The 227,890-nt window shown below is 72.7% G+C and carries 202 protein-coding genes (2 of these 202 running past the window's edge); 100 read left to right on the forward strand and 102 right to left on the reverse strand.

Annotated features, from left to right (window positions below):
• From ACIBG7_RS21255 to ACIBG7_RS21280, 6 genes are all read left to right on the forward strand, one after another.
• Positions 1-213 carry the 3' end of a serine/threonine-protein kinase gene (locus tag ACIBG7_RS21255; RefSeq protein ID WP_397337331.1) on the forward strand. Its footprint begins 1,809 nt before the window's first position, so only the last 213 of its 2,022 coding nucleotides appear in the window; its start codon lies beyond the left edge, outside the window; it ends in the stop codon at positions 211-213.
• Positions 214-259: 46 nt separating this feature from the next.
• Positions 260-892, forward strand: coding sequence for a TetR/AcrR family transcriptional regulator (locus ACIBG7_RS21260; protein ID WP_357920468.1), 633 nt, complete (start codon positions 260-262; stop codon positions 890-892).
• Entirely contained in the window at positions 889-2,442 is a 1,554-nt protein-coding gene (locus ACIBG7_RS21265; protein ID WP_397337332.1) for an acyl-CoA carboxylase subunit beta, read from the forward strand. Before ACIBG7_RS21260 ends, ACIBG7_RS21265 begins: the two co-directional genes overlap by 4 nt.
• The gene (locus tag ACIBG7_RS21270) at positions 2,439-4,322 is read left to right on the forward strand and encodes a biotin carboxylase N-terminal domain-containing protein (protein WP_397337333.1); all 1,884 of its coding nucleotides are present in this window, start codon (positions 2,439-2,441) and stop codon (positions 4,320-4,322) included. The genes ACIBG7_RS21265 and ACIBG7_RS21270 overlap by 4 nt, the downstream gene beginning before the upstream one ends.
• On the forward strand, positions 4,319-5,095 hold the full coding sequence (locus ACIBG7_RS21275) for an enoyl-CoA hydratase-related protein (RefSeq protein WP_357920476.1): 777 nt from the start codon (positions 4,319-4,321) through the stop codon (positions 5,093-5,095). The genes ACIBG7_RS21270 and ACIBG7_RS21275 overlap by 4 nt, the downstream gene beginning before the upstream one ends.
• A 65-nt stretch (positions 5,096-5,160) precedes the next feature.
• Positions 5,161-6,762: an acyclic terpene utilization AtuA family protein gene (locus tag ACIBG7_RS21280; protein ID WP_397337492.1), complete on the forward strand. Its 1,602-nt coding sequence runs from the start codon at positions 5,161-5,163 to the stop codon at positions 6,760-6,762.
• A 19-nt stretch (positions 6,763-6,781) separates the two neighbouring features.
• On the opposite strand, the gene ACIBG7_RS21285 is transcribed toward ACIBG7_RS21280, so the two are convergent.
• On the reverse strand, positions 6,782-7,756 hold the full coding sequence (locus tag ACIBG7_RS21285) for an ROK family protein (RefSeq protein WP_397337334.1): 975 nt from the start codon (positions 7,754-7,756) through the stop codon (positions 6,782-6,784).
• A gap of 56 nt (positions 7,757-7,812) precedes the next feature.
• On the opposite strand from ACIBG7_RS21285, the gene ACIBG7_RS21290 reads away from it, so the two are divergent.
• From ACIBG7_RS21290 to ACIBG7_RS21310, 5 genes are all read left to right on the forward strand, one after another.
• Positions 7,813-8,628 carry a GNAT family N-acetyltransferase gene (locus ACIBG7_RS21290; RefSeq protein WP_397337335.1) on the forward strand — a complete coding sequence of 272 codons (816 nt, stop codon included), beginning with the start codon at positions 7,813-7,815 and terminating at the stop codon, positions 8,626-8,628.
• 61 nt (positions 8,629-8,689) lie between these two features.
• Positions 8,690-9,697, forward strand: a complete 1,008-nt coding sequence (locus ACIBG7_RS21295) for a phosphotransferase family protein (protein WP_397337336.1) — start codon at positions 8,690-8,692, stop codon at positions 9,695-9,697.
• Between the two features lie 61 nt (positions 9,698-9,758).
• Positions 9,759-9,965: a hypothetical protein gene (locus tag ACIBG7_RS21300; RefSeq protein ID WP_357920493.1), complete on the forward strand. Its 207-nt coding sequence runs from the start codon at positions 9,759-9,761 to the stop codon at positions 9,963-9,965.
• 56 nt (positions 9,966-10,021) lie between these two features.
• Entirely contained in the window at positions 10,022-10,873 is an 852-nt protein-coding gene (locus tag ACIBG7_RS21305; RefSeq protein WP_357920496.1) for a helix-turn-helix transcriptional regulator, read from the forward strand.
• A gap of 72 nt (positions 10,874-10,945) precedes the next feature.
• A complete protein-coding gene (locus ACIBG7_RS21310) occupies positions 10,946-11,209 on the forward strand; it encodes a hypothetical protein (RefSeq protein ID WP_357920499.1) in 264 nt (87 codons plus the stop codon).
• A gap of 34 nt (positions 11,210-11,243) precedes the next feature.
• On the opposite strand, the gene ACIBG7_RS21315 is transcribed toward ACIBG7_RS21310, so the two are convergent.
• The 6 genes from ACIBG7_RS21315 to ACIBG7_RS21340 are packed head-to-tail and all read right to left on the reverse strand — an operon-like array spanning position 11,244 to position 17,589.
• Complete coding sequence (locus tag ACIBG7_RS21315) at positions 11,244-11,864, reverse strand: TetR/AcrR family transcriptional regulator (RefSeq protein ID WP_357920502.1); 621 nt, start codon at positions 11,862-11,864, stop codon at positions 11,244-11,246.
• Positions 11,865-11,881: 17 nt separating this feature from the next.
• Complete coding sequence (locus ACIBG7_RS21320) at positions 11,882-13,051, reverse strand: bifunctional glycosyltransferase family 2/GtrA family protein (protein ID WP_357920505.1); 1,170 nt, start codon at positions 13,049-13,051, stop codon at positions 11,882-11,884.
• Between the two features lie 18 nt (positions 13,052-13,069).
• Positions 13,070-14,443, reverse strand: a complete 1,374-nt coding sequence (locus ACIBG7_RS21325) for an ATP-binding protein (RefSeq protein ID WP_397337337.1) — start codon at positions 14,441-14,443, stop codon at positions 13,070-13,072.
• A complete protein-coding gene (locus tag ACIBG7_RS21330; RefSeq protein WP_357920511.1) occupies positions 14,440-15,132 on the reverse strand; it encodes a response regulator transcription factor in 693 nt (230 codons plus the stop codon). The genes ACIBG7_RS21325 and ACIBG7_RS21330 overlap by 4 nt, the downstream gene beginning before the upstream one ends.
• A 39-nt stretch (positions 15,133-15,171) precedes the next feature.
• Positions 15,172-16,656, reverse strand: a complete 1,485-nt coding sequence (locus tag ACIBG7_RS21335; protein ID WP_357920514.1) for an NAD(P)/FAD-dependent oxidoreductase — start codon at positions 16,654-16,656, stop codon at positions 15,172-15,174.
• Between the two features lie 42 nt (positions 16,657-16,698).
• Positions 16,699-17,589, reverse strand: coding sequence for a LysR family transcriptional regulator (locus ACIBG7_RS21340; protein ID WP_357920516.1), 891 nt, complete (start codon positions 17,587-17,589; stop codon positions 16,699-16,701).
• A 70-nt stretch (positions 17,590-17,659) separates the two neighbouring features.
• Here ACIBG7_RS21340 and ACIBG7_RS21345 point away from each other — a divergent pair, with 70 nt between their 5' ends.
• The 4 genes from ACIBG7_RS21345 to ACIBG7_RS21360 all read left to right on the forward strand — a co-directional run bounded on the left by ACIBG7_RS21345 (position 17,660) and on the right by ACIBG7_RS21360 (position 22,802).
• Positions 17,660-18,706, forward strand: coding sequence for a YeiH family protein (locus ACIBG7_RS21345; protein WP_397337338.1), 1,047 nt, complete (start codon positions 17,660-17,662; stop codon positions 18,704-18,706).
• 73 nt (positions 18,707-18,779) lie between these two features.
• On the forward strand, positions 18,780-19,700 hold the full coding sequence (locus tag ACIBG7_RS21350) for a pseudouridine-5'-phosphate glycosidase (RefSeq protein ID WP_397337339.1): 921 nt from the start codon (positions 18,780-18,782) through the stop codon (positions 19,698-19,700).
• Positions 19,697-20,671, forward strand: a complete 975-nt coding sequence (locus ACIBG7_RS21355) for a carbohydrate kinase family protein (RefSeq protein WP_397337340.1) — start codon at positions 19,697-19,699, stop codon at positions 20,669-20,671. The genes ACIBG7_RS21350 and ACIBG7_RS21355 overlap by 4 nt, the downstream gene beginning before the upstream one ends.
• Positions 20,672-20,735: 64 nt before the next feature.
• Positions 20,736-22,802, forward strand: a complete 2,067-nt coding sequence (locus tag ACIBG7_RS21360) for a hypothetical protein (protein WP_397337341.1) — start codon at positions 20,736-20,738, stop codon at positions 22,800-22,802.
• 118 nt (positions 22,803-22,920) lie between these two features.
• Here ACIBG7_RS21360 and ACIBG7_RS21365 read toward each other — a convergent pair whose 3' ends face one another.
• The 4 genes from ACIBG7_RS21365 to ACIBG7_RS21380 form a co-directional block, all read right to left on the reverse strand.
• Entirely contained in the window at positions 22,921-25,863 is a 2,943-nt protein-coding gene (locus ACIBG7_RS21365) for an AAA family ATPase (RefSeq protein ID WP_357920530.1), read from the reverse strand.
• Positions 25,864-25,932: 69 nt separating this feature from the next.
• On the reverse strand, positions 25,933-26,367 hold the full coding sequence (locus ACIBG7_RS21370; RefSeq protein WP_397337342.1) for a GNAT family N-acetyltransferase: 435 nt from the start codon (positions 26,365-26,367) through the stop codon (positions 25,933-25,935).
• Between the two features lie 55 nt (positions 26,368-26,422).
• A complete protein-coding gene (locus ACIBG7_RS21375; protein ID WP_397337343.1) occupies positions 26,423-27,091 on the reverse strand; it encodes a DNA alkylation repair protein in 669 nt (222 codons plus the stop codon).
• A 61-nt stretch (positions 27,092-27,152) separates the two neighbouring features.
• Positions 27,153-27,521: a VOC family protein gene (locus ACIBG7_RS21380; RefSeq protein ID WP_397337344.1), complete on the reverse strand. Its 369-nt coding sequence runs from the start codon at positions 27,519-27,521 to the stop codon at positions 27,153-27,155.
• Between the two features lie 61 nt (positions 27,522-27,582).
• Here ACIBG7_RS21380 and ACIBG7_RS21385 point away from each other — a divergent pair, with 61 nt between their 5' ends.
• Complete coding sequence (locus ACIBG7_RS21385; RefSeq protein ID WP_357920542.1) at positions 27,583-28,038, forward strand: MarR family transcriptional regulator; 456 nt, start codon at positions 27,583-27,585, stop codon at positions 28,036-28,038.
• Positions 28,039-28,044: 6 nt separating this feature from the next.
• On the opposite strand, the gene ACIBG7_RS21390 is transcribed toward ACIBG7_RS21385, so the two are convergent.
• The 5 genes from ACIBG7_RS21390 to ACIBG7_RS21410 form a co-directional block, all read right to left on the reverse strand.
• A complete protein-coding gene (locus ACIBG7_RS21390) occupies positions 28,045-28,344 on the reverse strand; it encodes a hypothetical protein (RefSeq protein ID WP_397337345.1) in 300 nt (99 codons plus the stop codon).
• A gap of 247 nt (positions 28,345-28,591) precedes the next feature.
• On the reverse strand, positions 28,592-29,728 hold the full coding sequence (locus tag ACIBG7_RS21395; protein WP_357920548.1) for an acyl-CoA dehydrogenase family protein: 1,137 nt from the start codon (positions 29,726-29,728) through the stop codon (positions 28,592-28,594).
• A gap of 5 nt (positions 29,729-29,733) precedes the next feature.
• Positions 29,734-30,618: a hydroxymethylglutaryl-CoA lyase gene (locus ACIBG7_RS21400; RefSeq protein ID WP_357920551.1), complete on the reverse strand. Its 885-nt coding sequence runs from the start codon at positions 30,616-30,618 to the stop codon at positions 29,734-29,736.
• Positions 30,615-32,528: a biotin carboxylase N-terminal domain-containing protein gene (locus ACIBG7_RS21405; protein WP_357920554.1), complete on the reverse strand. Its 1,914-nt coding sequence runs from the start codon at positions 32,526-32,528 to the stop codon at positions 30,615-30,617. Before ACIBG7_RS21405 ends, ACIBG7_RS21400 begins: the two co-directional genes overlap by 4 nt.
• Before the next feature lie 6 nt (positions 32,529-32,534).
• Positions 32,535-34,100, reverse strand: a complete 1,566-nt coding sequence (locus ACIBG7_RS21410; RefSeq protein ID WP_357920557.1) for a carboxyl transferase domain-containing protein — start codon at positions 34,098-34,100, stop codon at positions 32,535-32,537.
• 47 nt (positions 34,101-34,147) lie between these two features.
• On the opposite strand from ACIBG7_RS21410, the gene ACIBG7_RS21415 reads away from it, so the two are divergent.
• From ACIBG7_RS21415 to ACIBG7_RS21430, 4 genes are all read left to right on the forward strand, one after another.
• A complete protein-coding gene (locus ACIBG7_RS21415) occupies positions 34,148-34,726 on the forward strand; it encodes a TetR/AcrR family transcriptional regulator (RefSeq protein ID WP_357920560.1) in 579 nt (192 codons plus the stop codon).
• 82 nt (positions 34,727-34,808) lie between these two features.
• Positions 34,809-35,276, forward strand: a complete 468-nt coding sequence (locus tag ACIBG7_RS21420) for a PadR family transcriptional regulator (RefSeq protein WP_357920563.1) — start codon at positions 34,809-34,811, stop codon at positions 35,274-35,276.
• A complete protein-coding gene (locus ACIBG7_RS21425; protein ID WP_397337346.1) occupies positions 35,273-36,247 on the forward strand; it encodes an ATP-binding cassette domain-containing protein in 975 nt (324 codons plus the stop codon). The genes ACIBG7_RS21420 and ACIBG7_RS21425 overlap by 4 nt, the downstream gene beginning before the upstream one ends.
• A complete protein-coding gene (locus ACIBG7_RS21430) occupies positions 36,244-37,098 on the forward strand; it encodes an ABC transporter permease (RefSeq protein WP_357920569.1) in 855 nt (284 codons plus the stop codon). Before ACIBG7_RS21425 ends, ACIBG7_RS21430 begins: the two co-directional genes overlap by 4 nt.
• A 54-nt stretch (positions 37,099-37,152) precedes the next feature.
• On the opposite strand, the gene ACIBG7_RS21435 is transcribed toward ACIBG7_RS21430, so the two are convergent.
• Positions 37,153-38,526: a hypothetical protein gene (locus tag ACIBG7_RS21435; protein WP_397337347.1), complete on the reverse strand. Its 1,374-nt coding sequence runs from the start codon at positions 38,524-38,526 to the stop codon at positions 37,153-37,155.
• A 229-nt stretch (positions 38,527-38,755) separates the two neighbouring features.
• Here ACIBG7_RS21435 and ACIBG7_RS21440 point away from each other — a divergent pair, with 229 nt between their 5' ends.
• Entirely contained in the window at positions 38,756-40,981 is a 2,226-nt protein-coding gene (locus tag ACIBG7_RS21440; RefSeq protein ID WP_357920575.1) for a thiamine pyrophosphate-dependent enzyme, read from the forward strand.
• Positions 40,982-41,251: 270 nt separating this feature from the next.
• Complete coding sequence (locus ACIBG7_RS21445) at positions 41,252-41,905, forward strand: DUF4352 domain-containing protein (RefSeq protein ID WP_397337348.1); 654 nt, start codon at positions 41,252-41,254, stop codon at positions 41,903-41,905.
• Here ACIBG7_RS21445 and ACIBG7_RS21450 read toward each other — a convergent pair.
• Genes ACIBG7_RS21450 through ACIBG7_RS21460 form a run of 3 tightly spaced genes read right to left on the reverse strand, consistent with a single transcriptional unit; the run spans position 41,900 to position 44,375 of the window.
• Positions 41,900-43,024, reverse strand: a complete 1,125-nt coding sequence (locus ACIBG7_RS21450) for a magnesium and cobalt transport protein CorA (protein ID WP_357920581.1) — start codon at positions 43,022-43,024, stop codon at positions 41,900-41,902. The genes ACIBG7_RS21445 and ACIBG7_RS21450 overlap by 6 nt on opposite strands.
• A complete protein-coding gene (locus tag ACIBG7_RS21455) occupies positions 43,012-43,488 on the reverse strand; it encodes a nuclear transport factor 2 family protein (protein WP_357920584.1) in 477 nt (158 codons plus the stop codon). The genes ACIBG7_RS21450 and ACIBG7_RS21455 overlap by 13 nt, the downstream gene beginning before the upstream one ends.
• Before the next feature lie 8 nt (positions 43,489-43,496).
• Positions 43,497-44,375, reverse strand: a complete 879-nt coding sequence (locus ACIBG7_RS21460) for an amidohydrolase family protein (protein WP_397337349.1) — start codon at positions 44,373-44,375, stop codon at positions 43,497-43,499.
• Between the two features lie 34 nt (positions 44,376-44,409).
• Here ACIBG7_RS21460 and ACIBG7_RS21465 point away from each other — a divergent pair, with 34 nt between their 5' ends.
• Together ACIBG7_RS21465 and ACIBG7_RS21470 are read left to right on the forward strand one after the other, a co-directional pair.
• Positions 44,410-45,129 (forward strand): M50 family metallopeptidase, encoded by a 720-nt coding sequence (locus tag ACIBG7_RS21465; RefSeq protein WP_357920588.1) that lies wholly within the window; start codon positions 44,410-44,412, stop codon positions 45,127-45,129.
• A gap of 95 nt (positions 45,130-45,224) precedes the next feature.
• Positions 45,225-47,480 carry a protein kinase gene (locus ACIBG7_RS21470; RefSeq protein WP_397337350.1) on the forward strand — a complete coding sequence of 752 codons (2,256 nt, stop codon included), beginning with the start codon at positions 45,225-45,227 and terminating at the stop codon, positions 47,478-47,480.
• Positions 47,481-47,639: 159 nt separating this feature from the next.
• Here ACIBG7_RS21470 and ACIBG7_RS21475 read toward each other — a convergent pair whose 3' ends face one another.
• The 5 genes from ACIBG7_RS21475 to ACIBG7_RS21495 all read right to left on the reverse strand — a co-directional run bounded on the left by ACIBG7_RS21475 (position 47,640) and on the right by ACIBG7_RS21495 (position 53,158).
• Positions 47,640-49,037: an MFS transporter gene (locus tag ACIBG7_RS21475; RefSeq protein WP_397337351.1), complete on the reverse strand. Its 1,398-nt coding sequence runs from the start codon at positions 49,035-49,037 to the stop codon at positions 47,640-47,642.
• Positions 49,034-49,705: a GntR family transcriptional regulator gene (locus ACIBG7_RS21480; protein WP_397337352.1), complete on the reverse strand. Its 672-nt coding sequence runs from the start codon at positions 49,703-49,705 to the stop codon at positions 49,034-49,036. The genes ACIBG7_RS21475 and ACIBG7_RS21480 overlap by 4 nt, the downstream gene beginning before the upstream one ends.
• Positions 49,706-49,803: 98 nt before the next feature.
• Positions 49,804-50,778: an LLM class flavin-dependent oxidoreductase gene (locus ACIBG7_RS21485; RefSeq protein ID WP_357920599.1), complete on the reverse strand. Its 975-nt coding sequence runs from the start codon at positions 50,776-50,778 to the stop codon at positions 49,804-49,806.
• Between the two features lie 99 nt (positions 50,779-50,877).
• A complete protein-coding gene (locus ACIBG7_RS21490) occupies positions 50,878-52,239 on the reverse strand; it encodes a dihydroorotase family protein (RefSeq protein WP_357920602.1) in 1,362 nt (453 codons plus the stop codon).
• On the reverse strand, positions 52,229-53,158 hold the full coding sequence (locus ACIBG7_RS21495; RefSeq protein WP_397337353.1) for an alpha/beta hydrolase: 930 nt from the start codon (positions 53,156-53,158) through the stop codon (positions 52,229-52,231). Before ACIBG7_RS21495 ends, ACIBG7_RS21490 begins: the two co-directional genes overlap by 11 nt.
• A gap of 199 nt (positions 53,159-53,357) precedes the next feature.
• Here ACIBG7_RS21495 and ACIBG7_RS21500 point away from each other — a divergent pair, with 199 nt between their 5' ends.
• From ACIBG7_RS21500 to ACIBG7_RS21540, 9 genes are all read left to right on the forward strand, one after another.
• Positions 53,358-54,128, forward strand: coding sequence for an ABC transporter ATP-binding protein (locus ACIBG7_RS21500; RefSeq protein ID WP_357920608.1), 771 nt, complete (start codon positions 53,358-53,360; stop codon positions 54,126-54,128).
• Positions 54,129-54,244: 116 nt separating this feature from the next.
• Positions 54,245-54,985, forward strand: a complete 741-nt coding sequence (locus ACIBG7_RS21505) for an ABC transporter permease (RefSeq protein WP_357920611.1) — start codon at positions 54,245-54,247, stop codon at positions 54,983-54,985.
• Entirely contained in the window at positions 54,978-55,742 is a 765-nt protein-coding gene (locus ACIBG7_RS21510; RefSeq protein ID WP_357920614.1) for an ABC transporter permease, read from the forward strand. Before ACIBG7_RS21505 ends, ACIBG7_RS21510 begins: the two co-directional genes overlap by 8 nt.
• The gene (locus tag ACIBG7_RS21515) at positions 55,739-56,731 is read left to right on the forward strand and encodes an ABC transporter substrate-binding protein (protein WP_397337354.1); all 993 of its coding nucleotides are present in this window, start codon (positions 55,739-55,741) and stop codon (positions 56,729-56,731) included. Before ACIBG7_RS21510 ends, ACIBG7_RS21515 begins: the two co-directional genes overlap by 4 nt.
• Entirely contained in the window at positions 56,728-57,756 is a 1,029-nt protein-coding gene (locus ACIBG7_RS21520) for an alcohol dehydrogenase catalytic domain-containing protein (protein WP_357920620.1), read from the forward strand. Before ACIBG7_RS21515 ends, ACIBG7_RS21520 begins: the two co-directional genes overlap by 4 nt.
• Positions 57,753-58,820: a CaiB/BaiF CoA transferase family protein gene (locus ACIBG7_RS21525; RefSeq protein ID WP_397337355.1), complete on the forward strand. Its 1,068-nt coding sequence runs from the start codon at positions 57,753-57,755 to the stop codon at positions 58,818-58,820. Before ACIBG7_RS21520 ends, ACIBG7_RS21525 begins: the two co-directional genes overlap by 4 nt.
• Complete coding sequence (locus ACIBG7_RS21530; RefSeq protein ID WP_357920626.1) at positions 58,817-59,647, forward strand: amidohydrolase family protein; 831 nt, start codon at positions 58,817-58,819, stop codon at positions 59,645-59,647. The genes ACIBG7_RS21525 and ACIBG7_RS21530 overlap by 4 nt, the downstream gene beginning before the upstream one ends.
• The gene (locus tag ACIBG7_RS21535) at positions 59,640-60,461 is read left to right on the forward strand and encodes an extradiol ring-cleavage dioxygenase (protein WP_397337356.1); all 822 of its coding nucleotides are present in this window, start codon (positions 59,640-59,642) and stop codon (positions 60,459-60,461) included. Before ACIBG7_RS21530 ends, ACIBG7_RS21535 begins: the two co-directional genes overlap by 8 nt.
• Entirely contained in the window at positions 60,458-60,760 is a 303-nt protein-coding gene (locus tag ACIBG7_RS21540) for a hypothetical protein (RefSeq protein ID WP_397337357.1), read from the forward strand. The genes ACIBG7_RS21535 and ACIBG7_RS21540 overlap by 4 nt, the downstream gene beginning before the upstream one ends.
• 7 nt (positions 60,761-60,767) lie before the next feature.
• On the opposite strand, the gene ACIBG7_RS21545 is transcribed toward ACIBG7_RS21540, so the two are convergent.
• The 4 genes from ACIBG7_RS21545 to ACIBG7_RS21560 are packed head-to-tail and all read right to left on the reverse strand — an operon-like array spanning position 60,768 to position 67,135.
• Positions 60,768-62,858 carry a DUF3488 and transglutaminase-like domain-containing protein gene (locus tag ACIBG7_RS21545; RefSeq protein ID WP_397337358.1) on the reverse strand — a complete coding sequence of 697 codons (2,091 nt, stop codon included), beginning with the start codon at positions 62,856-62,858 and terminating at the stop codon, positions 60,768-60,770.
• Positions 62,855-63,931, reverse strand: coding sequence for a DUF58 domain-containing protein (locus ACIBG7_RS21550; RefSeq protein ID WP_397337359.1), 1,077 nt, complete (start codon positions 63,929-63,931; stop codon positions 62,855-62,857). Before ACIBG7_RS21550 ends, ACIBG7_RS21545 begins: the two co-directional genes overlap by 4 nt.
• Positions 63,931-64,935, reverse strand: coding sequence for a MoxR family ATPase (locus ACIBG7_RS21555; RefSeq protein ID WP_357920641.1), 1,005 nt, complete (start codon positions 64,933-64,935; stop codon positions 63,931-63,933). The genes ACIBG7_RS21550 and ACIBG7_RS21555 overlap by 1 nt, the downstream gene beginning before the upstream one ends.
• A gap of 10 nt (positions 64,936-64,945) precedes the next feature.
• Complete coding sequence (locus ACIBG7_RS21560; RefSeq protein ID WP_397337360.1) at positions 64,946-67,135, reverse strand: hypothetical protein; 2,190 nt, start codon at positions 67,133-67,135, stop codon at positions 64,946-64,948.
• A 213-nt stretch (positions 67,136-67,348) separates the two neighbouring features.
• Between ACIBG7_RS21560 and ACIBG7_RS21565 the strand changes: the two genes are divergently transcribed.
• From ACIBG7_RS21565 to ACIBG7_RS21580, 4 genes are read left to right on the forward strand one after another with little or no spacing between them, the layout of a single operon-like run.
• The gene (locus ACIBG7_RS21565) at positions 67,349-68,542 is read left to right on the forward strand and encodes a hypothetical protein (RefSeq protein ID WP_397337361.1); all 1,194 of its coding nucleotides are present in this window, start codon (positions 67,349-67,351) and stop codon (positions 68,540-68,542) included.
• The gene (locus ACIBG7_RS21570; protein ID WP_397337362.1) at positions 68,539-70,389 is read left to right on the forward strand and encodes a hypothetical protein; all 1,851 of its coding nucleotides are present in this window, start codon (positions 68,539-68,541) and stop codon (positions 70,387-70,389) included. The genes ACIBG7_RS21565 and ACIBG7_RS21570 overlap by 4 nt, the downstream gene beginning before the upstream one ends.
• Positions 70,386-73,592 (forward strand): chromosome partitioning protein ParA, encoded by a 3,207-nt coding sequence (locus tag ACIBG7_RS21575; RefSeq protein ID WP_397337364.1) that lies wholly within the window; start codon positions 70,386-70,388, stop codon positions 73,590-73,592. The genes ACIBG7_RS21570 and ACIBG7_RS21575 overlap by 4 nt, the downstream gene beginning before the upstream one ends.
• Before the next feature lie 42 nt (positions 73,593-73,634).
• Positions 73,635-74,927, forward strand: coding sequence for a threonine/serine exporter family protein (locus ACIBG7_RS21580; protein WP_357920653.1), 1,293 nt, complete (start codon positions 73,635-73,637; stop codon positions 74,925-74,927).
• Between the two features lie 8 nt (positions 74,928-74,935).
• Here ACIBG7_RS21580 and ACIBG7_RS21585 read toward each other — a convergent pair whose 3' ends face one another.
• Entirely contained in the window at positions 74,936-76,132 is a 1,197-nt protein-coding gene (locus ACIBG7_RS21585) for a citrate/2-methylcitrate synthase (RefSeq protein WP_397337366.1), read from the reverse strand.
• 57 nt (positions 76,133-76,189) lie between these two features.
• Here ACIBG7_RS21585 and ACIBG7_RS21590 point away from each other — a divergent pair, with 57 nt between their 5' ends.
• The gene (locus ACIBG7_RS21590; RefSeq protein WP_397337368.1) at positions 76,190-77,413 is read left to right on the forward strand and encodes a LeuA family protein; all 1,224 of its coding nucleotides are present in this window, start codon (positions 76,190-76,192) and stop codon (positions 77,411-77,413) included.
• A gap of 17 nt (positions 77,414-77,430) precedes the next feature.
• On the opposite strand, the gene ACIBG7_RS21595 is transcribed toward ACIBG7_RS21590, so the two are convergent.
• The 3 genes from ACIBG7_RS21595 to ACIBG7_RS21605 are packed head-to-tail and all read right to left on the reverse strand — an operon-like array spanning position 77,431 to position 83,886.
• Positions 77,431-78,657: an MFS transporter gene (locus tag ACIBG7_RS21595; RefSeq protein ID WP_397337369.1), complete on the reverse strand. Its 1,227-nt coding sequence runs from the start codon at positions 78,655-78,657 to the stop codon at positions 77,431-77,433.
• A gap of 57 nt (positions 78,658-78,714) precedes the next feature.
• Positions 78,715-82,764: an AAA family ATPase gene (locus tag ACIBG7_RS21600; RefSeq protein WP_397337370.1), complete on the reverse strand. Its 4,050-nt coding sequence runs from the start codon at positions 82,762-82,764 to the stop codon at positions 78,715-78,717.
• Positions 82,765-83,886, reverse strand: a complete 1,122-nt coding sequence (locus tag ACIBG7_RS21605; RefSeq protein WP_397337371.1) for an exonuclease SbcCD subunit D — start codon at positions 83,884-83,886, stop codon at positions 82,765-82,767.
• 106 nt (positions 83,887-83,992) lie between these two features.
• Between ACIBG7_RS21605 and ACIBG7_RS21610 the strand changes: the two genes are divergently transcribed.
• A complete protein-coding gene (locus ACIBG7_RS21610) occupies positions 83,993-85,486 on the forward strand; it encodes an alpha/beta hydrolase family protein (protein WP_397337372.1) in 1,494 nt (497 codons plus the stop codon).
• Positions 85,487-85,515: 29 nt separating this feature from the next.
• Here ACIBG7_RS21610 and ACIBG7_RS21615 read toward each other — a convergent pair whose 3' ends face one another.
• Positions 85,516-86,418: an alpha/beta hydrolase gene (locus ACIBG7_RS21615; protein ID WP_357920672.1), complete on the reverse strand. Its 903-nt coding sequence runs from the start codon at positions 86,416-86,418 to the stop codon at positions 85,516-85,518.
• A 197-nt stretch (positions 86,419-86,615) separates the two neighbouring features.
• Between ACIBG7_RS21615 and ACIBG7_RS21620 the strand changes: the two genes are divergently transcribed.
• A complete protein-coding gene (locus ACIBG7_RS21620; protein WP_357920675.1) occupies positions 86,616-88,055 on the forward strand; it encodes an LCP family protein in 1,440 nt (479 codons plus the stop codon).
• A gap of 19 nt (positions 88,056-88,074) precedes the next feature.
• Here the strand turns inward: ACIBG7_RS21620 and ACIBG7_RS21625 are convergent, their stop codons facing one another.
• The 3 genes from ACIBG7_RS21625 to ACIBG7_RS21635 are packed head-to-tail and all read right to left on the reverse strand — an operon-like array spanning position 88,075 to position 91,180.
• The gene (locus ACIBG7_RS21625; RefSeq protein WP_357920678.1) at positions 88,075-89,049 is read right to left on the reverse strand and encodes an enolase C-terminal domain-like protein; all 975 of its coding nucleotides are present in this window, start codon (positions 89,047-89,049) and stop codon (positions 88,075-88,077) included.
• Between the two features lie 13 nt (positions 89,050-89,062).
• Positions 89,063-90,421, reverse strand: coding sequence for an MFS transporter (locus ACIBG7_RS21630; protein WP_357920681.1), 1,359 nt, complete (start codon positions 90,419-90,421; stop codon positions 89,063-89,065).
• 48 nt (positions 90,422-90,469) lie between these two features.
• Positions 90,470-91,180: a TetR/AcrR family transcriptional regulator gene (locus tag ACIBG7_RS21635; protein WP_357920684.1), complete on the reverse strand. Its 711-nt coding sequence runs from the start codon at positions 91,178-91,180 to the stop codon at positions 90,470-90,472.
• A 100-nt stretch (positions 91,181-91,280) separates the two neighbouring features.
• Between ACIBG7_RS21635 and ACIBG7_RS21640 the strand changes: the two genes are divergently transcribed.
• Entirely contained in the window at positions 91,281-92,699 is a 1,419-nt protein-coding gene (locus tag ACIBG7_RS21640; protein WP_357920687.1) for an MFS transporter, read from the forward strand.
• 126 nt (positions 92,700-92,825) lie between these two features.
• Here the strand turns inward: ACIBG7_RS21640 and ACIBG7_RS21645 are convergent, their stop codons facing one another.
• Genes ACIBG7_RS21645 through ACIBG7_RS21665 form a run of 5 tightly spaced genes read right to left on the reverse strand, consistent with a single transcriptional unit; the run spans position 92,826 to position 100,652 of the window.
• Positions 92,826-93,953, reverse strand: coding sequence for a VWA domain-containing protein (locus ACIBG7_RS21645; RefSeq protein ID WP_357920689.1), 1,128 nt, complete (start codon positions 93,951-93,953; stop codon positions 92,826-92,828).
• Positions 93,946-96,819, reverse strand: coding sequence for a DUF5682 family protein (locus tag ACIBG7_RS21650; RefSeq protein WP_397337373.1), 2,874 nt, complete (start codon positions 96,817-96,819; stop codon positions 93,946-93,948). The genes ACIBG7_RS21645 and ACIBG7_RS21650 overlap by 8 nt, the downstream gene beginning before the upstream one ends.
• A 28-nt stretch (positions 96,820-96,847) precedes the next feature.
• On the reverse strand, positions 96,848-97,915 hold the full coding sequence (locus tag ACIBG7_RS21655) for an AAA family ATPase (RefSeq protein ID WP_357920693.1): 1,068 nt from the start codon (positions 97,913-97,915) through the stop codon (positions 96,848-96,850).
• Positions 97,912-99,330, reverse strand: coding sequence for a DUF5691 domain-containing protein (locus tag ACIBG7_RS21660; RefSeq protein ID WP_397337374.1), 1,419 nt, complete (start codon positions 99,328-99,330; stop codon positions 97,912-97,914). The genes ACIBG7_RS21655 and ACIBG7_RS21660 overlap by 4 nt, the downstream gene beginning before the upstream one ends.
• Positions 99,327-100,652, reverse strand: a complete 1,326-nt coding sequence (locus tag ACIBG7_RS21665; protein WP_397337375.1) for an SWIM zinc finger family protein — start codon at positions 100,650-100,652, stop codon at positions 99,327-99,329. Before ACIBG7_RS21665 ends, ACIBG7_RS21660 begins: the two co-directional genes overlap by 4 nt.
• 125 nt (positions 100,653-100,777) lie before the next feature.
• Between ACIBG7_RS21665 and ACIBG7_RS21670 the strand changes: the two genes are divergently transcribed.
• The 7 genes from ACIBG7_RS21670 (at position 100,778) to ACIBG7_RS21700 (ending at position 111,511) form a co-directional block, all read left to right on the forward strand.
• Positions 100,778-101,116: a hypothetical protein gene (locus ACIBG7_RS21670; RefSeq protein ID WP_397337376.1), complete on the forward strand. Its 339-nt coding sequence runs from the start codon at positions 100,778-100,780 to the stop codon at positions 101,114-101,116.
• Positions 101,113-102,648 carry an aldehyde dehydrogenase family protein gene (locus ACIBG7_RS21675; protein ID WP_397337377.1) on the forward strand — a complete coding sequence of 512 codons (1,536 nt, stop codon included), beginning with the start codon at positions 101,113-101,115 and terminating at the stop codon, positions 102,646-102,648. The genes ACIBG7_RS21670 and ACIBG7_RS21675 overlap by 4 nt, the downstream gene beginning before the upstream one ends.
• A gap of 45 nt (positions 102,649-102,693) precedes the next feature.
• Entirely contained in the window at positions 102,694-103,794 is a 1,101-nt protein-coding gene (locus ACIBG7_RS21680; RefSeq protein ID WP_397337378.1) for a hypothetical protein, read from the forward strand.
• Between the two features lie 172 nt (positions 103,795-103,966).
• Positions 103,967-105,043: a hypothetical protein gene (locus ACIBG7_RS21685; protein ID WP_397337379.1), complete on the forward strand. Its 1,077-nt coding sequence runs from the start codon at positions 103,967-103,969 to the stop codon at positions 105,041-105,043.
• Position 105,044: 1 nt separating this feature from the next.
• Complete coding sequence (locus tag ACIBG7_RS21690; protein WP_357920714.1) at positions 105,045-106,457, forward strand: hypothetical protein; 1,413 nt, start codon at positions 105,045-105,047, stop codon at positions 106,455-106,457.
• Positions 106,454-110,122: a tetratricopeptide repeat protein gene (locus ACIBG7_RS21695; RefSeq protein ID WP_397337380.1), complete on the forward strand. Its 3,669-nt coding sequence runs from the start codon at positions 106,454-106,456 to the stop codon at positions 110,120-110,122. Before ACIBG7_RS21690 ends, ACIBG7_RS21695 begins: the two co-directional genes overlap by 4 nt.
• Before the next feature lie 93 nt (positions 110,123-110,215).
• Entirely contained in the window at positions 110,216-111,511 is a 1,296-nt protein-coding gene (locus ACIBG7_RS21700; RefSeq protein ID WP_357920720.1) for a CehA/McbA family metallohydrolase, read from the forward strand.
• A gap of 70 nt (positions 111,512-111,581) precedes the next feature.
• Here ACIBG7_RS21700 and glnII read toward each other — a convergent pair whose 3' ends face one another.
• The 4 genes from glnII to ACIBG7_RS21720 form a co-directional block, all read right to left on the reverse strand.
• Positions 111,582-112,601 (reverse strand): glutamine synthetase, encoded by a 1,020-nt coding sequence (gene glnII, locus ACIBG7_RS21705; RefSeq protein WP_357920723.1) that lies wholly within the window; start codon positions 112,599-112,601, stop codon positions 111,582-111,584.
• 145 nt (positions 112,602-112,746) lie between these two features.
• Positions 112,747-113,811 carry a hypothetical protein gene (locus ACIBG7_RS21710; protein WP_357920725.1) on the reverse strand — a complete coding sequence of 355 codons (1,065 nt, stop codon included), beginning with the start codon at positions 113,809-113,811 and terminating at the stop codon, positions 112,747-112,749.
• A gap of 96 nt (positions 113,812-113,907) precedes the next feature.
• A complete protein-coding gene (locus ACIBG7_RS21715) occupies positions 113,908-116,856 on the reverse strand; it encodes an AAA family ATPase (RefSeq protein WP_397337381.1) in 2,949 nt (982 codons plus the stop codon).
• A 9-nt stretch (positions 116,857-116,865) separates the two neighbouring features.
• Positions 116,866-117,558, reverse strand: a complete 693-nt coding sequence (locus ACIBG7_RS21720) for a hypothetical protein (RefSeq protein WP_357920731.1) — start codon at positions 117,556-117,558, stop codon at positions 116,866-116,868.
• A 180-nt stretch (positions 117,559-117,738) separates the two neighbouring features.
• Between ACIBG7_RS21720 and ACIBG7_RS21725 the strand changes: the two genes are divergently transcribed.
• The 8 genes from ACIBG7_RS21725 to ACIBG7_RS21760 all read left to right on the forward strand — a co-directional run bounded on the left by ACIBG7_RS21725 (position 117,739) and on the right by ACIBG7_RS21760 (position 123,491).
• Positions 117,739-118,026 (forward strand): carboxymuconolactone decarboxylase family protein, encoded by a 288-nt coding sequence (locus ACIBG7_RS21725; protein WP_397337382.1) that lies wholly within the window; start codon positions 117,739-117,741, stop codon positions 118,024-118,026.
• A 30-nt stretch (positions 118,027-118,056) separates the two neighbouring features.
• Complete coding sequence (locus ACIBG7_RS21730; protein WP_357920737.1) at positions 118,057-118,806, forward strand: SDR family oxidoreductase; 750 nt, start codon at positions 118,057-118,059, stop codon at positions 118,804-118,806.
• 36 nt (positions 118,807-118,842) lie between these two features.
• The gene (locus ACIBG7_RS21735) at positions 118,843-119,307 is read left to right on the forward strand and encodes an Rrf2 family transcriptional regulator (protein ID WP_357920740.1); all 465 of its coding nucleotides are present in this window, start codon (positions 118,843-118,845) and stop codon (positions 119,305-119,307) included.
• 49 nt (positions 119,308-119,356) lie between these two features.
• Positions 119,357-119,812: a carboxymuconolactone decarboxylase family protein gene (locus tag ACIBG7_RS21740; RefSeq protein ID WP_357920743.1), complete on the forward strand. Its 456-nt coding sequence runs from the start codon at positions 119,357-119,359 to the stop codon at positions 119,810-119,812.
• Positions 119,813-119,986: 174 nt separating this feature from the next.
• Positions 119,987-120,412 (forward strand): hypothetical protein, encoded by a 426-nt coding sequence (locus ACIBG7_RS21745; RefSeq protein ID WP_357920745.1) that lies wholly within the window; start codon positions 119,987-119,989, stop codon positions 120,410-120,412.
• Complete coding sequence (locus ACIBG7_RS21750) at positions 120,409-122,331, forward strand: multicopper oxidase family protein (protein WP_397337383.1); 1,923 nt, start codon at positions 120,409-120,411, stop codon at positions 122,329-122,331. Before ACIBG7_RS21745 ends, ACIBG7_RS21750 begins: the two co-directional genes overlap by 4 nt.
• A gap of 39 nt (positions 122,332-122,370) precedes the next feature.
• Positions 122,371-122,913: a nucleotidyltransferase domain-containing protein gene (locus ACIBG7_RS21755; protein WP_397337384.1), complete on the forward strand. Its 543-nt coding sequence runs from the start codon at positions 122,371-122,373 to the stop codon at positions 122,911-122,913.
• A 47-nt stretch (positions 122,914-122,960) separates the two neighbouring features.
• Positions 122,961-123,491 carry a DinB family protein gene (locus ACIBG7_RS21760; RefSeq protein WP_357920754.1) on the forward strand — a complete coding sequence of 177 codons (531 nt, stop codon included), beginning with the start codon at positions 122,961-122,963 and terminating at the stop codon, positions 123,489-123,491.
• 13 nt (positions 123,492-123,504) lie between these two features.
• Here ACIBG7_RS21760 and ACIBG7_RS21765 read toward each other — a convergent pair whose 3' ends face one another.
• Positions 123,505-124,104 (reverse strand): hypothetical protein, encoded by a 600-nt coding sequence (locus ACIBG7_RS21765; protein ID WP_357920756.1) that lies wholly within the window; start codon positions 124,102-124,104, stop codon positions 123,505-123,507.
• A gap of 146 nt (positions 124,105-124,250) precedes the next feature.
• The gene (locus tag ACIBG7_RS21770; protein WP_357920758.1) at positions 124,251-125,468 is read right to left on the reverse strand and encodes a sn-glycerol-3-phosphate ABC transporter ATP-binding protein UgpC; all 1,218 of its coding nucleotides are present in this window, start codon (positions 125,466-125,468) and stop codon (positions 124,251-124,253) included.
• A gap of 158 nt (positions 125,469-125,626) precedes the next feature.
• Between ACIBG7_RS21770 and ACIBG7_RS21775 the strand changes: the two genes are divergently transcribed.
• On the forward strand, positions 125,627-126,676 hold the full coding sequence (locus ACIBG7_RS21775) for a LacI family DNA-binding transcriptional regulator (RefSeq protein ID WP_357920759.1): 1,050 nt from the start codon (positions 125,627-125,629) through the stop codon (positions 126,674-126,676).
• A 23-nt stretch (positions 126,677-126,699) separates the two neighbouring features.
• Entirely contained in the window at positions 126,700-127,182 is a 483-nt protein-coding gene (locus ACIBG7_RS21780) for a nucleoside deaminase (RefSeq protein ID WP_357920762.1), read from the forward strand.
• A 4-nt stretch (positions 127,183-127,186) separates the two neighbouring features.
• On the opposite strand, the gene ACIBG7_RS21785 is transcribed toward ACIBG7_RS21780, so the two are convergent.
• Positions 127,187-127,672, reverse strand: coding sequence for a glutathione peroxidase (locus ACIBG7_RS21785; RefSeq protein WP_397337385.1), 486 nt, complete (start codon positions 127,670-127,672; stop codon positions 127,187-127,189).
• A 193-nt stretch (positions 127,673-127,865) separates the two neighbouring features.
• Between ACIBG7_RS21785 and ACIBG7_RS21790 the strand changes: the two genes are divergently transcribed.
• Both ACIBG7_RS21790 and ACIBG7_RS21795 read left to right on the forward strand, forming a co-directional pair.
• Positions 127,866-128,276, forward strand: coding sequence for a transglycosylase SLT domain-containing protein (locus ACIBG7_RS21790; RefSeq protein ID WP_357920768.1), 411 nt, complete (start codon positions 127,866-127,868; stop codon positions 128,274-128,276).
• Positions 128,277-128,610: 334 nt separating this feature from the next.
• Complete coding sequence (locus ACIBG7_RS21795) at positions 128,611-129,174, forward strand: transglycosylase SLT domain-containing protein (RefSeq protein WP_397337386.1); 564 nt, start codon at positions 128,611-128,613, stop codon at positions 129,172-129,174.
• Between the two features lie 103 nt (positions 129,175-129,277).
• Here ACIBG7_RS21795 and ACIBG7_RS21800 read toward each other — a convergent pair whose 3' ends face one another.
• Entirely contained in the window at positions 129,278-129,910 is a 633-nt protein-coding gene (locus ACIBG7_RS21800; RefSeq protein WP_357920773.1) for a TetR/AcrR family transcriptional regulator C-terminal domain-containing protein, read from the reverse strand.
• A 76-nt stretch (positions 129,911-129,986) separates the two neighbouring features.
• On the opposite strand from ACIBG7_RS21800, the gene ACIBG7_RS21805 reads away from it, so the two are divergent.
• Positions 129,987-131,105: a ferritin-like domain-containing protein gene (locus tag ACIBG7_RS21805; protein ID WP_397337387.1), complete on the forward strand. Its 1,119-nt coding sequence runs from the start codon at positions 129,987-129,989 to the stop codon at positions 131,103-131,105.
• A gap of 72 nt (positions 131,106-131,177) precedes the next feature.
• Positions 131,178-132,164, forward strand: coding sequence for a S8 family peptidase (locus ACIBG7_RS21810; RefSeq protein WP_397337388.1), 987 nt, complete (start codon positions 131,178-131,180; stop codon positions 132,162-132,164).
• 15 nt (positions 132,165-132,179) lie between these two features.
• Here the strand turns inward: ACIBG7_RS21810 and ACIBG7_RS21815 are convergent, their stop codons facing one another.
• A complete protein-coding gene (locus tag ACIBG7_RS21815; protein WP_397337389.1) occupies positions 132,180-133,013 on the reverse strand; it encodes a hypothetical protein in 834 nt (277 codons plus the stop codon).
• A gap of 200 nt (positions 133,014-133,213) precedes the next feature.
• Here ACIBG7_RS21815 and ACIBG7_RS21820 point away from each other — a divergent pair, with 200 nt between their 5' ends.
• Positions 133,214-135,148, forward strand: a complete 1,935-nt coding sequence (locus tag ACIBG7_RS21820) for an FAD-dependent oxidoreductase (protein ID WP_397337390.1) — start codon at positions 133,214-133,216, stop codon at positions 135,146-135,148.
• Between the two features lie 9 nt (positions 135,149-135,157).
• On the opposite strand, the gene ACIBG7_RS21825 is transcribed toward ACIBG7_RS21820, so the two are convergent.
• Positions 135,158-135,652, reverse strand: a complete 495-nt coding sequence (locus tag ACIBG7_RS21825) for a carboxymuconolactone decarboxylase family protein (protein ID WP_397337391.1) — start codon at positions 135,650-135,652, stop codon at positions 135,158-135,160.
• Between the two features lie 155 nt (positions 135,653-135,807).
• On the opposite strand from ACIBG7_RS21825, the gene ACIBG7_RS21830 reads away from it, so the two are divergent.
• The 4 genes from ACIBG7_RS21830 (at position 135,808) to ACIBG7_RS21845 (ending at position 141,552) form a co-directional block, all read left to right on the forward strand.
• Entirely contained in the window at positions 135,808-136,707 is a 900-nt protein-coding gene (locus tag ACIBG7_RS21830) for an RNA polymerase sigma-70 factor (RefSeq protein WP_357920790.1), read from the forward strand.
• Positions 136,708-136,839: 132 nt separating this feature from the next.
• On the forward strand, positions 136,840-137,655 hold the full coding sequence (locus tag ACIBG7_RS21835; RefSeq protein WP_357920793.1) for an aminoglycoside phosphotransferase family protein: 816 nt from the start codon (positions 136,840-136,842) through the stop codon (positions 137,653-137,655).
• A gap of 385 nt (positions 137,656-138,040) precedes the next feature.
• Positions 138,041-139,726 carry an ABC transporter ATP-binding protein gene (locus ACIBG7_RS21840; protein WP_397337392.1) on the forward strand — a complete coding sequence of 562 codons (1,686 nt, stop codon included), beginning with the start codon at positions 138,041-138,043 and terminating at the stop codon, positions 139,724-139,726.
• Positions 139,723-141,552: an ABC transporter ATP-binding protein gene (locus ACIBG7_RS21845; protein WP_357920799.1), complete on the forward strand. Its 1,830-nt coding sequence runs from the start codon at positions 139,723-139,725 to the stop codon at positions 141,550-141,552. The genes ACIBG7_RS21840 and ACIBG7_RS21845 overlap by 4 nt, the downstream gene beginning before the upstream one ends.
• 40 nt (positions 141,553-141,592) lie before the next feature.
• On the opposite strand, the gene ACIBG7_RS21850 is transcribed toward ACIBG7_RS21845, so the two are convergent.
• A complete protein-coding gene (locus tag ACIBG7_RS21850; protein ID WP_397337393.1) occupies positions 141,593-143,053 on the reverse strand; it encodes a saccharopine dehydrogenase C-terminal domain-containing protein in 1,461 nt (486 codons plus the stop codon).
• Positions 143,054-143,191: 138 nt separating this feature from the next.
• On the opposite strand from ACIBG7_RS21850, the gene ACIBG7_RS21855 reads away from it, so the two are divergent.
• Entirely contained in the window at positions 143,192-144,325 is a 1,134-nt protein-coding gene (locus ACIBG7_RS21855) for a type III PLP-dependent enzyme (protein WP_397337394.1), read from the forward strand.
• Here ACIBG7_RS21855 and ACIBG7_RS21860 read toward each other — a convergent pair.
• The 10 genes from ACIBG7_RS21860 to ACIBG7_RS21905 are packed head-to-tail and all read right to left on the reverse strand — an operon-like array spanning position 144,322 to position 152,561.
• Positions 144,322-144,630: a hypothetical protein gene (locus tag ACIBG7_RS21860; RefSeq protein ID WP_357920806.1), complete on the reverse strand. Its 309-nt coding sequence runs from the start codon at positions 144,628-144,630 to the stop codon at positions 144,322-144,324. The two genes, ACIBG7_RS21855 and ACIBG7_RS21860, sit on opposite strands and share 4 nt — an antisense overlap.
• A 58-nt stretch (positions 144,631-144,688) precedes the next feature.
• Positions 144,689-145,018: a DUF202 domain-containing protein gene (locus ACIBG7_RS21865; RefSeq protein ID WP_357920809.1), complete on the reverse strand. Its 330-nt coding sequence runs from the start codon at positions 145,016-145,018 to the stop codon at positions 144,689-144,691.
• A gap of 1 nt (position 145,019) precedes the next feature.
• Complete coding sequence (locus ACIBG7_RS21870; RefSeq protein ID WP_357920815.1) at positions 145,020-145,358, reverse strand: DUF202 domain-containing protein; 339 nt, start codon at positions 145,356-145,358, stop codon at positions 145,020-145,022.
• 57 nt (positions 145,359-145,415) lie between these two features.
• Positions 145,416-145,793, reverse strand: a complete 378-nt coding sequence (locus ACIBG7_RS21875; RefSeq protein WP_357920818.1) for a hypothetical protein — start codon at positions 145,791-145,793, stop codon at positions 145,416-145,418.
• Positions 145,794-145,832: 39 nt separating this feature from the next.
• Positions 145,833-147,137, reverse strand: a complete 1,305-nt coding sequence (locus ACIBG7_RS21880; RefSeq protein WP_357920821.1) for an ABC transporter substrate-binding protein — start codon at positions 147,135-147,137, stop codon at positions 145,833-145,835.
• Positions 147,138-147,150: 13 nt separating this feature from the next.
• Positions 147,151-148,302 (reverse strand): branched-chain amino acid ABC transporter permease, encoded by a 1,152-nt coding sequence (locus tag ACIBG7_RS21885; RefSeq protein WP_397337395.1) that lies wholly within the window; start codon positions 148,300-148,302, stop codon positions 147,151-147,153.
• Positions 148,299-149,186 (reverse strand): branched-chain amino acid ABC transporter permease, encoded by an 888-nt coding sequence (locus ACIBG7_RS21890; RefSeq protein WP_357920827.1) that lies wholly within the window; start codon positions 149,184-149,186, stop codon positions 148,299-148,301. Before ACIBG7_RS21890 ends, ACIBG7_RS21885 begins: the two co-directional genes overlap by 4 nt.
• Entirely contained in the window at positions 149,183-151,027 is a 1,845-nt protein-coding gene (locus tag ACIBG7_RS21895; RefSeq protein ID WP_397337396.1) for an AMP-dependent synthetase/ligase, read from the reverse strand. The genes ACIBG7_RS21890 and ACIBG7_RS21895 overlap by 4 nt, the downstream gene beginning before the upstream one ends.
• Entirely contained in the window at positions 151,024-151,788 is a 765-nt protein-coding gene (locus tag ACIBG7_RS21900) for an ABC transporter ATP-binding protein (protein ID WP_357920832.1), read from the reverse strand. The genes ACIBG7_RS21895 and ACIBG7_RS21900 overlap by 4 nt, the downstream gene beginning before the upstream one ends.
• Complete coding sequence (locus tag ACIBG7_RS21905) at positions 151,776-152,561, reverse strand: ABC transporter ATP-binding protein (protein ID WP_357920835.1); 786 nt, start codon at positions 152,559-152,561, stop codon at positions 151,776-151,778. Before ACIBG7_RS21905 ends, ACIBG7_RS21900 begins: the two co-directional genes overlap by 13 nt.
• A 121-nt stretch (positions 152,562-152,682) precedes the next feature.
• Here ACIBG7_RS21905 and ACIBG7_RS21910 point away from each other — a divergent pair, with 121 nt between their 5' ends.
• On the forward strand, positions 152,683-152,949 hold the full coding sequence (locus ACIBG7_RS21910) for a UBP-type zinc finger domain-containing protein (RefSeq protein WP_357920837.1): 267 nt from the start codon (positions 152,683-152,685) through the stop codon (positions 152,947-152,949).
• Here ACIBG7_RS21910 and ACIBG7_RS21915 read toward each other — a convergent pair.
• From ACIBG7_RS21915 to ACIBG7_RS21925, 3 genes are all read right to left on the reverse strand, one after another.
• Complete coding sequence (locus ACIBG7_RS21915) at positions 152,946-154,478, reverse strand: Na+/H+ antiporter (protein ID WP_397337398.1); 1,533 nt, start codon at positions 154,476-154,478, stop codon at positions 152,946-152,948. The genes ACIBG7_RS21910 and ACIBG7_RS21915 overlap by 4 nt on opposite strands.
• Before the next feature lie 34 nt (positions 154,479-154,512).
• Positions 154,513-155,835, reverse strand: a complete 1,323-nt coding sequence (locus ACIBG7_RS21920; protein WP_397337399.1) for a CapA family protein — start codon at positions 155,833-155,835, stop codon at positions 154,513-154,515.
• 89 nt (positions 155,836-155,924) lie between these two features.
• Positions 155,925-157,316: a hypothetical protein gene (locus tag ACIBG7_RS21925; RefSeq protein WP_397337400.1), complete on the reverse strand. Its 1,392-nt coding sequence runs from the start codon at positions 157,314-157,316 to the stop codon at positions 155,925-155,927.
• A gap of 213 nt (positions 157,317-157,529) precedes the next feature.
• On the opposite strand from ACIBG7_RS21925, the gene ACIBG7_RS21930 reads away from it, so the two are divergent.
• Positions 157,530-159,515 carry an ATP-dependent DNA helicase gene (locus tag ACIBG7_RS21930; protein WP_397337401.1) on the forward strand — a complete coding sequence of 662 codons (1,986 nt, stop codon included), beginning with the start codon at positions 157,530-157,532 and terminating at the stop codon, positions 159,513-159,515.
• Positions 159,516-159,588: 73 nt separating this feature from the next.
• Here ACIBG7_RS21930 and ACIBG7_RS21935 read toward each other — a convergent pair whose 3' ends face one another.
• Entirely contained in the window at positions 159,589-160,308 is a 720-nt protein-coding gene (locus ACIBG7_RS21935; RefSeq protein WP_397337402.1) for a DUF1707 domain-containing protein, read from the reverse strand.
• 109 nt (positions 160,309-160,417) lie between these two features.
• On the opposite strand from ACIBG7_RS21935, the gene ACIBG7_RS21940 reads away from it, so the two are divergent.
• The 3 genes from ACIBG7_RS21940 (at position 160,418) to ACIBG7_RS21950 (ending at position 164,217) form a co-directional block, all read left to right on the forward strand.
• Positions 160,418-160,924, forward strand: coding sequence for a hypothetical protein (locus ACIBG7_RS21940; RefSeq protein ID WP_397337403.1), 507 nt, complete (start codon positions 160,418-160,420; stop codon positions 160,922-160,924).
• 9 nt (positions 160,925-160,933) lie between these two features.
• The gene (locus ACIBG7_RS21945; RefSeq protein ID WP_397337405.1) at positions 160,934-161,365 is read left to right on the forward strand and encodes a nitroreductase family deazaflavin-dependent oxidoreductase; all 432 of its coding nucleotides are present in this window, start codon (positions 160,934-160,936) and stop codon (positions 161,363-161,365) included.
• Between the two features lie 107 nt (positions 161,366-161,472).
• Complete coding sequence (locus tag ACIBG7_RS21950) at positions 161,473-164,217, forward strand: BTAD domain-containing putative transcriptional regulator (RefSeq protein WP_397337406.1); 2,745 nt, start codon at positions 161,473-161,475, stop codon at positions 164,215-164,217.
• A gap of 146 nt (positions 164,218-164,363) precedes the next feature.
• On the opposite strand, the gene ACIBG7_RS21955 is transcribed toward ACIBG7_RS21950, so the two are convergent.
• Genes ACIBG7_RS21955 through ACIBG7_RS21985 form a run of 7 tightly spaced genes read right to left on the reverse strand, consistent with a single transcriptional unit; the run spans position 164,364 to position 169,565 of the window.
• A complete protein-coding gene (locus tag ACIBG7_RS21955) occupies positions 164,364-165,125 on the reverse strand; it encodes an SGNH/GDSL hydrolase family protein (protein ID WP_397337407.1) in 762 nt (253 codons plus the stop codon).
• On the reverse strand, positions 165,122-165,538 hold the full coding sequence (gene aroQ, locus ACIBG7_RS21960) for a type II 3-dehydroquinate dehydratase (RefSeq protein WP_357920866.1): 417 nt from the start codon (positions 165,536-165,538) through the stop codon (positions 165,122-165,124). The genes ACIBG7_RS21955 and aroQ overlap by 4 nt, the downstream gene beginning before the upstream one ends.
• Positions 165,535-166,605: a 3-dehydroquinate synthase gene (gene aroB, locus ACIBG7_RS21965; RefSeq protein WP_397337409.1), complete on the reverse strand. Its 1,071-nt coding sequence runs from the start codon at positions 166,603-166,605 to the stop codon at positions 165,535-165,537. Before aroB ends, aroQ begins: the two co-directional genes overlap by 4 nt.
• Positions 166,602-167,099 (reverse strand): shikimate kinase, encoded by a 498-nt coding sequence (locus ACIBG7_RS21970; RefSeq protein WP_357922143.1) that lies wholly within the window; start codon positions 167,097-167,099, stop codon positions 166,602-166,604. Before ACIBG7_RS21970 ends, aroB begins: the two co-directional genes overlap by 4 nt.
• Positions 167,099-168,280 (reverse strand): chorismate synthase, encoded by a 1,182-nt coding sequence (gene aroC / locus ACIBG7_RS21975; RefSeq protein ID WP_357920872.1) that lies wholly within the window; start codon positions 168,278-168,280, stop codon positions 167,099-167,101. Before aroC ends, ACIBG7_RS21970 begins: the two co-directional genes overlap by 1 nt.
• Positions 168,281-168,324: 44 nt before the next feature.
• Positions 168,325-168,972, reverse strand: coding sequence for a prepilin peptidase (locus ACIBG7_RS21980; RefSeq protein WP_397337411.1), 648 nt, complete (start codon positions 168,970-168,972; stop codon positions 168,325-168,327).
• A gap of 20 nt (positions 168,973-168,992) precedes the next feature.
• The gene (locus ACIBG7_RS21985; protein WP_397337412.1) at positions 168,993-169,565 is read right to left on the reverse strand and encodes an SseB family protein; all 573 of its coding nucleotides are present in this window, start codon (positions 169,563-169,565) and stop codon (positions 168,993-168,995) included.
• 32 nt (positions 169,566-169,597) lie between these two features.
• Here ACIBG7_RS21985 and ACIBG7_RS21990 point away from each other — a divergent pair, with 32 nt between their 5' ends.
• Positions 169,598-170,041, forward strand: a complete 444-nt coding sequence (locus tag ACIBG7_RS21990; protein ID WP_357920880.1) for an RpiB/LacA/LacB family sugar-phosphate isomerase — start codon at positions 169,598-169,600, stop codon at positions 170,039-170,041.
• 58 nt (positions 170,042-170,099) lie between these two features.
• On the opposite strand, the gene ACIBG7_RS21995 is transcribed toward ACIBG7_RS21990, so the two are convergent.
• Positions 170,100-170,837, reverse strand: coding sequence for a metalloregulator ArsR/SmtB family transcription factor (locus ACIBG7_RS21995; protein ID WP_397337413.1), 738 nt, complete (start codon positions 170,835-170,837; stop codon positions 170,100-170,102).
• A gap of 79 nt (positions 170,838-170,916) precedes the next feature.
• Here ACIBG7_RS21995 and ACIBG7_RS22000 point away from each other — a divergent pair, with 79 nt between their 5' ends.
• The gene (locus ACIBG7_RS22000) at positions 170,917-171,351 is read left to right on the forward strand and encodes a DUF1579 family protein (protein ID WP_397337414.1); all 435 of its coding nucleotides are present in this window, start codon (positions 170,917-170,919) and stop codon (positions 171,349-171,351) included.
• Here ACIBG7_RS22000 and ACIBG7_RS22005 read toward each other — a convergent pair.
• Positions 171,348-172,520, reverse strand: a complete 1,173-nt coding sequence (locus ACIBG7_RS22005; RefSeq protein ID WP_397337415.1) for an MFS transporter — start codon at positions 172,518-172,520, stop codon at positions 171,348-171,350. The two genes, ACIBG7_RS22000 and ACIBG7_RS22005, sit on opposite strands and share 4 nt — an antisense overlap.
• Positions 172,521-172,624: 104 nt before the next feature.
• On the opposite strand from ACIBG7_RS22005, the gene ACIBG7_RS22010 reads away from it, so the two are divergent.
• The 3 genes from ACIBG7_RS22010 (at position 172,625) to ACIBG7_RS22020 (ending at position 174,603) form a co-directional block, all read left to right on the forward strand.
• Entirely contained in the window at positions 172,625-173,821 is a 1,197-nt protein-coding gene (locus tag ACIBG7_RS22010) for an ROK family transcriptional regulator (RefSeq protein ID WP_397337416.1), read from the forward strand.
• 134 nt (positions 173,822-173,955) lie between these two features.
• Positions 173,956-174,216, forward strand: a complete 261-nt coding sequence (locus ACIBG7_RS22015; protein ID WP_357922146.1) for a DUF3303 family protein — start codon at positions 173,956-173,958, stop codon at positions 174,214-174,216.
• 9 nt (positions 174,217-174,225) lie between these two features.
• A complete protein-coding gene (locus ACIBG7_RS22020; RefSeq protein WP_357920895.1) occupies positions 174,226-174,603 on the forward strand; it encodes a nuclear transport factor 2 family protein in 378 nt (125 codons plus the stop codon).
• Between the two features lie 160 nt (positions 174,604-174,763).
• Here the strand turns inward: ACIBG7_RS22020 and ACIBG7_RS22025 are convergent, their stop codons facing one another.
• Positions 174,764-175,873: a ring-opening amidohydrolase gene (locus ACIBG7_RS22025; protein ID WP_397337417.1), complete on the reverse strand. Its 1,110-nt coding sequence runs from the start codon at positions 175,871-175,873 to the stop codon at positions 174,764-174,766.
• Complete coding sequence (arcC, locus tag ACIBG7_RS22030) at positions 175,857-176,777, reverse strand: carbamate kinase (RefSeq protein WP_357920901.1); 921 nt, start codon at positions 176,775-176,777, stop codon at positions 175,857-175,859. Before arcC ends, ACIBG7_RS22025 begins: the two co-directional genes overlap by 17 nt.
• 114 nt (positions 176,778-176,891) lie before the next feature.
• Here arcC and ACIBG7_RS22035 point away from each other — a divergent pair, with 114 nt between their 5' ends.
• Entirely contained in the window at positions 176,892-177,566 is a 675-nt protein-coding gene (locus ACIBG7_RS22035) for an alpha/beta fold hydrolase (RefSeq protein ID WP_397337418.1), read from the forward strand.
• 56 nt (positions 177,567-177,622) lie between these two features.
• On the opposite strand, the gene ACIBG7_RS22040 is transcribed toward ACIBG7_RS22035, so the two are convergent.
• Together ACIBG7_RS22040 and ACIBG7_RS22045 are read right to left on the reverse strand one after the other, a co-directional pair.
• A complete protein-coding gene (locus ACIBG7_RS22040; RefSeq protein WP_357920907.1) occupies positions 177,623-178,159 on the reverse strand; it encodes a carboxymuconolactone decarboxylase family protein in 537 nt (178 codons plus the stop codon).
• 3 nt (positions 178,160-178,162) lie between these two features.
• On the reverse strand, positions 178,163-178,714 hold the full coding sequence (locus ACIBG7_RS22045) for a peroxiredoxin (RefSeq protein WP_357920908.1): 552 nt from the start codon (positions 178,712-178,714) through the stop codon (positions 178,163-178,165).
• Between the two features lie 117 nt (positions 178,715-178,831).
• On the opposite strand from ACIBG7_RS22045, the gene ACIBG7_RS22050 reads away from it, so the two are divergent.
• Entirely contained in the window at positions 178,832-179,761 is a 930-nt protein-coding gene (locus ACIBG7_RS22050) for a LysR substrate-binding domain-containing protein (RefSeq protein WP_357920911.1), read from the forward strand.
• A gap of 12 nt (positions 179,762-179,773) precedes the next feature.
• Here ACIBG7_RS22050 and ACIBG7_RS22055 read toward each other — a convergent pair whose 3' ends face one another.
• Positions 179,774-180,946, reverse strand: a complete 1,173-nt coding sequence (locus ACIBG7_RS22055; protein WP_397337419.1) for a pyridoxal phosphate-dependent aminotransferase — start codon at positions 180,944-180,946, stop codon at positions 179,774-179,776.
• Between the two features lie 26 nt (positions 180,947-180,972).
• Between ACIBG7_RS22055 and ACIBG7_RS22060 the strand changes: the two genes are divergently transcribed.
• Genes ACIBG7_RS22060 through ACIBG7_RS22070 form a run of 3 tightly spaced genes read left to right on the forward strand, consistent with a single transcriptional unit; the run spans position 180,973 to position 184,696 of the window.
• Positions 180,973-182,706, forward strand: coding sequence for an alpha/beta fold hydrolase (locus ACIBG7_RS22060; protein ID WP_397337420.1), 1,734 nt, complete (start codon positions 180,973-180,975; stop codon positions 182,704-182,706).
• Positions 182,703-183,533 carry a DUF418 domain-containing protein gene (locus tag ACIBG7_RS22065; protein WP_397337421.1) on the forward strand — a complete coding sequence of 277 codons (831 nt, stop codon included), beginning with the start codon at positions 182,703-182,705 and terminating at the stop codon, positions 183,531-183,533. Before ACIBG7_RS22060 ends, ACIBG7_RS22065 begins: the two co-directional genes overlap by 4 nt.
• Positions 183,530-184,696, forward strand: coding sequence for a M20 family metallopeptidase (locus ACIBG7_RS22070; protein WP_397337422.1), 1,167 nt, complete (start codon positions 183,530-183,532; stop codon positions 184,694-184,696). The genes ACIBG7_RS22065 and ACIBG7_RS22070 overlap by 4 nt, the downstream gene beginning before the upstream one ends.
• Before the next feature lie 4 nt (positions 184,697-184,700).
• Here ACIBG7_RS22070 and ACIBG7_RS22075 read toward each other — a convergent pair whose 3' ends face one another.
• Positions 184,701-186,644 (reverse strand): hypothetical protein, encoded by a 1,944-nt coding sequence (locus ACIBG7_RS22075; RefSeq protein ID WP_357920926.1) that lies wholly within the window; start codon positions 186,642-186,644, stop codon positions 184,701-184,703.
• Positions 186,645-186,714: 70 nt separating this feature from the next.
• On the opposite strand from ACIBG7_RS22075, the gene ACIBG7_RS22080 reads away from it, so the two are divergent.
• From ACIBG7_RS22080 to ACIBG7_RS22100, 5 genes are read left to right on the forward strand one after another with little or no spacing between them, the layout of a single operon-like run.
• A complete protein-coding gene (locus ACIBG7_RS22080; protein WP_397337423.1) occupies positions 186,715-188,388 on the forward strand; it encodes a RyR domain-containing protein in 1,674 nt (557 codons plus the stop codon).
• Positions 188,385-188,876, forward strand: coding sequence for a hypothetical protein (locus ACIBG7_RS22085; protein WP_357920932.1), 492 nt, complete (start codon positions 188,385-188,387; stop codon positions 188,874-188,876). The genes ACIBG7_RS22080 and ACIBG7_RS22085 overlap by 4 nt, the downstream gene beginning before the upstream one ends.
• A gap of 10 nt (positions 188,877-188,886) precedes the next feature.
• A complete protein-coding gene (locus ACIBG7_RS22090) occupies positions 188,887-189,681 on the forward strand; it encodes a carbon-nitrogen hydrolase family protein (RefSeq protein ID WP_397337424.1) in 795 nt (264 codons plus the stop codon).
• Positions 189,682-189,690: 9 nt separating this feature from the next.
• The gene (locus tag ACIBG7_RS22095; RefSeq protein WP_357920937.1) at positions 189,691-190,137 is read left to right on the forward strand and encodes a hypothetical protein; all 447 of its coding nucleotides are present in this window, start codon (positions 189,691-189,693) and stop codon (positions 190,135-190,137) included.
• On the forward strand, positions 190,134-190,520 hold the full coding sequence (locus ACIBG7_RS22100) for a hypothetical protein (protein WP_357920940.1): 387 nt from the start codon (positions 190,134-190,136) through the stop codon (positions 190,518-190,520). Before ACIBG7_RS22095 ends, ACIBG7_RS22100 begins: the two co-directional genes overlap by 4 nt.
• A gap of 169 nt (positions 190,521-190,689) precedes the next feature.
• Here the strand turns inward: ACIBG7_RS22100 and ACIBG7_RS22105 are convergent, their stop codons facing one another.
• Together ACIBG7_RS22105 and ACIBG7_RS22110 are read right to left on the reverse strand one after the other, a co-directional pair.
• Positions 190,690-192,165, reverse strand: coding sequence for a carboxyl transferase domain-containing protein (locus tag ACIBG7_RS22105; protein WP_397337425.1), 1,476 nt, complete (start codon positions 192,163-192,165; stop codon positions 190,690-190,692).
• On the reverse strand, positions 192,162-193,337 hold the full coding sequence (locus ACIBG7_RS22110) for a CoA transferase (protein WP_357920944.1): 1,176 nt from the start codon (positions 193,335-193,337) through the stop codon (positions 192,162-192,164). Before ACIBG7_RS22110 ends, ACIBG7_RS22105 begins: the two co-directional genes overlap by 4 nt.
• Positions 193,338-193,394: 57 nt before the next feature.
• On the opposite strand from ACIBG7_RS22110, the gene ACIBG7_RS22115 reads away from it, so the two are divergent.
• Positions 193,395-193,946, forward strand: coding sequence for an AAA family ATPase (locus tag ACIBG7_RS22115; RefSeq protein WP_357920946.1), 552 nt, complete (start codon positions 193,395-193,397; stop codon positions 193,944-193,946).
• On the opposite strand, the gene ACIBG7_RS22120 is transcribed toward ACIBG7_RS22115, so the two are convergent.
• The 4 genes from ACIBG7_RS22120 to ACIBG7_RS22135 are packed head-to-tail and all read right to left on the reverse strand — an operon-like array spanning position 193,943 to position 199,075.
• Entirely contained in the window at positions 193,943-194,812 is an 870-nt protein-coding gene (locus tag ACIBG7_RS22120; RefSeq protein ID WP_397337426.1) for a Gfo/Idh/MocA family protein, read from the reverse strand. The two genes, ACIBG7_RS22115 and ACIBG7_RS22120, sit on opposite strands and share 4 nt — an antisense overlap.
• Before the next feature lie 5 nt (positions 194,813-194,817).
• Positions 194,818-196,635, reverse strand: coding sequence for a hydantoinase B/oxoprolinase family protein (locus ACIBG7_RS22125; RefSeq protein WP_397337427.1), 1,818 nt, complete (start codon positions 196,633-196,635; stop codon positions 194,818-194,820).
• Complete coding sequence (locus ACIBG7_RS22130; protein WP_397337428.1) at positions 196,619-198,637, reverse strand: hydantoinase/oxoprolinase family protein; 2,019 nt, start codon at positions 198,635-198,637, stop codon at positions 196,619-196,621. Before ACIBG7_RS22130 ends, ACIBG7_RS22125 begins: the two co-directional genes overlap by 17 nt.
• Positions 198,638-198,697: 60 nt before the next feature.
• Positions 198,698-199,075, reverse strand: a complete 378-nt coding sequence (locus ACIBG7_RS22135) for a hypothetical protein (protein ID WP_357920958.1) — start codon at positions 199,073-199,075, stop codon at positions 198,698-198,700.
• A 113-nt stretch (positions 199,076-199,188) separates the two neighbouring features.
• On the opposite strand from ACIBG7_RS22135, the gene ACIBG7_RS22140 reads away from it, so the two are divergent.
• On the forward strand, positions 199,189-199,860 hold the full coding sequence (locus ACIBG7_RS22140; RefSeq protein WP_397337429.1) for a thymidine kinase: 672 nt from the start codon (positions 199,189-199,191) through the stop codon (positions 199,858-199,860).
• A gap of 28 nt (positions 199,861-199,888) precedes the next feature.
• Here the strand turns inward: ACIBG7_RS22140 and ACIBG7_RS22145 are convergent, their stop codons facing one another.
• The 3 genes from ACIBG7_RS22145 to ACIBG7_RS22155 form a co-directional block, all read right to left on the reverse strand.
• Positions 199,889-200,548, reverse strand: a complete 660-nt coding sequence (locus ACIBG7_RS22145) for a DsbA family protein (RefSeq protein ID WP_397337430.1) — start codon at positions 200,546-200,548, stop codon at positions 199,889-199,891.
• 42 nt (positions 200,549-200,590) lie between these two features.
• Positions 200,591-201,487 (reverse strand): hypothetical protein, encoded by an 897-nt coding sequence (locus tag ACIBG7_RS22150; protein ID WP_357920966.1) that lies wholly within the window; start codon positions 201,485-201,487, stop codon positions 200,591-200,593.
• Between the two features lie 122 nt (positions 201,488-201,609).
• Positions 201,610-202,362 (reverse strand): carbon monoxide dehydrogenase subunit G, encoded by a 753-nt coding sequence (locus ACIBG7_RS22155; RefSeq protein ID WP_397337431.1) that lies wholly within the window; start codon positions 202,360-202,362, stop codon positions 201,610-201,612.
• A 68-nt stretch (positions 202,363-202,430) separates the two neighbouring features.
• On the opposite strand from ACIBG7_RS22155, the gene ACIBG7_RS22160 reads away from it, so the two are divergent.
• From ACIBG7_RS22160 to cydB, 3 genes are all read left to right on the forward strand, one after another.
• Positions 202,431-203,306 carry a polysaccharide deacetylase family protein gene (locus ACIBG7_RS22160; RefSeq protein ID WP_397337432.1) on the forward strand — a complete coding sequence of 292 codons (876 nt, stop codon included), beginning with the start codon at positions 202,431-202,433 and terminating at the stop codon, positions 203,304-203,306.
• 214 nt (positions 203,307-203,520) lie between these two features.
• Complete coding sequence (locus tag ACIBG7_RS22165) at positions 203,521-204,891, forward strand: cytochrome ubiquinol oxidase subunit I (RefSeq protein ID WP_397337433.1); 1,371 nt, start codon at positions 203,521-203,523, stop codon at positions 204,889-204,891.
• A gap of 2 nt (positions 204,892-204,893) precedes the next feature.
• Positions 204,894-205,778: a cytochrome d ubiquinol oxidase subunit II gene (gene cydB, locus ACIBG7_RS22170; protein WP_397337434.1), complete on the forward strand. Its 885-nt coding sequence runs from the start codon at positions 204,894-204,896 to the stop codon at positions 205,776-205,778.
• Here the strand turns inward: cydB and ACIBG7_RS22175 are convergent.
• The 8 genes from ACIBG7_RS22175 to ACIBG7_RS22210 form a co-directional block, all read right to left on the reverse strand.
• On the reverse strand, positions 205,771-206,178 hold the full coding sequence (locus ACIBG7_RS22175; RefSeq protein WP_357920981.1) for a hypothetical protein: 408 nt from the start codon (positions 206,176-206,178) through the stop codon (positions 205,771-205,773). The two genes, cydB and ACIBG7_RS22175, sit on opposite strands and share 8 nt — an antisense overlap.
• A 57-nt stretch (positions 206,179-206,235) precedes the next feature.
• Positions 206,236-208,590: an aerobic carbon-monoxide dehydrogenase large subunit gene (gene cutA / locus ACIBG7_RS22180; RefSeq protein ID WP_397337435.1), complete on the reverse strand. Its 2,355-nt coding sequence runs from the start codon at positions 208,588-208,590 to the stop codon at positions 206,236-206,238.
• Positions 208,587-209,075: a (2Fe-2S)-binding protein gene (locus ACIBG7_RS22185; RefSeq protein WP_357922148.1), complete on the reverse strand. Its 489-nt coding sequence runs from the start codon at positions 209,073-209,075 to the stop codon at positions 208,587-208,589. The genes cutA and ACIBG7_RS22185 overlap by 4 nt, the downstream gene beginning before the upstream one ends.
• A 67-nt stretch (positions 209,076-209,142) precedes the next feature.
• Positions 209,143-210,015: an FAD binding domain-containing protein gene (locus ACIBG7_RS22190; RefSeq protein ID WP_397337436.1), complete on the reverse strand. Its 873-nt coding sequence runs from the start codon at positions 210,013-210,015 to the stop codon at positions 209,143-209,145.
• The gene (locus ACIBG7_RS22195; protein WP_397337437.1) at positions 210,012-211,370 is read right to left on the reverse strand and encodes a uracil-xanthine permease family protein; all 1,359 of its coding nucleotides are present in this window, start codon (positions 211,368-211,370) and stop codon (positions 210,012-210,014) included. The genes ACIBG7_RS22190 and ACIBG7_RS22195 overlap by 4 nt, the downstream gene beginning before the upstream one ends.
• A gap of 201 nt (positions 211,371-211,571) precedes the next feature.
• On the reverse strand, positions 211,572-212,873 hold the full coding sequence (locus tag ACIBG7_RS22200; RefSeq protein WP_357920993.1) for a solute carrier family 23 protein: 1,302 nt from the start codon (positions 212,871-212,873) through the stop codon (positions 211,572-211,574).
• A gap of 91 nt (positions 212,874-212,964) precedes the next feature.
• Entirely contained in the window at positions 212,965-213,174 is a 210-nt protein-coding gene (locus tag ACIBG7_RS22205) for an RNA-binding S4 domain-containing protein (RefSeq protein ID WP_357920996.1), read from the reverse strand.
• A gap of 10 nt (positions 213,175-213,184) precedes the next feature.
• Positions 213,185-214,774, reverse strand: coding sequence for a PucR family transcriptional regulator (locus ACIBG7_RS22210; RefSeq protein ID WP_397337438.1), 1,590 nt, complete (start codon positions 214,772-214,774; stop codon positions 213,185-213,187).
• Between the two features lie 109 nt (positions 214,775-214,883).
• On the opposite strand from ACIBG7_RS22210, the gene ACIBG7_RS22215 reads away from it, so the two are divergent.
• The 6 genes from ACIBG7_RS22215 (at position 214,884) to ACIBG7_RS22240 (ending at position 223,242) form a co-directional block, all read left to right on the forward strand.
• Entirely contained in the window at positions 214,884-215,738 is an 855-nt protein-coding gene (locus tag ACIBG7_RS22215; RefSeq protein ID WP_357921002.1) for a DUF2877 domain-containing protein, read from the forward strand.
• On the forward strand, positions 215,735-217,324 hold the full coding sequence (locus tag ACIBG7_RS22220; protein ID WP_397337439.1) for an FdrA family protein: 1,590 nt from the start codon (positions 215,735-215,737) through the stop codon (positions 217,322-217,324). Before ACIBG7_RS22215 ends, ACIBG7_RS22220 begins: the two co-directional genes overlap by 4 nt.
• Positions 217,321-218,700 (forward strand): DUF1116 domain-containing protein, encoded by a 1,380-nt coding sequence (locus tag ACIBG7_RS22225; protein ID WP_397337440.1) that lies wholly within the window; start codon positions 217,321-217,323, stop codon positions 218,698-218,700. Before ACIBG7_RS22220 ends, ACIBG7_RS22225 begins: the two co-directional genes overlap by 4 nt.
• 132 nt (positions 218,701-218,832) lie before the next feature.
• The gene (locus tag ACIBG7_RS22230; protein WP_397337441.1) at positions 218,833-221,106 is read left to right on the forward strand and encodes a protein kinase; all 2,274 of its coding nucleotides are present in this window, start codon (positions 218,833-218,835) and stop codon (positions 221,104-221,106) included.
• Between the two features lie 15 nt (positions 221,107-221,121).
• Positions 221,122-221,937, forward strand: a complete 816-nt coding sequence (locus tag ACIBG7_RS22235) for an MOSC N-terminal beta barrel domain-containing protein (RefSeq protein WP_357921014.1) — start codon at positions 221,122-221,124, stop codon at positions 221,935-221,937.
• Positions 221,938-221,988: 51 nt separating this feature from the next.
• The gene (locus tag ACIBG7_RS22240) at positions 221,989-223,242 is read left to right on the forward strand and encodes an MFS transporter (protein WP_397337442.1); all 1,254 of its coding nucleotides are present in this window, start codon (positions 221,989-221,991) and stop codon (positions 223,240-223,242) included.
• A gap of 134 nt (positions 223,243-223,376) precedes the next feature.
• Here ACIBG7_RS22240 and ACIBG7_RS22245 read toward each other — a convergent pair whose 3' ends face one another.
• Together ACIBG7_RS22245 and ACIBG7_RS22250 are read right to left on the reverse strand one after the other, a co-directional pair.
• A complete protein-coding gene (locus ACIBG7_RS22245) occupies positions 223,377-224,927 on the reverse strand; it encodes a bifunctional 3'-5' exonuclease/DNA polymerase (protein ID WP_397337443.1) in 1,551 nt (516 codons plus the stop codon).
• Positions 224,928-225,034: 107 nt separating this feature from the next.
• Complete coding sequence (locus ACIBG7_RS22250) at positions 225,035-226,525, reverse strand: metallophosphoesterase family protein (RefSeq protein WP_397337444.1); 1,491 nt, start codon at positions 226,523-226,525, stop codon at positions 225,035-225,037.
• Positions 226,526-226,651: 126 nt separating this feature from the next.
• Between ACIBG7_RS22250 and ACIBG7_RS22255 the strand changes: the two genes are divergently transcribed.
• Positions 226,652-227,041 (forward strand): hypothetical protein, encoded by a 390-nt coding sequence (locus tag ACIBG7_RS22255; protein WP_357921025.1) that lies wholly within the window; start codon positions 226,652-226,654, stop codon positions 227,039-227,041.
• A 63-nt stretch (positions 227,042-227,104) separates the two neighbouring features.
• Here ACIBG7_RS22255 and ACIBG7_RS22260 read toward each other — a convergent pair whose 3' ends face one another.
• Positions 227,105-227,890: the 3' portion of a serine/threonine-protein kinase gene (locus ACIBG7_RS22260; protein ID WP_397337445.1), read on the reverse strand. 831 nt of this gene lie beyond the right edge of the window; only the last 786 of its 1,617 coding nucleotides appear in the window; its start codon lies off the right edge, out of view — the gene reads right to left on this strand; its stop codon occupies positions 227,105-227,107.

The raw sequence follows: 227,890 nt of genomic DNA on the forward strand, positions 1-227,890 counted from the left end.
AAAAAGAAGCCCGTGGTCGTCGTCCCCACGTACCGCCCCCGCCCGACCCCGACGAAGACCACCCCCAAGCCCACCCCGACCAAGAAGAAGACCAAGGACCCCACGCTGGTGGACCCGGAGCCGCAGCCGACCTACGACTGGAACTTCGGTTCCCCGCAGCCGTCCTCGACCGGCAAGTCCACGCCGAAGCCCACGGTCAAGCTCCCCCGCTGATCGGCAGGGTCTTCTCACCGAGCCCGCCTCGGGTTAGATTCTTGACGTGATCGTCAAGTCTGACCCCGCCACCGCCCGCGGCAAGCGCACGCGGTCGGCGCTGCTGCAGGCGGGCCGGGCGGCCTTCGAGGAGCAGGGGCTCGACGCCGTCCGGGTGGACGACGTGTGCGCCCGGGCGGGTGTCTCGCATGGCACCTTCTACACCTACTTCGACTCCAAGGAAGAGCTGTTCACCGAGGTGGCCGGCGCGGTGGTGGGCGAGATGTTCGCCGCCAGCGTGGTGGGCTCGGCGGCGCCGGGCGATCCGCGGGCGCGGATCGAGGCGGCCAACCGGCTCTACCTGCGCGCCTGGGCGAGCAATTCCCGGCTGGTGCGGGTGCTGGAGCAGGCCGCCGCGGCCGACGACCGCTTCCGCGAGCTGCTGCTGGAGGTCCGGGAGGTGTTCGTACGGCGCGGCGCCGAGGGGCTGCGCCGGCTGCAGGAGCAGGGCCTGGCCGACCCGGCGCTCGACCCCCGGCTGACCGCGATCATGCTGGGCGGCATGGTGGAGCACTTCGCCCACGTCTGGCTGGATCTGGGGGAACGGGCCGACGAGGAGACCGCCGTGGCGTTGCTGACCACGTTGTGGGCGCGGGCCATAGGCTTGACGCCCATGTCAGCTCAGGAGGGCGGAAAATGAGCGGCAACCGGGCGGCGATGCTGGCCAAGCTGGCCGAGCTCGACGCCGAACTGGCCAAGGCGGTCGGCGGGGGCGGCGAGAAGTACGTCCAGCGCCACCGCGCCCGCGGCAAGCTGCTGGCCCGGGAGCGCATCGAGCTGCTGCTGGATCCCGGCACCGCGTTCCTGGAACTGTCGCCGCTGGCCGGCTGGGGCAGCGAGTTCCCGGTCGGGGCCAGCGTGGTGACCGGCATCGGGGTGATCGAGGGCGTCGAGTGCCTGATCACCGCGAACGACCCGACCGTGCGCGGCGGAGCCTCCAATCCGTGGACGCTGCGCAAGTCGTTGCGCGCCGCCGACATCGCCCTGGCCAACCGCCTGCCGTACGTCAATCTGGTCGAGTCGGGCGGCGCCGATCTGCCCACCCAGAAGGAGATCTTCATCCCGGGCGGGCGGATCTTCCGCGACCTGACGCGGTTGTCGGCGGCGGGCATTCCGACGATCGCGCTGGTCTTCGGCAACTCCACCGCGGGCGGCGCGTACGTGCCGGGCATGAGCGACTACGTGGTCATGGTCAAGGAGCGCGCCAAGGTGTTCCTGGGCGGGCCGCCGCTGGTCAAGATGGCCACCGGCGAGGAGTCCGACGACGAGTCGCTGGGCGGGGCGGAGATGCACGCGCGCACCAGCGGGCTGGCCGACTACCTGGCCGCCGACGAGCACGACGCGCTGCGCATCGGGCGGAGCATCGTGCGCTCGCTCAACTGGCGCAAGCTCGGCGTCGCGCCGGGGCCGGTGCGCGAGCCGCTGCACGACGCCGACGGCCTGCTCGACCTGGTGCCGGCGGATCTGCGGGTGCCGTTCGACCCGCGGGAGGTGATCGTGCGGATCGCCGACGGCAGCGAGTTCGAGGAGTTCAAGCCGCTGTACGGCGAGTCGCTGGTGACCGGGTGGGCGCGGGTGCACGGCTACGCGGTCGGCTTCCTGGCCAACGCGCGGGGGGTGCTGTTCAGCGAGGAGTCGCAGAAGGCGACGCAGTTCATCCAGCTCGCCAACCAGTCGCGCACGCCGTTGATCTTCCTCCAAAACACCACCGGTTACATGGTCGGCCAGGAGTACGAGCAGGGCGGGATCATCAAGCACGGCGCGATGATGATCAACGCGGTGGCGAACTCGACCGTGCCGCATCTCACCGTCGTCATGGGCGCCTCCTACGGCGCGGGCAACTACGGCATGTGCGGCCGGGCCTACGACCCGCGCTTCCTGTTCACCTGGCCGAGCGCGAAGTCGGCGGTGATGGGCCCGGCGCAGCTCGCCGGGGTGCTGTCGATCGTCGGCCGGGCCGCCGCGCAGGCGCGCGGGCAGGTGTACGACGAGGAGGGCGACGCGGCGATGCGGGCCATGGTGGAGGCGCAGATCGAGGCCGAGTCGCTGCCGTTCTTCCTGTCCGGCCGGCTCTACGACGACGGCGTGATCGATCCGCGTGACACGCGCACCGTGCTGGGGTTGTGCCTGTCGGCGATCAACAGCGCGCCGGTCCCCGCGCCCTCCGGGTTTGGAGTGTTCCGTCCATGATCACCCGTGTGCTGGTCGCCAACCGGGGCGAGATCGCCCGCCGCGTCTTCCGCACCTGCCGCGAGCTCGGCATCTCGACCGTCGCGGTCTTCTCCGACGCCGACGCCGGCTCGCCGCACGTGGCCGAGGCCGACCAGGCGGTACGGCTCAGCGGCACGGCCCCCGCCGAGACCTATCTCGCCATCCCCGCCCTGCTCGACGCCTGCCGTACCTCCGGGGCGGACGCGGTGCACCCCGGCTACGGTTTCCTGGCCGAGAGCGCCGCCTTCGCCGAGGCGGTGCTGGCGGAGGGGCTGACCTGGATCGGCCCCGGCCCGGAGGCCATCGCGGCGATGGGCTCCAAGACCGAGGCCAAGCGGCTGATGGCCGAGGCGGGCGCGCCGGTCTCGGCCACCTACCTGCCGGGGCAGCAGCCGCCGCCCGAGGCCTTCCCGCTGCTGGTGAAGGCGGCGGCGGGTGGCGGCGGGCGCGGCATGCGGGTGGTGCGCGAGCCGGCCGACCTGGAGCGCGAGTTCGCCTCGGCGGCGCGGGAGGCGCTGGCCGCGTTCGGCGACGGCGCCGTCTTCGCCGAGCCGCTGCTGGAGCGGGCCCGGCACGTCGAGGTGCAGGTGCTGGCCGACCGGCACGGGACGGTGTGGGCGCTGGGCGAGCGCGACTGCTCTGTGCAGCGGCGGCACCAGAAGGTGATCGAGGAGTCGCCCGCTCCGGCGCTCGCCGAAGGGGTGCGCGAGCGGCTGGCCACGGCGGCGCGCGAGGCGGCCCGCGCGATCGGCTACGTCGGGGCCGGGACCCTGGAGTTCCTGGTCCGGGGCGAGGACGTCGCCTTCCTGGAGATGAACACCCGGCTCCAGGTCGAGCACCCGGTCACCGAGCTGGTCCACGGGGTGGACCTGGTGCGGCTGCAGATCGAGATCGCCGAGGGCGCGCGGCTGCCCGCCGGGCCTCCCCCGGCGGCCGGGCACGCGATCGAGGCCCGGCTGTATGCCGAGGACCGCGCCTACGTGCCGCAGACCGGGACGATCCACCGGTTCGACCTGCCCGGGGACGTGCGGGTCGATTCGGGCGTGGAGCCGGGGAGCGTCGTCTCGCCGCACTACGACCCGATGCTGGCCAAGGTGGTCGCGCACGGCGCCAGCCGTACCGAAGCGCTGCGGAAGCTCACCGCGGCGCTGACCGGGGCGCGGCTGCACGGCGTGCTCACCAACCGCGACCTTCTCCTCGATGTCCTGAGAAATCCGGACTTCGTGGCGGCGCGGCTGCACACCTCGCTCATCGACGAGACCCCGGCCAGCCCCGCCCGGTCGCCCGAGCTCGCCGCCCTGGCCGCCGCGCTGGCGATGACCGCGGCGCACCGGGCCGCCGCGACGGTCCAGCCAGCCCTGCCCGCGCACTGGCGGAACGTCCGCTCCCAGCCCGCGACGACCCGCTTCGTCACCGCCGAGGGCGAGGAGCTGGAGGTCGTGCACCACCCGCTGCCGCCGGAGGTCACCGTGATCAGCGCCACGCCCGAGCGCGTGGTCCTGGAGCGCGACCGGCTGCGGCTGGGCTTCGACGTCGCCCGCTACGGCGACCTCGTGCACGTCGACTCCCCGCTCGGCGCGCTGCGGCTGACCGAGCTGCCGCGGCTGCCCGAGCCGGTCGTGCACCTGGCCCCGGGCTCCTTGCTCGCGCCGATGCCCGGTACGGTGCTTCGAGTCGAGGTGCATCCGGGCGACCGGGTCGGCGCCGGGCAGGCGGTCGTCGTCCTGGAGGCGATGAAGATGGAACATCGGATCACCGCCCCGGCCGCCGGACTGGTCGCCGAGGTGGCCGTCGAGAAGGGCCGGCACGTCCAGGCCGGGACGGTGCTGGCGATCATTACCGAAGGGGACGCGGCATGACGCGACTGGTGCACAAGCAGCTCGACGGCGGCGTCGCCACGATCACGCTGGACTCGCCGCCCAACCGCAACGCGCTGTCGGTGCGGCTGCTGACCGACCTCGAGGACCGGCTCAACTGGGCGCTGGCCGAGCCGGAGGTCCGGATCATCGTGCTGACCGCCACCGGCACCGTGTTCTGCTCCGGGGCCGACCTCAAGGAGCAGCGGGTCGAGCCCGACCGCGGCGCCGCCGACGCGCCGGTCACCGCCTCCTTCCCGGAGATCATGTCGCTCATCTGGGAGAGCCCGAAGCCGGTCATCTGCCGCATGAACGGCACCGCCCGCGCCGGCGGCCTCGGTCTGGTCGCCTCGTGCGACTTCGCCATCGCGCCGCTGACCGCCTCCTTCGCCTTCTCCGAGGTACGGCTGGGCGTCGTCCCGGCGATGATCTCGGTGCCGGTGCTGCGCCGGATGGAGTCCAGGGCGGCGGGCGAGTACCTGATGACCGGCGAGGTCTTCGACGCCGCGCGCGCCCAGGAGACCGGGCTGATCACCCGGGCCGTCCCCGAGTCCGAGCTCGACGCGACCGTGGGCCACTACGCCGAGATGCTGATCAAGGGCGGCCCCGAGGCGCTGGCGATCACCAAGCGGCTGCTGCGCGAGCTGCCCGCGCTCTCCTTCGACGAGGCGCTGCGGCAGATGGCCGCGCTGTCGGCCCAGCGCTTCACCTCGGAGGAGGGGCAGGAGGGCATCGCCGCCTTCATGGAGAAGAGGCCGCCGAAGTGGACCCGCTGACCGCGCCGCTGCGGATCGCCAACTGCAGCGGCTTCTACGGCGACCGCCTGTCGGCCGCCCGCGAGATGGTCGAGGGCGGCCCGATCGACGTGCTGACCGGCGACTGGCTGGCCGAGCTGACCATGCTCATCCTGGCCGGGAACCGCCTCAAGGGCCGCCCCGGGTACGCGACCACCTTCCTCAAGCAGCTCGAACAGGTCCTCGGCACCTGCCTCGACCGCGGCATCAAGATCGTCTCGAACGCCGGCGGCCTCGACCCGGCCGGCTGCGCCGCCGCCGTCACCGACCTGGCCGCCAAGCTGGGCCTGCGCCCGCGCGTCGCGCACGTGCTCGGCGACGACCTGTCCGGCCGGCCGCTCGACCTGGTCAACGCCGACACCGGCGAACTCCTCGACGCCGCGCCGCTCACCGCCAACGCCTACCTCGGCGGCCGGCCCATCGCCGCCGCGCTGAGCGCCGGCGCCGACGTCGTCGTCACCGGCCGCGTCACCGACGCCGCTCTGGTCACCGGCCCGGGCATCTGGCGGTACGGCTGGCAGCCCGGCGACCTCGACGCCCTGGCCGGATCCGTCGTCGCCGGGCACGTCATCGAATGCGGCTGCCAGGCCACCGGCGGCAACTACGCCTTCTTCGACGAGGTCCCCGACCTGGCCCACTGCGGCTTCCCGCTCGCCGAGCTGTACGCCGACGGCTCCAGCGTGATCACCAAGCACCCCGGCACCGGCGGCCTGGTCTCGGTCGGCACGGTCACCGCGCAGCTCCTCTACGAGATCGGCGGCCCCCGCTACCTCGGCCCGGACGCCGTCGCCCGCTTCGACACCATCACCCTCACCCAGGACGGCCCCGACCGGGTCCGCATCACCGGCGTGCGGGGCGAGCCGCCGCCCGAGACGCTCAAGGTGGCCGTCAACTACCTGGGCGGCTACCGCAACACCATGACCCTCGTCCTCACCGGGCTCGACCTGGAGGCCAAGGCCCGGGTGGCCGAGGAGGCGATCTGGGCGCGGGTCCCGCGTGACACCTTCGAGCGGGTCGAGGTCGGCTTCGACCCGCCGCTGCTGCGGATCACCGTCCTGGACCCTGACCGGGCCGTCGCCGGACGGCGCTTCTCCTCGGCCGTCGTCGAGACGGGGCTCGCCTCCTACCCGGGCTTCTACGGGCTCACCCCGCCGGGGGACGCCTCGCCGTACGGGGTCTACTGGCCGGTGCTCGTCCCCGCCACCGAGGTCACCCCCACCGTCCACCTGGACGGCGACACTTTCCCCGTCCCTCACCCGCCCGCCTCCCCCACCTCCCCTTTGCCACCCCTCCCATCCGAGGAGCCCCCCGCCGCAGACCTCCCCACCGTCCGAGCCCCGCTCGGCACGGTCGCGGGGGCCCGTTCCGGCGACAAGGGCGGCAACGCCAACCTCGGCGTCTGGGTCCGCACCCCCGAGCACTACCCGTGGCTGGCCGCCCACCTCACCGTGGACCGCCTCCGCACCCTCCTGCCCGAACTCGCCGCCCTGCGCGTCGAACGCTTCGAGTTCCCCAACCTCCTGGCGGTCAACTTCGTCATCCACGGCCTCCTCGGCCGCGGCGTCGCCGCCAGCACCCGCCTCGACCCCCAGGCCAAATCCTTGGGCGAACACCTGCGCGCCCAGCTCACCGACGTCCCGTCCCCCTAGCAGAAGCAGACCCTTTAGGTCATGCGGCGGCCTGCCAGCCGAGGAGGGCGGCGCCGTGGAGGCCGGCGAGGGCGCCCAGGGCGGACGGGAGGAGGCGGGGGGCCGGGCGGAAGGCGAGGCGGGCCGACAGGCGGGTGCGGAGCGGGTCGAACAGGATGTCGCCGGCGAGGGACAGGCCGCCGCCGAGGACGATGAGGTCGGGGTCGAGCAGGAGGGTGGAGGTGGCCAGGCCGATGGCGAGGGCGTCGACGGCCAGCGACCAGGCGGCACAGGCCGGGGCGCCGCAGGACAGGTCGCCGCAGGCGCGGGCGAGGTCGGCGGCCTCCTGGGCGGTGGCGGTGCCGGCGCGGGCCGGGATGGAGCGGGCGCCGCAGTACAGGGCCAGGCAGCCGCGCTGGCCGCAGCGGCAGTCCTCGCCGTCGGGGTAGACCGGGATGTGCGCGAGCTGGCCGGCCCAGCCGTTGTCCCCCTCGTACGGCGAGCCGTTGACGATGAGGGTGGCGCCGGGGCCGGTGCCCAGGGGGATGAAGAGGGCGTGCTGTGCGCCCCGGCAGGCGCCGAGCGCCGCCTCGGCCAGGCCGGCGGCTCCGACGTCGTGGCCGAGCGCGACGGGCAGGTCGAGGGCGGTGAAGGCGGCGGCGGGCACGTCACGCCAGCCGAAGGCGGCCGAGTAGACGGCGACGCCGGGGGCGTGCAGCCCCGGCACGGCCAGCCCGACGGCCATTGGACGGAGCCCGCCCGCGGCCGGGGTGGAGGGAGAGGCGGAGGAAGGGGCGGAAGGGTGCGGGGAAGCCGGGGTGGGGGAAGAGGGGGAGACGGAGGCGGCGCGGGTGTGCAGGGTGTCGGCGAAGGCGGAGATGGCCGCGATGGCCTCGTCCGGGCTCACGCCGCTCGGGGTGGGGCTGGTCTCCAGGTGCAGGAGGGTCCCGTCCCGGGCGACCAGGCCGCCCTTCAGGTCGGTGCCGCCGACGTCGATCGCGATCACACAGTCCACGCGGGGCAGGTTATCGAGTTGAACCCGACAAAGCACCTCAGACAGGATGGCCGTCTATGGAGATGCGCCGCCTGACCCCTGATGAGCTGGACGACTGCGTCCGGCTGGCCAAGAGCCGCGAGTGGCTGCCCGAGCGCCGCAAGTGGGCGCTGCTGTTCGAGGCGGGCGAGGTCTACGGCCTCCTGCTGGGCGGGACGCTGGTCTCGACGACGGTGCTGACCCGGTACGGCGCCGGTTACGGCGTGATCAGCATGGTGCTGACCGATCCCGCGCACGCCCGGCAGGGCCTGGCACGGCGGCTGATGGAGTACGTGCTGGAGCAGGCGGACGGGCTGGTGCTGTCGCTGACCGCGACGCCGAACGGCCGGCCGCTGTACGAGCGGCTCGGGTTCGAGACGGTCGGCGAGGTGACCTCGCACGTGGGCGTCTTCGCCGGCGAGCCGTCGGGGGTCTCCCGGGCCGCGACCGCCGCGGACCTGGAGCCGATCCTGGCCCTGGATCGCGAGCTGTTCGAGGCGGACCGCGGCGTCCTGCTGCGCCGGCTGCCGGACCTGCACGACCCGCTGCGGGTGATCGAGCGCGACGGGCGCGTGGCGGCCTTCGGCGGCGTCTGGGACACCGGCGACCAGCTCGTGGGCGGCCCCGTGGTGACCCGCGACCCGGAGGCGGCCATGGCACTGCTGGCCGACCTCCTGGCGGGCACCGCCAAGCCGGTCCGGCTGGACCTGGACACCCGGCAGACCGAGGTGTGCGCCTGGGCCGAGGCGCACGGCGTCCAGCCGGGCTTCTCGACGAAACTGATGGTCCGGGGCGGGGCGCTGCCGGGCGTGCGGCCCTCGCTGGTCACCTCGTACAACGTGGCCCTGGGTTGACCCGTCCGGCGCGGCAGCCGTACATTCGCGGCCAGAACATCGTTCGGTTCCAAGGGCGGCCATGACCCACATCGACGTCAGCGCGGTCGACTTCGAGGCGCTCGGCGCCTGGATGGACACGCACGGGCTTCCGGAGGGCGCGATCACCGGCGCCGAACCGGTGCTCGGCGGCACGCAGAACATCATGGTGCGCTTCGAGCGCGGCGGCGTGCCGTACGTCCTGCGCAGGCCGCCGGCGCACGTGCGCGCCAAGAGCAACGAGGTGCTGCGCCGCGAGGCGCGGCTGCTGGCCGCGCTGGAGGGCACCGGCGTGCCCGCGCCACGGCTGGTCGCCGCGCAGACCGAGAGCGAGCCGGTCTTCTACCTGATGGAGCCGGTCGACGGCTTCAACGCCTCGACCGGGCTGCCGCCCAGGCACGCCGGCGACCCGGCGATCCGGCACCGGATGGGGCTGGAGGCGGCGATCGCGCTGGCCGCGCTCGGCCGCGTGCCCGCCGAGCGGCTGCCCGGCTTCGGCCGCCCGGAGGGCTTCCTGGAACGGCAGGTGCCGCGCTGGATGGGCGAGCTGGAGTCGTACGGCAAGCTGGACGGCTACCCAGGCCCGGAGATCCCCCACCTGCACGAGACCGCCGCCTGGCTGGAGCTCAACCGCCCGGCCGGCTTCACCCCCGGGATCATGCACGGCGACTACCACCTGGCCAACCTGATGTTCGCCCACGACGGCCCACGGGTGGCGGCGATCGTCGACTGGGAGATGTGCACGATCGGCGACCCGCTGCTCGACCTGGGCTGGCTGGTGGCGACATGGCCGTCGATGGAGGCGCAGGTGCCGGGCCTGGCCTCGGCGAAGGAGATGGTCGCCTGCTACGCGGAGTTGTCGGAGCGCGATCTGTCGGCGATCGACTGGTATGTGGTGCTGGCCTGCTTCAAGCTCGGCATCGTGCTGGAGGGCAGCCACGCGCGGGCCTGCGCGGGCAAGGCGCCCAAGGACATCGGCGACCTGTTGCACGCCACCACGCTGGACCTTTTCGCCCGGGCGCAGGAGTGGATGCGTAAACCAGGAGACTAACGATCTCCCCTCCCCTACAATTGCGAGCAATTGCGGACATTTCGTCGGGGAGGACGTTCCCATGCGCCTACGGTTTCTCGGCTCGACGTCGGAGGCGGGCGCCTGCCCCACTCTCTACGAGACCGACCGCGGCACGATCGTGGTCCAGGGGTTGCACGTGACCGATCCGGAGGCGCTCGGCGACCTTCGCGACGTGCTGGAGGGTGAGGCCGCGGTGGAGGTCCCGCGCGAGTTGCTCGTGGAGATCGCAAGACGCGTACTGTCTTGATCACGATTGCGTACAGCCACTGGAAGGTGCCGTCCGGGCGCGGCTAGCCTCGGTCAATGAGCACCTTCCAGCAGGCCCGCGTGGAACTCGGCGCCCAGTTGCGGAGATTGCGCGAGGCATCCGGGCTCACCGGCAAGGACCTGGCCGAGCGGCTGCACTGGCAGCCGTCCAAGGTCTCCCGGCTGGAGAACGCCCGGCAGACGGCCAGCGAGGAGGACGCGGTCGCCTGGGCCGAGGCGACCGGCGCGGCGGCGCCGGAGGCCGACGACCTGATCGCCAAGGCGATCGGGCTCAGCGCCCGGCAGGCCGACTGGCGCCAGCGCGGCTCCGACAGCCTGGCGGTGCTCCAGAACGACATCCGCGAACTCGAGCTGCGCACCACGAACCTGCGAGTCTTCGAGGCCGGCCTGATCATGGGCCTGCTGCAGACGCCGGAGTACTCGCGGCAGGTGTTCACCCGGCTCAAGCGCTGGTGGAAGGCGCCCGACGAGATCGACAGCGCGATCCAGGCGCGGATGAAGCGGCAGGAGATCCTCTACGACCGCTCCCGCTCCTTCGTGGTGATCATGCCCGAGGCCACCCTGCGCTTCAAGCTCGCCACCACCGACGTGATGCTCGGCCAGATGGACCGGCTGCTCGCGGTCAGCACGCTGCCCAACCTCAAGCTGGGCCTCATCCCGTTCGAGCACGAGTTGCCCTCGGCGATCACCACGGGCTTCTGGATCTTCGACGAGGAGCAGGTCATGGTGCCGATGCGCCATCACGAGCTGCACCTGCGCGAGCGGAGCGACGTGGAGTTCTACGCCGAGATCTTCGAGGCGTACAGCAAGGTCGCCGAGTTCGGGCAATCCGCACGATCCATCATCATGCGCGTGATTAACGATTTGGCGAAACAAAGTCCACTTTAACGTTCGCAATTGCTTGCCTCGCCGGACAAGATCATGCAATCCTGAGGCAAGATGTTGCGGAGGTGACTCACGATGTTGGACACGACGGTCTGCTTGGAGCAGTTCGCGTGGCACGCGAGTCGGCACGCCGACCTGCGGGTCCACAATCTCGCCCTGTCCTGCGAACCGGCCTACGTGGCCGTGCGCAATCGCTTCTCCAGCACCCTGGCCGAGACGGTCACCTGCTCGGACGAAGGCGCCTTCATCACCTCGTGGGGATACCGGCTGGGCAGCGCCGACGACGTCGAGTCGGCCGCCGCCCGCCTGGCCTACCTGCTGGCCGCCCTGCCCGCCTGAACCGGGCGAAGGCGGCCGGGCAGGCCGCCGGTGGCTAGTCGTCGCCGAACTCCGCCGGATCGATCGCCACTTCCTTGGCCGCCGCCATCCGGGCGTGCTTGAGCAGCCGTTCCCTGGACAGCACGTTCGGATGCAGGGTGTAGCGGATCACCAGCCCGTCCAGCATCGCGTCGATGCGCTCGGCCGCACCGGCCGGGTCCTCGCAGACGAACTCCTCCGCGGCCACGCCGTCCCTGATCACCCGCTCCAGCGCGTTCAGCCACACCTGCTCGACCTGCTGGGCGATCTCCCGCACCGCCGGCTCGCGCAATGCCACGTTCCAGGCGTCCAGCCACAACAACCAGCTCTGGTCGGAACGGGACTCGGGGATGTAGTAGCGCAACACCCGATCCAGCCGCACGACCGCCGGAGCCGGCGCTCCGGCCAGCTCGTCCAGGCCGGCCTTCTCGATGTCGAGGGTCGCCCGGAGCATCGCCGTGAGCAGCTCGTCCTTCGTGGCGAAGTGGTAGTGGATCAGTCCGCCGCTGACGTTCACCGCTTTGGCGACGTCAGCCACGCGGGTATTGGCCAGCCCTTTTTCGAGCACTACCCGGCGGGTGGCCTCCAGAAGCTCGGCCCTGCGGTGATCGGCCTGATCGGCCCGGCTGTTGCGCACCGGCCAAGAGTATCCCGCTATCTCCTCTTCGGGTGGAACACCCAGACCCGGAGCAACAGGAAGCGGACCGTGGTCGCCGCGGCGTTCGCGGCGACGCCCACGACCAGCTCGACACCCCGCGAGGCCTCCTCGGGGATGAGGGCCAGACCGGCCGTGCTCAGGGCCAGCCCGACCAGGAACGCGACCGCCCCTTCGAGCTGGTGGCGCAGGGCCCGGGCCGAGCCGGTCACCCCGAAGGTGAAGCGCCGGTTGGCGGCGGTGTTGCCGATCGCGGTGATCACCAGGGCGATGGCGTTGGCCGCGAACGGCGAGAAGGTGCCGCGCAGCACCCAGAACAACACCATGTACGACAACGCGCTGACGATGCCGACGAGCGCGAAGCGCGGCAGTTGCCGGGCCATGCCCTCGGGCATGCGTGCCTGCCGTACCGACGGGGGCATCGGGATGCCCGCCACGTCCGACAGGGCCCGGCGCATCACCCGGGCCAGCCCGCGCAGGTCGTCGTAGGCGGTGCGGACGATGTCGACCCGGCTGTCGGGGTCGTCCACCCAGTCGACCGGCACCTCGTGGATGCGCAGCCCCTGCCGCTCGGCCAGCAGGAGCAGCTCGGTGTCGAAGAACCACTCCTCGTCCTCCACGTGCGGCAGCAGCGCCTGGGCCACCTCGGTGCGGACCGCCTTGAAGCCGCACTGCGCGTCGGAGAAGCCGGCGCCGAGCAGGTGCAGCAGCAGGTTGTAGGAGCGCGAGATGAACTCGCGTTTCGGCCCGCGCACCACCCGCGACGAGCGCGACAGCCGGGTGCCGATCGCTAGGTCGCTGTGCCCCGACAGCAGCGGCGCGACCAGCGGGAGGAAGGCGCCCAGGTCGGTGGACAGGTCCACGTCCATGTAGCTGACCACGTCGGCGTCGCTGACCGCCCACACCCGGCGCAGCGCCCGGCCGCGGCCCTTCTCCTCCAGGTGTACGGCCCGCACGTGCGGCAGTTCGTGGGCCAGTTCCCGCGCCAGCCTCCACGTGTCGTCGGTGCTGGCGTTGTCGGCGATGGTGATGCGGAAGCCGTACGGGAAGGTGGTGGTCAGGTAGTCGTGCAGCCGCCGGATGCTGCCGGGAAGGGCGACCTGCTCGTTGTACACCGGCACGACCACCTCGACCAGGCGGGTCGGGATGGCTGTCTGCGTGGGATCCAAGGGGTTACCTCAACCGGATCAGGCATGGGGCGGCTGAGACGAGCTTAGACCGGGCAGGCTGATGGTCGCGAGAACGCCGCCGTCCGGCGCGTTCTCCAGTTCGACGGAGCCGCCCGCCTCCTTGACCGCCTGCATGACGATGGCCAGTCCCAGCCCGGACCCGGGCAGGCTGCGCGCGGAGGACGAGCGCCAGAACCGCTCGAAGACGTGCGGCATGTCCTGGTCGGGGATGCCCGGCCCGTGGTCGCGCACGGTGAGCACGCCCGCCTCGAGCTGGACGTCGATCTCCCCCGGGCTGAACTTGGCGGCGTTGTCCAGCAGGTTGAGCACGGCCCGCTCCAGGGAGGCCGGGTTGCCGAGCACGTACCACGGCTCCAGGTCCGACCTGACCTCGGCGCCGCGCAGCTCCGCGCGCTCGATCGCGGCGGCGACCACCTCGTGGAAGGCGAAGCGGGTGTGCGGCTCGCGGTCGGTCTCGCCGCGCGAGAGCATCAGCAGGTCGCCCACCAGCGTGGACAGCTCGGCGAACTGCGCCTTGACGTTGACCAGCAGCCGCTCCTTGGCCGCCGGGTCCAGCGCGCGGCCGGTCTGCTCGCTGCGCAGCAGCAGGTCGATGTTGGTGCGCAGCGAGGTCAGCGGGGTGCGCAGCTCGTGTCCGGCGTCGGCGACGAGCTGGCGCTGGCGGTCGCGCGAGCCGGCCAGGGCGGCGGTCATCGCGTTGAACGAGCGGCTCAGCCGGGCGATCTCGTCGTCGCCCTTGACCGGGATGGTGGTGTCGAGGTCCTCGGTCTGGGCGATGTGCTCGACGGCCTTGGTGAGGCGGCGGACGGGGCGCAGGGCGGTGTTGGCGATCAGCAGGCCGATGGTCGCGGCCCCGAGCACCCCGACCAGGGCGACCAGGACGAGCGACTTCACCAGGGTGCTCAGCGCGCCGTACATGCCGTGCTCGGGGATGGCGGCCATGATGGCGCCGTCGTTGCCGATGCTCGTGGTCAAAACGCGGACGTGCTTGCCGTTGCTGAGCTCACCGTCCCGGGTGACGGACTTCTCCGGGGGCAGCTTGGTGACCGCGATGTCCGCGGGCTCGACCTTGATCGCCAGCCACTGCTCGTGCGGCAGGCAGCGTTCTCCTGAGTCGGTCACGATCTGCCACACCGGGCCTCCGTACCACTGGCTGCCGGGCGGTGGCGAGCCCGGGTTCTGCTTGCACGGCCAGCCCACGTCCCGGACCTCGGCGGGGGTCGGACGCACGTTCTCCAGCGAGGCGTTGATCCCCTCGTCGAGCTCCCGGTAGACCAGCCAGCCCGACACCGCGGCGACCGCGGCGATGGCGATGGCGACCGCTGCCGTCACCAGCAGCGTCAGCCGGGAGCGCAGGCTGCCGTGTCTCACCGAGGCGCCTTGAGGGCGTAGCCGACGCCCCGGACGGTGTGGATGAGCCGGGGCAGCCCCTCGACCTCGGTCTTGCGCCGCAGGTACATGACGTAGACGTCGAGGGAGTTGGAGGTGGGCTCGAAGTCGAAGCCCCACACGTGCGCCAGGATCTGCTCGCGGGTCAGCACCTGGCGCGGGTGCATGAGGAACAGCTCCAGCAGCAGGTACTCGGTGCGGGTGAGGTCGAGCGGGTGCCCGGCGCGGGTGACCTCGCGGGTGCCAGGGTCCATGCGCAGGTCCTCGAAGGCCAGCAGCGGGGCCTGCCCGCCGTTGCTGCCGATCGCGCCCCGGCGCAGCAGCGCCCGCACCCGGGCCAGCAGTTCGTCCAGCTCGAACGGTTTGACCAGGTAGTCGTCGGCCCCGGCGTCGAGCCCCGACACCCGGTCGCCGACCGCGTCGCGGGCGGTCAGCATGAGGACCGGCACGTGGTTGCCGCCCGAGCGCAGCCGGCGGCACGCGGTGAGCCCGTCGAGGCGCGGCATCATCACGTCCAGGAGCACCGCGTCGTACGGCTCGCGCTCCAGGGCTTCGAGCGCCGCCAGGCCGTCGTTGACCGTCTCGACCCGGTAGCCCTCGAACTCCAGGCTCGACTGGAGGGCTTCGCGGAGGGCCGGCTCGTCGTCGACCACCAGCAGACGTGCGCTCATGGTCCCACGGTAGGCGGTGAAGATGAGAAGGCGATGAACCTACCCGTGCAGCACCTTCATCGCGGCGTTGTGTCCCGGGATGCCGCTGACGCCGCCGCCGCGCCGGGCGGCCGCGCCGCAGCGCAGGATGCGGTCGTGCTCGGTCTCCACGCCCCACCGGCCCTCGTCGGCGGCGTCCTCGGCGTACGGCCAGGCGAGGTCGCGGTGGAAGATGTGGCCGCCCGGCAGCCCGGCCTGGGTCTCCAGGTCGACCGGCGACTTGGCCTCGATGCAGGGGCGGCCGTCCGGAGTGTGCAGCAGGCAGTCCTCGATCGGCTCGGCCAGGACGGAGTTGATCGAGCGCAGGGTGGCGGCGAGCGCCTCGGCCCGGGCGCGCTCGGGGTCCCGGCGGAACAGGCGGGCGGGCATGTGCAGGCCGAACAGGGTCAGGGTCTCCCCCTCGACGCCCAGGATCGACCGGTCGGTGAGCGAGTGGCAGTACACCTCGGCCGGGGGCAGGGCGGGGATCGTGCCCGCGGCGGCCTCGCCGTACGCGCGGGCGAGCTGGGCCTGGCTCTCGTTGATGTGGAAGGTGCCGCTGAAAGCGGCCCGCGGGTCGACCGAGGCGTCCTTGAGCCTGGGCAGCCGCGACAGCACCATGTTGACCTTGAGCTGGGCGCCCTCGGGCGCTTCCGCGCCCGGCTCCAGGACGTCCGGGGGCAGGTTCAGCAGCACCCGGCCGCCGGTCACGGTGTGCTCGGCGCCGGAGGCGTCGCGGAAGGTCACCTCGCCGTTCGGGTCCACGCCGATCACCTCGGCGCCGGTCCTGATCTCCGCCCCGGCCTGGCGGGCGGCTCGTTCCAGCGCCCCGGAGACCGCGCCCATGCCGCCGACCGGCACGTTCCACTCGCCGGTGCCGTCGCCGATCACGTGGTAGAGGAAGCAGCGGTTGGCCAGCAGGTCCTCGTCGGGGTCGGCGAAGGTGCCGATCAGCGCGTCGGTGAGCACGACGCCGCGCACGGTGTCGTCGGTGAAGCGCTCGCGGACGATGCGGCCGATCGGGCGCTCGAACAGCTCGTCCCAGCCGGCGAGGGCCCTGAAGTCCTTCTCGCCGCGCAGCGGTTCGAGCAGCGTGGGGGCGATCCGCTCGGCCAGGCGGGCGGCCTGGCCGTAGAAGGCGGTCCAGGCCGCGTGGTCGGCGTCGCCGCCGGTGACCTCGCGGAAGGAGTCGCGGGTACGGCCGGCGTCCTCGTTGTCCACGAGCAGGCCGCCGGTCCCGACCGGCGTGTAGGAGGCGTAGCGGCGGCGGCGCAGCGTGATGTCCAGGCCGAGGTCGGTGACGACCTTGGTCGGCAGCAGGCTGACCAGGTAGGAGTACCTGGACAGGCGGGCGTCCACGCCGTCGAACGCCTGGGCCGAGATGGCCAGACCGCCCACGTGGTCGAGGCGTTCCAGGACCAGCACCCGGCGCCCGGCCCTGGCGAGATACGCCGCCGCCACCAGCCCGTTGTGCCCGGCACCGACTACCACCACGTCATAGGCCATTCCGGGACGATATACCTCCGTCGCCGGGCTCGGCGAGCCCGCTCAAGGACGGCTGGCGATCGCCAGCAGCACCGCGGCCGGACCGGCGAGCACGCGTCCCCGCCGCCAGACCGCGCGCAGGCTGCGCACGAGGTTCACCCCGGCCAGCGGCACCTCCACCAGCCGCCCGGTGGCCAGCTCGGCCTCCACCGCGTAGGCGCTCAGCACCGCGGGCGCCGCCCCGGCCTGGGCCGCGCCCTTGACCGCCGAGTTCGAGCCCAGCTCCAGCCGGGGCGCGGCCTGGTGCAGGTCGCCGATGGCCCGGTCGAGCGTCTCCCGCGTGCCCGAGCCCTGCTCCCGCACGACCAGCGGCGTGGCCGCGAGTTCCACCCCGCGCAGCGCGGTACGGCGGCGCGTCCACGGATGGCCCGGGGCGACCACGACGACCAGCCGGTCGGTCCCCACGACCCGGCTGTCCAGCGCCTCGGGCACGCTCGGCCCCTCCACGAAGCCCAGCTCGACCTCCCCGGCCACGACCCGGGCGATGACCTCGGCGGAGTTGAGCACGTCCAGCCCGGCCTGGGCTTCGGGCTCGCGTTCCTGGAACTCGCCGAGCCAGCGGGGGACGAGGTACTCGGCGACCGTCATGCTGGCGGCCACCCGCAGGTGGGCCGCCTCGCCCCGCCGTACCGCGTCGGCGCTGCGCATGAGCTCGCGGGCGGCGTCCAGGACGGCGACCGCCCAGCCGGCGACCATGCGGCCCTCTGCGGTGAGGGTGGAGCCGCGCGGGGTGCGCTCCAGCAGGGGCAGGCCGAGGCGGCGTTCGAGCTGGGCCAGGCGCTTGCTCGCCGAGGGCTGGGCGACGCCGGCGGCGCGGGCCGCCTGGCCGACGCTGCCGAGTTCCCCGACGTCGACCAGGAGCTTCAGCGAGTCGAGGTCGGGCCATCCAGTCATAGCCTCAGGCTATGACCTCCCAGGCAAGATCGGGGTACCGGGGGGCCTGAGCTGCGACAAAGCTCTTCTTATGGTGTCAATTCCGGTCGGGTCGTCCTGGCCGCGGGTCAACCTGCCCGGCATCGCGGTGGCCGGAGTCGCCGTCGTCCTGGCGGTCCTGGCCAACCGGGCGGTGCCCGCGGTCAGCCCCGCGGTCTTCGCGGTGATCGGCGGAGCCGTCCTGGGCAACCTCGGGCTGCTCGGCGAGCGGTTGCGGCCGGGGCTGCGGTTCGTGTCCAAGCGGGTGCTGCGGACCGCGATCGTCCTGCTCGGCCTGCAGATCGCGCTGCCCGAGGTGCTCGCGCTCGGCCCGCAGACGCTCGCCGTCGTGGTCGTCGCGACCGGGGTCACCTTCGTGCTGACCCCGATCATCGGCCGCCGGCTCGGCGTGCACCCGGGCACCGCCCTGCTGCTGGCCACCGGCGTCTCCATCTGCGGCGCTGCGGCCATCGCCGCGATGCACGCCACCCTAGGCGAGCGTTCCGCCGACGAGCGCTCCGCCGAGACGGACGAGGAGCAGGCCGACGCCGCCAGCGCGCTCAGCGCGGTGGTCCTGTACGGCAGCCTGGCCATCGTCGCCCTGCCGCTGGCCGCCTCCTGGCTGGGCCTGTCCGACCGGCAGCTCGGCCTCTGGACCGGGGCGTCGGTGCACGAGGTGGCCCAGGTGGCCGCGATCGGCGCGGCGGCGGGCGCCTCGGTGCTCGCGGTGGCGGTGATCGTGAAGCTGGCCCGGGTGGTCCTGCTGGCCCCGATGGTCGCGATGACCGCCTTCCGGCTGCGGGCCGCCGCCGACCCTGAGCCGGCCGCCGGGACGGCCAAGCCGCCGATCGTCCCGCTGTTCGTCGGCGGCTTCCTGGCCCTGATGGTCGTCCGGAGCCTCGGCTGGGTCCCGCCGACGGTGATCGAGGCCACCCCGCTGGTCACCAACGCGCTCCTCGCCGCCGCCCTCTTCGGCCTCGGCGCGGGCATCGACGTCAAGGCGTTGCTGCGCGGCGGGCGCAAGCCGATGCTGCTGGGGGCCGTCGCCACCGTGCTGATCAGCGGCGTCAGCCTGCTCGGTGTGCTTCTCCTCGGCTGAACCGGCCATAGGATCCACGCGGAACAAACCGCAGCAAAATGGCCGTTCCAGCAGAGTGAGAAACGAGACAAACGTGACGCAGAGCCCCATCCTTCGCCCTTCCGACGAGGTCGCCGCCGCCCTGGAGGCCGGCCGGCCGATCGTGGCCCTGGAGTCCACGATCATCTCGCACGGCCTGCCGAGGCCCCGCAACCTCGAAGTGGCCCGGGAGCTGGAGGAGGTCGTGCGGGCGGCGGGAGCCGTACCCGCGACGATCGCCGTCCTGGACGGCGTGCCCCGCATCGGCCTGAACGAGGTCGAGCTGGAGCGCATCGCCATGGAGGACGGCCTGCGCAAGCTCGGCCAGCGTGACCTGCCGGTCGCCGCCGCGCTCAAGGCCAGCGGCGCGACCACCGTCTCGGCCACCTCGTTCCTGGCCGCGCGCGCCGGCATCCGGATCTTCGCCACCGGCGGCCTGGGCGGCGTGCACCGCGGCTGGACCGACGACCAGGACGAGTCAGCCGACCTCGACACCCTCGCCCGCACCCGGCTCACCGTGGTCTGCGCCGGCGTCAAGTCGATCCTGGACGTCCCGGCCACCCTGCAGCGCCTGGAGACCCGCGGCGTGAGCGTCGTCGGCTACCGCACCGGCGACTTCCCCGGCTTCTACCTGCACTCCTCCGGCTACCCGGTGGACTGGCGCATCGAGACCGCCGCGGAGGCGGCCGACATCATGCGCGGCCAGGACGCCCTCGGCGGCCCGGAGACCGCGCTCGTGGTCGCCAACCCGGTCCCGGTCGACCAGCAGCTCGACCCCGAGCTGCACGACCGCGTGCTGTCCGAGGCGCTGGCCGCCGCCGAGCGCGACGGCGTGACCGGCCAGGCCATCACCCCGTTCCTGCTCGGCTACCTGGTCAACGGCACCGCCGGCGCCTCCCTGGAGGCCAACCTGGCCGCCGTCCGCGGCAACACCGCGCTCGCCGCGCAGATCGCGACGGCCTGGGCCCGGCCGTGAGCCAGCCGACCGCTCTCCCGGGCCGGACCGGCCCGGGCGGCGCCGCGGGACTGCTGGTGATCGGCGACATCGTCACCGACGTCGTCGCCATCCACGGCACCCCGGTCGCCTCCGGCACCGACACCGACGCCGACATCGCGCTCCGGCCGGGCGGCTCGGGCGCCAACACCGCCGCCTGGGCCGCGTACCTGGGCGCCGACGCGCGCCTGCTGGGCCGGGCCGGGTACGACAGCGCCGACTGGCACCTCAGCGAGCTGACCAAGGTCGGCGTCACGCCGCTGGTCCTGACCGACCCCGACTACCCCACCGCCGTCGTCATCGCCATGGTCGACCCGAGCGGCGAGCGCTCCATGCTCACCAACCGGGGCGCGGGCGGGCGCATCTCCCCCGCCGACTGGCGGGCCGACGCCCTCGACGGCGTCGCGCGGCTGCACCTGTCCGCGTACACGTTCTTCACCCCGAGCGGCCTCGATCTGGTACGGCTGGCCGTGGCGGAGGCGGTCTCGCGCGACGTGACGATCAGCGTCGACCCGGCCTCGACCGGGCCGCTGCGGGCCTTCGGCCTCGACCGCTTCCTTTCCGAGACCGCCGCCGCGCGGCTGATCATCCCGAACCGGGACGAGGCGCTCCTGCTCACCGGCGAGTCCGACCCCGAACGTGCCGCGCTCGCGCTCAGCCGCCGCTACGGCACGGCGGTGGTCAAGCTCGGCGGCGACGGCGCGCTCGTGGCCGTCGACGGCGAACTGCGCGCCGTGGCCGCGGCTTCGGGTACGGCAGGCGCGGTCGTGGACTCCACCGGGGCGGGCGACGCCTTCGCGGCCGGATATCTCACAGCGAAGTTGCAGGGGGCCGACGAGCCCCAGGCTCTGGAGCAGGGGATCAAGGCCGGAGCCGAGTGCGTCGCCCTTGTGGGCGGCCGGCCACGGTACGGTTTGGCCACCAAGCACCTTTACCCTATTCACGCCGATTGATAGCTTGCGTCATAAGTTGCACCAGTAGCCACATGCGCAACATTGGGGAGGGTACGGTCCACCAATGGACGTTGAGTCATCGATCTACCTGAGCGACCTGGTTCCGGCCTTGCGCTGGAGCCGACCTCAGCAGGTGGCCGAGGCTCTCACCGACCCGCGGCTTCCGGCCGGCTGGTGGAGCACCCTGTCCCTGACGCGCGCGCTGGCCGCCACCGGCGTGGACTGGATGGGCGAGCGCTTGGCGCGGCTCGCCGCCCAGCGCTGGGACCATCTGCCGCTCGCCGACGTCTTCCCGGCGCTGCAGGTGCATCACGTCGACCCCGGCCTGACCGGGTGGGCCGAGCCCGTCCGGTCGGCGATCACCGGCATGGGGGGCTGGAACCGGCTCAAACGGCTCAGCGCGGGTGACCTGGCGGGCACGGCCGAGCCGGTCATCGGGGCGCTCTTCCGCGAGGTGCTCAACCGTCTCGACACCACCTCCCGGCAACCGGCCGCCGCCGGCTCTCGCCTCGGCGACTCCGCCGGCCGCCTCGCCGACGCGGCCTCCGCCGGCCCCCGCCTGGCCGATCCCGGTTCCGCTGCCTCCCGCCCCGCCTCCGCGGCGTCCTCGGCCTTCACGCCCGCCGCCTTCGGAACCGCCGCTCCCGCCGAGGCGCCGCCCACGCCGTTCGGCGCGCCCGCCCCGGCAGGCGCTCCCGGCGGTCCGGTCGCCGCCGGCTCGGCCGACCCCGCCACTTCCGCTGGTTCGGGGGATGAGGCCGGCGAGCCCGCCGACCCGTCGGCCCCGCCCGCCCTCAAGCCCGAACACGTCATGACCCGCGTCGTCGACGGCCTCTTCCAGTCCTTCGACCGCCTCGAACTGGCCGTCGCCGTCCACCGCCTCTTCGCCGAGGACCCGGTCAGCCTGCGCGAGCTGGCCCACCGCACCCTCGTCGACCGCGACTCCCTCTCCCTGGCCCAGCGCACCGCCGAGGAACGCGTCCTGCTGTGGCTGCGCTCCTCGGAGTCCGCCCCGGTCACCGGGCACATGTTCCGCCTCACCGAATGGCTCGGCGCCGCCGCCACCGAGGAGCAGCTCATCGGCGCCGACCCCGAGCACCCGGTGATCGTGCCCTCCCTGCGTACCCCGCTGTGGCGGGTGCTGGTCACCCTCATGCCCGACCGCCGCTTCCAGGACGGCTGGCTCGTCGTCGGCGACCTGCGCGGGCTCCAGCAGCGCACCCGCCGCCTGCTGGCCGCCGCCCCGCGTGACGCCGACCCCGCCGAGCTCCTGGGCGAGCTCGGGATCCGGCTGCACTCCGCCACGGCCTGGCTGGAGGCGTTGCCGCAGGACAGCGACGCCGAGTTCGCCGCCGGGCCCGAGGCGCCCCAGAGCCTGCCCCGCCGTACGCCCGGGGCCAACGGCCACCACCACCGCGGCGGCCAGCCCATCCCGCAGGCGCCCGGCATCGACCCCAGCGCCGCGCTGGCCACCCTCTCGGCCCTGTCCGGCGGCCGTCCCGCCGGTGCCTTCGGCGGCCCCGGCGACCGTACCCCCGGCGGCCTACCCGAGCGCAACCCGGGTGGTCTGCCCGAGCGGGTCCCGGGCGGCTCGCCCGAGCACGTCCCGAGCGGCGCGAACGGTCTCCCGCAGCGCACCTCCGGCGCCCACCCCGGCGGCCTGCCCGAGCGCAACCCGGGCGGCCTGCCGCTCGGTCACCCCGGTGGCGTGCCCGACCGTTCCCCCATGCCCGGCCTCAACGGCGGCTTCGGCGGCCTGTCCGGCGTCTCCGACCGGGTCGCCGCGGGCCTGGCCGGTATGGCGGGACCCGGAGGGCCCTCCATGGCGCCGCCGTCCAGCCCGACCTCCGACCCGCGCCGCTGGCAGCGCATCGACGTCACCCCCGAGCACCTGCGCGGCGGCCCCGTCACCGTCCCCGAGGGGTACGCGGCCCAGCTCGGCATGCGTCCCGGGACCCTGCTGTCGGTCACCGGCCCGGGCAACAACGCCGTCGTCCTCGTCTGGCCGGGCGACCGCCAGCCGGTCTTCGACTCCCTCCAGCCGGTGCTCATGAAACTCAACGCCCGCCCCGGCGACCAGGTCTACGTCACGGTCGACGGCTACCGCCTGGAGGCCCAGCTAACCGGCTGACCTCCCCACCAACCGGCTGACCTCCCCACTAACCGGTGACCACCTACGGATCGCGTCTCCCCGTAGGCCCGCCTGCCCACGCCCCGGCGAGCTCGCCGGGGCTGCACCGGGCGGCCCCTCACCCAGCGGTCTCCTCGAACAACCCGAGCTTGTGCGCGGTCGCCGCCGCCTCCCCGCGGGACGCCACCCCCAGCTTGGCCAGGATGTTCGAGACATGCACGCTCACCGTCTTGACCGAGATGAACAGCCGCGCCCCGATCTCCCGGTTACTGCTCCCCTCGGTGAGAAGCTGCAGCACCTCCAGCTCCCGAGCCGTCAGCCCAGCCCGCTGATCCTGCTCCCCTCGAAGCTCCTGGCCGGCCGAAGCCCCGCCACCCACGGCCAGGCGAGCCTTCCGAGCCACCGCGTCGATCTCGCTCACCAACGGCTTGGCTCCCAGCCGAACGGCCAGCCCCCGGGCCGCCTCAAGCTGCTCCCCCAGCTCCTTGGCCGCCTCCGCCGACTCCACCCGCCCGGCCCCGGACCCACCAGAACGAGCGGCCAGGGCGGCCTTCACCCCACCGAGCAACGCCCGCGCCTCGCCGTACGGCACGCCGAGCCCCCGCCAAGCAGCCGCAGCCGCCCCCCAGACCGCCACCCGCCCCTCCGGAAACGCGGCGCCGTCCACCGCGGTCAGCCCCGTCTGGGCGAAGAAGGTGAGCCGTTGCGCCTCCTGCGAGGCCCCGTCCACCGACAACCGCCGCCCCAGCGCCAGTACCTCCTCCGGCAAAGCCTCAGGCAGCCACCCGAACTCCACCAGCATCGGCCACGCATACCGGGGGCTGTCCTCCGGATCGAGCTCCCGCACCGCCCGGGACGCCACCGCCAGCGCCACGTCCAGCTCCCCCCGAGCCGCCGCCAGCGCGAACTCCCGCCGCGCGTGCGGCAACACCGTCTGATCTCGGAAGCTCCCCCGCGAGAACACCCTCCGAGCGGCCAGGAAGTGCGACTCCGCCCGAGCCAGGTCGCCTCGCGCGAGCGCGATGTCGGTGATCCACCCTTGCAGGCTGGCCTGGGTGGGCGCGGGCGGGGCGAGGTCGAGCGCGTGCTCGATCACCTCCAGCGCCTCGTCCCAGCGCCCGAGCGAGACGAGCGGCTCGGCCAGGTTGATCGCCAGGAAGGTGCCCGACGCCCGGGCGAGCCCGTGCGCCTCGGCGTCGGCGACGCCCTGGCGGGCGACCCGCGCGGCGTCGTCGTGCCGCCCGGCGCCTTCGAGCACGTCGGACTCGGAGATGAAGCTGCGCATCACCGCATACTCCGCCCCCGCCTCCCGGGCCAGCCGGCTGGCCCGGTGGAACCCGTCGAGGTGGGCGTCGACGTCGGCGTAGCGGGTCTCGGTCCAGGTGAGCGTGACCAGCGCGTTCGCCTCGGTGACCCGGTCGCCCACCTGGTGGGCGATCTCGATCGCCTCCCGCGTGACGGCGAGCTTCTCCTGCCGCACGTCGGGGGTGTTGAGCGTGGCGGCCAGGCTGTGCAGGGCCCGGGCCCGCAGCCGGCTCGGCCGCCCGGCGGGGACCAGCGCGGCGCCCGCCCGCAGGTCGTCGCGCGCGCCGGCCCGGCCCAGCTCGTCGCGCATCAGCCCGCGGTAGGTCAGCAACCGCGAGGCCCGCTCGGGCTCGGGGTTCTCGGCCAGCGCGGCGGTGGCCAGCGCGATGCCGCGCTCGGACTCCCCTGTCAGCCGCGACACGACCACGGCGTCGCGCAGCACGTCGATGTGGTCGGCGCCGATGCGTTCTGCGGCGTCCGGCACCTGGTCCCACAGTTCCAGCACGCGCGAGAGCATGCCGAGCTGCTCGTCGTAGGCGGCGGACGCGCGGGCCGCCGCGGCGGCGTGCCAGGCGCTGATCAGCGCCCAGGTGGTGTCGTGCGCGGCGTGCCAGTGGTGGGCGAGCTCGATCGCGCCGCGCGGGGCGGGCAGGATCGACAGGTCGCGGTCGAGCGCCTCGGCGAACCGGGTGTGCAGGCGGGTCCGCTCGCCGGGCAGCAGGTCCTCGTGCAGCGCCTCACGGATGAGCGCGTGCCGGAAGGCGTACCCCTCCCCGTCGACGACCAGCACGTTGCCCGCGACGGCCGGGCGCAGCGCGGCCGAGAAGGCCGCGTCGTCGAGCCCGGCGACGACGGCGAGCAGGTCGTGCTCGATCCGCGCGCCGCCCGCGCTGGCCACCCGCAGCAGCTCCTGCGTCTCGTCCGGCAGCCGTTGCACGCTGGCCAGCAGCAGGTCGCGCAGCGACTCCGGCAGCGCCTCGCCGCCGCTCGCCTCGTTGAGCAGGGCCTCCACGAACAGCGGGTTGCCCTCGCTGCGCGAGTAGATCAGGTCGATCGCGGCCTTGGACGGCTTGCGCTCCAGGATGCCGACCGCCTGCTCCACCACCTCGCGCCGGGTCAGCCGGCGCAGCTCCAGCCGCGACACCCACGCCACCCGCCCGAGCTCGGCCAGCAACGGCCGCAGCGGGTGGGTGCGGTGCAGTTCGTCGGAGCGGTAGGTCACCACGATGACCAGCCGTGTGTCGGGCCGCAGGTACCGCACCAGGAACGAGAGCAGGTCGCGGGTCGAGCGGTCGGCCCAGTGCGCGTCCTCCACCACCAGGGCCAGCGGCGCCTCCTCGGCCAGCCGTTCGAGCAGCCCGAGCACCTGCTCGAACAGCCGCGCCCGCGCCTCGGCCCCGTCGCTGCCCGGCTCCCCGAACTCCGGCAGCAGCCGGGCCAGCCCCTGCGTGCCCCCGGTGACCAGCGCGGTCACCGCCTCGCGCCCCAGCTCGCGCACGAGCGCGCGCAGTACCGCGGTGAAGGGTGCGTACGGCAGGCCTTCCGTGCCCAGCTCCAGGCAGCCGCCGACGAGCACCCGAAACCCGTCGGCCCGCGCGGTGAACTCCTTGATCAGCCGGGTCTTGCCCACCCCGGCCTCGCCCCCGACCAGCACGATCGACGACGACCCGGCACGCGCCCCGTCGAGCGCCCGCTCCAGCGCGGACAGCTCCTTGACGCGCCCGACGAACAGCGGGCTGACGGTGTGGACGCTCACGCTGACCCCACGACGGCGTTGACTTGCTCCTTCACGCCCCCCAGGATGCCAGGCCCCGCCGACAGAACGTCACCTGAGTACTTTGCGGTAGAAAGTTGCGGCTTGTTCGTATCCGAGTGCTTTGTAGAACTCTGGTGCCCGCCGCGTCGCCATCGCCACGTATCCGGCCTCCCGCGAGCGCGCCCAGGCCTCGAACTCCACCAGCAGCGCCCGCCCGATCCCCTGCCGCCGCGCCCCCGTCTGCACCATCGCCTCCTCCACCCAGGCCACCGGCCCGTTGGCGAACAGCGTGAGGTGCACGAACCCCAGCAGGTACCCCTGCACCCGCCCCTCGGCCACCGCCGCCAGCAGCAGCGCGTCCGGGTTGGCCAGGATCTGCGGCAACGCCGCGTCGAACGCCTCCCGCTCAGGCCGGAAGGTCAGCCCGAACTCCCGCGCCAGCGCGAAGATCTCCGCCGCGTCCCCGGCGGCGGCCCTTCTGACGGTCAGATCCTCGGAGGTCATAACCGTCCACCCTAGATCACCACCCCCACCGCCGCGTCCCCGAGCGCCCGGCCGCTTACGCCTCCCGCCTGCGCACCATCTCCCCGATCCACACCGGCGCGTACGGCGAGGTGCATCCCGGCGGGGTCGGATAATCCTTGAGCACCTCCAACCGCTCCCCGATCTCCAAGGCCCGGGCCCGATGCCCGGCGTGGTCGATCCCGATCTGCGCCAGGCAGGCGTTCATCGCCCACTGCAGCCGATCCGGCGCCCCCTTCATCTCCGCCTCGATGACGTCCAGCAGCTCGGCCAGGTCGAGCCCTTCGGGCCGCTTCGCCACCCGCTCGCTCGTCAGCGCCCACCCGGCACTGGCCACCACCGGATCCGGGTCCCCCAGCCACGCCACCCGCAGCTCCTCGGCGTGCGGCCCCTTCTTCACCACATAGTTGACGAGCCAGTCGTGGACCTTCGGCGTCCGCGCCTCACGCAGCATCGCGTCCAGTTCCTCGCGACCGAACGCCTTCGGCCGGCAGATCAGCAACGCCAGCAGCCGAGCCGCGGTGTCGCCCGTCCTCCAGAGCTCCACCGCCAGCTCCTGCTGCGTCTTCAGCCGCTTGGCGAGCGCCCGCAGCTTGCCCAGGTTCACCCCGTGGTCATCCCCGTGCCGCTGGTTCACCTCGCGTGCCCTGGGGTCCTCCAGCGCCGCCAGCTCGGCCAGCACCTCACCCACCGCGGTCTCAGCCACCGCACCCTCCTGTCCTCAGCCCCCAGCGTACGGTCCCCCGCCCGCTCCGCCCGAGGCCCGATCAGCCGCGATCGTGCAGGGTGATCCGGTAGCCGTCCGGGTCGGCGAACGTGAAGGTCCGCCCGAACGGCCCGTCGACAGGCGACGAGACGACGGTGTGCCCACCGTCGACCAGCGCGTCGTGAATGGCCTGCACGTCCGTGGCATGCAGCCAGATCGCGGCCCCGATCCCCGGCTGGTCGACGGCCGCGAGATCGGTGCCGGGAACGACGTCCCGCAGCGCGAACGCGATCGGCTTCGTCTCGAAGACGACAGCATGCGGCGGCCCGGCCGGCGACCGCACAAGACCCAGGTACTCCTCGTAGAACGCCTGCGAAGCGTCGAGATCACGCACTTGCAGCGAGATGAAGTCGGGACCGGTGACAGGCATGGCTACTCCTCGGGTTCGTGTCAGCTTCCTGACACAACCCAACCTATGTCAGAATGTTGACATGAGTCAACGCGACGGCGGCATCGACCTTGAGACGTCCCTCGGCTACCTGCTCAAAGAGGCCTCGAGCGCCCTGCGCACCGCCATGGAGGACGTCCTGCGCCCCCTCGGCCTGAGCGTGACGCGCTACTCCTGCCTCGAACTGCTGGCTCAGCGACCGGGCCTGTCCAACTCCGAGCTCGCCCGAGGCGCCTTCGTCACCCGCCAGTCCATGAACGTGCTGCTCCAAGCCCTGGAACGCGAGGGCTACGTCACCCGCGCCGCAGAGCCCCCCGTCGGAAAGGCCCTCCCCACCCAGCTCACCTCTCTGGGCCGACAAAGCCTGGAGCAGGCCTCGGTGGCAGTCCGCTCGGTCGAGGACAGAATGCTGGCCGGCCTGACCGAAGCCGAACGCTCGAGCGCCTTCCGCCTCCTGCAGAGCATGATCCACTCCCTGCGCGCCGGCGACGACGCCTAGCCCCCTTCAGACGGGATCGGTGAACGTGACCGGCTTGCCGGTGGCGCGGGCATAGGCGACCTCGTTGCTCGTGGACTCGCCGATGTACCCACCGGGGTTGACGACCAGAACCCGGTCAGCCAGGTCGATCTTGCGCAGGTGGAGGGCGTCCAGCACGGCCTTCTGCTCGCCGGTGACCACCTCGCCCGCCTCGCCGGGCGCCAGGACGATGACCCCGGCGAGGGTCAGCTCACGATTCGCCGCCCGCATCTCGTCCACGAACCGGGTGGAGCCGCAGATGCAGACAATCTCCGGCCGATCAGGCACGGCTCAGTCCTCCGGTCGAACGGGAAACCGACAGCGTGCCGGCAATCTGGGCGGACGGCGATCTCACATCCGGGTCCAGGCCGCCAACGGCCCGCTCAACACCCGCCCAGGAGCTCCGCCCAACACCCGGGGAGCGCGAGGGGCCGGGAGGCGCCTCGTAAAGGGGGGTGTGGGGGGACGCCGGAGGCGGCCCCCCACCAGGCGCTGCCCGAGCCCGAAGGAAGGGCGAAGGGGCGAGGGCCACGGGTCAGAGGTCGCCGAGGCCGAGTTGGCGGGCGATGAGCATGCGCTGCACCTCGCTCGTCCCCTCCCCGATCTCCAAGATCTTGGCGTCCCGGTAGAACCGCCCCACCGGGAACTCGTTCATGAACCCGTACCCGCCGAAGATCTGCGTGGCGTCCCGCGCGTTGTCCATCGCCGCGTTGGACGCGACCAGCTTGGCGATGGCCGCTTCCTTCTTGAAGGGCCGCCCGGCCAGGAGGAGCTCGGCGGCGTGGTAGTAACCCAGGCGGGCGGTGTGCGCCCGCGCCTCCATGTCGGCGATCTTGAACTGCATGGCCTGGTAGTGCCCGATCGGGTGCCCGAAGGCATGCCGCTCGCGGACGTACTTGACGCACTCGTCCACGCACCCCTGCGCCAGCCCCACGCTGAGGGCGGCGATGGCGACGCGGCCCTCGTCGAGGGTCTGGAGGAACTGCGCGTAGCCACGGCCACGCTCGCCGAGCAGGTTGGCGGCGGGCACGCGGACGTCGGAGAAGGACAGCTCCCGGGTGTCGGAGGCGTTCCAGCCGACCTTGGAGTACTTCTTCGACACCGTGAACCCGGGCGTCCCGCTGGGCACGAGGATGGTGGAGATCTCGCGCTCGCCGGTGAGCGCGGCGACGCCGACGACTCCGGTGATGTCGGTGCCGGAGTTGGTGATGAAGGCCTTGGTCCCGTTGATCACCCATTCGCCGCCGTCGAGCACGGCGGTGGTGCGCATGCCGCCGGGCACGTCGGTGCCGCCGCCGGGCTCGGTGAGGCCGAAGGCGCCGAGCATCTCGCCGGAGGCCAGGCGCGGCAGCCATTCGGCGCGCTGCTCCGCCGTACCGAAACGGTAGATGGGCATCGCGCCCAGCGAGACGGCGGCCTCCAGGGTGATGGAGACGCTGGAGTCGACCCGGGCGAGTTCCTCCAGGGCCAGGCAGAGGGCGAAGTAGTCGCCGCCCATGCCGCCGTGCTCCTCGGGGATGGGCAGGCCGAACAGCCCCATGGCGCCCATCTGGCGGACGATGTCGTAGGGGAACTCCTCGCGCTCGTAGTAGTCGCCGATGACGGGGGCGACCACCTCGCGGGAGAAGGCCTCGACGGTCTTGCGAAGCTCTTCGTACTCGTCGTTGAGCATGGGTGTCACCTTCCGGAGAGAGCTTGGACGACGCGGGAGGGGCTGGGTCGGCCGAGGAGTCCCGCGAGCCAGGTGCTGGTGGCGATGAGCGTGTCGAGGTCGAGGCCGGTGGAGACGCCCATGCCGTGGAGCATCCACACCAGGTCCTCGGTGGCGAGGTTGCCGGTGGCCGACTCGGCGTAGGGGCAGCCGCCGATGCCGCCGGTGGAGGCGTCCACGGTGGTGACGCCGGCCTGCAGGGCGGCCAGGGTGTTGGCGAGGGCCTGCCCGTAGGTGTCGTGGAAGTGCACGGCGAGCCGGCCGGGGTCGCCGAAGGCGGTGATGAGCTCGGTGACCTGGCCGGGGGTGCCGACGCCGATGGTGTCGCCGAGGGAGAGCTGGTAGCAGCCCAGGTCGAGCAGGCGTTCGCCGACGCGGACGACCTGGCTGACCGGGGTGGCGCCCTCCCACGGGTCGGCGAAGATCATCGAGACGTAGGCGCGGACGCGCAGGCCGTTGGCCAGGGCGCGGGCGACGACCGGCTCGAACATCTCGAACTGGCTGTCCAGGCTGCGGTTGAGGTTGCGCTGGGCGAAGGTCTCGGTCGCGCTGGCGAAGACGGCGATCTCGGTGACGCCGTGCGCCAGGGCGCGGTCGAGGCCGCGCTCGTTCGGGACGAGCACGGGATAGCGGACGCCGGGGCGTCGCTCCATCCGGGTGAGCAGGTCCTCGGCGTCGGCGAGCTGGGGCACCCACTTGGGGTGCACGAAGCTGGTCGCCTCGATCACCTGGTGTCCCGCGTCGGCCAGCCGGGCCAGGAACTCGGCCTTGACCTCGACCGGGACGACGGCCTTCTCGTTCTGCAGCCCGTCGCGCGGCCCGACCTCGTAGATGGTCACGTCGCCGGTCATGACGCCTCCACCACGGCGAGCACCGCGTCCATGTCGACCGCCTGGCCGGGTTTGACCGGCAGTTCGCGCACCACGCCGGCGGCGGGCGCGGTGACGGTGTGCTCCATCTTCATGGCCTCCACCACGACCAGCGCCTGGCCCTGTTCCACCTGGTCGCCGGGCTGGGCCTTGACCAGCAGGACCGTGCCGGGCATGGGGCTCCTGACCACGCCGTCGCCGCCGCCTCCGGCGCCGGGCCGGTCGCCCGGGTCGCCGATGCGGTGCCGCGTGTACGGCCAGGCCGCCCCGTCGCGGCCGAGCCACAGCGTCTCGCCGTCCTGGGCGAGGGCGTAGGTGCGCGTCCGGCCGTCCAGGGTGACCGACAACACCGATCCGGTACGGCCGGCCGTACCCTCCACCGCGTCGGCCCCGTCGGCCCAGACCTCGCCCTCGCGCACCCGCACGGTGTGCACGCCGTCGCGCGACTCCAGCTTCCAGGCGGTCCAGGCGCGCTCGCCCATCCGCCAGCCGTCGTTGATCTCCCACGGGTCGCCGCCTCGCGGCAGCGCGGCCTGGAAGGCGAGCCCGGCGGCGGCCAGTACGGCCGGGTCGTGCTCGCCGGGCCCGGTGAGCTCGGGCAGGGCCCGCTCGACCAGGCCGGTGTCCAGCCGCCCGGCCCGCACGTCGGGGTGGCGGGTGAGCGCCCGCAGGAAGGGGATGTTGGTGGTCAGCCCGAGGATCACCGTCTCGCCGAGGGCCCGGTCGAGCGCGCGCAGGGCCGCTTCGCGGTCCTCGGCCCAGACGATGACCTTGGAGAGCATCGGGTCGAAGGAGCTGCCGACGTGCCCGCCTTCGCGCAGGCCGGAGTCGACCCGCACGTCGCCGCCGGGCTCGCGCAGCAGCAGCACGCGCCCGCCGGTGGGCAGGAAGCCGCGCGCGGGGTCCTCGGCGTAGACCCGGGCCTCGACCGCGTGCCCGCGCAGCGCGATCCGGTCCTGGTCGAGGCCGAGCCGCTCGCCGGCCGCCGCGCGGAGCTGCAGTTCGACGAGGTCGAGCCCGGTGACCAGCTCGGTGACCGGGTGCTCGACCTGGAGCCGGGTGTTCATCTCCATGAAGTGGTAGGACCCGGTGGTGCCGTCCACGATGAACTCGACCGTGCCCGCGCCGACGTAGCCGACCGACCGGGCCGCCTCGACGGCGGCGGCGCCCATCTCGGCGCGCATCTCGGGGGTGACGAACGGCGACGGCGCCTCTTCGATGATCTTCTGGTGCCGGCGTTGCAGGCTGCACTCGCGTTCGCCCAGGTGCACGACGTCGCCGTGGGTGTCGGCCATGACCTGGATCTCGATGTGCCGGGGCCGCTCGACGAAGCGCTCGATGAGCAGCGTGCCGTCCCCGAAGGCGGCGGCAGCCGTACGGCGGGCCGACTCCAGGGCGGCGGGCAGCTCGGCGGCGGAGCGGACCAGCACCATGCCCTTGCCGCCGCCGCCCGCCGACGGCTTGATCAGCGCCGGGAACTCGGTCCAGGCCGCCAGGTCGTCGCCGGGCTCGGCGGCGCCGGGCACGACCGGGACGCCGGCGGCGGCGACGGTCTGCTTGGCGCGAATCTTGTCGCCCATGGCCTCGATCGCGCCGGCCGGCGGGCCGATGAAGACCAGGCCCTCCTCGGCGCAGCGGCGGGCGAACTCGGCGTTCTCCGCCAGGAAGCCGTAGCCGGGGTGGACGGCCTGGGCGCCGGAGGCGCGGGCGACCGCGAGGATCGCCTCGATGTCCAGATATTTCGGGATCTGGTGGGCGGTGTCGGCCTCAGCGCAGTGGTCGGTGTCGCCCGCGACGTGCACGGCGACCGAGGCGATGCCCAGCCGCCGCAACGTGCGCAGGATCCGGACGGCGATCTCGCCCCGGTTGGCGATCAGTACGGTGTCGAACATGGTGCCTCACATCCGGAAGACGCCGTAGCCGAGCGGCTCCAGCGGCGCGTTGGCCGTCGCGGAGAGCGCCAGGCCCAGGACGGTACGGGTGTCGACCGGGTCGATCACCCCGTCGTCCCACAGCCGGGCGGTGGAGTAGTAGGGGTTGCCCTGGTGCTCGTACTGCGCGCGGATCGCCTCGGGGTCGGCGTCGCCCACCGTGGTGAGCACGTTGGCCGCCTGCTCCCCGCCCATGACCGAGATGCGGGCGTTCGGCCACATCCACAGGAAGCGCGGCGAGTAGGCCCGCCCGGCCATCGCGTAGTTGCCCGCGCCGAACGAGCCGCCGATGATCACGGTCAGCTTGGGCACCCGCGCGCAGGAGACCGCGGTGACCATCTTCGCGCCGTGCTTAGCGATGCCGCCCGCCTCGTAGGCGCGCCCGACCATGAAGCCGGAGATGTTCTGCAGGAACACCAGCGGGATCTGCCGCCGGTCGCACAGCTCGATGAAGTGCGCGCCCTTCAGCGCCGACTCGGCGAACAGGATGCCGTTGTTGGCCACGATCCCGACCGGGTGGCCGTGGATGTGCGCGAAGCCGGTGACCAGCGTCGTGCCGTACTCCTGCTTGAACTCCAGGAAGCGCGAGCCGTCCACGATCCGCGCGATCACCTCGCGCACGTCGTACGGCGTGCGCGTGTCGGAGGGCACGATCCCGTACAGGTCGCGCGCGTCGTGCAGCGGCTCTTCCGGTACGGCCCGCGTCCACGGCGTGGCGGTGCGCGGGGCGAGCGTGGAGACGATGTCGCGCACGATGGCCAGCGCGTGGGCGTCGTCCTCGGCGAGGTGGTCGGTGACGCCGCTGACCCGCGCGTGCAGGTCGCCGCCGCCCAGTTCCTCGGCGGTGACCTCCTCGCCGGTGGCCGCCTTCACCAGCGGCGGGCCGCCGAGGAAGATCGTGCCCTGGTTGCGCACGATCACCGCCTCGTCGCTCATCGCGGGGACGTACGCGCCGCCGGCCGTGCACGAGCCGAGGACCGCCGCGATCTGCGGGATGCCGCGCGCGGACATGGTCGCCTGGTTGTAGAAGATGCGCCCGAAGTGCTCGCGGTCGGGGAAGACCTCGTCCTGCTTGGGCAGGAAGGCGCCGCCGGAGTCGACCAGGTAGACGCAGGGCAGGTGGTTGTGCAGGGCCACCTCCTGCGCGCGCAGGTGCTTCTTGACGGTCATCGGGTAGTACGTGCCGCCCTTGACCGTGGCGTCGTTGGCGACGATCACGCACTCGCGGCCGGAGACGCGGCCGACGCCGGTGATGATGCCGGCGGCCGGCGCCTGGCCGTCGTAGAGGCCCTCGGCGGCCAGGGGCGACAGCTCCAGGAAGCGGGAGCCGGGGTCGAGCAGGCCGTCGACCCGGTCGCGGGGCAGCAGTTTGCCCCGGGCGACGTGGCGCTCGCGCGACCGGTCGGGGCCGCCGCGCGCGGCGGCGGCCAGCTTGGCGCGCAGCTCGGCGGCGAGGGCCGTGTTGGCCTCGGCGTTGCGCTGGAAGACGTCGGGATCGCCGGTCACCGACTTCAGCACGGGCCAGTCACTCATGGGCGGAATGTTAGTCACCATTAACGTAGCCGTCTACTATGTGAGATGTGAGCACCCCTACCCGCAATCGGCGTGATGAGATCCTGCGCGCCGCGGCCACCCTGTTCGCCGCGCGCGGCTACCACGGCGCCTCGATCGAGGAGATCGGCGGCGCGGCAGGCGTGTCGGGCCCGGCCATCTACCGGCACTTCGCCGGCAAGGAGGCGCTGCTCACCGAGATGCTGCTGGGCATCAGCTCCAGCCTGCGCGAGGGCGGCGCGGCCGTGGTGACCGCCGCGCGCTCGCCCGAGGAGGCGCTGGACGCGCTGCTGGACGCGCACATCACCTTCGCCCTCGAACAGCCCGCGCTGATCGTGCTGCACGACCGCGAGCTGGGCAACCTGCCCGAGCGGCCGCGGCGGCAGATCCGCCGGCTGCAGCGGCTGTACGTCGAGGAGTGGGTGACGGTCCTGGCCGAGCTGCGGCCGGACTGCCCGCCGCCGAGGCTGCGCGCGGCCACGCACGCGGTGTTCGGGCTGCTCAACTCCACCCCGCACAGCGCGGGCGAGCTCGCGCCGGCCGCGATGCGCCGGCTGCTGCACACGATGGCCCGGGCCGCGCTCGAAGCCGTAGTTAACGCCCACTAACATCCCGGCGGAGGCCGTGAAAGGCCTTGTTGTGCCAACTATCTAGATATATCGTTAACGTATCTCGATAGTTGGAGGAGAGATGTCCCATCCCCCCTATCCGCCCACCGTGCGCCGGGGCGACGTGCGCGCCGCCCTCCTGAGCCTGCTGGCCGAAGGGGACAAGAACGGCTACCAGATGATCCAGGAGATCCAGGAGCGCAGCCGCGGCGTCTGGCGGCCCAGCCCCGGCTCGGTCTACCCGGCCCTGCAGCAACTGGAGGACGAGGAGCTCGTCACCTCCGGCGAGTCCGGCGGCAGCCGGCTGTACCGGCTCACCGAGCGAGGCCGCGCGGAGTCGGCCGCCCGCGACGAGCAGGACCCGCCGTGGGACGAGGTCGCCCGCAGCGTCCCGGCCGACCGGCACGAGCTGCACCTGCTCCTGGGCCAGCTCAACGAGGCCGTCCTGCACCTGGCCCGCACCGCGGGCGCCCCCCGGCTGGCCCAGGCCAAGACCCTGTTGAAGGAGACCCGCAAGGCGGTCTTCAAGATCCTCGCGGAGGACGCATGAACACGGACGCGGCGGTCGCCGTCCACGACCTGAAGAAGTCCTACGGGAAGGTCGAAGCCGTCAAAGGGGTCAGCTTCGAGGTCCGCCCCGGCGAGGTCTTCGGCTTCCTCGGCCCCAACGGCGCCGGCAAGACCACCACCATCAGCATGCTCTGCACCCTGGTCCACCCCACCGGCGGCCGCGCCGAGGTGGCCGGCTACGACGTGGTCCGCCGGCGCGACCAGGTCAGGGCCAACATCGGCCTGGTCTTCCAGGACCCGACCCTCGACACCTACCTCACCGCCGAGCAGAACCTCCGCTTCCACGCCGAGCTGTACGGCGTGCCGAAGACCCTGGTCGCCGACCGCATCCGCCAGGTCATGGAGATGGTCGCGCTCTGGGACCGCAAGGACGCCAAGGTGATGACCTTCTCCGGCGGCATGAAACGCCGCCTGGAGATCGCCCGCGGCCTGCTGCACTCCCCCCGCGTGCTCTTCCTCGACGAGCCCACGGTCGGCCTCGACCCGCAGACCCGCTCGGCGATCTGGGGCTACATCAACAAGCTGCGCCACCGCGAGGACATCACCATCTTCATGACCACGCACTACATGGACGAGGCCGAGCACTGCGACCGGATCGCCATCATCGACCACGGCGAGATCGTGGTGATCGACTCCCCCGAGGCGCTCAAGGCCAGCGTGGGCAAGGACCGCGTGCAGATCCACACCGGCGACGACGAGTCGGCGATCCGGGCCCTGCGCGAGCGCTTCGGCCTGGACGCCGCGATGCACGAGGGCGCGGTCACCTTCGCCGTCGCCTCCGGCGAGGAGTTCGTGCCCCGCCTCTTCGCCGAGCTGGGCCTGCCGATCAAGTCGGTGAGCGTGTCGCGGCCCTCGCTCGACGACGTCTTCATGAACTACACCGGCTCGACCATCCGCGACGCGGAGTCGGGCACCGGCAACGAGTGGGTGAAAGCGATGGTGCGCCGATGAGCGCGGAAACGGTCGCGATCCGGGTCCAGGATCGCAGCATGGCGCACGACCTGCGGGCGATCAAGGTCGTGCTGCACCGGGAGATGCTCCGCTTCGTCAACGACCGCACCCGGATGGCGTCGATGCTGCTGCAGCCGGTGCTGTGGCTGTTCGTCATGGGCACCGGGCTCGGCACGCTGGTGCAGGGATCCATCCCGGGCGTGGACTACCGCACCTTCATGTACCCCGGCATGATCTCGATGACGGTCATCATGACCGCGATGTTCTCGGCCGGCTCGATCGTGTGGGACCGGGAGTTCGGCTTCCTGCGCGAGATGCTCGTCGCGCCGGTCTCGCGCGGGGCCATCGTCGTCGGCAAGTGCCTGGGCGGGGCGATCGTCGCCGTCGGGCAGGGCATCGTCATCCTGGCCATGGCGGGGCTGGTCGGCGTGCCGTACTCGCCGGGGTTGATGCTGACGCTGCTGGGCGAGATGTTCCTGGCGGCCTTCACCATCACCGCCTTCGGCGTGACGGTGGCGGCGCGGATGAAGAACATGCAGACCTTCTTCGGCCTGATGCAGATGGCCATCATGCCGATGATGTTCCTGTCCGGGGCGATGTTCCCGCTGGCCAACCTGCCCTCGTGGCTGCACGTGCTGACCACGGTCAACCCGCTCACCTACGCCGTGGACCCGATGCGGCAGGCCGTCTTCGGCAGCATCGACGTGCCGGCGCAGGCCGAGGCGGTGCTCAACCCGGGCGTGCAGTGGTTCGGCTGGCAGGTGCCGGTCGGGCTTGAGCTCGGCCTGGTGGCGCTCATCGGCGCCGCCCTGCTCGGCATCGCGGTCGCGCAGTTCCGCCGCGCCGACTAGGGGACATACGAAAGGGAGCCTCCCCGGGCGGGGAGGCTCCCTTCGGTCATGCGGTTACTTCTTGACCTTCACGTAGTCCTTGCGGCTGCTGTCGGCCTTGGCGTCGGAGTCACCGCGGAAGTAGAACTTCCAGTAACCCGAGGTCGAGGCCTTCACCTTGGTGTGCAGGTAGCCGTTGTCGTTGGACCAGGTGGTCTTCACGAAGCGCCACTTGCCCTTGGACCACTTGTAGAGGCCGACCTGGGCCTCGTAGCCCTCCCAGCCGCCGTCGTTGACCAGCAGGCGGCCCTTGAAGTGCAGCCACTTGCCGCGCTTGACCGGCTCGGGGTAGGCGTTGAAGCTGACCAGCGAGCTGCTCAGCTTGTCCGGGGGCGGGGGCGGGGTGGGCCGCTCGACGCGGACCCAGTCGCCGGAGCTGGTCGAGCCGTCGACGCCGTGGGCGCCGGCGAAGACCGCGCGCCACCAGCCGGAGGTCACCGCGGTGGCGTCGGCGCCGTAGCGGCCGTGCCGTCCGGTGACCGCGCTGGTCACGTGCTCCCAGTGCCGCGAGCCGTCGGCGCGGAACTGGATGGACACGCGGTAGCCGCTGCGCCCGTCCCAGCCGTGGCCGCCGAGGACCTGCAGGGTGCCCTTGAAGTTGAGCTCGTCACCCTTGTCGACGGGCTCGGGGTAGGCGTCGAAGCTGAGCCGGCTCGGGCTGTCGGCCTGGCCGACCGAGACGCCGTCGCTATCGCTGACGGAGCCGTTGGCCTTGTCGTTGCCCAGGAACTCGGCCCGCCACCAGCCGGTGGTCTCGGCCTTCACCCGCGCGCGGAACCAGCCGTCACGGCCGGTCGTCGTGGTGGTGATGTGCGCGTAGGCGTCGGTGCCCTTGGCCCGGAAGGTGATCTTGACCGGCTGGCCCTCGTAGCCCTTCCAGCCGCTCCGCTCCAGCTTGAGCTGGCCCGAGGCGATGATGGTGCCGCCCTTGCGGACGGCGTCGGGGTCGGCGTCGAAGTCGACGATCTTCGTGTCGAGCTTGCTCTTCACCGTGACCTTGAAGGTCGCGGTGTTGGTGTTGTCGGCGATGCCGGACTTCCTGGCGGTGACCGCCACGGTCCAGTCGCCGGCGTTGTCGGCGTCGAAGACCGCGCTGGCCTTCCACGAGGTCTTGTCCCCGCTCGTGCCGGTCTTCGTCGGCCCACTGGCGTCGGCCGGGGATCCCGGGCCGGACCAGCGGATCGAGGCCGTGTCGTAGCCCACCGAGTCGAAGGTGACCGTCACCCGGCCGGGGGCGGCGGTGACGTCGAGGGTGTCGGGGCTCACCGACAGCTTCGACAACTCGGGATCGGGGGCGGCCGCTGCAGCGGCGCCCGCGGCAGGGGCCAGAGCTAAGGCTCCGGCGCCCACGGCGAGCGCTACGACGGCGGCCCGGATGCGATGAAACATCGAGGTTCCGTCCTTCCCTAGGGAAACTCCCGTTGGGTTGAACGCGGCATTGAGGGTGCCACGCTTTCTCGTACGCACGCGGCATTGAGGGTGCCACGCTCCTTCTAGTAGACGCGCGGGAGCCGGAAAAGGTTGAAAATCCTGACAACCTGTTATGGATCACGGTCAAATCCACCGGCCCGCAACATGTCACCTCGCGAGTAGCGTCCTGGGGGGCATAATCGGGCATGTGGCGCGCGACACTGTTGAGACACAGTTCATCCAGGCGGTTGAGGCGCTGAGCCCGGGCACCCCCCGGGACCCGGGGCGTCCGATCCGCGAGGGCACGACGCTCACCGGGCAACGGTGCCGTGAGCTGTATCGGCACCAGCTCGGCAGCCGGCTGCTCGACATCGCCGCCAGATGGCTGCGCGAGCAGGACGAGGGCTACTACACGATCGGCTCCTCGGGCCACGAGGGCAACGCGGCGGTCGCCGCGGCCGTGCGCGTGGACGACCCGGCCCTCCTGCACTACCGCTCCGGCGCCTTCTACCTGACCCGCTCGGCCCTGGCCGACCGCCTGCCCGAGCAGGGCCTGCGCGACGTGCTGCTGGGCCTGGTCGCCTCGACCGGCGAGCCGATCGCCGGCGGCCGGCACAAGGTCTTCGGCCACCCCGAGCTGTCGGTCATCCCGCAGACCTCGACCATCGCCAGCCACCTGCCCCGCGCGGTGGGCGTGGCCTTCGCCATCGAGCGCGAACGCGCGCTGCAGCTCGAGACGCCGCCCCGCTGGGGCGAGGACGCGATCGCGGTGTGCAGCTTCGGCGACGCCTCGCTCAACCACGCCAGCGCCCAGTCGGGGCTCAACACCGCCTCCTACGCGACCTACCAGGGCCAGGCGATGCCGATCCTGTTCGTCTGCGAGGACAACGGCATCGGCATCAGCGTCAAGACGCCCAAGGACTGGGTGCGCAACGCCAGCCGGCGGCCGGGCATCACCTACTTCGAGGCCGACGGCTGCGACCTGGCCGACGCCTACGACGCCGCGATGCGCGCCGCCGAGCACGTGCGCACCAGCCGCTCCCCCGCCTTCCTGCGGCTGTCCACGGTCCGGCTGATGGGGCACGCCGGCTCCGACGTCGAGTCGGCCTACCGTCCCGCCCGCGACATCCGCGCCGACCTGGCCCGCGACCCCCTGCTCGGCACGGCTCGCCTGCTGGTCGAGGCCGGCCTGGCCACCCCCGACGAACTGATCAAGATGTACGAGGCCGAGCGCGAGCTGGTGCTGCGCATGGCCGCCGAGGCCGCCCGCGGCCCGCGGCTGGGCAGCGCCGCCGAGGTGATGGCCCCGATCGCGCCACGCGACGCCGACCTCATCGCCAAGATCAGCCCGGTCGCCGCCGCCCCGGCCGCCCGGGAGAAGGCCTTCGGCGGCACGCTGCCCGAGCACGACAAGCCCGCCACGCTGGCCCAGGCGATCAACCGGACGCTCGCCGACGCGCTGGCCGTCTACCCCGACCTGATGGTCTTCGGCGAGGACGTGGCCAGGAAGGGCGGCGTCTACGGCATCACCCGCGGCCTGCAGAAGCGCTTCGGCGCCGGCCGGGTCTTCGACACCCACCTCGACGAGCAGGCCATCCTGGGCCTGGCGCTGGGCGCTGGCGTCACCGGCATGATCCCGGTGCCGGAGATCCAGTACCTCGCCTACCTGCACAACGCGCTCGACCAGATCCGCGGCGAGGCGGCGACGCTCTCCTTCTTCTCCCAGGGCGCCTACGTCAACCCGATGGTCGTGCGGGTGGCCGGGCTCGCCTACCAGAAGGGCTTCGGCGGGCACTTCCACAACGACAACGCCATCGGCGCGCTGCGCGACATCCCCGGCCTGGTCATCGCCGCGCCCGCCCGGCCCGACGACGCCTCGGCGATGATGCGCACCTGCCTGGCCGCCGCCCGCACCAGCGGCACGGTCAGCGTCTACCTGGAGCCGATCGCGCTCTACCACACGCGCGACCTGTTCGACGAGGGCGACGGCGGCTGGCTCGCGCCCTACGCCCCGCCCGCGCGGTGGAGCGAGACGCACGTGCCGATCGGCCGCGCCCGCTCCTACGGCGACGGCCGCGACCTGACCATCGTCACCTTCGGCAACGGGCTGCGGATGAGCCTGCGGGCCGCGGTACGGCTGACGCAGGAGGGCTACAGCTGCCGGGTGCTCGACCTGCGCTGGCTGGCGCCGCTGCCGATCGACGACCTGATGCGCTCGGCCGAGCTGACCGGCAAGGTGCTCATCGCCGACGAGACCCGCCGCTCGGCCGGCGTCTCGGAGGGCATCGTCGCCGAACTGCTCGACGCCGGGTTCACCGGCTCGCTGGCCCGGGTGACCTCCGCCGACAGCTTCATCCCGCTCGGCGGGGCGGCCGACCACGTGCTGCTGTCGGAGGAGCAGATCGAGGAGGCGGCCCGCAAGCTGCTCACCTGAGCCGGGCTGATGCTGGGCTGAGCGGGGCTCAGCCCAGCATCACCGCGAGGATGGCGGCGGCTCCCACGGCCAGCACGGCGAGAGCCGTCGTCACCGCGGTGGTCTGCTTGCCTGCGCGCATGGCGCTCCCCCTTGTCGTCACGCTCGGTAACGGTACGTGACCGGCGGGGGCGGTTCGCTTTCTTGACCATGGCTTTGAGCGCTGGCCCCGGGGATCTGGGGGTGTATATGATCTTTCGTTCCGGGCCGTCCCCCCGCTAGGAGCCCCTCGTGTCCCATCCCGGCCCGCCGCCGCACGAGCCGGGCGCCAACCTGACGCTGATCCTCCTGCTCGTGCTCGGCCTGCCGCTGCTACTCGGCGGCGCGGCCTACACGCTGTCGATCGTGCTGGACGAGCCACGGGTCGGCCAGGCCGTCGCCAACGGCTCCCCGTCCTCGTCCCCGTCGCTCTCCGGCCTGTACGCCCGGACGCCCTACGCCGGCTCGCCCGCGCCCGGGCAGCCGGTGGACGCCGTGGCGCTCGGCGAGACCCTCACCCTGGAGGGCGACAGCGCGAGCGTGCGGGTGTCGGTCACCGCCGGCCGGCTGCTGTCGAGCGTGACCCCCACCGACCCGCTCCTGCGGCCCGCCGCGGGCAACCGCCACGTCGCGGTCGAGCTGTCGGTGTCGAACGCCGGGACGAGCGCCTACACCGGCTTCCCGATCTCCAGCGCCGGCCTCACCGACCAGGACGGCCGGCAGTACCGGCCGGTGGCGGGCACCGTGCAGGAGGGGACCACCTTCGTCGGCCCGCTCACCGTCGCGCCGGGCGGCAGGAGCACGGGGCTGATCGTGTTCGAGCTGCCCGCGGCGGCGCAACCGGCGAGTTTCCAGTTCGCGGCGAGCCCGTCCGGCGGGCAGAAGGGCTCCTGGAGCCTGTCATAGCCAGTCGCGGCGCTTGAAGACCAGGTAGAGGATCACGCAGACGGTGCCCATGAGGAAGACCGCGAACGGGTAGCCCAGCGTCCAGTGCGTCTCGGGCATGAAGTCGAAGTTCATCCCGTAGATGGTGCCGACCAGGGTGGGCGCGAACAGGATGGCCGCCCAGGCGGAGATCTTCTTGACCTCCTCGCCCTGCTGGATGCTGGCCTGGGTCATCTTGGCCATCTCGTCGTTCTGCGCCTGGGTGACCAGGGTGGAGTTGACCACGAGGATGTCGTTGAGGTTCTGCCGGAAGTCGGCCACCCGCTCGGAGACGGTGATCGCGTGGTCGCTCACGTCGCGCAGATAGGAGCGCAGATCCTCGCCGGCGCCGAAGCGGCCGGCGTTGCGGATCAGGCCGTCGATCATGGGCACGAGCGGGCGGGTGGCGCGCTGGAACTCCAGCACCTCGACCGACAGCTCGTAGACGCGGCGGGAGACCGCGGGGTCGCCGCCGAAGACCTGGACCTCGATCTCGTCGATGTCCTTCTGCAGCCCGGCGACGACCGGGGCGTAGCCGTCGACGACGGCGTCGAGGATGGCGTAGAGCACGGCCTGCGGGCCCTCGCGCAGCAGCTCGGGGTCGGACTCCATGCGCCGCCGTACCACCGCCAGGTCGGGGGACTCGGCGTGCCGTACGGTGATCACGTAGTTGGGGCCGACGAAGACGTGGACCTCGCCGAAGGCGACCTCCTCCTCGGCGTCGAGGTAGCGCGCGGCGCGCAGCACGACGAAGAGGGTGTCGCCGTAGCGGTCGGCCTTCGGGCGCTGGTGGCCGACGATGGCGTCCTCCAGCGCCAGCTCGTGCAGGTCGAACTCCTCGGCGAGCTTGGCCAGCTCCCAGTCCTTCGGCCGGTAGAGCCCGATCCAGGCCATGCTGTCGGGGGTGGACTTGAGCTTCTCGAAGGCGTTGGCCAGCGAGCTGGGCGTCTCCACCCGGTAACCGTCGACGTAGAGGGCGTTGTCGAGGACGGTCGGCATCGCCGGAGGGCTGTCCTCCTCCTCGTCGGCGCGCGGGTCCATCGACTGCTCGGGCGGCTCGGACCGGACGCCGCCGCGCAGGAAGCCCTTCACCCTCGCCATGCGGCCTCTTCCAGCGCCTGCCGGGCCCGGTCGCGGATGGACTTGCGGAAGCCCGGCGTCCAGCCGAGGATCAGGCCGACCGGCCGGCCGAGCGCGCTGCGCGACCAGTGGCGGAAGTCGAACTCGTCGCGGTGGCGGACGATCAGCGAGTCGTCGAAGCGGAAGAAGGACTCGATGTGGTTGTCCACCTCGCGGCCGGTGCCGGTGAAGGTGTAGTGCGCGCTCCAGTGCGCGGTGGCGGTGTGGTCGTTCGTGGTCACGTCGTGGAAGTCGGCGCGCAGCCCGCCGCGCCCGCCCAGTTGCAGGGCCCACATCGCCATGACGCGGTCGCGGCCCTCGACGTCCTGGAAGACGGGGTCGGCGAAGCTCACCTCGGGGTGGTAGCAGCGCGCCATGGCGTCGAGGTCGCCCCGGCCCAACGCGTCGAAGAAGGCGCTCACGAGCGCCGCATGCTGGTCGTTCACGGTTCCTATCAGATCATGGCCGCACCGTTGTGCCAGCATACGGCCCTCAACCAGGCGTCACCCAGATCGAGCCGGTCAAGAGCCTGCAATTGGTGCGCATACGGATGCGGGATGGTCGGGAAGTCACTGCCGAGCACCACCTTCCCCGCCAGACCCAGCTCAAGCAGGGCCGGGCGCAGCGCGGCCGGGAAGGGCATGCCGAGCTCGGCGAAGTCGGTGAAGGTCATCGTGGTGTCGAGCACGACCCGCGGATAGCGCTCGGCGAGGGCCAGGAAGTCCCCGTACTCCGGCATGCCGAGATGGGCGATGACCACGCGCGACGCCGGATGGCGGCGCAGCACCCGCTCGATCGGCTCGACGCCCACGTAGCCGCCGGGCACCGGCACCGAGCTGGCGTGCACCACGATCGGCAGGCCGCGCTCGGCCAGCTCCGCCCAGACGGGATCGAGCTCGGGCACGCCCGGGTCGAAGCCGCCGACCTGGAGGTGCAGCTTGAAGATGCGCGCGCCCGCGTCGAGCGCCTCCCGGACGTAGTCCAGGACGCCGGGTTCGGGATAGAAGGTGGCGGACGGCAGGCAGCCGGGCGTGCGGCGGGCGAAGTCCAGGGTCCAGGCGTTGAGGTCGGCGGCCATGCCCGGCCGGTGCGCGTACGGCAGGGCGGTGAAGGTCCGCACGCCCAGCTCGCGCAGCCGCGCCACCCGGTCGGCGACCGGCCACTCGTAGGTGATCTTCCAGCCGTCGCCCATGAGCGGGCCGCCGTGCCGGAAGTGATGCCAGACGCGGCGTTCCATCCGCTCCGGCAGGAAATGGGTGTGCAGGTCGATGAGGCCCGGAAGGCCCAGCGCGGCCCACCACGCGGGGACGTCAGAATCATGTTCTAGAGCCACGGCAAAGACTCTAGCGGGATAAGGTCATTTCTCGATGGACAAGCTCTGGGCCTATCTCACCGCGGCGCAAGACGCCCCTCCCGCGTGGGTCGCGCTCGTCGCGGCGCTGGCCGCACTCATCCTGGTCGGCACCCGCGCCACCTGGCCGCTGTCCCGGGGGCTGATCACCATCGCCCACGAGGGCGGCCACGCGCTCGCCGCCCTGCTGACCAGGCGCAAGCTGCAGGGCATCCGGCTGCACTCCGACACCTCCGGCGTCACGCTGACCCGCGGCCGGCCCAACGGGCCCGGCATGGTCCTGACCGCCCTCGCCGGGTACATCGCCCCCTCGCTGCTCGGCCTGGCCGCCGCCTGGCTGACCGCCCAGGGGCGGATCACCCTGCTGTTCTGGGCGGTCCTGCTCTTCCTGACCTGCATGCTCCTGCTCATCCGCAACCTGTACGGCGGGCTGATCCTGCTGGTCACCGGCGGGGCGGTCTTCGCGCTGTCGATGTACCTGCCCGAGCAGGGCCAGCAGTTCGCCGCCCACCTCGGCGTCTGGTTCCTGCTCTTCGGCGGCGTCCGGCCGATCCTGGAGCTGCAACGCAAGCGCCGCCGCCATCAGGCGCCCGACTCCGACGCCGACCAGCTCGCGCGGCTCACCTTCCTGCCGGGCGGCTTCTACGTGCTGTTCTTCCTGCTCGTCTCCGGCGTGGCGGTCGCGGGCGGCGGCTGGCTCATGATCCGCCCGGCGCTCGCCGCGCTCGTGGGCTGAGGTCACAAATACCCCGACACACCCTGCGACTTCGGAAATCACACTAAACTCGCCGCGACACGGGGAGCACGGGGGAGTGTGGGGCAGTGCAGCCAGTGGACGACGCACCCGGCTACCGGGTGCTCGACGAGGCCGGGCGTGGCGGGTTCGCCGTCGTGTACCGCGCCTACCAGGAACGCCTCGACCGCCTCGTCGCGCTCAAGGTGCTCTCGGTCGACCGGGTCGACCAGCGCACCATGCGGCGTTTCCAGCGCGAACTCCAGCTCACCGGGCGGCTCACCGGGCACCCGAACGTGGTCACCGTCTTCGACACCGGCTCCACCCGGTCCGGCAAGCCGTACATCGCGATGGACTACTTCGAGAACGGCTCCCTGCGCGACCGGATCACCCGCGACGGGCCCTTCCCCCTGGCCGACGTCCTGCGCGCCGGCGTCAAGCTGGCCGGCGCGCTGGCCGCCGTGCACGAGGCGGGCGTCCTGCACGGGGACATCAAGCCGCAGAACATCCTCATCTCGCGGTACGGCGAGCCGGCCATCGCCGACTTCGGCGTGGCCCGGGTCGTCGACTCCTCCGAGATCTCGGCCACCGCGCACGCCTTCACCCCGCTGCACGCCGCTCCCGAGGTCCTCAGCGGGCAGCCGCACACCGCCTCCACCGACATCTACTCCCTCGGGTCCACGCTCTACCACCTGCTGGCCGGCAAGCCCGCCTTCCACAGCCCTACCGATCCGTCGATCGCGCCGCTGATGTTCCGGGTGCTGTCCAACGAGCCGCCGCCCATCAACCGGGCGGACGTGCCGGGGGTGGTGGTCGAGGTCGTGCTGCGGGCCATGGCCAAGAAGCCGCACGAACGGTACGGCACGGCGCGGGCCCTGGCTCAGCGGCTGCAGGAGGTCCAGGCCGAGCTCGGCCTCCCCGTCACCGACCTCATCGCCCCCGACCCGGGCCCGGCCACCCCCACCATCCCCCGCGCCGGCTCGGGGGGTCAGGGGGTGGGCGGGCCTGGCTTCGGTGGACCGGGTGGCCAAGGGGTCGGTGGACCCGGATCGGGAGGTCCGGAGGTCGGCGGGCCCGGCTTCGGTGGGCCAGGTGGGCCGGGGGTTGGCGGGTCGGGTTTCGGTGGGTCGGATCCGTTTTCGGGGGCGGCTGGGTTTCCGGTTACCGGGTCCCCCGCGCCCAGGCCCGTGGGTCCGTCGGGGGCGACCGGGCCGAGCATGAGCTCGCCCTTCGCGCCGCCCGAGCCGTTCGGCGGGGCGCCGGGGGCGTTCGGGCAGGTGCCCGGCGCTCCGGTGGACGGCGGTGGGCCAGGCGGCGGGGTCCGGGAGTCGGCCCACGCCCGCTCCCCCGAGGCGGCCGACCGCTGGCGCTCCCTCGACCAGCCCGACACTCCCCCATCCACCCCCACCACACAGCCACCGCACTCCCAGGCACCCCAGCCGCCGGCCCCGACCCGGGCGGCCCACTCCGGGTCCCCGGCCTCAGCCCTGCCCGCCACCTCGGGCCCGCCTTATTCGGCCCAGCCAGGCCACGCGGGGCCCCAGCCTCCGGCCCAGCCACCACACTCGGGACCCTCGGCTTCGGGCCAGCTACCCCACTCGGGACCCTCGGCCTCGGGCCAGCCACCACACTCGGGACCCTCGGCTTCGGGTCAGCCGACCGCTGCCCGGCCGAGCCACGCGGCCGGTGGAGGGGTGCCGGGCGAGTGGGCTGCCGGGGGGCCGGTCGCTGCGTCCGCGGGGCCGGGCGGGTGGGCGCGCGGAGGGCCGGATGGGAGGCCGGTGGGCTCCACTGGGCTGCCGGCGGGGGCGCCTGTGCCGCCGGGGGTGCCCACGTTGAGCCGGGCCGCGGCCGGTACGGCGAAGCAAGGTGGTGGCAAGGGCAAGGTGATCGCCGGAGTGGCCGCACTCGTGGTGGCGGTGGTCGGGGTGGCTGTGGCGGTGTTCGTCCTGCGCCAAGCCGACCCGGCGGGCACGGGGACGCAGGCCACAGGAACCCAGGCGCCGGCCAAGGAGGAGCAGCGGGCCACTCCGCCCCCGGTGGACGAGAAGGCCCTGGCCGCCCTGCGTCCACGGCAGGTGAAGGTGACGGCCGACCAGGGCGTGACGGTGACCCTGCGGTGGAAGCTGCCCGCCGAGGCCAGGCGGTACCCGCTGGTCATCCAGCGCGCCCCGGCGGACGGCCAGCAGCCGCTGACCCCGCTGGAGCCGGGCACGACGACGGCCAGGGTGGTGGGGCTGGCGCGGGACACCGGCTACTGCTTCCTGATCGGGGTGCCGTTGCAGATCTCGGAGGCGAGCACGGTGGCCTGGTCGGAGCCGGTGTGCATCCGAGGAGCCGTCCCGAGCAACTGACCCGCCCACCGGTGGATCCAGCGGACGGTCCCGAGCACCCGTCCCCCGTTACAGCCAGAGAGTGGTCCCGTCCGGTGAAAGGTCCGAGCAACCGACCCGCGCTCGCCCAGCCGGGAGCGGGCCGCGCACCCCTGAGCGGTCCGAACTGGGAGGGCGGGGCTACTGCGGCCGGTTTCTCGGGATGATCAAAACCGCGGCCACACCGAGCGCGGTGATCACGAGCATGCCCAGGAAGACGTGGTGCACCGCGTCCGCGAGGGCCTGCCGTACCGAATCGAGGCCCTCGCCGCCCCGCTCAAGGGCTCGGGCGGCCTCGTCCACGGAGCCGTGGCCGTCGAGGCGGGCGGCGAGGGTGGAGTTGGCGACGGTGGCCAGGATGGCCGCACCGAGCGCACCGCCACCGATACGGAAGAAGATGACACCCCCAGTGACCACCCCGCGGCGGTCCCAGCCGACGGTGTTCTGGGCGCCGACCAGCATGCTGACCGAGACCAGCCCCAGCCCGGCCCCGTTGACGAAGGCACAGACGCCCATGTACAGGACGCTGGGCACCATGACGGAGAAGCCGATCGCGGAGACGCCGATGAGGGTGAGGCCGACCAGGGCGGTGTCGCGGAAGCCGTACTTGAGGTAGAGCCGGGCCGACAGGCTCACCGAGATGGGCCAGCCGATGGACTGGACGGCCAGGGCGAAGCCGGCGGCGACGGCGCTCGCGCCGAGCACGCCCTGGGCATAGGTGGGCAGGTAGACCGAGGGCCCGACCAGCACCATGCCGACGACGGCGCTGCCGAGGAAGGAGCCGAGCAGCACGCGGTCACGCCAGACCCACGGCGGGATCAGCGGCTCGGCCGCCTTCCGCTCCCACCAGGCGAAGCCGCCCAGCACGAGGACGCCGACCGCGATCAGCCACCAGGCCGCCTGCTGCAGGCCGAGCATGACGGCGACCACGCCACCGGCCAGCAGCACCGCGCCCAGCACGTCCACCCGGCCGGGCTTGCGCTCGACCTGTTCGCGGAAGTACACGGAGATCATCACGATCGCCGCGACGCCCACGGGCAGGTTGAGCAGGAAGATCCACCGCCAGCTCGCCAGCTCCGACAGCACGCCGCCGACGGCCGGGCCGACCAGGGCCGAGACGCCCCACACCGAGGAGAGCAGTCCGGCGATCTTGCCGCGTTCCTCCAGCGGGTAGAGGTCGGCGGCGATCACCTGCACGATCGACTGGATCGCCCCCGCGCCCACCCCCTGCACGACGCGGGCGGCGATGAGGACCGGCATGCTCCACGCCACCCCGGCCAGGAGCGAGCCGGCCAGGAAGATGGCCATGCCGAGCGCCAGCATGGGCCGGCGGCCGAACTGGTCGGCCAGCTTGCCGTAGATGGGCGTGCAGACCGCCTGGGCCAGCATGTAGCCGGCGATGACCCAGGCGAACAGCGAGAACTGGCCGAGGTCGCGGACGATGGCGGGCACCGCGGTGGCGACGATGGTGCCGTCGATGGCGGCCAGCGCCATCGACATCATCAGCCCGGCGGCGACCGGTCCGCGCCTGCCGCTCACGAGGACTTGCGGCGGCGCGGGCGGGTGACCGGCGCGGTCTCGGCCTCCTCCGACAGCACCGCGATGATCCGGTGCGCCACGATGGCGAGGTGTTCCTCCAGGTGGCTGACCGCGGCGTCGGTGTCGCCGCGGGCGGCGAGCTTGGCCAGCTCGCGGTGGCCGCCCTGGTCGTGGCCGACGCGCAGGCCCAGCAGGTAGCTGCCGACCGAGTTGCGCAGGTCCTCGATGATGCCGACGGCCACCGGGTTCTCGGCGGCGTCGTAGAGCTCGCGGTAGAAGTCGGCCCGCTCCTCGGCCAGCGAGGAGCTGTCGTGCGGCTCGTCGAGCGCGGTGCCGAGCTCGCGCAGCCGGGCCGCGCGGGCCGAGGTCATCCGGGCGATCGACTTGCGCAGCGCGTGCGACTCCAGCAGCACGCGCAGCTCGTAGATCTCCCGGACCTGCTCGACGGTGAGGGTGCGGACGACGGCGCCACGATGCGGGTGGAAGGAGACCAGCCCTTCCGCCTCCAGTTGCATCAGCGCGGTGCGCACCGGGATGCGCGAGACGCCCAGCCGCTCGGCGAGCTCCTCCTGGCGAAGGTGCTCGCCGGGAGCCATGACCCCGGTGATGATGCACTCGCGAATGACGTCGTAGGCCATCTGCCCGACGGTTTTGTATCCAGCGGACATGCGGGCGACAACTCCGTCGAGCGAGGGCGTGGTCGCGGTATCCACTCCCTGTTCCTCCCCCTTGGATCCCTCGTGTGGATCCAATCCTGGCACAGCTCTCAGCGCAGTCGGGGCAGCACCTGGGTCCCGAGCAGATCGATCACCTCGAACCAGCGCGGGAAGGAGAAGCGGAAGTCGAAGACGAGGTGCTCGACGCCGACCGCCTCGAACTTCTTGACCTCCTCGACCACCTGGTCCGGGTCGCCCACGATGAGCTGGCCCTCCAGGTCCTCGACGGTCTCGAAGCGGCCGGAGGGCGGCTTGACGGCGAACTTGGCCTTGTTCGCCCAGGCCAGCAGGCCGGGGATGTTGACGTCCTTGAGCGCCTCGGCGCGCGTCTCGGCGATGGAGGTGGGCGGGATGACCGCGACGGTGGGGACCTTGCGGCCCCGCTCCTCCGACAGCTCGCGCATGGTCGCCACCCGCTTGGCGATGCCGCCCAGCGAGATGCGGCCCGGCATCCAGCCGTCGGCGAACTCGACCGCCAGGCGGGCACTGCGCGGGGTGGCTCCGCAGTACCAGAAGGGCACCGGGCCGCCGAGCGGCTTGGGCTCGATGCTCACGTCGGTGAAGGTGAAGTTCTCGTCGGTGTAGGAGACCTCGTTCTCCAGGGCGACCTTGCGCAGGATGTGCGCGTTGCTGCGCACCAGCGAGACCCGGTCGCGGTCGCCCCAGCCGATGGCGTCGAACTCGTGCTGGAAGGTGCCCGCGCCGAAGCCCAGGATCAGCCGGTCGCCGACGAGTTGCGTCATGGTGCCGATCTGCAGGGCGGTGGTCAGGGGGTGCCGGAACGGGATCAGCGAGCCGGTGCCCAGCTTGATCCGGCTGGTCACCGCGCCGATCGCGGTCAACGTGGTCAGCGCGTCGTAGAACTCGCGGTTGGGTGACTCCATCTCGCCGTGCGGCTCGAAGACCAGGTGGTCGCGCACCCACACCGAGTCGAAGCCCAGTTCCTCCGCGCGTTGCGAGCCGCGCAGCAGGCGGTCCCGGTCGGCGAACTCCCCGAAGTGCGGCAGCAACAGGCCGAATTCCATGACAGGTTTCCTCTCAGTTCCCAAGCGAGCCGGTTGTCACGCGAGCCAGTTGTCACGCGAGCCGGTTCTCGAGCGGCCGGTTCTCGAGCGGGCCGGTTGTCACGCGAGTCGGCCGTGGCCGGGCGTGCCGGTCACCCGGCCGTCGCCGAAGACCTCCACGCCGCGCACGAAGGTCCGCTCGATCCGCACGCCGCACTCCACCCCGTCGTACGGTGTCCAGCCGACCTTGGACAGCACGCCGGCCTCGGTGATCGTCCACGGCGCGGCGGGATCGGCGATCACCACGTCGGCGTCGCGGCCGGGCAGCAGCGCGCCCTTGGTCGCGGCCAGCCCGAAGTGCCGGGCGGGCGCCTCGGCGGCCATCTCGACCACCCGGCGCAAGCTGATCTCGCCCCGGCCGGCGGCGTCCAGGAGCAGCGGGTAGAAGTACTGGATGCCCGGCGTGCCGGTGTGCGAGCTCCACATCCTGGTCCAGCCGATCTCCTTCTCCTCGCGCGTGTGCGGCGCGTGGTCGGAGGCGGCCACGTCGATGGTGCCGTCGCGCATGCCTTCCCAGACCGCCGCGCGGGCGTCGTCCGGCACCCAGTACGACAGCGCGTACGGCCCGAGCCGCTCGACGTGCTCCCACCGGGACAGGAACGGCATCCAGTGGTTGACCTCGCAGGTCACGTCCACGCCGCGCGCCTTGGCCCGCCGTACCGCCTCGACCGAGCGGCGGGTCTGCATGTGGGCCAGATGCACCGGGCAGCCGGAGGCCTCGGCCAGGCGGAGCACCACGTCGATGGCGGTGTCCCAGATGACGCCCTCGCGCTCGGCGTAGGCGGTGGCGTAGGCCTGCGGGGTGTTCTCGCCCCGCCGCAGGTAGGCGCCCTCGATGTAGTCCATGAGCGCCTGGTCGTGCGGGTGGATGATGAAGCGTTTGCCGGTGGCGGCGATGGTGTCCATCATCCGCAGCAGGTCGCCGTGGTCGTGCATGCCGGTGCCGGCCGGGTGCGGGTAGGTGCGGCCGGTGTCGACGACCATGTAGACCTTGAAGGCCCTGATGCCCATCGCGGCCAGCTTCGGCGCCTGGTCGGCGAGGGTGGCGGCGGGGTTGTGGTTGTAGTCGACGATCGAACTGGCCGCGTAGCGGGCGAAGACGTCCTCGAGGGTCTCGACGGTGGTCGTCGGCGGATCGAGGTTGGGCATGCCGAAGATCGTCGTCACGCCGCCGGCCGCCGCCTGCCGCGTGGTGGTGAGGATGTCCTCCTTGTGGGTGAAGCCGGGCTCGCGGGTGTGCACGTGCACGTCGACCATGCCGGGCAGCACCAGCCGGCCGGTGGCGTCGACGACCCGGCCCTCGCTCGGCACCTCGCGGCCGACCAGCCCGGCGATCTTGCCGCCGGCGACGAGCAGGTCGGCGTCGAGCTCACCGGCGGGGGTGACGACGGTGCCGCCGGCGATCCTCAGGTCAACCGGCATCGATCCTGCTCTCTCCGGAGGGGGTGGTGACGACCAGGCCGGCCGGGCCGAGGTGGCGGTCGAACCAGTCGACGATCCGCGGGGTGACCTGGGTCCAGTAGCGGTCGTAGGCGGCGTAGTGCGTGGTGTGCCGCTGCATGATCAGCTCGCGCGGGCCCCTGGCCGCGGCGTAGATCTGCTCGGCGTGGTCGGTGGGCGTGGTGGCGTCGTTCTCGATGCCGATGACCAGCAGCGGCGTGCGCAGGTCGGCGGCGGCCGGCCGGTAGGCCAGGATCTCCTCCACCGCGGGGGCGAAGGCGACCGCGGTCGGGATGCGGTCGTCCACGTCGGCCTTGACCGTGGTGGCGCGGCGCTCCTTGGTCGGCACCATGATCTCCTCGCGCGGGTGGACGAGGCGGCCCTTGCCGGTCAGCACGCGCTCGCGCCGGTCGGCCTCGACGGCGGCGAGGAAGTCGAGCCACTCGTACTCGCTGCGCATCCGGTGCAGCCAGTCGGCGCCGTCGGCGACCGGGAGCTGGCTGACCGCGGCGCGCACCCGCCGGTCGGCGGCGGCCAGCAGGACGGCGTTGCCGCCGCCGGTGCCGCCGCTGCCGAAGACGCCGATGCCGTCCGGCAGCACGTCGTCGCGGCTGGTCAGATAGGTGACCGCGGACCGCAGGTCCTGGAGCTGGCGGGCCGGCGACAGGACCGACCGGTCGCCCTCGGAGCCGCCGAAGCCGCGGTAGTCGAAGACCAGGACGGCGAAACCGGCCGCGGTCAGTGCCTCGTGATATCGGACGTAGAGCTTGGCGTCCTTCAGTCCCAGCCAGCCCGGCCCCTGCACGATCGCCCGGTACGGCCCGGCGCCCTCGTCGGGGGTGCGCCACAGGGCGCTGATCCGGTCGCCGTCGCTGTACCAGCCCACCTCTTCGGTACGCATACACCTTCCCTGGACCCGTCGTGCAGGCCCCCGGCGGGCCTGCGGACCCCAGCGTGAACTTTGTATCCAATCTTGTCAATGCCCGGCGAAAGAGTGATCGTTCCGGCTGACGGAACCGCCGTTATGCCAGGAAATTTCGGCCCTTGACCCTGATTTTGATCGATGAATAATGTAGCCATCTCTGCGAACGGGAGCGTGTATGGCGAACGAGCCGATCATCCGGATCCGCGACCTTTCGGTCAGCTATCACGTCGCCAGAACGGGCAACCGGCTCACCGCGGTCCGGGACATAGACCTGGACGTCATGGAGGGCGAGTTCCTGACCGTCCTGGGGCCCAGCGGCTGCGGCAAGACCACGGTGCTCAACTGCGTCGCCGGGCTGGTCACCCCGACCACCGGGACGATCGTCGCCGACGGCCGCCCGGTCACCGGCCCCGGACCCGACCGCGCGGTGGTCTTCCAGGACTACGCGCTGCTGCCCTGGCGCAGCGTCGCCGACAACGTGCGGTTCGGGCTGGAGATGCAGCCGCGGCTCAAGGAGTCGGCCGCCGAGCGGGTGCGGGAGGCGATCGAGCTGGTCGGCCTGACCGGCTTCGAGCACGCCTACCCGCGCGAGCTGTCCGGCGGCATGCAGCAGCGCGCCGGCCTGGCCAGGGCCCTGGTCGCCGATCCGCGCATCCTGCTGATGGACGAGCCGCTCGGCGCGGTGGACGCGCTGACCCGCGAGGTCATGCGCAACGAGCTGGAGCGCATCATCGAGGCCACCGGCAAGACGGTCGTGTTCATCACGCACAGCATCGACGAGGCCATCCAGCTCGGTGACCGGATCGCCGTCTTCAGCTCCCACCCGGGCCGGATCCGCGAGCTCGTCCCGGTCGAGGCCGGCCGCTCCCACGACGAGCTGCGCCGCCACCTGTGGGAGCTGCTGGAGTCCGACGCCCGGCTCGCCGCCCGCGGGGCCACCGAATGAGCCCCCGCCCTGCCGGTTCCCCGGAGGCCGCGCCCGCTCCGGCCCTCCGGCCTCCCCCGGCCGCCGGACCCCCGCGGCGAAAGGGCGAGAGCCGGTGGAGACGGCACCGGGCGCCCTTGATCGCCCTGGTCGACCTCGTCGTCTTCCTCCTGCTGTGGCACCTGGCCACCGAGGTGCTGGGGCTGGTCAACCGGGTCTTCTTCCCCAGCCCCGGCGACGTCGTCCAGGCCCTGGCCGGCCTGGCCGCCAGCGGCGAGCTGGCCACCCACCTGTCCACCAGCGCCGCCAACTGGGCCGTCGGCTACGGGCTGGGCTCGGTCGCCGGCATCGTCACCGGCCTGGTCACCGGCACCTCCCGCTGGGCCAACCGGCTGGTGATGCCGCTGCTGTGGTCGCTCTGGGCCACCCCGCTGATCGCGCTGCAGCCGACCCTGACCGCCTGGCTCGACTACGGCGACGGCCCGATCATCGTGCTGGTCTTCCTGAGCACGATGATCCCGGTGGCGCTCAACACCGCCACCGGCGCCACCCAGACCGGCGAGTCCCTGCTGCGGGCCGGCCGCGTCTTCGGGGCGAGCCGGCTGCGGCTCTACCTGAAGATCCGCCTGCCGTGGGCGGTGCCGTACATCATCGGGGGCCTGCGATTGGCGGTGCCGACCAGCATGATCGGCCTGCTGGTCGGTGAGATGGTCGGCTCGCCCAGCGGCATCGGCTCGGTGATCGTCAACGCCACCTCCCGCTTCCGCACCGGCGAGGCCTTCGCCGCGATCGCCGTCTACGTCCTGCTCTCCGTCGTGCTGGTGCGGGTCCTCGACCTGGCCGAGCGGCGGACCGGCGCCTGGAGGAGCGGTGCGTGAGCTCAAGCGCTGGGCCGTGGCCCTGGAGGTCGTGGCCCTGTTCGCCGCCTGGGAGCTGGCGATCAGCGTCTTCCACCTGGCCAGCGAGAAGTTCGTGCCGCCGCCGAGCGCGATCTGGCAGTCCTTCGTCGCCATGGCCGCCGACGGCACGCTCGCCCCGCACGCCTGGTTCAGCACGCAGAACGCGGTCATCGGGTTCGTGCTGGCGGTGGTGGCCGGGGTCGGCTGCGGCCTGGCGCTGGGCAGCTCGCGGCTGGTCAGCGAGGTGGCCGGGCCGCCGTTCTGGACCGCGTACGCGATGCCCAGGATCGCCTTCCAGCCGCTGCTGGTGCTCTGGCTCGGCTTCGGGGCCGCGCCGAAGATCCTGATCATCTTCCTCATGGCGGTCTTCCCGATCGCGATCAACACCATGGACGGCATCCGCGCCGTCGAGCCCTCGCTGGTCAGGGCGGCCCGGGTGTACGGCGCCGGCCGCCTCCAGGTCTTCGTCAAGGTCCAGCTCTGGGCGGCGCTCCCGCTGATCCTCACCGGGATCCGGATGGGCGTGGCCCGGGCCATGGTCGGGATCGTGGTCGGCGAGTTCATCGGGGGCAGCCAGGGCCTCGGCTACCTGATCTTCCGCAGGTCGGCCGACTTCGACCTGGCCTCGGCGCTGGCGCTCACCCTGTCGCTGGTCGTCATCGCCAATCTGCTGATGGCGCTGGTGAGCCTGGCTCGCCGGATCGCCGCCCCCTGGTACGCCGAAGGAGTGCGATGAAACGTGTAGTGCTGGCGCTGTTCCTGGTGGCCGGGTGCTCCGGCGCCCCGGCCGAGACGCCGAAGCCCGTGGCGACCGGCGCGATCGGCGCCCCCGAGAAGACCACGGTCAAGATCGGCATGCGGCTGCCCAACCTCGACACCAACGCCCCGATCGAGATCGCCCTCGACAAGGGCTTCTACCGGGAGGAGGGGCTGACCGTCGAGCGGGTCGAGGTGCAGTCGATCCGGGAGGGCCTGGTCGGAGGCAGCCTCGACTTCGGGGCGGAGGCCGCGCCCGACGTGGTGGCCGCCGCGCAGGCGGGCACCGGGCTGACCATCGTGGCCGGGTACCGCAACCGCGAGCCGTTCGTGGTGGCGGTGCAGCCGGAGATCGCCTCGCCGCAGGACCTGGCCGGCAAGCCGGTGCTGCTCGGCGCCAACCCCGGAACGATCGAGTACGACGTGCGGATGAGCCTGCTCAAGGAGGCCGGCTTCGACCTGACCGGGGTGGCGATCAAGCCGGTCAACCTGCCGGGCGGCTCGAACGCCTGGGTCGAGCAGTTCAAGCAGAAGAAGCTGGCCGCCACGGTGATCTTCCCCCGGCACAAGAGCCTCGTGCAGGGCCGGCTCGTGCTCGACGTGATGAAGGAATGGCCCAACGACAGCCTGAGCGCGACCCGCGATTTCGTGGAGCGGAACCCGAACACCACCGCCCGCTTCATCCGGGCCACACTGAAGGCGATGAAGATCTTCAAGGATCCTTCGCAGCAGGCCTACGTCCAGCGGATGATGAAGGCCAAGGGCTTCACGGTCACCCCGGTCGACGAGCGGCCCGAGGTCTACGCCAACGGCCCGGCGCTCTACGACGAGGACATGGGACTCAACCCCAAGGGCTTCGAGGAGCTGCTGGCCGTCCTGAAGCTGCCGCCCGCGCCGTTCGACTCCTTCACCTCGCTCGGCCAGCTCCACCGGGCGCAGGACGCCCTCGGCCTGAGCAAGCGCCCATGAGGGCGGCCCGGTTCCACGGCGGCGGGGTGCTGCGCGTGGAGGAGTGCGCGCGGCCCGAGCCCGGACCCGGCGAGGTGCTGGTCGAGGTGCACGCGGTCGGCGTCAACCAGCTCGAACGGCAGATCATGGCCGGCTCGCCGCTGGGCGGCGCGGTCAAGCTGCCCCGCACGGTCGGGCTCGACCCGGCGGGCGTGATCGTCTCCGGGGAGCGGGCCGGGCAGCGGGTCGCGGTCAAGCCGAACGTGCCGTGCGGGGACTGCGCGTTCTGTACGGCGGGGCACGAGGCCGACTGCCCGCGCCAGCAGGTCGTCGGCATCCATCGCGACGGCGGCGCGGCGGGCTACGTGGCGGTGCCGGAGGCCGTGGCGTTCGACGTCGGGGAGATCCCGTTCGCCGAGGCCGCGGCGGCGGTGCACAGCGTGCCGATCGCGCTGCACATGATCCGGCGTGCGCTCGGCCCGGCGGCCGGGACGCCGGACGCGCTGGCCGGCCGTACCGTCCTGGTGACCGGGGCGACCGGCGCGCTGGGCTGCGCGGCGGTGCAGGTGGCGGCGGCGATGGGCGCGACGGTGCTGGCCGGGGTGCTGGAGGGCGAGCCGGCGGCGGGCCTGCCCGCCCTCGGCGCGACGGAGGTGCTCAGCTACCCCCTCGGCCCCGAGCAGGGGCCCGCGCTGGCCAAGGCGTTACGTGAGCCACCGGACCTGATCGTCGACGCCACCGGCTCCGGCGACCTGATCGCCGCCGAGCTGGAGGCGGTCGCCTGGGCGGGCAGCGTGGTCGTCGCCGCCGCCCTGCCGGGCTCGCGCTTCACCGTCGACACCCGCGCGTTCTACACCCGCCGCATCACCCTGTACGGCTGCGCCGCGGCCGACTACGCCGACGTGCGCGACGGCCTCGACCTGGTCGCCCGCGGCCTGGTCCGCCCGCCGGTGGCGGCCCGGCTGCCGCTGGCGGAGGTCGGCGAGGCCTTCGCCATGGCCGGTCGCCGCGACCACCTCGGCAAGATCATCCTGGAGGTTCGATGAAGGAGGCCACGCCGCTCGGCGGGCTGCGGGTGGTCGAGGCCGGCCAGTACATCTCCGCGCCGTACGCCGGCAAGCTCCTGGCCGACCTGGGCGCGGAGGTGGTGAAGGTGGAGCCGCCGGGCGGCGACCCGATGCGCCGCTGGCAGGGCTCCGGCTCGATGAGCCCGCAGTTCGCCGCCTACAACCGGCGCAAGCGCCTGGTGACGCTCGACCTGAAGGACCCGGCCGGGCTGGCGGAGCTCCTGGAGCTGGTCGCGGGCGCGGACGTGCTGATCGAGAACTTCCGTCCCGGCGTCGCCGACCGGCTGGGCTTCGGCTGGGCGTTGCTGAAGGAGCGCGAGCCGCAGCTCGTCTACTGCTCGATCACCGGCTTCGGCCCGAGCGGCCCGTACGCCCGGCGCCCCGCCTACGACACGATCATCTCGGCGGTCGGCGGCCTCTACGGCCACCTGGTCGACCTGGCCGACCCGCGGCCGATCGGCCCGGCCTTCTCCGACCTGCTGTCCGGCATGTCCGCCACCCAGGGCATCCTGGCCGCCCTGCACGCGCGCACCGCGAGCGGCCGGGGCCAGCGGGTGGAGGTGTCGATGCTCGGCGCGGTCACCGACTTCCTGACCGAGGCGATCGGCACCTACCTGGCGACCGGCTCGGTGCCCGCGCCCGGCACGCGAGCCGCCCGCGCGCAGGCCTTCGGCGTGGTCGGCTCCGACGGGCTGCCGTTCGTGGTGCACCTGTCGGTGCCGGAGAAGTTCTGGACCGCGCTGCTCGGCGTGCTGGAACTGGCCGAGGAGCCGCGCTTCGCCAGCCGGGAGCTGCGTCACCGGCACTACGTCGAACTGGAGGAGGCGCTGCGCGCCGAGTTCGCCAAGCGCCCGCGCGACGAGTGGTTCGAGCGCCTGGCCGCCGCCGACATCCCGCACGGACCGCTCAACACCGTCGCCGACCTGGTCCAGGACCCGCAGGCCAACCACCTGGGCCTGATCGGCGAGCAGGCGACGCGGCCCGGCACCCGCTTCAGCGATCACCACGGGCGGCTGCCCCGGCCCAGGGAGGAGCGGCTGTGAAGGCCGTCGACGTGCACACCCACCCGCAGACCGAGGAGTTCCTCGCCGCGATGGGGCAACGGCGGGCCCAGATGGGCAGCCACTTCGGCAAGGAGCGCCGGCCGGTCTCCTTCGCCGCCCAGGCCGACCTCTACCGCGAGCGCGACATGATGGCGGTGATCGTCAACTCGGCGGGCCTTCCGGAGCTCAACGACGCGCTCGGCCGGGCCCAGTCCGCCCACCCCGACGTCTTCCTGGCCTTCTGCGGAGTGGATCCGCACGACGTGCCCGGCGCGATCGCCGAGGTGCGCCGCTGCCACGCCGAGTACGGCGCGCGCGGCGTGGGCGAGCTGAACCCCGGCCGCCAGGCCTTCCGCCCCAACGACGAGCGGCTCTACCCGCTGTGGGAGGTCTGCGCCGAGCTCGGGATGCCGGTCATGTTCCACGGCGGCTTCCTCGGCGCGGGCGCGGGCACCCCCGGCGGCATGGGCTACAAGCTGGAGCACGCCCGGCCGATCCCCTACCTCGACGACGTCGCCGCCGACTTCCCGGAGCTGACGGTGATCGCCGCGCACCCGGCCTGGCCCTGGCACCTGGACAACCTGGCCGCCTGCTGGCACAAGGCCAACTACTACATCGACCTGTCGGGCTGGGCGCCGCGCTACTGGCCCGCCGAGGTGACGCACTACGCCAACTCGATCATCACCGGGCGGGTGCTGTTCGGCACCGACTGGCCCGTGCTCGGCCCCGACCGGTGGATCGCGGAGTTCGAGGAGCTCGGCTTCAAGGCCGAGTCGCGGCAGCGGATCATGCTCGACAACGCCAGGGAGCTGTTCGGTCTTGGCTGAGCTCGTCGGCGTCTACGGGAGCACGCACAACCCCCTGCTGTGGCGGGCGCGCGGGCAGGACCTGGACAGCACCCGGGCCGGGTTCGACCGGCTCCGGGACCGGCTGGCGCGGGCCCGGCCCGACGTGCTGGTGGTGGTGGCGACCGACCATCTGACGCAGTGGTTCTACGACAACATGCCCGCCTTCCTGGTCGGCAAGGCCGAGCACATCCCGGCCACGTTCTGGAACGAGGAACGCGAGTTCGGCCTGCCGTACCGGGAGCTGGCCGGGGACGTGGCGCTGGCCCGTGACCTGCTGGGCGGCGGGATCGAGCGCGGGGTGGACTTCGCCGCCTCCGACGCCTTCCGCGCCGACCACAGCGTCCTGCTTCCGCTGCTGTACCTGACGCCGGAGCTGGACGTCCCGGTCGTGCCGGTCTTCACCAACTGCATGGCGCCGCCGCTGCCGGGCGCGGCGCGCTTCTTCCAGGTCGGGCAGGTGCTGCGGCAGGCGATCGAGGACTCGCCGCTGGAGCGGCGGGTCGCGGTGATCGCCAGCGGGCACCTGGCGACCGAGGTGGGCGGGCCGCGGCACTTCGCCGGCTCGCCCGATCCCGGCTTCGACGAGCGGGCGGTGACGTGGCTGGCCGAGGGCCGGGTGGACGAGGCGCTCGCCGCGCTCACCTACGACCGGCTGCGCGAGGCCGGGAACGTCAGCCACCAGTTCCTCAACTTCCTGGTCGCCATGGGGGTGGCGGACGGCAGGCCGGCCGTGCACGCCGAGGGCGCCCGGTCCCGCTTCGCCACCTCGCCCTTCTTCGAGTGGGAGCCATGAGCAGGTACGGGATCAACGCCTTCCTTCGGGAGATCAACATGGCGGCCGCGGCGCACCGGGCCTACGTCGCCGATCCCGCGGGGTATGCGGCGGAATGGGCGGGGGCGCCGCTCACGCCGGAGGAGCGGGCGGCACTGCAGCGGCGTGACTTCGGTGCGCTCTACGGCTTCGGGGCGCATCCGTACCTGCTGTGGAGCTTCACCGAGGCGGTGTGGGTGCCGGAGATCAGCCGGGCCGAGCTGGTCGAGCGGTTCCGGCGGGAGTCGGCGGCGCACGGCTATCCGGACGTGGCGACCTAGCCGGGCCTCATCTCAGCAGGAGCCGGCGGCGCAGGCGGTGCTTGAGCGGGGTGCTCCGCCGTACCGCGCGGTGGACCGCGTCGCTGTGCCGCCACGCCTGGTCGGCGGCGCCTGCCGCGGCCTCGTCCGGAGCGAAGCGCACGAAGTTGAACAGGTCGGCCAGCGGCCGGAGATGCTGCGAGAGGTCGGCCGGCTGCCGCGCGACCACCTCCTCGGCGGTCAGCGCCCGTTCCGCGCGCACACCGAGGTCGTCGCAGGTCTGCAGCCACGCCCCGAGCACCCGTTGCGCGGCGGGCGCGGGCGCGCGTCGCCGGCGGCGCCGCCACCACGGCACGAGCATCGCGACCAGCAGGTAGGCCAGCACGATCGCCGCGCCGAGTGCGGGCAGGAGCACCCACAGCGGCGGCCCGCCCGAGCCGCCCGGCTCCGCCTGCGACGCGCCGCGCCTGCCGTCCTTCGGCCGGTCGACCGTGCCCTGCGTGAACTCGCCCTCCAGTCGCTGGCTCTCCTCGATCGCCTGGGAGACCACGTCGTGGTCGTCCTTCGCGCCGCTCTTGCCGGGCGTGGGGTAGAACGGCCGCCAGCCGAGGCCCTCGAACTTGATCTCCGCCCAGGCGAGGACGTCGCCGGACTTGACCCGGTAGACCCCGTTCTCCGGCTGGCCGGGACGGAAGCCGACCACGACCCGCGCGGGCAGCCCGAGCGTCCGCGCCATCAGCGCGAAGGCCGAGGCGAACTGCTCGGAGGTGCCCCGGTGCGTGGTCTCCAGGAAGAACTCCAGGCTCTTCAGCGAGTGCCCGGGCGGCGCGGTCAGGTCGTAGCGGGCGTTCTCCCGCAGGTACTTCTGCAGCCGGTAGGCCTGCCGGATCGGCAGGTCGGCGCCCTTGGTCGCCTGCTGGGCCAGCTTGCGGAAGAGCTGCTCCTGCGGCCCCTTCGGGAAGGCCAGCAGCGCCGGGTCGGCGGCCGGGACCGCGTCGAGCAGCTCCTGGCGGCCGGGCTTGGCCACCCGCGAGACCACCTCGTAGCGGAACCCCTTGGCGGGCGGGGCGGCGGCCAGCAGCGACCCGCTCTCCGGGTCGGCGGCCAGGCCGGGCACCCCGTCCACCTCGCCGGGCCGTTCGGCCGCCGGGAGCCAGGTGCCGGGCAGGCCGTCCATGGTGATCGTCTGCCGGACCTCCTCGCCCGCCCCGGTCCACTCCCCCGCCGGGATCCGGCCGCCGGTCGGCTGGAAGCGCGCGCCCGTGGTCCAGCGCACCCCGTCGTAGCGGTCGAGTACGGCCAGCCGCCAGTTGAGCGGCTTGCCGGATCGGACGGTGAACAGCGGCCGGTCGGGGATCTGCAGCCAGGCGGAGATCCGGTCGAGCGGGCTGACGCTGTCCACCCGCGTCGGCGGCGGCAGCTCGGCGTGCGTCCTCGGGTTGTACGGCTCAGCCGCCCGCGGCAGCAACGGCCCCGCCGCGTAGGCCACCAGCGCGAGCACGGCCGCCACCGGGATCCCGGCGAGCAGCCACCCCACCGGCCGCTCGTCCCTGGACAGCGCCAGCGTCGCGGCGAGCGTCACCAGCGCGGCGGCCAGGGGCAGGTTCGAGCCGTCGCCGTCCACGCCCAGCAGCAGCGCCGCGCAGAAGGCGGCCAGCGGCGGCAGCGCCGGAGCCAGCCGGGCGCGGGTCCTGAGCTGGAGTTCGGCGGCGGCGGTGGCGGCCAGCCAGACCAACGTGTGCACCAGGATGAGCAGCCGGGGCTCGGGCTGGGCGGGCAGGAGCGTGGTCAGCAGGGCCTGCCAGGAGTCGGCCAGGTCGCGCGGCAGGGCCAGGGGCAGCCCGCGGTAGACGGCCGCGGCGGCGCCGAACCAGCCGAGGACGCTCACCAGCAGCGTTAGCCACAGCGGGCGGCGCGCGGTCAGCCCGGCCAGCAGGGGCGGGACCAGCGCGGCCGGGAGCACGACCGGCAGGAGGCCCCCGGCCGGGAAGACGCGGTGGAAGGCCCAGCCGGCGGTGCCGGCCAGCGCGGCGACCAGCACGAGGCCGGCGGCCACGCGCCACGTCCACGCGAACGACCCGGCCCGCTCAGGGGGCGTGGGGGCAGCTCTGCGGCTCATCGGCGTCCCCACTGGGCGGGCAGGTCGTCGAGCGTGCGCAGCGGCATGACCGTGACACCGGGCGCGCTGACCTGCTCCGGCCCGGTGTAGACGCAGATCACCCGGTCGAAGCTGCGCCGCAGCCCGGCCAGCCGCCCGGCCTCGGCGGCGTCCCCGGTGACCAGCACGAGCGAGCCGCCCCCGCGCGCCTGCCGTACCCGCAGGTCGGCCCCGGGGGTGGCGGCGACCACGGCGAGGCGGTCGAGCACGAGGTCGGCGTCGTTCTTGGTCTCGGCCAGCGGCCCGGCGGCGGTGAGCAGCCGCACCGGGAAGCCCGAGCGCGCGGCGGCGAGGGCCACGGAGGCGGCGGCGTCGACGGCCTCCTCGCTGAGCTCGCGGGTGTCGAGCACGACCGTGGTGGTCGGCAGGCTGGCGTCGATGAGTTGGCGGACCATGAGGGTGCCGGTGCGGGCGCTGGAGCGCCAGTGGACGTGCCGCAGGTCGTCGCCGACCACGTACTCGCGAAGCGTGTGGAAGGTCACCGTGCCGGCGGGCGCGTTGTCGCTGGTCGGGCCCTCCAGGTGGTGGGCGCGGCCGGACGGGGCCACCGGCAGCGCGATGGTGCGCGGCCGGACGAGCAGGGTGATCGCCTCGCCGTACTCGCGGACCCGGCGGGTCAGCCCGAGCGGGTCGGCGCGGACCAGCCGGAGCGGGCCGACCACGATCTCGCCGCGCCGGTCGGTGGGCAGCGGGTAGGAGACGGCCTTGAGCGTGTTGCGCGGCAGGCGCGGCAGGTCGACGGTGTGCTCGGTGTCGCCGAACCGGTCACGGGCGCGCAGGCCGGTCAGGCCGAACCGGCCCAGGTTGCGGATCTGCAGCACGGCGACCGCGGCCTCGCCGCGCGGCACCTTGAGCGGGGTGACCTCGCGGTGCACCTCCAGCTTGGCGCCGGGCGCGGTCCAGACGAGCGCGAACAGCAGCGCCAGCAGGCCGCCGGTGGCCAGCACGATCGGTTCGGGATGGCCGAGGGCCGCGCCGAGCCCGTAGAGGAGCACGGACCCGGCGAGCGTGCCCCAGCCGAGCGGGGTGAGCATCAGGCCGCCTGCGGGACCGGCACCCCGGCGAGGATCTCGCCCAGCACGTCGGCGGCGGTGCGGTCGCGCAGCTCGGCCTCCGGGGTGAGGATCAGCCGGTGCGCGAGCACCGGGACGGCCAGCGCCTTGACGTCCTCCGGGATGACGTAGTGCCGCCCGGCCGCCGCGGCCTTCACCCGCGAGGCGCGGAGCAACGCGAGGCTGGCGCGCGGGCTGGCGCCCAGGCGCAGGTTCGGGTTGCCGCGGGTCGAGGCGACGACGGCGACGATGTAGTCGAAGACCGGGTCGGCGACGTAGATGCGCGTGGCGAAGTCGATCATCATGGCCACGTCGCTCGCCCGGGCGACCACCGGGAGCTGGTCCACCAGCGGCCCCGACGGCATGCCCTTGAGCACCTCGACCTCGCTGACGTGGTCGGGATAGCCGACCGAGATCTTCATCAGGAAGCGGTCGAGCTGCGCCTCGGGCAGCGGGTAGGTGCCGTCCATGTCGACCGGGTTCTGGGTCGCCACGACCAGGAACGGGCGCGGCACCGGATGCGGCTCGGAGTCGACGGTCACCCGGCGCTCCTCCATGACCTCCAGCAACGCCGACTGGGTCTTGGGCGAGGCCCGGTTGATCTCGTCGCCGAGCACGATGTTGGCGAAGATCGGGCCCTGGTGGAACTCGAACTTCTGGTGCGCCTGGTTGAAGATGCTCACCCCGGTGATGTCGCTGGGCAGCAGGTCGGGGGTGAACTGCACGCGGCGGTAGAGCGCGTCCACGCTGGCCGCGAGGCTCCTGGCCAGGGTGGTCTTGCCGGTGCCCGGCACGTCCTCGACCAGCAGGTGGCCTTCGGCGAACAGGCAGATCAGGGCCAGCTCGACGGCCTCGTGCTTGCCGCGGATGATGCGCTCGATGTTCTGGGCCAGGAGCTGGAAACGCTGGGCGAACTGGCCGGCGAGGGTGGCGGGGTCGGGCTGCTGGTAGACCTGGGCGGTCTGCTCGCCGTACTGGGTGGTCACCTGAGCTCTCCTAATCCGTGCACTCGAACAGCGGGGCCGCGGGGAAGCCGCCCTTGGGCGTGCCGATGAGGGTGTCGCTGATGTAGCCGATGCCGCCGTTCCACTCGATCCGGTTCCAGATGTCGCTGCTGCGCCCGGACTGCGTCTCGTCGACCCGCCGGCCCTTGGACTGGCAGATGACGGTGAGGTTGATGTACTGCCCCTTCGGGATCTCACCGATCTTGCAGCTGCCGGTGGTGCAGGAGTTGATCAGCGTGTCGGTCTGGTCGTTGTACTCGTTGCGGTAGGACTGGCGCGGGTAGGCCAGGTCGGCGGTGGCGGTGGCGGCGTCGGGGCTCTCGCCCGCCTCGTTCTTCGCCTTCAGCTTGAACTCGTACTGCTTGTTGTTGGCCAGGTCGCCGACGCTGAAGGAGGTCTCCTTCAGCTCCTTGGACGCCGCGCCCGACAGCACGTAGGTGACGTTCTCCCCGGCGTTGGCCGGGGCCGACCAGCTCAGGTCGGCGCCGCGGTTCTTGGCCTTGGCCTGGAAACCGGCCGGGGCCCCGGGCGCCACGCAGGGCCGCGCCCCGGCGCTCGGCTCCGACTCGATCTCGCCGCCCTCCCAGTGCGCGACGACGGTGAAGCTGTATTCCTTGGCGCAGTCGCCGCCCTTGACCTCGAACTGGAACGGCCCGTCGGCGCCCACCTCGGACGGAGTGGCCCGGCCGTCGCCGCCCTTGAGGGTGTACCTGGTGACCTTGCCGCCGGTCGAGGGGCTGAAGCTGATGTCGATCCGGCCCGGCCCCGAGCGGGCGCTCACCGCGCCGGGCTTGCCGGGCGGGGTGGGCGTGGGCGTCGGGGACGGCGAGGGCGACTGCGACGGCGTGGGAGTCGGCGTCGGGGTCGGCGTGGGCGTGCCGGTCGGCGTGGAGGTCGGCGTCTGCGACGGCCGCTTCGGCTTCTTGGTCGGCTTCGCCTCCTCGCCGTCGTCGTCCTCGCGCGTCGGGTCCGGCCGGCCGGTCGGGTCCGGGTCCGGGTTGTCGCGCGTGGGGTCCGGCTTGGGGGTGGGCGTCGGCTTCGGGGTGTTCGTCGGGCCGGGGACGTCGGTGTCGTCCTTGTCCACCTGGTGCTTGCGGCCCTCCGGGTCGATCACCACCGCGCGGTCGCCGCGCTGGTCGTTGGCCCAGAGCAGGCCGTCCTTGACGAAGACCTCCAGCGGGCCGGGCCGCTCGGCGACCTGCAGCCGGCTGGGCGCGCCCTGCGCCGAGCTGTCCCAGACGATCAGGCCGCCGGTGCTCGCGTCCGGCACGTAGACCTTGCTGCCGAGCACCTGCGGGACGCCGAGGCGGGCCGGGTCGGCCGACTCCAGCTTGGTGCTGAGCACCGCGTTGGACTGGGTGTCGAGCACGACCAGCAGGCCGTCCGGGCCGGGCGCGAGGATGGGGACCAGGCCGCCCTCGGTGGCGGCCGGGGTCAGCACGCCGCCCTTGCCGGTGCGGGCGACCTCCTTCGGCAGGGTGATCTCGCCCGCGCCGCCGTCGGAACCGATGACGACGGCGCTGCTCGCCCGGGTGTTGACGATCACCGGCAGGCCGCCGGCGATGGTGACGGAGATCTCGTCGCCGGGCTCGCCGACCTTGACGGGACGCTCCGCCGTACCGGCCGAGACGGGCTGGACCTCGCCCTTGGCGGTGACCGGGACCCACAGCCGGCCGCCGCCGTCGAGGCGGGCGGCGCCGAGCGGGCCGGGCAGGCTCAGCGGCTCGCCGACGGAGTTGAGGGTCAGCGGGTCGATCTGCTGGACCCGTCCGGCCGGGTCGACGGCGTAGGCGTTCGGCCCGGCGAGCACGAGCTGCAGCCCGGCCGCACCGAAGTTGCGCGTCTGCGCGACGTCGAGCTGGCTCGGCTCGATGCGGCTGACGAAGCCGGTGGCCTCGTCGACCAGGAGCACGTTGCCGCCCTCCTGGACCACCCGCATGGCCTTGCCGCCCTTGACGTCGAGGTAGCCGTCCACCTCGCCGGACAGGCCGTTGACGTGCACGACCTTGCCTCTGACCTGGGTCCACAACCACGCGCCGACGTCGGCCAGCTTGGGGCTGGCGCTGGAGACGCCCACCCCGACGACCGCCGCCACCCCGACCAGCGCCGCGACCACGACCGTGGCGATCGTGGCGGTGGCTCTGTCACCTGTCCAAAAACTCTGGAGCCTGGCGAGCCCCATGTGTCCCTCACCCCGTCATTAATGCTGATAAATCCCCCGATTATCGGGGGACACCCTAGCGCGCTCTCATCCCGTCCGGCAGTTGTACGGCAGGCCGCTATGGTTTCCCTATCGCCTGGAGGCGCGTCCGCCGGGTGCGAGTCTCGCGGCCGGGCTTCCCGATCGGGTCAAGCGCGTCCGAGATTGTCGGAGCGAAGCCGTACCTTAGTGCGCGTGCCCGAGGAGCTGCTGACACTCGACTCCGCCCTGTCCGACGAGGCGGTGCTGTCGACCTATCGCCGGATGTTCGCCGCGCTCGCGCGAGACAGCGGCGCGGTGGTCGACGACCCCGCGCTCGTCGACATCGCCGAGACGCTCTTCGCCGCCTTCGCCGAGGCGGGCGAGGAGTGGCTGACCCACGAGCAGATGCGGCACGTGTGCCGTGCCTATCCGGCCGAGCAGTTCGAGAACCGGCTGCGCGTGCTCCGGGGCCTGGGCGCGGTCCGTGAGGTCTTCCCCAAGCCCAACCAGCTCCGCTACCGCGCCTCCTTCACCAGCGTCGTCGGCCTGATGTTCATCCGCCGCATGATGGACGACGGCGGCCAGTCCGAGATGCACCGGCTGCTGGCGCTGGAAGACCTCAACGTCGCCGACCCGCGCACCACCATGGAGGAGGCGCGCCAGTCGGCCGTCAACCTCACCCGCGCCTTCCGGCTGTGGGCGCTGGAGCTGATCACGCTGACCGGCGGCACCATCGAGGAACTGCGTGAGCAGGCGCCCAAGCTGTGGGGCACCGAGGAGATCGCGCAGCGCGCCCAGCGCCTGCACGGCACCATCCTGACCCGCTGGCCCGCGCTCGACCGCACCTGCACCGACCTGCGGGCGGCCATCTACGCCTACAGCGACGCCTCCCGGCGCGCGGCCGGGCGGCTGGCCGACTCGGCGGGCACCACGCGCAACCTCACCCTGCTGCCGACCGAGACCTGGCGGACCTTCGCGCAGACCGCCTCCCGCGCCGACCTGGCCGGGGTGCTCGACGGCTTCGTCTTCGACGCGCCCGCGCCGTGGCACGATCCAGCGGCGATCGCCCGCGCGGTCGACGAGTCGCCCCGGCCCGCGCCCGCCCACCCCACTCCCCCGCGCTCCACGCTGCCCGACCCCGGGCCCTCCTCCGAGCTGGCCGAGCCGCCGGGCGCCGAGCGGCTGGCCGCCGTCGCCGAGTCGCTGCTGGGTGACGCCTCGCGGGTTGACCTGGCCAATGTGGCCGGGGGCGACTGGGCTTCGGTGCGGCGGCTGCTGGCGGACCTGGTCTCCATCGACCTGCGTCCCGAGCTGCCTTACCGCCTGGTCTGGACCGACACCCTCACCATCGACGCCGGGCGGGAGCCCGCCTGGCTGACCCACGCCTTTCTGGAGCGGGCCTCATGACCTCCGCCCGCGCGCACGACGCGCGCCTTGCTCACGCCGCGGATGCCGCGCGCCTTGCTCATACCGCGGATGCCGCCCGTGCCGCACATGTCGCCATCCGTTCCGCCGGCCCGTTGCGGCTCGCCGCCGGGGCCCCTGCTCCGGCCGGGACGCTGCGGCTGTCGTATGCCGACACGACGGGGGTGGCGTTGAGTGTGTGGCCCGACGGGGCCACGCCGTCGATGCTGGAGGAGTTCCAGATCCCGCCGCTGCCGGTCGAGCGGGCCGGGGAGACTCGGCGGGTGCTGGCAGCCTGCCTGAAGTGTTGCTGGGCCGACCTGTCCGGCGACCCCTGGCCCGGTGTCACCGCCCCGGCCGAGCTCGTCCTCGACACCTACCGGGCCCTCATCGGGCGTACCGACGACCTCATGCGCAACTGGGCCGTGGGGGCCTTGCGGCGGCTGCACGACTCGGCGTGGATCGTCTTCACCGACGGCCTCGTCCGGTTGGGCCCGCGCTGCGCCACCTGGCCCGTCGAGTCCTTCGCCCAGCTCAAGGACCTCGTCCGTCGCCTCCCCGACCCACCCCGCACCACCCTCCCCATCACCCCGACCCCAGACCCCACCCCCACTTCTACTCCCGCCACTTCACCCACCTCCTCGACGCCGCCTTCGCCCCTCCCCGCCGCCCAGCCCGCTCCTTCCGCCCGCGCCTCGGCCACCGAGCAGGCCCCTCCCGGAGACCCGGACCCCCTCGGAAACCCGGACCCCCTCGGAAACCCGGACCCCCTCGGAAACCCGGACCCCGTCGGAGACCCGGTCCCCGTCGGCGATCCCGGCCCACCCACCGAGCCCGGCTCAGCCCGTAGCTCCACCTCGGCGGCCGACCCCGTCCTCCCCGGGGAGCCCGGCGCGGCCGGTGACCCCATTCCCAGGACCGGCGCGGTCCCCGCCGACCCGGTCCCCGCCGACTCCAGCTCGGCCACCCAGCCAGCCCTCTCCGACAGCTCCGCGCCGCCCGCCGAGCCCGGCTCAGCCCGCGACTCCGCCTCGGCGGCCGAACCCGTCCTCCCCGGGGACCCGAGCGCGGCCGGTGGGCCCACTCCCAGCAGCGGCTCGGTTCCCGCCGACCCCGTCCCCGCCGACCCGGTTCCCGCCGAGCCCGCCCCCTCTGACGGCCTCACCTCGGTCATCCCCTCCCCCATCACCGGAGACGGAGGGCTGGAGGTCCTCGCCGGGCGGGTCGAGGGTGGGGAGTCGGCGGGGTTCGACGACCTCCTGGAGGGTTACGACGAGCGGCACCGGGCCGAGCTGGTGGCCGCGTTCATGGCCGTGGAGCACGCCGCCGAACCCGTCCCCGAGGCCAGGTTCGCCGCCCTGCGGGACCCGGCCCTGCGCCGGGCCCTGACCGAGATGCTGGCCCGCCGCGGCCGGGTCCTGATCCAGCACCGCGAACGCTGGATCACCGGCTACGACGACGAGGCCGCCGGCCGGGCGGGCACCACGCTGGGCGAGGCCGAGCGTGCCGTACTGACCCTGGTGCTGATCCACTCGGTGGCCATCCCCCGAGCCGAGGGCGTGCTGCCGGAGGACACCTGGCTGTCCCCGCACCCCACCCCGGTGGAGGAGCTGCGCCGCCACACCCAGGTCCCGATCGGCGAGCTGGAGTCCGCCCTGCGCACGCTCCGGCACGCGGGACTGGTCGCCCAGGTGAAGGCGGGCGAGGAGGCGGGCGGCTACGTGCCGGGACCGCAGTTCCACCGGCTGACCCCGGCCGCCCGCCGCCGGCTGCAGGAGGAGCTCATCCTGGCCGCCGGCCCGCAGACACCGCTGGCGGCAGCCGTACGAGCACGAAGGACGGCCGAGTGACCACCACGCCCGGCACCGGAACCGCCACAAAGATCATCACGACCAGAGGGAGCAGCGTGTCGCAGGGGGAGAACGTCGTCGGTGACCGGGTGCTGATCGCGGTGCAGGCGGTCAACATCTCCCGGTTGTCCACCCACCCGGTGCCGACGGTGCCCGGCACGCTGATCGTCGTGGCGGGAGCGGGCCCGAAGGACTCCAACGGCGCGGGCAAGTCCTCCTTCATCGCCGCGATCACCGCGTTGCTGGGCGACGAGCAGTGGCGCTTCGCCTCGGGCGCGAAGGCCGTCTCCGAGCTGCTGTTCAACGCCGAGCTGGCCAGCGGCGCGGGGGCGCGGCAGTGGGCGAGCGCCGACCACGGCTACATCGTCGGCGTCTTCGGCCACGCCCAGCCGCTGCCCGAGCGGACGCGGGAGGAGCGGGCGGCCGAGGACGAGGACGCGCTGTTCGAGCAGCCGCAGTCCGACACGGTGACGGTCTGGCTCAAGGTCAACCAGGAGGCGCCCCACCTGGAGATCCGCTGGAAGGACGGCGTGCACCTGGCGTCGGCGGCCTCGGAGGCCGAGCGCGTGCTGCGCGCCGACGAGCTGTGGGCGTCGCTGCCGAAGTCGGCGGGCCGCCGCGACGTGGTCGCGCGCGACCTGACCAAGGTGCTGTACGGCGACCGCGTGCGCTGCGTGTCGTTCCTGTCCACCTCGGTGCGGAGCAAGGTGGCGACGAACCTGCTGTCGCAGCCGCTCAACGAGATCTCCCCCGAGCGGGTCTTCGAGGCCATCGCGGCGCTCACCGGCCTCGACGCCGAGCTGGAGCTCGAGCGCGAGGCCCGGCGCGACGAGCACGCCAAGCGGGTGCGGGCCGCCGAGGCGGCCGACCGGCTGGCGGAGTTCGAGGCCGAGTCGCGGGCGCTGGTGGCCACCTTCGACCGGCGTGACCAGGCTCGGGTACGGCTGGCCGAGGCGTTGCGCTGCTGGCGTGGACGGCAGACGCGGCGGCTGGCGGACGCGGCCGACCGGGACGAGCAGCTCGCCGCCGACCTGGCCCGGCACGAGGCCGCCCAGGAGTCGGCGGCCGAGGCGATCGCGCTGGTCAAGGCGGAGATCGCCACGCTCAAGGACGACAGCTTCGACCGGCGGCTGGTCGACGCCCGGCGGGAGCTGGCGGCGTTGCAGGCTCGGGCGGCCAAGCTGGAGTCCGATCGGGCGGTGGCGGAGAACTCCGCGGACGAGTTGCGGGGCTGGATCCCGGGGCTGGAGGAGACCCGGCGGCTGTCGGACGGCCGGGACGTCCCGGCTGCCGAGCGGGAGCTGGGTGAGGCGCGGCGGCGGCTGAACGAGTCGCTCAAGGGGCTGGGGGTCGCCGACCGTGAGGTCGCCTCGGCGCAGGCCGCTCTTGACGACGCCGAAGGCGGTCCGGCCGCGGCCCAGCTCAGCGCCTTGACCGCCGCCGGTCTCCCGGCCACCGGCCTGCTCGACGCCCTCGACGTCGCCGAACACGCCCGCGACGAGTCCACCGGCACCGCCCCCGACGCCGCGACCCTGGGTGGAGGCGTGAACGTGGGTGGAAGCGGGGGGCAGGGTGGAGGGGCTGCCCCGGGTGGAGGTGCGGCCCTGAGTGGGGGTGCGGCCCCGGCTGGAGGTGCGGCCCCGGGTGGGAGCGCGACCCTGGGTGGGGGCTCGTCGCTCGGTGGGGGGCTGGATCTCAAGGGGCTGCGGGGCTGGCCGACCGAGCATGCGGTGATCGTGGACGCCGCCGATCTGGAGCAGGCCGCCAAGGCCCTGGCCGATCTGCCGGGTTCGGTGCTGGTGAGTGCGGCCGGGGTGAGCGTGGTCGGCGCGTTCGGCGGGGTGGCGACCGGCCGAGAGGCCCGCATCAAGGCCGCCGAGCTCCGGCTCAACCGCGCCAAGGACGCCCAGGAACAGGCGGCGCTGGCCGTACGGCAGGCGGAGGAGGCGGTCGCCGAGGCCCAGCGCCGTCTGGAGGGCGCCAAGGCCGGGGTCCAGCTCGCCGACATCGAGCGACGGCTGGCCGAGCGCCGGGCCAGGCTGACGGAGCTGACCGAGGCCCTGATCGAGCTGGCCCCCCAGGTGGCGACGGCCGAGCAGGAGGCGAGCACGCTCGACTTCCGCGCCCGGACCCGCGACATGGAGATCGAACGCCTCGACGGCCGCCGCCAGCGGCACGAGGCCGACAAGCGCCAGGCGCACGACCAGGCCGCCCAGGTGAGCCGGGAACGCGAGGCGCTCAAGCTGGCCGAGCTGGTGCAGGACTGGGGCGGTTCGGTCGAGGGCGCCCGCGAGTGGATCGCCGCGTTGCCCGAGGAGGAGCGCCCGCGCAGCTCCGACGAGTGGTGGCGGATCGCCGAACGCCACTTCGACCAGGCCTTCCGCGACACCTTCGTGGAGGAGGAGGACGTCCCGGAGGAGCTGCGCTTCCTGATGGCCGAGCGGGCCGGCCGCTCCAGCCGCGAGCAGGCCACCTTCGCGGCGGTCTGCGGCTCGCTCGCCTCCTACCTGCGCGGCCAGGAGGAGTACGAGAAGCACCAGCGCCGCCAGATCGAGTCCCAGGTCAGCGGCCGGCAGCGTGACCTGGCGGCGGCGACCAAGGGGGCCGAGGAGGCGGCGCAGTCCACCGCGGTGCACCGCGCGGCGCTCACCGCGGCGATCAAGGCGAGGCTGGTGCGCGTGGCGGAGGAGTTCGAGAAGCTCGACACCTCCTACGGCGGTTACGGCGCGACGCTGGAGTTCCCGGTGCCGCCCGCCCCGGCCGATCCGGAGCAGCGCTGGCAGTGGCGGGTGACGCCGAAGTGGAAGCGGGGCGAGGGTCAGGGCTACGTGCCGTACAACCGGCGCGCGAACACCGCATTGATGGACGAGAAGGCGGTCAAGCTGGTCTGCGCGGCGGCGATCGCCTCCTCCGGCGGCGGCCACCTGTGCCTGGTGCTTGACGAGCTGGGCCGCAACCTCGGCAAGGAGCACCGGCGGGAGGCGGTCGCGCTGTTCCGCCGGATCGGCGAGACGTACGGGATCACCGTGATCGGCGCGCTCCAGGACGACATGGAGCCGTACGCGATCGACGCCTGCGGCCAGTACATCAAGCTGCGCCGCTCCAGCGACGCCATGCCGTACAACGAGCCGCCGGTGATCGTCGGTCACGACGAGCACGCCGAGCGGGTGCGGACTTTGGCCGCGTATGTGGAGAGGTCTTAACCAAGGCTGACATTAGCCGCGCCGCCGCCCGGGGAGATCTTGGTGGTGCAGGTATCCGAGGCGGAGGGCCACCGCGCCATCGCCCTCGCGCTGCGCGTCGGCGAGCTGCTGCTGGGCAGCGGCGAGGCGACCGAGCGGGTGGGCGGCGCGATGCGCCTCATCACGCACGCCTACGGCCTGCGCAACGTCGAGGTGGACGTCAACCTGTCGGCGCTCACCCTGTCGCAGGTGCCGGAGGACGGCCGCCCGGCGACCACGGCCGAGCGGCGGGTGCGGCGGCGGCAGCCCGACTACGACCGGCTGATCGCGGTGCACGATCTGGTGGGCGACATCACCGCCAAGGAGCTCACCCTGGCCGAGACCGCCGAGCGGCTGCGGGAGATCACCCGGCGGGTGCCCGTCTATCCGGGCTGGGTGGTGACCTGCGCGCTCGCGCTCATCGCGGCGTCGGCGGCGGTGCTCATCGGCGGCGGCGTCACGGTCGCGGCGGCGGCCTTCGTCGCGACCGTGCTCGGCGATCTGGCCAGCGCGTGGCTGTCCCGGCGCGGGGTGGCCGAGTTCTTCGGCCTGGCCCTGGCGGCGTCCTTCGGCGCGATCCTGGCGGTGCTGCTGATCTGGCAGGACGTCCGGGTCACCACCTCGGCCGTGGTGGTCGGCGCGGTCATCGCCCTGCTGCCCGGCCGGCCCCTGGTGGCGTGCGTGCAGGACGGCATCGCCGGGGAGTACGTCACGGCGACGGCGCGGCTGACCGAGATCGTCTTCATCGTCACCGCGGTCGTGTCCGGGATCGGCACCACGCTGGTCGTCGCGGTGAAGCTGGGCGTGCAGATCAGCGTGGAGAACGTGCCGACCGCGCCGCTCAGCCTGAACGCGCCGCAGCTCATCGGGGCGCTGGGGGTCAGCCTCACCTTCGCGGTGGCGTTGCTCGTGCCGCCCCGGCACCTGCTGGCCGGGGCGCTCGGCGGGCTGCTGATCTGGACGGTCTTCGTGCTGCTCCGCTCGACCGAGATCCCGGCGCTGCTGGCCACCTCGATCGCCTCCGCCGTGGTCGGGTTGATCGGCACGGCGTACGCGCGGCTGGTGAACGTGCCCGCGATGGTGTTCGTCATCCCGGCGATCGGGCCGCTGCTGCCGGGGACGGTGCTCTACCGGGGCATGCTGGAGCTCAGCCTGGGCGAGCTGTCCAACGGGACGTTGCACCTGATCGAGGCCATGTCCATCGCGTTGAGCCTGGGCGCCGGGGTCATCCTCGGCGGCGAGGTGCTGCGTGCCTTCCGCGGCCGTGACCTGGCCCGGCGCATCCGCCCGGCCTCGCGGCGGACGCGCGGCTACTGAGCCGCCGGTCAGGGGCCGGTGTAGACGGCGCGCGGGCGCAGCAGGGTGCGCCTGCCGTACTCCTCCATGGCGTGGGCGAGCCAGCCGGCGGTCCGGGCGACCGCGAAGATCGCCTCACCGGCGGCGGGGATCATGCCGGCGACGGTGGTGAGGGCGGCGAGCGCGAAGTCGATGTTCGCCGCGGGCAGGCGTCTCCTGACGGTTTCCTTGCGTACGGCAAGCGCCGCCTCGACGCGCGGATGGCCGGGGGCCGCCGCCTCGACCAGGGCGAGCAGGGCCTCACCGCGGGCGTCGCCGTGCTTGTAGACGGTGTGGCCGTAGCCGGGGATCCGCTCGCCGCGCCGCAACCGGTCGGCGATCAGGCGGGATGCCTGGGCGGGATCCTGGATCTCGTTGAGCAGGCGTTCAGCGCCGTAGGAGGCGCCGCCGTGCAACGGGCCGCTGAGCACCCCGAGGCCGGTGAGCACCACCGCGTACGGATCGGCCTTGGCGGAGGCGGCCACCCGGGCGGCCAGCGTCGAGGCGGCCAGTTCGTGGTCGGCCAGCAGGACCAGGGCGGTTTCCAGGGCTTTGAGCAGGGCGGGCTCGGGTTCGGCCGGGCAGAGCCGGGACCACAGGCGTTCGGCCACCGTGCCCCCGGCTAGCGTGGCGGGGGCTGCTTGCGGGAGGGCGTCGACGAGGCCGGAGATGAGGCGGGCGCCGGTGGCGGCGACCGAGGCGGGGTCGAGGTGGAAGCGCAGGGTGTCGGTCGCGCCGAGGACGGTGGTGATCACCTGGAGGTTCTCCAGCGGCGACAGGCCGCCGGGCAGGGCGCGGCGAGCTGCGGCGACCCCGTCGGGGTCGCTGGCCCACGCGTCCGGTTGCCCGGGTTCGCCGGGAAGCGGGGGCAGGCCGCCCCAGAGCCATTCGGCGACGGTCTCGAAGCTCTCCTCCCGGGCGAGCTCGATCGCGTCCCGGCCCCGGTAGTACGGCCGGTCCGCCCCGAGCCGAGTGATCCTGGACTCGATCACCAGCTCGGACGCGCCCGGTGGACGCCGCGGACGCCCCTTCCGGGCCAGTTCCTCCACCTCTGCGGCGTCGAATAGGCTCCGCCGCCCGTCCTCCCCGTGCCGCCGCCGCAGCACCCCGCGGCTGACGTACGCGTACAGCGTCGCCTGCTTGATCCCCAGCCGCTCAGCGGCCGCCGCCGCGTCGATCAACTCCATGATAGTTGACTATAATCAACATTGATCCACGTTGAGAAGCCGTGCCACGGTGGATCCATGCCGCGAATCCATTTCCTCGACGTCACCAACCGCGACGGCGTCCAGACCGCCCGCACCGGCCTGTCCAAGTTCGGCAAGACGATGGTGAACTTCTACCTGGCCAGACTGGGCGTCGCGCAGTCGGAGATCGGCTTCCCCTTCCTCTTCCACGAGGCGCCCTACGTGCGCGCCCAGGTGGCGCTGGCCGAGGCGGGTGCGCTGGGCGAGCTGCGGCTGTCCGGCTGGTGCCGGGGGGTGGCCCAGGACGTGGAGAAGGCGCTGCCTCTGGGGTTGAAGCACTACAACCTGTCCATCTCGACCTCCGACTACATGATCCAGAACAAGTTCAAGGGCCGCCTCGACCGGGCGGCGATCATCAGGGAGATGACCGCCGCCGTCCGCGCCGCGCGTTCGGGCGGGGCCGAGACGGTCGGGGTCAACGCCGAGGACGGCTCCCGCACCGACGACGGCTTCCTGCTGGAGTTCGCCCTGGCCGCGAAGGAGGCGGGCGCGGACCGGGTGCGCTACTGCGACACCATCGGCGGGGAGACGCCCGACCACATCCGCGAGCGCTTCGCCAAGCTGGCCGCCGCGACGGCGATGCCGATCGAGACGCACTGCCACAACGACCTGGGCATGGCGGTGGCGAACTCGGTCTCCGGCGCGCTCGGCGACCTCGACGCGGGGCAGGACGCGTGGATCAACACCTGCGTCAACGGCATCGGCGAACGGGCGGGCAACGCCGACCTGCTCTCCACGATCCTGGCCTTCCGGCACGGGTTCGGGCTGGAGGGTGGCGCGGAGATCGGGGACGCGCTCGACCTGTCCTGGGCCAGGCGGTTCGCGCTCTGGGCGAGTTACGCCTTCGGGCAGGCTCTGCCGTACCACCAGGTGGGCGTGGGGGTGAACGCGTTCGCCCACGAATCGGGCATTCACGCGGACGGGGCGTTGAAGGACCACGGCAACTACGAGCTGTTCGACGAGGCCACGCTCGGGCCGTTCCCTTCCGATTGGCATGCGCAGCGGGGGCGGGTGGTGCTGACCGGGGAGTACGGGGGGAAGGCGGGGTTCCGGCATGTCATGGACGGGCTCGGGGTGGAGGTGGTGGAGGAGGAGCTGGCTTTCCAGCTCGTCCAGCTCTGCAATGCGATGACCGGGAAGCCGCTGACGGACGACGAGCTACGACTTATCGCGACGTATCCGCACGAGCTGGCGCTGCTCTTCCCCGGCCAGACCGCTTAGCCCCACCCCTTGTCCGGTCAGGCGCCCTGGGAGAGGAGGGCCCGCTGCTGGGGCCGGGCGGGGAGAGCGAGGAGGCAGCCGAGGCTGAGCAGCGCCGACACCCCGACATACCCGCCTACCGCACCCACTCCGAGCCCGGCCCCCTGCAAGAGCGTCGCCACGATCGGCGGCACGGCCCCGCCGAGCACCCCGCCCAGGCTGTACGCCAGCGCCGCCCCGCTGTACCGGTACTCGGGCCGGAACAACTCCGGCAGATACGCCCCCATCGGCCCGTAAACCACCCCCATGATCGCCAACGCCCCGACCATCGCCACCCCGAGGTCGAGCCCGGAGAACATCGCCGGCCCCCACCCGGCCGCCGCGACGGTGCCGATCACCAGGGTCCGCCGCCGCCCGATCCGATCGGACGCCAGCGCGCCGAGCACCGTGGTGACCCCCATGACGACCACGCCCGCGATCGACCACCCGAGCATGACCGGCCGCGGCACGCCCAGCACCTTGGTCCCGTAAGCCAGGCAGTACGTCGTCGCGAGATAGAACAACGTGTAGGCGATCACCATCGCCCCGGCGCCGAGCGCCACCGTCCGCCCCTGCTCCCGCAGCAGCGCCCGGACCGGGACCCGATGCACCTGCCGCACCTCCCGGAAGGCCGGGGTCTCGGCCAGCCCGACCCGCACGTGCAACCCGACCGCCACGAGCACGATGCTCGCCAGGAACAACCACCGCCAGTTCTCCACCCCCGCGACCAGGAACGCGCCGTTCGCTAGCACGAACCCGACGGACGGCCCGAGCTGCGGAAACACCGCATACCGCCCCCGAAGGTGCGCCGGCGCGTGCTCGACCGCCAGCAACGCCGCCCCGCCCCACTCCCCGCCGAGCCCGACCCCCTGCGCGAACCGCAACACCACCAGCAGCAGCGGCGCCAGCACCCCGATCGACGCGTACCCCGGCAGCAGGCCGATCGCCACCGTGGACAGCCCCATCAGGAGCAACGACCCGACCAAGGTCGCCTTCCGCCCGACCCGATCACCCCAGTGCCCGAACAGCACCGCGCCGAGCGGCCGCGCGACGAAGGCCACCGCGAAGGTCGAGAAGGCCGCCAGGGTCCCCGCCAGCGGATCGAGACCGGGGAAGAAGACGGCGTCGAACACCAGCGCCGCGGCAGTGCCGTACAGGAAGAAGTCGTAGAACTCGATCGCGGTCCCGGCCAGGCTCGCGAACGCCACCTTGCTGACGTGCTTCAACCGACCCCTCGCTCACTCTCGGCGATGACCTCATCACCCAGAGCATCGCGCGAGCGGCTACGGCACCGCCACCGAAAGCGTCGAACCGGCGCGCGTCTTCGCCACCTTGAGCTGGGCCGGGATCCGGCTGCGCAGCTCGCCCACGTGGCTGACGATGCCCACCGCCCGGCCGCCGTCGCGCAGGCCGTCGAGGATGTCGAGCACGCCGTCGAGGGTGTCCTCGTCGAGCGTGCCGAAACCCTCGTCCACGAACAGCGTGCCGATCTCCGCCCCGCCCGACTCCGCCGCGACCACGTCGGCCAGGCCGAGCGCGAGCGCCAGCGAGGTGATGAAGCTCTCGCCGCCGGACAACGTCGCCGGGTCGCGATCGACGCCGGTCCAGCCGTCGGCCACCCGCAGCCCCAGGCCGCCCCCCGCCCGGCTTCGCGCACCGGCGGTCTTCCGCAGGTCGTGCTGGAGCTGGTAGCGCCCGCCGGACATGTGGTCGAGCCGCTCGTTGGCGGCGTCGACCACCTGGCGCAGCCGCTCGCCGAGCACGAACGACGACAGGCTCATGCTCCACTGGTTGTCGCTGGAGGTGCCGCTGGCCAGGGCCGCCATCCGCTCGGCCAGCCGGTGCCGCTCCGCCGCCGGACGCCACCTCGCCAGGCAGGCGGCCAGCTCCTCGTGCAACTGGGCCAGCCGGCGTTCGCGGGCCACGGCCTGGTCGTGGGCCGAGACCAGGGCCGTGTGCTCGGCCTCCGCCTCGGCGAGGGACTCGGCCAGCGCGTCCAGGTCCGGCGCCGGTCGGGCCGCCGCGGCGACCAGCTCCGGGTCGGCCAGGGCCTGCGTCACCGCGGCGTGCTGTGCGTCCAGTTCGCGGAGCCGTTCGGCCTTGGCCTCCCGCTCGGCCGGGGTGCGGGCCGCTTCCTCGGCGTCCTCCGCGCTCGGGAAGCCGGCGTTCCTGGCCGCGGCTTCGGCGGCTTGTACGGCTTTGCCGTACTCCTCCGCCGCGGTCGCGGCCACCGTCGTCGCTTCCAGGGCCTCGTGGAGCAGCTCGGCCTCGTCCGCCAGCCTGGACAGCCGGGCGGTCAGCGTCGCGTCGGCCCCTCTCGCCTCGTCGAGCCGGGTGGTGAGCCGGGCGGCGTCCGTGCCCAGTTCTTCCCGTCTCGTACGGCCGGCCGCCAGACGGGCGGCGATGCGCTTGGACTCCTCCTCGCCCTGCGCCCGTTCCGCCCGCAACCGCTCCACCTCCGCGGCCAGCCCCTGCTCCCGCGCCGCCGACCGCCGCAACCCAGCCACCTCGGCCTGCGCCGCCGCCAGCATCCGCAGCCCTGCCCGCGGGTCTCCTGGGCGGCCGGTGTCGGACGGCTCTCCCTGGGACACGGGCCGATTGAGGGGTGCGGGCCCGTCTTGGAGCGCGGGCCCGCCATGGGATCCGCTCTGGGACGTGGACCCAGCGCGCCCCGCCCACTCAGCAGCCCCGTCGTCGGCGGAACCACCCGCATGCGGCGCGTCCGGCCCGGCGTGCCCCTCGCCCAGGGGCAGGGAGGGAAAGTCGCCCGCGACCAGCCCGTCAACCCGCTGGGCGGCCGAGTCCCCCGCATCCAACGAGGCCGTGTGGGGATCCCCGGGACGCACGCCCATCGCACGGGCCACCTGGGGATGCTCGGAGTGCTCGCTCACCGCCGATGAAGCGGTGCGGGCGAGGAGGCGGGTGCGTTCGGCGTGGAGCTGGGTGCGGTGGGTGCGGTGGGCGGCGAGGGCTTCGCCCACCTCGCGCGCCTGCTCCCGCACCCGTTCGCGGGCAGCCTCGACCCGGTCGAGCTCGGACTGCAGTCCCGGCTCCAGTTCGGCCACCGATTCGAGCCGGGCCAGCTCCTCCTGCGCCGCGTCCAAAGCAGCGGCCGCAGCGGGCAGGTCGAGACCGCCGGCCGCCTCGGTGGCGTCGGTGAGGCGGGATTCCAGGGTGGCGACCAGCAACTCGGCCGCTTCCCGCTCAGCAAGGGCGGACTCGTGGGCCGCCTCCGCCGCGCGCTCGTCCTCGGCGGACGGAGCACTGGGCGCGGGGGCCGCCGGACTGGGGTGGTCGGCCGACCCGCAGACCGCGCACGGGGCGCCCTCGGCCAGGTCGCGGGCCAGTTCGGCGGCCATGCCCTCCAGCCGGGCCTGCCGGATGTCCAGCCAGCGTTCGCGGGAGGCCTGGGCGTGGTCGACGAGTGCCTGCAGCGTGGCGGTGGCCGCCTGCAGGTCCGCCGCCAACTGGTCCCGGCGGTGGGCCGCGTCGAGGGCCGCGCTTGCGGCGGCGGCCGTGGCACGGGCGGCGGGTACGGCTGCCGCCTCGGCCCGGATCTCGGCCAGGCGGGCGCTCAGCTCCCCGTGCCGGGCCGGCAGGTCGGCCTCCAGTGCGGCGACCTCGGCCTCGCGCTGGGTCAGGGTTTCGAGCTCGTCGTCCAGGGTGGCCAGCTCGCGTTCGACACCGATCAGGTCGCGCGCCGCCGCCACCGCCGCTTCTGCGGCCGGGATGCGGGCGGCGTCGAGCCTGGCGGCGGCCAGCGCCTGTTCGGCGGTGGCGAGCTGGGCGGGGAGGGCGGCCAGGCGGGCGGCGGTGGCCTCGTCGGCCTGGGCCAGGGCGACCAGCTCGGCCTCGACGTTGGCCAGATCCCGCCGCACCACCGACAGCCGGGCCTCCTCGGTGAGCAACTCCGACAGCCGCGCGATCTCGCTCCGCCGGCCTCGCTCCAGCTCGGACAGCCGGGCGATCTCGCTTGCTCCGTCGCTTTGCGGGTGGGTGGGCTCGGAGGTGAGCGGGGGGCGGGCGGGGGCGACAGCGTCTCTGGCGGAGGTGAGGAGGGGGTGGGCGCGGGTGAGGGCGTCGGTGGCGAGGGTTCGGGTCTTGGCCAGAGCCTCGGCGCGGTGGCGGGCGGCGGTGAGCAGGGGCATGACGCGGTCGGCCCGTGCGGCCTCGTCGAGGATGGCGGCCAGGTCGGCCCGCTCGTCGGCCCGTTCGTCCAGGGTGCGGCGGAGGGTCAGGGCGTCGGCGTGGCGGCGCTGCCGGTCGGCCAGGGCGGTGGCCTGGTCGAGGGCGGCGCGTGCCGTACGCAGGGTTCGGGTGGCAGCGGCGGAGCGGTCGGCGAGTTGAGCGGCGACCGCAGCCGCCGCCACCCGCAGTGCCCCGGAACGGGCCAGTTCCTCGGCACCGGGCCCGGTTCCGGCTGCACCGACCAGCCCCGCTTCACCCGCCGGACCTGCTCCACCCACCGGACCTGGACCCGGCAAGCCATCCGGACCAGCCGCGCCGTCTGCAGGGGCCGGGCCTTCCACGGGAGCCGGGCCGGAAGGAGGGGCGGCGGTGGGGTGGAACGGGGCGGAGGTGTGGGGCGGGGCAGGGGGGAGGGTGGGAGGCGGGGCGGGGCTGAGGGAGTCGGAAGCGGCGGTGGTGAGGGAGCGGAGGAGGGCTTCGCCGGCGGCCTCGTCGATGCGCTGGACGGCGAAGTCCACCTGCTGGCGCAGCTCCTGCTGGGCCCGGCCCAGGGTGCGGCGTTCCTCGGCCAGCCAGGCCTCCGCCTGGGTGAAGACCTTGACGGTGAACAGCCGCTCCAGCAGCCGGCGCCGGTCCTCCCCGTCAGCGCGCAGGAAGCGGGCGAAGTCGCCCTGCGGGAGCATGGCGACCTGGCAGAACTGGTCGGCGTTCATCCCGAGCAGCCCGCCGATGAGGTCGCCGGCCTCGTCGGCGCGGGTGGTGAGGCCGGTCCAGGCACCCCCCGTGTGCTCGGAGAGGATGACCTTGGCCTTCTCCTCGGTGAAGCCGGTGCCGCGGAGCTTGGGGCGTTGCCAGGCGGGGGAACGTTCGACACGCAGGCGGCGCCCGCGGATGGTGACCTCCAGGCGGACGGAGGGGCCGGCGCCGGGCGGGGCGTGGTCGCAGCGCAGGGAGCGGGCGCTGTTGCGCTGGCCGGGTACCTGGCCGTAGAGGGCGTAGCAGAGCCCGTCGAGGACGGTCGTCTTGCCGGCGCCGGTGGGACCGTGGACGAGGAAGAGGCCGGCTTCGGTGAGCGCGTCGAAGTCGACGCTCTCGCTGCCGGGAAAGGAGCCGAAGGCGGTCAGGGTGAGCAGGTGGGGCCGCATCTAGGCCAGCGCCTCCTTGAGCCGGGAAGCCTCGATGGCCGCGCGCAGCAGCTCCTCCTCGTCGCCCGAAGCGGCCTCGCCGCGCACCTCGCGGACGAAGTCGAGGGCGACCTCGGCCTCGGGCCGGCCGGCCAGCCGCGGGGCGGGCACGGCGGCGGCGCCGCCCTCGGGGTCGAAGGAGAGGGCGAGCGTGTGCGGGAAGCGAACGCGCAGCCGGTCCATCGCCGCCTTGGGCCGGACGGGGTCGGTGAGCACGATCTGCAGCCAGTGGTCCTCGTAACGCGCCAGGTCGGGCCGGTCGAGCAGGTCGTCGAGCAGCCCGCGCAACCGGCCGACGGGCCGGGGCACGGGGGCGGGCACGAAGTCGGCCCGCTGCACCGAGTCGGAGAGCTCCACGAGCCAGGAGCCTTTCACGTGCCCGGCCTCGGAGAAGGAATACGCCAGAGGTGACCCGGAATAACGCACGGTGTCCGACATCTGCTGCCGCCCGTGCAGGTGCCCCAGCGCCACGTACGTGACCCCGTCGAAGGCCGACACGGGCACGTGCGCCACCCCGCCCACGCTGATGTCGCGTTCGCTGTCGCTGGCCTCTCCCCCGGTGACGAAGGCGTGCGCCAGCACGACCGACGGGCCGCCCCGCCGGGCGAGATCGGCCCGGATCCGGTCCATGGCGTGACCCAGAGCCGCGCCGTGGGTGCGGGAGTCGAGCTCCCAGGGTCCGCGCACCAGCTCGGGCTCCAGGTAGGGGATGCCGTAGAAGGCGACCTCGTCGATCACCACCGGCTCCCAGGCCAGCTCGGGGTCGGTGCGCAGGTGCACGCCGGCGGCGTCGATGAGCGAGGCGCCGAAGCCGAGCCGCCGCGCGGAGTCGTGGTTGCCGCTGATCATGACGACCCGCACCCGGGCCGCGACCAGCCGCGCGAGGGCCTCGTTGCACAACGCGACCGCGTCGACCGGGGGCAGCGCGCGGTCGTAGACGTCGCCGGAGACTGCCACCACGTCCACCCGCTCCGCCCGGACCACCTCGACCAGGTGGTCGACGAAGGCCGCCTGCGCCTCGATCAGGCTCTCCCGGTGGAAGGAGCGACCGAGGTGCCAGTCGGAGGTGTGCAGGACGCGCATGTCCCAGGAAGCTAACAGGTCTCACCGACAAATGACGTCCCAGTGGGCGACGCGCCGGGAGTAGCCTTGAAGATCAGCGGGCAAACCAACGCACATGGGGAGGCCGATGCGCACCGGTCGTGGCACCTTGAGCGTCGCCGCAGGCCTGGTGCTGGTGGCGCTGGCAGCCCTCGGATACGTCCTTCCCCCGGCTTTCGATCCGCCGCCGCTCCAGGTGGACGCGGCTTTCCGCGCTCTGCCCGTGCAGCCGGCCGCGGAGCTGAAGCCGGTCGTGGCGGCTACGCCGTACCGCACGGAGAAGATCACCATGCCCGCGCAGGGCCAGCAGCTCCAGGCGACGGTGCGGGCGCCGGCGACGCCGGGGCGGCATCCGGCCATGGTGTTCATCTCCGGCTCGGGCAACGGCTCGCAGGAGGAGTTCACGCCACAGGCGGAGTTCCTGGCCGCGGCGGGCGTGGTGACGCTGGCCTTCGACAAGCGGACCGTGGGCTACAACTTCCGCGACCGCGACTTCGGGCTGCTGGCCGACGACGCGCTGCGGATGGTCGACTACCTGCGCACCCGGCCCGACGTGGATCCGGCGACGGTGGGCATCTGGGGCGTCAGCGAGGGCGGCTGGGTGGTGCCGATCGCCGCCGCCCGCAGCTCGGCGGTGGGTTTCGTGGTGCTGGTCTCCTCGCCGAACGTCTCACCGCTGCGGCAGGTCGCCTGGGCGCTGAACGAGCAGCTCCTGCGGCTGCGGGCGCCGACCGGCGTGCGTGACCTGCTCACCCGGGCGATGGGCGTGTTCGGCTTCGACTTCCTGCGGCACGACGCCATGCCCGCGCTGCGCGGCGTGCACCAGCCGGTGCTGGCGTTGTACGGCACGACGGACCCGTCGATCCCGTTCGTGGAGAGCACCCGCGCGCTGACCACCGCGCTGGAGCAGGCCGGCAACGAGCGGTACACGATCCGCTTCCTCGACCAGGCCGACCACGCGATGCGCGTCGGCGGCGGGCCGTTCGCGCCGGGCTACCTGGAGACGCTGGCCAACTGGATCAAGGGCCTGCCCGGCACCGGCAAGCCCGAGCTGCATCTGGCCGGCGCGACGCCGGTCCAGCGTTTCCAGGCCGCCGACGTGCCCGCCGCCCCCTGGTACGCCGGGGGCACCATGCTGGGCCTGACGATCTGCCTGGCCGCCGTCGGCTACGTGGCCGGCCCGGTCGCCGAGCTGGTGGTACGGCTCCGCGGCGGCCCCCCTCCCCCGGCGCAGTCCCATGCCGCGCTGTGGGCGCCGATCCGCAAGCGGCTGCGCCGGATGGCCTGGACCGGCCTCGGCCTGCTGGTCTCGGTGGTCGCCTTCATCACGGTGCTGGTGATGTTCTCGGTCAACCAGGCCGGGGCGTGGCCGGCGGTGCTGGGCGGCTGGCTGGTGGTGCGGGTGCTGGCCGTCCTGATGCTGCTCCAGGAGGTGACCGCGGTGGCGACGGTGATCACCGCGTTGCGCGAGGGGCTGCTGCCGACGCGCTGGCAGCACGTGGCCGTGGCGGGTGTGCTCGGCGGGACCGGCCTGCTGCTGGTCGCCGCCGCCTACTACGGCCTGTTCGCCTTCCCCTGGTAGCCGCTCGCCCGTCCCCTGGTGGCCGGCCCTCAGGTGAGGTAGGCGGCCATCCAGCGGTCGAGCTCGGCGAAGACCTGCTTGCGCACCGGCTCGGCCGACAGGATCAGGTCGTGCATGCCGTCCGGGATGCGCACGCAGGTGACGTGCGGCCCGACCGCGGTGGACCAGCGGGCGATCTGCCGCGGGTCGAGCACCACGTCGGCGTTGCGCGCCTCGGGCACGAAGTCCCGCACCCGCAGCCCCTTGGAGGAGGCCAGCACCAGCACGGGCACGTCCACGTCGAGCCCGCCGTGCAGCCGCCGCTGGGCCCGGCGGATGGCGGCCAGCCACATCGCGTGCACGGAGAACCCGCCGTGCGGCTTGAGCTGCAGGTCGTAGTCCCACTCGCCGCCGTGGTCGCGGTGCAGGCTGTGGCCGTAGGCCATGCTGACCCCCACCGGGAGCGCGCGGGCCGAACGTGACAGCGGGCCCTTCAGCACGTCGGCGGCCAGCCGTACCGGCGCGGGGACGTTGAGGTCGAAGAACGGGCTGTTGAGCACCAGCCCCTGCACCAGCCCGCGCCCGCGCACCCGGTCGGCCCACAGCGCGGCGGTCAGGCCGCCGGTGGAGTGGGCGTTGATCGTCACCTCGTCGTGGTCCTCGCGGATGATCCGCACCGCCTCGTCGAGCTCCGGGAAGTAGTCGGTGATGCTCCTGATCAGCCCGCGGGTCTGGTGCGGGAGCAGCGAGCGGCCGTACTTGCGCAGGTCGAGGGCGTAGAAGTCGATGCCCTGGGCGAGGTAGTGCTCGGCCAGGTGGTCCTGGAAGAAGTAGTCGGTGAACCCGTGCACGTAAAGCACGGCTCTGCGCGAGCCCGTGCGCCTGGCCAGCAGCGTCGCGACCACATCACCTTCGAAGTCCGGAGGCATGGGCAGCACCGTGATCTCGTACATGGACCAACAGTATTCGGTGAACCCCGGGGCAACTTCGAGGGGGAGGCGCTTCAATATAGGGCGGCGTCGGGCGTTCGCCAGATGTTAATTCTCCCCTTAGGTCATTTTTGGCAGTATGTCCGTACGCTCCCTGGTCGGAAGGGGTTGGGCGGCATACCGTCGGCTTAACGTGGAGCGCTGGGGGAAGCAGGGATGGCGTGGTTCGGAGAGCACTGAGCGCTGGAGCGGTCCTGGGGTGGACCCTGCTCTCTGTCGTCGTGCCCGGCGCGGCCCATCTGAGGGCCGGCTGGCGCAAGACCGGGCTCACCCTGCTCGGTCTCTACCTCGCCGGACTGCTGGCCCTCCTGGCGGTCGCGCTGATCCAGGGCGGCGACCTCGCCGGCTCGGTGGCCGCCGACTCCGGCCTGCTCATCGCGATCACCAGCGGCGCGGCCGTACTCGGGCTGTGCTGGTTCGCGCTGGTCGTGCACTCCTTCATCGTGCTCAAACCGGGCTCGCTGCCGCAGGTGCCGCAGATCGTCGCCGGCTCGCTCGCCGGCCTGCTGGCCGTCGCGGTGATCGCCCCCTTCGGGCTCGCCGCGCAGTCGCTCTGGATCGGCAACGACACGCTCGACGCCGTCTTCGACGCCCCGACCGACGACAAGATGCGGCCCGCCCACCGCGAGGACCCGTGGGCCGGACGCGAGCGCGTCAACCTGCTGGTCCTCGGCGGTGACGCCGACGACAACCGCACCGGCGTGCGCACCGACAGCATGCACCTGGCCAGCATCGACGTGAAGACCGGCAACACCGTGCTGCTCAGCCTGCCGCGCAACCTGGAGTACGTGCGCTTCAAGCCCGGCACGCCGATGGCGCAGAAGTTCCCCGACGGCTTCCGCCTGCCGCCCGACCCCGGCGGTGGGCGCAGCGACCTGCTCAACAGCGTGTGGGAGTACTCCGACGCGCACCCGGAGATCTTCGGCGGGCGCCGCAACATGGGCCCGCAGGTGCTGATGGAGACCATCGGCCACACCCTCGGCCTCGAGGTCGACTGGTACGTCCTGGCCAACATGTGGGGCTTCGCCCGGCTCATCGACGCCATCGGCGGCATCACCCTCACCGTCGAGACCGACGTCGTCTTCGGCAAGTACAACGAGGGCCTGGTCAAGGCCGGCACCCGCAAGCTGCGCGGCGCCGACGCCATGTGGTACGCCCGTTCGCGCACCAACAGCGACGACTACACCCGGATGCGCCGCCAGCGCTGCGTCATCGGCGCCCTGCTCGACCAGGCCGACCCGCAGACCGTGCTCACCCGCTTCGGCGAGGTCGCCAAGGCCACCAAGCAGCTCATCCGCACCGACATCCCCCGGGTCTGGCTGGAGCACCTGGTGCCGCTCGCGCTCAAGGTCAAGAACGCCAAGGTGACCAGCGTGCAGTTCGTCCCGCCGTTGATCAAGACCTACGCGCCGGACTGGGACAAGATCCGCGCCGTCACCGCGAAGGCCCTGCGCGACTCCACCTCGCCCAAGCCCATCGTCGCCATGGGCGGCCAGACCTCCACCCCCAAGCCCTCCCGCACCGCCACCCCCACCGCCAGCCCGAGCAGCAGCCCGACCAGCGCCCCCAAGCCCCTGACCGACGGCTGCGGAGGCCTCTGACCGGGGGTACGGCAGGCGATCACACCCGGAAAGCGCGTTCCGCCAGTTTCCGTACGCGGGCCTCGTCGATGTCGTGGCCGAGGCCCGGCTGGGTGAGGGGGACGGCGACGACGCCGGCGGCGGCGCCGACGACGGGGTCGACGATCTGGGCGTTCTTGGGCGGCTGGGTGACGTCGCAGGGCAGGGTGCAGCCCGGCAGGCTGGCGACCGCGACGGCGGCGGCGCGGGCCAGGCCGGTGCCACGGCCGCCGGCGCAGACGATGTCCCAGCCGGCCGCCGCCGCACGGTCGTGGGCGCGGCGGGCGTCGCTGAGGCGGGGGTAGGCGGCCGGGCGCAGGATGAGAGCGCGGGCGGCGCGCAGGGTGAGGTAGTCGTCGAGCAGCGGGCCCTCGACGGCGACCTTGGCGGCGACCTGGTCCTGGAGCGAGGCGTGCGCGCCGACGTCGGCGATGGGGAAGGGCCGCTCGATGACCTCGATGTCGTAGGAGTCGAGGGCGATGAGCTGCTCTTCGGAGGTGTAGGTCTCGGCGGCGTCGACGGCGAGGGTGAGGGCCGGGAACGCCTGCCGTACCGCGCGGACGGGTTCGATGTCCCAGCCCGGCCGGATGTCCAGGGTGACGTGCGTGTAGCCGCCGCAGACCTGCTGGTTGACCCGGGTGACCAGGTGCTCGGGGTTGGGGTCGAGGCCCAGGCGGACGGTCGCCACCACGGAGGTACGGCTGCCGCCGAGCGCGTGCGCCAGGGGGACGCCGCGCATCCGGGTCCAGAGGTCCCAGCAGGCCATGTCGATGGCGGGATGCTCGAAGGGGACGGAGTCGGGGTGCTCCCAGTCGAGGCCGGGCAGATCGCTGTCCGGGGGGTCGCCGTCCGGGCCGACGAGTTCCCCCCAGCCGGTCATCCCGCCGTGGTCGGTGAGCTTGACGAGCAGGCTCTCCACCCGCCTGCCGTACGGCAGGACGACGCGGAAGAACTCCAGCTCCCGGACTCGCGGCATGCATCCCCCTAGGTCACTGACTCCTTCTCAGGGTAAAGCGTGGCGCGAGGACGAAGCCCAGCACGGTCAGCGCGAAGGTGAGGGCGAAGCCGACGACGTAGAGGCCGTTGGTGGCGGTGAACAGGGCGCCGGTGAGGGCGACGGCGACCACGACGAAGACCGATTCGCCGACGCCGAGCGCGCCGCTGTTCTTGCCTTCCTCGCCGGGGCTGGACAGTTCGAGGACGAGGATCGAGACGGTCGGGTAGAGCGCGCCGATGCCCAGGCCGGTGACGATCCAGGCGAGGTAGGCCAGCGCGATGGGGGCGCCGTCGATCAGCACGAGGGACATGATCGCGATGCCGATGCCGATGCCGGCGATGCCGCCGCGCAGGGCGAACGCGTGGCTGATCCAGCCCTTGCCCTTGATCCAGGAGCCCGCGGCCCAGCCGAGCGCGCCGACGGTCAGGACGACGCCGGCTCCGGCGTAGGTCATGCCGCGCTCGTCGATGAGCAGCAGCGGGACGAGCACCTCGGCGGCGAACATCGAACCGGCGGCCAGGCCGCGCAGGATGACCGCGGTCGGCAGGCCGGGCGCGGCGCGCATGGTGCCGGGCGGCAGCAGGCGGGGCAGCGCGACGGCGAGCAGCACCAGGCCGCCGATCAGGAGGGGCAGCCCGGCCAGCTTGAGGGCGCTGCCGTACTGGATCAGAGCCGCCGAGACGGCGGTGAGCACGGCCCAGAGGAGCTGGCGGCCGAGACCGGAGCCGGGTTCGCCCCGGCCGCCGCGCACGTCGGCGCGCACGGTGCCGCGCCACAACGCGAGGGCGGCGGGGGCGGCGAGCACCGGGACGCCGAGGAAGACCAGCCGCCAGTCGAGCTCGGCGGCGATGACGCCCGCGATCAGCGGCCCGACCAGCGACGGCACGACCCACGCGGTGGAGAAGAGGGAGAAGACCTTGGGATGCAGCTCCCCGGGGTAGGCACGGGCGATCAAGACATAGAGGGCGACGTTGAACAGGCCGCCGCCGAAGCCCTGGACGAACCGGCCGGCCACGAACAGCTCCATGGTCGGCGCGGTGCCCGCGATCAGCAACCCGGCGACGAAGGCGGCCAGACCGGACCACATCGGGGTGAGCGCGCCCTTCAGGTCGGCCCAGCGCCCGCCCAGCACGGTGGCGATCACGCTGGCCGCGAGCGCGCCGCTGAAGGCCAGGTTGTACAGATGCCGGCCGCCGAGGTCGTCGGCGACCTTCGGCATCGCGGTGGCCACCGCCATCGCCTCGAAGGCGACCAGGGTGACGAGGGCGACCAGCCCGAAGCTGATCGCCCGGTATCTGGGGGAGAAAATCGTCTCGGGGGGCGCAACCGGCGCTGCCATCACTGCTGTCATGCGCAGAAGGTACGGCGGAGCCTGGGTCCGGCACATCGGGCCGGAGTCCTAGGACTTTAGCCGCGCCTCGATCCCGGCGATGATCAGATCGAGCCCGAACTCGAACCGCTCGTCCCCGTCGCCCTCCAGCATCTCCTCGACGCTGGCGGACAGGTGCGGGAAACGCTCGGGGGGCAGGCTCAGGAAGTACTCGCGGATCTGGCCGAAGTAGTCGGTGACGAACTGCTCGCGCTCCTTGCCGCTGGCCCGCCACATGGACTGGTAGAGCGAGGACTCGTAGACGTCGGCGGTGATGTACATCGCCAGCCGGTCCATGGCCATCGTGGCCACCCGCTTGGGGATGCCGCCGCCGAGCATGACGCCCAGCATGCGCTCGGCCATCCGCATCGAGTTGGGGCCGGTGGGCACGCCCGCCATGACCGTGGCCGCGATCGAGCCGTGCCGGGCCAGGGTGCGCTGGCTGTTGCGGACGATCTCGCGGATCTGCTCCTGCCACGGGCGCGGATCGTCCGGCGCGGGCAGCTCGATCTCGCCGATGACCTGCTCGTACATCAGCTCCAGCAGCTCCTCCTTGTTGGCCACGTGGGCGTAGAGGGAGGCCGGGCCGGTGTTCAGCTCCTGGGCCACGCGGCGCATGCTCACCGCTTCGAGGCCCTCGTCGTCGAGGATGCGCAGCCCGGTTTCGACGATGAGCTCCTGGCTGAGCTGGCGGCGGGGCTGCTTGCGGGCGGTGCGCCAGGGCGGGGCGGGCGTCTCCATGGCGAACAATGTACTTGACACGAACAGCGTTCGCCAATAAAACGGTGTTCGCAACGAACGCCGTTCGTTGAGAGAACCCCGTTCTGTCAGGAGTCCCCCCATGACGACCGTCGAAAGCCCGCCCGCCTACCGCTGGCGCTGGACCGCCCTCTTCGTGATCCTCGCCGCCGAGGTGATGGATCTGCTCGACGCCCTGATCACCCAGATCGCCGGCCCCTCCATCCAGGCCGACCTCGGCGGCACCGAAGGCATGCTGCAATGGCTCGTGGCCGGCTACACCCTGGCCATGGCCGTCGGCCTGATCACCGGCGGCCGCCTCGGCGACCTCTACGGCCGCAAGCGCATGTTCATCGTCGGCGCCGCCGGCTTCACCGTCGCCTCCCTGCTGTGCGGCGTGGCCGTCAGCCCCGAGATGCTCATCGGCGCCCGCGTGCTGCAGGGCCTGTTCGGCGCCGTCATGCTGCCGCAGGGCCTCGGGCTGATCAAGGCGATGTTCCCGCCGCAGGAGATGGGCAAGGCCTTCAGCGCCTTCGGCCCGGTGATGACCATCTCCTCCGTCGGCGGGCCCGTGCTGGCCGGCTGGCTGGTCAGCGCCGACCTGTTCGGCACCGGCTGGCGCATGATCTTCCTGATCAACCTGCCCGTCGGGCTGCTGGCCGTCCTGGCCGCGATCAAGTACCTGCCCGAGCACCGCTCCACCGACGCCACCCGCCTCGACCTGGTCGGCATGCTCCTCGTCTCGCTCGCCGCCTTCCTGCTGATCTTCCCGCTGATCCAGGGGCAGGAGCAGGACTGGCCCGCCTGGACCTGGGTCTCGATGGCCGGCTCGATCGTGATGTTCTGGGTCTTCGGCCGGTACGAGGCGCGCAAGAAGGGCGATCCGCTGGTCACCCCGAGCCTGTTCCGCAAGCGCGCCTTCACCGGCGGGCTGGTCGCCGGGCTCGCCTTCTTCACCGGCATGATCGGGCTCGGGCTCGTCTTCATGCTCTACATGCAGCAGGGGCTCGGCTACAGCCCGCTCAAGGCCGGACTCACCAGCCTGCCCCAGGCCCTCGGGGGCGTCGCCGGGTTCGGCATCGCGATGGCGTTGCAGGCGCGGCTCGGCCGTACGCTGCTCCAGCTTGGCACCGGCGTGATGACCGTCGGCGCGGTCATCCTCGGCGTCACCGTGCACCTGGCCGGCCTCGAGGCCGGGCCGTGGCAGCTCGCCCCCGGCCTCGCCCTGGTCGGCATCGGGATGGGCATCACGATGGCGCCCTTCTTCGACATCATCCTCGCCGGGGTGGAGGACCACGAGTCCGGCTCGGCGTCGGGCACCCTCACCGCGGTGCAGCAGCTCGGCAGCGCGCTGGGGGCGGCGATCCTGCTCACGCTGCTGTTCAACCTGCTCAAGTCGGGCTGGGACTTCGCGGGGGCCTTCCAGGTGGTCATCGGGGTGGAGATCGGGCTGCTCGGGCTCACCTTCCTGCTGTCGTTCCTGTTGCCCCGGCACGCCCGCCCCGAGCTCTCCGCCCACTGACCCGGGGGTACGGCCAGCATGGTTGGGGCTGGCTTTCGGGTACGGCCGGCTTTCGGGTACGGCCGGCTTTCGGGTACGGCCGGCGCCGGGGCACGCCCGTGGGCGGGTGCCCAGGGGCGTGCCGGGTCAGCGGCCGGTGGCCTGGAGTTCGGCCCAGCGGTTCAGGTCGCGGCGTTCGATCGCCGCGGCCATCAGGTCCGGGAAGGCGTCCGGCGTGCAGGCGAAGGCCGGCACCCCCATCGCCGCCAGCGCCGCCGCGTTGTCGTGGTCGTAGAACGGCGCCCCCTCGTCCGACAGCGCCAGCAACACCACCACCTGCACTCCCGAAGCGGTGAGCTGCGCCACCCGGCGCAACATCTCCTCCCGGACCCCGCCCTCGTACAGGTCGCTGATCAGGATGAAGATCGACTCCGTGGGCCGGGTGATCAGCCCCTGGCAGTAGGCGATCGCCCGGTTGATGTCCGTCCCGCCGCCGAGCTGCGTCCCGAACAGCACCTCCACCGGATCGTGCAACTGCTCGGTGAGGTCCACCACCGCGGTGTCGAACACCACCAGCCGGGTCCTGAGCGTCCGCATCGAGGCGAGCACCGCCCCGAACACGCCCGAGTACACCACCGACGCCGCCATCGACCCGCTCTGGTCGACGCACAACGTCACCTCGCGTTGCACCGCCTGCTGCCGGCGCGCGTAGCCGATCAGCCGCTCGGGCACCACGGTGTTCTGCTCGGGCAGGTAGTTCTTCAGGTTCGCCCGGATGGTGCGGTCCCAGTCGATCTCCGACGGGCGTTTCGGGCGGTTGGTCCGTGACGCCCGGTCGAGCGCCCCGGTGACCGCCGCCCGCGTGCGTTGCTGCAGCCGCCGTTCGAGCTCCTGCACGACGTGCCGCACCACCCGCCGGGCCGACTCCCTGGCCTGGTCGGGCATCAGCCTGTTCAGCGACAGCAGCGTGCCCACCAGGTGCACGTCCGGCTCGACCGCCTCCAGCATCTCCGGCTCCAGCAGCAACCTGGTCAGATCCAGCCGGTCGATCGCGTCCTTCTGCATCACCTGGACCACGCTCGACGGGAAGAACTCCCGGATGTCGCCCAGCCATCTGGCCACCTTCGGCGCCGAGGCGCCCAGGCCGCCCTTGCCCTCGTAGACCGCGTCCAGCGCGCCGTCCATCCGGGCGTCGCCGGCCTGGAGGCTCACGCCCGTGCCGTCCGCCTCGCCGCCGCCGAGCACCAGCCGCCAGCGTCGCAACCGCTCATCCATCGGACCTCCCCAGGATGTCCAGCACCGTCCTGACCGCCGGTGCGGCCCTCCGCTCGTCCACCTCGTGCGCCGCCTGCTCCTTGCGCTCGCCCTTCACCCGCTGCCCGATCGACCGCCGCTCGGGAGTGGCGAACTTGCCGAACGTACGGCGGAGCAGGGGCAGCACCTGCACGAACTCCTCGGGGCCCAGACCGGCCAGCCACCTGTCCAGCAGGGGGAGCAGGGTCGGATCGTGCACCAGCAGCAACCCGCCGCCCGCCAGGAACCCCTCCACCCACGCCGCGGCGCGGGCCGGTTCGTTTCCTCGTGACATCGCCCTGGCCATCCGGCTCTCGGCGTCGTCGATCTCACCGGCGTCCAGCAGGATGCGGGTCAGGCGCCCTTCGATCAGGCCGTGGAGGTCTCGCCGGTCGCACACCCCTCGCAGCGTCACCAGCCACCGGCTCTCCGGACTGGCCCCTCCCCCACTCCGCCTTTCCCGGGGGACTCCGCTTTCCGCCTCAGCCATTCGCGGGGCCTCAGCCGCAGTCCGGTCCGCAGCCTCCGCCGCCTGGGCCGCGTCGTCGGGGTGGGCCGGGACTCCCGCGGAAGGGGGCGCCTCTGTGGGGGGCTGGTCTGCGGGGTGGGCGGAGGGTGAAGCTGGGGGCTGAAGCTCACCGAGGAGCCCGGCATCCACACCCGCCTGGGGCTCGGCTTCCGCCCCGGCCGGGGGCCCGGCCACCGACTCGGGCCGAGGCTGGACCGAGGCGGGCTGATCGATGCCGGGCGGCTGACCAACTGGGTGTTGCTGAGCGGGAACGGGGTGTTGGTCGGTGCGGCTCTCCTCCAGGAGGGCCACTGCCGAGTGGACGCCGTCGACCTCCTTGAGCAGGGCGGCGGCGGAGTCGTCGTCCAGCGAGGTGACCGCCACCGGCAACCCGACACAGATCCGGTCGAGCAAGGAGCTCGCGATCACCGCCAGTCCCTCGGCGGAGGTCCCCCGCACATCCCCGTACCGCTGGGCGCGGACCATGGCGGGCAGGGCGGCCATGAGGTGGGTGACATCGGTGTCCAGCGCAGCCCGCGCCGACAACGCCGCCAGAACCGCGGGCATGGCAGCGGGCAGGTCGGCCAGCAGACACCGCTCGACCAGCCCGGCCAGGTCGGCCAGCGACCCGGCCTGGACCCCACCCCCGGACCCGGCCTGGCTCCCACCGCCGGGGCCGACTGAGCCGGGCACGCCGCCCCCGGGCCCAGCCGAGCCAGGCAGCCCACCCGCAGACCCGGCCGAGCCAGGCAGCCCGGACGTCGGGACGGACCCGGCGGGGAGCCCGGCGCCCCTCCCGCCACCCCCGAGCACGCCCGGCGACGTCTGGCCGGCCAGGTCGCAGGCGTAACGGACCGCAGCCGACTCCACGGTGACCCCAAGGGCGGCCAGTTCGATCAGGCGCAGGTCGAACTCCGGGTCCCAGGACAGCGACCAGCTCTCCCGGAAGGTGCCCTTGCCCCGCGCCTCCCGCGGCGTCCCCCACTCGACGCCGAGCAGCCGCAGGCGGTGCAGCAGCCGGCTCCGGTCGAGGTCGAGCGGCTTGCGGAGGTCGAGGTCGAGCTCCCGCACCAACGCCTCGGCGGGAAGCCGCAACCGCCGTTGCTGTTCGCGCAGGTCACGCTGGAGGGGCACCATGGGCACCCCGTCGCCCACGTGCCCGATCCGGTCGCCGACGACGAGCTGCCGCTGGATGAGGTCGAGCGGCAACGCGTCGCCCTCGCACAGCACGGCCAGGGCGGCCTCGCTGACCTCCCCGAGCCCGGCGAGCGGTCGCCCGCGCAGCCCGGCGAGGCTGTGCGCCAGCCGTACCGCCTCGATGACGTGCGCCGAGGAGACGGCCAGGCCCTCCTGCCGCAGCACCCCGGCTGCGGCGGCGAGCCAGCGCTCGACGGGGCGGTCGGGGGCGGTGAACAGGTGGTGGTACCAGCCGGGCGAGGTGATGCCCGCGCCGTAACCGCTCCACGCCGCCAGTCGCCCGTACGTCCACGGCACCCAGGTGAGCTCGACCTTGACCTTGGGCAGCCCGCGCAGGAGCGCGTTGTCGGCCTGCGCGCCGTCGAGCCAGATGGCGGGGGCGTGCCACGCGCCGCAGACGACCACGACGGTCTCGAAGCCCTCGCGCATCGCGGCACGCACCGCGCGCCGCATGTGGGCCTCGCGGCGGGCCTCCCGCTCGCCGGGCTCGTGGCCCTCGCGGACGGCGGCCATCGCCTCGGCGATCACCTGGAAGGGGGTGTCGCCGCGGTGTTCGACGACGTCCTCCCACCAACGTTCTGGATCGTCGTACCCGGCCGCGGCGGCGAACCACCCGAGCGGATCGGCCAGCCCCGGCTCCTCCAGCCCCCGCCCCGGCCCGCCGTCACCAGGCAGCGCCTCCCCCTCGGGCGCGGCGTCCCCCGCCGCCCCCGGCACGCCTTCCGTCGCGACGTCGCCTCCCTGCCCCAGCGAACCTCCGGGTACGGCGTCGCCCCCCGCCCCCGGCACCCCAGGAGCGGGGCGGGCAGGCGGCTGGTCGTCGCGGGAGGGCATGGCGAGGGTGGTCGCCGCCGGGAGGTCGATGAAGCGCACCTCGGCCCCGGCCGCCACGCCGTACGCCATGGCCTGCCACTCCGGCGAGAACGCCGCGAACGGCCAGAAAGCCGCACGCGACGGGTCGCCCGGGACGTGTGCCAGCAACGCCACGGGCGGTTCGAGCTCGGGCAGGAGCGGGATGAGCGCGTTGGCCTCTGGCGGCCCCTCGATGAGGATCGCGTCGGGCCGCAACAGCTCCAGCTCGGCCCGTACGGCACGCGCCGACCCAGGCCCGTGGTGGCGCACGCCGAGCACGTGCAGGCTCATGCCGCCTCCCTCCAGGCGTGAGGCGCGCTCATGACACCTCGCGGCAGGCGCGGTAGAAGTCACGCCAGTCGGCCCGCTCGCGGACCACGGTCTCGAGGTACTCGTGCCAGACGACCCGGTCCGACACCGGCTCCTGCACCACCGCGCCGACGATGCCGGCGGCCACGTCGGAAGGCCGCAGGACGCCGTCGCCGAAGTGAGCGGCCAGGGCGATGCCGCTGGTCAGCACCGAGATCGCCTCGGCCGTGGACAGGGTGCCACTCGGCGACTTGACCTTGGTGCGGCCGTCCTCGGTCATCCCGTTGCGCAGTTCGCGGAAGACGGTGACGACCCGCTGGATCTCCGTCATGCCGGTCACCGTCTCCGGCAGGCGAAGCGCGCTGCCGAGTTGCTCGACGCGGCGCGAGACGATGTCGACCTCCTCCTCGGCGGTCGCCGGGACGGGCAGCACGACGGTGTTGAAGCGCCGCCGCAACGCGCTGGACAGCTCGTTGACGCCGCGGTCGCGGTCGTTGGCGGTGGCGATGACGTTGAACCCGCGCTGCGCCTGCACCTCGATGTTGAGCTCGGGCACCGGCAGCGTCTTCTCCGACAGCACCGTGATCAGCGCGTCCTGGACGTCGGACGGCATGCGCGTCAGCTCCTCGACCCGGGCCAGCCGGCCCTCGGCCATCGCGCGCATGATCGGGCTGGGCGTCATCGCCTCCTGCGACGGCCCCTCGGCCAGCAGCCGCGCGTAGTTCCAGCCGTAGCGGATCGCCTCCTCTGCCGTGCCTGCGGTGCCCTGCACCAGGAGCGTCGAGTCGCCGCTGATCGCCGCGGCGAGATGCTCCGACAACCACGTCTTGGCCGTGCCCGGCACGCCGAGCAGCAACAACGCCCGGTCGGTGGCGAGCGTCGCGACCGCCACCTCCACGATCCGCCGCGCACCCACATACTTGGGCGTGATCTTGTCGCCGTCGCCCAGCAGATAGGTCGTCACCGCCCACGGCGACAACTTCCAGCCCGGCGGCCTCGGCCGGTCGTCCTCCTTGGCCAGCAGCGCCAGCTCCTCGGCGTACTGGTCTTCCGCGTGCGGGCGCAACACGGTGCTCATGACAGCTCCTCCCTCATCTCTGCGCGGAACCGCAACAACGCGGCGACCTCCTGGACCGCCTGCTCGGCCGAGGCCCGCTCGGCCAGGTGGTGCAGGGCCGGATCGATCCGCTCCCCGGCGATCCTGGACAACTCGCCCAGGTTCCAGGGCTGCACCGCCGCCATTTTCACGATCTTGTTCAGTACGGCTGCCGCCAGCCCGGCTCCCCAGGGCGGTTCGACGCCGCCCAGCACCATGATCAACTGGTTGTCGAGCTCGTGCCGCTCGGCGAACTCGGCCGCCAGCCGCTGCTGCTCCCACGGCGGGAGGGCCACCAGCAGGTCGGCGATCGGGTCCCACTCGAACATCGCCCGCGCCCACTCCGGGTCGCGCTGCACGATCGCGGCGCGCACCCAGCCCAGGCGCAGTTCGGTGTCCCAGTCGGGGATGCGCTTGGCCAGCAGCTCGGCGGGCGGGCCCGGCCAGACCGACAGCGGGGCCCGGGCGACGAGCTGCTGCAGCCACCACGCCCGCGCGCCGGTGCCGGCCGGGGCCTTGGCGCGGATGCCGTCGCGTTCCATGGCACGGTCGCATTCGGTGGGCGGGGTGACGGTGATCTCGTGCTTGCCCACCCGGACCGCCTGCTCGATTCTGGCCGCCATGCGCCGGGCCAGCCTCGACTCGGGCAGCCTGGAGAGCAGGTTCGCCGCCTGCTGGCGGACCTCGCGGCGGCGGTCGTCGAGCGCCTGCTCCAGGAACGGCTCGTCGGCGATGGACAGGCCGGACTCGAACAGCTCCAGGAAGGCGGCGCGATCGTCGGGCGTCTCCTGGGTCCAGGTGGCCTCCACCAGCGTGCGGGCCGCTTCCGGGTCGCTCTCGCGCAGGTGTTTCAGGTAGGCGCGGCGGTCGCCGCTGCTGCCCAGCTCCCAGGTCTCGCCGGTCGGCTCGTCGAGCAGGTAGGCCCAGGCCGGGTTGCGGGCCGCCAGCCAGCGGCCGCGGTGGCCGGCCAGCAGGCCCAGGTGTTCGCGGATCGAGCGGTCGCGGTCGCCCCGGTCGAGCAGGTCGGGGAGGACGTGCGCGGGAACCCTCCGGCCGCTCTCGGCGGCCAGGCGCAGCCACTCGGCGAGCAGGCGGGGCTGTTCCCCGCCCAGCACACGCCTCAGGCGGTCGGCGGCCTTCCTCGGCACGGCCTCCCGCTCCTCGGGGGGCGCGGTCCCCTCAGGGGGTGCAGCACCCTCAGGGGCGTGCGCCTCACCGGAAGAGACCGCCTCCTCGCCTGAGCCAGGGACCGCAGACGGGGCCGTGGCGGGGGCAGGGGTCGGGTGGCCGGCGCGGCGGCGGATGACTTCCAGGGCCGCGTCGCCCAGCAGGTCGCCCGGGTAGGCGCGGCGGTCGGTGCCGACCAGGGCGGCCGAGACCAGGTCTTCCCACTTCACAGCAGCACCGCCCGGCCCTCGTCCCAGGTCATGAGCGGGCGCAGGCCCTGGGGTGTCCACTCGGCGGACATGGTCACAGGGTGTCCTCCAGACACGGCGAGCAGCCGCCACGGATCGCGGTGGCGAGGATGCAGGGGCAGGCCGCCGACCTGCGCGGATCCGGGAACCACCCCGGACAGCAGCAGCGGCCACGAATCCACCCAAGGGTCGCCCGCGATGGCCGCGGCGAGCTCGTCGAGGGCGGCGTCAGGGGTGAGGCCGGGCGGGGCGGCGGTGTGCGGCTCGGCCATCCGGTGCCGGACCGCGACGAGGGCACGCAGCGGAGCCGCCCCCGGGTAGAAGGCGAGGTCCGCCTCGACCGCGGTGCCCGCGACCAGGGAGGCGTCGAGCGGCTGGCCGGGCGGCGCGAAGGAGAGCACCACCGCGGCCCGCCCGCTGGCCCGGCCACGCAGCCAGACGCGGCGGGTCAGCAGCCGGTCGACCTCCTCGTCGCGGGTGCCGATGACGTCCCACTCGTCGCGCACCGGCTGCCCGGCCAGGACATCCTCGCGCGCCACGGGGAAGCCGACGCGCTGCAGCACGGTCTGGGCCAGCGGCGCGGGCAGCTCAGCCCGCCGGGTGTAGGCGACGACCAGGAGCTTGAGCAGCGCGTACTCCTCCAGGAGCCGCGCCGGCCACCCTTCCTGGCCAGGCACGCGGGCCAGCCGGGAGGCGATCGACGCCACCCCGGGCGCCTGCGCGTCGACCAGGCGTTTGGCCAGGCCCTGCCAGTCGGCCGGGTCGGCGCCGGCCAGGCCGTGGCGGACCTGGTCGCCCAGCCAGCGTTCGAGCTCCGACAGGCCGGCGGCCACGCGCGCCTGCCGTACCGTCCGGGTGTCGGGACGCCCGGACGCCTGCTCGGCGCGCGCCCCGGACGGGACCGCGCCGGAGCCGCCCGGCTCCGCCGAGGCGGCGGCGCGAGCCGCCTCCACCCGGGCCTCGGCCTTGGCCGCGCGGGCGGCCCGCTGGTCGATCCACTCCGCCGCCCACGGCGGGACCGCCAGGTCGGGCACCCCGTCGGCCGACCAGGACAGCAGCAGCCCCAGGCAGTGCTTGCACGGGAACTTCCGGCTCGGGCAACTGCACCGGTAGGCCGGCTCGGACAGGTCGACGCACGATTGGTACGGCTTGGCGCCGCTGCCCTTGCACTCGCCGAACAACACCTCCCCCGACATCCCCCGGACCAGCCATTTGGCCGGCGACGACAAGCCCTGGGCCGCCTTCTGCGAGGACGCGTCGGGGGCGAGGGCGAGCACCTGATCACGGCTCCACCGTTCGATCACGTCGGCGAGACTAGCCATCCCGACCGACAATTGCCGTCCCCCGAATTCGCGGGGCGTTGCGAATCAATCACGATCTTGGATCCGCCCGGTCGCGGCGGGCACCATCGAGGTCAGGGAGGTGGCGGATGCTGGAGCCGGTGCTGGCGAAAGCCGGGCAGGCGGTGGCCGACCGGGCGGTGCGCGGCGCCGAGCTGAAGGATCTGATCAGGAGCTCCTTCCGCGACCAGGTGGCCGCGCCGCGCAAGTTCGGCAACCAGGTGGACGGCCTCTCCTGCGGCGCCTGCTCCTCAGCGGCTGCCCTGTCGTCGATCTGGTGGCCCTCTCCGGCCGCAGTGGCCTGCTCGTCGAGCTCGTGGAATGCGGCAAGGTCGGCAATGCGGAACTGCTGCGTGGCCGGAACAAAGTGCTCATCCACTGACCGCCTTCGACTTCTGTCGCCCGCGAATGTGAGGATGGGACCATGACTCGGCACATCGTCTCCGTCATCGGGGGCAAAGACGCCCCCAGCACCACCACCTACACCTCGACCAACCCCGCCAAGCTCACCGAGATCGTCGCCCAGGTGGGCATGGCCGACGCGGCGACCTTCGCGGCTGCCTGCCGTACCGCCAAAGAGGCGCAGCGGGAGTGGGCCAGGGTGCCCGCGCCGGTGCGCGGGCGGGTGGTGGCGAACATCGGCCGCCTGGTGGAGGCCAACGCAGAGGCGCTGGCCCGGCTCGTGACCCAGGAGATCGGCAAGCCGTACGCGGAGGCGCTCGGCGAGGTCAGGGAGATCGTCGACACCTGCGACTTCTTCCTGGGCGAGGGCCGCAGGCTGTACGGGCAGACGGTGCCCAGCGAGATGCCGGACAAGAACCTGTTCACCTTCCGCAACCCGGTGGGCGTGGCCACGGTGATCACGGCGGGGAACTTCCCGGTCGCGGTGCCGAGCTGGTACCTGGTGCCCGCGCTGGTCTCGGGCAACGCGGTGGTGTGGAAGCCGGCGGAGTACAGTGCGGCGTCGGCGCACGCGCTCTACCTGCTGTTCGTCAAGGCGGGCCTGCCCGAGGGCGTGCTGAACGTGGTGTTCGCCGACGGCAAGGAGACCTTCGAGGGCCTGGAGCAGGCGCTCACCGAGGGCATGGTGGACAAGATCGGCTTCACCGGCTCCAGCGAGGTCGGCCGCCGGATCGGCGAGCTGGCCGGGCGGCACCTGCAGTCGCCGTGCCTGGAGCTCGGCGGCAAGAACCCGATGGTGATCATGCCCGACGCCGACCTCGACCTGGCCGTGGAGGGCGCGCTGTTCTCCGGTTTCGGTACGGCAGGCCAGCGCTGCACCAGCCTCGGCACGCTGATCGTGCACGAGGAGGTGCACGAGGAGTTCACCGAGCGCTTCGCCCGGGCGGTCCAGAACGCCAAGATCGGCGACCCGGCGACGGACGTGCTGGCCGGGCCGCTGCTCGACCGCAAGTTCGCCGAGCGGTACGAGGAGTTCCTGACCTGGATCCAGCCGCACCACACGGTCATCTCCGGCCCGACCGGGCGGATCACCGAGCAGAACCCGCGGCACGAGTTCACCGGCGAGGGCGGGCTGTTCTACCACCCGGTCGTGGTGGACGGGGTGCGCCCGGACGACGAGCTCTTCCTGGAGGAGACGTTCGGCCCGATCGTCGGCGTGACCACCTTCACCACCCTCGACGAGGCGATCGAGCTGGCCAACCGGCCCGGGTACGGGCTGTCGAGCTCGATCTACACCACCAGCCCGCAGTCGGCCTTCCGCTTCCGCGAGGGCATCTCGGCCGGCATGGTCAGCGTCAACAACTCCACCAGCGGCGCCGAGGCGCACCTGCCGTTCGGCGGCAACGGCAAGTCGGGCAACGGCAGCCGGCAGTCGGGCATCTGGGTGCTCGACCAGTTCACCCGCTGGCAGGCGATGAACTGGGACCATTCGGGCCGGCTGCAGAAAGCGCAGATGGACGTCGTGGACATCACCCCGGACCAGGATTTCCGCCTATAGCGTGTCTCCTCTGGATCACCCACAATGTGCTCCGGAGGAGTCCACGTGAAGCACAGCGAACGGCTCGCCCGCTCGGCGAGGTCTCTGCACGCGACCGTCGGGGAGCTCCGCGGCGCGCTGGCCGGGCGGGACGAGGAGGCCCTGGCCTACGCCCGGGACAGCCTGGCCCGCCTCGCCGCCGCCGCGCTGGACCCGAGCCGCCCGCTCGGTTTCGAGCAGGCGGCCCCGGCCCCAGGTGCGGGCGGGCCGGTCGATGACGAGGTGCTGGCCGGGGCGCTGCACGATCTGGCCCTGTCCGAGGCGTTGTTGTCGGCTGACCGGGCGCTCAAGACGGGCGACATCGTGCCGCTCGACCTGGCCGCCGCCCGGGTCGGGCAGGCCGCGGGCCTGCTGGAGTCGCGGGCCAAGGAGCCCGCCGAGCACGGGTTCTCCGCGCCGGTGGTCCGCTCCCCCGACCTGGCCACCGCGGTGGCGGCGGTGCGGGAGCGGGCCGGGGGCTGTCTCGACTCGATCGCCGAGCGGTCGGCGGGGGTGGCCTGGGACTCGCTCACCTCGATCCCGTTCGCCGGGTCGCTCGTCGAGGGGGCCAGGCAGCTCGGGGACAGGATCGGGATCGGGCCGGTCCAGGGACAGTTCGCCACGCTGGCGGTCAAGGCTCTGGAGCGGGCGCTGGCTGGGCTCGGACGGCTCCTGCCCGCCGAGGCGGTGGAACGGGCCAGGCAGGCGGTGGCGGAGTTCGGCGCCGGGCTGGAGCGGGAGGTCAAGGCCACGGTCCTGCTGATGGGCCGGGTGCTGCGGTGCGAGCCCACCAAGACCGACCTGGGGCGGCGTCTCGACCAGGCCGGGGAGACGGCGGGTGGGCCGGACGTGGTGGAGCGGCTGGATCGGGCGGCGGGTGAGCTGGTGGAGCTCGAGACGCGCTTTCGCAAGCGGATGGATCAGATCGCCGGGCTGATCGCGTTGTGCGGGGCCGTGCTCGGGGGGCTGGCCGTGGCGTTGGCGGCGCCCGTGGTGGCGGGGCTCGCCACCGCGGCGGGGGCGTTGCTGCTGGCGGTCTGCGTGGTGCTCGCCGCGGACTACGCCGACGCGTGGCCGCTGACCACGGGCGTCCGCGGCGTCCGCCTGATCGTCGAGGCCGCCACATGATCCACCACGAACCGGAGCAGGGCCGCCCCGAGAACGCCGGCCCAAAACCGGATAAGGGCCGCCCCGGCAACACTGGCCGCAAACCGGAGCGGGGCCGCCCCGAGAACACCGGCCTCACCAGCGGTCAGAGCCGCCCCGAGAACACCGGCCACGCCGCCGTCGGGGGCGTTCCGTGATCGGCGAGCATGCCGCCGCTGAGGCCGAGGCGTTGCGGCGGTCGGCCGACCTGCTGGCCGGTCTGGCCGAGGGCGCGCCCGCCGAGACGGACCTGCGCCGGCACGCCGACCACCTGATCGCCGAGCTGGCCAGGATCGCCGCCGCCGCCCAGTCCCCCACCGCCGGACCCGCCGGGCCCACCGAGTGGGAGCGGCTGGCCGGGTTACGGCAGGAGGCCGCCCGGCTGCGCGCCCAGGCCCTGAGCTACGCCCAGGCGCTGCTCCTGCGCCGAGCCGGGCTGGACGGCGGCGCGGGCGAGGCCGCCGAAGCGCTGGTGGCCTTCCTGTGCCGCGCGGCGGGCCTGGACAACCGCATCGTGCTGGGCGTCGACGCCGGCCCCGAGTCCTTCACCCGCGACCTCGACCTCGTCCGCCTCCCCCCGCACCCGGACGTCTGGCACCTGCCGGCCGTGGCCCACGAGAGCGGCCACTACGCCGTCCGCGAGGTACGGCACGCCGCCGACAAGGACCGCCGCCCCCTGCGCGAGCTGATCGAGCTGATCGAGGGCGGCGAGGCCGCTCCGGCCCACGCCGAGGAACTGGTCGCCGACGCCTTCGCCACCTACGCCCTCGGCCCCGCCTACCCCCTGTCCTGCGTGGCGCTGCGCATCGACCCGACCACCGCGCACCTGTCCGGTCCGACCCACCCGAGCTGGGACCGCCGCATCCACGTGCTGCTGCACCTGCTCGCCGCGATGGACGCCCGCTACGGCACCGGCCAGTACGGCGCGGGGGCCGACCGGGTCAAGACGTTGTGGGCCCGCCTGACCGGCCGACCAGAACCGGACCGCGACGGCGGCCCGAGCCCGGCGGCGAGCATCCTGGCCCAGCTCGACCGGCACCTGCCCGCCGCCCGCTACGAGGCCGGTTCGCTGCTGGTGCGGGCCCGCGAGGCGTTGCGGACGCGTGCCGTACCTCCGCCGGGTGTGACACCCGCGCACCTGCTGAACGCCGCGTGGAGCCTGCGGTTGCGCGGCGAGCGGGTCGCCGGGCTCGACGCGCGCGTGCTGACGTTGCTGGCGAGGAAGGACTGAGATGGCCGGACGCGAGATCCTGGAGGCCAGGCTCGACACGCTCCTGGACGACCTGGAGAAGGTCAAGACCGCGGTCGCCACCGCCAGCGCCGGGCGCCGGCACATCCTGGAGGCGATCGAGTCGCTGCAGCGGGCGCGGCGGCAGATCAAGGCCATCGCCTCGGTCGGCCGCGAGGTGGACGAGGAGCTGCGCCAGGACGCCTTCGGCGCGCTGGAGGCGGCCCAGCAGAACGAGATCCTCTTCTTCGGGCTGCGCGGCCTGCCGGCCAAGTCGCGGGAGGCGGCCGAGCACGTGGAGGCGGTGATCCGGCTGCTGCAGCCGATCAGCGAGCGGATGGTCGCCATCGAGGGGCAGGGCGCGCTCAAGAGCGCGCTGCACGGCGACTGCACCAAGCTGGCCGGGAAGGTGAAGGACAGCCGCCGGGCGCTGGACGAGCACCCGGCCGACCTGGCCAGCCACTGGGCCCGCTACCTGGAGTTCGTCGACAGGGAGGCCAGGCCGCTGTTCGACGCCTACGTGGACTTCATCAGCGGCCTCGCCGTACGGGACAACGACCTGGACGGGAGCATCTGCGCGATCAGCGACCGGCTGGTGGACGGGCTGCTCGGCACGAACGCGGCACTGTCGCTGCCCGCCCGCGAGGCGGCGCTGAGCATGGACGCCATCGTCAAGCTGGGCTTCCCCGAGTGGGGCATCTGGAGCGTGCCGCTGGCCGCGCGGGAGGCGGGGGCGAGCATCGTCCGGCACGCCGGGCAGCGGACTATGCTCAGCCAGGTGCTGGCCGACCCGCCGGGCGGGCTGCCGATCATGGAGACCAGGCGGCTGGTGGAGGACGCCATCGGCGCCTACACCCTGGGGCCGGCGTACGCGCGGGCGATGTTCACCTTCCGGCTTCGGCCGGGCTGGCGGCCCGGCCCGGACCTGCCGGCCGACAACCGGCGCGCCGAGGTGATCCTCCAGGTGCTGACGCTCCAGCACGATCCGGACGACCACGACGACTTCGCCGACGAGGTGACCAGCCTGCGGCACTTCTGGGAGCGGGCGGTGGCCGACCTGTCGGCCGAGCCCGCCGACCGGCTGGATCCCGCCTTCACCAAGGCGGTGCACGAGGTGCTGAGCGGCGACTGGCGGCTGCGCGGCTTCGCGGCCGGGCAGTGGGACTCGGTGGTCGCCTGGCGCGACCACCTGCTGCGCCGCCGGGGCAGCGAGGACGAGCCGCCGGTGGAGGAGGTCGACCGGGTGGCGACGTTGCTCAACGCCGGGTGGCTGGCCAGGAGCGCCGCGCCCGGGCTGGAGTCCGATCTCGGCGAGGAGCTGATGGTGCTGCTCAGGCGGTCGGGGACGACCTCGGCGGCCACGCGCGCCGTGCACGCGCCGCTCCCGGCCGACCGGCGCGGGAGGGACTGGCGATGACCGAGCCGCCTCCCGCCTCCGAAGTCCCTTCGATGATCGACCCGTACAAGCACTACCTCCCCATCAGCCGGCTGTGGCGCGACAGCCGGATCGCCGAGCTCGAACCCGGCTTCGCCGACCTGGACCCGGCCCTGACCGAGCTGATCGACGGCTGGGCCCGTGGCGTCGAGGCCGCCGACCTGATCCAGCCGGTCAAGGACCTGATCGCGCGGGTCGAGGCCGCCCTGCCCTCCTGGCAGCTCGACCGCGACCGCATGGAGGCGGTCCGCGACTCCGCCACCCTGCTGCTCGGCCTGCTCACCCGCGAAACCCGCGAGACCGGCGAGACCGGGGAGACCCGCGACACCGGCGACACCGGGGAGACCGGCGACACCGGGGAGACCGGCGACACCGGGGAGACCGGCGACACCGGGGAGACCGGGGAGACCGGGGAGACCGGGGAGACCCCCGAGGCCCCCGACCAGGAGGCGGTTCTCGGGCTGCTCCGGGCGGCGGCGACCGAGGGCGCCCAGTGGCTGACCCCGGGCCTGTACGCGATGGCGCTGGCGCACACCGGCCAGGCGGCCCGCGCCGAGGAGCTGATGGCCGAGGCCGCCACCCCCACCCACGCGCTCGCCCTGGCCCACGCCCAGCGCGAGCGCGACCCCGCCGCCGCGCTGGCCACCCTGGTGAGCGCCACCGACCGCTGGGAGAACGACCTGCGCCTGGCCCGCCTGCGCCACCACCTGGCCGGCGGCGAGGACGGCGCCGACCCGGGCGCCTGGGCCGCCCTGGGCCACGCGCTGCGCCTGTCCGGCCGATGGGCGGAGGCGGAGCGGGCGCTGTCCCACGCCGACCCCGACGACCTGGACGCCCTGCTCGGCCGCGCGCAGTGCTGCGCCCGCCTCGACCGGCACGAGCAGGCGGCCGCCCTGTTCGCCGTCCTGGCGAGCAAGACCGGCGAGCCGAATCCGGCGATCGACGCCGCCCTCTTCTCCTGCTACGCCGACCGCCTGGAGCAGGTCCAGGAGCACCTGGACACCGCGCTGGCCGGCGCCGACCACGTGATCCGCTTCTACGCCGCCCAGCTCTGCCTCAACCTCGGCGAGCACCAGCGCGCCCTCGACCTGGTCGAGGAGATCGGCGACGCCAGCGCCAACCCCCGGCTGACCGTGGTCAAGGCCCTGGCGCTGTTCGGGCTCAACCGCGACCGGGAGTGCGAGGCCCTGCTCGTCGCCGCCCGCGAGCTCCTGCCCGACGAGCCGGTCATCCCCCGCTACCTCGGCGTCACGCGCTACCACCTCGGCCTGCTGGAGGACGCCAAGGAGCTGATCGACCAGACGCTGGAGGCCGACCCGGACGACGCGTGGGTGCTGGCCGTACGCGGCGAGCTGCGCCGCAGGCTCTACGACCTGCCGGGCGCCCGCGAGGACCTGCGCCGGGCGCTGGAGCTCGGCTTCGAGCTCGGCTGGGTGCTGCGGGCGCTGGCCCAGGCGCTGGTGCTCGACGATCCCGAGGAGGCGCACCGGCTGCTGGACCGGGCGCTGGAGCTCGACCCGGAGCTGGCCTCCGCCTACACCGTCCGCGCCGAGCTGCTGTCGGAGGAGGGCCGGCAGGAGCAGGCGCAGGACGCCTACGCCACCGCCCAGCGGCTGGACGTGCACAACCCCGAGGCGCTGGCCGCGATGACCGACTACTGGCTGGAGAGCTGGGAGGGCCAGGCGCTGGAGGACGCGCGGCTCACCGTGGCCGAGGCGATCGAGGCCCGGCCCGGCCACTTCCGGCTGCACCGCGCCTACGCCGCGATCCTGCAGGCCTCGGGCATGGCCGAGGAGACCGAGGCCGAGGTGAGCCGGATCCTCACGATGACGCCCCACTCCCCCGACGACTGGGAGGTGTACGGCACGGCCCGCGCCGAGCGCGGCGACATGGAGGCGGCCCTGGCCGCCTTCGACGAGGGTCTGCGGCTCGGGCCCGAGCACGCGCCGCTGCGCATGTTCCGCGCCCTGACCCTGCTGGAGCTGGACCGGCCGGAGGAGGCCGAGCAGGCCCTCGAAGCCGTGCTCGCCCTCGCCCCCGACCTGTTCCTCGCCCGCTACCAGCTCGGCGCGCTGCTGCACGCCCAGAACCGGGTGGAGGAGGCCGAGCCGCACCTGCGCCGCGCCGCGGAGCTCGACCCCCGGGACGCCGACGCGCCGACGCTGCTGGCCGACGCGCTGCGCGTCATGAACCGGCCGGCCGAGGCCCTGGAGTGCGCCGATCGCGCGGTCGGGCTGAGCGAGACCGGCTTCACCCTGGCCGTCCGGGCGGAGATCTACTTCACCCTCGGCCGGCTGCTGGAGTCCAGGGCCGGCTTCGAGCGCGCCCTGGCCCTGGATCCCGGCCAGACGTGGGCGCGGGCCTCGCTGATCGACGTGCTGTACTCGCTGGGCGAGTTCGAGGCGACGATCGAGGAGGCCGATCGGGTGCTGGCCGAGGTGCCGGAGCCCGAGCCCTGGCTCCTGGCGCTGCGCGGCTCGGCGCTGCTGGCCCGTGGCCGGGTCGCCGAGGCCGAGCCGGACCTGCGCGCCGCCTTCAGCGAGAACCTCGTGGCCATGCGCAACCTGCGCGACCTGCTGCGCGGCGACGGGCGCGGCGAGGAGGCGGTGGAGCTGCTGCGCGAGGCCGTGCTGAGCGAGGAGGGCCAGCCGCGCGCCGACCTCGACCCGCAGGCCCTCGTCATCCTGTGCGAGGCGCTCCAGGCCGTCGGCCGCGCCGACGAGAGCGCCGAGCTGCTCCAGCTCGCCGCCGACACCCTCCCGCCCGACGTGCAGATCCCGGCCGCGCTGGCCTGGAACGAGCTGGCCAGGAACCGCAAGCGCGAGGCGCTGGCCGCCGCCCGGGACGCCGCCGAGCTCGACCCGGCCGACCTGGAGGCCCAGTACGCGCTGGCCTCGATGCTCTCGGTCAACGGCGAGCCGGAGCAGGCCGCCACGGTCTTCGCCGGCGCGACCGAGACCGACCCGGAGGCGGCCTGGGTGTGGATCGGCTTCTCCTCGCTGCTGTCCAGCATCGGCGACTGGGACGGCGCGGTGGCCACGGCCCGCGAGGCCACCGCCGAAGGCCGGCGCGTCACCGCCGAGGGCTGGGAGACGCTCGGCTTCGCCCTGCTCCACCACCACGAACCCGACCCGGAGCGGGCGCTGGCCGCCTACGACACCGGCATCGGACTCAACGCGCTCAACCCCGACCTGCACTCCGGCCGCGCCAACTGCCTGTTCGTGCTCGGCCGGGCCGAGGAGGCGGCGGCCGCGTACGAGACCTCCGCCGAGCTGGCCCGGCACGAGCGGGCCCGGCTGGCCCGGCGCGGCTGGTGCCTGATGCGGCTGGGCCGCTTCGCCGAGGCCCGCGACTGCTACCAGCGCTACCTCGCCACGCGGGCCGAGACGCCCGCCTGGGCCGCCTTCGACATGGGCCTGCTGGCCTGGGCGCAGGGCGAGGACGAGTCGTGCCGCGACTCCTACGCCTACGCTCTGCGGCTGGCCGAGCAGGAGGTGCCGCTCACCCGGCGCGGCACCCTCGACATCGCCCTGTGCGACCTCCGGCACGACACCCGGGGCGACCCCGAGACCCGCGCCGAGTTGCTCGCCACGCTCGTCCAGGCACGGGATGCCCTTCCCCGGTACCAACTGACCCCACCCGGATAGTAAGAATCTCCACCCCGCCCGGAGTCAGGGGCCTTCCCGGCGGGTCAGGCCCGTGTCACGATGACGATCGCCGTCGATTACGGGGAGAGACCGATGCGTAACGATGTGATACTGGCCAGCCTCCGCCTCCGTGCCGGTTTCCCGTGCCGGTGGAGCGTCTGGAGCGAGGACGGGCGCGGCTGGTACCCGGCGGGCGTGACGCCCGCGGTGGATCCGGACGGCCTGCCGTACTTCCACGGGGACGACGTGGTGCTGCACGTGCCGGCCGAGCGGGTGACCGTACGGGCGGCCAGGGGCATGGAGTACGGCTACGCGCAGACGACGCTGACGCCGGGCGAGGGCGAGACGCTGGTGGAGCTCGCGCCGGCCCGGATCTACGACGCCGCCGCGCGCGGCTGGTACGGCGGGGACCTCAACGTGCACGTCAGCCGGCCCTCGTCGTGGGTGGCCGCCTCCCAGCACGGCGAGGACCTGCACGTGGTGAACCTGATGTCGGCCGACGACGAGGCGGCCGAGCGCTGGGCGGGCCAGAACCTGCCGTGGTCGGACGACACGCACGTGGCCCGCGTTGGCCTGGCGCGCAGCCCGCAGGCCTTCCCCGAGTGGCCGCCGCCCTCCGACTCGCTGGGCCGGCTGCGCGAGCGGGGCGCGCTGATCGGCTACGCCAACGCCTTCCGCGGGCCGGTCGAGACGCCCGAACAGCTCGTGCGCACCGGCAACCCGGGCCACGACGCCCGCATGGCCGTCGTCGACGCCGCGCTCGGCCTGGTGGACAGCTACTCCTCGGTGATCGCCTCGGCCGCCGCCTACCGGCGGCTGATCGGCGCCGGCAACCGCGTGGCCGCGGTCGCCGGGTACGCGCACCGCATCGGGCCCATCGGCCGCGAGCGCACCTACGCGCACGTGGACGGCCCGCTCACCGCCGAGTCCTACACCCGGGCGGTACGGCGAGGCCGCACCTTCGCCACCACGGGCCCCTTCATCGAGCTGGAGGTCGAGGGCCACGGCCCGGGCGCGACCCTGAACCTGGTGCCCGGCGACCTGGTGAACGTCTCGGCCAAGGTGATCGGCCCGGGCGTCGAGCGGGTCCGGCTGCTGACCGCCGACGGCGAACTGCTGGCCGGCGAGCCGCAGGAGGTCTCCGGCGCGCTGCCGGTGATCTGGCCGACGTACGTGGTCGCGGTGGCCGAGGGCGACGGACTGGTGCGGGCGCACACCAGCCCGGTCTACCTCGACGTCGACCACCGCCGGGTGGCGCGGGAGGAGGACGTGACGTTCTGCCTGCGCTGGCTCGACCTGCTGGAGGAGCTGATCGAGGACAGCGCGAGCCCGGGCCGGCTCGCGCTGGTGGCGGAGGCCAGGCGCGTCTACGAGTCCCGCCTGGTCTGAGCGACGGGAAAGCCCCCGCCGGGCACGACCGGCGAGGGCTTTCGAGACGGCGACAGCGTCAGGGACCGGATCAGACCAGGCCGGCCTTCTCCAGGGCGGCGCAGCAGGTGTCCACCAGCAGGCGGGTGACCACGTACGGGTCGACGTTGGCGTTCGGGCGGCGGTCCTCGATGTAGCCCTTCTGGTCCTTCTCGACCTGCCACGGGATGCGCACGGAGGCGCCGCGGTTGGAGACGCCGTAGCTGTACTTGTTCCACGGCGCGGTCTCGTGGTGGCCGGTCAGGCGGGACTCGATGTCGGCGCCGTAGTTCTTGACGTGCTCCAGCGGCTTGTCGCCCTCGCCGAGCGACTCGCAGGCCACGATGATCGCGTCGTAGTTCTCGCGCATCTTCTTGGTGGAGAAGTTGGTGTGCGCGCCGGCGCCGTTCCAGTCGCCACGGGCGGGCTTGGCGTCGAGGGTGGCCTCGATGCCGAACTCCTCGGCGGTGCGGTAGAGCAGCCAGCGGGCCACCCACAGGTGGTCGGCGACCTCGAGGGTGCCGGCCGGGCCGATCTGGAACTCCCACTGGCCGGGCATGACCTCGGCGTTGATGCCGGACAGCTTCAGGCCGGCGGCCAGGCAGCGGTCCATGTGCAGCTCGACGATCTCACGGCCGAAGGCGGCCTCGGCGCCCACGCCGCAGTAGTAGTGGCCCTGCGGGGCCGGGAACCCACCCTCGGGGAAGCCGAGCGGGCGGCTGCCCTTGAAGAAGGTGTACTCCTGCTCGATGCCGAACCACGACTCCTGGTCGGCGTAACGCTCGGCGACCTCGCGGGCGAGCGCACGGGTGTTGCTCTTGTGCGGGGTGCCGTCGATCTCGTCGACCTCGCACAGCACCAGCATGGCGTCGCCGCCGCGGATCGGGTCGGGACAGGTGAAGACGGGGCGGAGCACGCGGTCGGAGGCGTGGCCCTCGGCCTGGTTGGTGCTGGAGCCGTCGAAACCCCACACCGGCGGCTGCTCGCCGTCGGCGACGATCTTCGTCTTGGAGCGGAGCAGAGCCGTGGGCTCGGTGCCGTCAATCCAGATGTACTCAGCCTTGTAGCTCACGGCGGTGGTCCCTTTCAGCGTGTCGTCCAGCCACGCCGAGTCAACCGCTGGGCCGTTTCCCAACTTTTGCCCGGATGTGAACGTGGTGTTAATCGTGCTCCCCGTGTTACGCGAAGGTTTCCGAAGGAGTCACGGTGACGAAGTCCTACGGGGTCACGGTGAGGAAGAGGAAGGCGCCGAAGACCGTCAGGTGCACCGTGCCCTGCATCAGGGTGGCCCGGCCGGGCGCGATGGTGAGCGTGGAGACGATCACGGTCAGCGCGAGCAGCACCATCTCCTTCGGCCCCAGCCCGAGGGTGAGCGAGCCGTCCAGCCAGAGCGAGGAGACGGCGATCGCCGGGATGGTGAGGCCGATGCTGGCCAGGGCGGAGCCGAGGGCCAGGTTGAAGCTGGTCTGGAGCCGGTTGCGGCGGGCCGCGCGCACGGCCGCGACGGTCTCGGGTGCCAGCACCAGCAGCGCGATGGCGACGCCGACCACGGCGCGCGGCGCCCCGGCCGCGGCGACCGCCTGCTCGATCGCCGGGGAGGCGGTCTTGGCCAGGCCCACCACGGTGACCAGGCAGACCAGCAGCAGGCCGAGGCTGAGCCCGGTCCGGCGGGAGCTCGGGGGGTCGGCGTGCATGTCCTCGTCGCCGTAGCCCGGCGGCAGGAAGTAGTCGCGGTGACGCACCGTCTGCATGACGACGAAGACGGCGTAGAGGATCAGCGAGGCCACGCCGGCGAAGGCGAGCTGCGCGGCGGAGAAGGTGGGGCCGGGCGTCGAGGTGGTGAAGGACGGCAGCACCAGGGAGAGCGTGGCGACCGCGCAGAGCGTCGCGAGCGCCGCGGTGACGCCCTCGACCTTGAACTCCACCACGCGGTGGCGCAGCGCGCCCACCAGGAGACACAGGCCGACCACGCCGTTACAGACGATCATGAAGGCGGCGAAGACGGTGTCACGGGCCAGGGAGCTGGTGTCGGGCCCGCCGCTGGACATCAGCATGAGGATCAGCCCGACCTCGATCACGGTGACCGCGACGGCCAGGATCAGCGTCCCGAAGGGCTCGCCCACGCGGTGCGCCACCACCTCGGCGTGGTGGACGGCGGCGATGACCGCGCCGATCAGCGCGGCCGCCACGAAGGCGACCATGACCCCACCGGGTTCCCGTCCCCAGGTCAGGACGAGCACAGCCAGAGCGACAGGAGGCACCACCATTTCCCACTTGATCATAGGGAAACCCTATCGAGCCGACCTGGACACTCTCTGGGAGCGACGACGTGGCCGCCGCCGCGGGAGATCCGCGACGGCGGCCGGAAGCACGCCGGGCTAGGGCTGGTCCTTCCTCCCGTCGTAGCCGAGCAGGCGCATGGCCGTCTCCGGGTCCATGGCCGCCGCCAGGAGCTGCGCGCGGGCGTTGGCCCGGTCGCGGTCCTGCTCGGCCCGGGCCTGGGCGGCCCGCATGGCCCTGACCACGATCATCGTCACGCCGAGGCCCGCGACCACGGCCAGCACGACCACGAACAACGCCATGAGCAGCCCCGGCGAGGCCAGTCCCGCGGCCGAGGCGCCCGCTCCGGGCAGCGCTCCCGTGGTCAGCAGCGCGCCGATCACCGCGACGGCGATCAGAGCGCACAGGCTGGCCACGACCACCAGCACGCCCCTGCCGCGCCGGCGTACGGGCGCTTCGGCGGGCGAGTCCGCCGGCCACGGCGAGGCGATGCCGGCCGCGTCGGGCACGGCCGGGCCGGGCGCGGAGGTCTCCGGCGCCCACGGCACGAACTCCGGCTGGGTGACCACCTCGGCCTCCACCACCGGAGCGGTCCCCGGGGAGGCGTCCGGCACCGGCGTCGCGTACGGCGTTGCCGCCGGTGCGGTGAGCACCGCGACCGCCGCGGCGGCCCCGGTCTCGGCCGGCACGACCGGCTCCGGCTGCGGCCCGGGCAGCTCGCGCATGACCCGGCTGTGCTCCCGGTGCGCCCGCGCCGCCTCCACGTGGTACTCCTCGATCTCCTCGAAGAGCTCGTCGGAGGAGTAGACCGTGCCGTCGATCAGCGGCCCGCGCCGCTGCTCGAAGATCGCCACCACGTCGTCGCCGTTGAGCGTCTTGTGCGTCTCCAGCGCGTGCGCCAGGCACAGCACGTCACGCCGGTGCTCGCGCAGCAACGCCTCGGTCTTGTCCAACAGCCGGACCAGGTTGTACTCGATGCGCTCGCCGAGCACGTCGGGCGTCAGGTCCGGCTTCGGCCGGCCCGGGTCGGGGTCGGTGATCGAGACCGGCCCGCCGGTGGGCCGCTGGCGCGGCATCGCCTTGCCGCCCATGATCTCCAGTTGCTGGAGCGCGGGCAGCGAGGTGACGCCCGAACCCATGCCCCAGTACGACTCCATCAGCGCGGTCAGGAAGGTCGCCGAGTGCAGGTCGCCGGAGACGCCGGAGGAGTTGTCCTCGCTGAAGAACATGCGCTCGCCGGCCAGCGAGGCCAGGGAGACCATGATGTCCGCCTCGTACTCCGACTTCCACCGGGTGAACTGGTCCTCCGGCTTGATCGAGGCGACCATGCCGAGGTAGTCGGCGCCCTTCTCGATCGTGGCGATGTCGATCTCGAGGTGGTAGCGGGTGCGGTAGGCGATCACCGCGTGGCAGGCCTCGTGCACGGCGACCGCGTGCCGCTCGCGCTCGATGTACTCGACGTCCTCGGGCGGGCCGAGCTGCTTGAGCCGCTTGGCCTTGAGCACGTCGCCCCAGGTGATCACCTCGCGGCCGTCGCGGATGGCGGTGATCAGGGACTCGTTGACCAGGTCCTTGATCGTCGCGCCGGTGGCGTAGGGGGTGATCGTGGCCAGCTTGTCGATCTGCTCGGCGGTGAGGTCGTGCTCGACCTTGGCGAAGTAGCCCTCGTAGGTCCGCACCCGGCCGGCCTTGGACGGGTAGCCGACCTTGTAGATGCGGTCGATGCGGCCGGGGCGCAGCAGGGCCTCGTCGAGCGCGTCTGGCATGTTCGTGGCCATCATGACCAGGATCCGGTACTTGGGCGGGGGCTTGGGCCGCATGCCGAGGGCTCGCCGTACCAGGCGGTTGAAGAAGCCGCGCGGCTTCTTCAGGCCGGACAGCTCGGTGAGCAGGGCCTGCAGGGTGCCCATGTCGCCGCCGCCGCCGTTCATGCCGCCGCCCATGATGAAGCGGCGTCTCTCCACCGGCTCGTCGGCCTGCGGGGTACGGAAGGCGAGCGTGGAGCGGGTCTGCTCGCTGAGGTAGTTGAAGCCGTGGCAGCCGTTCTGCTGGAAGCCCGCGCCCGGTTGCGGCTGGCCGGCCAGCCGGCCGCGGCGGCCCAGCGAGTCGGCCTCGTCGAAGAAGACGATCACGCCGCCGTAGCGCAGGGCCAGCTTGCGCAGCTTGCGGAAGAGCGACTTGACCTTGAGGATGCCGATGCCCATGAACATGTTGATGAAGGCGCCGGGGTCCACGAAGACGTACGGCTTGCCGGTCTCGCCCGCCACGGCCTCGGCCATCAGCGTCTTGCCGGTGCCGGGCGGTCCCCACAGCAGCAGGCCGCCGGGCACGTAGCCGCCGCGGTCCTCGATCTCGGTGGGCCGCTCCAGGAAGACGATGTTCTCCCGGACGCGCTCGACCACGTGGTCCTGGCCCCACACGTCCTTGAAGCGGGTCTTGATGTCGTCGGGGTAGTAGGTCTCGATGCCGCCGCGCGACAGGAACCAGAACAGGCCGACGAACTGGAAGATGACGAAGAAGAAGGCGAAGGCCAGTTGCGCCACGTACGGCAGCGCCATGAACAGCAGCGCGGGCGCCTGGAACAGCGCGATGAACGGGCTGGTGTCCAGCACCGCGCCCAGCACCAGGGCCAGCACGGTGACGAAGAAGGCGATCTTCAGCACCCGCGAGACGCGGAAGCGGGTCCAGTCGCTGAAGCGGCGGTGGCTCCAGCGTTCGGTGCCGCCGAAGACGGTCTTGCTCCAGAAGCGGTGGTAGCCGGAGGAGCGCTCGCTGATCAGGAAGTGCGTCTGCCGGACCAGTTCGAGGCCGATGAACCAGAAGATCCACTGGTGTTCGGCGGCGATGGCGCGCATGGCCTCGACGAAGGGCATGATGCCCTCGTAGTCGGCCATGGTCTTCCAGGTCAGCACCAGGAAGGCGACGCCCAGCAGGACGAGGAACTTGATCCGGTCCCAGAGCGGCAAGCGCTTCCTGGTGAGCACGGCGGAGTCGTCGGGACCGCTGTCGGGTGCGCGCAGTCCCTCGTGGTAGATCGTTTGCTTCACCTGCGCCCCTTAACCCGGCAGCCGGATCAGTTTGAAGGAGTCCTTGATTCGGTCGATCTCGGCCATGCGCGCCTGGAAGCACTGCGTCTGGCAGCTGATGACCAGGGCGGAGACCGTGTCGCCCGCCTCGTCGAGCAGCGAGGTGAGGTCGAACGTCTGGACGGTGTCCTTGAACCGGTAGTTGAAGCGCACATGCACGCCTCGCCCGCCGTCCCGGGTGACCGGCTCGTCCAGGAGCAGCTCGAAGTTGGTGAAGGGCGGTTGCTGGCCGAAGGCCTGGGCCTGCTCGGCGAGCATCGCGCGGCGTTCCTTGGTCACGGGCAGGAAGAAGTCGCGCAGGCGGTTCAGGGAGACCCAGCCGCGTTCCTCGTCGTCCAGCTTGTGCACGGTGGCGTAGACGAACGGTTCCGCCGAGCCGAGCAGGTGGGCCGCGTTCGGTTCCTCGGCCCGGTCGAAGGCGGTCGACCAGACGCGGTTCCGTGCCTCGGCGGCTGCCGCCGAGGCGGGGTCGTGCCCGTTCAGGAAGAGGTCGATCGGGTAGGAGTCGACTTTGGAGAAGGAGGACGGCACCTTGAAGTACGTGGTGCCCTCACGGTCGCGAATGTAGGTGAACTCGTTCTGGCCGCATGCGGCGACCCCTGACATCACAAAGACCGCGACCGTGGTCGCGGTCAGCCGCTGCCAAGCCCATGCACCTTTCACCAGGGCTTACCTCCGCTTTAGACCCAACGAGGTCTTTGTGCCCTGATTCGGGAGGAATAGCCCGGGCCAGATGTTGGGAAATTTGACCAAATCTTGGCTAAACCTTGGTTTTTCTGTGATCGGATGCCCGCTGGTACCGGCACGTGTAACGCGTGGTCCGCTCACGTCCGACTCCTAGGTATGACTGATCCCGTCGCCGAACGGCGCTACCTGGAGGTCTGGTCCCGGCCGGAGCTCAGCGACCGCGACCGCAGGCTGCTCCTCACCGGCCTGCTGGTGGCCCAGGGGCTGGACGAGGAGATCGAGATCCAGCTCGACGCCGCCCTGCGCACCGGCGACCTGACCCCGGGCGAGCTGCGGGCGGCGGTCGCCTTCCTCACCCACTACGCCGGCTGGTCGCGCGGGGCACGGCTGTCGCGGCAGGCCGAGGAACTGATCGACCGCATCGACCCGCAGGCCAGGCGATAAGTCCCGGCTTCGCCCGCGTTAGGGTGAGGCATGCCAACCGCACTGATCACTGGCGCGACCGCGGGCATCGGCGCCGCGTTCGCCCGCCGCCTGGCCGCCGACGGCTTCTCCCTGGTCCTGGTGGCCCGCGACGCCCAGCGTCTGGCCGAGAGCGCCGAGACGCTCAAGCTCCGGTACGGCGTGGCCGCCGAGACGCTGCCCGCCGACCTGGCCACCGAGGAGGGCCTGGAGCGGGTCGAGTCGCGGGTGCGCGACGGCATCGACCTGCTGGTCAACAACGCCGGATTCGGGCACGGCACGCCCTTCCTGAGCACCCCGGCCGAGGACGAGGTGACCATGCTGAAGGTGCACTGCGAGGCCGTGCTCCGGCTGACGCTGGCCGCCCTGCCGGTGCTGCGCAGCCGGGGCCGGGGCGGGATCATCAACGTCGCCTCCGTGGCCGCCTTCTTCAACCGCGGCTCCTACAGCGCCTCCAAGGCGTGGGTGGTCAACTTCACCGAGTCGGTCGCCGGGGAGCTGGGCAACCCGCGGATCAAGGTGATGGCGTTGTGCCCGGGCTTCGTGCACACCGAGTTCCACCGGCGGGCCTCGATGGACATGTCGGGGATCCCGGAGTTCCTGTGGCTGGACGCCGACCGGGTGGCCGCCGCCGCGATGCGCGACCTGGCCCGCGGCGTGACCGTCAGCGTGCCGGGCGCGGTGTACAAGGCGATCGTCGCGATCGGCGGGCTGGTGCCGCGCCGGGTCCAGCACGCGGTCAACGCCCGCCTGGGGAGGTGACCGTAATCCTGGAGGTGTAGTATCCAGGATATGCGGATGAGCGAAGGGGTCGAGTGGGCGGTGCACTGCTGCCTCAACCTGGCCTGGACGGAGGGCAAGGCGGTCACCGCCGCCAAGCTCGCCGCGCTCTACGACCTGCCCGCCGCCTACCTGAACAAGCAGCTCCAGCTACTGGTCAAGGCGGGGCTGCTCAGCTCGGTCTCCGGGCCGCGCGGCGGCTTCCGGCTGGCCCGCGAGCCGGGCGCGATCACCCTGCTCGACGTGGTCGTGGCCATCGAGGGCCGGGAGGACGCCTTCCGCTGCATGCAGATCCTGCGCCAGGCGCCCAACGGTGAGGAGGGCGTCGACTACCGCAAGCTGTGCCCGATCTCGACCGGCATGCGCCGGGCCGAGCTGGCCTGGCGGCGGGAGCTGGCCGACCAGTCCCTCGCCGACCTCATGGCGCAGGTGGACCGGCGCAGCCCGGGCGCCCCGGAGCGGGTGCGCGGCTGGCTGTCGTGATCGTCCGCTGCCTTAATTCTGGATATCAAATATCTAGTTTGGAGAGAACATGGACCCCCGGCTGAACGCCTCCGACCACGTGCCCGCCGCCTACCAGGCGCTCCAGAGCGCCGAGGCGGCCGTGCGCCGCAGCACGCTGCCCCTCACCACCTACGAGCTGGTGAAGGTGCGCGTCAGCCAGATCAACGGCTGCGCCCTCTGCGTCGACATGCACGCCCACGACCTCAAGAAGCAGGGCGAGAGCGACGAGCGGCTCTGGTCGCTGGCCGCCTGGCGCGAGGCGCCCTACTACACCGACGCCGAGCGGGCCGCCCTCGACCTCGCCGAGGCGGCCACCCGGATCGCCGACAACCCGCACGGGGTGCCGGACGAGGTGTGGGAGCGGGCGGCCAAGCACTACGACGACGAGACGCTGTCGGCGCTGGTGTTCGGGATCGCGATGATCAACGCTTGGAACCGGCTCGGCGTCACCCTCCGGCTGCCCGCCGGGCACTACCGCCGCTGACGGCTGCTTCGCCGTACCGCGGGCCGTGCACCCGCGGTACGGCGGGGGCGACTTGCCTTTCACTTGGCGCGCGCCCGTGGCGGTGTCGCGGTCGGTGCCAAGAGGGAGCCAAGCGGGCGCGGGCACCCTGGGCGGTGCCCGCACTCCGCGGCGCGCTCCCCAGAAAGGCATCCCATGCGCAGAATCCTGCTGATCCTGGCCGCCCTCCAGGTGGCGGCGGTGATCGTGCAGTTCTACCTGGCCACCTTCGGCGCCTTCCACCGGCCGCAGCCCGCGCCGCTGACCGGCCCGATGGTCCCGCACTTCGTCAACGGCGTCATCGTCATCCCGGTGCTCGCCCTGCTGCTGGCGCTCGTCGCCGCCCTCGCCAAGGCCGGCGGCCGGCAGATCGGCCTCGCGCTCGCGCCGCTGGGCGTGGTCGTCGGGCAGTTGTTCGTGCTCTTCCCGCTGGCCGAGCTGGTCTCCGAGACGCCGGGGTCCTTCAGCCTCGGCACCGACGTGGTGCTGGGCTTCCACGCCATCCTCGGGCTGCTCCTGCTCTGGTCGGTGCTGGCGCAGTTGCGTGACGCGCGGCGGCTGGCCCGGCAGGTCACCGCGTGAGCACCGCCGCGCTCCTGCTGCTCGACGACGTGCTCGTCGCGGCGGTGGCCGTCGCCTGGCCGGTCGCCGCCTACGCCCTGCGGCGCGGCGGCCGCTGGTGGGCGCTGGCTCCCGCGCTCGTGCTGACCGCCGCGCGCGTGGGGGTGGCGGTCGCGCTGGCGGGTTCCGGCTGGTGGTTCGCCGCCGATCGGCTGTTGCTGGCGGTGCCGCTCGTCTCGCTGCCCGCCCTCGTCGTCCTCTACCAGCTCGTACGGCAAGCCGCCGCCCCCGGCCTCCTCCGGCAGGCGGCCCCCGGCCCGGGGCCCGGCGTGGACCCGCGCGTGGTGCTGCTGGCCGCCTACGGCGGGCTGGCCGGGGTGCTGGTCGCGCTGGTCGTCACGCACCCGGTGCGCCCCGTCCACGCCGGGCTGGTCGTCGCGCTGGCCGCCGGAGCGGGGGCGCTCACCTGGCGCGGTCCGCGCCGCCCCGGCAAGGCGGGCACCGCGGCCGGCGTGGCCCTGCTGTGCTTCGCCCTGGTGTGGGCGGTGGCGGCGGTCTCGGCCAGCCGGGTGCCCGAGCGGCTCAACCTCGGCGCGCACGCCATGGCGCAGCCGCTGACCCGTGGCCGTCCCACGGTGCTGGCCGCCGGGCGGGCCGCGGGGGCGCCCGTCCGGCAGGTCTCCACGTTGCGCGAGCCGCCGGGCGCGCCGGACCGGCGATTCACCCTCACCGCGCGGGAGGCCACGATCACCCTCGCCTCCGGCCGGCGGGTGCCGGCCTGGACGTTCGACGGGACGGTGCCCGGCCCGACGCTCCGTGCCGAGGTCGGGGAGCTGGTGGAGGTGCGGCTGGTCAACCGGATGCCGGAGCTCGCGGTCACCCTGCACTGGCACGGGTATCCCGTGCGGGCCGGGGACGACGGGGTGGCCGGCGTCACCCAGGACGCGGTACGGCCCGGCGGGGAGTTCGTGTACCGCTTCCGTGCCACGCAGCCGGGGACGTTCTGGTACCACAGCCACGACCTGTCCGACCCTGCGGTGCGGATGGGGTTGTTCGGCCTGCTGGTGGTCTCCGGCGGGGCGTCGGAGGCGGTGGAGCACACCGTGGTCCTGCACGAGCTGGGCGGGGCGCCGGTGCTCGCGGTGGACGGATCGGCGCCCGCCGAGGGGGTCGTCCGGCAGGCCGCCGAGCCGGGGAGCCGGGTGCGGCTGCGTGTCGCGGTGACCGCCAACACCCCGTCCCTGCTCGGCCTGAGCGGCGTGCCGTACCGGCTGGCGGCCGTGGACGGCCGCGAGCTGACGCGACCCGGGCAGTTGCGTGGGGAGCGGTTGCGGCTGGCGGCGGGCGGCCGGTACGACCTGGTGTTCACCATGCCGCCCGCCGGGGCGGTGGCGCTCTCGGCCGGGAACCGGCTCCTGGTGCTGGGCGACGGCCCCGCGCCCGCGCCGCCGGCGGGGGCGCTGCTGGACATCACCGCCTACGCCCCCGCCGGGCCGCCGCCGCCGCGGCGGTTCGACCGGGAGGTGACCTGGGTGCTGGATCGGCGGCTCACCCTGCTGGACGGGCTGCCCAGGCCGGCCCACACGGTCAACGGCCGGGTGTGGCCGGACATCGAGGCCCCGGTGGTCCGCGAGGGCGAGCTCATCAAGATCACCGTGGTGAACCGCGGCCGGGACACCCACCCCATGCACCCGCACGGCCATGAGGTCCTGGTGCTCTCCCGCAACGGCCGGCCCGCCGGGCGCCTGCGGATGGACACCTTCGACGTCGCCCCGGGCGAGGTCTGGGAGGTGGCGCTGCGCGCGGACAACCCGGGCGTGTGGATGTCGCACTGCCACGACCTGTCGCACGCCGCGCTGGGGATGACCTTCCACCTGGCCTACGAGGGCGTCGGCACGCCGTTCGACGCGGGCCGGTCCTCGGGCAACCACCCCGAGTGATCCACTACTTCCCCGGCCCCGTCCGGGCATCATGACCCTGTGCCCGCATCGGAGATGACCGCGGCCGACGTCCACGCCTTCCTCGACCTGACGGACCGCCTGGGCGTCCGGGTCTGGCTCGACGGCGGCTGGGCGGTGGACGCCTGCCTGGGCGTCCAGACCCGGCCGCACGGCGACCTCGACCTCGCCATCCAGCAGACCGACCTGCCGGCCGTGCTCGCCGCCCTGCACGCCGAAGGCTACGAGCCGGTCCCCCGGGACGACACCACGCCGTGGAACTTCGTGCTGGGCGACCCGGCATGCCACCTGATCGACTTCCACGTGATCGTCCTCGACGAGGACGGCCACGGCGTGTACGGCCCGCCCGAGAACGGCGAGCGCTATCCGGCCGACGCCCTGACCGGCAAGGGCCGCATCGGCGGGCGGGAGGTGGCCTGCGTCAGCCCGGAGTGGCTGGTGCGCTTCCACACCGGCTACGCCGTGGACGCCGACGACTGGGCCGACGTCTCCGCCCTGTGCGAGCGGTTCGGTCTCGCCGTACCGGAGGACTACCGGCACTTCCAGAGCAGCCGGGCAGACTGAGCCGCGCAGCCGGTCGACAGGCCGCGGCCGCGGGCTACGATCCAGGCATGGAGCTGCGCGAGGCCGTCTCGATGTTGTCCCGCACGCCGTCCACCCTGGAGAGCCTCCTGGGCGGGCTCCCCGACGACTGGGTCCATCGCAACGACGGGCCCGGGACGTGGAGCGCCTACGACATCCTGGGCCACCTGGAGACCGGCGACCTCGCCAACTGGCTGCCCCGGGCCCGGGTGATCCTCGACCGCGGCGCCGGGCACACCTTCGAGGCGTTCGACCGCGAGGCCATGTTGCGGCGCGAGCGCGAGCCGCTGGCCGACGTGCTGGCCCGCTTCCGCGAGGTGCGCGCCCGGAGCCTCGCCGAGCTGGACGGCCTCGGCCTCCGCCCCGACGACCTGGCCCGCACCGGCACCCACCCCGAGTTCGGCACCGTCACCCTCGGCCAGCTCCTCGCCACCTGGGTCGCCCACGACCTGACCCACCTCGGGCAGATCGGCGAAGTCCTGGCCCGCCGCTACCGGGACGACGTGGGCCCGTGGCGGGCCTACCTGCCCGCGCTCGACCGGATCGCCGAGGCGGAGTGACCCGCCCGGCGGGTCACCTGATGTCGTTCGCCTTCTTGTAGGCCGTCAGGGCGGGCTTGATGTTCTGCAGGAAGGTCAGCTCGGGATCCAGTTGGAGGCAGATCACGGTGATCTCCAGGTCGGGGCGGACGGCGTAGGGCTCGGGCTCGGCGGGGTCCCGGTCCCACTTGCGCAGCCGCTGGGCGTCGTCGAGGTTGTAGAGGATGTCCGCGCAGCCGCCCTGGATGCGCTTGTTGCCCCACCAGGCGCCGCCGCAGGCCGGGCGCTCGGTGAACACCCACTCGATGACGTTGGCGGTGGGCCACTGCTCGGACTGGCGCAGCCCGGTGAACTCGTCGCTGCGGTAGAAGACCGACTCGGAGTGGCTGTCGTTGGTCCGGACCTGCACGCCGCGGGTGTTGGCGTCCAGGTAGTAGCCCACTCCCTGGCTGGCCTTGGTGAACCGCAGCGGCTTGAAGCCCTCGGCCGCCTTCCCGGGAGCGCGCAGGCCCAGGTGGAAGGTCGCGACGTTCATGCCGGCGGTGACCCCCTTGTTCCTGGCCCGCAGGTCCATCGCGGGGATCGTCCGCGGGTCGATGCCGTATCTCGCCACCGGGATGACTTCGAATCTCATGCACGCTCCTCAGGGCCGGCGCACGTCGCGCCCCCAGAAGGTACGTCCGATCATCGCCGCGGTCGAGAGGCGGAAAGACGTCAGGCCCCCGCCGCAGGAGGGGGTTGCGGCGAGGGCCTGAACGCGTGGGGTGACGCGGAGGGGGACTAGCGGCCGATGTTGGCCGCGTGGCCGATGGCCAGGCCCGACTCCTTGTCGAAGAAGTGCAGGTTGTGGGTGTCCACGACGAGGTCGATGGACTGGCCCGGGCGGACGTGCGAGCGGGCGTTGACGCGCGCGGTCCAGAGGGACTTGTCGCCGACCAGCGGCAGGGCCGCCTCTTCGTCGTCGCCTGTGTCCTGGGCGGCGACGGTGTCCTTGTGCTCGACGGGCGGGGCGTCGATCAGGAACAGGACGTTGATCTCGGAGCCGAGCTCCTCGGTGACCTCGGCCTTGGCCGGGATGGTCGCCCAGCCGTTGGCGTGCTGGCCGGCGGAGGCGGCGTCCTCGAAGTCGGAGGGCCGGATGCCGAGGATGACCTGGCGGCCGATGTACTTGTCGAGGCCCGGCTTGTCGGCGAAGGTGGAGTCCGGGATCGGCAGCTTGTAGCCGGCGAAGGACACCGCGGCGCCGCCGTCGCGGACGATGTCGGCGGTGACGAAGTTCATGGACGGCGAGCCCATGAAGCCGGCGACGAACAGGTTGACCGGCTTGTCGAACAGGTTCTGCGGGGTGTCGACCTGCTGCAGGAGGCCGTCGCGCAGGACGCAGACGCGGTCGCCGAGGGTCATGGCCTCGACCTGGTCGTGGGTGACGTACACGGTGGTGACGCCGAGGCGCTCGTGCATCTGGTTCAGCGAGGCGCGCATGGAGACGCGGAGCTTGGCGTCCAGGTTGGACAGCGGCTCGTCCATGAGGAAGGCCTGCGGCTCGCGGACGATGGCGCGGCCCATGGCGACACGCTGGCGCTGACCACCGGACAGGGCGGCCGGCTTGCGCTTGAGGTAGGTCTCCAGGCCGAGCATCTTGGCGGCCTCGTTGACCCGCTTCTGGATCTCCGGCTTGGGCATCTTGCGGAGCTTGAGGCCGAAGGCGAGGTTCTCCTCGACCGTCATGTGCGGGTAGAGCGCGTAGTTCTGGAAGACCATCGCGATGTCGCGGTCCTTGGGCGGCAGGTGGTTGACGACCTTGTCGCCGATGGAGATCTCGCCGCCGCTGATGTCCTCCAGCCCGGCGATCATCCGGAGCGCGGTGGACTTACCGCATCCGGAGGGGCCGACGAGCACCATGAACTCGCCATCCCGGATCTCAAGGTTGAGGCCGTTGACGGCCTTGACACCGCCGGCGTACACCTTGTCGACGTTGCTCAGAACGATGGATGCCATAACAGTCCTTCGCGCAACCGGGAGGGTGACCCCGGCATGGATACGTTTTCATGCATCTCACCCGAAACGGACATTAATGTCAAGAGTCCTGGGCCATGAGCTGCGCCGTTATCCCGCCGTACTCGACTAGTCTGGAACGGCATGATGGAATCGTTTCCATGCAGCGTGTGACGATCAAGGACGTGGCCGAGGCGGCCGGGGTCGGGGTGGCGACGGTCTCGCGGGTGCTGTCGGGCGGTTCGGCGAGTCCCGAGACGCGCGAGCGGGTGCTGGCGGTCGCCGCGCAGCTCGACTACCGGCCCTCCGCGCTGGGCCGCAACCTGCGCCAGCGGCGGACCGGCGGGCTGGGGCTGCTGCTGCCCGATCTGACCGACGCGTTCTACGGGGCGCTGGCCGAAGGCGTGCTGGCGTGCGCGCGGGCGGTGGGCGAGCCGGTGCAGGTGGGCTCGACCGGCGGCGACCCCGAGCAGGAGGCCGAGCTGGTCGGCGCGCTGCTGGAGCAGAGCATCGACCGGGTGGTCGCGGTGCCGTCGGGCAGCCAGGAGAGCTGGACGCCGGTGGCCCGCGCGGGCATGCGCGTGGTCTTCGCCGACCGCCTGCCGGAGGCGGCCGAGGCCGACACCGAGTCGCTCGGCGACCTGGAGGTGCTCGACGGGCTCCGGCCGCCGCGCCGGCCGGTGGAGGTGCCCTCGGTCCTGGCCGATGACCGCACCGGCATGCGTACGGCGGTGCGTTACCTGACCGGCCTGGGCCATCGCCGCATCGCCTACCTGGGCGGCGCCGGCCACGCCCGCCGGGTGGCGGCCTTCGGCGAGGCGCTGGGCCCGCTGTTCGACGACGAGCTCGTCGTGCTGGCCGAGACGAGCCGGGACTCGGCCTACGCCGCGGCGGCCGGGCTGCTGCAGAGCCGTACGGACCTGACGGCGGTGGTCGCGGGCGGCAACCTGCTGGGCGAGGCGGCGCTGCTGGCGGCGCGGGAGCTGGATCTGCGGCTGCCGAAGGACCTGTCGCTGGTGATGTACGACGACGTGCCGTGGGCCGAGCTGTCGGCGCCGCCGCTGACGGTGATCGCCCAGCCCGCGCGGGAGATCGGCTACCGGGCGGCCGAGCTGGCGCTCCGCCCGGACCTGCGCCGGGCCAGGAGCGTGCTGCTGCCGACCGAGCTGGTCGTGCGCGGGAGCTGCGCCCCCAGACGATCACAGGGCTGAGACGGCTCCCTAGACTGGGCCGCATGAACGAGGCTGATCTGCGCTTCCTGCGCCGCTGCGTCGAGCTGGCCGAGCTCGCCCTGGACAAGGGCGACCAGCCCTTCGGCTCGGTGCTGGTCTCGGCGGACGGCGTCGCGCTGAACGAGGGCCACAACGAGGTCTCCGGCGGCGACCAGACCCGGCACCCGGAGTTCATGCTGGCGCGCTGGGCGGCCGGGCACCTGACCCCGGCCGAGCGCGCGGCGGCGACGGTCTACACCTCCGGTGAGCACTGCGCGATGTGCGCGGCGGCGCACGCCTGGGTGGGGCTGGGCCGCATCGTCTACGCCAGCTCGACCGAGCAGCTCGTGGCCTGGCGGACCGAGCTGGGCGCGCCCGCCGCTCCGGTGCGCGCCCTGGCGATCAACGAGGTGGCCCCGGGCGTCCCCGTGGAGGGGCCGGTCCCCGAGCTGGCCGAGCAGGTCCGGGAGCTGCACCGCAGGTACGCGGCGCGGCACCCGGCCTGAGGACTCAGAGCAGCTTCTCGATCGCCCCGGTGACCTCCGGGTCCTCCGGCTCGGTGCCGGGTCGGAACCGCGCGACCACCGAGCCGTCGCGGTCGAGCAGGAACTTCTCGAAGTTCCACTGCACGTCGCCGGCCTCGCCCGCGGCGTCGGCCGTGCCGACCAGCCCGGCGTAGAGCGGGTGCCGCCCGTCGCCGTTGACCTCGGTCTTCTCCAGCAGCGGGAAGTCGACGCCATAGGTCGCCGAGCAGAACTCCTGGATCTCCTCGGCGCTGCCGGGCTCCTGTCCCATGAACTGGTTGCAGGGCACGCCGACCACGGTGAAACCGCGCGGCCCGTAGGTGCGCTGGAGCGCGACCAGGCCGGCGTACTGCGGGGTCAGGCCGCAGCGGGAGGCCACGTTGACGATCAGGACGGGACCGTCGCCGGCCAGCTCGGCCAGGGTGGTGGGTTCGTCGGCAAGGGTGCGCAGCGGGATGTCGCGAAGACTCATCCTGCGAGCCTACAGAATCACCCTCTCCCGCAAAGTGTGACGCAGTCCACAATTTCCCGACATATCGCCTGAACATCCACTAAAGGGCGAAGATCGGTAAGCCCCTTCCCTTTCAAGGTCAATTCGCGACGGAACGCCCACATGCGCGACGGTGTCGCAGTCCCTCGTGAGCCATCCGAAAGGGAAATCCCCCATGCCGAAGCTCCGCCGTACGAGTGCCCTCTTCGCCGCCGCCGCGCTGGCGGCAGCGGGGACCACGGGCACGACCGCGACCGCCGCGGAGGCAGAGACCAGCAGCGTCAAGGCCCGCAACAAGGCGATCGCGCGGCCCATGGTCGCCCAGCGCGGCTGGAGCCGCGCGCAGTTCCGCTGCCTGGAGCGCCTGTGGACCCGGGAGAGCAACTGGCACCACCGCGCCGGCAACCGTTCCTCGGGCGCCTACGGCATCCCGCAGGCGGTGCCCGCGCACAAGATGTCCACCCACGGCCGCGACTGGCGCACCAACCCCCGCACCCAGATCGCGTGGGGGCTGAGCTACATCAAGCAGCGGTACGGCACGCCGTGCGGGGCTTGGTCGCAGTTCCTCGCACGAGGCTGGTACTGAGCCCGCCCCACGCCGCCGCCAAGGCGCGGTGAAGCCCGGGTAGGTCAGCCACCGGGGCGGCCCAAGGCGGACCCGCGAGGCCGCCTGCCGTACCGAATGGTCCGGCAAACACCTGTCTGTCGCCCCCGGCATTCGTGTCCCGGTGGGGCGAAGCCGTACTAGAACCGCCTACAGAGCACGTCGCGGGCCTGCCGGGCCGTCAGAACGCTGGGCGGTACCAGATCCCGGCCAGGCCGCGCGGACCCCGCTCGCCCGAGCCACGGGCGCGCCGGAGACGGGCCCTGCAGGAGGAACCGGGGCCCTGTCCGCACGCGACCGGACAGCAAGGATCGATTTGAACAGCAAAAGCGCTCTGTGCGGAACGTTCGCCGTGGTGGCCTTCACCTGTGCGAGCACCGCGACCGCAGCGGCGGACACGGAGACAGGAACGGCCGCGGACTCCGGGCCAGGCACCGTCATCGTCCGGGCGACCGCCGAGGCCGCCCACGACAAGCCCGGGGCCACCCGGACCTGGCGCACCGACGCCGGGCCGGCCGAGCACGTGGGGTCGTGGCGGACCAGCGTCCGGCCGAAGACCCCGGTCAGGCGTCCGGGCAAGGACACCAACAAGCGGATCGCGCGCGACATGCTCCAGCAGCGGGCGTGGTCCTTCCAGGAGTTCCGGTGCCTGGACAGCCTCTGGACCCGGGAGAGCAACTGGAACCACCGGGCCCAGAACCCGTCCTCCGGCGCCTACGGCATCCCGCAGGCGCTGCCCGCGGGCAAGATGTCCGGGGCGGGACGGGACTGGCGGCACAATCCGGCCACCCAGATCCGCTGGGGCCTGAGGTACATCAAGGACCGCTACGGCCGCCCCTGCGGGGCCTGGGGTCATTTCAGATCGCACAACTGGTACTAGGCAGCCGCTCAGGGGAAGGTGCGGGTGCGCGTGCGAGGGGGCCGGTCGCCTGGGCGACCGGCCCTTTCGTGCACCTGGGCCGATCATCCTGACCGAAGCCCGGTCAGACGGGCTTCCTGCGCGGATGTACGGCTATCGCCTGGATGAGCAGTTCGACGCCGAAGGCGAACTCCTCCTCGTGGTCGCAGACGTTGAGCAACGACGCCAGCTCTCCCACCTGCGGGAACAACGCCCGGTCGACCTCCTGCGGCCGCACCGCCGAGCCGTGGGCGGGCGCGAAGGTCGGGGTGACGCCCACCTCGCGCAGCAACGAGCCGACGATGTAGGCGATGAAGATCCGCAGCATGCGCACCGAGTCGGGCCCGTCGAAGCCGGCGCTGCGCAACGTCGCCAGGGCCCGCTCCACCGGCAGCAGCCCGGCGGTGGAGTTGAGCTGGCGGCTGACCACGACCATGGTCGAGCGCGGGTAGTGGCTGGCGATCTGCCGGAAGGCGTGCGCCTGCATGCGGACGCGGTCGGGCCAGGGGGCGTCGGGGTCGTCCCTGAACTCGATCTTCGACAGCACCGTCTCGGCGACGCCTTCGAGCAGCGCGGCCTTGTTCGGCACGTGGTTGTAGAGCGTCATCACGCCCACCCCCAGGTCGGCCGCGATGCGGCGCATCGAGACCGCGTCGGCGCCCTCGCGTTCGATGAGCTCGATCGCCGTCTCGACGATGGTGCTGCGATTCAGGGCCACCCCGCCATTCTATTGACGTACGTACACCGTACGTGTCACCGTGCACGTACAGCGTACGTATCTGGGAGGCCCCCGCATGTCGACCCATGACCTGTACACGATCCCCGCCTCGCTCGCGACCTGGGACGTCGAGATGTCCGGCGCTTCCAGGTTCACCTGGGAGTACGACGACGGCCGGGACCGCATGCTCGCCCTCTACCAGAAGGGCAAGGACAAGCAGTGGGACTCCACCAAGCGCATCGATTGGTCGCTGGAGGTGGACCCCTACAACGTCCTGGGCATCCCCGACCAGACGATCGCCATCTACGACACCCCGCTGTGGCACCGCATGTCGCCCGAGATGCGCAACGAGGTCCGCCGGCACGGCGCCGCCTGGCAGTTCTCCCAGTTCCTGCACGGCGAGCAGGGCGCGATGATCTGCTCGGCGAAGATCGTCGAATCGGTGCCCGACCTCGACTCCAAGTTCTACGCCGCCACGCAGACCATGGACGAGGCGCGGCACGCCGAGACCTACGCCCGCTTCTTACAGGAGAAGGTCGGCCTGGCCTTCCCGATCAACGAGCACCTCAAGGCGCTGCTCGACTCCACGCTGTCCGACTCCCGCTGGGACATGCCCTACCTCGGCATGCAGGTGCTCATCGAGGGCCTGGCCCTGGCCGCCTTCGGCGTCATGCGCGACATCACCACCCAGCCGCTGCCCAAGCAGATCCTCGCCTACGTCATGCAGGACGAGGCCCGCCACGTCGCCTTCGGCCGCATGGCGTTGCGCGACTACTACAAGAACCTCTCCGACAGCGAGCTGCGCGAGCGCGAGGACTTCGTCATCGAGGGCTGCTACCTCATGCGCGACCGGCTGCGCGGGCAGGAGAGCTGGGAGTCGCTCGGCCTGTCCAAGACCGAGGTCGCCGAGGCGATGACCGCCGTGGACAACTCCGAGTACCTGCGGCTGTTCCGCTCCCTGCTGTTCAGCCGGATCGTGCCGTGCGTCAAGGACATCGGCCTGTGGTCGCCGCGGCTGCAGCAGGCGTACGCGGACATGGGCGTGCTGGAGATGGCCGGCCAGTCGCTGGAGGCGCTCATGAAGCAGGACGAGGACATCGCCGACCGCCTCGACCGGGAACGCTTCGCGGCCGAGGAGGCCGAACGCGCCGAGGAGGTCGCCGAGACGATCGCGACCGGCGCGGCCGAGGCCTGAGCCCGCCCTGCGGCCGGTCAAATCCTCACCAGCCCCGCCACCTGCGGCACCCGCCGTGGGTACCGGACGAGCATGAGACGAGCGTTGGCCCTGGTGGCCGTGACGGGGCTGGTGGCAGGGCTGGCGGCGGGGCTGGCGGGGTGCGGGTCGGACGGGCCGGATCCGCTGCGCGGCCAGCAGTGGGCGCTGGGCGGGCTGAACCTGCCCGGCGCCTGGGACCAGAGCAGGGGCGGCGACATCGTCGTGGCGGTGGTGGACACCGGGGTGGACCTCGGGCATCCCGACCTGAAGGACCACCTGGTGGACGGGTACGACTTCGTCGCCGGCGACGAGGAGGCCGCCGACCAGAACGGGCACGGCACGCACGTGGCCGGGATCGCGGCCGCGGTGACCGACAACGGCGTCGGCGTGGCGGGCGGGGCGCCGGAGGCGAAGATCATGCCGGTGCGGGTGCTGTCCACGCTGGGCGCGGGCGACAACGCGACCATCATCAAGGGTGTCATCTGGGCGGCCGACCACGGCGCCCAGGTGATCAACCTGTCGCTGGGCGAGTCGGGGCTGATGTCGCGGCTGCTCAAGGGCGGGGTGCTGAACCAGGCGATCCAGTACGCGTGGAACAAGGGCGCGGTGGTCGTCGCGGCGGCCGGCAACGACGCGACGATCAAGCAGCCGTACAAGGTGGGCACGCCGGTCCTGGTCGTCGGGGCGAGCGACCCGCAGGGCCGGCCCGCGTCGTTCACCAACGTCGGGGCCGAGGGGCAGGTCAGCGCGCCGGGGGTGGGGATCCTGTCCACCCTGCCCACCTACGCCACGCCGGAGACGGTCAAGAACACCTCGGGGTACGGCAAGCTGGACGGGACCTCGATGGCCGCGCCGTACGTGTCGGCGGTGGTGGCGTTGCTCCTGGCCCAGGGGCGCACCCCGGCGGAGGCCGTGCAGGCCATCCGGACGACGGCCCGCAACCCCTCCGGCGACCCGCGGCTGGGTGCAGGGGTTGTGGACGCCCGCGCGGCCCTCTCGGAGGCGACGGCCGGCCTCCGCCGACCCGTCCACCCGTAAGACCTTGTGGTGGGGTCAGGTCCGGCGGTGGCGGCCGGTGAGCCAGGCCCCGACCGCCAGGAGCAGGCCGGCGACCCCGATCACCAGCAGTCCGATCCACAACGACCGGGTGAGCGCGTCGAAGAAGGCCGCCGCCGCCGCGGGATCGAGCCCCTTGGTCCCGGTCGCCCCGAGATAGCCCGACCGGGCCCACGCCAGCACCCCGGCCAGCACCGCCATGCCCAGCGCCAGCCCGAGCCCGGTCCACACCAGCGCCCGCGACCGCCGCCGCGCGGCCAGCACCCCGAGGACCAGCAGGACCACCGTGAGCCCGGGCAAGACCCACTTCAGCTTCGCCGCCCACTGATAAAGGCTCTGGTAGAACGCCAGATCCTCCACCTGGACGAGCTCGATCGTGGGATGCGCCGCGGGGATCCGCCCCGCGAAGGTCAGCCCCGAGGCGACGAGCTGCTGCTTGATCCCGTTGATCAGCGGCCCGAGGTCCAGGCTCACCGTGGTCCCGTCCTCCGTGACCAGCGAGCCGCCGCCCTCCCCCGACAGCAGCGCGTCGAGCTGGTCGTGCGCGACGCGGTTGGCCTCGGTCCAGGCGCGGGCGAAGGCGTCGCTGGTGACCACCCGCTGCACCGCGCCCCGCACCGCGCGGTCGAGCGGGAGGTACTGGACGATCTCGTCGGTGAGCCGTTCGGTGACGGCCGACTGGACGGCCGGATCGTCCGCGAGCGGGCCGACGGCGGCGACGTAACGGTCGGAGTCGACGATCTCGTTGGCCGCCCAGAACCCCGCCACCGCCACGGGCGCCAGCACGCACCCGGCGACGAGCAGCAGGGCGGCCAGGACTTTTCTCAGCACACGGGTCTCATGACCGCTGCCGTGCATGGCCATATACCCGGCTTGGGAGCGGCTTCGCAAAGGGGCGGGCATCTTCGCGACTATGCCCGCCGGGGATCACGGCCAGGCTACGGCGAGCTTCGCCGTACAAGCCGCGTTTGCCGACGGAATACTACGGAGAGTTAAAGAGCGATACTCAAAGTGTTCAAAGGAGTCTCCCGGTGGACGGTTTCCCGCGGATTCCCGCCCAGGCCTCGGCTCGCCGGGAGCGCGTCCTGATCATCGGCGCGGGGATCGCCGGGCTGGCGGCCGGCCGCGCGCTCAGCGAACGAGGGCACCCGGTCACCGTCCTGGAGGCCCGCAACCGCGTCGGCGGCCGGATCTGGACCGACGGCCACGGCGTCGACCTGGGCGCGCACTGGATCCACGGCACCGAGGGCAACCCGGTGACCGCCCTGGTCGAGCAGCTCGACCTGCCCTACAGCTACGTCGGCGGCGACAGCTCCTACACCGGCGGGCTCGACAGCCTCCACCTGTTCGGCCCGGACCGGCGGCTGACCAGCCAGAGCGCCAAGAACCGCACCCAGGAGCTGGCCGACGAGGTGCTGCACGAGGTCGAGCAGCGCGCCCTGCTCGCCCGCCGGCACGGCCGGCCCGACCAGCCGCTCGGCGAGGTGATCGGCGAGGTCCTCGCGGCTCGGGCCTACGGGCCGGAGGACGAGCAGGCCGTCCGCTATCACCTCAACGTCATCCTGCGCGAAGACGTCGCGGAGGACGCGGCCAGGCTGTCGTTCAAGTTCTGGGAGGAGGGCTACCTGGTCTACGGCCACGGCGACAGCGTGCTGCACCAGGGCTACCAGGCGGTCGCCGACTCCCTGGCCGCCGGGCAGGACATCAGGCTGGGGCACGTGGTGACCGGCGTCGACGCCGGCTCCCTGCCGGTGCGCGTCACGACCGGCCTGGGGGACTTCGAGGCGGAGAAGGTGCTGGTGACCGTACCGCTCGGGGTGCTCAAAGCCGGGACGGTGGAGTTCCGGCCGCCGCTGCCCGCCGCGAAGCGGGCGGCGATCGACCGGCTCGGCTTCGGCACCCTCAACAAGATCGCCCTGCACTACCGCGAGCGGTTCTGGCCCGACGACCGGTACGTCTTCGGCTACCTGTGCCGCGACACCGACCGCTACCCGACCGTGGTCGTGAACATGTGGAAGACGCACGGCCGGCCGATCCTCGTCCTGCTGGTCGGTGCCTCCCTCGGCCGGGAGATCGAGTCCTGGAGCGAGCGGCGGGTGGCCGGCTACGCCAGCACGGTGATCGAGGACATCTTCGGGCCCGCCGTCCCCGCCCCGGAGTCGATCTCGCGCACCGCCTGGTCGGCCGATCCGTTCGCGCGCGGCTCCTACACCTGCATCGGCGTCGGCTCCTCCCCCGCCGACCTCGACGTCCTGGCCGAGCCCGTCGCCGGGCGCCTCTACTTCGCCGGCGAGGCGACCAACAGCCACCACTGGGGGTGCGTGCACAGCGCCTACGAGTCGGGCCTGCGCGAAGCCGCCCGGATCAGCGGCGACGCCGCCCTGTACAGCCCGCCCGCGACCGAGACCCCGCGACGCCAGCGGCGCGACATCGACCGGATGAAGCGCTTCGCGCGGCTGCGGATCGGCACCGTCAACGACGCCGAGCTCCGCCGCCGGGTCGAGTGCCTGCGCGCGGGCAGCGACCCGTACGGCGTGCGGCTGTTCGAGTCGCTGGCCGAGGCCGAACTGGAGACGCTGGCCTCGATGCTCGACGAGCTCGGCTTCGCCGCCGGCGAGCGCGTCTGCCGCGAGGACGACCACGGCAACGGCCTCTTCCTGGTCGCCGGCGGCGAGGTCGAGGTGGACTTCGGCGGCGTCTACCAGCCCGCCGTCCTGGGCCGGGGCGCGGTGCTGGGCGCGCACGACCTGTTCTTCGACGCCCGCACCGCCTCCGTCACCGCGGTCGGCGAGGTCTGCGTCTACTCACTCGACGAGTACCGCTACCGCACCTTTCTCAGCGCCTTCCCTGAAGTGCTGATGTCGATGCTGGCCGACCTGGTGCGGCGGTGGGAACAGCTCGAGACCGCCCTCGGCGCGCAGCCCCTCACCGGCGCCGAACGCCTCCGCCCCGCCACGGACGCCTAGCGCACGGCCCTACCGGGTGTTCGCCATGGCGGCGAACCCTCCGGCCTGGTAGGAGCCGCCCTTCTGGCGCACGATCACCAGCAGCCGGTTGGCCGCGTTGATCATCGCGACCAGGTAGACCAGCGCGGCGATCTGGTCGTCGTCGAAGTGCTCACGCACCTCGGCCCACGTCTCGTCGGACACGCCGGTGTGCGCGTCGGCGAGCCGGGTGCCCTCCTCGGCCAGGGCCAGCGCCGCGCGCTCGGCGCCGGTGAAGACGCTCGCCTCACGCCAGGCGGCGACCAGGTTGATCCGGGTCGCGAACTCCCCCGCCGCCGCCAGCTCCTTGGCGTGGGCGTCCACGCAGTAGCCGCAGCCGTTGATCTGGCTGGCGCGCAGCTCCAGGATCTCCATCAGCGGCTTCGGCAACGTGGACCCCATGATCGCCATGCTGACGCTCTGGAACCGCTTGCCGAGCTTGGCGCCGAGCTCGTTGGCGGTCAGGTCGAAACGCAGGACACTCATCTCGTGCTCATTCCTTGGTGTCGTGCCTTTGCGGACGAACACCAGACGCGGCCGGCCCGCCCGGCGTAACACCGCGCGGAACGTGACCCAGGCCGGTGTTACAAAGGACCCGGTCCCGTCGTCCTGTGCGTGACATGGGAACGAAAGGAGCCGCCATGCCGAGTCCGGCCGAAACAGGTCCGCAGAGCGCCACCGCCGCCTTCGTGGCGCACCGCAACCTGCTGTTCACCGTGGCCTACGAGATGCTCGGCTCGGCCGCCGACGCGGAGGACGTGCTGCAGGAGACCTGGCTGCGCTGGTCGGGCGTCGACCTCGCCGCCGTGCGGGACCAGCGGGCCTACCTCGTACGGATCACCACCCGCCAGGCGCTCGACCGGTTGCGCGCCCTCGCCCGCCGCAAGGAGTCCTACGTCGGGCCGTGGCTGCCGGAGCCGTTGCTGACCGCGCCCGACGTGGCCGAGGACGTCGAGCTGGCCGACAGCGTGTCGATGGCGATGATGCTGGTGCTCGAGACGCTCATCCCGATCGAGCGGGCCGTCTTCGTGCTGCGCGAGGTGTTCGACCTGGACTACGACGAGATCGCCGACGCCGTCGGCAAGTCCCCCGCCGCCGTCCGCCAGCTCGCCTACCGGGCCCGAGCCCACGTCGCCGCCCGCCGCCCCCGCGGCGTGGCCTCCCCGGCCGAGGCCCGGGACGCGCTCGCGGCCTTCCAGCGCGCGATCACCACCGGCGACCTGCGGGAACTGCTCGACCGCCTGGCCCCCGACGTCGTCTTCCTCGGCGACGGCGGCGGCATCAAGCAGGCCCTGCTCTCCCCCGTGCACGGCGCCGCATCCGTCGCCGCCGTCCTGACCGCCGGGCTGGCCGGCTTCGCCGCCGCCACCCTGACCCCGGCCCAGATCAACGGCCACCCTGCGCTCGTCGTCCGCATCGACGGCCAGATCGACACCGTCCTGGCCCTGCACGTCCACCACGGCCTCATCACCGGGCTCTACGCGGTGCGCAACCCGGAGAAGCTGTCCCGCCTGCACCACGAAACCACCCTCCGCCGCTGACCCTGCCCAGGCGTACCATTACCCCTGGTGAGCGAGCCCGGAGCCATTCAAGATCCCTTCCCGACATGACCGGAGGCCAGGTGGGGTCCCACCAGCAGGTTTCATGCCGGCGACCTCACAGGCGCTGGGCCCATGAGAGATCGGCTCCTGCAGATCGCCGCAACGCTCCTGCCCGGCAGGCCCATGGACAACGCCGTCCTGACCGGTGGGCAGTTCCACGACGTCGTGCTGCTGCCGGGCACTGCAGCCGTGCGGGTGGCGCGCAGCCGGAGCAGCGCAGCCGAGTTGCCCAGACGCACAGCCTTGTTGTCCCGGCTCGCCGCGCTCGACCTGCCCTTCCGCGTTCCCGAGCCCCTTGGTCCGGTGGCCACGGTCGACGGCCTCGCGGCTGTGGCGTTGAGCTGGGTCGGCGGTGCCGCGCACCCCAAGGGCAGCGGCGATCCCGTACGGCTGCGCGAGCTCATCGACGGCCTCGCGGCCGTGGATGTCGCCGCATTGCAGGACGTCCTGGACGTCCCTCACGCCTACGCGGGACGCGAGCACTGGGAAAAGCTGCTTCTGGAGGAGGTCCTGCCTCGGCTCCCCGGTCACGTGCGCGGTGAGGCGCGGCGCCGGATCGAGGCCGCTGCCGAACTGCCGCCGGTGCCACCCCGGCTTGTCCACGGAGACCTGGCAGGCGACAACGTGCATTGGGGGCCGGACGGCGCCGTCGTAGGCGTCCTCGACTGGGATCTCGCCTCCCCCTTCGACCCTGCGGTCGACGCCGCCTGCCTCGCGTGGCACGGGTGGGAGGCGGTTGCGGCAGCCGTCGACACCGAGACCTACCGGAGGGCGCGCGTCTGGGAGGCGACCTTCGTCATCGAAGGGGTCGGCGCCGCACTGCTGAACGACGAGCCGCTCGATCTGCCTCTCGCTAAGGCGATCAGAAAGCTGAACGCCAGGATGTGAGATTTCGGCGGCGGGAACGCGTGATCGGCGGATCAACTCTGCAGCTGGCAACCGCTCGGTCGCACCAGAGGCTCACCCTTCATCTCCGCGGGCTTGTGTGGGGTGTGGGGGCTCTGCCCCCACAAAAAGCAGCCCGAGCCCGGAGGGCGAGGACCGCCGGGGCGGGCGTCAGGCGCGTAGTGGTCCAAGCGCGGCATGGGTGGGCCGGTGGGGGTATGGGGGGTTCTGCCCCCACGAAAGAGGAGGCCGGAGCGAAGCGTAGGACCTTTTCCCCGCCTGTGGCCTGGCCAAAAACGGGTTGATCGAGGGAAGTAGCCTAGAAGGGATGCCTCCCGATACCCCTACCCCCAGACGTCCCCTGCTCGCTTCGAACTCATTGTGGCGGATGAGGTCCTACCTCCGCCCCTATGTCCCCAAGCTGATCGCCATCTGGCTGGTCGCTCTGCTGGGCATAGCCACCACGATCTCCTTCCCCCTGGTCGGCCAGCAAGTGGTCGACGGGAGCCGCGACACCCTCCTGCCGCTGGGCCTGCTGGCCCTGGGCGTCGGGGTCGCCGAGGCGGCGCTGATCTTCCTGCGCCGGTGGGTCCAGGTGGGCCCGGTGCTGGGCCTGGAGACCAGGATCCGCGACGACCTGTACGAGCACCTGCAGCGCCTGCCCATGCGGTTCCACGGCGAGTGGCAGTCGGGCCAGCTCCTGTCGCGCGCGACGACGGACCTGTCGACGATCCGCCGGTTCCTGGGCTTCGGCCTGCTGTTCCTGGTCATGAACGTGCTCCAGATGACCACGGTGATCATCGTCCTGCTGAACATGTACTGGCCGCTGGGCGTGCTGGTCGCGGTGTCGGCGGTGCCGATCATCTGGCTCAGCATGCGCTTCGAGAAGAAGTACATCAAGGTCTCCCGCCAGGTGCAGGACGAGCAGGGTGACCTGGCCACGCTCGTCGAGGAGTCGGCGATCGGGATCAGGACCATCAAGGCGTTCGGCCGCCGCCGGCACATCCACGGGCAGTACATGGACAGCGCCCGCCAGTTGCACTCCTCGTCGCTGGCGCGGGTGGACCTGTCGGCGCGGTTCTTCACCTTCCTGGAGGTGATCCCGAACCTGACGCTCGCCCTGGTGCTGCTGCTGGGCGCGCTGGCGGTGGGGTCGGGTTCGCTGACGCCGGGCGCGCTGATGGCCTTCACGCTGCTGGCGCTGCAACTGGTGTGGCCGATCGCGAGCATGGGCTACATCCTGGCGATGGCGCAGGAGTCGATGACCTCGGCCGACCGGGTGATGGAGGTCATGGACACCGTCCCGGCGATCGTGGACGGCCCGGGCCGGATCGCCGAGCCGCGCGGCCACCTGCGGCTGGAGGGCGTGGGTTTCCGGTTCGGTGACGACGACCCGCCGGTGCTGCGCGACCTGTGGCTGGAGGTACGGCCCGGCGAGACGGTGGCGGTCGTGGGCGCGACCGGATCGGGCAAGACGACGCTGACCGCGCTGATCCCCCGCCTGCTGGACCCGACCGAGGGCCGCGTGACGATCGACGGCCACGACCTGCGGGACCTGCGGCTGGAGAGCGTGCGAGAGGTGGTGGCGACGGCGTTCGAGGAGCCGACGCTGTTCTCGATGAGCGTGCGGGAGAACCTGACGCTGGGCCACTTCGAGGCTTCGGACGAGGAGCTGCACCAGGCGCTGGAGGTGGCGCAGGCGACGTTCGTGCACGACCTGCCCTGGGGCATGGACACCCGGATCGGCGAGCAGGGCATGTCCCTGTCCGGCGGGCAGCGCCAGCGGCTGGCCCTGGCGCGTGCCGTACTCGCGAAGCCCAAGATCCTGGTGCTCGACGACACCCTGTCGGCGCTGGACGTGGAGACCGAGGCGCTGGTGGAGGAGGCTCTCAGGCACGTGCTGCGTGACGCCACCGGCATCGTGGTGGCGCATCGGGCCTCGACCGTGCTGCTGGCCGACAAGGTCGCGCTGCTGCGCGAGGGCACGATCACGCATGTCGGCACCCACCAGGAGCTGCTGGCGACCGTACCGGAGTACCGCGAGCTGCTGGCCGCCGAGGAGGTGCTGACGTGAGCACCGTCGAGACGAAGAGCTGGCGCGGCGTCGCCTCCGAGGAGAAGGACAAGCTGCCGGACAAGGTCTCGCTGCGGCTGCGGGAGCGCTCCCGCTCGTTGCTGATCGACCTGCTGCGGCCGTACAAGGCGAAGATCGCGCTGCTGGTCGGGCTGATCGTGCTGTCCAGCGCGGCGGGCCTGGCGATTCCGGCGCTGGTCGGCAAGGCGGGCATCGACTACGCCATCCCGCCGCTGCTGCGCGGCGAGGGCCCGGGCACGCTGCTGGTCATCGTGGGCACGATCGTGGTGTGCGCGACGACGCAGGCGCTGACCCGGATGGCCTTCCTGAAGCTGTCGGGCCGGATCGGCCAGGACATCCTGCTGGAGCTGCGGCGCCGCGTCTTCGACCACTTCCAGCGGCTGTCGCTGTCCTTCCACGAGAAGTACACCTCGGGCCGGGTGATCTCCCGGCTGACCAGCGACATCGAGGCCATCGCGGCGCTGCTGCAGCAGGGGTTCGACGGGCTGATCACGGCCGTGCTGACCATGGTCGGCACCGCGGTGATGCTGCTCGTGCTCGACCTGCCGCTCGGGCTGATCGCGCTGGTGCCGCTGCCGATCCTGCTGCTGTTCACCCGCTGGTTCCGCGACGAGTCGGCCAAGGCCTACCGGCGCACCTCGGAGACGGTCGCGCTGGTGATCATCCACTTCGTGGAGTCGATGACCGGCATGCGGGCGGTGCAGGCCTTCCGCCGCGAGCCGCGCAACCGGCAGATCTTCGGGCAGCTCAACACCGACTACCGCGACGCCAACGCCCGTGCCATGCAGCTCATCGCCCTGTTCATGCCGGGGGTGAAGCTGCTGGGCAACCTGACCATCACCGGGATCCTGGTCTACGGCTCCTGGCTGATGTTCGACGGCGACCTCACGCCGGGTGTGCTCACCTCGTTCCTGCTCTACCTGCGCCAGTTCTACGAGCCGATGCAGGAGATCAGCCAGTTCTACAACACCTTCCAGTCGGCGGGCGCGGCGCTGGAGAAGCTGTCCGGCGTGCTGGAGGAGGAGCCGAGCGTCCCCGAACCGGACCGGCCGGCCGAGCTGACCGCGGGCCGCGGGCGCGTGCACTTCGACCAGGTGCGCTTCGCCTACGTCGAGGACCGGCCGATCCTGCCGCGGCTGGAGCTGACCGTGCCGGCGGGGCAGACGGTGGCGCTGGTCGGCGCGACCGGCGCGGGCAAGACCACGCTGGCCAAGCTGATCTCCCGCTTCTACGACCCGACCGAGGGCCGCGTGCTGCTCGACGGGGTCGACCTGCGCGAGCTGAGCGAGGACACGCTGCGCCGTTCGGTGGTCATGGTGACGCAGGAGAACTTCCTGTTCACCGGCACCGTCGCCGACAACATCCGGTTCGGCCGCCCCGAAGCCTCCGACCAGGAGGTACGGCAGGCGGCCGAGGCGATCGGCGCGCACGAGTTCATCGAGTCCCTGCCCGACGGCTACGCCACCGAGGTGGGCAAGCGCGGCGGCCGGATGTCGGCCGGGCAGCGGCAGCTCGTCGCCTTCGCCCGGGCGTTCCTGGCCGATCCGGCGGTGCTGATCCTGGACGAGGCGACCTCCAGCCTCGACGTGCCCAGCGAGCGGCTGGTGCAGCGGGCGCTGCGCACGATCCTGGCCGAGCGCACCGCGCTGATCATCGCGCACCGGCTGACCACGGTCGAGATCGCCGACCGGGTGCTGGTCATGGAGGGCGGCCGGATCGTCGAGGACGGCCCGCCCGGCGAGCTGATCGGCGCCGACGGGCGCTACGCCGACCTGCACCGGGCCTGGCTGGACAGCCTGGCCTGACCGGCCAAGGGGCCTCGCCCACCGGCGAGGCCCCCGCAGTTCACACCAGGAAGGTGCCGAACTGCCAGACGTCGTCCGCGCCGGGCTCGGGCGCGAACTTCTCGAACGGCTGGTAGCGGTCGGTGAGCGGGGTCCAGTCCGACTGCACCGACGGCGTCGGCCCGAGGTAGGGGTTGGCCCAGCCCAGGACGATCCGGTGGTCGAGGTCCTCCGGCGTGCACAGCCCCTCGTCGGGGTTGTCGAGGATCCAGGCGACGGCTCCGAGCACCGAGGCGGCCACCTGGAGGGTGGTGGCGTTCTGGCCGGGCACCAGGGTGCGGGCCTCGTCGATGTCGAGCTGCGAGCCGACCCACCAGGAGGTGAGGTCGTGACCCATGAGCAGCACGCCCAGCTCGTCGCGGCCGGAGACGATCTCGTCGGTCATGATGCGCTGGTCCTGCTGGAGGCGGTAGCCGTTCATCCGGCACTCCAGCCAGGAGGCGATGGCCGCGTCGGTCGGCAGGTAGGCGTAGTGGACGGTGGGCCGGTACACGGCCTGCTCGCCGTCGCGGACGGTGAGGTAGTCGCTGATGGTCATGGCCTCGCCGTGCCGTACGACCATGCCGTGGATCGAGCCGTAGGTGGGCACCCAGGACCGGACCCAGGTCGAGTGCCCGGCCTGGGCCAGGCAGATCTGGTTCTTGGGGCCGCTGGCGTGCTCGTGCGCGCCGGCGGGCAGGGTGCGCTCGTGGGTGCCCCAGCCCATCTCGGCGGGGGCGACGCCCTCCTCGTAGAAGCCCTCGATGGACCAGGTGTTCACGAACTCGCCGACCTGCTTGGGCCGGTCGCTGATCTGGGTGTCGCGCTCGGAGATGTGGATGACCTTGACGCCCAGCTCCTGCGCGAGGCGCGGGTAGTCGCCGGTGCCGAGGTGCTCCTCCAGCCGGAACTGGCGCTCGTCGGAGACGCCCTGCTTGAGCAGCGCGCGGGCGATGTCCTCCAGGGCGACCTTGGTCCAGTGGCTGACCAGGCCGGGGTTGGCGCCGTGCTCGACGACGGCGGTGGGGCCGTTCTTCTTCCAGCCCTGGGCCTTCTTCCGCAGGCCCATGTGGCGGTGGTAGAGGGTGCGCTCGACCGGCGGGGTGGTGGCCTGGTCGGCGTAGGGGTCCCACTGCTCGACGGAGGTGTCGACGTAGCGCACGCCGTGGTCCTGGCACCAGTCGATGATGTCCTCGGTGCCGATGTTCCAGCTCAGGTTGATCAGCAGGTCGCCGTCGCCGACGTAGCGGCCGAGGGTCTCGGCCATGTTCTCCGGCGTGATGCGCTCGCGGACGTAGCGGGCGCCGGCCGCCAGCGTCTCGGGGATCAGGCCCGCGTAGTCCTCGAAGTCCATGACCGTGAGCTTGGCGAAGTCCATGTCGAGGTGACGCAGCAGCAGCGGCTGCAGGCAGCGGGAGACGGAGCCCGAGCCGAGCAGCAGGACCCGCCCCTTGACGGGGAGCCTGCCGGAGAAGTCGGTCATGGAGAGAGCCCTTCCAGTAAGAGAAACGCGGCGAATTTAGCACCCTTCCCGAGCCCCGACTAATTGAATGATTACTCAGTCATTGAGTGGTTAATCAGTCAACGCACGAAGGAAAAAACGGCCCCATACTTGTCGCTCGTGACCACGCTCCAGACCTTCGACCGCGCTCGGTCCTACCTGGCCGAGCAGGCCCCCGCGACCCCCGTCCTCGTCATGGACCTGAAGGTCGTCGCCGAACGTCATGCCGAGTTCAGCGCCAATTTCCCCGGCGTCACGTGCTTTTATGCGGTGAAAGCCAATCCGCAGCCGGAAATCATCTCCCTGCTGGTACGGCTGGGCGCCTCCTTCGACGTGGCGAGCACCGCCGAGATCGACCTGTGCCTGGCCGCCGGCGCCCGCCCGGAGTCGTTGTCCTACGGGAATCCGGCCAAGAAGGCCCGCGACATCGCCTACGCCTATGCCCGAGGCGTGCGCCTGTTCGTCTTCGACAGCCCCCAGGAGCTGGCCAAACTCGCCGAGCACGCGCCAGGCGCGCAGGTGTTCTGCCGCATCGCCGCCGCCAGTGCGGGTGCGTTGTGGCCGCTGGGCCGCAAGTTCGGCTGCCCGCCCGAGCACGCCGCCGGGCTGCTGCGCCAGGCGCTCGGGCTGGGCCTGGAGCCGGTCGGGATCTCCTTCCACGTCGGCTCCCAGCAGCTCGATCCGTCCGGCTGGGTGGTCCCGATCGCGGCCGCGGCCCAGGTGTTCGCCGAGGCCGGGCTGCCGCTGCGGCTGCTCAACATGGGCGGCGGCCTGCCCGCCCGCTACCAGGGCGAGCAGCCGCCGATGAGCGCCTACGGCGAGACCATCCTGGGGGCGGTGGCGCGCAGCTTCCCGGGCGCCGAGCTGGACCTGGCGATGGAGCCGGGCCGCTGCCTGGTCGCCGACGCCGGGGTGCTGCGCACCGAGATCGTGCTGGTGTCGGCCGAGCGCAACCAGGACCGCTGGATCTACCTGGACATCGGCCGGTTCGGCGGGCTGGCCGAGACCGAGGGCGAGGCGATCCGCTACCGGGTGGCCACCGCGTTCGACGGCGGGCCGGAGGGGCCCGCGGTGCTGGCGGGGCCGACGTGCGACAGCGCGGACATCCTGTTCGAGCGCGAGCCGTACACGCTGCCGCTCGCGCTGTCCTCGGGCGACCACGTGGACGTGCTGAGCGCCGGGGCGTACACGACCAGCTACGCCTCGATCTGCTTCAACGGCTTCACGCCGCCGGAGGTGATCTGCCTGGACTAGGGCCAGGGCAGCTTCCTGGGCACCGGGCTGCGCAGGGGCTCGTCGCTGAGCTCCGGCGGCCCGGCCTGCCGTACCACCTCGGGGTGGCGGGCGAGGTAGCCGTCGGGGAAGGTGGTCACCTGCGCGCACCCGCACTTCAGGCAGACGACGCCGGTCGCGGGCGGCGGGACCGGCCAGCCGTCGCGCAGCCAGGTGAGGTTGTCGTTGCCGTGCCGGTCGGGCACGACCCGGACGAGGTAGTCCTCCTCCCAGACGTGCCAGCAGCGCCGGCACTCGAAGGGTATGGTCCTGCGCTCCTCGTTCACTGTCTCACCCCCTACCTCCGAGTGTCCGCCCGTCCCGGCGGGCTCGCAACCCCCGCTCTCAGGCCCTGACCAGCACGAAGATCAGCGCGCCGAGCACGACCGCGAGGGTGCCGGCCCACGCCACCACGGCGTCGCGGGTGCCCTCGACCGGCCGGCCGGCGTGCAGCGCCTCCTGGACGCGGCGGAAGCGCCGGGCGGTGCGGACGAGCAGGACGCCGCCGCAGAGCGCGGCCAGGGCGAAGGCGGCGACGGCCGGGAGCGGCAGGTGCAGCCGGAAGGCCGCCCCGGCGGCGCCGAGCCCGCCGGTGGACAGCGCCACCGCGGTGCGCACCCAGGCCAGGCGGGTGCGCTCGCTCTGCAGGCCGGGGTCCCAGATCTGCATGGACATGTCAGGCCGCCGCGAGGATCACCAGGACGAGCGCGACGACGGCCACGGCGGCCACGCCGTACCCGAAGACCGCGGCGAGGGCGGGCGGCGGGAGCGGGGCCTGGTTGCGCAGGGCGCGCTGGATGTTGCGCCAGCGCGGGTAGGCCAGCCCGGCGGCCAGCGCGGCGAGGCTGACCAGCAGGACGGCCAGCGCGGTGCGGATCCAGGGGACGAAGACGTGGTCGGGAACGGCCGCGATGGCCACCCCGCCCGCGCTCAGCGCGAGCGCGGTGCTCAGCCAGGTGAGGAAGGTGCGCTCGTTGGCGAGCGTGAAGCGCGGGTCTGGTTCCTTGCCGTCCATAGGGGAAACGCTAGTTCGGCAGCATTTCCCCTAGAGAAGGCGGGTTATCGGCCGAGGTCAGCTGCAGGCCTGCGCGAGCTTCTGCAGGTAGGCGGTGGTCTCGGTGCCGACCTTCTGGGCGGCGTCCACGGCGTCGTTGACGGTGGTCACGTTGATGTTGCCCAGCGTGGTGGCCAGGCTGTCGGTGGCCTCCTTGAGCGTGGTGTTGGCCGCCTTGTCGGCGAGCTGACCCAGCTGGGCGGAGGAGTCGTTGAGCGCCTTCTCCATCGCCTTGGGGTCGTCGGTGAGCGTCGCGACGTCGGCGACCAGATCCTTGATGATCCGGGGCGCCTCCAGGCAGGCCTGAGCCTTGTCGATGCCGCTATTGATCTCGCTGCAGCCCGCCAGGAAGACCGCGGCGGCGAAGAATACGACCGGTGCGAACATTCGCCTCATGCCTCGGACCCTACCCGGCGGGCGGCCTGGATGCGGGGATCAGAGCTTCTGGAAGCAGGGCCCGTCCATCGTGTAGCCCTGCGCGGTCGGGCCGGTGAAGAAGTCCTTGACGATCGACACGCCGGTGGGGGCGCCCTCGTCGACCTTGTTGATCAGCGTCTGCCGGAAGGTGGCGGCGTTGGCGTCGCCGGCGAAGTTGCCGGCCTCGGGCGGGAGCATGCCCTCGTAGTCGACGGTGGCCAGGGACTTGACCGCGGCCAGCAGGCCCTTGCGGGAGACGTCGCCGCCGGCGACCATCTTCTCCAGCGCGGCCTTCATCGGGTAGGACCAGGCCCAGCCCGAGGTGTAGCCGTCGTTGGGGCTGACGCCGGGCAGCGCCTCGCGCATGGCCTTGTGGCCCGCGGTGTCGGCGCCGAACGGCTTGCCGGGCGAGGACTGCTCGTAGAGCGCCTTGATCGCCGGGGCGGCGGGCGACTTGAGCAGCGCCGGGTTCCAGGTGGGCCCGGTGCCGATGAAGCGGCCCTTGAAGCCGGCCGCGGCGGCCTGGCCGATGACCGCCGCCGCGTCGGCGGGGCCGGTGGTGATGATGACCACGTCGGGCTTGTTCTTGACGATCTCGGTGATGGCGCGGCCCTGCTCGGTGGCGCCGGGCGGGGTCTCGATCGCGGTGAAGGCGACGCCGTTCTTCTCGGCGGCGACCTTGGCGCCCGCGGCGGCGTCCGCGCCGTAGTCGCCGGCCAGGTGCACGGCCATGATCGACTTGGGCTTGTAGACCTCCATCGCGTAGTCGACGGCGTTCATCGACTCGACGCAGTAGTTGGAGCCGGTCTCGATGATGACGTCCTCGAACTCCCAGGCCGAGGTCCAGGAGGCGGGGGCGGAGACGATGCTGGAGGCCTTGAGGTCGTCGATGATCGCGGCGGTGGTGGGCGAGCCCAGCGTCTGGGCCAGGCCCAGGACCTTGTCCTTGATCTCGTTGTAGACCTGGCGGTGGGTCTCGGGGTTGTACTTGTTGTCGCGGACGTAGGCCTGCACGTCCACCTCGTACTTGCCGCCGATGCCGCCGGCCTTGTTGACCCGCGCCCAGAAGGCCTTCTGCGCCTCGGTGATCGGGACGGCCAGCGCGGCGAAGGGGCCCTGGGTGAGGTCGGAGATGGTGCCGAGGTAGATGCAGCCCTTGGCCTTGTCCACCGCCATCGGGCAGGGCTCCTTGGTGACGCCCGGTGCGGCAGGGGCGGCCGAGCCGCCGGTCGTGCCGCCGCCTTCCTCGCCGCCGCGGAACACCCCGCAGCCCGCCAGCAGCCCGGCTATCGCCAGATATCCGATTAACGCGCGACTTTTCATGGTTCAGCCTCCGCTAGTAGGAGAAGGGCCAGCTCTTCCAGTACGTGCGCACGCGGATCCAGATCCCGTACAGGCCGCGCGGTTCGAAGACGAGGAACAGGATGATCAGCAGGCCGTACAGGACCGTCTCGACCTGGAAGACGTTCGGTGTGGCGGTGGTGTCGCTGCTGATCACCGGCACCAGCGCGGGCAGCGAGCGGGTCAGCGGCTGGATGAGCACGATGAACAGCGCGCCCATGATCGAGCCCGACACCGTCGCCACCCCGCCGATCAGCACCATCGCGATGAACTGCACCGACAGCAGCAGGCTGAAGGAGCCCGGCTCGACGAACCCGGTGATCGTGTAGAGCAGCCCGCCGGCGATCCCCGCGTAGAAGGAGGAGGCGCCGAAGGCCAGCACCTTGTAGCGGGTCAGCGGCACGCCGATGACCTCGGCGGCGATGTCGCGGTCGCGGATCGCGGCGAAGGCCCGGCCGACCCGCGAGCGGGCCAGGTTGCGCGCGGCGAGCGCGAAGACGATCAGCAGCACCAGCATGACCAGGTAGAGCGACTGCTCGCGGGTGCCCAGCAGGCCGTCCTGGTCGAGCCGGGTGCCGAACAGCTCCGGCACCGCGGCCTGCCGGCCCACGCCCGGCCCGCCGGTCAGGTGGTCCCACTCCTTGAACACGTGCTCGCCGAGGAAGACCAGGCCGAGGGTGACCACGGCCAGGTAGAGCCCGCGCAGCCGGGCGGCCAGCGGCGCGACCAGCACCCCGGCCGCCGCCGCGACCAGGCCGGCGGCCGGCAGCCAGATCCAGATCTCGGTCAGGCCGAAGCCCAGGTTGCGCCCGTCCGGCGGGCCGGACAGCGCCGCCGCGGTGTAGGCGCCTATGGCCACGAAGAAGGCGTGCCCGAGGGAGATCTGCCCGGCGTAGCCCGCGACGAGGTTGAGGCCGATCGCGCCGATGGCCAGCGCGTAGGCCCCGGCCAGCACCTCCAGCGAGCGGTCCTGCAGCACCGCCGACAGCAGGAAGGCCAGGACGATCAGCACCAGCGTCCAGACCCGCTTGGCCGGGGTGTCCAGCAACGCCATGTCCTGCGCGTAGCTGGTGTAGAGCAGGGGCCGCCCGCGCGGACGGCGAGACCGTCCGGTCGGTATGGCAGGGGTCTGGCGAAGGTCCGTCATACGCGCTCGACCTCTCTCGTGCCGAAGAGCCCGTACGGCCGCACGAGCAGCACCAGCAGCATCACCACGTACGGCGAGACCACCGCGAAGTTCTGCCCGAGCCACGGCGCCACGTCGCCCTGGTAGCTCTGGAACAGCGACTCGACCACGCCGATGGTCAGCCCGCCCACCACCGCGCCGCCGAGCGAGTCGAGCCCGCCCAGGATGATCGCCGGCAGCGCCTTCAGCGCGATGATCCAGGTGAGCTGCTCCACGCCCTGGCCGGTGCCGACGAACATCCCGGCGATCGCCGCCAGGAACCCGGCCAGCCCCCAGCTCAGCGCGAACACCGCGCCCACCGAGACGCCCTGCGCCAGCGCCGTCTCCTGGTCGTAGGCCGCCGCCCGCATGGCCAGGCCGTACCGGGTGAAGCGGAAGAAGGCGAACAGCAGCGCGACCAGCACCGCGGTCACGCCGAGCATCGCCAGCCAGCGCTCCTGCACCACCAGCGGACCCAGGCTGACCTGCTCGAAGCCCCACGGATCGCCCATCTGGCGCACGTCGCGCCCGATGAAGCCGTTGACCACGACCCGGACCACCACGTCGATGCCCAGCGTGATGATCGCCACCACGAAGACCGGCCGCCCCACCATGGGCCGGATCGCGACCCGCTCGATGCCCAGCGCCAGCCCCGCGATCAGCAGCGCCGCCAGCGGCACCGCCAGGTAGAAGCCGGTGAGCTCGGCCAGGTAGGAGACCGCGACCGCGCCCGCGAGCATCAGCGACGGCTGGGCGAAACTGATCACCTTCGTCGCCTTGTAGATGATCACGAAGCCGAGCGCGAGCAACGCGTAGACCGACCCGTTGCCCAGGCCTCGTAAGACAGACTCGATGAACCCCGTCACCGGTACATCCCCTCGACCAGGTCCTCGAACAGCCGGGCGACGGCCGAGCGCTTGACCTTCTGCGTCGGCGTCAGCTCGCCGTCCTCGTGGTCGAGCTCCTTGGGCAGGAAGGCGAAGCGCTTGATCTGCTCGACCGGGTTGAAGCCCTTGTTGACCTCGTTGACCAGGCCCTGCACCAGCTCCCTGACCTCCGGTTTCTCCGACAGGTCGCGGTAGGTCGTGTACGGCAGGCGCCGCCGCCGCGCCCACTCCCCCACCACGTCCAGCTCGATCCCGATCAGCGCCGTCAGGTACGGCCGGCGGTCCCCGACCACCACCGCCTCCTTGATGTACGGCGAGGCCTTGAGCGCGTTCTCCATCTCGCTGGGCGCCACGTTCTTGCCGCCCGCGGTGATGATGATGTCCTTCATCCGGTCGGTGATCCGCACGTGCGTGCCGTCCACCCACTCGCCCACGTCGCCGGTGTGCAGCCAGCCGTCCGGGTCGAGCACGGCGGCGGTCGCCTCCGGGCGGCCCCAGTAGCCGGCGAAGGTGCCGGGGTGGCGGGTGAGGATCTCGCCGGTGGCCTCGTCGATCTTCAGCTCGATGCCCTCCTGCGGCTCGCCCACGGTGCCGAGCTTGACCCGGCCCGGGCGGTTGGCCGTCGCGATGGCGGTGTTCTCGCTCATGCCGTACACCTCGTGCATGCGCACGCCGATGCCCATGAAGAACTTGAGCACGTCGGGGGCGATCGGCGCGGCCCCGGAGGAGGCGTAGCGCACCCGCCGCATGCCCAGCCGCTCGCGCAGCGCCCGGTAGCAGAACAGCCAGCCGAGCGCGTACCGCAGCCGGGTGGATGCCGTGTGCGTGCCGCCGTTGCGCACCAGGTCGTCGCCGATGCGGTCGGCCACCCGCAGCCAGAACCGGCTGGTCAGCCGCTTGAACCGGGAGGCCGAGTCGAGCTTGATGTTGACCTGCGCCAGCACCTTCTCCCAGATGCGCGGCACGCCGAACAGGATGGTCGGCTGCACCTCGCGCAGGTTGGCCTGCACGGTCTCGATCGACTCGGCGAAGTTCACCTGCACCCCGGCGGCGGCGTTGAACCACACGGTGAAGGCCCGCTCGGCCACGTGGCACAACGGCAGGTAGGACAGGGTCTGGTCGCGCTCCGACGGCGGCGGCGAGGTGAAGCCGCCCTCCTCGACCAGCGTCCTGACCGCGAACTCGACGTTGCCGACGGTGAGCATCACGCCCTTGGGCGGGCCGGTCGTGCCGGAGGTGTAGATCAGCGTCATCACGTCGGCCGGCGTGGCCTCGGCCATCCGCTCCGCCACCGCGCCGGGGTGCTCGCTGCGGTGCTCGACGCCGAGGAACAGGAACTCGTCCCAGTGCAGCAGCTTCGGATCGGCGTAGCGGCCCCGCACGCCGCGCGGCTCCAGGTAGACGATGCGCTCCAGCGCCGGGCACTCCTCCAGCACCGCCAGCGCCTTGTCCACCTGCTCCTGGTCCTCGGCGATCAGGATGCGGGCCCCGGAGTCGGCCAGCAGGTAGGCCACCTCGGCGGCCGGGTTGGTCGGGTAGAGGCCCACGGTGATGCCGCGGGCGGCGACCGTGCCGAGGTCGGCGTAGAGCCACTCGGGCCGGTTCTCCGAGTGCACGGCCACCCGGTCGCCCGGCTCCAGGCCGAGCGCCAGCAGCGCGTGCGCGACCAGCTCGACGTTGGTCCAGTACTCCGCCCAGCCGATCTCCTGCCAGACGCCGTAGTCCTTGTGCCGCATCGCCACCGCGCCCGGCGAGCGCACCGCCCGCCGCTGGACCCGGGTGACGAGGGTCTCGACGTCCTTGACCGTGGTGACTGTCATGCGGCCCCTCCCAGGTACGCCTCGATGACCTTGGGATCGGCCTGGACCTCGGCCGGGGTGCCGAGCGCGACGGGCCGGCCGAAGTCGAGCACCAGCACCCGGTCGGCCAGGTCCATGACCAGTCCCATGTCGTGGTCGACGAGCACGATCGGGATGCCGAGCTCGTCGCGGATGTCCAGGACGAACCTGGCCATGTCCTCGGTCTCCTCCAGGTTCATGCCGGCCACGGGCTCGTCCAGGAGCAGCAGCTTGGGTCCCATCGCCAGCGCGCGGCCGAGCTCCACCCGTTTCTGGATCCCGTACGGCAGGAGCCGGACCGGATGCCGGCGCCAGGCCTCCAGCTCCAGGAAGTCGATGATCTCCTCCACCTCGGCGCGGGCGGCCAGCTCGGCCCGGCGGGCTCTGCCGTACCAGAGGACCGCCGACAGCACGCCGTAGCGGATGTGGTGGTGGCGGCCGAGCATCAGGTTGTCCAGGACGGTGAGGTTGTGGAAGAGCTCGACGTTCTGGAAGGTGCGTGCCATGCCCAGGGCGGCGATCTCGTGCGGGGCGCGGCCGAGCAGGTTGTGGCCCAGGAAGGTGACCTCGCCCTGCTGCGGCCGGTAGACGCCGGACAGCACGTTGAAGATCGAGGTCTTGCCGGCGCCGTTGGGGCCGATGACCGCCAGCAGCTCGCGCTCGCCGACCTCGAAGCTGACCCCGCCGATGGCTTTCACCCCGGCGAAGCTCAGGTGCACGTCTTGGAATTTCAGGACAGCCATCGCTTCCGCCTCTTGTAGTGCTTGACCTCGCGGAACGACTTGGCGGCTCCCTCGGCGCCGAGCCCGAGGTAGAACTCCTTGATGTCCTCATCGCCGAGCAGGGCGGCGGCGGGCTTGTCCATGACGACCTTGCCGGTCTCCATCACGTAGCCGTGGGTGGCGATCGACAGCGCCATGGTCGCGTTCTGCTCCACCAGCAGGACGGTGGTGCCCTGCCGGTTGATCTCGACGATCAGCTCGCGGATGCGGCCGACCAGCGCCGGGGCCAGACCCAGGCTGGGCTCGTCCAGCAGCAGGCACTCCGGACCGGCCATCAGCGCCCGGCCCACCGCCAGCATCTGCTGCTCGCCGCCGGACAGGTAGCCGGCGACGTGCCGCGGCCGCTCCTTCAGCACCGGGAACAGCCCGTAGACCCGGTCGAGGTTGGCCTTGAGGTCCTTGGGCGCGGTGTGCGCGCCGACCTTGAGGTTGTCCTCGACGGTGAGCTCGGCCAGGATGCGGCGGCCCTCCATGACCTGGCTGATGCCGCGGCGGACGATCGCGGCGGGCCGGAGGTGGTGGATGGGCTCGCCGTTGAAGGTGATCGAGCCCTTGGTGATCTCGCCGTCGTGCACGTCCAGCAGGCCGGACAGGGCACGCAGCAGGGTGGACTTGCCCGCGCCGTTCGCGCCCAGCAGCGCGACGATCGAGCCCTTGGGGACCGTGAGGCTCACGCCCCGCAGTACGAGCATGACGTCGTCGTAGACGACCTCGAGGTTGCGCACGTCGAGCACATGAGCTCCTCGCCAGTGTGGCCTGCGTCACTCCCCCGTAGGAGCAGGTTCCACGCCACCAAGCGCTCGATCAATAGGCGCGACCGAATTGGAATCTAGCTCTGGTCGTAATCTTCTACGCATGACAACTTGCGAGCATCTTTCCAAGCTTTCCAAGGTCGACGGCCCGCCCGCGCGCACGCCCGAGGGCTGCGAGGAGTGCCTGGCCTCCGGTTCACGCTGGGTGCACCTGCGCCGCTGCCTGGACTGCGGGCACATCGGCTGCTGCGACTCCTCGCCGAACAAGCACGCCTCCAAGCACTTCCAGGCCGACGGCCACCCGGTGATGCAGTCGTTCGAGCCGGGCGAGTCATGGCGGTGGTGCTTCGTGGACAACCAGGTCGGCTAGCGCTCCAGGATGGCCTCCTCGAAGTCGAGCTCGGCCATCACCTTGCGCAACACCTCGTCGTCGATGCGGCGCTGGTCGCGCAGCCGGACGAAGACCTCGCGCTCGGCCAGCAGCATCTCCTGGCGCAGGCGCCGGTAGATGGCGCTGGGCGTCTCTGAGCCGTCCTGGCCGGTGCCGCCGCCCAGCCGCTCCCAGGCGGTCAGCGCCCGGCGCTCGGTCTTGGTCCGGAGCTGGTCGAGCACGTCCTGGGTGATCTCGTCCGGTTCCCCGGGCGCGGCGCGCTCCAGCGCGGCCAGCCCGGCGGCCAGCGCCTCCTGCTTGGCCGCCGCCTCGGCGAGGGTGTCCTGGAACTCTTCCTCGGTGCTGGAGACGCGCAGCCGGCGGATCAGCATCGGGAAGGTCAGCCCCTGCACCAGCAGGGTGCCGATCACCGTGGTGAAGGTCAAAAAGGCGACCAGGCTCATGCCCGGCATCTCGATCACCACGAAGGCCGCGGCCAGCGAGACCACCCCGCGCATGCCCGCCCAGCCGACCAGCACGATGTGCGAGGCGGGCGGGCGCTCGCGCTGCAGGTTGCCGAAGATGAAGACCCACACGAACCGCGCCAGCACGGTCACCAGGAAGACCACGACCGCGTAGAGCGTGAGCTGGCCCGCGGAGTAGTCCTTGGGCAGCACGGTGATCAACTGCAGGCCGATCAGCGCGAAGACGATCGTCTCCAGGAAGAAGTCGAGTAGCTTCCACACCCCGTCGGCCACCAGCCGGGTGCCGAACCCCATGCGGTGCATGCGGTTGCCCAGGTACAGGCCGACGATCACGACCGAGATGACGCCCGAGGCGTGCACGATCTCGGCGGCCAGGTAGGAGGCGAACGGGATGAGCAACATCACCGTGTTCTCCACCAGCGCGTCGCGCAGCCGCTCCATCACCCAGCCGAACACCAGGGCCAGGCCGACGCCGATCGCCGCGCCGACCGCGGCCGAGTAGAGGAACTCGCCGGTCGCGTCGAGCAGCTCGAACCCCGTGCCGGTGACCGCGCCCAGCGCCACCCGGAACGCGGTCAGCGCGGTGGCGTCGTTGAACAGGCTCTCCCCGACCAGGATGGTCAGCGCCTTGCGCGGCAGGCCGAGCCGGCGGCCGACGGCGACCGCGGCGACCGCGTCCGGCGGGGCGATGATCGCGCCCAGCACGAAGGCGGCGGCCATCGAGACGTTCGGGATCATCCAGTGCACGGTGAGGCCGACCGCGGTCATGGTGAACAGCACCAGGCCCACCGACAGCAGCGCCACCGGCCGGGTCACGTCGCGCAGGCGCAGGTAGGAGGCGTCCCAGGCGGCCGAGTAGAGCAGCGGCGGCAGGAAGACCAGCAGCACCAGCTCCGGCTGGAGCTTGAACTCGGTCGGCACCAGGGGCGAGGCCAGCAGGCCGGCCAGCACGAGCAGCAGCGGCGCGGGCCAGCCCTTGCGCCTGGCCAGCCCGGCCACCGCCAGGGCGCCGCCGGCCAGCAACAGCAGGCGAAGGCCGGTCATCGGGTCCACACGCACTCCTCAGGACGGATCTGCTTCATTTCAGGATCGGGACCCGCTCCCCCAGCGAGCGAACCACCTCGGCCACACCCGGGAGTACGGCCGGCCGCAACCGGATCGGCGGCCCCGCCACGATTTTCGTGGGCACGAACGCGGGACGGGCCCGCCAGCCATCCCCGGTTCGCTCGAAGCGGAACCGGGCCAGGACGCCCTCGTGGGTCGCGGCCAGGTTGGCGGAGGGGTTGGCGACCTGGTTGCCCAGCCCGTAGGCCACCCATTTGCCGCGGATGCGGTCGAACGGCTGGACGACGTGGGCGTGGTGGCCGACGATCAGGTCCACGGCGGGTGAGGCGAGCACGGCCTTGGCGACGGCGCGCTGCTGGGCGCTGGGGGTGTGCTGGTACTCCTCGCCCCAGTGCAGGCTCACGATCACCACGTCGGCGCCCCTGGCCTTGGCGCGGCGGGCGGCGGCGGTGATGCGGGCGGGGTCCAGGCTGTCGTTGACCAGCCAGGGGCGGCCTTTCGGGACCGGGATGCCGTTGGTGCCGTAGGTGTAGGACAGGTGGGCCACGCGCACCCCCTTTACATCGTAGATCACGATTTTCCGGGATTCGCGGGCGTTTCGGGCGGAGCCGGTGTGGGCCAGGCCGGCCCGGTCCAGGGCCTGCAGCGTGCGGCGGACGCCGGGCTCGCCCTGGTCCAGGGTGTGGTTGGAGGCGGTCGAGCAGCCGTCGTATCCGACCCGGACCAGGGCGGTCAGCACCTGGGGTGGGGCGCTGAACAGCGGGTAGCCGGTGTACGGGCCGCGTCTGGGCGCCAGCGGGGTCTCCAGGTGGCACAGGGCCAGGTCGGCGGCGGCTACCTGCTTGCGTACGCCTCGGAACATCGGCAGGAAGTCGAGCTCGCCACCGCCGTCGTGCCGGGCCTGGAGGATCAGGGGGCGGTGGAGCAGGATGTCGCCGGTCGCGACGACGGTGAACGACTCGGGGCGGGGGCCGGCCGCATGGCTCCCGGCATCGTCCGGAGCGGCCGGGTGGGTCCCGGCACTGTCCGGAGCGGCCGGGTGGGGGTCGGCCGGGTTGCCGGGTCTTGGCGGGGCGGCGGGTTCTGGGGCGGTCGCCTGGAGCCGGATCGTGGGCGCGGCCGGGCGTCCGGTGATGGGCGGCAGGGCGGCCATCGTGCGCACCCGCGCCGGGATGGGCCTGTCGTGTGCCGGGATGGGCGGGCGGGGGGCGGCCTGGACGGAGACAGGGACCCGTGCTGCTCGGAGGCGGTCGGGCGGCGGGGCGGTGGCGGGTGCCAGGCAGGCGGGGGCGCACGCCACCGCCGCGAGGGCGAGGCGCGCAAGATCCTTACGCACGGACGCAGGTTACGCGCTCGGCGCGCTCCCCGCGATCATCCCCAGGCGGCCACCAGGTGCGGTCGCCAGGTGCGGTCGCCAGGTGCGGTTTACCAGGTGCGGTCGTCGTACTGCTGGTCGGGACGGAGCCGCTCGCCGGTGACGAACATCTCGTCCGGGATGTAGGGGCGGGAGATGGGCTGCTGCGGGTCGGGCTGCGGCGTGCTGAGCGCCAGCAGCGGGTCGAGCGGGCTCGGCTGAGCCTGGTGCGGCTGCCCGTTGTGCTGGTGAGGGTGCTGGGCGCCGTGGGGCTGCCCGTTGCTCTGCCCGCCCAACTGCTGGCCGTGCTGGGCGCCGGGCTGGCCGTTGTGCTGGCCACCGTGCTGCTGGGGGTGCTGGCCGTGCTGCTGCTGGCCGTGCTGCTGGCCGTGGTGCGGGGAGACGGCCGGCTGGGGGCCGGTCTGGAGCGGGTGCCCGGACATCGGGCCGGTCTGCGGTCCCCCGCCGGTGCCGCCACCGCCGAACCCACCGGTGCCGCCGGTACCACCCGCTGCCCCGGCGCCGCCGGTGCCGCTGCTGGTGCCGGGGTGCTGGCGGCGGCGGCCGGCGCCGGGGATGCCGTGCATGGGCGTGCCGAGGCCCGGCGCGGGCGGGGCCACGGGCGCCTCGCCGTACTGCTGGCCCTGCCCCTGGCCCTGGTGGGCGGGCTGGCCGGAGTAGGACGGCTGCGTGGCGGGCGCGAAAGGGTCCTGCTGTCCGAACGGGTCCTGCTGCCGGCCGAACGGATCGGCCTGCCCCTGCCGGTCCTGCTGCGCGAACGGGTCGGAGTGCGGCTGACCGAACGGGCCCGGCTGCGCCTGGCCGAAGGGGTCGGACGGCTGCTGGGCGAAGGGGTCCTGCTGGTAGCGGGGCTGCTGGCCGTACCCGCCGTCCATGGGCGGCGGCGAGTACGGCTCGGCGATGGGCAGCCCGAGCGCGTCCGTGCGGTACTGCGGCTGCGGCGACTCGCCCGGAAGCTGGTAGACGGGGTCACCGGACGACGAGGCGGCCATCGGCTCGGCGTACCCCGACCCGGCGGGATACCCGCCCGGCCCGGTGCTCTCGCCGAAGGAGGCGACGAGCTTGTCCGGGGGCGGCGGCGGGGTGCCGCGCGCGACCAGGACGTCCGAGGGCGACATCGTCGCCGTCGGCCGCTCGTCGGCCACCGGCTGCACGCCGGGGAAGGGGTCGGGGGGCCGGTTGTACTGGCCGGTCCCGGGGATCACGGGGGCTTCGGCGGGCGCCGCCTGCTCGCCCTGGAGCTCGGCCAGCCCGTCGTCGAGGGTGTCGAGAAGGCGTCCGACATCGTCCATGGGCATGCGGAAGCTGGCGGTGCACATCTCCCCTCGCCACAGACTGAGCACGAGGGTGCCCTCGTGCCAGGTGACCCGGAGGCACCGCTCCTGGCCTCGGGCATCGAAGAACACTTCGCCGAACGACGGCAGCGGCACAACTTCCGACATGTTGGACATTTTTGAGTAACCAACCCGTATTCGTCCACTCAGCCACGGAAACCCCAGCAAAACCGGGCCTCACCCGGACCCCAAGAAAGATCTTTCTTGACCTCCGGACGTCGCCAGTGTGCCACGCGAGCCGTCGGACGGGCTCTGGAACGCCGGGATGCGCATGCCTCGCCACGGGAAGTTATCCACAATGCGAGCCGGTCCGCCCCCCGGATGCGGGTACCGTTTACTCCCGTGCCGGACTCCCTCCTTCCCCCAGTCGAAGAACTTCTCAAGGCCGCCGTCAGCTCGCTGGGCGGAAGCGAGAGACCTGGTCAGGTGACCATGACGCGTGCCGTACAGCATGCGATCGACAAGGAAGAGCATCTGGCCGTGCAGGCCGGCACCGGCACCGGCAAGTCGCTGGCCTACCTGGTGCCCGCGATCCGGCACGCGATGGAGTCCGACACCACCGTGGTGATCTCCACCGCCACCATCGCGCTCCAGCGCCAGCTCGTCGACCGCGACCTGCCCCGGCTGGCCGAGACGCTCGCCAAGGAGCTGCCGCACGAGCCGACCTTCGCGATCCTCAAGGGCCGCCGCAACTACCTGTGCCGCTACAAGCTCACCGCCGGCTGGCCGGAGGAAGAGGAGCAGGACCAGCTCTTCGACCCGCGCGAGGTCAGCGCCACCGGCCGGATGGTCCAGCGCATCCAGGAGTGGGCCGAGGAGACCGAGACCGGCGACCGTGACGAGCTCGTCCCGGGCGTCAACGAGTCCGCCTGGCGGCAGTTCTCGGTCAGCGCCCGCGAGTGCCTGGGCTCCTCCCGCTGTCCCAGCGCCGCCGAGTGCTTCGCCGAGGCCGCCAAGGCCCGCGCCGGCGAGGTCGACGTCGTGGTCACCAACCACGCGCTGCTGGCCATCGACGCCATGGAGGAGATGTCCATCCTCCCCGAGCACGACGTGGTCGTCGTAGACGAGGCCCACGAGCTCGTCGACCGCGTCACCTCCGTCGTCACCGACGAGCTCTCCGAGAACTCCATCTTCCTTGCCGTACGGCGAGCAGGCCGGCTCATCGAACAGCCGGTCGCCGACCGCCTCCAGGAGGCCGGGGAAGACCTCAAGGCGCTCCTGGCCGCCGCGCCCGACGGCCGCATCGACGAGCTGCCCCAGGTCCTCGGCCTGACGCTCGCCCTGGTCCGTGACTCCGCCCACGCTTGCATCACCGCCATGGGCTCGCGAAACGCCGACAAGGACGACCCGGAGAAGGGCGGCCAGCGCAAGATGGCCTTCGCCGCCCTCGACGAGGTCCACGACACCGCCGTGCGCATGCTCGACGCCTTCGGCCACGAGTCCGAGGTCGACCGGGCGGAGGTCGTCTGGCTGGAGGCCGGCACCGACCGCCGCCCGCCCATCCTGCGCGTCGCCCCGCTCGGCGTCGGCGGCATGTTGCGCGACAAGCTCTTCGGCGACCGTACCGTCGTCCTCACCTCGGCCACCCTCGCCCTCGGCGGCACCTTCGACGGCCTGGCCCGCCAGTGGGGGCTGGGCGACGGCGAATGGCAGGGCATCGACGTCGGCTCGCCCTTCGACCACCCCCGCGCCGGCATCCTGTACGTCGCCAAGCACCTCCCCCAGCCCGGCCGCGACGGGCTGCCCGAGGCCTACCTCGACGAGATCACCGAGCTCATCCAGGCCGCCGGGGGGCGTACCCTCGGGCTCTTCTCCTCCATGCGGGCCGCCAAGGCCGCCACCGAGGCGCTCCGTGACCGGCTCGACGTCCCGCTGCTGTGCCAGGGCGACGACTCGACGATGCTCCTGGTCCGGCAGTTCGCCGAGGACGAGCCCACCTGCCTGTTCGGCACCCTGTCGCTCTGGCAGGGCGTGGACGTGCCCGGGCCCTCGCTCCGGCTGGTCATCATCGACCGCGTGCCCTTCCCCCGGCCTGACGACCCGCTCACCTCGGCCCGCCAGCGGCACGTCGCCGCGCGGGGCGGCAACGGCTTCATGGCCGTCGCCGCCAACCACGCCGCGCTGTTCCTCGCGCAGGGGGTCGGCCGGCTCATCCGCTCCCAGGACGACAAGGGCGTCGTCGCCGTCCTCGACCCGAGGCTGGCCACCGCCCGGTACAGCGGGTTCTTGCTCAACTCGCTGCCCCCCTTCTGGCGCACCACCGACCCCGCCATCCCCCGCGCCGCCCTCAAACGCCTCGCCGGTTAACCCACCCGGGGCTGCCCGCCGACTCAGGGGGAGACCGCCGGGCGGCCGGAGGCGGGTTGGACACGCGCATCGGTCAGGGGCGGGGGCGGCGGTATTTGATCCAGATGTCGCCCGCCCGGACGTAGCCGGTCAGGTGCACCACCACGCCGTCCGGGGCCAGGGGGATCGGGGGGCGGTTGAAGACGGCGCCGAGGGCTTGGCGGCGCACCTCCTCGGCCCGCACCTGCCAGCCCCGCGGCACGAGGATGGTGACGTCGTTGAACCACGACCGCACCTCCAGGTCCACCACGATCTCGCGGTGGCGGCAGTCGGCGGCGGTGAAGTCGAGCCGGACCTTGCCGGTGCCGCCGATCCTGACCTTGATCAGGGGCGGGACGGTCCAGCGGCCGTCGCGGACCAGCTTGCCGCGGGTGAGCTCCAGGACGGAGTCCCTCTGCGGGGTGGTGGACGGTGGCTCGCCGGTCGGGAGGTCGGCGAGGAGGTCGCTCAGCTCGGCGATCGTGCGGGCGGTGTAGACGCGGTCCACTCGGGCGACCAGTTCGTCCACGCTGATCCGGCCCTCCCCCACGGCGGCCCGCAGCCGGTCGGCCGCCTCTTCCCGGTCGGCGTCCCCGGCCCGGACTCCAGGGGAGATCTCGACCTCGTGGGAGGACTCGTCCCGGTGAGGGGCGCCCTGGCGGGTCTCGGTCTCATGAGCCGCGGACGAGGCGGCCGGCCCGGGGGCGGCCGGGTCGGGTGGCTGGGAACCGGCGGGAGAAGGCGGGGGGTGAGGGTGAGGGGTGGGATCGGGCATGGGTGTCACCCTAGATCGGGCACCCCGGCCAAGACGATGGGCGAGACTGTGAGGCGTGACTTTCGGCCCACGCCAGTTCCAACTGGTCCTGATGCATCGCATGCGTGACGTGAACGCCCCACGGGTGGAGGAGGCGCTGAAGGAACTGCACGCCTCGGCGGCGGAGGTGCGCGCGGCGCAGACGCAGTGGACGAAGATGGCGTACTCGGCCCGGGCGCCCCGAGGGCTGCGGGGGTTGCGCGCGGTGCTGGGGAGTCCGGTGTCGGAGGGGACGGCGGAGTTCGGGGCGTTGAGCTGCAAGGTGGCCAGGTGGCGCCTGCCGTACTGGCCGGAGCTGGAGTTCGAGGCGGTGGCGGGACCGGGCGGCGGGGTGTGGCACCAGTGGCTGGTCCGGCCGGGCGAGGTCAGGCGGGTGGGGTTCGCGGAGCTGGTGCCGTGGACGTGCGTGGTGGCGGACGTGGCGGCGAGTTTCCCGGGCGCGGAGCAGCGGGAGGGCGCGGCACCGAACCACTGGGCGGTGGATTTCTCCCATGAAAGCCGGAAATATCGTGCGCTGTTTGTCTATGGACTGTTCCAAGGTTTCGCTCCAGCGGGCAGGAACCCTGCGGATGCCTAAGATCGGACCATGTCCGATGAGGAGATCCACGACAGTCCGACCGGCTGGGTCGCCAAGCACATCCAGAGCTACGTCGAGAGCGACGGGGCCAAGGGCCACTCCTTCCACGGCGCGCCGACGCTGCTGCTGACCACCACGGGACGCAAGAGCGGGCTGCGCCGCCGTACCGCGCTGATCTACGGCAGGGACGGGGACGACTACGTGATCGTCGCCTCGCTGGGCGGCTCGCCGACGCACCCGCTGTGGTACCTCAACCTGGAGGCCGACCCCAGGGTGGAGGTGCAGGTGAAGGCCGAGCGGTTCAAGGCGACGGCCCGCACCGCCACGCCCGAGGAGAAGGCCCGGCTGTGGCCGGGGCTGGTGAAGATCTTCCCGAACTACGAGTCCTACCAGCGGAAGACCACCCGGGACATCCCGGTGGTGATCCTCACCCGCCGCTGACAGGACCGCCCAGATCGCCGGCGCGGCTCCGCCAGGACTCGCCGGCGGCAGATCGTTCACCAGACCGTTCGCCGCCGAATCCCCCTCACCGAAACCGGTCCCTCCTCGTGAACGCAGTGCGCTTCAACATCCTCGGCCCGCTCGAGGTGCTCGCCGGCGGCCGGCCGGTGCATCTGGGCGGCCCGCGCCCGCGCGCGACCATGGCTCTCCTGCTGCTCAACGACGGCCACGCGGTCTCCGTCGAGCGCCTGATCGACCTGGTGTGGGGCGACGACCCGCCGCAGTCGGCCAGGGGCCAGGTGGCGATCGCGGTCTCGGGGCTGCGCCGGGCGCTGAAACTGGCCGGCGCCGATCCGGCGCTGATCGAGACGGTCGGCGCGGGCTACCGCGTGCTCGCGCCGAGTCTCGACGCGCGGGAGGCGGAGGAGCTGATCGCGCGCGCCCGCCGCTCGGCTCCCGAGCAGGGCGCGCCCCTGCTGGAACAGGCGCTGGGGCTCTGGCGCGGGCCGGTGCTGGAGGGCCTGGGCCGGGTCACCGACGCGGCCGAACGCTGGTCGGAGCTGCGCCCGGCGGTGCACGAGGAGTGGGCCGGGCTGGAGCTGGAGCTGGGCCGGCACGCCGAGGTGATCGACCGGCTGGCGGCGTTCGTCGCCGAGCACCCGCTGCGCGAGCGGTCCCGAGCGCAGCTCATGCTGGCGCTGCACCGTTGCGGCCGCCGGGCCGAGGCGCTGGAGCTCTACCGGAGCGGCCACCAGTTGCTCGCCGAGGAGCTGGGGCTCGAACCGGGGACGGAACTGCGCGAGCTGCACCAGGCGATCCTGCTCGACGACCCCGGCCTGCAGGCGCGCAGGGACGACAGGGGCGGCCCGGTGCCGTCGGAGCTGCCCGCCGACCCGGCCGCCTTCACCGGGCGGACCGAGGAGCTCAAGCGGCTGACCACGCTGCTGGGCGAGGGCCGGGCGGTCATCGCGGCCATCGCCGGTGCGGGCGGGATGGGCAAGTCGGCGCTGGCGGTCAAGGCCGCCCATCTGGCCGCGCACGAGTTCCCGGACGGCCACCTCTACGTCAACCTGCACGGTTCGACGCCGGGCGTGGAGCCGGTGCAGCCGGTGGAGGTGCTCGGGCGCTTCCTGCGCTCGTTCGGCGTCCCGCCCGACGAGGTCCCGGACAACCCGGACGAGGCGGCGGGCCGGTTCCGCTCGCTGACCAGCCGGCGGCGGGTGCTGGTGGTCCTCGACAACGCGCTCGACAGCGCGCAGGTCCGGCCCCTGCTGCCCGCCGGGGCCGGCTGCGCGGTCGTGGTGACCAGCCGCGGCGTGCTCTCCACGCTCGACGGCGCGACGCACCTGCGCCTCACGCCGCTGGCCGAGGAGGAGGCCGCCGCGATGGTGCCGGGCTCCCCCGCCGAGCGCGCGGAGCTGGTCCGGCTGTGCGGGGGCCTGCCGCTGGCGTTGCGCATCGTGGCCGCGCAGCTCGCCGCCGACCCCGGCACCGCGCCCGCCGATCTGATCGTCAAGCTGGCCGACGAGCGCCGCCGCCTCGACGCGCTCCAGCAGGACGACCTCGCCGTCCGGGCCGGGCTCGCGCTCAGCGTGCAGCGGCTCGCCCCCGAGGACGCCCGGCTGTTCGCCGCGCTCGGCGTGCTGGACGCCTACACCTTCACCCCTGCGCTGGCCGGCGCGATGCTCGGCCGCGAGACCGAGTCCGGTTTCGCCCGGCTGACCGCCGCCGGGCTGCTCGAACCGCTCGGCCCCGGCGGGTCCGGCTCCCTGCGGTACGGCACGCACGACCTGATCCTGCTGCACGCCCGCGAGCTGGCCGCCGCCCTCGACGACCGCGACGAGCTGCTCGACCGGGGCGCGAACTGCTACTTCGCCACCACGATCACCGTGCACGCCGCGATGCAGGCCGGCGAGCTCACCGGCCTGGAGGGCCACGAGCCCACCCACCCCGGCCTGCCGCTCGCCACCGCCGAGCAGGCCGTCGCCTGGCTCGACGCCGAGACCCCCGACCTGGTCACGGCCTCGCTGCAGCTGCTGCGCGAGCCGCGCTGGTACCCGCTCGGCGTGCGCCTGGCCCGCACGCTGGGCCGGGTGCTCCTGCACCGGGGCGGCATCCGCGAGCTGACCCTGCTGGCCGGGGAGAGCGTGGCCGCCGCCCGGGCCGCCGGCGACACCGAGCAGCTCGCCGAGTCGCACAACATGTACGGCGTGGCCCTGCTCATCACCGGCCGCCTGGCCGAGGGTGTGGCGCAGGTGGAGAGCGCGACCGCGTTGTGGAAGGCGCTCGACGACCGCCCCCGCCAGGCGTCGGCGCTCAGCAACATGGCCATGGCGCACCTGCGCATGGGCCGCCCTGACCGCGCCATCGCGGCGATGGACGAGGCCGTCGCCATCCGCCGCGAAGCGGGCGACGGCGAGGGCCTGGCCGACGCGCTGGACAACCTCGGCATCCTGCACGCCAGGACGGGCGACCTGGACCGAGCCCTGGTGCTGGCGCAGGAGGCGCTGGACCTGCGGCGCGGACTCCGCCTGACCCGCGCGCAGGGCGTCTCCTACACCAACCTCGCCGACCTGTACCGGATGCGCGGCGAACCCCGGCTCGCGCTCGGCTGCCTCGATGAGGCGCTCGCCCTGGCCAGAACCCATGGCGACCAGCTCACCGAGGCGGCCATCCAGTGGCAGCTCGGTGACACCCGGGCAGAACTCGGTGACGAGCCCGAGGCCCGGCTGGCCTGGGCCGGGAGCGTCGCGATCCTCGTGGACAGCGGCCTGATGACCGCCGACGAGGGTGAGGCGCACCTGACCCAGCCGCGTCCGGGCCCTCCCGGGCCGATCGGCCGCGGGATGTAGGCCCGGTGAACCGCCGGACCCCCGGTCGCACCGGCCGTTCACCGTGTCTCACGGTAGCGGCCGGCGATATGGATCCTCTATGAGCGGGCCGGCCAACCCTCTATGCGCGGCCCGGCCACCCCTCCACGAGCGGGCCGGTCAGCCCGCTATGAGCCCGCGCCGGGCCAGGGGCCGAGGCCGGGGCGCTTGGGGTCGAGCCCGTCCCCCGACGAGGTGCCCCGCAGTCGCCGCGAGATCCACGGCACCAGGAACTCGCGCACCCACCGCGCGTCCTCCTTGCGCCGCGCCCGCGGATCGACGTCGTCACGCGGCGGCCAGGAGTAACGCCAGGTGTCCACCCCCGCCACCCCGAGCACGTCGAGCACCTTGGCGGCGACCAGCCGGTGCCCCTCCTCGTTGAGGTGGATCCGGTCGGAGCTCCAGGCCCGCCAGTCGCGGATGGCCTGCATCGACCACTGGTCGACCACGCGGCAGCCGTACAGGTCGGCGATGGAACGGATGTGCAGGTAGAAGATCGCGAACTTGCCGCGCATCCGGCGCATCAGCGGGGTGTCGCGCACGTCCACCCCGGTGAACAGCAGCACCTCGGCCCCGGTGGCGAGCAGCTCGCGCACCGCGCCGGCCAGCGTCTTGGCCATCTGGTCGGGGTCGCTGCCCGGCCGCATCAGGTCGTTGCCGCCCGCGCAGAAGCTGACCAGGTCGGGCCGCATCTTGACGGCCAGCGGCACCTGCTCCTCGACGATCTGCGCCAGCAGCTTGCCGCGCACCGCGAGGTTGGCGTACTCGAAGTCGGGGTGCACCTGCGCCAGCCGTTCGGCGACGCGGTCGGCCCAGCCGCGGAAGTGCCCGTCGGGGCCCGGGTCGTTGAGCCCCTCGGTGAAGCTGTCCCCCAGCGCGACGAACTTCACAGCGCCTTCAGTGCCAGCACGTAGGAGTTGAGGCCGAAGCCGGCGATGGTGCCGGTGGCCACGCCGGCGACGACCGACAGGTGACGGAACTCCTCCCGGGTGGCCGGGTTGGAGATGTGCACCTCGATCAGCGGCGCGGTGCGCTGCGCGGCGGCGTCGCGCAGGCCGTAGGAGTAGTGGGTGAAGGCGGCCGGGTTGATGACGACCGGGATCTTCCCGTCGGCGGCCTCGTGCAGCCACCCGATCATCGTGGCCTCGTCGTCGGTCTGGCGCACCTCGACCTCGTAGCCGAGCTCCGCGCCGGTCTGCTCGCAGAGTTTCACCAGGTCATCATAGGTGTCGGCGCCGTAGACGTCGGGTTCGCGGGTGCCGAGGCGGCGCAGGTTGGGGCCGTTCAGGACCAGGACCCTCATCGCGAGACCTCCCAGTAGGCCGCCTGCAGCAGTTCCTCCGACGGCCCTTCGAGCCGGGCCGGCTTGGCCAGGTCGTCGAGGACGACGAAGCGCTGCTTGGCGCCGCGGTTCTTCTTGTCGAGCCGCATGTGGTCGCGCAGCGCCGGCCAGGCGTCGCGCCGGTAGAAGGTGGGCAGCCCGACCGAGGTGAGGATGTCGCGGGTGCGGTCGACCAGGTCGGCGCGGCCGGACAGGCGCGACAGCTCGGCGGCGTAGACCATGCCGATCGCCACGGCCTCGCCGTGCCGCATGCGGTAGTCCTCGTGCCGCTCGATGGCGTGGGCGAGGGTGTGGCCGTAGTTGAGGATCTCGCGCAGCCCGGCCTCGCGCAGGTCGGCGCCGACCACGTCGGCCTTGACGCGGATCTTGCGCTCGATCAGCTCCCGGGTGTGCTCGCCCTCGGGCCGGGTGGCGGCGTCGGGGTCGTCCTCGACCAGCATGAGGATGGTCGGGTCGGCGATGAAGCCGCCCTTGATGATCTCGGCGAGCCCGGCGACGTAGTCGGCGCGGGGCAGCGAGGTCAGCGTGGTCAGGTCGCAGAGCACGCCGGCGGGCGGCAGGAAGGTGCCGACGAGGTTCTTGCCCTCGGGGGTGTCGATGCCGTTCTTGCCGCCGACCGCGGCGTCGACCATGGCCAGCAGTGTGGTCGGCACGAGCACGACCTTGATGCCGCGCAGCCAGGTGCCGGCGATGAAGCCGGCCAGGTCGGTGGTCGCACCGCCGCCCACACCCACGACCGCGTCGGAGCGGGTGATGCCGTAGCGGCCGAGCGCCGACCAGAGCTGGGCGGCGACCTCGACGGACTTGGCCGCCTCGCCGTCGGGCACCGGCAGCGCGACGACCTCGTAGCCCGCCTCGGTCAGCGACGCGACGACCGGGCGGGTGATCTCGGGCAGGGTCGCGGGGTGGATCACCGCCACCGTGCGCACCCCCTCGCCGACCAGCGAGGGCAGCTCGCCCAGCACGTCGGTGCCGACCACCACGTCGTACGGCTGATCGCCGCGCACGGTGATCCGGGTCGCGCTCACGAGGCCAGCCCTTCCACGATCTCCTCGGCCAGCTCCTGCGGGGCGCGCCCGTCGGTGGCCACGGTCAGCACGGCCAGCCGCTCGTAGATCGGGCGGCGCTCCTCCATCAGCTTCTTGAGCTGGCTGCGCGGGTTGAGCACCAGCAGCGGCCGGGCCGAGCCCAGGCCGACCCGCTGGACCGCGTCGGACAGCCCCACCTGCAGGTAGACGACGGGGTGGCCGTCGAGCAGGGCCTGGGTCGCCTCGCGCAGCACCGCGCCGCCGCCGAGCGACAGCACGCCGTCGTGCTCGGCCAGCGCCTGGCGGACCGCCTCGGCCTCCAGTTCGCGGAAGCGCTCCTCGCCGTCCTCGACGAAGATGTCGCTCACCGGTTTGCCCGCCACCGCCTCGACGTCGGCGTCGGTGTCGCGGAAGCCCACGCCGAGCTTGGCGGCGAGCAGGCGGCCCACGGTGGTCTTGCCCGACCCGGGGGCGCCGATCAGGACGGCCTTCATCACTTGATCACCATCGAAGAGAGGTATCCGGACAGGTTGCGCGCGACTTCCTCGACCGAGTCGCCGCCGAACTTCTCCAGCGCCGCGTCGGCCAGCACCAGGGCGACCATCGCCTCGGCGACGATGCCCGCGGCCGGCACGGCGCAGACGTCGGAGCGCTCGTGGTGGGCCTTGGCCGCCTCGCCGGTCTTGACGTCGATGGTGGCCAGCGCCCGCGGCACGGTGGAGATCGGCTTCATCGCGGCGCTGACCCGCAGGACCTCGCCGTTGCTCATGCCGCCCTCGACGCCGCCCGCGCGGTTGGTGATGCGCTTGACGCCGTCGGCGGTGGTGTACTCGATCTCGTCGTGGGCGCGGGAGCCGGGCCGGTCGGCGGTCTCGAAGCCGTCGCCGACGCCGACGCCCTTGATCGCCTGGATGCCCATCAGCGCGGCGGCCAGCCGGGCGTCGAGCCTGCGGTCCCAGTGCGTGTAGCTGCCCAGGCCGGGCGGCAGGCCGTAGGCCAGCACCTCGACGACGCCGCCGAGCGTGTCGCCGTCCTTGTGCGCCTTGTCGATCGTCTCGACCATGGCCGCGCTGCCGGCGGCGTCGAAGCAGCGCACCGGGTCGTCGTCGATGCGGGCCAGGTCGGCCGGGAGCGGCAGGGCCTCGGCGGGCGTGCGGGTGCCGCCGATGGAGACGACGTGGCTGAGGATCTCGACGCCGAGCGCCTGCTTGAGGAAGCGCCGGGCGACCTCGCCGAGCGCGACGCGCGCCGCGGTCTCGCGGGCGCTGGCGCGGTCGAGGACGTTGCGGGCGTCGTCGAAGCCGTACTTCTGCATGCCGGCCAGGTCGGCGTGGCCGGGGCGCGGGCGGGAGCGGGGCGCGTTGCGCGCCATGCCCTCCAGCTCGGCCGGGTCGACCGGGTCGGCCGCCATGACCTTCTCCCACTTGGGCCACTCGGTGTTGCCCACGCGGACGGCCACCGGGCTGCCCATCGAGCGGCCGTGCCGTACGCCGCCGACGATGGAGACCTTGTCCTCCTCGAACTTCATCCGCGCGCCGCGGCCGTAGCCGAGCCTGCGGCGGCGCAGCGCCTCGTCGATCGCCGCCGTGGTGACCTCTACCCCTGCGGGGAGGCCTTCCAGGATCGCGACGAGTTCGGGGCCGTGGGACTCTCCGGCGGTCAACCAGCGCAACATGCCGTCAAGTCTTCCAGATCCGGCCAGGTGCACCGTCCCTGCGGTCACTGGATGAGACAGATGGCCGCCAGGCCGCCCAGGAGCATGAAGGGGCCGAAGGGGAACTCGGTGGACCGGTCGGCCTTCCTGGCCAGGAGCAGGCCGACGGCGTAGCAGGCGCCCAGCACCTGGCCGCCGACCGCGGCGACGGCCCAGCTCTGCCAGCCGAGCGCCGCCGTCGCCAGCCCGATCAGACCGGCCAGCTTCACGTCGCCCAGGCCCATCGCCGCCGGGCGGACGAACCACAGCACGCCGTACAGCAGCCCGAGCGCGAGCGCGCCCAGCAGGGCGCGGAGCAGCTCGCCGGTCGGGATCAGCAGCAGGGCCAGGATCGGGTAGGCGGGCAGGGTGAGCACGTCAGGCAGCCGGAAGGTGCGCCAGTCGACCACCGCGAGCAGGGTGCCGAGCAGCCCCGCGAACAGCAACCCCGGCAGGTACGGCGGAGCCGCCCGCCACGCCACAAGCGCGCACACCGCCCCGGTGAGCAGTTCGACGACCGGGACCCGGGCCGGCACCGGCCACCGGCGCAGCGCCGCCAGCGCCCGCCGGGCCTCGGCCCTGGTGTCGGGCGGGTCGGCCTCGAAGGCCCCGGCGGCGGCGCGGACGTACACCCCGGCCAGGAAGCCGAGCACGCCGCAGAGGAGGACGAGCACGGCCCGACCCTAGCCGAGCCTCACGAGCCGGACCGGCGAAGCCGGCCGAACCACCTGCGGCCCTCCGGCTTGGGCGGGGCCTCCGGCATGGGCGGGGCCTCCGTGACGCGGGCGACGGTGACGGAGTCGAGCTGGTCGACCGTCCCGGACTCCACCGCCGCCATGACCTCCAGCATGGTGCCCTCGATGACGAACGGCCTCGGCCCCGCGACGTCGATGACCACCGCCGCGGCGCCCTCGTGCGCGGCGGCCTGGCAGACCTGGAGCGCGGTGGCCTGGATCGGCCGGGCGTCCGGCCGCCAGCGGGCCAGGGCCTCGGCGCCGGTGAAGGCCAGCACCGCCTCCCGCCCGTCCTGGCCGACCAGCTTGGGCAGCGCCATCTCGCTCTCCTTCTCCTGCTTGAGCCCGTTGGGCCCGACCTCGGACGAGGTCAGCAGGGCGACCACCGGCACCAGCAGCCGCGCCTCGCCGAGCGCGGTCAGCACGGCGGTGGCGTCGGCCGTCCCGGCGGCGTGGGCGGCGAGGGCGGCGGTGAGGGCGGCGTCGGCGCTGCCGTCGTCACCTGGGACGAGAGGTTGCGGAATGCTCGGCACGACCATCGAGGCTACCGCTGATAATGGCTGGTATGCGGATCGCGGTGGCCGCCGACAGCCTGGACGGCGTGGCGGAGAAGGTGGTGGCCGAGCTGCGCGCGCGGGGGCACGAGGTGGCCGTGCACGGCGCGCTCGACCCGGGGGCGCGGGCCGACTGGGCGTGGGCGGCGGAGGCCGCGGCGCGCGCGGTCGCCGAGGGGCGGGCCGAGCAGGCGGTGGTGTGCTGCTGGACCGGCACCGGGGCGAGTATCGCGGCCAACAAGGTGGCCGGGGTGCGGGCGGCGCTGTGCACCGACGCCGAGACCGCGCGCGGCGCCCGCCGCTGGAACGACGCGAACGCGCTCGCGCTCAGCCTGCGGCTCACCTCCGAGGTCGTGCTGCGCGAGATCCTCGACGCGTGGTTCGCCGCCGAGCCGAGCGCCGACCCGGCCGACGTGGCCAACATCGGTCACCTCACCGACATCCAGCGCGGCTGACCTCCGGCCTTCTCCGCGCGACCGGCCTCCATCGGCCTCCATCGGCCTCCACCGGCCTTCAGCGCGCCGCTGAGCCGAGCCGCCGCAGCAGGTGCGCCCACCCCGCCCCGGTCTCCCCCTCCAGGACGGCGGGCAGCCCGGTGTGCCGCAGGGTCAGCGTGGTGCCCCCGTCCTCCGCGACCAGGGTGATCTCCACCTGGGACGCGCCCGGCGCCAGATCGGGCGCTCCAGGCGTGGGCTCCCACCCGAAGGTGAACACCAGCCGCTCGTACGGCACCAGCTCCACGAACTGCCCGCGCATCACCGGCCGCGGCCCGCCCTCCATGGCCACCCGCAGGTCCCCTCCGGGCCGGGCGTCCACCTCGGCCTCACCCCACCAGGCCGCCAGCCGGGCCGGGTCGACGAGGAACCGCCAGACCGTCTCCGGCTGGGCCTGGATGCGCACCCGCTGCTCGGTCACGACGCCGCCCTCCCGTTCCTCCCGCTCGGCCTCCTGCTCGGCCTCCTGCTCGGCGGCCTGGCGCAGCCGGCCCAGCGCGGCCGACCACATGCCGTCCACGAAGCTCACCGCGTCGGCCAGGCCCTCGGGCCGCAGCCGGTAGAAGCGCCGGTTTCCCGCCCGGCGCATCTCCACCAGACCGGCGGCGACCAGCGTGCGCAGGTGCTGGGAGACCGCCGGGCGGCTCATCCCGGGGAAACGGCCGGCGATCTCACCCGCGGAGACCTCGCCGTCGCGCACCAGCAGGAGGATGGCGCGCCGGGTGGGGTCGGCCACCGCGCGCAGCGCGTCGTCCATCCGGTCACCGCTTCCCTTCGCCGTCCCGTCGAGGCAGTATGTAAGTTGTTAAGCAACATCTTACATAGGGAGCACGCCCATGGCACCTCATCCGGAGAACCGCCGCCTGGACGCCCTGGTCGGCCACTGGCGTACGGCGGGCAGGACCGTCAGCGGCCCGGCGGCTGCGATCAGCGGAACCGACCATTACGAGTGGCTGGCCGGCGAGCATTTCCTCGTCCACCGCGCCGACGTCGTGATGGGCGGGGAGCCCGTCGCGGTCCTGGAGCTGATCGGCCCCTACGACCCGGCGACCGGGACCTATCCCATGCGCGCCTTCGACAACCAGGGCGCCTTCACCACCATGACCGCCAGCGTGGACGCCGACGGCGTCTGGACCTTCGCCGGCCCGGCCGAGCGGGCCACCCTCACCCTCGCCGCCGACGGCTCGGCGATGGCCGCCGCCTGGGAGCGCACCGAGGACGGCTCGGCCTGGGAACCCTGGATGGACATGACCTTCACCAGGGAGTCCTAGCCCTTCGCCAGCACCGGCTCCGCGACGGCCGCCGGACGCCCGGACGGGCGGTGCCGCAGGGCGCCGGCCCGCACGACCACGAGCAGGGCCATCACCGCGATCAGCCCGAAGGCCGCCTGGTAGGACACCCCGTCGGCGACCATGCCGGTGACCGCCGGCGCGGTCAGCCCGGACAGGTAGGTGATCGTCGCGACGCCCGCGATGCCCTCGCCGGGGGTCCGGCCGATGTGCCCGGCGGTCGCGAAGACCAGCGGCACGACCGTCGCCAGCCCCAGCCCGAGCAGCGCGAACCCGGCCACGCAGACCGCCTGCGAGGCTCCGGTGGCGACGAGCAGGCCGCCGAGGGCCGCCAGCGCGCCGCCGATCCTGGCGACCGCCACCGCGCCCATCCTCCGCACCAGCGTGTCACCGGCCAGGCGCGTGCCGGCCATGAAGAGCATGAAGACGGTGTAGGCCGCCGCCGCGAGGCCCGGTCCCGCGCCGGTCACCTCGGTCATGTACACCGCGGCCCAGTTGGAGCTGGCGCCCTCGGCGAAGGTGCCGCAGAAGCCGACCACGCCGATCGCCAGGATCGCCTTGGTGGGCAGGGCGAAGCGGCGGGGGGCCGGCGCGGCGGCGGCCTCGGGACCGGCCGGCATCAGGCCGCGTCCGGCGAACACCCCGACGACCACCAGCACCAGGGCCAGCCCGCCCAGGTGCAGCCGGGCGTCGACCTCCAGGTGCGCCGCCAGCACGCCCGCGCCGCCGGCCACCAGGCTGCCGACCGACCACATGCCGTGCAGGCCGGAGACGATCGGCTTGCCGAGGTGCCGCTCCAGGGCCACCCCTTCGGCGTTCATCACCACGTCGCACATGCCGGCGGCGACTCCGTACAGCAAGAAGATCACGAACAGGACCGGCACCGAGGGGGCCAGCGCGGGCAGGGCCAGCACCGCGCACCAGAACGCGAGCAGGACCCGCGTGGTGGTCCGGCCGCCGAAGCGGTGGGCCAGGTGGCCTGCGGTGGGCATGCCGATGAACGCCCCCACGGCGGGACACAACAGGATCAGCCCGAGCACGCCCGCGCCCAGGTCGAGCCGCTCCTGAAGCCAGGGGATGCGGGTGGCCAGACTTCCGGCGGCGGCGCCGTGCAGCGCGAAGACGAAGGCGATCGATCGGTGGAAGCTCATGGGAGTGAAATTAACAGGCAGCCTTCCTGATGAAAAGAGTTATCAGGAAGGTTTCCTGATGAATACCATGGCCTGACGGAACGTGGCTGACTACTATGGCTGGCGTGAGGACCGCCACCCCCGCCCTGGCCAGGGCCATCAACGACCGGCTCGCGCTCGACCTCTTCCTGACCCGGGGGCCGTTGACCGCTCCCCAGCTCCGGGACCTGACCGGTCTGTCGCGCCCCACCGTCTCCGACCTCATCGAGCGGCTGCAGGGCGAGGGGCTCATCGAGGTCACCGGCGAGCGCGGCGAGGAGCGGCGCGGGCCGAACGCGCGGGTCTACGGCCTGGTCGCGGCGCGCGCCTACGTCGCGGGGGTGGACCTGCGGCGGAACGCCGTCCACGCCACCGTCGCCGACATCACCGGCCAGGTCCTCGGCTCGGCCTCCATCCCCCTGCCCGGCCCGGCCTCGGTCTCCCCGCCAGGCCCGGCCCCTCATTCCCCGCCAGGCCCGGCCCCTGTTTCATCGCCCGGCTCCGCCTCTGTCTTCCCGCCCGGCTCCGCCTCCGTCTTCCCGCCCGACTCGGCCTCTGTTTCCCCGCCCGGCTCTCCACTCGAGGTGGACCTGCCCGGGCTGCTCGCCGCCGCGGTGGCGCGGGCCGCGCAGGGCCGGCCGCTGCACCACGTGGTGATCGGCGCGCCCGGCGTGGTCCACCCGCACACCGGCCTGTCCACCATCGAGGGCCTGCCCGGCTGGCGTCCCGACCTGCTCGACGCGGTACGGCGGAGCCTGTCCGGCCTGCTCACCGACCCGGCCGCGACCCGGGTGACGATGGAGAACGAGGTCAACCTCGCCGCCATCGCCGAGCACCGCCTCGGCGCCGGGGCCGGGCACGACGACTTCGCGCTGCTGTGGCTCGACGACGGCGTGGGCGCGGCGCTCGTCCTGGACGGGCGGCTGCGGCGTGGCGCCTCGGGCGGCGCGGGCGAGGTCGGCCTCATCGAGGTCGGCGGCGAGCCGATCTGCTGCCTGGTCCAGGAGAGCGTCGGGGCCGGGCTCGCCGACGCGGCCCTGGCCGAGTGCGTGGTGCACGGGGCGTTCTCGCTCGCCGCGGTCGTCGACCCCGGGCTGATCGTGCTCGGCGGCGCCACCGGCCGGGAACGCGGAGCGGGGCTGGCCGAGCTGGTGCAGGGGCGGCTGGCCGAGCTCTACCCGCCGCCTACCCTCGTGCGGGCCAGCACCGTGGAGGGCAACGCCATCCTCGAAGGCGCCGTCCTGACCGCCCTCGACCGCGTCCGCGACGAGGTCTTCGGCTGACCCACCCGGGCAGTCACCACTTCGGCTGGCCCGCCCGGACGGCTGCGGCTTCGGCTGGCCCGCCCGGATGGCTGGGGCTGTGGTTGGGCCGCCCGGGGTGGGCTGCGGGAACTAGGCTGCCAGGCGTGCGTTACATGGTCATCGAGACGTTCCCGCACGGTGCGCGCCCGGTCTACGAGCGGGCCGCCGACCGCGGCCGGATGTTGCCGCCGGGCCTGGTCTACCTGGACAGCTGGGTGGCGGCCGACCGGCTGGACCGCTGCTACCAGCTCATGGAGACCGACGACCCGGCCCTGCTGGACACCTGGGTGGCCGCCTGGAGCGACCTGGTCGACTTCGAGATCGTCCCGGTGACCGGCTCGGCCGAGGCCGCCGCCCGGGTCCTCGGTGGCTAGGCTCGGGCCGTGACGGATCACGATTCTGCGCACGTCCGTGCCATCGACGCCTTCATCGCCGCCGCCAACGCCGCGGACGCCGACCGGCGCGCGACCTTGCTGAGCCTGGCGCTGTCGGCCGACGTCGTGTTCTGGGGGCCGCTGGGTCGCGGCGTGGGCCGCAAGGCGGTCGAGGACTTCATCACCGAGGTGATGCAGGCGCATCCGTCCGGCCCGTGCCGCATGGTCCGCGCCACCCGGGTGGACGCGCCGGAGGAGTGGGCACGCTACGGCTGGCGGTACGAGGACGGCGAGGGGCGCACCCTGCTGCAGGGGATGGACGTGGTGCACGTCACCGCCGAGGGGGACATCGACGAGATCGTGGTCTTCGCCGGCCCGCTCACCTGAGCCGAAGCCCGAAGGAAGCCGCCCGACCCTCATGAGCCGAAGGCCGAAGGAAGCCGCCCGACCCTCATGAGCCCGAGGACGAAGGAAACCGCCCGACCCTCATGAGCCCGAGGACGACGGGGCCGGGGCCTTTACGGGTCCCGGCCCGGTCGGGTGGGGCTCAGCCCAGGTCGGCGATGGCCGCGACCGGGCCGCCGCCCGACGGGCCCTGGTGGACGGCGGCGACGGAGACGAAGACCGCGGGGTCACCGGTGACCGAGGCCGTGACCCCGCCCACCGCGGCCTTGATCTGCCGGTGCCAGTGCACGTCGGAGTCGTCGAGCATGATGTTGCGCCGCCCGCGCACGTGCCCCGAGGGGTCGGCCTCGCACTTGAGGAAGACGTTGACCAGCCGCCCGCCCAGATCGCTGGAGTGCGGCCGTTCGGGCAGGTCGAGGCCGGCCGAGCGGATGGCCGCCCAGATGCCGTCGGCGTCGAGCGCGTCCTTCATCACCGAGTGCCCGATCCGGTAGCGCCCGCCGATGCCCCGCACGTTGCCGACCACCACGATCTGCGCCCGGTCGAGCTCGACGCCGGAGGAGCAGGAGGCGACGCTGCTGTACAGGGACAGGTCGCGGAAGATCTGCTCCTCGGCCGGCATCTCGATCTCGCCGAGCGCGACCGCGATGCCGAGGGCGGTGGTCGCGTTCGACAGGTCCATGGACGGCCCGGTGTCCTCGATCACCGTCTCCTTGCCGCGGCTGCGCGCGTCGGCGATGGTGGCGAGGGTGAGCAGCGGCGTCTTGGTCTGGACGTAGTGCACGTCGGCCGGGTCCTCGATGCCGGCGACCTTCATGGCCTCCAGCACCCCGGCGGCGACCTTGGAGACCATGGCCGGGCGGCCGATGTCCTCGGGCAGGATCACGTCGCTCATCGCCACGCCGACCGACAGCCGCGGCTCGTCGGTGGCGTACCCCGCGGCCTCGACGGCGGCCGGGTCGACGGTGGCGAAGACGGTGGCGTGCGGGCTGAGCACGCCATCGGTGCCGCCGGACCACACCAGCGGCACGCTGTCCGGGGCGGGGTGGCCGTGGCGGGCGAGCACGCCGCGGAAGGCCATGTCGGCCAGGATCCGGGTGTAGTCGTTGACTCCCCCGTTGCCCTCGGTCTTGCCGATCACCGCGAGCACCCGGTGCGCCTCGATCACGCCGTCCTCGATGAGGCGTTCGAGCCCGGAGGCGTCGGTGACGCTATCGATCATGACTTTGCGCACTTCAATGGGATCCGGCATCGTTCTCCACTCTCGTTCCTACAGTTCCCGACAATGCGTCCGCGAGGTCGCGCAGGGCGACGATGATCGCCCGGGTGCCGCCTCCGGTCACGAAGCGCAGCGCCGCCTCGACCTTCGGGCCCATGCTGCCGCCCGCGAAGTGCCCGGCGGCGTGCAACACGCGCAACTCCTGGGCGCTGATCCGGCCGATCGGCCTGGGGTCCGGCCCGCCGTACCCGATGACCGCGTTGGGCACGTCGGTGGCGATGATCAGTACCGTCGCCCCGACGTCCCGGGCCAGGCGGGCGGCGGCGAGGTCCTTGTCGACGACCGCCTCGACGCCGACCGGCGAGCCGCCCCGCCGTACCACGGGCACTCCCCCGCCCCCGGCGGCGACGACGGTGAAGCCGGCCTCCATGAGCGCGACCGCGGCGGGGGCGTCGAGGATCTCCAGCGGCTCGGGCGAGGCGACCACGCGCCGCCAGCCGCGTTCGAACCGCCGCCAGCTCTGACCCAGCTTCTCGAAGCGCCGGGCCTCGGCCTCGGTGAAGTAGCGGCCGATCGGCTTGACCGGGTCGGCGAACCCGGGGTCGCCGGCGTCGACCAGGGTGCGGGTGACGACGGTGGCGGTGCGCCCGCCGAGCGCGTTGAGGATGAGCGTGCCGATGGTGGCCTGCGTCTGGGCGCCGCACCAGTCGAGCGGCACCGGCGGCACCGTCTCGGCGGCGAGCTGGTTCTTCAGCAGCAGGTTGCCGACCTGGGGGCCGTTGCCGTGGGTGAGGATCACCTGGTGCCCGGCGTCGATGAAGCCGCGCACGTGCCGCATGGCCTGCTCGACCGCGGCCTGCTGGTCGGCCGGGGAGGCGGTGCCGTCCGGGGCGGTCATGGCGTTGCCGCCGAGCGCGATGAGGAGCCGTTCACCCACGCTGTGACGCTATCCAGGCGGCGGGCGGCGTTCATGGGCAATCTCTGCCCAGTCCGGGCCGATTCTTCGTCCTATGCTGACGGGCGGATCTCACGGAGAGCGGAGGCGGGCGCGGTGACCAACATTTCGGCCGGCGGGGTGACCCTGGCCTATCGGGCGCTGGGCGCGGCGGACGCGCCGCCGATGGTGTTGCTGCACGGGCGGTGCGCCAACCGGAACGACTGGAACGGCATCGTCCGCGACCTCGCCGCCACCTACCGGGTGTACGCGCTCGACCTGCGAGGTCACGGGAAGAGCTCCCGGCCGGGCGCTTACGCGCTGCCCGAGATGGCCGAGGACGTCCGGGCCTTCCTGGACGCGCTGGGCATCGAGCGCGCGGTCGTCGTCGGGCACTCCCTGGGCGGCATGGTCGCCTACCACCTGGCCGCCACCCACCCGGAGCGGGTCTCCGCCCTCGTCCTTGAGGACCCGCCGCCGCCGGTGCCGCTGACCCGCCCGCCGCTGGAAGAGGACACCGGCGACCCGAACTTCGACCGCGAGATGCTCGTCCAGACCGAGCGCCAGTTCACCGCCCCCGACCCCGCCTGGGCGCCCGGGCTGCAGCGCATCACCGCACCCACCCTGGTCGTCTCCGGCGGCGCCACCAGCCACGTCCCGGCCCCGCGCACCGCCGAGCTCATCCCGGGCGCCCGCCTGGTCACCATCGAGGCCGGCCACCTGGTCCACTTCACCCAGCCGGCCGCCTTCCTGGCTGCGGTGACGGACTTCTTGGCCGCCCTGCCCGCCTAGCGAGCAAACGACGGAACGCCCCCTTCCGGAAGGAAGAGGGCGTCCCGTGGGAGGGGTCAGACCGTGACGAGCGCGGCCTCGGCCTCCAGGGTCGCCGCGGTGGCGTTGATCACCGCGGCGATCCTGAGTGCCTCCTGGATCTGCTCGCGCGGCATGCCGGAACCGCGCAGGACCTGCTCGTGCGACTCCAGGCAGCGCCCGCAGCCGTTGATCGCGGAGACGGCCAGGCACCACAGCTCGAAGTCGACCTTGTCGACGCCGGGGTTGCCGATGACCGTCATGCGGAGCTTGGCCGGGAGCGTGCTGTAGGTCTCGTCACCGATGAGGTGCGTGGACCGGTAGTACACGTTGTTCATGGCCATGATCGAGGCCGCCGCCTTGGCCGCGGTGAACGCCTCGGCCGACAGCTTCGCCCCGGCCTCGGCCGAGACCGCCGCGATGACCCGCGCCGAGCGGGTGGTCAGCGCGCAGGCCAGGACGGCGCCCCAGAGCTGCTGGTCGGTCAGCGACGAGGTGGTCGTGACCGAGCCGAGGTTCAGCTTGGTGTCCTTGGCGTAGGCGGGAAGAGCCTCGCGGAGGGATTCGACGCTCATGGGTCAGCCGCCCAGCAGGGCCTTGGCGTCCAGGCCGGACTCGCCCTTGTTCCAGTTGCAGGGGCACAGCTCGTCGGACTGCAGCGCGTCGAGGACCCGCAGGACCTCCTTGACGTTGCGGCCGACCGACCCGGCGGTCACCATGACGAACTGGATCTCGTTGTTCGGGTCCACGATGAAGGTGGCGCGCTGCGAGACGCCGTCCTTGCCCAGCACGCCGCAGTCGGCCGACAGCTCGCGCTTGATGTCGGAGAGCATCGGGAAAGGCAGGTCACGCAGGTCGGCGTGGTCCTTGCGCCAGGCGTGGTGGACGTACTCGGAGTCGACGGAGACGCCCAGCACCTGCGCGTCACGGTCGGCGAACTCGCCGTTGAGCCGGCCGAACTCGGCGATCTCGGTCGGGCAGACGAAGGTGAAGTCCTTCGGCCAGAAGAACACCACGCGCCACTTGCCCTCGTAGGTCTTGTGGTCGATCTGCGCGAACGCCTTGTCGGGGTCGAGGTCGACGCAGGCGGTCAGCTCGTACTCGGGGAAGTGGTCACCGACGGTGAGCAACTCGGTATCTCCTTGCTGTGGATTCGTGGTCCGTGCCCCCACCCTCCCCCACGTAGCATTGATTCGAGAAATCGAGCAGTCGGACCAATCTGAGAGGTGTTTCCTATCAGTGAGCCCATGCCCACCCTCGCTCAACTGCGGGCATTCCTCGCGGTAGCCGACCATCTCCACTTCCGGGAGGCGGCCACCGCGCTCCGGATGAGCCAGCCGGCGCTGTCCGGGGCGGTCTCGGCGCTGGAGGAGATCCTGGACACTCAGCTCCTCGAACGCACCACGCGCAAGGTGCTGCTGACGCCCGCGGGCGAGCGGGTGGCGCGGCGGGCCGAGCGGGTGCTGGCGCAGATGGAGGAGCTGGTCGCCGAGGTGGCTTCGGGGCGGGAGCCGTTCAGCGGCCCGGCGCACCTGGGCGTCATCCCGACCGTCGCCCCGTACGTCCTGCCCGCGTTGCTGCCCATGTTCGCGCGGCGCTTCCCCAATCTCAAGCTCACCGTGCACGAGGCCAAGACGGAGACGATCCTGGAGGAGGTGCGGGAGGGGCGGCTCGACCTGGTGCTGCTCGCGCTGCCCACCGAGCTGGGCGGGCTGGTGGAGGAGCCGCTCTACGACGAGGACTTCCTGCTGGCCGTACCGGAAGGGCATCCGCTGGCCGGCGGCGAGGGGCCGATCTCCCGCGAGGCGCTCAAGAACCTCGACATCGTGCTGCTCAACCAGGGGCACTGCCTGCGCGAGCAGGCCATAGACGTGTGCCGGGAGGTCGGCGCGCGCGCCACCGCGACCACCTACGCCACCAGCCTGCCCACGCTGGTCCAGCTCGTGGCGGGCGGGCTGGGCGTGACCCTGCTGCCCGAGTCGGCGGTGCCGGTGGAGACCGGCAAGCGGGTACGGCTGGCGCTGCGCCGGTTCGCGCCGCCCGCGCCGGGCCGGACGATCGGCCTGGCCTACCGCGCCTCCTCGGCCCGGGCGGCGGAGTACAGCCAGCTCGCCAAGGCGGTGCGGACGGCGGTCAGGCAGCGCAAGCTGCCGGTGACCGTGGTGCCGTCCGCCTGACCGGCCGGGAGCTCAGGAGGCGCTCAGCCGCTTGAGCCGCGCCGCGGCCTCGTCGATCACCTCGTCCTTCTTGCAGAAGGCGAAGCGCACGAAGTGCCGGCCGCGCTCGGGGTGGTCGTAGAAGACCTGCGTCGGGATGGCGACCACCCCGGCCAGTTCCGGCAGCCGGCGGGTGAGGTCGAGGCCGTCGGCGTGGCCGAGCGGCCGGATGTCGGTCTGCACGAAGTAGGTGCCCAGCGGCTTGAGCACGCCGAACCCGGCGGCGGCCAGGCCCTCCATGAGGCGGTCGCGCTTGCCTTCGAGCCCGGCGCGCAGCTCGGCGACCCAGCCGAGCTCATGGCGCAACCCGTGCGCGACGGCGAGCTGCCAGGGGCCGCCGACGGTGAAGGTGAGGAACTGCTTCACCGTCTGCACGGCCCGCACCAGCGGCGCGGGGGCGCAGATCCAGCCGGTCTTCCAGCCGGTGACCGAGAAGGTCTTGCCCGCCGAGGAGATCATGACCGTGCGCTCGCGCATGCCGGGCAGGGTGGCCAGCGGCACGTGCTCGACGCCGTCGAAGGTGAGGTGCTCGTAGACCTCGTCGGTGATCGCGATCAGGCCGGCCTCCTGGCAGAGCGCGGCGATCTCGCCCAGCTCGGCGCGGGTCAGGACGGTGCCGGTGGGATTGTGCGGGGAGTTGACGAGGATCGCCCGGGTGCGTGGGGTGATCGCGGCGCGCAGTTCGGCGGGGTCGAAGGTGAACCGGCCGGTCTCGTCCGGCCGCAGCGTCACCGCCACCAGCCGGGCTCCGGCCAGCGCGATGGAGGCGGCGTAGGAGTCGTAGTACGGCTCGAAGGCGATCACCTCGTCGCCCGGCTCGCACAACGCCAGCACACTGGCCGCGATGGCCTCGGTGGCGCCCACGGTGATCAGGATCTCCCCGTCGGGGTCGTACTCCAGCCCGTAGTGCCGCAGCCGGTGCTCGGCGACCGCCTGGCGCAGCTCCGGCAGGCCGGGACCCGGCGGGTACTGGTTGGCGCCCGACCCGATCGCCTCGACCGCGCGGCGCAACATCGAGTCGGGGCCGTCGGTGTCCGGGAAGCCCTGCCCGAGGTTGATCGAGCCGGTGCGCAGGGCCAGGGCGCTCATCTCGGCGAAGATCGTGGTGCCGAAGCCGCGCATGCGGGTGACAAGGGGTTCGCTCACGGACGCCACCCTAATAGGCTCGCCCCGTGCTCTCCCGGGTCCTGCTCGCGCTCGCCTGTCTGTTCTCCCTCGCGGCCGCGGCGCGGCCCGCTTCGGCCGGGGAGTTACCCGAGCCCGCCGGGATCGAGTGGTCGGCCTGCCCGGTCCGGGTGCCCAGCGGGGCCCGCTGCGGCTTCCTGATCGTCCCCGAACGCCGCGACGCGCCCGATCGCACGATCAAGGTCGGCTTCGCCCGGCACATGTCCACCTCGATGCAGCGCAAGCCCGACCCGGTCGTCTACACCAGCGGCGGCCCCGGCTCGGCCTCGCTCCAGTTGCTCGGCCTGCTCCGGCAGGCCTTCCCCGACCGCGACGTGATCGCCCTCGAACAGCGCGGCAGCCGCTGGTCGGAGCCGAGCCTCGGCTGTCCCGAGACCGCCCAGCTCCTGCTCGACGAGCTGCGCGCCCGGCCGTCCGGCGCGGGCTCGTGCCTGGCGCGGCTGCGCGAGGAGGGCGTCGACCCGCGGGGCTACACCACCGCCGAGATCGCCGCCGACGTGCCCGCGTTGCGCGCCGCGCTGGGCTACCCGCAGTGGAACCTGTTCGGCGTCAGCTACTCCACCCGCTCGATGCTCCAGGCCGCCGCCCTCGACCCGGAGGGCACCCGCGCGGTCGTGCTCGACTCCTTCCTGCCCGAGCAGGTCGCGTGGTACGACGACGCCGAGCGCAACCTGCTCGACACCCTGACCAGGCTGGGCCTGCGCGAACAGTTCGACCAGGCGGTACGGCAGGCCGACGCCCACCCGATCGAGCTGCCCGCGCTCGACCCGGTCCGCGGCACGTCCTTCACCACCCGGCTGACCGGCGACGATCTCAAGGCCTTCCTCGCCGAGGCACTGCATGAGGCGCCGGTGCTGGCCGTCGCGCCCGTCCTGGTCGGCGCGCTCGCCGACGGGCGCACCGAGGTGCTGCGCCCGCTGATGGACCAGATCGCGCCCGCGCTGGTCTCCCACGACTGGGGCCTCTACCACGCCGTGCAGTGCCAGGACGAGGTGCCCTTCAACGCCTTCCCGGCCGAACCCAGGCTGTTCACCGTGAAGGTGGACCGGGCGCTGTGCCGGGAGTGGGCACTGCCGAAGGGCAAGCCCGCGAAGGCGACGACGCAGGCCCCGGTGCTGGTGGTGGGCGGCGAGCTCGACCCGACCACGCCGCCGCGCACCGCCCGCCCGGCCGCGGCGGCGCTGCCGAACGCGCGGTTCGCGGAGTTTCCCGGGGTGGGGCACGCGGTCTTCCTTTCCGGCGCGTGCGGGCGGCGGGTCATCGGGGCCTTCGTGGCCGATCCGGCCGCCGCCGCGCAGCCGGTCGGGTGTGCCGCGCCGTACGAGCGGGTGGGGCCGGAGGAGGTGCACCTGACTGCGGCGCCGTACCGGTTGCTCGGCACGCCCTGGCTGGGCTTTCCGCTCGCGCTGTTCGCGCTCTTCTCGGTGCTGCAGCTCGTGGCCGGGGGCGGCCGGGGCTGGGCGCTGACGGCGTTCGCCGGGCTGAGCGGGCTGGCCTTCCTCGGGCTGAGCTTCCAGGTGCTCTACGCGCAGTTCAAGACGAACGAGGTGGTGCTCGGGCTGGGCGTGCCGAGCGTGGTGGCCCGCGAGCTGACCGTCCTGCTGGCGGTCTCGGCCGGGCTGTCGCTGCTGGCCCTGACCCGGCGGCGCGGCTGGCCGCACCTCGCGTCTGCCACGGTGGCGACCGGTTTTCTCCTATGGTGGGTGCTCTGGATGCTGTGACGAGGATCAGGCGGCTGGACGCGCTCCGCGGCTTCGCGGTGTGCGGGATCATGGTGGTCAACACCTGGCAGCACAGCGGCACGCAGGAACGGCTGATCGAGGGCTTCCTGCAGGGGCGCTTCTACCCGATCTTCTCGGCGCTGTTCGGGGTGAGCTTCGTGCTCATCCTGCGCGGCAGCTCCCGCTGGATGCTGCTGCGGCGGCTGCTGTGGCTGTTCTGCTTCGGGGTGATCCAGCACACCTTCTACCCGGGCGAGGTGCTGACCGACTACGCCTTCTGGGGCGCGCTCGCCCTGCTGCCGGCGTCGTTCCTGCCCGGGCTCGCCGTGCTGGCGCTGGGCGTGGCGGCCGTCGGCGTGGCGATCTGGCAGGGCGGCGGCGCGGCGCTCATCCCGGGGCTGCTGCTCGCCGGGATGGCGATCATGGAGTTGCGCCCGCCGGGGCGGCTCCTGCCGTACGCGTTCGTGTCCTCGGCGCTGCTGTCCGGCTGCCTGGTGTGGGGCTGGCTCAGCACCGGCTCGTGGTTGCTGTTCACCCTGTCGGCGCTCAGCGGCGCGGCGGCCTACGCCACCGGTTTCCTGCTGCTGCCGCCGTTCCCGCCGCTGGAGCGGATGGGCCGGATGGCGCTGACCAACTACCTGTCCGGCACCGTGGTGATCGCGCTGACCCACGGCCCGGTCTGGACGGTCGCCGGGCTCACCCTCGCCGTCCAGGCGGCGGTGAGCTGGTGGTGGCTGTCGGCCTTCCGCTACGGACCGCTGGAGTGGGTCTGGCGCTGCCTGACCCGCTTGGAGCGGGTGCCGAACCGGCGGATACTCCAGGAGTGACCCTCGCCGCGCTCCTGCACGCGCTCGACGACGAGATCCCCCGCGCCCTGGACCTCCGCCACCGCCTGCACGCCTGCCCGGAACTGGGCGGGGAGGAGCACCGCACGGCCGCGCTGATCGCCGGGGAGCTGCCCGGGCACCGGGTGGTGGCCGGGACCGGCCTGCTGGCCCGGGTGGGGGCGGCGGGTCCGGCGGTGGCGTTACGGGCCGAGCTGGACGGGCTGGCGATGACCGAGGCGACCGGGGCCGCGTTCGCCGCCGCCAACGGGCACATGCACGCCTGCGGGCACGACGTGCACGCGGCGGCGCTGGCCGCGGTGGTGCGGGCGGCGGCCCGGGTGGCGGTGCGGGACGGGCTGCCCGCGCCGCTGGTGGCGCTCTTCCAGCCGTGCGAGGAACGCCATCCGTCCGGGGCGGTGGCGGTGCTGCGGGCCGGGGAGCTGGCCGCCGAGCAGGTGGCGTCGGTCTCGGCCGTGCACGTCCACCCCGACCTGCCGTGGGGCAGCCTGGGCGCCGAGCCCGGCACGGTCAACGCGGCGGCGGACGCGGTGCTGGTCGAGATCGAGGGCTCCGGCGGGCACGCCGCCTACCCGCACCGGACCCGCGACCCGGTGCTGGCGCTCTGCCAGACCGTGGTGGCGCTGCACACACTGGTCGGCCGGCGGCTCGACCCGGTCGAGGGCGGCACGCTCAGCGTCGGCATGGTGGCCGCGGGGCACACCGAGAACGTCATCCCGGGGCTAGCGCAGGCCCGGCTGACCATCCGCTCGATGACCGAGGCCGACCAGGCGGCGCTGCGCGAGGCGGTGTGGGAGACGGTCGAGCACGTGGCCGCGGCGCACGGCTGCCGGGCCCGGTTGACCGTCACCAAGAGCGAGCCGCCGCTGGTCAACGACCCCGCCCTGACCGAGGAGGTACGGCGCGGCCTGCCCGCGGCCGGTTTCGCGGCGGCCCCGCCGTGGCGCTCGTGCGGCGGCGACGACTTCGCGCACTACGGCGGGAAGCTGCCCACCCTGATGATCTTCGCGGGCCTGCGCGGGGCGCCCGGCTTCACCCAGGCGGGGCTGCACGAGCCCACGTTCCTCCCGCCGGACGCGGCGGTGGGCGCGGTGGCCCGAGCGCTCGCCCTGGCCTACACCGCCGCCGCCCGCCTCCTCGGCTAGGCGCTCACCGCGCGGCGGGATCGTGCCGGAAGACGAGCAGCCGGAACATCTGCGTGCCGCCCACCACCTTCTCCTTGACCTTCCGCAACCCGTACCGCGCCGCCGCCGACTCCAGCTCGCCCACCGCGACGGCGTTGACCATGTCCTGGTTGCCGGCCAGGTACGCGTCCACGTACTCCTCCGACAGCCCGTTGTCGATCATCCACAGCCGCCAGTTCTCCACCTCCAGCTCGCGCTCCTCGGGCGTGTCCGGGCCGAAGCAGTCGGCGAAGACCAGGCTGCCGCCCGGCGCCAGCCGCTGCACGCACTCGGCGAAGAAGGTGTCAACCTTCTTCTCGTCCGGCTCCATGCCGAGCAGGAAGTGGGTGACCAGCGAGCCGAAGATCACGTTGTGCTGGATGTTCTCCTCGATGTCCTCCCAGGCCTTCTTCTCCATCAGCCGCAGCACGTGCGTGGTGCCGGAGCCGAGCTTGGTCAGCGCCAGGCGGCGCATCTGGCCGGCACGGTCGACCGCGCGGTAGTGGTCGACCGGGTAGTCGAGGCCGAGCCGGTCGAAGGGCTCGCAGAGGGTGCGGATCCAGGGCATGATCGCCTCGGTGAGGCTGCCGGTGCCGTACCCGATCTCCAGGATGGACACCGACTTGTCCAGCTCCTGGAAGATGCGCATGATCTCGCTGGCGACCAGCGCCGAGCAGTCCTGGACCATCTGGTCGTAGCTCGGGATCCAGCAGCGGATGTGCTGGTCGTAGCGGTCGAAGTAGGCCGGGGAGCGGCGCTCGGTGCGGACCGTCCAGTGCGGGTCCCAGCGGCCGATCTGCAGCTTGGCCAGCCAGTCGCGCTTGAGCGAGTGGAAGTCGTGGGTGAGCTCGAAGCGGACCGCCCTGTTCTTGATCGACTCGTAGTAGCGGCGGGCGGCGTTGAAGCGGTGGGCGTCGCGCTCGATGTGCAGCATGCGGCGCTCGCCGGGACCGCCCTCGCTGCGCTTGCGGTAGCCGCCGATGCAGTCGGGGTTGAGCAGCAGCAGGTGGCGGCCGACGGCGGCGTCGCCGAAGGGGTGCTGCAGGGCGCGGCCGGGCATGACGTCGTCCACCGCGGCCACGTAGATCTCGTAGTCGCTCTCGGCCAGGCTCGCCTTCTGCTGCGCCCACATGGTGATGTAGCGCGACAGCTCGCCCTCCTCCTGGAAGAACAGCCGCCAGTCGACCAGGAAGATGCGCTCGGTCACCTGCGCGCTCATCTGCTCGGGGTGTTCGAGATCGGACTGCCAGAAGGTCTCGGTGTCGTCGGTCAGGTCGGCGATGGCGTGGATCGGGCCGCCGTTCCACTCGCGCAGCTCGGCGAAGCAGTGCGAGTAGTAGTCGGCGTCGGTGATGAGGTTCTGGCGGCCCGACTTGCCCACCTCGGAGGCCAGCGCCTGCAGCCAGCCGCTGCGCAGGTGGAGCTGCGGGTGGTCGAGGTCGTGCCCGTTGAGCACGTCCTGGATGTTGCGGTTGAGCAGCGTCAGCCGGCTGCGCAGGGCGCGGTGGCCGCGGCTGAGCGAGCCCTCCTCCAGCCGTTCGAGCTGACGGCCGAAGTCGAGCTCGAACTTGGCGAAGCCGGCCTCGTTGCCCGCCTCGCTGGGGTAGTTGAGGTAGCGGGGGGCGCCGAAGTCCTCGGGCAGTTCTTTGGTGCCCTCCTGTTTGATCACCACGACCGGCAGGTCGAGCGCGCGGGCGAATCCCACCTCGAAGGCGAGATTCGGGCGAATAGTGCTGCCTTCGAGAATAAGGATGTCCGATTTCCGGATCTGCTCCTGGATTTCCGTGCCGATATTACGGCTGTGGGGCTGTTCCGCCCAGTCGTAACACCCGTACTGGCGTTCCCGCAGGATGTCCTTGACCGCCTGCACGGCGCGGCTCACGGCCTCGAAACCCTCCGCCTCGGAGGACCAGGCCAGAAAGGCGTTCACGGAGTTCACCCCCTAATCAAACCCCGGCCGATCCTTTTGCGCGACGGGTGCGCAAGATATCGTCCTTTATATGAGGAATCCCGCTCCCTGGTTGTTGCGGGCCTCTTTCGTGACGCTCACCATCGCGTCCTTACTTCTCGGCCTGCGGGGATTCGCCCAGCACCTCGACGCGCTGCGGCAGCCGTACACCTTCCTGGATCTGCTCTATTACGACCTGCAGTTGTTCGTGCTGGATCCGCTGCCGCTCGACATGGCCGCGCGGGCACTGCCGCTCAGCCTGGAGATCGCCCGCTTCACCGCGCCGGCCACCACCATCTACGTGCTGGTCGCCGGTGGCGTGCTGCTGTTCTCGACGGAGCTGCGCCGCTTCCGCGCCCGCCGCTCGCGCGGGCACGCGGTGGTGTGCGGGTCGGGACCGCTGGCGATCGTGCTCGTCGAGCGGCTGCGCGCCGAGCACCGGCGCGTGGTGATGGTGAGCAGGACCGCGCCTCCCACGAGCGCGATCCTGCACGTGGCCGGGGACGCCCGCGACCCCGAGGTGCTGCGCACCGCGGGCCTGCCGCGAGCCGCCACGCTCTACGCCTGCGAGGAGGAGAGCGCCACCAACATCGGCATCGCCCAGGCCGCCCACGCCCTCGCCGGCCGTCACGTGGCCACCTACGCGCTGATCCCCGATCCCGACCTGTGCCTGGCCCTGCGCGCCCGCCGCCTCGGCCTGCCGGAGAGCGCCGGGCGGCTCGACTTCTTCAGCCCCGACGCGCTGGCCGCCCGCGTGCTGCTGGAACGCGACCCGGTCAGAGGCCCGGTGATCATCCTCGGCCTGTCGCGCTTCGGGCAGATGCTGCTGCTGGAGATGGCCCGCCAGTGGCACCAGCGCGAGCAGGCCAAGGACAACCTCGCCGTCACCGTCGTGGACGCCCGCGCGAGCGAGGAGGTGGCGCTCCTGACCGCCCGGCACGCCGCCACCCTGGCCAAGCTGGACATCACCCCGCTCAACCTGGACGCCGACGAGGTGCAGCTCCCGGGCAACCTGCCGATGGACCCGCCCGAGCGCGTCTACGTCTGCTACGACGACCAGAACCTCGCGCTCAAGATCGCGCTCACCTCGCCGCGGCTGTGGCTGGGCGGCGTGGGCTCGCTGGTGATCCGGGTCGAGCACGCCACCGCGCTGCGCGACGCGGTGCACGACACCGCGCTGCTGGAGGGCCTGGACGGCGCGCTGCGCATCTTCGCCGTCGCCGAGGCGGCCGGCGACCCGCGGCTGATCGGCGAGGACCTCGTCGAGACGCTCGCCCGCTGGCTGCACAAGCACTACCTCACGGCTCAGTACGCGCTGGGCGATCATGTCATGTTCAACCCCTCGATGGTGCCATGGGATGATCTGCCCGCGGAGAAGAAGGAGTCGAACCGCCAGCTCGCCGCCGACATCGGGAGGAAGCTGCGGGGGGTGCGCTGCACCCTGGGGCCACGGGTGGATCCTGAGGTGGAGTACACCTTCACCGACCAGGACATCGAGAGCATGGCGAAGGCCGAACACGACCGATGGGTGATCATGATGCTGGACGCCGGATGGAAGCACGGTCCCGCCCGTGACGACGAGCGCAAGAGCCATCCCGACGTCTGCGACTGGTCGAACCTGTCGGAGGAGGCGCGGACGAAGGACCGCAACGCGGTGCAGGCCATCCCGAACATCCTGGCCGTCGCGGGCTTCCAGGTGGTGCGGATGAAGCGGGACGCGCGATGACGGTCATCGCCGTCACCGGGCACCGTAAGCTGAGCGCCGGCACCGCGGGGCTGGTGGCCAGGCGGCTGCAGGAGTTGCTGGACGCCGAGCAGCGCCCGCTGGTCGGCGTGTCCTGCCTGGCCGAGGGGGCCGACCAGATCTTCGCCGACGCCATGATCTGGGCCGGCGGCGAGCTCCAGGTGGTGCTGCCCGCCGAGGACTACCGCCAGTCGCTGCCGCCGGCCGCACGCGAGTGCTACGACACCCTGCTCGGCAAGGCCAGCCTGGTGCACCCGCTGCCCTTCCGCACCGCGGGCGAGGCCGCCTACCAGGCCGCGGCCGAGGAACTGCTGGCCCGCGCCGACGAGCTGATCGCGGTCTGGGACGGCGGGCCCTCCCGCGGCCCGGGCGGCACCGCCGAGGTGGTCGAGGCGGCGCGGCGGCGGGGCATGCGGGTGCGGGTGATCTGGCCGCCGGGCGCCGCCAGGGAGGAGCCCGCGGAGCGCTAGGCTCGGCAGCGTGACGAGCATCGCCCTCTGTCAGATCCCTGTCTCCCCCGATCCCGCCGTCAACCTGGAGCGGGCCCGCGAGGCGCTGGCCGCCGCCGAGGGCGCCGACCTGGCGATCTTCCCCGAGGCCACCCTGACCCGGTACGGCAAGCGGATCACCGAGCTCGCCGAGCCGCTCGACGGCCCCTTCGTCGCCGGCCTGGCCGAAGCCGCCCGCGAGCACGGCGTCGCGGTGATCGCCGGCACCTTCGAGCCCGGCGCCGACGGCCGCGTCCACAACACCGCGGTCGCGCTGCGCCCCGACGGCTCGCTGGCCGCCGCCTACCGCAAGATCCACCTGTTCGACTCCTTCGGCGCCCAGGAGTCCACGCTGGTCGCCCGCGGGGACGAGCCGGTCGTGGTCGAGCTGGCCGGGCTCCGGGTCGGCCTGGTGACCTGCTACGACGTGCGCTTCCCCGAGCTGACCAGAGCCCTGGTCGACCGCGGCGCCGAGCTGTTCGCGGTGATCGCCGCGTGGGGGTCGGGGGTGCTCAAGGAGGACCACTGGCTCACCCTGGTGCGCGCCCGCGCCCTGGAGAACACGACGTGGACCGCCGCCGTGGGCCAGGCGCCCAACCCGGCCGAGTCCTCCGACGGGTTCGGCATCGGCCGCAGCCTCCTGGTCGATCCGCTAGGCGTGGTCCGCAGCGATCTGGGCAGCGGACCGGGCGTGGGGGTGGTCCGGATCGACACCGATTTCACCGCTTCGGCCCGGGCTACCCTGCCATGCCTGGAACATCGAGTGCTCGGGTCGATCGAAAAGTAAGGTAGATCCATGAGCAGGACGCAGATGCAGAAAGTGGTGCCGCCGCACCTGCTCGTGCCGTACCTGTCGGGCAGGCGCACGGTGATCTCGGGCTATGTCTACCGCGTCCAGGACTGCGCGCGGCTGACCAGCCCGCGCCTGCTCTACCAGGGGTTAGATCTGTCCTTCGACGGGTCGCACCTGACGGCCGACGTCCCCGAGCTGTACGTGATGCGGTGGTACGCGCGCGACGTGGACACCTACGCCGTGCCGTACGGGCCGCACATGGGCGGCGACTGGAGCGACGTAGCCCCGTTCGCGGGCAACGGCTTCACCACCTCGCGCGAGCACGTGGTGCCGCAGTTCCACACGATGCCGATGCCCATCCCGGCGGGCGCGGAGATCACCCACGTGACCGGGTCGGACTGGCGGCCGTTCGCCGAGTACGACGGGCTGACCTGGCGGCCCGCCGCATGAGTGTCCCCATCTCCAACGGGTTCGTCGCCCGCTACCGCGAGACCACCTATCCCGCCGCGCTGGGGCCGGAGAGCGACCAGGTGGTGCTCTTCAGCGAGGAGGCCGCCGACGGCTTCGAGGCCGCCTCGGGCTACTGGCGGCGCACCGTCCGGCGGACGGAGCTGGAGTGGCTGGTGCTGGTCCGCACCGTCGGCGCGTTCGGCGGCGAGCCGTGCCTGGTCCTCGACGAGGACGAGAACGGCCTGCACATCGCCTACACCGGCCACAGCGGGATGAAGGCCGAGGCCCTGGGCTACTGGATGGTCGACCACGGCGCCTACGAGGTGATCGTCCCGCCCGAGGAGGTCTTCTCCATCCGCATCGAACGCATACCCGTTCCGTAGGGTCTGCCAACGCAGCGTAGCCCTTCGGGTGTCTCACAGGTGTGGACGAGCTGGAAGGGCGCCTGCGTGAGGCCCTGCGAGCGCGGGCGCACGCTTACCCCATCACCCAGGCGCGATGGGACGAGGTCCGGCGCCGGCGGCGCGGCTGGCGGCTGATGCGCTGGTTCCGTCACCGGTAGCGGGCGGTGCGGGCGGCTTGCCGTACCGCTGGATCCTGGCCGAGCAGGCCGGCGATCTCGTACTCCAGCGTGCGCGCGACACGCTGGCAGAAGGTGCGCGGCTCGTAGGCGGCGTCGGGCCGTTCGGGCACGACGCGGTCGACGATGCCGTCGCGCCGCAGGTCGGTGGCGCGGACGCCCTGCGCCTGCGCGATCTCGGGCGCGAAGTCGACGCTGCGGTAGAGGATGGCCGAGGCGCCTTCCGGCGGCAGCGGCGACAGCCAGGCGTGCTGCGCGGCGACGACCCGGTCGGCGGGCAGCAGGGCCAGCGCGCCGCCGCCGGCGCCCTCGCCGAGCAGCAGGCAGACCGTGGGCGCGGGCAGGGTGACCAGGTCGGCCAGGCAGCGGGCGATCTCGGCGGCCAGGCCGCCCTCCTCGGCGGCCTTGGACATCGCCGCGCCCGCGGTGTCGATCACGGTGACCAGGGGCAGGCCGAGCTCGGCCGCCAGGCGCATGCCTCGGCGGGCCATGCGCAGCCCGGCCGGGCCGAGCGGGGCGACCGCGCGCTGGCGGCGGCGGTCCTGGCCGAGCACGACGGCGGGCGCGGTGCCGAAGCGGGCCAGCGCCAGCAGCAGGCCGGGGTCGTGCTCGCCCTCGCCGGTGCCGTTGAGCGGGGTGACGTCGTGCGCGGCCAGCTTGAGCAGGGCGCGCACGCCGGGCCGGTCGTCGCGGCGGGAGCGGGTGATCGCCTCCCACGCCTCGACCGGGCGCAGGTCCTCCTCCGGCTCGGGGCCCTGCTCGGCGGTCTTGCCGTCGCGGCAGAGCACCGACAGCGCGCGGATGGCGATCTGCCGCACGTCGGGGGCGTCGACGACCGCGTCGACCAGGCCGTGCGCGAACAGGTTCTCCGCGGTCTGGACGCCTTCCGGGAAGGGGTAGCCGTGCAGCGACTCGAAGACCCGCGGGCCCAGGAAGCCGATCAGCGCGCCGGGCTCGGCCGCGGTGACGTGGCCGAGCGAGCCCCAGCTCGCGAACACCCCGCCGGTGGTCGGATGGCGCAGGTAGACCACGTACGGCAGACCCGCCGCGCGATGCCGCTGGACCGCCGCGGTGATCTTGACCATCTGCACGAAGGCGAGCGCGCCATCCTGCATCCGGGTGCCGCCGCTGGCCGGAGCGGCGAGCAGGGGCAGCCCCTCGGCGGTCGCGCGCTCGACGGCGTCGATGAGGCGGCGCGCGGCGGCCACCCCGATGGAGCCGGCCATGAAGGAGAACTCGCAGGCCACCAGGGCCACGCGACGGCCGCCGAGGCGGCCTTCGCCGCTGATCACGGACTCGTCGTAGCCGGACTTGGCGCGCATCGCGGCCAGTTCCTCGGCGTAGGAGCTGCCCGGCGGGGCCGGGTCCTCCGGCGGGACGTCCCAGGAGCGCCACGACCCGGCGTCGAGGACCGTCCCGATCAGCGTGCGGGCGTCGGGACGGCTCACCCCTGCTCCCCCGCGACGCCCTCCCGGGCCTCCAGCCAGGCCAGCACGGCCTCGTCGTGCTGGCCGAGCGCCGGCGGGGCGGTGTGGACCGCCTCCGGGTGGTCGTCGAAGCGCAGCGGCGGCCCGGGCAGCTCGATCGGGCCGAGCACGGGGTGCTCGACGGTGACCAGCAGTCCCTGCGAGCGGGTCTGCTCCCAGGCGTAGACCTCGTCGATCGACCTGATCGCGCCGGCCGGCACGCCCAGCTCGCCGAGCGCGGCCAGCCAGTGCGCCCGCCCGTGCGCGGCCAGCGCCTTCTCCATGTCGCCGATCAGCTCCTCCCGGTGCGCGAACCGGGCCGGGTTGGAGGCGTAACGCGGGTCTGCGGGGTCGAGGCCGAGCAGGGTGGCGACCTTGCGCCACTGGCCCTCGTTGGCGACCGCGATCTGCAACAGGCCGTCGGCGCAGCGGAAGGCGCCGTAGGGGGCGATGGAGGCGTGGTGGTTGCCGCCCGCCACGGGCACCTGGCCGCCGACGGTCCAGGCGGTGCCGTGGTAGGAGTGCACGCCGGTCACCGCGGCCAGCAGCGAGGTGCGCACGACCGTGCCCCTGCCGGTGCGCTCGCGCTCGTACAGGGCGGCGGCGACGCCGTACGCGCCGTGGATGCCGGCCAGCAGGTCGGCGATGGAGGCCCCCACCCGGTACGGCTCGCCCGGCCCGGGCCCGGTCAGCGACATCAGCCCGGCCTCGCCCTGGGCGATCTGGTCGTAGCCCGGCCGCCCGCCCTCGGGCCCGTCGTGGCCGAACCCGGTGATGGAGAGCACGACCAGCCGGGGGTTGAGCTCGTGCAGCCGCTCGACAGGGAAGCCCAGCCGGTCGAGCACGCCGGTGCGGAAGTTCTCGATCAGCACGTCGCTCTGCCGGACCAGCCGTTCGACCAGCGCCTTGCCCTCGGCCGACTTCAGGTCGACCGCGATCGACTGCTTGTTGCGGTTGGCCGCCAGAAAATACGTCGAAATATCCCCCGACGGGCCGACGAAGGGCGGCCCCCAGCCGCGCGACTCGTCCCCGCCCGCCGGGTGCTCCACCTTGATCACTCTGGCGCCCAGGTCCCCGAGCATCTGGGCCGCGTGCGGACCGGCCAGGGCCCGCGACAGATCGAGGACGACGATGTCACCCAGGGGTCCGTGCAAGGTCAGCCTCCACGTCAAGTCGGAGCCTCCATCATCCACCATGGCAGGATCGGATCGATGACGACCTTCGCCGCCCGGCTCGCCGGCGCCGCCGCCGCGATCCTGGCCCGCCCGCCCTCCTGCGGCCCGGCCCGGCTGGTCGCCGTGGACGGGCCGGCCGGCTCGGGCAAGACCACCTTCGCCCTGGCCCTGGGCGCCGAGCTCGGCGCGCAGGTCGTGCGCAGCGACGACTTCCCGGTGCCGTGGGAGGAGGGTCCCGGCGGCTGGTTCGCCGCGCTGGAGGAGGCCGTGCTGGTGCCGCTGTCCGAAGATCGTCCCGGCTCCTTCCGGCGTTACGACTGGGTGGCCGGCCGGTATGGCGAGCAGGTGCTCGTCCCGCCCGCCCCGGTCGTGCTCGTCGAGGGCGTCGGCACCGCCCGCCGCTCCGTCGCGCACCTGCTGGCGTACACGGTGTGGGTCGAGGCGCCGGAGGCGGTCCGCCGCCGGCGCGTGCTCGACCGCGACGGGCCGGGGCTGGAGGAGCGCTGGCAGGCGTGGTTCGAGGCCGAGCGCGCGTGGTTCGCCGCGGACGGCACCCGGGAGCGCGCCGACCTCGTGGTGAACACCTAGGCGCTCTCGCGGGCGCTGATCAGCAGGTCGAGGACGGCTCTGGCCTCCGGCCACGGCACCGGGCTCGGGGCGCCGCCGACCATGGACAGGAAGGCCTCGACGGTGGCCTCGAAGCCGAGGTCGTCGTGCAGGACGACCTCCTCCGAGCCCTTCCTGGTGTGCACGGTGACGGTGTAGGAGTCGTCGTCGGTGACGCCGAGGATCTCGACGGTGCCGAGGATGCCGCTCCCCCACCACTGCAGGGCCATCAGGCCGGTGTCCTCCGAGCGCAGGGTGTCGTAGCCGCGCACGGCCCCGCCCGCGCCGATCAGCCGGGCGTCCGGGCCGAGCAGCGCGACCAGGAGCTCGACGCCGTGCAGTCCCATGGTGACCAGGGTGCCGCCGCCCTCCTCAGGGGCGTCCTGCCAGGGGCTGTGGCCGCGCGCCCACTGGCCCACGTCGTGCCGTACGGTGACCCGGACCGCCAGCACCTCGGCGGGGTCGACGCGCAGCGCGCGGAAGGCGGGCGCGAAGCGGAGCACCGAGCCGGTGAGCACGTGCTCGCCCGGCCGCAGCCGGTCGAGGGCCAGGAGTTGCTCGCGGGTGGCCGCGGCGGGCTTGTTGACGTAGACGGGCACGCCGAGCTCCAGGATCGGCTCCAGCGCGCCGGCCACCAGCGGGGTGGGCACGGTGAGCACGACGCCGTCCGGGGCGGTGTCCAGCAGCTCGGGCAGGCCGGCGCAGACCGTGGCCGCCGGGTGTTCGGCGGTGAAGCGGGCCAGCCGCTCCGGGTCGGGCTCCCAGACCGCCAGCTCGGCGTGCCGGGCCAGCACCCTGGCGTCGGCGTAGGGGTGGCTGGTGGCCAGCCCGGCGAGGGCGATGCGCATGCGGCTCAGAGTTCGTCCACCTCCGCGTGGCTGCGGCCGCCGGCCAGCTTGGGGTAGCCGGGGCCACGGTCGAAGAAGGCGCGCCGGCCGGCGCGCAACGTGGCGCGCAGTTCGGCCGTGCCGACCTCGTCCACCCGGCCGTCCTGCAGCACCACACCGTAGTCGCCCAGCGCGCCGGCGATGGAGACCTTGCCGTCGCGCACGTCCGCGGCCACCTTGCGCGGATCGCGGTCGTACGGCGAGCCCCACCCGCCGCCGCCGGTGGTGCGGATGCGGATGACCTCGCCCGCCTTGACCGGGTAGTCGTCGACCAGCCCGTCCATCTCCCGCCCGTTGACGTCCACCCGGAACGGCCGGCCGGCCAGCCCGCCGTTGACGCCCCAGCACGACAGGATCGAGCGGTCGGCGATGGACATGTAGGAGGCGTCACGCAGCACGCGCACGTGCTTGTCGTAGCCGAGCCCGCCCCTGAACTCCCCCGGCCCGCCCGAGTCGCAGGCCAGCCCGAGCCGCTCCACCCGCAGCGGCCAGCGCGACTCGGCGAACTCCACCGGGATGTTGCGCGAGTCGGGCACCACGTGGATGGTGTCCTCCCCGTCGGCGTACCAGCGCCCGCCGGAGCCGCCGCCCAGGACCTCGCGCATCAGGTACGGCACGCCGCTCGCGTCGGTGCCGTAGACGCCGGTGTAGCGGATGGTCTCCTGGTCGGCCGGCATCCGCCCGCCGGTCGCCTTGGCCAGCGCCCCGGCCAGCACGCCCAGCAGGCGCAGGATGACGAAGGTGCGGGCGTTGGTCGGCGCCGGGAAGATCGGCGTGAGCAGCGTGCCCTTCTCCGGGAAGACCATCTTGATCAGCGGCACGACGCCCTCGTTGACGTCGAGCTCGGCCATGCGCTCGGGGGTGTCGGCCAGGTTGCGCAGGATGGGCGCGAGCCACTTCTTCAGGAAGACGCCGTCGGCGTAGTCGCCGGCGTGGTTGATGGGGCCCTTGGCCTGGGGCGAGGTGCCGGTGAAGTCGATGGTCAGCGGCGCCTCGGCGGCGTGGTCGACGGTGAGGGTGATGCGCTGGGCGTGCAGGCGGGGCTCGTCCACGCCGTCGTGCTCGGCGTAGTCCTCCCACACGTAGACGCCTTCGGGGACCTTCGCCAGCAGTTCGGTGCGGAAGACCTCGGTGGTCTTGCCGATGATGGCGTCGAAGCAGGCCTCGACGGCCTGCCTGCCGTACCGGTCGAAGAGCTCGGTGAGCCGCCGCGCGCCCATCAGGCAGGCCGAGCACTCGGCGTCCAGGTCGCCGGCCAGCGAGTCGGGCATGCGGGAGTTGCGGGTCATGATCCGCAGGGCCGCCTCGTTGGGCACGCCCCGGTCCCACAGCTTGATCGGGGGGACCATCAGGCCCTCCTCGAAGACGCTGCGGGCGTGCGAGGGCATCGAGCCGGGCACCGAGCCGCCGATGTCGTCGTGGTGGCCGAAGGCCTGGACGAACGCGACGACCTCGCCCTCGTGGAAGACCGGGACGGTGACGCACAGGTCGGGCAGGTGGCCGATGCCGCCCTCGGAGAGGTAGACGTCGTTGTGAAAGAAGACGTCGCCGGGGTTCATCGTCCCGACCGGGAAGTCGCGCACGACCGGCTGCACGAGCGCGCTGTAGGAGCGGCCGGTGAGCTTGCGCAGCCGCACGTCGTGGATGCCGGCGCGAAAGTCGTGCGCGTCGCGGATCATCGGCGAGCGCGCGGTGCGGGCGATGGCCGTCTCGACCTCGCGCTCGACGCTCGCCAGCGTGCCTTCGACGATCTCGACCAGGATCGGGTCAGCGCTCACGGTCACGGCGGATCTCCAGGTTGCCGAAGTCGTCCACGGTCGCGGTGAAGCCGGGGTGGATCGGGATGGTGGAGCCGTACTCCTCGATGACCGCGGGGCCGGTGACGGCCGCGCCGGGGTCGAGCGCGGCCCGCCAGTGGACCGGCGCGTCGTGGTAGCCCTCGAAGTGCACCTTCCTGCTGCCGGTACGGCTGTCGCCACCCCTGGCCTCGCGGCGGCGGATCGCCGGGCGGGTGATCGGCCCGATGCCGGAGACGCGCAGGTTGACCCACTCGACGGCGTGCCGCGCGTCGGAGCGGTAGGCGTAGCCGTACAGCTTCTCGTGCGCCTCGTGGAAGCGGGCGAGCACCTCGGCCCGCCACGCCTCGTCGAGCGGCCCGGCGGGGGCCGGCACCCGCACCTCGTAGGCCTGGCCGTAGTAGCGCAGGTCGGCGCTGCGGGCGAAGACCGGCTCGTCGAAGCCCTCGCGGTCGAGGGCGTCGGCGGCCTCGCGCTCCAGCGCGCCGAAGATCTCGGCGGCGGTCTCCAGGGCCAGCTCGCGGGTGACGTGCGTGCGGACGTAGTCGTTCTTGACGTCCACGGTGAGCAGGCCGAAGGCCGACACGGTGCCGGGGTCCGGCGGGACGAGCACGGCGGGCAGGCCGAGGATGTCCATCAGCCGGCAGGCCAGCAGGGGTCCTGAGCCGCCGAAGGTGACCAGCGGGAAGTCGCGCACGTCCAGGCCGCGCTTGACGGTGATCTGCCGGATGGCGTTGGACTGGTTGAAGGCGCTGATCTCCAGGATGCCCTCGGCCAGCCGTTCCGGGGTGAGGTTGAGCCTGGCGGCCAGGGCGGCGACGCCCTTGGCGGCGGCCTCGGCGTCCAGCGGGATCTCCCCGCCCAGCAGGTGCGGCGGGACGCGGCCGAGGAAGACGTGCGCGTCGGTGACGGTGACCTCGGTGCCGCCGCGGCCGTAGCAGAGCGGGCCGGGGTCGGCGCCGGCGCTGCGCGGGCCGACCTTGAGGCTGCCCTCCGGCGAGATCCAGGCGACCGAACCACCGCCCGCGCCGACCGTCACGATGTCGATCATCGGGATCTTGCACGGGTAGCGGCCCACCGAGCCCTCGGTGGTGATCGACGGCTCGCCCTCGACGACGACGGCGACGTCGGTCGAGGTGCCGCCGCCGTCGAGGGTGATGACCGAGGCGTGCCCGGCCGTGCCGGCGATCAGCGCCGCGCCCAGCGCACCGGCGGCGGGCCCGGAGAGCACGGTGGTGATCGGCTGGTGCACCACCTCGGTCGCCGACAGGATGCCGCCGTTGGACTTCATCACCGAGAACTGCCGGCCCAGGCGGCCGGACAGGTTGGCGATGTAGCGCTGCATGGTCGGCTTGACCGCGGCGTCGACCAGGGTGGTCATGGACCGCTCGTACTCGCGGTACTCACGCAGCACGTCGCTGGAGATCGAGACGACCGCCTCCGGGTGCTCCCGGGCCAGCACCTCCCGCATCCGCCGCTCGTGCGCGGGGTTGGCGTAGGCGTGCAGGAAGCAGACGCCGACCGCGGTGATGTTGCGCGAGCGCAGCCAGCGGGCGACCTCGACCGCCTGGGCCTCGTCGAAGGGCCGCACCTCGGCGCCCCGGTGGTCGAGCCGGCCGCCGACGGTGCGGATCCGGTCCACCGGGACGATCCGCGGCGGCTTCACCCAGAAGTAGGAGTTGCCGTACCCGTCGGGCACGCTCTGCCTGGCGATCTCCAGGATGAACTCGAAGCCCTCGGTGGTGACGAAGCCGAGGTCCTCGATCCGGTCCTCCAGGAGCTGGTTGGTGGCCACCGTGGTGCCGTGCACCACGCCGGTGACCTCCTCGCGGCTCTGGGCCAGCTTCTCGATCCCGGCGACGAACCCGTCGGCCGGATTGGCGGGGGTGGACGGGGTCTTGGTCGTGAAGAGCTCGCCGGTGTGCTCGTCCACCGCCACCACGTCGGTGAAGGTGCCGCCGGTGTCCACTCCGATACGAACGCTCCGCATGACCAGTTGTCTACTTCCTCTCGGCGGGGCCCTGCACTGGCGAAAACTGCCGAATGATCGTCACGGGGTCCGCCTCTTGCCCAGCACCTCGTCCAGGATGCGCGGCGCGCGGTCGGTGCCCACGTAGGCGGCCAGGCGTACCACCAGTTCCTGCGACTTGGCCAGCTCGGCCTCGACGCGGGCCTTTCCCGACTGGCCGGCCTGGATGCCGAAATAGGCGCCGATGATGGTGCCGATCACCCCGGCCAGGCCGGCGAACAACATCGCCGACTCCTGCGTCGCCCAGATCGCGGCGCCGAAGGCGACCAGGATCGCGACGATGCCGATCACCACGACGAGGAAGCCGTAGCGCCATCTGAGCTGCTCGGCCTGCTGAGCCGTCACTTCGTCGGTCTTCATCATGGCGTCCAGCGCCGGGGGCTTGCTCTCGGTGACCACGGTTCCTCCTGTTTACTCGTGGGAGAAATCTCCCATGCCCGAAAGGCCGGAGCCAACCGGATCGCGATCTCCGGTAGTCTCCAGGACGCACCAAGCCGGGACGAGGGGGATCAGTGCAGGTCGTCGAGCGCGTAGCGCAGTTGCGCTTCTTCTACGGTCCGATGGACTGCGGAAAGTCCACCCTGGCGCTGCAGATGAACTACAACCACGGCCGCCAGGGCCGGCGCGGGCTGGTGCTGACCAAGCACGACCGCTCCGGCGGGCCGCAGGTCACCACGCGCATCGGGCTCGACCAGGAGGCGATCGAGGTCACCGACGGGCTCGACCTGGTCCAGCTCGTCGAGCGGCACGCCAAGGTCGACTACCTGATCTGCGACGAGGCGTGCTTCTACAGCGTGGAGCAGATCGAGCAGCTCGCCGACCTGGTCGACACGCACGGCGTGGACGTCTACGCCTTCGGGCTGGCCTCCGACTTCCGCTCGGTGATGTTCCCGGCGGCGCAGCGGCTGTTCGAGCTGGCCGACGAGGTGTCGCGGCTGCAGGTCGAGGTGCTGTGCTGGTGCGGGCGCGCCGGGCAGCTCAACGCGCGGGTCGTCGACGGGCGCATGGTCCGCACCGGCGAGCAGGTCGTCATCGGGGACACCGTGCCGGACTCGGGCGCCGGCGAACCGGCACCCGACCCGCTGCCCGACCTGGAGATCGGCGAGGCGGCCGTGCGCTACCAGGTGCTGTGCCGCAGGCACCATCGCGAGGGCGACCTCGGGCCGAACGCCCAGCAGCTCTGAGGCAGCTCCGGACGGCTTTGAGTGAGCCCTAGACGGCGCAGTAGCCGTCGTCGCAGCCGTCGGCGGCGGGGGCCAGCGGGACCTGGCCGGTGCGCTCGGCCACCTCGTCCAGGACCTGGTCGAAGACCTCGGCCGGCTGCGCGCCGGAGACGGAGTACTTGTCCTCGAACAGGAACAGCGGCACGCCGGTGATGCCCAGCGCCCGGGCCCGCTGGAGCTGCGAGCGCACCTCGTCCGCGCCCTCGCCGGTGTCCTTGACGCCGACCTCGGCGGCCAGCCGGGCCAGCACCCCGGCGTCGCCGACGTTCAGGCCCTCGGTGAAGTACGCGCGGAACAGCCGGTCGGCCATCTCGTGGCCGAGACCCTGCCGGCCGGCCACCTCGATCAGGCGGTGCGCCTCGGCGGTCGAGGTGTGCACGGCGTGCTCGAAGTCGAACTCCAGGCCCTCCTCCGCGCCGGCCTCGGCCACCCGGCCGCTCATCGCGCGGAAGTTCGGGCCGAACTTGCGCTCCAGCGCCTCCATCAGCGGCTCACCGGTCTGCGGCGCGTCCGGGTTGAGGAGGAACGGGCGCATCGTCACTTCGAGGCGGCCGCCCTTGGCGCGGAAGCGCTCGGCGGCCTTGGCGAAGCGGGCGTGCCCGATGTAACACCAGGGGCACGCTACGTCAGAGAAGATGTCGACTTTCACGCCTTGCAGTAACCACGCAGCTCAGGCGGTGATTCCGCGCGGTCACCCGGCGGCCAGCTCGGCCAGGCGGTGCGGCAGGTAGCCGGAGTCGTCCACCAGCGCGGAGGCGCCGCGCCACCAGCCGAACCACTCCGCGCTGCGCCACATCCAGTCCACCCGCTCGATCGCGGTCACCACGTCGCCGACGGTGCGCCACGGCTCGCCCAGCAGCTCGGGGGTGGCGCCGTGGCGGGTTGCCCAGCCGTACAGGATCTCCACGGCCTCGGGGTCCACCTCGCGCGCGTACGGGTCGGGGTCCTCGCCGGGCAGCCGGTGCGGGCCGAGGCCGGCGGCCACGCCCCAGCTCCACTGCGTCTCGGCGGGGCGGGAGTAGCGCAGCGACTGGAAGTCGAGGTTGGAGCCGAGCTCCTCGTCCGGACGGCGGGTCACCACCGCGTCCAGCCGGCCGCCCGCGTCGAAGTGCACCACCAGCCGGGCGCCCGGCTTGACGCCCTCGGGCAGGTCGAAGCGGTCCTCGGCCTGCCAGGAGTTGAGGTCCACCTGGGCCACCGCCGGACCCCACAACGCGTCGGCCGCGTCGTCGGCGATCCAGGCGGCGAGCATCTCCAGGACGGTGAGATCCGTCCACGGGTCGATCGCGGTCGCGGTGTCCAGCACCTCCTGCGGGGCCGGGAGCTTGGGGCCGCGCTCGCGCCGCCACCACTCCTCGCCCAGCTCCCGGGTGCCCACCAGCAGCGCCGCGAGCGACGCCAGCTCGGCCGAGCGCCTGGTGAGCGAGGCGCCCAGCGCCAGCTCGACGCAGCGCGCCGTCCGGTCCTGCCCGATGACCGGGCGGGCCTGCTCGATCAGCGTCGACGAGGTGGGACGTTCCTCGCCGAGCAGGTTCTGGATGACTCGTCTGGCCTCTGTCCTGGCGTCTTCCGCACGTGCCTGGCGCATAGGCCCACGCTACGCCGGGAGATCCTTTTCGGCGAGCCCATAAGCCATGAGCCCGACACGCGCGCTTCCGGCCGATCCCGGTGCCGGTGCCGGGTGTCAGTGCCGGGTGTCAGTGGCGGGTGTCAGTGGCGGGGGCGGCGGGCGAGGGCCCAGCCGACCGCGACGCCCGCCAGCGCGGTGACCGCGCCGAGGGCGAAGGCCGCCGCCACGGGCAGTCCCCCGCCTTCCTGCCGGGGTACGGCAGGCCGCTCGTAGACCGCGCCCGGTGAGGACAGGCGCACCGGCCGGGCCTCGGCCACCGGCAGGTCCCCCGCGGCGGCCAGGCGCGGGTCACCGGCCGCAGACCGGGCGTCGGAGGCCGGCAAGTGGGGGTCGGCGGCGGTCGCGTGGGCGTCGGTGGGGGTCGCGTGGGCGTCGGCGGCGGTCGAGGAGGGGGCTGTGGCGGTCAGGTGGCGGTCGACGGCGGTGAAGAACTCGCCGGCGGTCCGCTTGGCCACCGCGCCGAGCATGCGCTGCCCGACCCCGCCCACCGGCCCGCCCACCACGGCCTCGGCGTCGTAGTCCACCCGCGTGGCCGCCCCCTCGGGCGTGAGCCGTACCAGTACGGTGGCCTCGACCGTCCCCGGCGCCCCCTGGCCGCGCGCCTTGAGGGTGAACCGCTCGGGCTCGACCGGCTCGGCGAGGACGACCTCGCCGTGGTAGACGCCCTTGATGCTCGCCACCCCGGCGGTCACCGTCATCCGGTAGGTGTCGGGTCCGGTCTCCTCCAGCCGCTCGCAGCCGGGGATGGTGCGCACGAGCACCGCCGGGTCCTGGAGCGCTGCCCAGACCCGCTCTCTGTCGACGCCGATCAAGGCGCTGCCTGCGACCTTCACCTGGTCAACTCTAGGGGGAGCCCGGGCGCTGCCTTAAGGGCAACATGTGCCAGGCGCGCCTAGACTCCATGACCATGTTCTGGGGGCGGCGGGGTTGCGGCAGGATCACGGCGGCGTTGGCGGCGACGGCCCTGGCGGCCGGGTGCGCCACCTCGCAGGCGGCGCCCGGCGGCTCGGCCCGGCCCGGTGCCCGCTCGGACGGTTCCCCGCAGGCCAGGCCGCAGGGCTCCCAGGGCGCCGGCAGCGGCCCGGCCGGCGCGCTCCCCCGCCCCGGCGAGGTCGGCCGGATCAAGGCCGGCGCGCTGCCGCCGGTGATCAGCTCGATCCCCACCGAGCGGAAGGTCGTCTTCCTGACCATCGACGACGGCTGGGAGCAGGACCCCGGCTTCGTCCGCCAGGTGCGCGAGCAGCGCATCCCGATCACCGTGTTCGCCATGCGCCAGGCGGTCGAGGCGGTCGGCACCCCCGACCGGTCCGGCGGGCAGGCGCGGTTCGTCGGGGCCGGCAAGTGGGACTACTTCCGGCGGCTCGCCGAGGCCGGCGCGCCGATCGAGAACCACACCCTCACCCACCCCAACCTGCGCCTGCTCGGCGAGGCGGCGCAACGGCAGGAGATCTGCGGCGCCTCGAAGGTGATCCGCCGCGAGATCGGCGCGCGGCCGGTGCTGTTCCGGCCGCCGTTCGGCAACTACAACGACGCCACGCTGCGGGCGGCCAAGGCCTGCGGCATGAGCGCCGTGCTGCTGTGGACCGCGACCGTGCAGCCGGGCGGCAAGATCGCCTACCAGGTGCCGGACAAGCGGCTGCGGCCAGGCGACATCCTGCTCCTGCATTTCCGGCCCAATCTGGAGCGCGACTTCCGGATCCTGGTGAACAAGATCAAGCGCCGGGGTTACGAGCTGGGCGACCTCCAGGCCTATCTGAAGGCGGCCGGCGTCCGCTGATCCCCTGGTGATCCCCTGGTGATCCCCTGTCCGCCCAGCGGTTGAGCGAGGTTCCGCCCGCCGGGTGACGTCTTCGGCCTGCCGTACGGGAGAGGGTTGTGCCCGGCGGGGGGCGCCATGTGAGGAAGATCGCAGTCTTCTCTCCTCGCATTGCTCTACAAGCCGTAGTACTACTGGGGATAGACCTACTACACGTCGTAGAGCAAGGGGACGCATGGACGCGCTGGATCTCGCGCGGTGGCAGTTCGGAGTGACCACCGTCTATCACTTTCTCTTCGTGCCGCTGACCATCGGCCTCGGCGTGTTCGTGGCGTCCCTGCAGACCGCGTGGCACCGTACCGGCAAGGAGCACTACCTGCGGCTGACGAAGTTCTTCGGGAAGCTGTTCCTGATCAACTTCGCGATGGGCGTGGTCACCGGCATCGTGCAGGAGTTCCAGTTCGGCATGAACTGGAGCGAGTACTCGATCTTCGTCGGCGACGTCTTCGGCGCACCGCTGGCGCTGGAGGCCCTGCTCGCCTTCTTCCTGGAGTCGACCTTCCTGGGGCTGTGGATCTTCGGCTGGGACAAGCTGCCCAAGCGGGTGCACCTGGCGACGATCTGGGCCGCGGTCATCGGGTCCAATTTGTCGGCATATTTCATCCTTGCTGCTAATGCGTGGATGAAGCACCCGGTCGGCTACACGGTCGAGAACGGCCGGGCCAGGATGACCGACATCTGGGCGGTGCTGACCAACTCGACCGCGCTGGCCCAGGTGCCGCATGTGGTGGCCGCCAGCTTCGTCGTGGCCGGCGGCTTCGTGCTCGCGGTCTGCGGCTACCACCTGCTCAAGGAGCGCAGGGACCCCGACCGCACGGTCGAGACGGCGGTCAGCCCCTGGCGCAGCGCCATGCGCGGCGCCCTGGTCATGACGGCGATCGCGGGGGCGGTCGTCGCCGGCACGGGCGACATGTCCGCCAAGCTCCTGCACACCCAGCAGCCGATGAAGCTGGCCGCCGCCGAGGGCCTGGAGCGCGACACCGCGGGGGCGCCGTTCCACGTCGTGCCCGGCGTCGAGATCCCCAAGCTGCTCAGCATCCTGGCCACCAACGACCCGGACGCCGTCATCCGCGGCAGCGAGGACCTGCAGAAGGAGATGGAGGCCAGGTTCGGCCCCGGCGACTACCGGCCCGAAGTGGCGGTCACCTTCTGGTCCTACCGCATCATGCAGGGCTTCGGCCTCACCACGGTCGGCCTGGCGCTGCTCGGCCTCTGGCTGACCCGCCGCCGCCGGCCCGCGCCGAGCTGGTTCGCCCGCCTGCTGGTCCTGACCCTCCCGCTGCCGCTCATCGCGGTGATCGCCGGCTGGCTGGTCAGCGAGATCGGCCGCCAGCCCTGGACGGTCATGGGCGAGCTGCTCACCGCCTCCAGCGTCTCGCCCGGCGTCACGCTGGCCGAGGTGGCCACCTCGCTGGCCGTCTTCACCCTGCTGTACGGCGCGCTGGCCGTGGCGGAGGCCGTCCTGCTGGTCAAGCACGTCAAGCGCGGCCCTGACCGCCCGGCCAAGCCCGCCGAGCACCGCGAACCCGTCCTGATGGGGTACTGATCATGATCGAGCTGTGGTTCTTCATCATCGCCTTCCTGTGGACCGGCTACTTCGTCCTGGAGGGATTCGACTTCGGGGTCGGCGTGCTGGCGCCCTTCGTCAGCGCCGACGACGAGGAGCAGAAGCAGGCCCTGAGCACCATCGGCCCGGTCTGGGACGGCAACGAGGTGTGGCTGATCACCGCCGTGGGCGCCACCTTCGCCGCCTTCCCCGCCTGGTACGCCGGGCTGCTGTCGTCCTTCTACATCCCGCTGCTGCTGGTGCTGGTCGGCCTGATCGTGCGCGGCGTCGGCCTGGAGTGGCGCGGCAAGGTGGACAACCCGCGCTGGTGCGACCTGGGCATCGTGCTCGGCAGCGCGCTGCCGGCCTTCGTGTGGGGCGCGCTGTTCGCCTCGACCGCCGGCGTCAACGCGGTGCTGGGCGGCTTCTTCGCCCTGCTGGTCAGCCTGCTGCACGGCGCGGTCTTCCTGGCGCTCAAGACCGAGGGCGCGGTACGGCGGCGCGCCCGGGCCGCCGCCCTCGCCGCGGGGGCCCTGGCCCTGCCGCTGGCCGCGTTCGTCTCGTGGATCGCGCTCGTCCCGCTGGCGGCGGCGCTGGTCCTGATCTGGTTCCGCCGCGAGGGCTGGGCCTTCACCTCGACCGCGCTCGCCATCATCGGCGTCTCGGCCGCGCTGTTCACCGGGCTGCACGCCGAGCCGCTGCCCGGCCTGACGCTGGCGGTGGCCGCCTCGGGCGAGTACACGCTGGGCGTGCTCACCTGGATCGGGCTGGCGTTCCTGCCCTTCGTCCTGGCCTACCAGGCATGGACGTACTGGGTGTTCAGGAAGCGCGTGGCCCCGCCGGCGCCGCCGGCCTCGATGGCCCGGCGGCTGCACCCGGTCAAGTAGGGCTCGCCCCGGGCGTGCCGGTGCGGTGATCCTTGAGATGGAGCTCGCCGCCCAGCTTCGCCCGGAGCCGGTCGAGGACCGCGCGGTCGGCCAGCGCGGTCCACAGGGGGCCGACGAGGTGCGGGTTGTACTCCGGCGCGACGTCCATCCAGGCGTCCTTGCCGGCCTGGGAGACGAAGGTGCTCAGGAAGAACTCGCCGTCGGCGGTCCGGCAGTGGCCGGTGCGCATGTCCGCGGCGTCCACCTGGATGTGCGGCCGGCAGCCCACCTGCGCGGCGAGCTGCTCGACGGAGAGCGGCCGGCCACTGGGCGCGCTCTGCGGCACGGCCTCGGCGCCCGGCGAGCAGGCCGCCGCGCAGAGCAGAACGAGAAGGGCGGCAGGCCGCCGAAGGGTCGTCATGCCCCGAGGTACGCACCGCCCGCAGGCCCGGTTCAGCGCTCGCGGCGCGGGCCCGGTTCAGCGCTCGCGGCGCAGGTGCCACAGCTCCGACGGCGACAGGGGCATGCGGTCGATCGGGAAGCCCTCGGCGTCCTCGATCGCGCTGGCCAGCACCGCCGACACCGGGATGACCCCGGCCTCCCCCGCCCCCTTGACGCCCAGCGGGTTGAGCGGCGAGGGCGTCTCCAGGTGCGCCGTCTCGATCCTCGGCACCTCGGTCGCGTACGGCATGAGGAAGTCCATGAACGAGGCGTTGAGCAGCTGCCCGTGCGAGTCGTAGACCATCCGCTCGTACAGCGCGCCGCCCACGCCCTGCGCGACGCCGCCGTGGATCTGCCCTTCGACGATCATCGGGTTGATCAGCCGCCCGCAGTCGTGCACGACCGCGTACCGCAGGATGCGGATCTCCGCGGTCTCCGGGTCGGTCTCGACGATCGCGGCGTGCATGCCGGAGGCGAAGGTCGAGCGGATCGGCGAGTAGTAGTCGCGCCCCTCCAGGCCCGGCTCCTCCCCCGCCGCGACCGGCGGCCGGTCGGGGGAGGCGGCGGTGGCGAACTGGGTGGCCCGCTTGGTCTCCTCGTCGAAGGCGTACCGCAGCGGGTTGGCGAGCACCGCCACGGTGGCCAGCGGTACGGCGGCGCCCGGCGCCCCCTTGACGTGCACCTCCCCCTCGGTGATCTCCAGGTCGGCGGGGTCGGCCTCCAGCGCGTCGGCGGCGATGCGCAGCGCCTTCTCGCGCACCTTCCGGCAGGCCAGCGCGATGGCGTTGCCGCTCATCACCGCCGCCCGCGAGGCGAAGGTGCCGACCGCGTAGCCGAAGCGCCGGGTGTCGCCGGTGACCACGCTGACCCGTTCGATCGGCACGCCCAGCTCGCTCGCCGCGATCTGCGCGAAGACGGTCTCGTGGCCCTGGCCCTGGCTGGTCAGCCCGGTCGAGACGTGCACCCGGCCGTCGGAGGTGATCTGCACGTGGCCGCCCTCGTAGGGGCCGACGCCGGTGCCCTCGACGTAGCAGCCGAGGCCCAGGCCGACGCCGGGGCGGCGCTCGAAGGCGTCCCAGCCGATCAGCTCCTTGAGCATGCGGAGCATCTCGGGGTAGTTCCCGCTGTCGTAGATCAGCGGCCGGCCGTCCTGGAAGATCATGCCCTGGTCGTAGGGGAACTCGTCGGGCTGGATGAAGTTGCGCTCGCGCACCACGGTGCGGTCGAGGCCGAGGTACTGCGCGATCTTGTCCATCGTGCGTTCCATGCAGAACACGCCCTGCGGCCGGCCGGCGCCGCGGTACGGGGTGACCTGCACGGTGTTGGTGTAGATCGAGGAGAACTCCACCCGGTAGGCGCCGATCCGGTACGGCCCGAGCAACTGCGTCGAGCTGATGATCGGCACGATGATGCCGTAGGGCGTGTAGGCGCCGTGGTCGTGCAGGATGGTGACCTCCAGCCCCTCGACGCGGCCCTCGTCGTCGAAGCCGACCCGCACGAAGTGCACCTGGCCGCGCTCGTGGGCGCTGGAGACGAAGTGCTCGCGCCGGTCCTCGGCCCACTTGACCTCGCGCCCGAGCGTCATCGCCGCCCACGGGACCAGGATCTCCTCCGGCCACGGGTGCACGATCTTCACGCCGAAGCCGCCGCCCACGTCCGGGGCGATCACCTCGACGTTCGGCAGCGGCAGCCCCAGCTTGGCGGCCAGGGCCATGCGCACGCTGGTCGAGGTCTGCGTGCTGCTGTAGACGCGCAGGTCGGCGCCGTCCCAGCGGGCGTAGACGCCACGGCCCTCCAGCGGCATCGAGGCGCTGCGCTCGATGTCGAGGCGGAAGGCCAGCGTGTGCGGGGCGGTCTCGATGCGCTCGCGCGCCCCCCGGCCGTCGAGCGCGGGGACCTCCTGCACCAGGTGCGCGCCGACGTTGCCGGGCACGTCCTCGTGCACGAGCTGCGCGCTCTGCGCGGCCTCCTCGATGCCGACGACCGGCTTGAGCACCTCGTAGTCGACCTCGATCAGGCCGCAGGCGTCCTCGGCGAGGTAGCGGTCCTCGGCGACGACCATGACCACGGGCTCGCCGACGTGCCGGACCACCTCGCGGGCCAGCGGGTAGGCGGTCCGGCCGTGGGTGAGCGCCGGGTGCGGGATGAGCAGCGGCAGCGGCTGGGCCAGCAGGTCCGGCAGGTCCTCCCAGGTGTAGACGGCGACCAGGCCCGGGACGTCCAGCGCGCCGCTCACGTCGATGTCGCGGATGCGGGCGTGGGCGTGCGGCGAGCGCACGAACGCCACCGCCAGCGCGCCGCGCCCCAGGTCGTCGAGGTAGCGGCCCTGCCCGGTGAGCAGCCGGGGATCCTCCCGCCGCTGCACCCCCTCGCCGAACACGCTCGTGGTCACGACTCCTCCGCGATCAGCTCGGCCGCGCGGTGCACCGCCTTGACGATGTTCTGGTACCCCGTGCACCGGCACAGGTTGCCGGAGATGCCCTCGACGACCTCCTCGTCGGTGGGGGCCGGGTTCTCCGCCAGCAGTGCGGTCACCGTGCACAGGAAGCCCGGGGTGCAGAAGCCGCACTGCAGGCCGTGGCACTCGGCGAAGGCACGCTGCACCGGGGACATGCCCTCGGGGCCGGCCAGGCCCTCGACCGTGGTCACCGCCCGGCCGTCCACGCTCACCGCGAAGGTCAGGCACGAGCGCACCGGCTCGCCGTCCAGGAGCACCGTGCAGCAGCCGCAGACGCCGTGCTCGCAGCCCACGTGCGTGCCGGTCAGGCCGAGGTCGTGCCGGAGGAAGTCGGACAGCAACCGCCGCGCCGGCACCTCCGCCCCGCGCTCCACGCCGTTGACGACCAGGCTCACCTGATGCCGCCGCTCCCGCCCCATGCCGCCCTCAGCCCTGCCGCCCTCAGCCATGCCGCCCTCAGCCATGCCGCCCTCAGCCCTGTCGCCCTCAGCCATGCCGCTGCCCTTCGGTCGCCTCGCGGGCCGCCTGTTCGAAGGCCCGTTCCGCCAGCACGCCGACCAGGTGGCGGCGGTAGTCCGCGCTCGCGTGGATGTCCTCCTCCGGCTCGGTCGCCTGCCGTACGGCCTGCGCCGCCGCGGGCCAGCCGGCCCGGGCCTGCTCGCTCACGTCGACCACGAGCGGGACGGGGGCGACGCCGACGCACGCCGCCCTGGCCACGGCGACCGCGCCGGCCTCGTCCAGGGTGACCACCGCGCAGACCCCGGCCAGGGCGTAGTCGCCGTGCCGCCGGGCCACCTCGTGGAAGGCCGCGCCCGACCGGGGCGGCAGATCCGGGAAGAACGCCGAGACGGCCAGCTCGCCGGGCTCGGCGGCCGACTCCAGCGGCCCGGTGAAGAAGTCCCGCGCCGCCACCTCCCGCACCAGCGGCTCCCGGCCCGGCCCGCCGGGGTGGCGCGCCAGCCGTACCGAACCGCCGAGAACGGCCAGGACGGCGGGCAGTTCGGCGGCCGGGTCGGCGTGCACCAGGCTGCCGACCACGGTGCCGCGGTTGCGGATCACCGGATGGGCCACCAGCCGCAGCGCCCGCGTCAGCAACGGGTGCGCCCCGGAACGCTCCACCCGCGAGTGCCGGGCCAGCGCCCCCACCCGCACCCCGCCCGGCTCGGCGCGCACGTGGTCGAGCTCGGCCAGCCGGTTGATGTCGACCAGGTGCGCGGGCGCGGCCAGGCGCATGTTGAGCAGCGGGATCAGGCTCTGCCCGCCGGCGAGGACCTTGCCGCCCGCCCCGGCCTCGTCCAGGGCGGCGAGCGCCGAGGCGAGGTCGCGGGGCGAGTGGTACTCGAAGGGGGGTGGTTTCACCCGGTGCGCTCCCTGATGGTGGACGATGGTCGCCGGGCGATCACCCGCAGGAGGTGGTACCCGCCCACCACGACGATCGTGCCGAGCGCGATGCCCTCCAGCGTGAACTCCTCGGTGATCATGTGTTTGACCGGCCCGATGGCCAGAATGATGCCCGCGCCGACCGGCACCATGTTGACGGGATCGGCGAAGTCCACCCGGTTCTCCACCCAGATCTTTGCCCCGAGCAGGCCGATCATGCCGTAGAGGATCACCGTGACGCCGCCGAGCACGCCGCCGGGGGTGGCCGCGACCAGGGCCCCGAACTTCGGGCACAGGCCGAACAGGATCGCGATGACGCCCGCGATGTAATAAGCCGCGGTGGAGTAGACGCGGGTGGCCGCCATGACGCCGATGTTCTCGGCGTAGGTGGTGGTGGGCGAGCCGCCGACCGCGCTGGTGACCATGGTGCCGATGCCGTCGGCCATGACCGCGCGCCCCACGTACGGGTCCACGTCGGTCTTGGTCATCTCGCCGACCGCCTTGACGTGCCCGATGTTCTCCGCGATCAGCGCGATCACCGCCGGGAGCACCAGGAGCACCGCGCCCAGGCGCAGGTCGGGCGCGTGGAAGTCGGGCAGGCCGATCCACGGGGCCTTCTCCACGGCGGAGAAGTCGACCCGGAAGTGCGTGTCCACCTTGCCGGTGCCGGCGTTGAACGCCGTGATGGCGCCGAAGACCCGGTCGGCGCCCCACGACAGGACGAAGCCGAGCACCAGGCCGATGAGGATGCCGATGCGGCCGATGAAGCCGCGGAAGACCACGATGACCAGGAAGGTGATCACCATGGTCACCAGCGCGAGCCACTGGTCCTGCGGCCAGTAGACGTCGGCCACCACGAAGGCCAGGCCGAAGCCGATCAGCATGACCACCGCGCCGGTGACCACCGGCGGGAAGATCTTGTGGATGATCTGCACGCCCATGAAGTGCACCGCGAGCCCGGCCAGCGCCAGCACCAGGCCGGCGATGAGGATCGCCCCGGTGACGATGGCGTCCACCGCCGGGGTGTCCCCGCCGAACAGGGCGCGGATCGCGATCACGCCGCCCACGAAGGAGGCGCTGGTGCCCAGGTAGCTGGGCACCTTGCCCTTCACGATCAGCAGGAAGAGGATCGTCGCGACCCCCGACATCATGATCGCGACATTCGCGTTGAGCCCCATGACCAGCGGGAACACGAACGTCGCGCCGAACATGGCGACGACGTGCTGCGCGCCGAAGCCGATCATGCGCGGCCAGGTGAGCCGCTCGTCCGGTCTGACGACCTCGTCAGGGGCCAGATGTTTGCCGTCGCCGTGTTTGGTCCAACCCATAACCATGAGTGCCCCTCTTGGTCACTGTCGGGTTGTCGGTTCGGTGGCCGCCCCGCAGGCTCCTCCCGCACCCCTGTGCTTCGTGCTGTTGCGGGCACATTAGGCCCGTTCGCGCACGCCTACACCGGCATGATCTGCCAAATCTGCGGTCCTGACCAGGGGGGTAGTTGTCGTGATCTCGTACGGCGGGGCACGCCGTACGAGGGCTCACTTCTCCCGGTCGAGCGCGTGCAGGAAGTGGTAACCGGCCAGCAACACGATGGTGCCCAGCGCGATGCCGCTGAGCGCGAAGGTGCCGGTGATCGGGAAGGCGACCGGCCCGATGGCGCAGATGATGCCCGCGCCGACCGGGACCATGGTGGCCGGCTTCGCCAGGTCCACCTTGTTCTCGCTCCAGATCTTGGCGCCGAGCAGGCCGATCATGCCGTACAGGATGGTGGTGACGCCGCCGAGCACCCCGTCCGGGGTGGCCGCGATCAGCGCCCCGAACTTCGGGCACAGGCCGAACAGGATCGCGATGACCGCGGCGATGTAGTAGGCGGCGGTGGAGTAGACCCGGGTGGCCGCCATGACGCCGATGTTCTCGGCGTAGGTGGTGGTCGCCGGGCCGCCGACGGCGGTGGCGACGACGGTGCCGACGCCGTCGGCCATGACCGCGCGGCCCATCATGCCGTCCACGTCCGCGCCGGTCATCTCGCCGACCGCCTTGACGTGCCCGACGTTCTCGGCGATCAGCGCGATCACCACCGGCAGCACCAGGATGATCGCGGAGACCTCGAAGGAGGGGCCGTGCAGCGACGGCAGGCCGATCCAGTCGGCCTCGGCCACCTTGTCGAAGTTCACCCGGTAGTGCGGCTCGCCGCCGGGCACGGAGACCATGCCGCCGACCCGGTCCCAGACCCAGGAGAGCACGAAGCCGAAGACCAGGGCGAGCAGCACGCCGATGCGGCCGAGGAAGCCCTTGAAGACGCCGATGAAGACGAAGCCGGCGAGCATCGTGATCAGCGCGACCCACGGGTCCTTGGGCCAGTAGACGTCGGCGGCGACGTAGGCCATGCCGAAGCCGATGAGCATCACCACGCCGCCGGTGACCGCCGGCGGGAAGACCCGGTGGATGACGCGGATGCCCAGCAGGTGGATGACCAGGCCGACCAGGGCCAGCACCGCACCCACCACCAGCAGCGAGCCGGTCACCGTGCCGCTGTCGCCGCCGGCGGCCCGGATGGCCACGACCGCGCCCACGAAGGAGGCGCTGGAGCCCACGTAGCTGGGGATCCGGCCCTTGACGACCAGCAGGAAGATGATCGTGGCGACGCCCGACATCATCACCGCGAGGTTGGCGTCCAGCCCCATGAGGAGCGGGAAGACGAAGGTCGCCCCGAACATCGCGATCACGTGCTGGGCGCCGAACCCGATCATCCGCGGCCACGACAGCCGCTCGTCCGGCTTGACCACCTCGCCCGGCGCCAGCCTCTTGCCGTCGCCGTGCAGCTTCCACCCCAGCGCCATCGCGCCGCTCCTTACCCCGAGACCGCATCGATCTGATGCCGGAGAGAAGGGTAGAGGGTCGCGGGCGTAAGGCCGCAGGTAGGGGGGCGTGTCAGGACACGTGGATGGTGAAGCCGTCGCCGCTGACGACCGACCCGGACCGCACCTTGCGGGTCTTGCGCAGCTCGACCTCACCGTCCACCGAGACCTCCCCCTCGGCGATCAGTTGCTTGGCCATGCCGCCGGTCTCGGTCACGCCGCAGTACTTCAGCAGGTCGCACAGCGGGATGTAGTCGGTTTCGAGCTCGAAGTCCAGGTCCACGGCCCCCACCTTAGATGCCGCGCATGCGTAACACGTGCAGGGCCAGGGTGAGGTTGAGCCGCAGGTGGTGGTCGGCGGTGAAGTTGCCCAGCAACCGCTCCAGCTTCCCGATGCGGTAGCGCAGGGTGTTGTAGTGGAAGTGCAGCCGGCGCGCGGTCTCGGCCACGTTGAGGTTGGTCTCCAGCAGCACCTGGAGGGTGCGCCGCAGGTCGGCGTTCTCGGCGTCGTCGTCACCGGCCAGCGGTCCGAGGGTCTCGCGCACGAAGGCGTGGAGCTCCTCGGTGTCGTTGACCAGCGATAACAGCCGGTAGACGCCGAGCTGGTCGAAGTGCGCGACCGCGCCGGGGCCGTGCAACTGGCGACCGACGCGCGCGGCCTTGAGCGCCTGGCCGTAGGCCTCGGGCAGGGCGGCCGGGCGGGCGCACAGGCGCGAGGTGCCGGTGGAGAAGGTGGCCGGCAGCGCGTCGGCGAAGGCGGAGGCGGCGTCGCGGGCCACCTTGGCGGCGTCCACCGCGGCGTCCAGCACGGCGACGACCTCGTTGGAGAAGCCCGCGACCGCGCCGCGGGCGTCGTGCCTGCGCAGGGCGCCGGTCCAGGCGACGATCAGCCGGTCCTGAGCGGCTCGTTCCTCGCCCGCCGGGTCGAGCTCGGCGACCAGGACGGTGACCGGGCGTTCGAGGTCCCAGCCGAAGGCGCGGGCGCGGGCGGCCACCCGCTCGGCGGCCCCGGCGCGGCCGGTGAGCACGTCGCGCAGGAAGTCGGCGCGGTACTTCGACTCGACCGCGTTGACCGCGTCCTGGCGGGTGACGACCAGCGCGGCGACGGTGGCGGCACGTTCCAGGATGCCGATGTCGCTGTCGTGGATCGATCCGGCCGGGCTGTGCGCGACGATCCGGCCGTGGTGGTGGCCGCCGGCGACGACGGGGACCCAGGCGAAGGCGGGGGTGCTGCCTGCCGTACCGGACAGCCGGCCGAGGCCCTGGCGCAGCGCGGCGACGTGGTCGGCGGGCCCGGCGGCGGCCAGCACGCGGCCGGTGCCGTCGACGGCGGCGACGGCCACGTCGAGCAGGCCGGAGACCTCGGCGGTGACCTCGTTGAGCCCGCCGCCGGCCAGCACGACCTGCACCAGCGCGCGGTGCGCCTCCTCGGCCCGCACCAGCATCGCGGCCTGGCGGTTGAGGATGTCGGTGAGCACCTGGTTGAGGATGTCGTCGAAGCCGACGTCGTTGGGCAGCAGGATCAGCGGGAAGCCCAGCCGGTCGGCCTGCTCGACCATCTCGCCGGGCAGCTCGTCCACGTAACGCCCGAGCTTGATGGCCAGCGCCGCCAGGCCGCGCTCGTCGAGGTCGGCGACCAGGCGGCCGAGCGACTGCGGCGTGTTGCGCAGCGGATATCCGGTGGTCAGCAGGAGTTCGTGCGGTTTGACCCACGCCAGGATGTCGGGGACCTCCATGACGTTGAGGCGTTGCACGATGCGGCCAAGCCCGGTCTCCCCCGCGATCAGTTCGGCCTCCGCGAGAGTCGACACGCCGAGCACCTCACCCACGGTGATCCCATGGATGATCGTTCCGGTGCTGGCCAGACGGACGGGGGGCTCCATGAGGCGATTGTGACCTGAGAAACCGTCTGTCAGGAAGAGCCAACACCCCGCCGGAGTGTTGGCAGCTTTTTCCGTACGGACACCCCTGGGACCGTTCTACGTTGCACAGGTGACAGTGAGTGCCCTCAGGCGCGTACGCACCCCCGTGAGCCTGGCCGCGAGCGCGGCGATCCGCCCGGTGCTGGAGGCGCCGCGCCGGCCCGCGCGGGTGCTGGCCGTCTTCCCGGCCGGCGCGTATCTCGAGGTCAGGACCGAACTCGAACCATCGGTGATCGCCGTGCTGACCGGCGAGGCGACCCGGCTGCCCAACTCCGTGCTGCTGACCGTGCCGCTGCCGCACCTCACCGTGGGTGACGAGGCCGGTGTCGGCGACGGCTCCATCGAGCTGGGCCCGCTGAGCCTGCGGGTGCGCCGCTGGTGGGATCCCGCGCCGCCGCCGGGCCAGACCGATCTGGTACGGCTGGCGCGCGCCGTCCCCGATCTCGCGCCCGACGGCAGCCAGGGCCTGGCCGGGAACGGCACGGTCGACCGGCTCGCGCAGTCGTGCCGGCGCGGCTGGCTGCTGGGCGCGCTCACCTCGGCCGAGCAGCTCGTGGGCCTCGGCCCCGGCCTGACCCCGAGCGGCGACGACGTGCTGTGCGGCCTGCTGGTCACCCTCCGCCACCTGGGCCGGGCGGCGCGGGTGCCGCGGGCGATGTGGCTGGCCGACTGGCTGGCCCCGACGGTCACCTTCGACGCGCGCACCCGGACCACGCCCCTGTCGGCCACGCTCCTGCACTGCGCCGCGGCCGGGGCGGCCTCGCCCGAGGTCTCCGGCGTCCTGCGCGGTCTGACCGGGCGGGCGCCGCTGGAGGCCGCCGTGCGCCGGTTGCGCGCGGTCGGGCACACCTCCGGCGCCGACCTGGCGCAGGGCATCTCCATCGGGCTCGACTCGGTGCTCGAACTCAGCGGGAGCGCGGCATGAGCGCGCGGGACGTGGTGGCCCTGCGGCCCGGCGTCTACCACGACTCGGTGAGCCTGATGCGGGTCAGCAAGGCGCTGTCCGGGCTGGACGGCGTGGAGGTCGCGATCGTGGCCATGGCCACAGGGCTCAACCTCGACCTGGCCCGCGACCTCGGCTTCGACGTGCCGGAGCCGGACCCGTCGGCCCTGCTGGTCGCCCTGCGCGCGGCCGAGCCGCCGGCGGCGCTGGCCGAGCTCGACCGGCTGCTCGCCGCGCTGGCCGCACCGGCGTCTCCGGGGGACGCCGCCGAGCGGCCGCCGCGCACCACCCGGGCGGCGGCGCTGCGGGCTCCCGCCGGGCTGGCCCTGGTGTCGGTGCCCGGCGAGCACGCCTTCGCCGAGGCGCTCGACGCGCTGGAGGCGGGCCTGCACGTGATGATCTTCAGCGACGGGATGCCGCTGGAGCGGGAAGTGCTGCTCAAGACCCTCGCCGACCGGCGCGGGCTGCTCGTCATGGGCCCCGACTGCGGGACCGCGGTCGTCGCGGGGGCCGGGCTCGGGTTCGCCAACGTGCTGAAACCCGGGCCCGTCGGGCTCGTCGCCGCCTCCGGGACCGGGGCCCAGCAGGTCACCTGCCTGCTGGACCTCGCCGGGGTGGGCGTCTCCCACGTCCTGGGCGTGGGCGGGCGCGATCTGTCGGCCGAGGTCGGGGGGCGGGCGAGCATCCGGGCGCTGCGCCTGCTGGACGACGATCCGGCCACCGAGCTCATCGTGGTCGTGGCCAAGCCCGGCTCGCCGGAGACGGCGGCAGCCGTACGGGCGGTGGCGGAGGGGCTGCGGACGCCGGTGGTCTTCGGCGGGGTGGACCTGACCGGGGCGGCCGAGCAGGCCCTCCGCGCGCTCGGCCGGCCGGTCCCCGAGTGGCCGGTCTGGCCTCCCGCGCCGGTGTCCGAGACCGGGCGGACGGGCTCCGGCTCCAAGACCGGGCGGGCGGGCTCGGAGGCCGGGCGGACGGGCACGGGGGCCGGGCGGACGGGCACGGGGGCCGGGCGGGCGGGCTCGGGGGCGCGGCTGGTCGGGCTGTTCGCCGGGGGCACGTTGTGCGAGGAGGCCCGGCGGGTGGCGGGGTTCGGCGAGTTCACCGACTTCGGGGACGACGAGTACACCCGGGGACGCGCGCACCCGATGATCGACCACACCCTCCGGCTGGACGCCCTCGCCGGCGTCGGCGCGGGCGATGTGGTGCTGATGGACGTGGTGCTCGGGCACGGCGCGGACGCCGACCCGGCGGCGGCCCTGGCCCCGGCCGTGGCGGCCTGTCCCGCCCGGGTGGTGGTCAGCCTGGTCGGTTCCGAGGGCGACCCGCAGGACCTCAACCGGCAGGCCGCCGCCCTGGCCGCCGCGGGCGCGCGGGTCTTCGGCTCCAACGCCCAGGCCGCCGCCCACGCGGCCGCCCTGGTGACCGGCTCGGCGACCGGCTCGGTGACCGGCTTGGTGTCAGGCCGCACCGGGCCGGGCGGAAGCGGGGCCGAAGGAAGCGGGACTGAAGGAAGCGGGACTGAAGGAAGCGGGGCGGGCGGAAACGGGGCGGGGAGGGTGACGGGATGAGCGGGTTGCTGGACGGCGCGCCGAGGGTGATCACGGCAGGGGCCGCGCTGCTGGAGGAGGCGCTGCGCGCGCAGGCGGTGGAGACGGTGCCGGTGGCCTGGCGGCCGCCCCTGCCGGGCACGGCCGGGGCGCTGGACCGGGTGCTGGCCGACCCGCGCCGCGCCGAGGCCAACGCCCTGGCGGTCCGCCGGCTGACCACCGCGCACCCGCAACTGGTCGCCGTGCGGCGAGCCTCGGAGGTGCTGCCGGAGCGCACCTTCCTGCACGCCGGACCCCCGATCACCTGGGAACGCGCCTCCGGCCCGATGCGCGGCGCGCTGATCGGCGCGATGCTCCTGGAGGGCCACGCCGACACCCCCGAGCAGGCCGAGGAACGCATCGGCACGCTCACCCTCGAACCCTGCCACCACCACCGGACGGTCGGCCCGATGGCCGGGCTGGTCACCCCGTCGATGTGGTTGTTCGAGGTCGTGGACGCCGAGCACGGCGGCACCGCCTACTGCTCGCTCAACGAGGGCCTGGGCAAGGTGCTCCGCTACGGCGCCTACGGCCCGGAGGTGCTGGAGCGGCTCCGATGGATGGACGCGGTCCTCGGCCCGGCGCTGGCCGCCGCGCTGGCCCGCACCGGGCCGATCGACCTGCGTGCGCTGATCGCCCAGGCGCTGCAGATGGGCGACGAACTGCACAACCGCAACCGCGCGGCCACCTCGCTGCTGCTGCGCGAGCTGGCCCCGGCGATCGTGGAGGCCGCGCCGGAGCACGCCGCCGAGGTGCTGCGCTTCGTCAACGGCAACGACCACTTCTTCCTCAACGCCGGCATGGCCGCCGGCAAGGTCTGCACCGACGCCGCCCGCGACATCCCCGGCTCCAGCCTGGTGGTGGCCATGGCGCGCAACGGCACCGACTTCGGCGTGCAGGTCTCGGGGCTGGGCGGGCGCTGGTTCACCGGGCCCGCGGGCGTGCCCGACGGGCTGTATCTCGGCGCGTACGGCCCGGCGGACGCCAACCCCGACATCGGCGACTCGACCATCACCGAGACCTCGGGGCTGGGCGGCTTCGCCATGGCCGCGGCGCCGGCCATCGTGCGCTTCGTCGGCGGCGAGGTGGCCGACGCGATCAACGCCACTCGCTCGATGTACGAGATCACGCTCGCCGAACATCCCGCCTACCAGATCCCCGGGCTCGGATTCCGCGGCACGCCGGTCGGCATCGACGTCACCTTGGTCGCCCGCACCGGCATCCTTCCGGTGGTGAACACCGGCATCGCCGGGCGGGTGGCCGGAACCGGGCAGGTGGGCGCGGGTCTGGTCGAGCCGCCGGTCGAGGCGTTCACCGCCGCTCTGTCGGCATTGGCGGAGAATGCCGTAATTCCGTAAATGATCTGCTTATTTCGCGAGATCGGACGATATATGTGGAGCAACTTTCACATGTAGCGGCAAAGCCGATATCGTGACCAGCCAACCAATCTTGATGAATCCTTTGCGACGCGGAGGGAATGGGGGGCTGGGATGGCGGCCGACCGCATGCTCAGCGGGCCTGACGCGCACGGGCACACGTCAAGCCAGGGACGGCTCGTGGGCGGGCGCTACCGCCTGATGTCGCCCGTGGGCCGGGGCGGCATGGGCATGGTCTGGCACGCCCACGACGTCCTGCTCGACCGCGACGTCGCGGTCAAGGAGCTCCTGCTGCCCTACGGGCTCGACCAGGCCGGCAAGCAGGGCGCGCACCGGCGCATGCTGCGCGAGGCCCGCTCGGCCGCCCGGCTGACCCACCCCGGCATCGTCACCGTGCACGACGTGGTCGAGGAGGACGGCCGGCCCTGGATCGTCATGGAGCTGGTCCGCGCCTGGTCCCTGGAACAGGCGGTACGGCAGAGCGGCCCGCTGCCGGTGATCCAGGCGGCCGAGATCGGCGTCCGGGTGCTCGACGCCCTGCGCCACGCGCACGCCGCGGGCATCCTGCACCGCGACGTCAAGCCCGGCAACGTGCTGCTCACCGCCGACCGCGTGGTGCTCACCGACTTCGGCATCGCGGCCATCGAGGGCGACGTCACCATCACGCAGACCGGGCTGCTCATGGGCTCGCCGGCCTACATCCCGCCGGAGCGGCTGTCCGGGCAGCCGCTGACCGCCGCGGCCGACCTGTGGTCCTTCGGCGCCACCCTCTACGCCGCGGTCGAGGGGCGCCCGCCGTACGAGGGACCCGACGCGATCGCGGTGCTCGGGGCGGTGCTGACCCAGGAACCCATCCGGCCGCAGCGGGCCGGGGCCCTGCTGCCGGTCATCGAGGGGCTGCTGCGCAAGAACCCGGCCGAGCGGATGAGCGCGGCGCACGTGGCCGACCAGCTCGAACGGGTGTTGCGCGCGCACGGCTCGCCCTCGGGGCGGCCCGGTGCCGACGCGATCCCGACCGCGGGGAACGCCACGCCGATCCAGCTCCTGCCGCCGCTCGACCCGCCTTCCGGGCCGATGCCCTCGCGGGTCATCGAGACGCCTTCCGGGCCGGTGCGCGTGCCGTACGACCCGCAGGCGGGGTTCGACCCCCTGGCCGGACCCTCCGGCGGGCAGCCGGTCCGCGGGCCCGGCGCCGATCCCTTGGCCAGCCCGTCCGGCAGCCACCCGACCGACCTGCTGCGCGCCCCCGCCGACCCCTACGACTCCCTCCGCAGCCCCTCCGGCCCGCAGCAGCCTTTCGACTCCTTCCAGAGCGCCTCCGGCCCGCAGAGCTACGACTCCCTCCGCAGCCCGTCGAGCCCGCAGCCGCCCTATGACTCCCTGCGCAGCCCGTCCGGCCCGCAGCCGTCGTACGACTCGCTCCGCAGCGCCTCCGGCCCGCAGAGCTACGACTCCCTGCGGAGCGCGTCGGGCCCGCAGGCGTCCTTCGACTCTCCCCGCAGTCCCTCGGGGCCGGCGCCGGACCCGTATGACGCCTTGCGCAGCGCGTCGGGAGCGAACGAGCCGCCCAGGACCCCGGCGGCCAAGCCGCAGCCGATCCTCCCCCTGACCACCGACGTCCGTAGCGCCTCCGGCGCGAGCCCCTGGCCGCTGGCCTCGCCGGACGACCTGCGCGAGCACTCCCAGGACCTCTCCCGCGAGATGGGCCCGGCCACCACCGGCACCCGCATCCGCACCGGCCGCCGCCGCGCCCCCGAGGAGAGCCCGGGCCGCGGCAAGCCCAAGGGCCTGTCCGGCCGCCTGCTGCTGATCGGCGGCGCGGGCGTGGGCGCGGTGGTGCTGGCCGTGGTGCTGCTGACCTCGGGCGGCGACGACCCGGCGGTCCAGCCCGTCCTCCAGCCCTCGGCCTCGGCCGCCGAAGGCTCGCAGGAACCGCCCGCGGTGGTCAACGAGATCCCCAAGGGCTACAAGGAGCACTCGGCCGGCGGCTTCACCGCCGCCGCGCCCACCGCGTGGAAGGTCACCACGACCGGCGGCGAGACCACGTTCACCGGCCCGAAGGACTCCGGCTCGAAGATCACCGTCCGCAGCGCCCGCCCCGACCGCGACGGCGGCCTGGCCGCGCTGACCGCCGAGGAGCGCAACGGCGGCGTGGAGGCCTACATCCAGGTGAAGCTGGAGAACGTCGACTTCCGCGGCTGGAGCGCCGCCGATTGGGAGTACACCTGGTCGCTGCCGAACGGCGTCCCGATGCACACCCTGACCCGGTACGTCACGATGAACGACGAGCGGGCCTTCAAGATCGTGTTCAGCATGCCCGAGCTCAGGTGGGACGAGCAGGCCGAGATCCGCAAGGTCTTCCTGGACAGCTTCGGCCCGACCGGCTAGCGGTAACGTGCCTTCATGAAGCTGGCCAGCATCCACCGGTATCCCGTCAAATCCACCATGGGACACGAGGTGCGCTCGGCCGAGGTCCTGCCCTGGGGCCTGGCCGGCGACCGGCGTTACCTCGTCACCGACGCCGACGGGCGCATGCTCACCGCGCGCGTCCACCCGCGCCTGCTGACCTGCCGCGCCGACCTCGACGGCGACACGATCACGCTGACCGCGCCCGGTCTGAGCCCGCTGAAGGTGAGCCCGTCGGCCGCGACCCGCACGATCGACGTCTGGGACGACCCGGTCGAGCTCACCGACTGCGGCGAGGAGGCGGCCGCGTGGCTGGGCGAGCTGCTCGGCCTGCCCGCGCGGCTGGCGTGGCTCGACGACCCGACCCGCCGTCCGGTCGACCCGGAGTACGGCAGGGCGGACGATCGGGTGAGCCTGGCCGACGGCTACCCGGTCCTGCTGGCCAGCACGGCCTCGATGGCGCGGCTCAACGACTGGATCGCCGAGACCGCCCTCGAACTCGGCGAGGAGCCGCAGCCGCCGCTGCCGATCGAGCGCTTCCGCGCCAACCTGGTCGTCGAGGGCGTGGACGAGCCGTTCGCGGAGGACTCCTGGACGCGGGTGCGGGTGGGCGAGGTGGAGTTCCGGGTGGTGAAGGGCTGCGACCGCTGCGCGCTGCCGACGATCGACCTGTCCACGTTGCGCAAGTCGAAGGAGCCGACCAGGACGCTGGCCCGGCACCGGCGCTGGGCGGGAAAGGTGTGGTTCGGCATGAACCTCATTCCCGACACCACCGGGGAGATTCGTGCCGGTGATCCGGTAATCCCGGTTTAACCTACCTATAATCGCGAATTATCCCATTTCGCCATATGACACACTGCACGGGTGACGACCCTCCCCGACAAGCTGCACCCCCAGCGGGTGCAGCGCCGTACGCTCGCCGTCCTGTCCCTCGCGCAGATCATCGGTGGCGTGGGCGTGGCCGTAGGTGTGGCGTTCAGTGCCCTGGTCGTGGCGGAACTGTCCGGATCGGCCGTCATCAGCGGCTACGCGGGCACCTCGATGGTGCTCGGCGCCGCCCTGATGGCGTTGCCGATCGCGCGCGCCGCCGACCGGTGGGGGCGGCGGGCGGCGCTCTCGCTGGCCTACGCGGGCGCGGCGGTCGGCGCGGTCATCTCGGTGCTGGGCATCACGATCGCCAACTGGCCGGTGCTGCTCTTCGGCTTCCTGCTGCTCGGCGGCGGCAGCGCGGGTAACCTCGCGGCCCGCTACTCGGCGACCGACCTGTCGCCGCCCGGGCACACCGCCCGGCACCTGTCCCTCGTGGTGTGGATGACCACCATCGGCTCGGTCACCGGGCCCAACCTGGCCGGTCCCGCCGACCGGCTCGGGCAGGACCTCGGGCTGGCCGAGACCGCCGGGCCCTTCGCGCTCTCGGCGCTGGCCTTCGTGCTCGCGCTGGTCATCATCCAGGCCGCGCTCCGGCCCGACCCGCTCCTGCTGGCCCGCCGTCTGGACGGCGCCGCCCCCGGCGCGAGCGCCCGGCGGTTCAACCTGCGCGAGTCGTGGCAGGTGCTGCGCTCGTCTCCGGCGGCCATGCGGGCGCTGGTGGCCATCGCGGTCAGCCAGACGGCGATGGTCTCGATCATGTCGATGACGCCGGTCCACCTCAACCACGGCGGGGCCTCGCTGGAGATCATCGGCCTCACGCTGAGCCTGCACATCGCGGGCATGTACGTGCTCTCGCCGGTGGTCGGCAAGCTGGCCGACAAGGCCGGGACGGTGCCGGTGCTCGTGCTCGGCATGGTCATCCTGCTGGCCGCGGCCGTGCTCGCGGCCACCGCCGGGCACGGGACCGTCCAGATCGCCGTGGCGCTGGTGTTGCTCGGCCTAGGCTGGTCCTGCGGGCTGGTCGCCGGGTCCGCCCTGCTCACCGAGTCCGTGCCGGTCGAGCGGCGACCCTCCGTGCAGGGGTTCTCCGACCTGCTGATGAACGTCTGCGGTGCGGGCGGGACCGTGCTGGCCGGGTTCATCGTCGGCTGGCTGTCCTACGGGGTGCTGGGCGCGGCCGTCGGCGTCCTGGTCACCCTGACCGGCCTCTGGCTCCTCACCACCCGCCACCGCACCACCCCCGCCTGACCCACCGCCCCGGGGGATTGCGCGGCCGGAAGGGGTGGGCAGCCACTGGGAAACCGAGAGGGCGGGCTGTCCTTTGGGAGCCGAGGCGGGTCAGCCGAGGCGGGTCATCGGCCTCCGCCCGATGCTCAGCGTGGTTACTTGGCGTCGGCGTAGCAGGGGACGGCGACCGCCTCCATGGGGATGCGCACCGGCGTGTCCCCGAACAGCAGCGAGGTCGCCTCCCGCGCGGCCTGGCCGACCGCCTCGCTGACCTCGGCCGCCTGGTCCAGCGGGCAGTGCACCATGACCTCGTCGTGCTGGAAGAAGACCAGCCGCGCCGGCTCGGGCAGGAGCCCGCGCAGGAGGGCCATCATCACCAGCGCCCACTCCGCCGCCGTGCCCTGCACCACGAAGTTGCGGGTGAACCGCCCCCGGTCGCGGGCGGCCCGAGAGCCCTCCGGCCCCGACACCAGTTCACGCCAGCGTGCGGAGGGCGGCGGTGAGGTCCGGCCCAGCCAGGACCGCACGACCCGCCCCTCCTCCCCCGCCCGCGCGGCGTCCTCCACGAAGCGGTAGGCCTCCGGGAAGCGCTGCCGCATCACGGCCAGGAGCTTGGGCGCGTCACCGCTGGTCCCGCCGTACATGGCGGACAGCATGGCGATCTTCGCGTGGTCACGCTCGCCGCCGAAGGACTTGGCCAGCGCCGCGTACAGGTCGATCTCCCCCGCGGCCCGCGCGAGCCCGACGTCACCGGCCATCGCGGCCAGCACCCGCGGCTCGAGCTGGGCCGCGTCGGCGACCACGAGCGTCCAGCCCGGCTCGGCGACCACGACCTTGCGCATCGCCCGGTGGATCTGCAGCGCCCCGCCGCCGTTGGTGGCCCAGCGGCCGGTGACCACGCCGCCCACGACGTACTCGGGCCGGAACCGGCCGTCCTGCACCCACTGGTCGGCCCAGACCCACCCGTGGAAGCTGTGCAGCCGGGCGAGCTCCTTGTAGGCCAGCAGCGGCCCCACGGCGGGGTGGTCGATCTCCTTCAGCTCGCGCGAGCGGGTCGACTTCAGCGTGATCCCGGCTCCCTTGAAGGCCTTGACGATCTGCTGCACCGAGTCGGGGTTGACCGGGTGGCCGAAGGCGGCGGTCACCTCGTCGGCCAGCGCCTGCAGCTTGGCCGGGCGCATGCCGTGCACCGGCCGGGGACCGAGCGCCTCGGTGAGCAGCCGGTCGTGGATCTCGCGGTTCCAGGGCATGCCCTCGTGGGCCATCTCGGCCGCGATCAGGGCGCCGGCCGACTCGGCGGCCACCAGGAGCCGGAACCGGCCGGGCTCGGGCCGGGCGCGCACGCGGCGGAGCTGGTCGTCGGCGAGCGCGGTCAGCTCGGCCTCGCTCAGCTCGGGCGGCTCCTCGCCCAGGCCGAACAGGGTGTCCTGGCGCGCGGCCGGGCCTTGGTCGTCGTCGGGCGGCGGCAGGCCGTGCAGCCGGGCGTGCGCCGCCCGGGCCGAGCGCGGCTCGCCGTACCGGCCCTCCGCGGCCAGCAGCAATCCCTCGGTCAGCGCCAGGTCGTGGCAGCGCGCCACCCGCACGCCCTGGCGCAGCAGGGCCGGGTAGGACTCGCGGGTGTCGGCCCATACCCAGCGCGGCCGGTCCGGCTCGCGGGCGAGCACGGTCTCGACCGGCACGGCGCCGGAGCTGTACGGGACGAACACGTCCCCCAGCGTGCCAGGTCACACCGACAATCTGCCGACGACCTCGCCCTCCAGCGTGCCGGGTCACAGCAGCAGACTGCCGACGACCTCGCCCCCCAGCGTGCAGGTCACGCCGGCAGGCTGATGACGACCTCGTCCTCCATCGGGGGGTCCTGCTCCTGGGGCAGGCAGCCGGTCGCGGCGAAGCAGCGGATGCGCAGCTCGGAGCCGCGCACCGACACGTGCAGGAAGCTCTTGAAGAACGGCGGGGTGTCCCAGTCCGACAGCTCCGACAGGAAGCGGTGGAAGACCTTGTCCACCGGCAGCCGGAACGGCCAGGGCCACGCGCCGAGCACGCGGGCGGCCCAGCGCATCCGGCGGGTGATCCGCACCGGCCCGTCCAGCGGCCGGACCGGCTTGATGCCGATCCGCTCGGCCATGATGCACACCGCCTCCCGCGGCGTCAGGTAGAGCCAGCGCATCCGCAGCCGCCGCGCGTAGAGCTGGCTGTAGAACGACAGCGAGTCGCCGCGCAGCGGGTAGCAGCGGTAGTCCTCCTCGCGCACCCCGCCCACGTCCACCCGCTGCACGGTGTGGGTGGCGTGCATGAACGCCCCCGAGCCGCCGGCGACGAAGTACTGGATCACCCGCCCGTCCACGTCGACCGGGTAGCGCTGGTAGTTGTGCACGTCCCCGCCGATCGCCGCGACGTAGCGGTGCGCCGGGTCGCGCACGATGTCGTCGATCGTCCCGCCGCCCTCCAGCGGCGAGGGGGTGTAGTCGTTGCGCCGGTAGATCGGCTTGCCGGTGATCAGCACCTTGGGCCTGGGATCCAGGGAGGTACGGCGGAGCCACGCCACCTGGTCGGCGTCGAGTTCGCCGCGGATGCCGGTGTCGACCCCGACCAGCAGCAGCTTGGGCGTCTCGATCGCCCAGTACGGCGCCGGCTGGACCGCCTGCTGCTCCGGCAGCCCGCGCAGCTCGCGCGCCTTGGCCAGCGCCTGCTCGTCGATGCGTTCCGGCTTGCGCCACAGCAGCCCGCGCAGCCCCCGGTCGGGCTGGGGCTTGAGCGGCGGCGCGTCGCAGAAGACCCGCATGAAGCCGCCGAGCCCGTCGTACCAGTCGTGGTTGCCGGGGATGGCGTAGATCGGCGCGCGGTAGTGCTGGTAGGGGCGGAAGAACTTGTCGCAGTACTCGTTCCCCGAGCCGGTCGGGTAGATCACGTCGCTGGCGATGACCGCGAAGTCGGTGTCCTCGCCGATCTTGAGCATGCCGGGCACCAGCGCGTACTGCGAGGCGTCACCCTCCCCGGGGTCGCCCAGCAGCAGGAAGGAGAAGTCGTCCCCCACCGGCGGCCGGATCCTGAGCTCCGGGTCGACGCCCTTGCCGCGCTGGTAGGCCATCCAGCGCTTGCGCACCTCGCCCGACGGGTCGCCGAACAGCCCGGCCAGGATCTCGTTGCGCGAGCGCCACAAGGTCGCCGGGTTCAGCCACGAGAAGCTCTGATCGTTGGGGCGCAGGTCCTTGAAGGTCCCGACGGCCTGGCACCGCCAGCCCGCGCCCGCCTCCGACACCCGGGAGGACAGGTGTCTCCCGCGCTCGGCCGCCACGTCCACCATGGGACTATCTTTACCTTGATCTTGCTTCGACGCACCTTTTCCCCCGAACTCTGCGTGCATCCAAGGACACGCCGCGATACTCTCAACGGTCAGGGGCCCGGGTGGGACACGAATGGGGTGGACTCCATGATGGTCCGCTCGAACGAACGCATGTCGGCGCGCGTCGCCGCGGTCGAGGGATTGCTCGCGTACGCCGCCAGCAAGTCGCGCTGGAGCCGGCGGGCGCTGGAGAGCGCGCACCGGGCGATCGTGATCAGTTCGGAGCTGGCGGCGGCCGATCCGGCCGCGCACACCGGGCTGCTGGTGCGCTCGCTGCGCACCGCCGCGCGGTTGCTGCTCGCCCGTAACCGGGCGGCCGAGGCGCTGCCGCTGGCTCAGGAGGCGGTCGCGCTGGCCCGCCGGGTGGGTGAGGGGCACCTGATCCAGGCGCTGGCCTGCCTGTCGGCCGCGCTGGCCGCCGAGGGCCGGCACGCCGAGGCCAAGGCCGCCCTCGCCGAGGCCGACCTCCTCGCCTGACCACGACACTCAGGGCCGCCTGCCGTACCCCGGAAAGGTGACAGCGGGAGGCCCGGGTGCGGGTCAGTACCAGGAGACCTTGAACTCGTCCACGGTGGCCTTGCCCTCGTTGGGCGTCTGGTTGCTGACCTGGATGCCGATGCTCGGCTGCCGCGACTCGGGCAGCGCCTGCAGGTCGGTGACCTCGACGGCCTTCTGCCCGTCCACCCAGAGCACGAGCCGGATCCGGTCCCCGCCCTCCCGCGCGCACTCGGCCTGCAGCCGCTGCTTGCCCTGCTTGAACTCCGGCACCGGCACGTCGGCGGTGAGGTTCCAGCCGTCCTTGTCCACCGTCTTGCGGATCCGCGCCTTGCCGTCGCGGCGGATCTCCAGGTCGTAGGAGGCGCCCTTGCCGTCGTCGCCGGAGAAGTTGCAGTAGATCCCCGCCCGCACCCCGGGGTCGCCCTCCAGCCGCATGGTGGACTCGATGAGCAGCCTGGGCTGGAAGCGTGCGTTGATCGGCGGCCGGGACCACGCCCCGGCGTTCGCGCCCGCGGTGAGCACCAGGCTGCCGGCCGGGTCGCTGTAGCTGCCGCCCTGGTCGGTGTTCCAGCCGGACTCGGCGTTGTCGAAGCTGTCCTCGTACAGGACCCCGTCCACGCTCGGCGGCCCGCCCGGGGACAGGGTGGTGACCGCGAGGGTGCCCGCCGCGGCCAGCACGGCGAGCGCGCCGGCGCCGGCGGCGAGCCACACGCCGCGCCGCCCGGCCGGCTTCGCCGGGGCCGTCGCGACGGCGGTCCTGGGCGCCTGCTGCGGCGCCGACAGGGAGGCCAGGTCGAGCCGGATCGTCCCGGCGAGCTGCTCGGCGTC

The sequence above is a fragment of the Nonomuraea sp. NPDC050328 genome (assembly GCF_044459405.1).
In the GTDB taxonomy this organism is placed as follows: Bacteria; Actinomycetota; Actinomycetes; order Streptosporangiales; family Streptosporangiaceae; genus Nonomuraea.

Bases quoted from the DNA above. Each gene is read 5' to 3' on its own strand.
- ACIBG7_RS21265 (WP_397337332.1), top strand. From the start codon at position 889: ATGAGCGGCAACCGGGCGGCGATGCTGGCCAAGCTGGCCGAGCTCGAC.
- ACIBG7_RS21270 (WP_397337333.1), top strand. From the start codon at position 2,439: ATGATCACCCGTGTGCTGGTCGCCAACCGGGGCGAGATCGCCCGCCGC.
- ACIBG7_RS21275 (WP_357920476.1), top strand. From the start codon at position 4,319: ATGACGCGACTGGTGCACAAGCAGCTCGACGGCGGCGTCGCCACGATC.
- ACIBG7_RS21280 (WP_397337492.1), top strand. From the start codon at position 5,161: ATGGTCGAGGGCGGCCCGATCGACGTGCTGACCGGCGACTGGCTGGCC.
- ACIBG7_RS21290 (WP_397337335.1), top strand. From the start codon at position 7,813: ATGGAGATGCGCCGCCTGACCCCTGATGAGCTGGACGACTGCGTCCGG.
- ACIBG7_RS21295 (WP_397337336.1), top strand. From the start codon at position 8,690: ATGACCCACATCGACGTCAGCGCGGTCGACTTCGAGGCGCTCGGCGCC.
- ACIBG7_RS21300 (WP_357920493.1), top strand. From the start codon at position 9,759: ATGCGCCTACGGTTTCTCGGCTCGACGTCGGAGGCGGGCGCCTGCCCC.
- ACIBG7_RS21305 (WP_357920496.1), top strand. From the start codon at position 10,022: ATGAGCACCTTCCAGCAGGCCCGCGTGGAACTCGGCGCCCAGTTGCGG.
- ACIBG7_RS21310 (WP_357920499.1), top strand. From the start codon at position 10,946: ATGTTGGACACGACGGTCTGCTTGGAGCAGTTCGCGTGGCACGCGAGT.
- ACIBG7_RS21330 (WP_357920511.1), bottom strand. From the start codon at position 15,132: ATGAGCGCACGTCTGCTGGTGGTCGACGACGAGCCGGCCCTCCGCGAA.
- ACIBG7_RS21335 (WP_357920514.1), bottom strand. From the start codon at position 16,656: ATGGCCTATGACGTGGTGGTAGTCGGTGCCGGGCACAACGGGCTGGTG.
- ACIBG7_RS21340 (WP_357920516.1), bottom strand. From the start codon at position 17,589: ATGACTGGATGGCCCGACCTCGACTCGCTGAAGCTCCTGGTCGACGTC.
- ACIBG7_RS21345 (WP_397337338.1), top strand. From the start codon at position 17,660: ATGGTGTCAATTCCGGTCGGGTCGTCCTGGCCGCGGGTCAACCTGCCC.
- ACIBG7_RS21360 (WP_397337341.1), top strand. From the start codon at position 20,736: ATGGACGTTGAGTCATCGATCTACCTGAGCGACCTGGTTCCGGCCTTG.
- ACIBG7_RS21370 (WP_397337342.1), bottom strand. From the start codon at position 26,367: ATGACCTCCGAGGATCTGACCGTCAGAAGGGCCGCCGCCGGGGACGCG.
- ACIBG7_RS21380 (WP_397337344.1), bottom strand. From the start codon at position 27,521: ATGCCTGTCACCGGTCCCGACTTCATCTCGCTGCAAGTGCGTGATCTC.
- ACIBG7_RS21385 (WP_357920542.1), top strand. From the start codon at position 27,583: ATGAGTCAACGCGACGGCGGCATCGACCTTGAGACGTCCCTCGGCTAC.
- ACIBG7_RS21395 (WP_357920548.1), bottom strand. From the start codon at position 29,728: ATGCTCAACGACGAGTACGAAGAGCTTCGCAAGACCGTCGAGGCCTTC.
- ACIBG7_RS21400 (WP_357920551.1), bottom strand. From the start codon at position 30,618: ATGACCGGCGACGTGACCATCTACGAGGTCGGGCCGCGCGACGGGCTG.
- ACIBG7_RS21405 (WP_357920554.1), bottom strand. From the start codon at position 32,528: ATGTTCGACACCGTACTGATCGCCAACCGGGGCGAGATCGCCGTCCGG.
- ACIBG7_RS21410 (WP_357920557.1), bottom strand. From the start codon at position 34,100: ATGAGTGACTGGCCCGTGCTGAAGTCGGTGACCGGCGATCCCGACGTC.
- ACIBG7_RS21420 (WP_357920563.1), top strand. From the start codon at position 34,809: ATGTCCCATCCCCCCTATCCGCCCACCGTGCGCCGGGGCGACGTGCGC.
- ACIBG7_RS21425 (WP_397337346.1), top strand. From the start codon at position 35,273: ATGAACACGGACGCGGCGGTCGCCGTCCACGACCTGAAGAAGTCCTAC.
- ACIBG7_RS21430 (WP_357920569.1), top strand. From the start codon at position 36,244: ATGAGCGCGGAAACGGTCGCGATCCGGGTCCAGGATCGCAGCATGGCG.
- ACIBG7_RS21435 (WP_397337347.1), bottom strand. From the start codon at position 38,526: ATGTTTCATCGCATCCGGGCCGCCGTCGTAGCGCTCGCCGTGGGCGCC.
- ACIBG7_RS21450 (WP_357920581.1), bottom strand. From the start codon at position 43,024: ATGGCGAGGGTGAAGGGCTTCCTGCGCGGCGGCGTCCGGTCCGAGCCG.
- ACIBG7_RS21465 (WP_357920588.1), top strand. From the start codon at position 44,410: ATGGACAAGCTCTGGGCCTATCTCACCGCGGCGCAAGACGCCCCTCCC.
- ACIBG7_RS21480 (WP_397337352.1), bottom strand. From the start codon at position 49,705: ATGTCCGCTGGATACAAAACCGTCGGGCAGATGGCCTACGACGTCATT.
- ACIBG7_RS21485 (WP_357920599.1), bottom strand. From the start codon at position 50,778: ATGGAATTCGGCCTGTTGCTGCCGCACTTCGGGGAGTTCGCCGACCGG.
- ACIBG7_RS21490 (WP_357920602.1), bottom strand. From the start codon at position 52,239: ATGCCGGTTGACCTGAGGATCGCCGGCGGCACCGTCGTCACCCCCGCC.
- ACIBG7_RS21495 (WP_397337353.1), bottom strand. From the start codon at position 53,158: ATGCGTACCGAAGAGGTGGGCTGGTACAGCGACGGCGACCGGATCAGC.
- ACIBG7_RS21500 (WP_357920608.1), top strand. From the start codon at position 53,358: ATGGCGAACGAGCCGATCATCCGGATCCGCGACCTTTCGGTCAGCTAT.
- ACIBG7_RS21515 (WP_397337354.1), top strand. From the start codon at position 55,739: ATGAAACGTGTAGTGCTGGCGCTGTTCCTGGTGGCCGGGTGCTCCGGC.
- ACIBG7_RS21520 (WP_357920620.1), top strand. From the start codon at position 56,728: ATGAGGGCGGCCCGGTTCCACGGCGGCGGGGTGCTGCGCGTGGAGGAG.
- ACIBG7_RS21525 (WP_397337355.1), top strand. From the start codon at position 57,753: ATGAAGGAGGCCACGCCGCTCGGCGGGCTGCGGGTGGTCGAGGCCGGC.
- ACIBG7_RS21540 (WP_397337357.1), top strand. From the start codon at position 60,458: ATGAGCAGGTACGGGATCAACGCCTTCCTTCGGGAGATCAACATGGCG.
- ACIBG7_RS21545 (WP_397337358.1), bottom strand. From the start codon at position 62,858: ATGAGCCGCAGAGCTGCCCCCACGCCCCCTGAGCGGGCCGGGTCGTTC.
- ACIBG7_RS21550 (WP_397337359.1), bottom strand. From the start codon at position 63,931: ATGCTCACCCCGCTCGGCTGGGGCACGCTCGCCGGGTCCGTGCTCCTC.
- ACIBG7_RS21560 (WP_397337360.1), bottom strand. From the start codon at position 67,135: ATGGGGCTCGCCAGGCTCCAGAGTTTTTGGACAGGTGACAGAGCCACC.
- ACIBG7_RS21570 (WP_397337362.1), top strand. From the start codon at position 68,539: ATGACCTCCGCCCGCGCGCACGACGCGCGCCTTGCTCACGCCGCGGAT.
- ACIBG7_RS21585 (WP_397337366.1), bottom strand. From the start codon at position 76,132: ATGGAGTTGATCGACGCGGCGGCGGCCGCTGAGCGGCTGGGGATCAAG.
- ACIBG7_RS21590 (WP_397337368.1), top strand. From the start codon at position 76,190: ATGCCGCGAATCCATTTCCTCGACGTCACCAACCGCGACGGCGTCCAG.
- ACIBG7_RS21600 (WP_397337370.1), bottom strand. From the start codon at position 82,764: ATGCGGCCCCACCTGCTCACCCTGACCGCCTTCGGCTCCTTTCCCGGC.
- ACIBG7_RS21605 (WP_397337371.1), bottom strand. From the start codon at position 83,886: ATGCGCGTCCTGCACACCTCCGACTGGCACCTCGGTCGCTCCTTCCAC.
- ACIBG7_RS21610 (WP_397337372.1), top strand. From the start codon at position 83,993: ATGCGCACCGGTCGTGGCACCTTGAGCGTCGCCGCAGGCCTGGTGCTG.
- ACIBG7_RS21615 (WP_357920672.1), bottom strand. From the start codon at position 86,418: ATGTACGAGATCACGGTGCTGCCCATGCCTCCGGACTTCGAAGGTGAT.
- ACIBG7_RS21625 (WP_357920678.1), bottom strand. From the start codon at position 89,049: ATGCCGCGAGTCCGGGAGCTGGAGTTCTTCCGCGTCGTCCTGCCGTAC.
- ACIBG7_RS21630 (WP_357920681.1), bottom strand. From the start codon at position 90,421: ATGACAGCAGTGATGGCAGCGCCGGTTGCGCCCCCCGAGACGATTTTC.
- ACIBG7_RS21635 (WP_357920684.1), bottom strand. From the start codon at position 91,180: ATGGAGACGCCCGCCCCGCCCTGGCGCACCGCCCGCAAGCAGCCCCGC.
- ACIBG7_RS21640 (WP_357920687.1), top strand. From the start codon at position 91,281: ATGACGACCGTCGAAAGCCCGCCCGCCTACCGCTGGCGCTGGACCGCC.
- ACIBG7_RS21645 (WP_357920689.1), bottom strand. From the start codon at position 93,953: ATGGATGAGCGGTTGCGACGCTGGCGGCTGGTGCTCGGCGGCGGCGAG.
- ACIBG7_RS21650 (WP_397337373.1), bottom strand. From the start codon at position 96,819: ATGAGCCTGCACGTGCTCGGCGTGCGCCACCACGGGCCTGGGTCGGCG.
- ACIBG7_RS21655 (WP_357920693.1), bottom strand. From the start codon at position 97,915: ATGAGCACCGTGTTGCGCCCGCACGCGGAAGACCAGTACGCCGAGGAG.
- ACIBG7_RS21670 (WP_397337376.1), top strand. From the start codon at position 100,778: ATGCTGGAGCCGGTGCTGGCGAAAGCCGGGCAGGCGGTGGCCGACCGG.
- ACIBG7_RS21675 (WP_397337377.1), top strand. From the start codon at position 101,113: ATGACTCGGCACATCGTCTCCGTCATCGGGGGCAAAGACGCCCCCAGC.
- ACIBG7_RS21690 (WP_357920714.1), top strand. From the start codon at position 105,045: ATGGCCGGACGCGAGATCCTGGAGGCCAGGCTCGACACGCTCCTGGAC.
- ACIBG7_RS21695 (WP_397337380.1), top strand. From the start codon at position 106,454: ATGACCGAGCCGCCTCCCGCCTCCGAAGTCCCTTCGATGATCGACCCG.
- ACIBG7_RS21700 (WP_357920720.1), top strand. From the start codon at position 110,216: ATGCGTAACGATGTGATACTGGCCAGCCTCCGCCTCCGTGCCGGTTTC.
- ACIBG7_RS21710 (WP_357920725.1), bottom strand. From the start codon at position 113,811: ATGATCAAGTGGGAAATGGTGGTGCCTCCTGTCGCTCTGGCTGTGCTC.
- ACIBG7_RS21725 (WP_397337382.1), top strand. From the start codon at position 117,739: ATGACTGATCCCGTCGCCGAACGGCGCTACCTGGAGGTCTGGTCCCGG.
- ACIBG7_RS21730 (WP_357920737.1), top strand. From the start codon at position 118,057: ATGCCAACCGCACTGATCACTGGCGCGACCGCGGGCATCGGCGCCGCG.
- ACIBG7_RS21735 (WP_357920740.1), top strand. From the start codon at position 118,843: ATGAGCGAAGGGGTCGAGTGGGCGGTGCACTGCTGCCTCAACCTGGCC.
- ACIBG7_RS21740 (WP_357920743.1), top strand. From the start codon at position 119,357: ATGGACCCCCGGCTGAACGCCTCCGACCACGTGCCCGCCGCCTACCAG.
- ACIBG7_RS21745 (WP_357920745.1), top strand. From the start codon at position 119,987: ATGCGCAGAATCCTGCTGATCCTGGCCGCCCTCCAGGTGGCGGCGGTG.
- ACIBG7_RS21760 (WP_357920754.1), top strand. From the start codon at position 122,961: ATGGAGCTGCGCGAGGCCGTCTCGATGTTGTCCCGCACGCCGTCCACC.
- ACIBG7_RS21765 (WP_357920756.1), bottom strand. From the start codon at position 124,104: ATGAGATTCGAAGTCATCCCGGTGGCGAGATACGGCATCGACCCGCGG.
- ACIBG7_RS21770 (WP_357920758.1), bottom strand. From the start codon at position 125,468: ATGGCATCCATCGTTCTGAGCAACGTCGACAAGGTGTACGCCGGCGGT.
- ACIBG7_RS21775 (WP_357920759.1), top strand. From the start codon at position 125,627: ATGCAGCGTGTGACGATCAAGGACGTGGCCGAGGCGGCCGGGGTCGGG.
- ACIBG7_RS21780 (WP_357920762.1), top strand. From the start codon at position 126,700: ATGAACGAGGCTGATCTGCGCTTCCTGCGCCGCTGCGTCGAGCTGGCC.
- ACIBG7_RS21785 (WP_397337385.1), bottom strand. From the start codon at position 127,672: ATGAGTCTTCGCGACATCCCGCTGCGCACCCTTGCCGACGAACCCACC.
- ACIBG7_RS21790 (WP_357920768.1), top strand. From the start codon at position 127,866: ATGCCGAAGCTCCGCCGTACGAGTGCCCTCTTCGCCGCCGCCGCGCTG.
- ACIBG7_RS21805 (WP_397337387.1), top strand. From the start codon at position 129,987: ATGTCGACCCATGACCTGTACACGATCCCCGCCTCGCTCGCGACCTGG.
- ACIBG7_RS21810 (WP_397337388.1), top strand. From the start codon at position 131,178: ATGAGACGAGCGTTGGCCCTGGTGGCCGTGACGGGGCTGGTGGCAGGG.
- ACIBG7_RS21825 (WP_397337391.1), bottom strand. From the start codon at position 135,652: ATGAGTGTCCTGCGTTTCGACCTGACCGCCAACGAGCTCGGCGCCAAG.
- ACIBG7_RS21830 (WP_357920790.1), top strand. From the start codon at position 135,808: ATGCCGAGTCCGGCCGAAACAGGTCCGCAGAGCGCCACCGCCGCCTTC.
- ACIBG7_RS21835 (WP_357920793.1), top strand. From the start codon at position 136,840: ATGAGAGATCGGCTCCTGCAGATCGCCGCAACGCTCCTGCCCGGCAGG.
- ACIBG7_RS21840 (WP_397337392.1), top strand. From the start codon at position 138,041: ATGAGGTCCTACCTCCGCCCCTATGTCCCCAAGCTGATCGCCATCTGG.
- ACIBG7_RS21850 (WP_397337393.1), bottom strand. From the start codon at position 143,053: ATGACCGACTTCTCCGGCAGGCTCCCCGTCAAGGGGCGGGTCCTGCTG.
- ACIBG7_RS21865 (WP_357920809.1), bottom strand. From the start codon at position 145,018: ATGTCCATGCAGATCTGGGACCCCGGCCTGCAGAGCGAGCGCACCCGC.
- ACIBG7_RS21870 (WP_357920815.1), bottom strand. From the start codon at position 145,358: ATGGACGGCAAGGAACCAGACCCGCGCTTCACGCTCGCCAACGAGCGC.
- ACIBG7_RS21875 (WP_357920818.1), bottom strand. From the start codon at position 145,793: ATGAGGCGAATGTTCGCACCGGTCGTATTCTTCGCCGCCGCGGTCTTC.
- ACIBG7_RS21880 (WP_357920821.1), bottom strand. From the start codon at position 147,137: ATGAAAAGTCGCGCGTTAATCGGATATCTGGCGATAGCCGGGCTGCTG.
- ACIBG7_RS21885 (WP_397337395.1), bottom strand. From the start codon at position 148,302: ATGACGGACCTTCGCCAGACCCCTGCCATACCGACCGGACGGTCTCGC.
- ACIBG7_RS21895 (WP_397337396.1), bottom strand. From the start codon at position 151,027: ATGACAGTCACCACGGTCAAGGACGTCGAGACCCTCGTCACCCGGGTC.
- ACIBG7_RS21900 (WP_357920832.1), bottom strand. From the start codon at position 151,788: ATGGCTGTCCTGAAATTCCAAGACGTGCACCTGAGCTTCGCCGGGGTG.
- ACIBG7_RS21910 (WP_357920837.1), top strand. From the start codon at position 152,683: ATGACAACTTGCGAGCATCTTTCCAAGCTTTCCAAGGTCGACGGCCCG.
- ACIBG7_RS21915 (WP_397337398.1), bottom strand. From the start codon at position 154,478: ATGACCGGCCTTCGCCTGCTGTTGCTGGCCGGCGGCGCCCTGGCGGTG.
- ACIBG7_RS21925 (WP_397337400.1), bottom strand. From the start codon at position 157,316: ATGTCGGAAGTTGTGCCGCTGCCGTCGTTCGGCGAAGTGTTCTTCGAT.
- ACIBG7_RS21930 (WP_397337401.1), top strand. From the start codon at position 157,530: ATGCGGGTACCGTTTACTCCCGTGCCGGACTCCCTCCTTCCCCCAGTC.
- ACIBG7_RS21935 (WP_397337402.1), bottom strand. From the start codon at position 160,308: ATGCCCGATCCCACCCCTCACCCTCACCCCCCGCCTTCTCCCGCCGGT.
- ACIBG7_RS21945 (WP_397337405.1), top strand. From the start codon at position 160,934: ATGTCCGATGAGGAGATCCACGACAGTCCGACCGGCTGGGTCGCCAAG.
- aroQ (WP_357920866.1), bottom strand. From the start codon at position 165,538: ATGAGGGTCCTGGTCCTGAACGGCCCCAACCTGCGCCGCCTCGGCACC.
- ACIBG7_RS21970 (WP_357922143.1), bottom strand. From the start codon at position 167,099: ATGAAGGCCGTCCTGATCGGCGCCCCCGGGTCGGGCAAGACCACCGTG.
- aroC (WP_357920872.1), bottom strand. From the start codon at position 168,280: ATGTTGCGCTGGTTGACCGCCGGAGAGTCCCACGGCCCCGAACTCGTC.
- ACIBG7_RS21990 (WP_357920880.1), top strand. From the start codon at position 169,598: ATGCGGATCGCGGTGGCCGCCGACAGCCTGGACGGCGTGGCGGAGAAG.
- ACIBG7_RS21995 (WP_397337413.1), bottom strand. From the start codon at position 170,837: ATGGACGACGCGCTGCGCGCGGTGGCCGACCCCACCCGGCGCGCCATC.
- ACIBG7_RS22000 (WP_397337414.1), top strand. From the start codon at position 170,917: ATGGCACCTCATCCGGAGAACCGCCGCCTGGACGCCCTGGTCGGCCAC.
- ACIBG7_RS22005 (WP_397337415.1), bottom strand. From the start codon at position 172,520: ATGAGCTTCCACCGATCGATCGCCTTCGTCTTCGCGCTGCACGGCGCC.
- ACIBG7_RS22015 (WP_357922146.1), top strand. From the start codon at position 173,956: ATGGTCATCGAGACGTTCCCGCACGGTGCGCGCCCGGTCTACGAGCGG.
- ACIBG7_RS22025 (WP_397337417.1), bottom strand. From the start codon at position 175,873: ATGCCGGATCCCATTGAAGTGCGCAAAGTCATGATCGATAGCGTCACC.
- ACIBG7_RS22040 (WP_357920907.1), bottom strand. From the start codon at position 178,159: ATGAGCGTCGAATCCCTCCGCGAGGCTCTTCCCGCCTACGCCAAGGAC.
- ACIBG7_RS22050 (WP_357920911.1), top strand. From the start codon at position 178,832: ATGCCCACCCTCGCTCAACTGCGGGCATTCCTCGCGGTAGCCGACCAT.
- ACIBG7_RS22080 (WP_397337423.1), top strand. From the start codon at position 186,715: ATGAGGAATCCCGCTCCCTGGTTGTTGCGGGCCTCTTTCGTGACGCTC.
- ACIBG7_RS22085 (WP_357920932.1), top strand. From the start codon at position 188,385: ATGACGGTCATCGCCGTCACCGGGCACCGTAAGCTGAGCGCCGGCACC.
- ACIBG7_RS22095 (WP_357920937.1), top strand. From the start codon at position 189,691: ATGAGCAGGACGCAGATGCAGAAAGTGGTGCCGCCGCACCTGCTCGTG.
- ACIBG7_RS22100 (WP_357920940.1), top strand. From the start codon at position 190,134: ATGAGTGTCCCCATCTCCAACGGGTTCGTCGCCCGCTACCGCGAGACC.
- ACIBG7_RS22115 (WP_357920946.1), top strand. From the start codon at position 193,395: ATGACGACCTTCGCCGCCCGGCTCGCCGGCGCCGCCGCCGCGATCCTG.
- ACIBG7_RS22120 (WP_397337426.1), bottom strand. From the start codon at position 194,812: ATGCGCATCGCCCTCGCCGGGCTGGCCACCAGCCACCCCTACGCCGAC.
- ACIBG7_RS22130 (WP_397337428.1), bottom strand. From the start codon at position 198,637: ATGCGGAGCGTTCGTATCGGAGTGGACACCGGCGGCACCTTCACCGAC.
- ACIBG7_RS22150 (WP_357920966.1), bottom strand. From the start codon at position 201,487: ATGCGCCAGGCACGTGCGGAAGACGCCAGGACAGAGGCCAGACGAGTC.
- ACIBG7_RS22160 (WP_397337432.1), top strand. From the start codon at position 202,431: ATGACCATGTTCTGGGGGCGGCGGGGTTGCGGCAGGATCACGGCGGCG.
- ACIBG7_RS22165 (WP_397337433.1), top strand. From the start codon at position 203,521: ATGGACGCGCTGGATCTCGCGCGGTGGCAGTTCGGAGTGACCACCGTC.
- cydB (WP_397337434.1), top strand. From the start codon at position 204,894: ATGATCGAGCTGTGGTTCTTCATCATCGCCTTCCTGTGGACCGGCTAC.
- ACIBG7_RS22175 (WP_357920981.1), bottom strand. From the start codon at position 206,178: ATGACGACCCTTCGGCGGCCTGCCGCCCTTCTCGTTCTGCTCTGCGCG.
- ACIBG7_RS22185 (WP_357922148.1), bottom strand. From the start codon at position 209,075: ATGGGGCGGGAGCGGCGGCATCAGGTGAGCCTGGTCGTCAACGGCGTG.
- ACIBG7_RS22195 (WP_397337437.1), bottom strand. From the start codon at position 211,370: ATGGTTATGGGTTGGACCAAACACGGCGACGGCAAACATCTGGCCCCT.
- ACIBG7_RS22200 (WP_357920993.1), bottom strand. From the start codon at position 212,873: ATGGCGCTGGGGTGGAAGCTGCACGGCGACGGCAAGAGGCTGGCGCCG.
- ACIBG7_RS22210 (WP_397337438.1), bottom strand. From the start codon at position 214,774: ATGGAGCCCCCCGTCCGTCTGGCCAGCACCGGAACGATCATCCATGGG.
- ACIBG7_RS22220 (WP_397337439.1), top strand. From the start codon at position 215,735: ATGAGCGCGCGGGACGTGGTGGCCCTGCGGCCCGGCGTCTACCACGAC.
- ACIBG7_RS22225 (WP_397337440.1), top strand. From the start codon at position 217,321: ATGAGCGGGTTGCTGGACGGCGCGCCGAGGGTGATCACGGCAGGGGCC.
- ACIBG7_RS22230 (WP_397337441.1), top strand. From the start codon at position 218,833: ATGGCGGCCGACCGCATGCTCAGCGGGCCTGACGCGCACGGGCACACG.
- ACIBG7_RS22235 (WP_357921014.1), top strand. From the start codon at position 221,122: ATGAAGCTGGCCAGCATCCACCGGTATCCCGTCAAATCCACCATGGGA.
- ACIBG7_RS22250 (WP_397337444.1), bottom strand. From the start codon at position 226,525: ATGGTGGACGTGGCGGCCGAGCGCGGGAGACACCTGTCCTCCCGGGTG.
- ACIBG7_RS22255 (WP_357921025.1), top strand. From the start codon at position 226,652: ATGATGGTCCGCTCGAACGAACGCATGTCGGCGCGCGTCGCCGCGGTC.